Origin of the sequence: Pseudomonas mucidolens, assembly GCF_900106045.1 — a bacterium.
In the GTDB taxonomy this organism is placed as follows: domain Bacteria; phylum Pseudomonadota; class Gammaproteobacteria; order Pseudomonadales; family Pseudomonadaceae; genus Aquipseudomonas; species Aquipseudomonas mucidolens.
The window spans coordinates 3720348-3946910 of the sequence record NZ_LT629802.1 but is presented as its reverse complement, the minus strand read 5'-3'; the positions used below and the strand labels follow the sequence as shown (position 1 = coordinate 3946910).

Here is a 226563-nt window from a genome sequence, read left to right as displayed (position 1 = left end):
AACAAGCCCCAGTTGTGGCCCTTGTCGTCGCGAGTGCGGGCGATGATTTCGAGAGGCGAACACACAGGGCGTGCCTCACCATCATCGCCGGAATAAAACACCCCTTCGGCGGTCAGGCGAAACCCGCCCGGCAACAGATCATTTTTCGATTTCGCGGGGCGTTTGGCGGGCGCCTTGGCCTTCGGTTGTTGAGGTTCGGTTGGCTCAGCGGCACCGCCGAAAAACTCACCGCTGCGCACCATCTCGGCTACGTGACCAGCGGTCCAGCCTTTGGTTAATGCGTCTGCTGCATCGTCTCCGTCAGCCCATTTTCCACCTTTGACGAGTGTTGGCTTGCCCCCTTTGCTGCTGGGCTTGAGATTGAACACGTCGAGCGCAACTCGTTGCACTGAAGCGGCGCCCAACTCAATCAGCTTGATCTCGATGGCGTCCATGCAGGTTTTGCCGCTGGCGTCGTTATCCGGCCACAGTACTACGGTGCGCCCTTTGAGTGGCGTCAGATCGGCTTTGTGCCAAGAGTTGGAGCCGTTCGGCCAGCACGTGGCAACGTAGTCCGGCATCAGCTCGGCAGCGGCATCAGCTGCTTTCTCACCCTCACACAACACCACAGGCGCGTCTGCGAGCTTTGTCAGCTCATTCAGGCGTAGCAATGGCCGTGGTTCCGGCAAGCCTTGCCAGCGCCATTGTGTAGTTTGTCCATCGGAGCGCTTGCACCAAGTCAGCGGTGCAAAGACCTTCCTCGGTTTGCCGTCTTCATCTGGGGCCAGGTCGAAGCGATACAGCGCCATGACCGGCCGGCCCTGTGCATCGCGGTAGATCCACACCTTGGACGGAACACCATGTTGCCGGTGCTTGGCAGGACACTTATTCATGGCCTCGACCGGGATCGGCTGAATCGCGATCCACTCCGGCGTTGCGCTCTTGGCCGGTGCGCTTTTGATAGTCGCAGAACCTGCGGAAACGCTGAGCAGATCCGCCAGCTTTTTGCAGGCCTCAACGTCGGTGCCGCCGTCGATGTAGCGCACCAGGTCGATCAGGTCGCCGCCCTTATCGCCGGTGGCAAAATCCGCCCAGGTGCCTTTGCTCAAATTGACCTTGAGTGAGCCTGCACGCTTGTCCTTGCGTGTGGGATTCGGTGCGGTGTACTCCTTTCCGCCGTCGACACGTTTGCCGTTTGGCAGCCAGTGAGCAAGCACACGGTCGATGTTCTTTAGGGCAGCGCTTTTTACATCAGCGAAGCTCGGGCGTTTTGAGGTGTTGCCGGTGCGCTGAGTCATGGCGTTGTCCTCGTTGCATACAGCGCATCGTTCACGTCATCAATCAGCGCTTTTGCCATCTCGCCCAGGTAGAGCGCCGGCCAACTGAACCGCTCACCTTCGTTACTCATGGCGGCGTCGAGGGTCAGTTGATTGGCGTAGTACTGAAACAGCGATATCGCTTCAAGCGCGTCCTCGATCGGCACGCCTGCATTGACCCGGAACAGCTTCTGATTGCTGCTGTTAACGCAGGAAAATTCGGTACGCCCGAGAGTGTTGGCAGTGTTCACAGGGCACCGCCTTTCTGGCCCATTGGCACAGAGGAGGCATCACCGTACATGGTGAGCGTTTTGATTAGGCCCAAGGTGCCGCGCACGTCCCAAATAACGGACGACAGCACGCGGTTTGAAAGCAGGGGTTTATCGCCGTCTAAGTGATCTTCCAAAAGCATGAGAACTGAATCGGCACGGTCGAGCGCGCAGGTGATGGCGTCGATAGGTAGGCCGGCTTCAGCGTCTTGGCTGACGCAGAGCAGATCCTCGGGCAGCGCAAAGCCTGGGAGCATGCTCATTGGGCACCCCCTGCGGCTTCCAGGGCGCGAGCCTTCGACATATGGGCGTTGTAACGGGAGAGGCGTGTAGCGAGGCTGGAATTGGCGTGTAAAGCGGCGAGAGCCATTGCTCGATGAGCTGCGGCGCGAATTTTGGACGGATTGAGGGCGTGTTTCATTTGTGAAAGCTCCTTTTGCTGAGGAGCTGCCACCGCTTGCGGCCAAGCAAGTAGGGGTGACAGCTGTACGCGGGTTGGCCGACCGGGGCAAAAGGGACCCGGCACACCCGAAGGTGTCCCACGCACAGCCGCCATAACACGATACGACGGGCACAAAAAAAGCGCCTGCTATCGGATGGAGGGCGCTTGTGCGCCTTTTGCAATTCGGACGGCCAAGTCCGGTCACTGATTTTGCAGCGACATTCAGAGAGTAACGTCCGTTTTTTGAAAGCGCAACTGTGCGGATCACTTGCAGATTTTTTCGATGCGGCATAAATTGATCAGACATGAAGATTTACCTCAACGCCTCCGGTTGCCGCCGGGGGCGTTTTCGTTTCAGGCATGGATATCCCAGCGCAGGGAGACAAAGGGCAAGAAGTCGCCTTCGAGGCAGGCGCGCGCGTCCTCGTAGGCGTCGATTTGTTGGCCTTCGTCGACGATGATTGCTTGCGGGGCTTGGCAGGGAACTGATAATGCGCACCAGATGCCATCTCTCCATCGCATCACCATCACGTCCCGGTTCAGGCGTTTTTGCTCTGTGCGGTAACGTTCAAAACGCTGCATACCGCGTGATGAGAATCCGACTGTTCTGAGTACAGAAAAGGGCTGCAAAATGGCCTTGTTGGCGACACGATTTTTCATGCTGCCACCTGATCACGGGCAGCGATGCGTGCGCGTGTCCATGCCTGAACTTCCCCCAATACCCACGCAACCGGAGCGCTTCGAGCATTGCTGTTACTCAGCTTTACCGGCAACGGGAATCCGCTTTCAGGTTGACGCATCAGCTTGTAGATAGTCGGGCGTGCGAGCCCTACGATTGAAATGACCTCTGGCATGCGGATGAGGGTCATTGAGGGATCATGCGAGGGAATTGCTTTTAATACGATAGTCATAGCGAGCTAACCCTTTGTTAATTGAGACAACGGGTCATACGCTACGCAGGGGGTCGGGAGTGGACTGTGTCCGCTCCCTTTTTTATTTCAGAGGTCGAAGCTTCAAAGCTTCCAAATGGCGTCGGATGGTCTTTTCCGTACCGTGAACCTTTTGGTTGAAAAGAATATTGGTGAGTTCAGAGTCGGACAGACTTCGCATTTCAATTTTTCGGCCGTTAATGATTTGCTCGGCAGCAACCTTGATTTTTGCTCGTCTATTCATTGTGTCGGTCTGTATTTTTGAGCTGGGATCTCGGTTCCCCTTGCCGGCTTCCTGACCCCTTCTCGTCGCCTTTGTAGACAAGGCGTCGTCGAGAATTCGATGCATCAAGCTTGATGTGTTGAAGCCTTTTTTAAACACATCCATTTGCTCCACCTGGCGATAAAGACTCGCCATCAGCAGCGCCTGATTCGCCTCGCCTAGCAACGTCGCGAATTCTTCTCGTGCCCTGATCTCGTTTCCACTGCTGCGGTCCCGCTCTTTTTCGATCAGGGCAAGGTACTGGCGGGGAGAGTCGTGTTTCAGCTGCTCTATCAGGTCTGCATCAATGTCGTAAGTGGTGAGCTCAAGGTCGAACAGCCAATTTGCAAGCGTCTCCACAGCCTGCGTTCCCATGACCAGGGCAAAGGTAGCCGTAAGCTGTGAATCTGCTGCGGAATGACTCACCCCAAGAAACCGTCGAATGACACTGGGCAATGAGCCTGCCTCTGCATAACTGGCATGCTCGCTAATGGGATCGCGAAGTCGATAAAGGGTTTTTGTTACCGACTCTGCACACGGAGCGTATGAGCCCTCCTCAAGCCAGAACGAGGTGGCCGTGTTGATCAGATCGAAGGCGTCTTTGAAGTGTTCTTTGAACTGCGGAAACAGCACAAGACTGCGAACGGCTGCCTCGACGTCGTCCTGATCCCACACCAGGCACGTTACATCGAAGCCTGCGATTTCGAGTTCAAGCTCTTCTGCATTGATGCCCCGTTCAAAGTCCATTTAGATCTCCCCGCTGCCCCGAAGCCGATAGGCTGTTACAGCGATTTGCAGCTGGAAGCGTCAATGCCAGCAGGGTTGAGGGCGTGACCTTTCTGTAACACGACTGCTCGATGTAACACGTGGTGTTCAGAAGCTTTGCAGCGCGTGTAACGCTCAATATATTAAATAAAAACAATGACTTGAAGATAGGCGTAACACGCGTAACACCCGTAACACCATTTTTTAAAGGGAAGGGGGTTAACGGCTTCACACGGCCTTCCCAAATTGACCTTGCACTACATTTCCGTTCTCTAGGGAATCAAGATGATCGGCGTACCATTGCATCATCTGTGTGCGTTGCTCAAGGTACTGAGCCTTGTTGTAAATCCCTCGAACACCTTGTGCCTTGTGGCTGAGTTGGGCCTCGATATGGTCAGCCGGATATCCGCGCTCGTTGAGGATCGTGCTGGCGATGTGGCGGAAGCCATGGCCGGTCTGGCGCCCTTCGTAACCAAGGCGTCTTAGTGCCATTAGGAATACCGTATCGCTGCGGGGTTTAGTGCGGTCGCTTCTACCGGGAAACAGGAGAGTGTAAGCGCCGGTGAGTTGCCGAAGCTCCAGTAGTGCTTCGATTGCTTGAGCGCATAGTGGCACCAGGTGCTCACGACCTTTCTTACGACCCTTGCGTTCTACTGGAACGGTCCACAACCTCTTGTCGAAATCGAACTCCACCCAATGTGCTTCTCGCAGTTCGCTGGGGCGTACGGCCATCAGGGTCAACAGTCTTAGACCAAGCTGAACATCTTTGGCGTGGGGGTAGGAGCGTATCGCTCGGAGTAACCCTGGAAGCTCATCGGGGGAAACGTGGGCGTAGTTCTCTGCCTTTCCCGAGGACAGAAATTTATGCACACCCTCCAACGGATTGTTGACGGCTCTGCCTGTTACGCGAGCCAGGTCATAGATATCTTTGCAGTAGGCCCTCACACGGCTCATCTGTTCCAGAATCCCCTGACGCTCAAGCCCTCTCAATAGCTCCATCCACTCCATCGACATGATAGAGGTGTAGGAGCGTTTACCGAGCGAGGGGAATACATGGCGTTCGAGTGCGCCAAGTATCCTTTTGGCCGTACCAGCATCCCAGCCGCTCAGGCGAGACGTGTGCCACTCCCTTGCCAATGCTTCAAAGGTGTCGTTGGCTGCATCGATCTCGGCGGCTTGGCGAGCTTTCTTGGAGGTGATCGGGTTCTTACCTTCCGATGCGTCTGCGCGTAGATCAGCCGCTTTCTGCCGAGCAAAAGCGCCGCCCACTTCCGGGTAGCCGCCAAGACCAAGCCACGACCATTTGCCGTCTGGCTTCTTGTAGCGTAATTCCCAGGACTTTTGGCCGTTCGGCTTGACCCTGAAATACAGCCCTGGGCTGTCTAGTTCGCGGTATGCCCCGGCCTCAGGCTCCAGGCTGGAAAGTGTAGTGTCAGCGAGAGGGCGCCGCTTGATATCGGTGCGTTTCATCCTTGTATGCCTTCAGTTCAATTATTTATGAAGCATACACGTGGGCATACACGGTGGGGAAGGATAGGGGTAGATAGAGGTGGACAGCCAGAAACAAGAAAGCCCGCACTAGGCGGGCTTCTTGAGGTGATTCATAGACTGCTGTAGACATCTATGGATCGGTACTTGGTGGCTACACAGGGACTTGAACCCCGGACCCCAGCATTATGAATGCTATGCTCTAACCAACTGAGCTATGTAGCCAAGTGGCGCGCATTATTCGCGCAGAACGAAGATGCGTCAAGCCTTTTTGTTGAAATTTTTTCTACGCTTTCAACCGTTTAACGAAAATCACCGTTACGGGCGACGAGTGGCCGGTGAAACGGCTGGTCGTTGATCAGCTCGTTAGCCCCCTAAGGGGATAGCCATCGCGCAGCGAAAAGTGGCACATTGTCGCTCCTGCACCTGTGCATCCATCTGCTGTATGGAAACGCTCTTCATGGCTCTCACCCATCCCCAGCCTTCAGTGGCTACGGCGTCAACCACCGGGCAATCCAGCCCGTTGGTCATGCGTGTCATCGGCGCGGTGGCGCTGGCGCATTTGATCAATGACTTGATCCAGGCGGTGTTACCGTCGATCTACCCAATGCTCAAGGCCAGTTATGGCTTGACGTTTACTCAGGTCGGCCTGATTACCCTGACATTCCAGCTTACCGCTTCCTTGCTTCAACCTTGGGTGGGGTATTACACCGATCGTCATCCCAAGCCGTTTCTGTTGCCGTGCGGGATGATTTGCACGCTGATCGGGATATTGATGATGTCTCAGGTCGGCAGTTTCCCGATGATCCTGCTGGCGGCGGGGTTGATTGGTGTCGGCTCGTCGACCTTTCACCCGGAAGCGTCGCGGGTTGCGCGCCTGGCATCCGGCGGGCGTTATGGCTTGGCGCAGTCGACCTTCCAGGTCGGGGGCAATGCCGGCTCGGCCTTCGGGCCATTGCTGGCCGCGGCGATCATTATTCCTTTTGGCCAGGGCAATGTGGCCTGGTTTGGCCTGTTCGCGGTATTTGCCCTGGGTGTGCTGTACGCCATCAGCCGCTGGTACCGCAATCATCTGAATCTGTTCAAGCTCAAGCAAGGCCAGGCGGCGACTCACGGCCTGTCCAAGGGGCGGGTGCTGAGCGCTCTGATTGTGTTGGGGCTGCTGGTATTTTCCAAGTATTTCTACATGGCGAGCTTCACCAGTTACTTCACCTTTTACCTGATCGAGAAGTTCGACCTGTCAGTGGCCAGTTCCCAGTTGCACTTGTTCCTGTTCCTCGGGGCGGTGGCGGCAGGGACATTCTTCGGTGGGCCGATTGGCGACAAGATCGGACGCAAGGCGGTGATCTGGTTTTCGATTCTGGGCGTGGCGCCGTTCACGCTGTTGCTGCCCCATGTCGACCTGTTCTGGACCAGCGTGCTCAGTGTGGTCATCGGTTTCATCCTGGCCTCGGCATTCTCGGCGATCGTGGTGTACGCGCAGGAGCTGGTGCCGGGTAACGTCGGGATGATCGCTGGGGTGTTCTTCGGTTTGATGTTCGGCTTTGGCGGGATTGGCGCGGCGTTGCTCGGGCACTTGGCGGACATTCATGGCATCGAGTACGTCTACAGGTTGTGCTCGTACCTTCCCTTGCTTGGCGTCCTTGCCATCTTGTTGCCCCGTTCGAAAAAAGCCTGATGCTGTGTGGGGCGAAACTGCAAGCGCTGGGCGATCAGTGTACTGGAAGCGTCAGGCCGTAAAGGTTGACGCTTCGTTGCTGCTCACCGAAGCATGCGACACCGGGTAAATATCCCCAGCGTTCCAGGCCCATTGCCTTGGCGATTCGCAGACTGCTGTCATTGCCTTCCAGTACCCAGACCACGATGGATCCGAAGCCGTAGCGGCTGGCAAGAGTGAGGGCGGCCCTGGCCAGGACAACGCCGGCCCCGCGACCTTGATGGTCCTTGCGTATGTACAACACCGTTTCACCGGTACGCCTGCAGGCATCCCCGCCCCAGCAAAAGCTGTGCACCCAGACGAATCCGATCACCTCGCCTCGACGCTTGAGGACATAAATCGGAAAGCCCTGACGCTGATAACCATTCACCACATAGGCGAACTGCTCTGCGGAAATTCTTTGCGTCAACGTGGAGTTGATCCCGGTCTCGATGGTTTCATTCAAGATGCCGCGCATGGCTTCCAGATCCTCGGGTGCGAAGGCCTGCAGCCCCTTGGGCAGTGGTGTGCGGTCGCTGATCGGGTTCATCGACTCAGCCCGCCATACGTGGCTCGCTTGAGCTGTTCACGGGCCCTGGATAGTCTTGAACGGACCGTTCCGATCGGGATATCCAGCACATTGGCGGTGTCCTGGTAGCTGCCGTCGGTTTCCAGGGAGGTGTAGAGCGTCACGCGCATTTCCGTGGGCAGGCGATTGATCGCCTGAAGCGCGCGTTCAAGTCGACGGTTAATCTCGAACTCCCACCCCAGGTCGCGCGCTTCGTCCTGGCCATGCCAGAGCGCCTCATCGAATTCGCAATGCACGGGCTTGGCGTACAAGCGGCGAAAATGGTTGCGGATAAGGTTCTGAGCAATCCCGCACATCCAGGTGCTCAAGGTGGCCTGGCCGCTGAAATTCGCTCTGCTGCGCCAGGCTTCCAGATAGGTTAATTGCAGAATGTCATCCGCATCTTCGGGATTGAGGATGCGTTTGTGAATGAAGTTACGCAGCTTTTTCCGATGGTCATCGGAAAGATCGAGCATAGATTGTGGAAAGCCAGAGCGGGTGGGTTCTACTGCATCGAAAGGGTTTTCCATTTTTTTGTTCCTCAGGTAATCGCCATCGAATGGGTTTCGATGGAGACCTCCTAAGCAGTGCTTATGCCAACCTCGATGTCATCGTAGGTTGTTGATATATCTATATATTTTTAATTGCTTGAGTGTATTGCATGCAATATCTGGCACTGAGGCTTATAAAACCGTGCCAGTTATTACGCGGGCAATAAATTGTTTCAGCAGTGGGAACTGTTTGAGTGGAGGTGGCCACACAGAGGCATGAAAGATCACTCCCGGCCCCCTCTATGAAAGTTGAAGCACGCCATAGCGAAGTTGAAAAAATCAATCAACTGAACCGTGCTTCGGTCGTGGCTCAGTCACCTTTGCCGACGCCTCGTGCCGCGCAGCACAACGCGGCAGAGGAAGTTGGCCTGCTCTTCAGTCAGCAGATGGAGCGCCGTAGTAAAAGCCTGGATCAGCGTCAGTTGGTGGTTGCGGGACCTGGGCAACGGGTGCAAAAAGTCGAGCACTTGGCCCAGTTATACGAACAGTTGGGGCATCCCGGACAAGAGAGCCTGGCTCACCTGGCGCGGCAGGTCCGGGTGTTGCTGTTACAGAAAACCAGTGTCGAAGGGTTGCTGGCGTTGACGGGGGGCGACCCGGCCAGGACGTATGTGGTGTTGGAACACATCAGTGCTCAAGCCGAGGCCGAGGCGCGCCAGGTGGAAGCGGCGCGGGCCTGCGATTTCCTGACAACGCTGACCGAGCGCTACAAGGCACAGATTCAAGCCGCGCTGAATATCGCGCTGTCGTTGCAAAAAGGCACCGATGATCAGGCATTACGCCAAGCCGTCCGCCAGTTGTATTACTCCAGTGTGGTGGTGCGCCAATCCCTGGCGACGATGATGCAAGCGTTGCTTGAACTGTTCGGCGGGGAGCAGTTCAATCGCGGCCTGCAAGTCATGCGCCGGGCGCTGGCGGATGATGTCGGTGCCCAGGTTTCCTCCGTGCCCACGGCCAAGTTACGTACGTTATTGCTGGGACTGCAGGCCTGCGGACAACTCAACACGGTCCTGCGTGAGTGTGCTGGGCTGGCCTTGCGCCTGACCCCGCAAGCCGCGGACAGCAACCAGCAGGCGGTTGTGCTGTTGCAACGTTTGCTGGGGTACGCGAGCACCGGTATTGCGCCCGGGGAGGTAGAGCGTCTTGGCTGTGAGTTCGGCGGGGAGGCGCTGTCGAGCCAACTGGTCTCACTGAATGCGCTCTACCCGCTGATGCAGCGCCTGCCAATGGCGTTGTGGCGTGATAGCCGAAGCCGTCAGGAAAGCTTGAGCAATTTCCTGTTGTGCATGGGGCAAAGCACAGCGGTGGAAGGGCGCACGACCAGCAGCTTGGCGCAGGTGTCCGCGTGACTTCGCTTCAATGGCTCAACGCGGTGCTGTTGAGTGTTGCGCGCCGCGCCGAAGTCATGGGCGCGGTGATTGTGCTGTCCATCGTGTTTATTTTTATCGTGCCGTTGCCCACCTGGCTGGTGGACATTCTGATCGCGCTCAATATCTGCATCTCCTGCCTGTTGATCGTATTGGCGCTGTATTTGCCCGGGCCTCTGGCCTTCTCGTCGTTTCCGTCGATCTTGTTGTTGACCACGATGTTCCGGTTGGCGCTGTCGATTGCCACGACTCGACTGATTCTGCTGGAGCAGGATGCAGGCGACATTGTCGAGGCGTTCGGCAACTTTGTGGTGGGCGGCAACCTGGCGGTGGGCCTGGTGATTTTCATGATTTTGACCATCGTCAACTTCCTGGTGATTACCAAAGGTTCGGAACGTGTCGCCGAAGTGGCGGCCCGCTTCAGCCTCGATGCGATGCCCGGTAAGCAGATGTCCATCGACAGCGACTTGCGCGCCGGTCTGATCGACGGCAACCAGGCCCGCAACAAGCGCGAGCAGTTGTCCCGTGAAAGCCAATTGTTCGGCGCGATGGACGGCGCCATGAAGTTCGTCAAGGGGGATGCGATCGCGGGGCTGGTGATCGTGGTGATCAACCTGTTGGGCGGGTTTTCCACCGGCATGTTTCAGCATGGCATGAGTGCCTCCGATTCCATTGCGTTGTACTCGGTGCTGACCATTGGCGATGGACTGATTGCGCAGATTCCGGCGCTGCTGATTTCGTTGACTGCCGGCATGATCATTACGCGGGTCGCACCGGACGGGCTCAACCAGGGCGCCAGTCACGTGGGCGCGGAAATTGCCCGGCAGATGACCAGCGAACCCAAGAGCTGGATGATCGCCTCGGTCGGCATGCTGGCGTTCGCCGCGCTGCCCGGCATGCCGACCGGCGTGTTCATTGTCATTTCGTTAATGACGGGGGCATTGGGTTATCACCTCTCACGCCAACGTGGGAAAGACCAAGCGCCTGAGGGAAAAGGCGCGCCGCCGGTCGCGCCGCAAGACAATGGTTATGAAGACTTGCGAGGCTTTGATCCGTCTCGGCCCTACTTGCTGCAATTTGCCGCCGCATGCGCGGGCGACGCCCGTGTCGCTGGGTTGATCCAGGCGATTCGCCAAACACGTAACGCGATTGTCACCAGCGTCGGATTGACTCTGCCACCGTTTGAAATCGAATACAGCCCGGCGCTCGCGGCGGACGAATTCCGCTTTTGCGTGCATGAAGTGCCGATGTTCAAGGCGTCACTGAGCGAGCGCTTGGCGGTGGCGCGGACCGACTGCCCCCACGAACCGCCGCAGGGAATCCAGGGCCTGGCAGCTCGGGATGAACAGGATTGGTGGTGGCTGCCTGCGGATGACCCGTTGCTGGCCGACGAGCAGTTGGAACGGCTTAGCGCTCAAGAGCTGATCGTCGATCGTATGAAGCGCGCCATGATGCTCAGTGGACCTCAGTTTCTAGGCATTCAAGAAAGCAAATCAATCCTCAGTTGGCTCGAGTTCAACCAGCCGGAACTGGTCCAGGAGCTGCAACGAATCATGCCGTTGTCGCGCTTTTCCAGCGTGCTGCAACGCTTGGCCAGCGAAGGCATATCCCTGCGAGCAGTGCGACTGATTGTCGAGGCGCTGATCGAACACGGCCAGCATGAACGTGAGCCCGAAGCGTTGGCGGACTACGCTCGAATCGCCCTCAAATCCCAGATCTATCACCAGTACAGCGAGGCCGACGGCTTGCATGCCTGGCTGTTATCGCCCCACACCGAAAACATCTTGCGCGAGGCGCTGCGGCAGACCCAGACCGGTGTGTTCTTTGCCCTGGACACTGAACACAGTGCCTGGCTGGTCAGTCTGCTGAACGAAGGTTTCCCGCCGCGGGCCAAGATCAAAAGCGTACTGCTGGTGGCCCAGGATCTGCGCAGTCCGTTGCGTACGTTATTGCTGGAGGAGTTCAACCATGTGCCGGTGGTGTCCTTTGCCGAGTTGACGAGTGCGGCGAAGGTCAAGGTCCTTGGCCGGATTGATCTGAACCAGGACGGTTTGCAGCATGAGGATGTGGCGTGAACACGCCCACGTCTGTGATTGTGGGCCTGCGCTTGCGCGTTGCGCGGAGGCCTGGTTTTGTTTGAGTTGCGGGTACTCACGGGGCTGCATCAAGGGGCCGCATTGCCGCTGTTCGGTGAGCAATGGAGCATCGGCGCCAGTCAGGACGCCGATCTTGCGCTGTACGATCCAGGCATTTCAGAGCGCCACGTACAGCTGCGTTGCGCAGCCGGCCGATGGTCGGTGCAAGCGGAGCAAGGCCTTTTGCAGGATGACACGGGCCAGCCTCAGGCACAGATTCCCGACCTCGGGACGAATACGCTCTTTTCCATCGCGCAGGTTCGACTGTATGTCGCCGATGCCGACCAGCCCTGGCCCCAGCTTCCGACGCCTGCTTCCACCCCAGCGATCGACGTCGAGGATTACCCGCAATCGCCGCCGTCCTCTGCGCCGACGTTGCGGCACAAGCGCTTCATGGGGATTGCGGCGCTTGTGGCGCTGGTCATCGTCGCGCTGGGCCTGACCCCCACCGAGGAGAGTCAGTCCCAGGCGTCGCTGAGGCCGGCGCTGGAGCAAAAAAACCTGCTGTCCAGTGCTTATGAAGTGCGCCAGCAACTGTTGAAGATGCTGGAGGAACGTGAGTTGGCCCATCGCTTTGCGCTGGAAGTCATCAATGGCCAGATATCCATCGACGGCACGGGTTCCAGGGATGAACTCGCGTTGATTTCACGGATGCTCGACCGTTTCCAGGAGCAATTCGACACGCCTGTGCCCGTGATCAGCCGGGTACGTGAACGCAATACCCGGTTGCCCTTCAAGATCGTCCAGATCGTGGGCGGTAAAAATGGCCACGTCGTTCTGGAGGATGGACATCGATTGTTTCTCGGCGATGAAGTGGAAGGGTTGCGCCTGACCGTCATCGACAACGACAAGGTGGTGTTCGACGGTCAGCAGCGCTATGAGGTGGATTGGTGAGTAATCCGTTCACAGAGCGGCTCGAGCGTTGGCAGCAGCGCCAGTCGGAAACGCTGGCCGGTTATTCGCCGGTGGCGATGCGCGGCCGTATTCAGCGAGTCAATGGCATGTTGCTGCAATGCCGTTTGCCGCAGTCACGTATCGGCGATTTGTGCCTGGTGGAAAAACTGGGTGACGACAGCATGCTGGCGGAGATTATTGGTTTTGATCAGCAGGACGCTGTGCTCAGTGCCTTGGGCAACCTGGAAGGCGTGCAGGTGGGGGCCAGCGTGCAACGCCTGGGCGTACCGCATCGGGTGCGGGTGGGCGACGATTTGCTGGGGCAGGTACTCGATGGCTTCGGTCGCTCGATGGACGGCACCGGCCCCAGTGCATTCGCTGGCGCCGATACGGAAGGGGCGACTACGGTGCTGTGCGACGCACCGCTGGCCACCGAACGCCCGCGCATCCATCGGGCGTTGCCCACCGGTGTGCGTTCGATCGATGGCTTGCTGACCCTGGGCGAGGGGCAGCGTGTGGGGCTCTTCGCGGGCGCCGGTTGCGGCAAGACCACATTGCTGGCGGAGATTGCCCGCAATGTCGATTGCGATGTGATTGTATTTGGTCTGATTGGTGAGCGCGGTCGTGAACTGCGCGAGTTTCTCGACCATGAACTCGATGAGACGCTGCGGGCCAAGGCGGTGCTGGTCTGCGCCACCTCCGACCGCTCCAGCATGGAACGCGCCCGCGCAGCGTTCACTGCGACGGCCCTGGCGGAGGGCTACCGGAGTAAGGGGCAACGGGTGTTGTTGTTGATTGACTCCCTGACCCGTTTCGCCAGGGCCCAGCGCGAGATTGGACTGGCGGCCGGCGAACCGTTGGGGCGCGGAGGCCTGCCACCGTCGGTTTACAGCTTGCTGCCGCGCCTGGTGGAGCGCGCGGGCTTGACGCGCCAGGGCGTCATCACCGCCCTCTACACCGTGCTGATCGAGCAGGATTCGATGAGCGATCCGGTGGCGGATGAAGTGCGCTCGCTACTCGACGGTCACATCGTGCTTTCACGCAAACTAGCCGAGCGCGGCCACTACCCGGCGGTCGACGTGCTGGCCAGCCTCTCGCGGATTCTCAGCAACGTGGCCCGGCAGGAGCACATCCAGGCGAGCACCGCATTGCGGCGGCTGTTGTCGGCCTATCAGCAGATTGAATTGATGCTCAAGTTGGGCGAATACCAGGCCGGCGCCGATGCGCTGACGGACCTCGCCGTGCAAAGCCGGCAAGCGGTGGATGCGTTCCTGCGCCAGGACCTGAGAGAGCCTTCGCCGATGGCCCTGACCCTGGATCAACTCAGTGAGCTGACAGCCTATGTTCCTTTCTGAAATAGAGACTTTGCGCCGTCTGCGCCGACACCGGGCCGAGCGTGCCGAGCGCACCTTGCGTGATGCCAAAAGACTCCAGGGCACCCTGCAGGACCAGGTCCACCAGGCACATGCGGCCCTGGACCAGGCCCGCCAGCAGGCCGCGCAGAAAACCGCCGAGCTGGTGAGCAGGCACCAGGGGCAAGTGGTGTCGCTACAGGACTTGAAGACCTGGGGCAATCAGGAGCGCAGATTGCTGGCCGGCACTGCGCGTGAAGAGGGTGAGCTACGTGAGCTGTACCAGCGGCAGCAGCGGCAAGTGACGCACGTCGAGACGGCGCAGCGGCAGGTCACCGAATGCCTGCGCGAAGTTGAAAAACTTCAGGAGTTGGCGCACTTGCTGGCGCAGGAGGCGCTATGAAGCCGTTGTCGATGGAAAAATCCGAGCGCCGGCATGCACGTGAATCGGATGCCGAGACAGGCTTGGGCCACACCGTGTCTTTGGAACAGAGTCGATTATTTGCCTGGTACTTCAGTGACGACAGCGGGAGTGAGGGTTTTTCCAGCAGTCCGCCGGGGCAAGTGGCACAGGCCAGTGAGCAGGCGATCGAGGCGCTGGCCGAACAGTTGGAGATGCGCCTGAGCGGCGTTTCCCAGTGGCCCTTGAACATGACGCTGTACTTGCCGCGATGGGGACGGATCAACGTCTGTGCCGGGCATGAGAACCAGTCCTGGGACATCACCCTGGAGGCTGAAGAGGCGCGAACCTCGATCTGGCTTGCCGGTGTTCGTCAGGGTTGCCAGGAAAGACTCTGCCGGGGACTCGGGCAGCCCGTCAGTCTGCGTCTGCGGAAAGTCGACCAAGCATGATGTTGCCTGCATTGAAGTTGCCGGTGGTCGATGGCACCAAGGTGCTCGCGCGGCGTCGCTTGGGGCGTGGACTGCGCTTGCCGTTCGAGGTCGCCGGCCAGTCGGGCGAATTGCTCCTGGAGCCGGGAATCGCCCCCGCGGGCAAGAGGCTGATGTCATTTGAGACGGCCCGCGGGGTGTTGACGTTCAGTGAACCTGGCGCCGTCTTGAGTCTGTTTGGCGAATGTCCGGTCGGGCTGGCCGAGGCCGGCAATGATCCGGCTTCCTGGGTCTGGGCCGTGTTCCAGCAAAGCTTGAGTCCGCAGTTGAACGACCTTTTTGGATATCTGCAGCCCTTGGGGCAACTGCATCGCCAGACGTTCGGCTGTCGCTTCACGGTAGCACTGGGAGCCTCCAGGGTCGTGGCGCGCCTGATGCTGGCGCCTGCCAGTCTGCTGGCATTGTGTGATGCCGCCCCGTGGCGACCGATGGCGAAGGCCTTGCCCGGTTCACTTGCGCTCTCGCTACCGGTGACGCTGGCGCGCTTGCAACTGACCGCCTCGCTGTTGCAGGCGCTGCGCCCTGGCGATGTGCTGGTGCTCGAGAGTCCGCTGTTCAACACCCAGGGTGATGGGTGTGTACGCCTGGGCAAGCACCTGTTGCAAGGCTGTCTCGATGATCAAACCGGTGCTTTGCAACTGACACTTTTTTCGATGAGGGAAACTGCGGTGGATGAGAATTTTGCTGAACAATCCCATGAACAAGGATGGGACGGACAGGCTGAGTACGAGAGTGGCGAACCGCTGGAGGATGTTTTTGGTCATGAACCGTTCGATGAGTTATCCATGGCCCTCACGGTACGCTGCGGCACACTGCAATTGACCCTCGGCGAGCTACGTCAACTGGCCCCGGGAGCGGTATTGGGGATTTGCGGGTACGGACCCGGGTTGGCCGGACTTTATTACGGCGAGCGGCCTATCGGCCAAGGGCAGTTGGTCGAGGTGGATGGCCGGCTGGGCTTGCAGTTGTCACGTGTGATCTTTTCCCGATGACGGTTCAGGGGGTTGACCCGCTACTGTTCGCACTGCTGCTCGGCTCGTTGGCGCTGATGCCCATGTTGTTGATCATCTGCACGGCCTTTTTGAAGATAGTCATTGTGCTGATGATCACCCGCAATGCCATCGGCGTGCAGCAGGTACCGCCGAGCATGGCCTTGAACGGCATCGCGCTGGCGGCCACGCTGTTTATCATGGCGCCCGTGGGTTACGAGATCAGCCAGGTGATCGAGGCGTCGCCGCTGGATACCTCCAGCGTGCAGGCATTCCAGGACACCGGCCTGGTTGCGATAAAACCGCTGCGGGCGTTCATGCAACGCAACACCGATCCGGACCTGTTGATTCATCTGCATGAAAACACCACCCGCATGTGGCCACCGGAGATGAGCCAAGGCACCCAACGTGATGACTTGATTTTGCTGATCCCCGCGTTTGTCCTTTCACAACTGCAAGCCGGCTTTGAAGTGGGCTTTCTGATCTACATCCCGTTCATCGTCATCGACTTGATTGTCTCCAACTTGTTGCTGGCGTTGGGCATGCAGATGGTGTCGCCGATGACCATCTCGCTGCCTCTCAAGTTGCTGTTGTTCGTCCTCGTGTCCGGGTGGTCGCGGTTGCTCGACAGCCTGTTTCTTTCCTTCTTGTGAGTGACACATGGACCCTATTCAGCTGTTCAAGCAGGGCATGTTGCTGGTGGTGGTGTTATCGGCTCCCCCGTTGATTGTCGCGGTGATCGTCGGGGTGCTGACTTCACTGGTGCAGGCATTGATGCAGGTACAGGATCAGACATTGCCCTTTGGTATCAAGCTGGTGGCGGTGGGCGTTACGTTGGCATTGACTGGGCGCTGGATAGGCATCGAGTTGATCAAGTTGATCAACCTCACCTTCGACATGGTCGCGCGCTCAGCGCTTTGAGGAGTGTGCGCGTTGGTCATTCCTTACCTTGAGTATTTGCCCAGTCTGGTGATTTCCATGGCACGTATATACCCCTGTGCCTTCCTGGTGCCCGCCTTCTGTTTCCAGCATGTGCGCGGGATGCCGCGCCATGTGATCGTGATGGTGCTGGCGCTGTTGCCCGTTCCCGGTGTGCATGCCGCGTTGCTGGGGCAGGAGTTGACTCACCTGTTGATCGTCGGGTTGGTGCTCAAGGAGATGGTTCTGGGCTTTTTGCTCGGAACGCTGCTGTCGATGCCTTTCTGGCTGTTCGAGGGCGTGGGGGCGTTGCTCGACAACCAGCGTGGCGCCTTGATCGGCGGCCAACTCAACCCGTCTTTGGGGCCGGATGCGACGCCTATCGGGCACATGCTTAAACAACTGAGCATCTTTCTGCTGATCGTTTCGCTGGGCCTGGGCGTGGTGACTCAGGTGATCTGGGACAGCTACCTGATCTGGCCTGCGACCGTCTGGCTGCCAACGCCGGCGGTCAACGGGTTCAGTGTTTTTTTGGGCTTGCTCGGCGATACGTTTACGCACATGACCCTCTACGCCGCGCCATTTATCGCGTTATTGCTGCTGATTGAGTTCGCCATCGCCTTGCTCAGCCTTTACAGCCCGCAGTTGCAGGTGATGGTGTTGTCGATGCCGGCCAAGAGCCTGGGTGGTCTGGCGTTTCTGCTGCTGTATCTGCCGGTGCTGCAAGACCTGATCGTCGGGCGCATGAGTCTGCTGTCCGAGTACAAGCATGCGCTGGGTCTGTTGTTCAAGGTGGGTGCATGAGCGATTCGGGCGAGAAAAAACACCCGGCGACCGACAAAAAAATTGCGCGACCAGCGGAAAAAAGGCCAGGTCGCGCAAAGTCAGGACATCGGTAAATTGCTGGCGTTGACGGTCTTGAGCGAGATTGCCTTGTTCTCGGCAGAAAGCAGCATGCAACGCCTCCAGCAGCTATTGATGCTACCGGTGTCGCGTATCGGGCAACCGTTCATGCGAACCTTGGAGGAGGTCGTGGTGGATAGCGCGGCCGTGTTCTTCAGCTTCGCGCTGTTGATGGCCGCCGTGGCGATTGTGACAAAGCTGATCAGCAGCTGGGGGCAGTTCGGCTTTCTGTTCGCGCCTGAAACCTTGAAGCCGGACTTCAACCGACTCAACCCGTTGAATCAGGTCAAACAGATGTTTTCGGGGCAGTCGCTGATGAATCTGTGCATGGGGGTGGTCAAGGCGCTGCTGATCACGTTGATCCTGTATGCGGTGATCGGTCCGGCGTTGGGTGCGCTGATTGGTTTGACCAGCGGTGACTTGCCTGGCTACATCTCGGCCTTGATCGTGCTGTTCCGGCATCTGCTGCATACCTGCCTGGGACTCTTGCTGGTCATGGCACTGATCGACTTGGCCTTGCAAAAGCACTTCTTCGCCAAACGCATGCGCATGACCCAGGTTGAGCTGATCAAGGAATACAAGGACATGGAGGGCGATCCCCATGTCAAGAACCAGCGTCGGGCCCTGGCCCAGCAACTGGCTCAGGAGGAGCCGAAGGTCAAGCTGCCCAGGCTTGAAGAGTCCGACATGCTGGTGGTCAACCCCACGCATTTTGCAGTGGCGCTGTATTATCGGCCGGGAAAAACCCCGTTGCCGATGCTGGTGGAAAAAGGCACGGATAGCGAGGCGCTGAAGCTGATCGACAGGGCCAAGGCGGCGGATATACCGGTCATTCAGTGTGTGTGGCTGGCCCGTACGTTGTACCGGGAGGAACTCGGCAGCCACATCACCCGGGAGACCTTGCAGGCGGTCGCGCTTATCTATCGCACCCTGCGTGAGCTGGATGAGGAGGCCAAGCGCGAGACGCTCCAGTTACCTGAACTGGATGTGCGGTGACTGGGCTTGGCGTGTTCAGTAGCGGCTGCGGTCTTCGTCCAGTCGTTCGAGGTTCGCCAGTGACAGCGCAGCGCTGATGTGTTTATCGAGCACGCGCGCATCGTGCGGTGCGTGCAGGCGCTGCCAGATCACCAGCGCCTGGTCGATGTCCAGGTAGATGAACAATCCCATGAAGGCTTGCGCGTGTTCGAAGCGTCGCTCCAGTACCTGCCGCACCTGCCCGTGCCTCAGGGCATGCGGTTTGATCTGTAACGCCAGCCCGGGCTTTTCGCTGATTGGCGCGTGAGCGAATGTGACGCCATCGCACAGTGACCAGTGAGCGGCATTGCCGCTCATCAGTTCGTCGAGGAACGCCTGCCGGTGCGGGGCATCGGCAGTCAATCCTGAAGGCTTCATCGCTCGAGGGAGACGCTCTGGTAATCCGCGCGCTGGTTGGACGGGCCGGACTCCGCGCGCATGTGTTCAGGCCACCAGATCACCATTTCAGCAGCGCTTGATTGCGGACGTGAGCACGAGTCACCCTGGCAGGTCGGGGTGCAGCCGGCCGCCAAAAGAACGCTGCCCAGCAGGCCAAGGGTCGGGAGGGCATTTCTCATTGTGCGGTTTTCCTGTTCGTCGTCAGCAGGGAGGGGCGCGACACCCCGATGTGTGCGTCTTTCACTACGGGGCGCATGGCGATAAACACTTCTGCTTCTTCCCCGGGCTTGAGCCAGGCCCGCGGCCAGACGGTGACCGCCAGGGCGTGCGAGGTGCTGCATTCCTTTTCATCGATACGCACGTTGCGGTTGAACTGATTGCGCACTACCACCACGGCCACATTGTACCGCGGGCCGGCATACCATTGGCTGCGTTGCGGATTGAGTGCCAGGAGGTCGCGCGTTCGGCACAGGGTGTCGAGTTCCAGTGGCATCGGCTTGGCTTTGAAACCCTTGGGCACCTGTCCGGTGACCAGATGTGCCAGGGTCGATGAAACCTCGCTGCGCGTGATCACGGGTTGATGGGCGGCGTAGCGCCGGGCCAGCGGCTTGAGCGCTGCCTGCAACTCGACCTGATCGGCTTGCGGCAAATAACGCGAAGGATCGGACTGATCGCCGATGACTCTGGGCGTCAGGATAAACAGGCGTTCGCGTCTGTTGTTTTTGCGCTCAGTGGATGAAAACAGTGCCTTGCCCAGCAGTGGGATATCGCCCAAGAACGGGATCTTGTTGAGCTTGTCGGTATTTTCGGTGACATGAAAACCACCCACTACCAACGAGCGTCTTTGCGCCATGACTGCCTGGGTGCTGACTTTGCCTTTGCGTACATCGGGCCCGCTGCGTTGCGGGTTTGACTCATCGAAATTACCGTCTTCGATATCGACCGACAGATGGATCTGGTGCTTGCCTCGGCTGGTGATCACCCTGGGAACCACCTGGAAGCTGGTGCCCACCGTGATCGGCAGAATGGTGGCGTTCTCGTTGCCGGCGGTGAGGTATTGGGTGCGATTGAAATCGATCACCGCGGGTTGGTTTTCCAGGGTCAGGATTGACGGATTGGACACGATACTCGCCAGGCCTCGGGCTTCCAGGGCCCGCAGATCAGCGGCAAAGCGATCCATGTTGCTGATCGACAACTGAGAAGAGGTTCCGGGCGCCACGTTGTTCACGCCAGCCTGAAACCGACTGTTCTGAAAGCCCCAGTTGACGCCCAGCTCGCGTAGTTGAGTGCGCTCGATATCGAGGATGATGGCGTCGATTTCCACGAGTTTGCGCGCCACATCGAGCTTGGCGATGAGCTCGCGATACATCGCCTGGCGCACTGGCAGGTCGTAGATCAATACTGCGTTGTTTCGCGTGTCGGCCTCGACCCGGATTTTGCCGCTGGCGACGGGTGCCCGTGGCGTGATGGCATCGTTTGCGGCGGTTTGCCCCAGTGCGGCGGGCGGGCTGAGCATCTGTCCCAGCAGCGGATTGCTCAACCGTGGGAAGCCCTGGAGCACGGGCGTTGCGACAAGGGGCGAGGGCGCTGAGGTGCGGCTCATGCTGGAGAGCGCGGAGGTTGAGCGGGGCTCCAGCAAGCCACGCAGCATGTTGGCAACGCCGGGGATGGTGAGTTTTTCACCGCGATAGTCAATTTGCCGATCTGCCGCATTGGCGAACTGCAGCGTGAAGGTCATTACACTCTGCTTGGCATCTGGGCTTTCGCGTTGGCTGCTGAATTGCCTGATCTGTTCGATGTAGCGTTTCGGACCTGAGACCAGGACCACGCTGTCATCCGGCAGCTCACCCCACCCGAAACGGCTATCGAGCAGGCCAATGTCGGTCAGTGCTTTTTTCAAGTCGGCGATGCTTTCCGAGGAGACTTCCAGGCGTGCAGACTCCTGCTGGTCCAGGGTGCTGATGTACAGCGTGTTGTTGTACATGAACCACTGGAAGCGATGTTCGACGGCCAGCCTGTCGAGTAACGACTGTGGCGTGTTGCCGCGTATCTTGCCGTTCACGCTGCCTTCAAGGAGTCCGTCGATCTGCAATTGGGTGCCGAATGTCTGGCTGAAATCCTCCAGTACCTCGTGCAGGCTGGTGCTGTCGGCCTCATAGGCGTAGGCGGTGGTCTTCCATTCGGCAGGTATGGCGGCATTGGCCACAGGGGACAACATCCAACCAATCGCGGCGATTGCGCCCCAACATAGGCGTGCGGGCATGCGCTGCGCAGTGGCGTTTTTTTTCTGCGAGCAGGTGCGCTCGACGAGTGCTTCGGGCATGAAAGGGCCTCGGTCTGTTACGACAATGAATGGATCGGCAAATGGGGGCGACGGTCAGCGGGTTGAACGACGCGCTGGGCCAGGGCACGCCAGGTGTCGCGCTGATTCAGAAGATCTGTCAGGCCTGTGCGTAGCGTGCGCAGGTCGGCGCTTTTCTCGAGTGCCAGCAAGATCCACAAACCGCCGTCATCGGGGGCTTGGGCGAGCGCTCCCTGGAAGTACGCCAGGCTGGAACGGCCGAGCATCAAGTACTTCTCCAACTGTAGCGTGTCCGCCTTGCCCGCGCAGAGTTGAGCGCTCAGCAACACGCCTTCAAGGGTACGGCCAAGGGTGACGGCATCAGTGTTTTCGCACAGTTGCAGCCACGCGTGCCCCGAGTTCAACCAGCGTTCGAGCGTGGCGTCCAACTCATTGGATGGCATCGATAATGGTTTTTGAGAGGCTGGACTTCAGGCGTGTCTGCTCTTTCAACGCCGCAGAGGCGAACTGCAAACCTTTCATGGCGTCATGAAAGCGCTGTACGTCCTCAAGGCTGCCCGTGTTGTTCATTGCGATGTCATCGACGGCTTTTTGGGCCTGCAAAAAACGGCTGTCGATTCCCCGTTGGACAGATTCATAAGTTGCCATGTTTTTACTCCACTGGATCGTCCCGAGTGTGTGGCTAATGATGTGGAGTTGGTTCCAATGGTCCGTGTTCATTGAGCAGTAACCGGCTGACGGCGGTTTCCCAGTCGATGCGCAGGTCTCCTTCTTCGGTTTCAAGCACCAGGGCCAGGGCGCCCAGGCTTGCATCCGGCTGCAGATGCCAGGCGGTTGCACCATCGCGCGCCAGCCAGCCCTGAATCTGTGCATAGGTTTGTGGGTTACAGCGCAGTGTGACTTTCATTTGAGTACTTTTTGCCTGGATCAACTGTCTTAGCAGCGCGTTCAGGCGTTGCGGCGCCACCACCTCTCCCAGCAATTGTTGCAGCGCCGTGTTGACGAGGTGGGTGGCGTGATTTTCCAGCGCACTGTTCATCGCTTGGCGTTCAGCTTCCCAGCGTTGGAGCTGAGTGTTTGCCTGCCTCCAGAAGTCCGCTCGTGCTTGTGCGAGCAAGCGTTCGCGGTCCTGTTCAGCGTGCTGCAGCATCGCTTGCGCTTTCATCTGTGTGCTTTTGAGCAGTGCCTCGGCGCGGCCGCAATCGACTAAGGTTTCCCGTGAAATCACAGGCTGTGATAAGCCCGCGGCTTCTGGGTGAAGCTTGATTTTGCGTAGCGATAGCATGATTGCGTACCTTATGGCGCCTGACTGCGATGGCTCAAATCCGCGAGGAAAGGGTCCGCCAGATGACGGCCTGCCAAAGGGCATCCAACTTGGCTGGGGACAGAAGGAGAGGGCGGGCTTGTTCAAGTTCGAGGATACGCTCTCGGGCAAAACTGACCCGTAATCGCTGCCAGCATTGTGCCGGGACCCAAGCTCGCAGCAGTTGCAGGGGATCATCGGTTGGGGCCAGCCAGGACTCGGTGTTCATGGCTTTGGCGATGCGGCAACACCATAGGCCTTCGTCCTCACTCAGTTGCAGTTGAACCTGCGGGCGGCACGCTGCTTCTACCCGTTGCAGGATCACTTGTCTCTCATAGGGATCGGCCAGTACGAAGCGCAAGTGAGCAGGGTGGGGCTTGAGCGGTTGGCAGGGCTCTATCGCAAACGCGTGCGCCAAGTTCATGTGCCGGGCTTGAGCGAGGTTCAGCAGCGACTCGGGTTTCACCGCGGCTAAACCTTGAGGCAACCAATCGGTATGCGCTTCTTTCCAGGCGTGCGCCCACCACCGTACCCAACTGAGTTCATCGTTCATGGCAGCGGGTTTTCGGGCCGCTCATAAGCAGGAACAGATTGTCGCGGTGATTCCGCAGGATGGCGCGGGACCTCGGCCGAACGCCGTTTGAACCACAGCACCACGCCAAAACCTGCGAGAAACGGCAACACAATCAGCATGAACAAGATGCTTCGCCAAAAGCTGGCGTCTTCACTGGCGATCAGGAACGGGCCTACATAGCTCAATGCTCGTTCTTCCTGATAGGCAGCGGCCGGGACGAATACGACGGTCAGCTTCTGTGGGTTATCCACAGCGGTCGCCATGCCAGGGATGCCGCTGGCCACCATGCGCCGCACGCGGGGGCGTATGCTGTCGGGCTCCAACTGGGGATCGTGTTTGATGAATATGGAGGCAGACGCCGGCTGGACCGGTTCCCCTGGCGCAATACGTTCTGGCAACACCACATGCACGCGGGCGACGATGACGCCGTCGATGTTGGTCAGCGTGGACTCAAGCTCCTGGGACAGTGCATAGATGTAACGTGCCCGCTCCTCAAGGGGCGTGGAAATGACGCCTTCCTTGCGGAAAATGTCACCGAGGGTCGACCTGGCATGGTGCGGCAGTCCAACCGCTTCCAGCGTACGCACCGCCCGGCCGATGTCCTTGGCCTCCACCCGGACCACCACTCCGTCTTTGGCTGAGGCTTTTTGAGCCTTGATCTGTTTGCTTTCCAGCTCGGCAATCACTTCGTTGGCTTCTTGTTCGGAGAGCTGGCGATGCAGCTCAACGCTTTCACCGCATCCACCGAGCAGCAATATGAGTAAAAACACACAGTATTTATACTGAAAGCCTTGCATACAGTTACCTATGACAGGTTGGTGAGCTTTTCTACGGCCTGTACGCTTTTGTTGACAATCTTGGCTGCCAAGGTCACTTCAGTGCTGAGCGCTGACAGCGATCGTGTCGTTGCGACAATATCCATGGGATCGGAGCTTTTACTGAGCCGCTTCAAATCATTCCCCGCTTTGCTGGACAACGAATTCAAAAGATTCGAGGACTGGGCGAGCGAGGAAAGCGTGGGCTTTGTTTCATGGGATGGTGGCGACTCAATAGTCGCACTGAACCAATTGATATCGGAGGTCGCCGGGGCGTTGGCAGGCGTTTCGTATGGGCGGACGCGAGCGTAAGGTCTATCGGTGTCTATTTGCATCTTCATGTTCCGTTGGTCGCTGGGCGGCACCTGTGGATTAGAGAACACACAGGTGTTGAGACATGCAGTTGCCAGGCGCGAAGTAGCTCTTCCCTTGTGCCTTGCAAAAGGGAAGAGCCTTTCGATTAATAGCGAACGCCGCCCGCAGTCGCCAGAAGGCCGCTGATCAATTGGTTGGTCTCCTCACGCTGGCTTTTGGCGATCCCGTTTTGCACGTCTGCCAGCTTTCTGCGTGCATCTTCGGCCGCTGCCATACCCGCGGCCGCATCACCTGCCGCCATACTGCCTGCCTGTCCAAGCATCGCTAATGGACCCATTTGAAACTCCTTGCTTATTACTGGTTATAGGAAAGGAAAAGTCTGTCACGTGAACGCAGAGTTTTTGTTTAGAACGCACCTCGCTTTATCGGTCTGGGTTAAGGAGTCTGCTTTCATTTAGTTTTGATCAGCCAATCGGTGGGAAAGGCGGTCGAGATGTCGTCGCAAGTGTCCAAGGGGCTGGGCTTTGCAGCGACGTTGTTGTAGGCGCGCTGACGGTGTTTCCCCTGACCTCGGGAGAGTAACCAGGCAAGCCCGGCTGAGTGAGGGCGAAAGGTTTTATTGATTCTGAAATCGACGCGATAGAGTGCTTGATCGCTCTGTTGGTCTCTTCAAGCGATTGCTTCATCTCCCTGACAAGTTCTGCGTTTTCCTGAGTGTTTTTGTTAACCTGGGTCATATCAGGTTTTTTGAATAAGTTGATGATAGGCTCGATAACGAACGCCATATATCGCTCTCCAATAAAACAGTGGATATCTGTCAGAATCATTTTTCAGTTGATTCATGCTTGTGTGAGTGGGGAGAGGCCGATCAAGGGTTCCGCATGTATTACGCCAGCGCTATTTCTAATTGTTTCATCCGGTGATAGAGCGTTCGGCGTGGGACGCAAAGCTCAAGGGCTGCTGCTTCCACGCTCATCGAGTGACGGCGTAACGAGTCCAGGATCAGGGTTTTTTCTATATGACCCAAACGCTCTTTTAACGTCATTTTTATTTTTTTGGACTTTTCGCAACTTGATGAAATGGCGGGCAGCCCGAGTATGAAACGTTTGGCTGCCGAACGCAGTTCCCGAACATTGCCTGGCCAGGAGTAACAAAGTACTTCTTGAAGCAAAGAGTGACCAGGCACGGGCGCCGTACACTTGAATTGTTTTGCTTCGTGGTTGATCAGCTTTAAAAATAACGGGATTATTTGCTCGCGTCGCTCCCGTAAAGGCGGAAGATTGATGCTGACGACATTCAGTCGAAAGTACAGGTCTTGCCTGAATCGCCCTCGCTCGACCATTTCCTGGAGCGAGTTTTGGGCCGAGGCGATGACGCGCATGTCTACGGCAATGAACTTGGTTGACCCCAGGCGTTCTACACCGCGTGACTCCAGTGCGCGCAACAATTTGGCTTGCAGGGGCAACGGCATACTATCTATTTCATCCAGATACAAGGTGCCCAGATGGGCCGCCTCAATAAAGCCAGCCCGCGATTGAACCGCGCCGGTGAATGCACCATTGGTGACCCCAAATAGTTGGCTCTCGGCAAGACTCTCTGGAATGGCGGCACAGTTTATTGCGACAAAACTGCCTCGGCGGCCAGATAAACGGTGAATCCGCTCTGCCAAGGTGTCCTTGCCGGTCCCGGTTTCTCCCAATAACAAAACATCAATATTGCGTGCTGCCATGGTCTGGATGGTTGTTTCCAGGTCTGCGTGTTCGCTTGTATGCGCTGGGCTTTCATCGTTGGCCAGGGATACCGGCATTGTCCTTGCTCCAACAGGAGATGCCTGTGATTTCTTGGTTTTTGATGGGCGGAGAAAAGCGGCAGTTGAAAAAAAACGCTGCTGACCTGCAAGATCCTGAGGGCTCTCAAGCAAAGCCTGTTTAGTTACAGTTAATGTTATGGGTTTTACCTTTGAGGGATGTAGGCGCAGGTTCAATGCCGCTCATTAAGTTCAGGGTAAAAACTATTCCGGGGTTTAGATGTCAGTTGTCGACATCCTGGATGTGGGATTTGTCTTAAGATTATTTATGTGTTTTATGCAGTGTTTTATCGTTGTTTATTGCTGTTTAAGTCTTTCAGCGCGCATAAAAAAACCGATGCCAGGCATCGGTTTTTTCCGGGATAAGTCTCTTCAGCAAGACTACACGTTAAAGCGGAAGTGCATCACATCGCCATCTTTAATGATGTACTCCTTGCCTTCCAGGCGCCATTTGCCGGCTTCCTTGGCTCCCGCTTCACCCTTGTACTGAATGAAGTCGTTGTAGGCGATGACTTCGGCACGGATAAAACCTTTCTCGAAGTCGGTGTGGATCACGCCGGCGCCCTGGGGGGCGGTAGCGCCCACGCGGACAGTCCATGCGCGAACTTCTTCGACACCTGCGGTGAAGTAGGTCTGCAGGTTGAGCATTTCATAGCCGGCGCGGATCACACGGTTCAGGCCAGGCTCTTCGAGGCCGAGGGCCTCAAGGAACATGTCTTTTTCTTCGCCGTCATCCAGCTCGGCGATTTCCGCTTCGATCTTGTTGCAGACAGGCACGACCATGGCGCCTTCTTCTTCGGCAATGGCCTTCACCACATCCAGCAGCGGGTTGTTCTCAAAGCCGTCTTCGGCGACGTTGGCGATGTACATCACCGGCTTGGTGGTCAGCAGGTGGAAGCCACGAATCACCGCTTTTTCATCGGTATTCATGGTCTTCATCAAACTGCGTGCCGGCTTGCCTTCGGTGAAGTAGGCGATCAATTGCTCCAGCAGGCCTTTCTGGACCACCGCATCCTTGTCGCCGCCCTTGGCGTTGCGCGCGACTTTCTGCAGCTGCTTTTCGCAACTGTCGAGGTCGGCGAAGATCAGTTCCAGGTCGATAATCTCGATGTCGCGTTTCGGGTCAACGCTGTTGGAAACGTGAATCACGTTCTCGTCTTCGAAGCAGCGGACCACGTGGGCGATGGCATCGGTTTCGCGAATGTTGGCCAGGAACTTGTTGCCCAGGCCTTCACCTTTCGAAGCGCCGGCCACCAGGCCTGCAATGTCGACGAATTCCATGGTGGTCGGCAGGACGCGCTTGGGATTGACGATGGCCGCCAGTGCGTCCAGGCGCGGATCGGGCATGGGCACGATGCCGCTGTTGGGTTCGATGGTGCAGAAGGGGAAGTTCTCCGCCGCAATACCGGATTTGGTCAGGGCGTTGAACAGGGTGGACTTGCCGACGTTGGGCAGGCCGACGATGCCGCAATTGAATCCCATGGTGTTTCCCCTCGGATAAAAGTCAGGCCTTCTGGCTGTGCAGGTTTTTCATCGCGCGGTTCCATTCACCGGCGAAGATATCCGGCAGCACGCCGAGGGCAAAATCGATGCTGGCATCGAGTTTTTCCTGTTCGGCGCGTGGCGCACGACCCAGGACGAAATTTGAAACCATACTGGCAACGCCTGGGTGGCCAATGCCGAGCCGCAGACGGTAAAAGGTATTCTGATTGCCCAACTGCGCGATGATGTCACGCAGACCATTATGACCGCCATGGCCGCCGCCTTGTTTGAGCTTGGCAACGCCGGGTGGCAGGTCCAGTTCGTCATGGGCCACCAGGATTTCTTCGGGTTTGATCCGGAAGAAACCCGCAAGTGCCGCGACAGCCTGGCCGCTGCGGTTCATGTAGGTGGTGGGAATCAGCAGACGAACATCCTGACCCTGATGCGAGAAGCGTCCGGTCAGGCCAAAATATTTGCGCTCGGCCACAAGACTGACGCCTTGCGCGTGGGCGATACGCTCAACAAAAAGGGCCCCCGCGTTGTGCCGGGTCTGTTCGTATTCAGCGCCTGGATTTCCCAGGCCAACGATCAGTTTAATGGCAGTCACGACAGGGGCCCTTCCTTTGGAGTTGTGGATAACATCGCCGCAACCGTTGTGCGGCGAAAGGGGACGAAAGGAGCTAACTTATCCAGAGATAAACTTCGCGTTATCGCCCGCTTTCTCGCTACGTTCCGGTCCGCGATGTTCCTCAAGCTCCGACGTTACAGAGAGAAATTACTCTGCAGCGGTTTCGCCAGCTTCTTCATCTGCAGCGACTACACGTGGAGCGTGGACGTTGGCAACAGCCTTGTCGTCATCGTGAGCCAGAGCAACGAACTCAACGCCTTTAGGGGCCTTGAGGTCGGACAAGTGAATGATGGTGCCGATTTCAGCGGCCGACAGGTCGACTTCGATGAACTCAGGCAGATCTTTCGGCAGGCAGCTCACTTCCAGTTCAGTGGCAGTGTGGGAAATGATGCCACCTTTCTTGATCGGTGCTTCTTCACCGACGAAGTGTACAGGCACGATAGCGGTCAGTTTCTGACCGGCGACTACGCGAACGAAGTCAGCGTGCAGCACGTGGCCTTTGGACGGGTGACGTTGCAGGGCCTTGATGATGACGTTCTGCTTCTTGCCGCCAACGTTCAGCTCGATGATGTGGCTGTAAGCCGCATCGTTTTCGAGCAGTTTGGCAATTTCTTTAGCCAGCATGCTGATGGACTCAGGGGCTTTGTCACCACCGTAGACTACAGCTGGAACTTGGCTTGCGAGACGACGCAGGCGGCGGCTCGCACCTTTCCCCAGGTCGGAACGCTGTTCGGCATTCAGGGTAAAATCGTTCATGTTGTATCTCCAAAATAACCACATTCGCCCCAGCGTTTGCGACCAGCGCTAAAGGCGATATGGGCAAAAAAGCCCCGCCCCAACAGAATGCTGGGGCGGGGCGCTTTTCGTCAGGTTGATGTCGCTAAGGTTTGACCCTTAACGGAACATCGCGCTGATCGATTCTTCATTGCTGATGCGGCGAACCGCCTCGGCAACTACCGGTGCGATATCCAGTTGACGGATACGCGCACAGGCTTGAGCAGCAGCAGACAACGGGATGGTGTTGGTCACCACCAGTTCGTCCAGCACAGAATTTTCGATGTTCTCGATCGCTCGGCCCGACAGCACAGGGTGTGTGCAGTAGGCGAAGACTTTAGCCGCACCGTGCTCTTTCAAGGCTTTGGCCGCGTGGCACAGGGTGCCGGCGGTGTCGACCATGTCATCAACCAGAATACAGGTACGCCCTTCGACATCACCGATGATATGCATCACTTCAGAGTGATTGGCTTTCTCGCGGCGTTTGTCGATGATCCCGAGATCAACGCCCAGGGATTTGGCCACGGCCCGTGCACGCACGACGCCACCAATGTCCGGGGACACGATCATCAGGTTTTCAAAGCGCTGATCTTCGATGTCATCCACCAGAACGGGGGAGCCGTAGATGTTATCTACCGGAATATCGAAGAATCCCTGGATTTGGTCAGCGTGCAGGTCAACCGTGAGAACACGGTCGATGCCTACCACGGTGAGCATGTCAGCCACGACTTTCGCGCTGATAGCCACACGTGCGGAACGCGGACGGCGATCCTGACGGGCATAACCAAAGTAGGGGATTACGGCTGTGATTCGAGTCGCTGAGGAGCGGCGGAAGGCATCAGCCATCACGACGAGTTCCATCAGGTTATCGTTGGTCGGAGCGCAGGTCGGCTGAATAATGAAGACGTCTTTACCGCGGACATTCTCATTGATCTCGGCTGTAATTTCGCCGTCGGAAAATTTGCCGACAGAGATGTCACCGAGAGGGATATGCAGCTGACGTACGACACGTCGAGCCAGATCGGGGTTGGCGTTCCCCGTAAAGACCATCATCTTGGACACGCGCAGTACCTAGAGGCTGAGGGTAACCTGGATGAGTATAGGAAAATGGCAGGGGCGGCTGGATTCGAACCAACGCATGGCAGGATCAAAACCTGCTGCCTTACCGCTTGGCGACGCCCCTGTATCTGTTGCAACGAGTACCCAGTACCCGGTTCCTTTTTAGAGCAGACTTTGCAGCTTGCGATGCAACATCGAAACGTTGCTTCCCTTTGCTACAAACCCTGTAAGGGTCTCTGTAAGAAGGGCCGAGACTTTATCAGCTTCAGCTTTGCTTGGGAAGCCCCCAAACACACAACTTCCAGTACCAGTTAATTTTGCTTCGGTAAATTTACCTAACAAATTCAAAGCGTTACGTACCTCTGGATAACGCCTTGCTACAACCGGTAAGCAGTCATTTCGACTGTTTCCCTTGGGAACGGGGCGCACTTTAATGGGAGAAGAGTTACGTGTCAACAACCGATCTGAAAAAATTTCTGCTGTACTTACAGATACTTGCGGCACAAGCACGACATACCACGGCTCTTCGGGTTCTACGGGGGTGAGTTTTTCCCCGACGCCTTCGGCAAAAGCGGCGTGTCCGCGCACGAAAACCGGGACGTCGGCACCCAGTGTCAGGCCCAGCGCGGCGAGACGATCTTCGTCCCAGCCCAATTGCCACAAGTGGTTCAGGCCGAGCAAGGTGGTCGCGGCGTTGGAGCTGCCACCGCCGATGCCGCCGCCCATGGGCAGGATCTTGTCGATCCAGATATCGATGCCAAGCGAGCAGTCGGATTGTTCCTGAAGTTTTTTTGCCGCCTTCACGATGAGGTTGCTGTCGTGAGGCACGCCTTCAAATTCCGTGTGCAGTTGAATCACGCCGTCGTCGCGCACGGCAAAGGTCAATTCGTCGCCGTAGTCGAGAAATTGAAAGAGTGTCTGCAGTTCGTGATAACCGTCTTCACGGCGACCAAGAATATGCAGCATCAAATTGAGTTTGGCCGGCGAGGGCAGGGTCAGGCGTTCACTCATGTCATTGCCCCAGCTTGCGCGGTTGCCAGTCCTTGACCACCAGCGTGACGTCGAGATCGGTGCCGTGCAGCTTGATGCGTTCGGGCAGCCAGTAACCGTTCTGTTCGGCATAGCTCAGGTATTCGACCTGCCAGCCATCCTGCTCCAGGGTGGCCAGGCGGCTGTCGCCGTTAAGGCTCAGGCGGCTTTTGCTGTCAGGCGCGGGCAAGCCACGCACCCACCAGACCAGATGCGAGACCGGTAATTTCCAGCCCATCTGTTCTTCCAGCAAGGCTTCCGGGGTCGGTGCTTCATAACGGCCTTGATTGGCCACTTCAAGGCTGACTTGCCCCGGACGGCCGGTCAGGCGCGCGGCACCACGACCCAGCGGCCCGGATAGGCGAATGTCGTAGTAATCCTGGCGTTGCAGCCAGAACAGGGTGCCGCTACCCGAATCCTTCGGGGCGCGAATGCCGACCTTGCCATTGATCTGCCAGCCGTCGAGGCTGCTCAGTTGCGCCTTGTGCTGGCGCCATTGCGCCGGGTTGCCCTGGCCTTCAACGGACTCGCGAGCCCCGAAGCCCGCGCAACCGGCGAGCAGGGCGATAAAACTGAAAACGATGGCGTGGCGCAAAAACATAGAATTAAAGGGTCTCGGATCCGGTCAGGCGCTTGATGGTGCTGCGCAGGATAGGGCTTTCGGGTTGTTCCTTGAGGAACTTGCCCCAGATTTGTCTGGCTTCGCGTTGCTTGCCCTGAGCCCAGAGTACTTCGCCCAGGTGAGCGGCGATCTCCTGATCGGGGAAGCGCTCCAGCGCCTGGCGCAGCAGGCGTTCGGCTTCAACCAGGTTGCCCAGGCGGTAATTCACCCAGCCCAGGCTGTCGAGCACCGCCGGATCTTCCGGGTTTATGCGGTGTGCCTGCTCGATCAGGACCTTGGCTTCGGCATAACGCGTTGTACGGTCAGACAGGGTGTAGCCCAGGGCGTTCAGTGCCATGGCGTTGTCCGGATCGCGCTTGATGATCAGGCGCAGGTCTTTCTCCATCTGTGCCAGGTCATTGCGTTTCTCGGCCAGCATGGCGCGGGTGTACAACAAATTCAGGTCGTCGGGGTATTGCAGCAGAGCCTGCGCGAGGATTTTCCAGGCGCGGTCTCCCCGGTTGTTGGCCGACAAGGTCTCGGCCTGGATCAGGTAAAGCTGGATGGCGTAGTCGGGCTGGTCCTCGCGCGCCGCTGCCAGACGTTTTTCCGCTTCGTCGGTGCGACCGTTGCTCATCAGGATGTCGGCTTGGCGCAACTGGGCCGGCAGATAATCGTTGCCGGGACCGACCTTGGCATACTCGATCAGCGCCCCTTGCGGGTCATCCAGCTCCTCGGCGATACGCCCCAGATTCAGATGCGCCGAATCGACATGGCTTTCCCGCGCGATCAGCTCTTCCAGGTAGTTCTTGGCCTCTTGCCAGGCCTTGGCTTCGAGGCAGACCAGCGCCAGGGAATAGCGCAATTCGTCGTCGTCCGGGTATTGCTGGACCAGACTGGCGAACTCCACTTTGGCGTCCTCCATGCGGTCTTGCTCTACCAGCATGCGCGCGTAGGTCAGGCGCAGACGCTTGTCGTCCGGGTATTGCTTGATGCTTTTTTGCAGCAATGGCAAAGCTTCCTTGCCGCGATTGAGGCTTTGCAGCAGGCGCGCCCGCAGCAGCAGGGGAGCCACCTCACCGGCTTCCGGCGGATGTTGCTCCAGCAGCTTCAGCGCCGCCTCGGCTTCGTCATCCTGTTGCAGCAACAGCGCCTTGCCAAACACCAACTGGCTATTGCTCGGGTGCTTTTGCAGCAGGCGGTCAAAACTTTTCATCAGGCCATCGCGTGTGTCCTGGTCGGTATCGGCGGCCGACAGCGCGAGGAAATCGAAATGCGTGTCACCTTTGCCCTGCAGCACTTTCTCCATATAAAACATGGAGTCATCGTAGCGTCCGGTACGCGCCAGCTGGATCGCCGCGGCGCGCTGCGCTTCGAGGTCATCCGGGGCATTTTTCGCCCAGATCATCGACGTATCCAGTGCGGCCTGATCGGCTCCCAGGTACTCGGCGATACGGAACGCCCGCTCGGAGATGCCTGGATCCTGGGTATTGATGGCCTGGGTGACATAGTTGTCCAGGGCAATGTCAAAACGGTTGCGCTGACCAGCCAGCTCCGCGCTCAGCAGGCTGAACACCGTTTCTTCACTGAACGAGGAGTAAACCTTGGGCTTTTCAGGGACGGGAATGCTGTCTTCCGCCGGCGGGGAACTCTCCGGCGACACCGGGGCCATGGTCTGGCAGCCGCTGAGGAAGACAAAAGCGAGGAGCAACGCGGAAGATCTATTCATATAGGAAGAGGACGACTAACCTGCGGTCGGATCATCATGACACAAGCCTCCGGCCAAACATAACCGGGGCACTCGGAATACGACTATTGCGGCCTTTTGCCTTTGTAGGAGCGAGCTCGCTCGCGAAAAACCTGAGAACGGCGCTGGGCGCCAGGCTTCCCGCGTTATCGTTGACGATTTTCGCGAGCGAGCTCGCTCCTACAAGATGCATTTATAGGCACAAGGTATTGGGACAATAGACAACGGTGGTTGTTCTGGCCCTTTCGAAGTAGGACAATTGTCGGCTTCCCGACATCATCAGCGATATTGAATGGCCTTCCTTGCTCTAGGTATCAACCACAAGACTGCTTCTGTAGACGTCCGCGAGCGCGTGGCGTTTACTCCGGAGCAATTGGTTGAGGCTTTGCAGCAGCTCTGTCGGCTTACCGACAGCCGCGAAGCTGCGATCCTTTCCACCTGCAATCGCAGCGAGCTCTATATAGAGCAGGAGCATCTTTCGTCGGATGTCGTGCTGCGCTGGCTGGCCGATTACCACCATTTGAGCCTCGATGACCTGCGCGCCAGCGCCTATGTGCATGAAGACGATGCGGCCGTTCGTCACATGATGCGCGTGGCCGCCGGGCTCGACTCGCTGGTATTGGGCGAACCGCAGATCCTCGGCCAGATGAAGTCCGCCTACGCCGTGGCCCGTGAAGCCGGGACCGTCGGGCCGCTGTTGGGGCGCTTGTTCCAGGCAACATTCAATTCGGCCAAGCAGGTCCGGACCGACACCGCTATCGGTGAAAACCCGGTGTCGGTGGCGTTTGCCGCGGTGAGCCTGGCCAAGCAGATCTTCAGCGACCTGCAACGCAGCCAGGCGCTGCTGATCGGCGCGGGCGAGACCATCACGCTGGTCGCCCGGCACCTGCATGACCTCGGGGTCAAGCGTATCGTGGTGGCCAACCGTACCCTGGAGCGCGCCAGCATCCTCGCCGAAGAGTTTGGCGCCCATGCGGTGCTGCTCGCGGACATCCCGGCCGAACTGGTGCGCAGCGATATCGTCATCAGTTCCACTGCCAGCCAACTGCCGATCCTGGGCAAAGGCGCGGTGGAAAGTGCCTTGAAGCTGCGCAAGCACAAGCCGATTTTCATGGTGGATATCGCCGTTCCCCGGGATATCGAGCCGGAAGTCGGCGAGTTGGACGATGTTTACCTCTATAGCGTCGACGACTTGCACGAAGTGGTCGCTGAAAACCTCAAGAGTCGCCAGGGCGCCGCCCAGGCGGCCGAGGAAATGGTTGCTGTAGGCGCCGATGACTTCATGGTGCGCTTGCGTGAGCTGGCCGCCGTGGATGTGCTCAAGGCCTACCGCCAGCAAGGCGAGCGCCTGCGGGACGAGGAATTGAGCAAGGCCCAGCGTATGCTCGCCAATGGCAGCAGCGCGGAAGAGGTCCTGATGCAATTGGCCCGTGGCCTCACCAACAAGTTACTGCATGCACCCAGCGTACAGCTTAAAAAACTGACTGCCGAAGGCCGCCTCGATGCGCTGGCCATGGCCCAGGAACTCTTTGCCCTCGGTGAGGGCGCGACGGATAGCTCTTCGGATAAAAAACCGCAATGAAAGCGTCACTGCTCAATAAACTGGACGTTCTCCAGGATCGCTTCGAAGAATTGACCGCCTTGCTCGGCGATGGCGAAGTCATTTCCGATCAAAACAAGTTCCGCACTTATTCGAAGGAGTACGCGGAAGTTGAACCCATTGTGGTCACTTATAAACAGTTGCTGAAGGTTCAGGCCGACCTCGAGGGCGCTCAGGCGCTACTCAAGGACAGCGACCCGGACATGCGCGAAATGGCCGTCGAAGAAGTCCGCGAAGCCAAGGACAAGCTTGTTGAACTGGAAGGCGACCTGCAACGCATGCTGTTGCCCAAAGACCCTAACGATGGGCGCAACGTGTTCCTGGAGATTCGTGCGGGTACCGGCGGTGACGAGGCAGCGATTTTTTCCGGCGACCTGTTTCGCATGTATTCGCGCTATGCCGAGCGACGCGGCTGGCGCGTGGAAATTCTCTCCGAAAACGAAGGCGAACATGGCGGTTATAAAGAAGTCATCGCCCGAGTGGAGGGGGAGAACGTCTATGGCAAGCTGAAATTCGAGTCCGGCGTTCACCGCGTACAGCGTGTCCCGGCGACCGAATCCCAGGGCCGAATCCACACCTCGGCCTGCACCGTGGCCGTGTTGCCCGAGCCGGACGAACAGGAAGCCATCGAGATCAATCCGGCGGACTTGCGCGTCGACACTTACCGTTCATCGGGGGCTGGTGGGCAGCACGTCAACAAGACCGACTCGGCGATCCGTATCACGCACTTGCCATCCGGGATTGTGGTGGAATGCCAGGAAGAGCGCTCCCAGCACAAGAACCGTGCGCGGGCCATGTCCTGGCTGTCGGCCAAGCTCAATGACCAGCAGACCAGCGCCGCCGCCAACGCGATTGCCAGCGAGCGCAAATTGCTGGTGGGATCGGGTGACCGCTCCGAACGCATTCGTACCTACAACTTTGCTCAAGGTCGGGTCACCGACCACCGGGTCAACTTGACCCTGTATTCCCTGGACGAAATCCTCGCCGGCGGCGTGGACGCGGTGATCGAGCCGTTGCTGGCCGAGTACCAGGCCGATCAACTGGCCGCGATAGGTGAATAAATGACCATTATTGCCAGCCTGTTACGCGCCGCCGAGCTGCCAGACTCGCCCACCGCGCGTCTGGATGCGGAGCTGTTGCTGGCCGCGGCCCTGGGCAAGACCCGCAGCTATCTGCACACCTGGCCGGAAAAGATCGTCAGCAGCGAAGACGCGCTGCTCTTTGCCGATTACCTGCAGCGTCGCCGCACCGGTGAGCCGGTGGCCTATATCCTCGGCCAGCAAGGTTTCTGGAAGCTCGACCTGGAAGTCGCGCCCCACACGCTGATTCCCCGCCCGGAAACCGAGATGTTGGTGGAAGCCGCACTGCAATTGCTGCCCGCCACGTCCGCCAAGGTCCTCGACCTGGGCACCGGCAGCGGCGCGATTGCCCTGGCCCTGGCCAGCGAGCGTCCGGCCTGGAAGGTGACCGCGGTGGATCGTGTGCTGGAAGCCGTGGCCCTGGCCGAGCGCAATCGCCAGCGCCTGCGTCTGAACAACGCAACGGTGCTGAGCAGCCATTGGTTCAGCGCCTTGAAGGATCACACTTACCACCTGATCATCAGCAACCCGCCCTATATCGCCGCCACCGACCCGCATCTGGTGGCCGGCGATGTGCGCTTCGAGCCGGCCAGCGCCTTGGTCGCGGGCCACGACGGTCTCGACGATCTGCGTTTGATCATCGCCCAGGCGCCTGCGCATCTGGAGAGTGGCGGCTGGCTGTTGCTGGAACACGGTTATGACCAGGCCGCGGCTGTTCGCGAACTGCTGCTGGCGCAAGGTTTCGAGGCGATTCACAGCCGTGTCGACCTCGGTGGGCATGAGCGTATCAGCCTGGGGCATCGGCCGTGCTGACCGATCAGGAATTGCTGCGCTATAGCCGACAAATTCTGTTGCAGCATGTCGACATTGAAGGTCAGTTGCGCCTGAAAAACAGTCGCGCGCTGATCGTCGGCCTGGGAGGACTGGGCGCGCCGGTCGCTTTGTACCTCGCTGCGGCCGGTGTCGGCGAACTGCATCTGGCGGATTTCGACACGGTCGACCTGACCAACTTGCAGCGCCAGATCATCCACGATACCGACAGCGTCGGCCTGAGCAAGGTCGACTCGGCGATCCGTCGCCTGAACGCGATCAACCCCGAGGTCCTCTTGGTTGCCCATCGTGCGGCACTGAACGCGGATTCGCTGTCGGCCGCGGTTGCCGGCGTGGATGTGGTGCTCGATTGCTCGGACAACTTCTCCACGCGCGAAGCGGTGAACGCGGCGTGCGTGGCTGCTGGCAAGCCCTTGGTCAGCGGCGCGGCGATTCGCCTGGATGGACAGCTCTCGGTGTTTGATCCGCGTCGCCCAGAAAGCCCGTGCTACCACTGTTTATACGGGCACGGCAGTGAAACTGAACTGACCTGTAGCGAAGCCGGTGTCGTCGGCCCGCTGGTGGGACTGGTCGGCAGTCTGCAAGCCTTGGAAGCCTTGAAGCTACTGGCCGGTTTTGGTGAGCCGCTGGTAGGCCGCCTGTTATTGATCGATGCCTTGAGCACGCGTTTCCGTGAGCTGCGGGTCAAGCGCGATCCGGGTTGCAGCGTGTGCGGCAGTCATCATGGTTAAGGATGCACCGATTGGTGTGTTCGACTCCGGTGTCGGCGGTCTCTCGGTACTGGACGAAATCCAGCGTCTGTTGCCCCACGAGTCGCTGTTGTACGTGGCGGATTGCGGGCACATCCCTTACGGTGAGAAAACTCCTGAATTCATTCGTGAGCGGTCGCACCTGATCGCCGGATTTTTCCGTGAGCAGGGCGCCAAGGCCTTTGTGATCGCCTGCAACACCGCGACGGTTGCCGCAGTGGCTGAGCTGCGCCGGGATTTTCCCGATTGGCCGTTGGTGGGAATGGAACCGGCGGTCAAGCCTGCTGCGGCAGCGACTCGCAGCGGCGTGGTTGGCGTGCTGGCCACCACCGGCACCTTGCAAAGTGCCAAATTCGCCGCGTTGCTGGACCGCTTTGCCAGCGATGTGCGGGTGGTTACCCAGCCGTGCCCGGGACTGGTGGAGCTGATCGAGACTGGTGATCTCGACAGCCCGGCGCTGCGTCAGTTGCTACAGGTGTATGTCGAGCCGCTGCTCGAAGCCGGGTGCGACACGATTATCCTGGGATGCACCCATTATCCCTTTCTCAAACCGCTGCTGGCGCAGATGCTGCCCCCCTCGATCATCCTGATCGACACCGGCGCCGCGGTGGCCCGTCAGTTACAACGCCTGTTGGCTGAAGGCGACCTGCTGGCTGAAGGCAATCCCCAAGCGACACAATTCTGGACCAGCGGCGATCTGCAGCATCTCCGAAATATCCTACCCAAACTGTGGAAAAATGCCGGCATTGTGCAAAAATTTGCTCTGTGAAAAGTTCGTGAAATAATGGTTTATTAGACTGAACTTCTGCGTAAATGTCGGCTTCTATAGCTTTTGAGCGGCAACCCCCTATAACTTCGTGGGAAGGATGTTTCATATGAAGCGCTTGTTCTGTTTGGCTGCGATTGCAGCCGTAGTGGTGGGGCACTCGGTTTCAGCCCAGGCCGCAGGCCTGGAATTCGGTGTAGGGCATACCAGCCATTCGACCATGACCTATCGCCTGGGCGTGCAGTCGGACTGGGATAAAAGCTGGTGGCAGAGCGACGTGGGGCGCCTGACCGGTTACTGGAGCGGCGCTTATACTTTCTGGGACGGTGACGAGCGCGCGAGCGTGAGCAGCCTGTCGTTTTCGCCGGTGTTTGTGTATGAGTTTGCCGGGGCGTCGGTAAAACCTTACATCGAAGCCGGGATTGGGGTGGCCTTGTTCTCCCGCACCCAGATCGAAGACAACAACATCGGCCAGGCTTTCCAGTTCGAGGATCGTCTGGGTTTCGGTCTGCGGTTTGCTGGCGGGCATGAAGTGGGCATTCGCGCCACGCACTACTCCAATGCTGGAATCAGCAGCCATAACGACGGTGTCGAAAGCTATTCGCTGCACTACACCATGGCGCTGTAAATCCTGACGACGCTCCGTAGCAGTTGCCTTTTCAAAGCGTGGCAGCTGCTACGGGATAAAAAGGTAGGTATTGCTTCAGCGATACATCGTCGCAAGCCCTTGGCGTTCCTCAATGCACTCCGGCGCGCCCATTTCGAACTCCCGGCAAATCAACGGTCGTTTCTCATAGATCGTGCACATCATTGTGTCGCGGTCCAGCGCGGCGCACCAGCCGTCGTCCAGGCGCAGCATGACCTCACCACCCCAATCGTCAGTGTCGATAAAACGATCAGGCACGCCCGTGTCGGTGATCAGCATGACTTCCAGCTGGCAGCAGCACGCCGCGCAGGTGGCGCAGGTGACAGTAGGATCGGCAATTTGAGTATGTGGGATTCGGGTCATAGGCGCGCAGTGTAAGGCAAGCCGGTGCTGAGTGTATGAAAGTCCTGACGGGCGTTAGTGCAAGACTTTGAGCGCTGCCTGGCCGAGCAATGTCATTGCCCGAAATGGCGACTTTTTCACAGGTCGTCCTTGTGTGGCGGCGGGCTGCGCAACATGCGCTTGCCGATGATCAGTTGGGCCCGGCTCGGCGGTTTCGACAGCGGCCAGAGCGTGGCGATGGACAGCGCCGGGAAGGTGATTTCCAGTGGGCGGCTGTCCAGCTCGGCGAAAATATGCCGGGCAGCCTTGTCTGCCGGCCAGCTCAACGGCATCGGAAAATCGTTGCGCGCGGTCAGCGCGGTGTCGACAAAACCCGGGCTGACGACGGTGACGTCGATGCCTTCGGGTGACAGATCACTACGCAGGGATTCAAATAAGTAACGCAGGCCGGCGCGGGATGTGCCCGACGCTTCGATGCGGGGCATCGGCAGGTAGGTCACGGCGCTGGCAATCCCCACAAGATGAGGCGTCTGCCCGGTGTGTAAAAGTGGCCGCGCGGTGTCGATGCAATAGCTGCTGGCCAACAGATTGGTGCGTACCACATGCTCGATGATGGTGGTATCCAGCTGCTTGGCATCGACGTATTCGCAAGTGCCCGCATTGAGAATCAACGAATCCAGGCTGCCCCAGGTTTGCGCAATCCGCTCGCCGATTTCGCGTACAGCCTGACTATTGGTCAGGTCCCCGGCGACCACCAGCACTTGCCCAGGATAGTGCCGGGCAAGTTGTTCCAGGGGCTTGCTGGAGCGAGCGCTGAGCGCCACATGCGCGCCACTGCCGAGCAGTACCTCGGCCAGGGCCAGGCCGATACCACTGCTGGCGCCGGTTAACCAGTAACGACGAGGCACGGTCGGGCTCATACGGTTTTCCTTTTCAGGCAGCGGACGAGCCGGTGCGGGAAATCACTCATCCGCACCTCCCGCAGCCTGGCGCGACGGCAGGCTGCGGAACGCGGCCAGGGCGCGCTCGCGGGACTTTTTCAGATCGACAATGGGCCGTGGGTAATCGGCCACGCCAAACAGACCGCCGAGGGCATCGGGATTATGAACTTGTTTTTTGTTCAGGGCCTCGAGCTGCGGCAACCACTGCTTAATGAAACGCCCTTCGCCGTCGAATTTTTCCGACTGGCTCAGCGGGCTGAAAATCCGGAAGTAAGGCGCTGAATCGGTGCCGGTGGATGCACTCCACTGCCAGCCACCGTTGTTGGCCGCCAGGTCACCGTCGATCAAGTGGCGCATGAAAAAGCGCTCACCTTCGCGCCAGTCGATCAGCAGGTTCTTGGTGAGGAACATTGCCACCACCATACGCAGGCGATTGTGCATCCAGCCGGTTTGCAGCAGTTGGCGCATGGCGGCGTCGATGATCGGCAAGCCGGTGCGTGCCTGCTGCCAGGCGGCCAGGTCCTCGGACGCATCGCGCCAGGCCAAGGCTTCGGTTTCCGGGCGGAAGGCGCGGTGCCGCGACACCCTCGGGTAGCCCACCAGAATATGCTTGTAGAACTCGCGCCACAGCAGCTCATTGATCCAGGTGACCGCACCGACATCACCGCTTTCGAACTCGCCCTGATTGCTTTGCAGGGCCGCATGCAGACACTGGCGCGGTGAGACCACACCCGCGGCCAGGTAGGCGGAAAGCTGGCTGGTGCCGGGTTTGGCCGCGAAGTCGCGCGCGTCCGGGTAGTAGCTGATCTGGCCGTCGCAAAACTGTTCGAGGCGCCGCTGTGCTTCTTCTTCGCCGGCAGGCCACAGGGCCCGCAAGCTTTCGCCGGGAGCGGCAAACCCGCTCACCTGTTGCGGGATCGGATCGCTGTCGATCGACAGCGGCGCCTGGGCCTTGGGTGTCGCCACCAGACGGGGCAGGGCCGTGTGCAGGCGCTCGTAGCAGACTTTGCGGAACTGGCTGTAGACCTGGAAGTAGGTACCGGTTTTGGTCAATACGCTGCCGGGTTGGAACAGCAACTGATCCAGGTAACGCTGGAAAGTCACCCCGTCAGCGTCCAGGGCCCGGGCAACCTGCGTGTCACGCCGGGCTTCATGGATTCCATACTCATCGTTGACGTGGACCGCCTTTATGCACATTTCTCGGCACAGATCACGCAGCACCTCGGGCGCCAGGTCCCACGTCGCGGCATGACGGATCAGCAGGGGAATATTCAATTTGTCCAATGCCTGGCTCAGGCACTGCAGATTTCGCAGCCAGAAGTCCACCTTGCACGGCGCATCGTCATGGGCCAGCCATTGATCCGCGCTGATCAGGTATACGGCCACCGTCGGGCCGCGCTCGCAGGCGGCGGCGAGGGCGGTGTTGTCATGCAGGCGCAGATCGCTACGCAGCCAGATCAAGTGCATTTAGAGAAGTCCACGCAGGATCAATATCTGATGGGCCGATAACGGGTCTTCGGCCAGAAACAATTCGGGAATGTCACGGGTCAATCCCGACAGTTCGACATGGTGGATGCGCACCGTTGGCCCGGCAATCCCGATGGGGCAGTCAATGCCGCTCAACAGCTTCGGCAGTGCCCCCCAATTGATCGACGTGCTGGAATGCAGCAGCACTGCGCGCGGCTGCAGGTGTCCGACCGCCAGCGCCAATTCGCCCGCCGGCAGCGGCCAGTCAAAGACTTCCACGGGGCAATTGGCGCTGCTCGCCAGCCAGGCGCTCAACCATAGATGGGGCTCAAGCGGCAGGTCGGAGTGATTGATCAGCAGCAGCGGCGCGCCATTGAGCTGGCGATTGTTGTGATATATCCGCGCGCCAAACTTGCTGCGCAGCCAGGAATAGAAAAACACCCGCTCCATCTGCGCGCCGAATTGCCCTTGCCAGCGCTGCTCCAGGTCCTTGAGCAACGGCAGTAGCAGGTGTTCACACAGTGTGCGTGGCGGGTACAGCGCCATGGCTTGATTGAAGGTGTCGTCGAGCCGACGCTCGGCCAGCTGCGTGATGGCCTGTAATAAAGTGTGTCGCAAGCTGTGCCATTCGTTTTCGATGCTGGCGTCGGCGGTGTGTGCGTTGTCGATCAACTGTTTGACCTGGCTGACGGGCACTCCGCGGTTGAGCCACGTGAGGATGGCGAGGATGCGCTGCACATGCTCGGCACCAAACAGCCGATGGCCTTTGGGCGTGCGCTGCGGCACGATCAGTCCGTAGCGCCGCTCCCAGGCGCGCAGGGTCACGGCGTTGACGCCGGTCTGGCGCGCCACTTCGCGAATTGGCAGCCAACCCTGTTGCAGTGCCTCGGCCATGTCTTGCGATGATTCGACGGGATCTTGCACGGAAACCTTCATGGGCTAAATCGCATTACGCAGGCTGAGGTTTTCCGGGTGCGGTTGCAGGTAGGCCTGCTGCGCGATGTAGCGGTCCGGATGCTGGCGAAAGTGATGCTTGAGCAAGGTCAGCGGCACCACCAACGGCACGATGCCATGGCGGTATTGACCGATGAGGGTTTGCATTTCCTGCTTGTCTTCGGCGCTGATGACGTGTTTGAGATAGCCGCTGATGTGTTGCAACACATTGGAGTGGGTGCCACGGGTGGCGCACTTTTTCAGCCCTGCCATCAACTCGCTGAAATAGCGTGCCGCGAGGTTATCCAGATCCTCAGCCTGGCGCATGTTGCCGAGCATGTTGCCGAGGCTTTTGTAGTGGGCCGGGCTGTGGGCCATCAGTTGGTATTTGTAGCGCGCGTGGAAGCAGAGCACGCCATGCCGGGTCAGGCCTTCGACCCGTAACTGTTGCCAGTCGGCGTAGACGAAGACCCGGGTCAGAAAGTTTTCCCGCAGCACCGGGTCGTGCAGGCGACCGTCTTCTTCCACGGGCAAGTCGGGGTGGCGGGCACAGAACGCCTGGGCGTAGATACCGCGCCCGCCGCTTTCGGCCGGCGTGCCGTTATCGCGGTAGACCTTGACCCGCTCCAATCCGCAGGACGGCGATTTTTGCATGAAGATATAACCACAGAGATCAGTGTGTTCGGCGGCCATTTGCCGAGCGTAATTATGCAGCGGCTGCGTCACGTTCAATTCGCGGTGCACGCTTCCAACGGCTTGCGGTTGTTGCGGATCGCCGACGAGGCGGATGGCTTCGCGGGGTATGCCCAGGCCGATGGCGACTTCCGGGCACAGCGGCACAAAATCGAAGTATTCGCTGAGGGTCTGGCTGCACAGAGGGGATTGCTTGTGTCCACCGTTGAAGCGCACGTTCTCGCCCAACAGGCAGGCGCTGATGGCGATCTTGGGTTTGCCGGTGGTGGACGCTGTGTCGTGCATGACCAAACCTCTGGGAGATTCCTATACAGAGTGCGTTATCTGTACAACTAAGGAGCATCATAGGTTTGATATTGTACAAGTACAAATATTTTGTACAGTTTTGGGCGGCAAGGTTATTTCCAGCCCATTGTCCAGGCGTCGGCGTTCTGCAAGGTTTGCCAGGGCAGGTGTTCTTCACGCCGGGTCAGCACGACTTGCAGTTCGATCTCCACTACCGTGCCTTGCTCATCACGAAACAATTCGGTCACCAGAACGTGCTTTTCCTTGTGCCGAGGCTGGGCTGCAGTCCATTTTGACAGCAGCCATTTGGCCGGACTGAAGCGGTTCATTGCAGGTGTTCTATCAATCGCCGAGCCGCCTCTTGGCCACTCAGCCAGGCGCCTTCAACCCGTCCTGAGAGGCACCAGTCGCCACACACGTAGACACCTAGATCGGCATCCGCCAGCACCCCCCATTCATGGCTACCAGCCGGCCGGGCATAGAGCCAGCGATGGGCGAGGCTGAAGGACGGTGCGGGCATTGGGCAATGCAGCAACTCGGCGAAGGCGCCGTGCAACAGTTCAATAACCGCTTCCTTGGGCAGGTCCAGATGCTCCTTGCTCCAGGCGCTGGTGGCGTGCAGCACCCAGGTATCGAGGGTGGTGTCGCGTCCCGGTTTGCTGCGGTTGCGAGCCAGCCAGTCGAGTGGGCTGTCTTGCACGAAGCAGCCTTCCATGGGGGTGTTCAGAGGCGTGTCGAAGGCCAGGGCAATGGCCCAGGTTGGCTCCATTTTCACCCCAGCGGCGACGCTTGCCAGTTTGGGCGCGGCCGCCAGCAGCGTGGTGGCTTGATGCGCCGGTGTGGCGATGATCACGTGGCTGAAGGGGCCGTGGTTGCCGCCGTCGGCGTCCAGCAGGTTCCAGTGCTGCTTGCCCTGGAATACCTCGGTGATGCGGCAACTGAACTCCACGGGGAAATCATCCAGCAGGGCGCGGGTGATGGCGCTCATGTGTGGTGTGCCGACCCAGCGGGTCTGCTCATCGGGAGACGGGCTCAGCTGCCCGGACTGGAAATTGTACAACTGCGGTTTCCACTGTTCAGCCCAGCCATTGAGCTGCCAGCGCTGCACTTCTTCGACGAAGCGCCGGTCGCGAGCGGTGAAGTACTGGGCGCCGAGGTCCAGCGCGCCGGCAGCGCTGCGCTTGCTGGACATGCGTCCGCCGCTGCCGCGGCTTTTATCGAAGAGTTGGATAACGTGCCCGGCGTCTTTGAGCGCTCGGGCGGCCGAGAGTCCGGCAATGCCGGTACCGATGATCGCGATGGGAACAGTCATGGGAGGCCTCGTTTTACCTTTGGGTACAGACTACGCCGACACCAATAGCTGTACAATATTGTTTTTTGGTATAAGTTTTGGTGTGCCTGAACGTTTGGCATGTCCTATGGTTAAACCTGAGGGTTAAACCAACGTTGCGCCAGATTGAAAAAGAACCCTGTTAATAAAATAGACCAGTGATGGCCGGCGAACGTTACACGAGGATGAACTCATGCATATTTTGCTGACCGGCGGTACAGGGTTGATCGGACGCCAGTTGTGCCAGTACTGGCTCACTCAGGGTCATCGGCTGACCGTCTGGAGCCGCCGCCCCGAACAGGTGGCCAAGCTCTGCGGTGCCCAGGTGCAGGGCGTTGCTCGGTTGGAGGAGGTGCCGGCCCCGGTGGATGTGGTGGTCAACCTCGCGGGCGCGCCGATTGCCGACCGTCCCTGGACGCATAAACGCAAGGCATTGCTGTGGAGCAGTCGGATCAGTCTCACCGAAACCTTGCTGGCCTGGCTTGAAAGCCTGGAGCAGAAACCGGCGCTGTTGATTTCCGGTTCCGCAGTGGGCTGGTATGGCGATGGCGGTGAACGTGAACTGACCGAAGACAGCGGCCCGGTGCTGGACGATTTTCCCAGCCAGTTATGCATTGCCTGGGAAGAAACGGCGCAACGCGCCGAAGCGCTGGGCATACGTGTGGTGCTGCTACGCACCGGCCTGGTGCTGGCGGCCGAGGGCGGCTTTTTGTCGCGCCTGTTGCTGCCGTTCAAACTGGCGCTGGGTGGGCCTATCGGCAACGGTCGGCAGTGGATGCCGTGGGTGCATATCAAGGATCAAATCGCCCTGATTGATTTTCTTCTGCACCAGTCTGACGCCAGCGGTCCTTATAATGCCTGCGCGCCTCATCCGGTACGTAATCGCGAATTTGCCAAGACCCTGGGCCAGGTGCTGCACCGCCCGGCGTTCATGCCGATGCCGGCTTTTGCCTTGCGCCTGGGACTGGGCGAATTGTCTGGCTTGTTGCTGGGCGGTCAGAAGGCCGTCCCCGAGCGGTTGCTGGCCGCCGGTTTCACTTTTCAGTTCACTGAGTTGCACGCGGCTCTGGACGACTTGTCCAGCCGCCTCTAGAGATAGGATGTTGCATGACGGATCACGCGTTATTACTGGTCAACCTGGGGTCACCGGCGTCCACCTCGGTGGCCGATGTGCGCAGCTACCTCAATCAGTTTTTGATGGACCCTTACGTGATCGACCTGCCGTGGCCGGTGCGGCGATTGCTGGTGTCGCTGATTCTGATCAAGCGCCCCGAGCAGTCGGCCCATGCCTACGCCTCGATCTGGTGGGATGAAGGCTCGCCGCTGGTGGTGCTCAGTCGCCGCCTGCAACAGCAGATGACGGCCCAGTGGACCCACGGTCCGGTCGAACTGGCCATGCGTTACGGCGAGCCGTCGCTTGAAAGTGCGCTGAGCCGCCTGGCAGCCCAGGGTATTCAGAAAGTCACCCTGGCGCCGCTGTATCCGCAGTTTGCCGACAGCACCGTCACTACCGTCATCGAAGAAGCCAAGCGTGTGGTGCGGGACAAAAAGCTCAACCTGCAGTTCTCGATCCTGCAGCCGTTTTACGATGAGCCGGAATACCTGGACGCCTTGGTGGCGAGCGCCAAGCCTTATGTGGCGCAGGATTTTGATCACTTGTTGCTGAGTTTCCACGGCCTGCCTGAGCGTCATCTGAAAAAGCTCGATCCGACTGGCGAGCACTGTTTCAAGGATGCCGATTGCTGCAAGAACGCCTCTGCCGAGGTGCTCGCCACCTGCTATCGCGCGCAGTGCTTCAGCGTTGCGCGTAATTTCGCCGAGCGCATGGGCCTGCCGGATGGCAAATGGTCGGTGGCGTTCCAATCGCGTCTGGGACGGGCGAAGTGGATCGAACCTTACACCGAGGCCCGCCTCGAAGCGTTGGCCGAGCAAGGTGTGAAGAAGTTGCTGGTGATGTGCTCGGCGTTTGTCGCCGATTGCATCGAGACGCTGGAGGAGATCGGTGATCGCGGGCTGGAGCAGTTCCGCGAAGCCGGGGGGGAGGAGTTGGTGTTGGTGCCGTGCCTGAACGACGATCCGCAGTGGGCGGCAGCGCTTAACACCCTCTGCGAAAGAGCGCCGGTGGCGTTGTAAGCGCGTGCCTTTATCATTGTAGGAGCGAGCTCGCTCGCGAAGAGCTCATAGGCGCCGCGTTTATTCAGGAAACACGCGTTATCGTTGACGTTTTTCGCGAGCAAGCTCGCTCCTACAGTGGTCGAGGGCTCGCCCCTCCCCACAAATTACAGGTCAAGGGTCAGGCTGACGGTGAAGTTACGTGGTTCGCCGGGGTTGACCCAGTAGTTACTGTAGGAGCGCTCGTAGTACTTTTCATCGAACAGGTTGTTGAGGTTCAACCCCACAGTGACGTTCTCGCTGGCCTTGTAATGGGCCAGCAGGTCGACGGTGTGATACGCCGGCAATTCAAAACTTTTACCGGCCTCGCCGGAGCGATCACCGACATAGGTAAACGCCGCGCCCAGGTCCGAGCCGCGCAGCATACCGTTCTGAAACTCATACACGCCCAACAGGCTGCCGCTGTGTTTGGCCACACCTAGAATGCGGCTGCCGGCGGGAATGTCCTTGTCGCCCTTGGTCACTTCGGCGTCGATGTAGGCATAGGCGCCGATTACCCGCACGGCGTCAGTCAACTGTCCGCTCAGTTGCAGGTCGAAACCCTGGCTGCGCGCCTTGCCGATGGCGCGCTGGGTGTCGGTGCTCGGGTCGGTGGCAAGCACATTTTCCTTTTCGATATGGAAGGCGGCGAGGGTGGCGCTCAGGCGGTCGTCGAAAAGTTCGCTCTTGATCCCCACTTCATAACCGACACCTTCCTCGGGCTTGAACGATTTGCCGCCCGCGTCGAGGCCATTGTTGGGCTTGAACGAGGTGGAGGCGTTGGCGAACACGCCGACTTGCGGGGTCAACTGATACAAAAGGCCAGCGCGCTGGGTCAGGGCATCATGGGTCTGGCGGCTCTTGGCGTGGTTGCGCGTGAAATCGTCGGTGCTTTGCTCGAAGTGTTCGAACCGCGCGCCGATCATGCCCCGCAGACGGTCAGTGAAAACAATCTGGTCCTGCAGGTTCAGCGCCTGGCTTTTCACCTGTTCGAAGAAGTCGGTGCCGGAGCGCTCGCCATTGGGCTTGGGCTGGCCGTAGATCGGCTTATAGATATCGATGGGGTAGCTGCCGGCAATCGCGGTGACCCGCTCCTTCTTGCGATAGTCCTCGTACTCGGTGCCGATCAGCAGTTCATGCTGCCAACTGCCGATATCGAACAGCCCGCGCAATTCCAATTGAGTGATGCTGTCGTGCCAGCCCATGGAACGTTCGCGATAGCGGCGCTCGATGCTGCGCTCGCCGGGGATCAGCGCGCGGTTTTCCGAGGCATCACCCCACAGGCTGCCTTGCTTGTAATGGCTGGCGAGACGCAGATTCCAGGCATCGTTCAGGTGATGCTCAAGGGTCGCTTGCACGCGGTTGTTGTGGTTGCGGATGTCGCCGTCGTTGGGTTCACCGAGGAACGTCGAGCGCGACATGCCGCCCCAACCATTGCCGGGGGCCACCAGGCCGCGGTCGAAGGTCGAGCTGTGGCGCACGAATTCGCTTTCCACCAACAGGCTGGTATCCGGGTCCAACTGCCAACTGATGGACGGGGCGACGAATACCCGTTTGCTCTGCACGTGGTCGCGGAAGCTGTGATTGTCTTCCATCGCCAGGTTGACCCGCGTCAGCACCCGGCCTTCGCTGTCCAGCGGAGTGTTGACGTCAAGCGCGGTGCGGTAGCGATCCCAACTGCCGGCGCTGGTCTGCAGCCTGGTGAAGGCTTCGGGTTGTGGTTTCTTGGTGACGATATTGACGGTGCCGCCGGGATCGCCACGCCCATACAGGCTGGCGGCCGGGCCCTTGAGCACTTCGATGCGTTCGAGATTGGCTGCGTCCGGGGTGCTGGGGTAACCACGGTTGGCGCTGAAACCGTCCTGGTAGAACTCCGAGGTAGTGAAGCCGCGCACGCTGTATTCATACAACGTCAGGCCGCCGAAATTGTTCTGCTTGGACACGCCGCCGGCGAACTCGAGGGCGCGCTCGACATTGGTACTGCCCAGATCCTTGAGTACCGTGGCGGGAATCACACTGATCGATTGTGGGATATCCCGCAGGGCGGTGTCGGTCTTGGTCGCGCTGGCCGAGCGGGTCGCGCGGTAACCGGTGACCGGTCCGGTGGCGGACTCATAAGCATCGGCGGTGACGCTGATGGCATCCAGTTCAAGGGCGCCGGTATCCTCGGCGAGTACCGGATCTACCAACAATCCGAGGGCGATACCGGCCAGGGGAGCAAACTTTCGAGACGTCATGGTCTAGCGTTCCAATGTCATTATTGAAACAATATAACATGACCAATGAGAATTTATCTCTTTAGGACGCTGGGTTTATTCCTCGTCCTTCACCGGTGCCGTGACAGGTGGTGGGCGCAGGCCGACTTCAGCCAACAGTTTGATTTCCTTGCCATTGCGCATCACCTGGATGGCCACCTTGTCGGTCGGTTTGATCCGCGCCACCTGATTCATCGAGCGACGACCATCACCCGCGGGCTCCCCGTCGATGCTGAGGATCACATCGCCAATCTGCATGCCGGCCTTTTCTGCCGGGCCGTCGCGCAGGATGCCGGCGATGACGATCCCCGGACGCCCAGTCAGTCCAAAGGATTCGGACAGTTCCTTGCTCAGCGGTTGAACTTCGATGCCCAGCCAGCCACGTATCACCTGGCCGTGTTCGATGATCGACTTCATCACGTCCATCGCCAGTTTCACCGGGATCGCGAAACCGATGCCCTGGGAACCGCCGGATCTCGAGAAGATTGCGGTGTTGATTCCGGTCAGGTTGCCATTCGCGTCCACCAGCGCCCCGCCCGAGTTGCCGGGGTTGATCGCGGCATCGGTCTGGATAAAGTCTTCGTAGCTGTTGAGGCCCAATTGATTGCGCCCGGTGGCGCTGATGATGCCCATGGTCACGGTCTGGCCGACCCCGAACGGGTTGCCGATGGCCAGCGCGACGTCACCGACGCGCAGGCTCTCGGAGCGACCGATGGTGATCGCCGGCAGATTTTTCAGATCGATTTTCAGCACCGCGAGGTCGGTTTCCGGATCGCTGCCTACCACGCGTGCCAGGGTTTCCCGGCCATCACGCAGGGCCACGACAATCTGGTCGGCCCCGGTGCTCACGTGGTTATTGGTCAGGATGTAGCCTTCCGGGCTCATGATCACGCCTGAACCCAGGCTTGACTCCATCCGCCGCTGCTTGGGCGAGTTGTCGCCGAAAAAGCGTCGGAACTGGGGGTCTTCGAACAACGGATGCGCCGACTTGTTGACGACCTTGGTGGTGTACAGGTTGACCACGGCCGGCGCCGCGACGATCACGGCATTGGCATAGGTGACCGGGCCTTGTTGCACCGCAGTGGTTCGCGGTGCCTGTTGCAGATTGACGTCCAGGCTCGGCAGACCGACCCATTCGGGGTAACGCTGAATAATCAGCATGGCGATCAGTACGCCGGCCAGCAATGGCCATCCAAAAAAACGCAGCGCCTTGAGCATCAAGTAATCCTGACAGGTTGCAGGGGGCGGGAGAGCGCCCATAATGTCGCGCATTATACGAGGCCGCGAGCGCCTCTGAACGGGATATTTAGGAGTCTTTTATGGCCGTTGCCCTCAACACCCTCGTCGAAGAGGCTGACCGTTACCTCGCCAGCGCGAAAATCGCCGATTACTGCCCCAATGGACTGCAGGTCGAAGGCCGGCCGCAGGTGTTGCGTATCGTCAGTGGCGTGACCGCCAGCCAGGCCTTGCTGGACGCTGCGGTGGAGGCCCAGGCCGATCTGGTGTTGGTGCATCACGGGTATTTCTGGAAAGGCGAAAACCCGTGCATCACCGGCATGAAGCAGCGCCGCCTGAAGACGCTGCTCAAACACGATATCAGTCTGCTGGCTTATCACTTGCCGCTGGACCTGCACCCGGAAGTGGGGAATAACGTGCAGCTTGCGCGGCAGCTGGAGATCACCGTCGAAGGCCCGCTGGACCCGCAGAACCTCAAGGTCGTCGGTCTGGTGGGTTCTCTGGCCGAGCCGGTGTCGGCCCGAGATTTTGCCCGCCGCGTCCAGGAATCCATGGGCCGTGAGCCCTTGTTGATCGAAGGCAGCGGGATGATCCGCCGTGTGGGTTGGTGCACGGGCGGTGGCCAAGGGTATATCGATCAGGCCGTGGCGGCCGGCGTCGACTTGTACCTCAGCGGTGAGGCTTCGGAGCAGACTTTCCATAGCGCCCGGGAAAACGACGTCAGTTTTATCGCTGCCGGTCATCACGCCACCGAACGCTATGGCGTACAGGCGCTGGGGGATTACCTGGCGCGACGTTTCGCCCTCGAACACCTATTTATCGATTGCCCGAACCCGATCTAAGCCTCACCCCATTTGATCGGGATGACCGGTCCGCGCAGCCAAACCTCGGAGCATATTCATATATCGTTTCGATCTAGTTGGGCCCCTGATTAGAAGCAGTTGCTGTGCTAGCATGCCTCGCTCGAACACGGCCCGCTGGCCGTCCATAAGATCGTTTTTCCGTGAGTAGCCATGGTCGACAAACTGACGCATCTCAAACAGCTGGAGGCGGAAAGCATCCACATCATCCGCGAGGTCGCCGCCGAGTTCGACAACCCGGTGATGCTCTACTCGATCGGTAAAGACTCCGCCGTGATGCTGCACTTGGCGCGCAAGGCATTTTTCCCGGGAAAACTGCCATTCCCGGTGATGCACGTCGACACCCAGTGGAAATTCCAGGAAATGTACAAGTTCCGCGACCGCATGGTTGAAGAACTGGGTCTGGACCTGATCACTCACATCAACCCGGACGGCGTGGCGCAAGGCATCAACCCGTTTACCCACGGCAGCGCCAAGCACACCGATATCATGAAGACCGAAGGCCTCAAGCAGGCCTTGGACAAACATGGTTTCGATGCCGCTTTCGGCGGCGCCCGTCGCGATGAAGAGAAATCCCGCGCCAAGGAGCGCGTGTACTCGTTCCGCGACGGCAAGCACCGCTGGGACCCGAAGAACCAGCGTCCGGAACTGTGGAACGTCTACAACGGCAACGTCAACAAGGGCGAGTCGATCCGCGTGTTCCCGCTGTCCAACTGGACCGAGCTGGACATCTGGCAGTACATCTATCTGGAAGGCATCCCGATTGTCCCGCTGTACTTCGCCGCCGAGCGCGACGTGATCGAGAAGAACGGCACGTTGATCATGATCGACGACGAGCGGATCCTTGAGCACCTGTCCGACGAAGACAAAGCCCGAATCGTCAAAAAGAAAGTACGTTTCCGTACCCTTGGCTGCTACCCGTTGACGGGCGCGGTGGAGTCCGAGGCCGAAAGCCTGACGGACATCATTCAGGAAATGCTCCTGACGCGAACTTCCGAGCGCCAGGGCCGGGTCATCGATCACGATGGCGCAGGCTCGATGGAAGATAAAAAACGTCAAGGCTATTTCTAAGGGGCTGTCATGTCGCATCAATCTGATTTGATCAGCGAGGACATCCTCGCCTACCTGGGCCAGCACGAACGCAAGGAAATGCTGCGCTTTCTGACCTGTGGCAACGTCGACGACGGCAAGAGCACGTTGATCGGGCGTCTGTTGCATGACTCCAAGATGATCTACGAAGACCATTTGGAAGCTATCACCCGCGACTCGAAGAAAGTCGGCACCACGGGCGACGACATCGACCTGGCGTTGCTGGTTGACGGCCTGCAGGCCGAGCGTGAGCAAGGCATCACTATTGATGTGGCCTACCGCTATTTTTCCACCGCCAAACGCAAATTCATCATTGCCGACACCCCCGGCCATGAGCAGTACACCCGCAACATGGCCACCGGTGCGTCTACCTGTGACCTGGCGATCATTCTGGTGGACGCCCGCTACGGCGTGCAGACCCAGACCCGTCGCCACAGCTTTATCGCTTCGCTGCTGGGCATCAAGCACATCGTCATCGCGATCAACAAGATGGACCTCAATGGCTTCGACGAAAGCGTGTTCGAGTCGATCAAGGCCGATTACCTGAAGTTTGCCGAGGGCATTGCCTTCAAGCCGAGCACCATGGCTTTTGTGCCGATGTCGGCGCTCAAGGGCGACAACGTGGTGAACAAGAGCGAGCGTTCGCCCTGGTACACCGGCCAGTCGCTGATGGAGATTCTTGAAACCGTCGAGATCGCCAACGACCGCAACTACACCGACCTGCGTTTCCCGGTGCAGTACGTCAACCGTCCGAACCTGAACTTCCGTGGTTTCGCGGGCACGCTGGCCAGTGGCGTCGTGCACAAAGGTGATGAAGTGGTGGTATTGCCGTCGGGCAAGAGCAGCCGCGTCAAATCCATCGTCACCTTTGAAGGTGAGCTGGAGCACGCCGGTCCCGGCCAGGCCGTGACCCTGACCATGGAAGACGAGATTGATATCTCCCGTGGTGACTTGCTGGTACACGCCGACAACGTGCCGCAAGTGAGCGACGCCTTCGACGCCATGCTGGTGTGGATGGCTGAAGAACCGATGCTGCCGGGCAAGAAATACGACATCAAGCGCGCCACCAGCTACGTGCCGGGTTCCATCACCAGCATCGTCCATCGCGTGGACGTCAATACCCTGGAAGAAGGTCCGGCGAGCGCCTTGCAACTGAACGAGATTGGCCGGATCAAGGTCAGCCTCGACGCGGCTATCGCGCTGGACGGCTATGCCAGCAACCGCACCACCGGCGCGTTCATCGTGATTGACCGCTTGACCAACGGCACCGTGGCGGCGGGCATGATCATCGCTGCGCCGGTCAACCATGGCAGCGCGGCGCAGCACGGCAAACTGGCCCACGTCGCCACCGAAGAACGCGCCCAGCGCTTCGGCCAGCAGCCGGCCACCGTGCTGTTCAGCGGCCTGTCGGGCGCCGGCAAAAGCACGTTGGCCTATGCCGTCGAGCGCAAGCTGTTCGATATGGGCCGTGCGGTGTTTGTGCTGGATGGCCAGAACCTGCGTCACGACTTGAATAAGGGGTTGCCACAGGATCGTGCCGGACGGACCGAGAACTGGCGTCGTGCGGCGCACGTTGCACGTCAGTTCAACGAGGCCGGCCTGCTGACCCTGGCGGCGTTCGTGGCACCGGATGCCGAAGGCCGTGAACAGGCCAAGGCGCTGATCGGCAGCGAGCGTCTGCTCACGGTCTACGTGCAGGCTTCGCCGCTGGTATGTGCCGAGCGCGATCCGCAAGGGCTGTATGCGGCGGGAGGGGATAACATCCCTGGCGAATCCTTCCCGTATGACGTGCCGTTGGATGCCGACCTGGTGATCGACACCCAGGCCCTGTCGCTGGACGACAGCGTCAAGCAAGTGCTGGAACTGTTGCGTCAGCGCGGCGCGATATAAGCGGCAAACTGCAATCTGTAGGAGCGAGCTTGCTCGCGAAAATCGTCAACGATTTCGCGGGCATTCTGAATGGGCGCGGTGCCCTCGGATTTTTCGCGAGCAAGCTCGCTCCTACAGGGTCAGGCAGGAAAATCGCGATGCAGTTGCTCCAGAAGGGCGTCCTTTTCTGTCCACAGGCCATTGATCCAGCCCTGAAATGCCACCCGGTACTCACCCTCCTGCTCGTAATTCTTGCCAATGAACTCGGCCGGAATCTGCACCTCTTCAAAGTGCACCACCACCTCCTTCACATTCCCGCACAGCAAATCCCAATACCCAGGGCGCCCGGCAGGGTAGTGAATGGTCACGTTGACCAGTGATTTCAACTGCTCGCCCATGGCGTCCAGCACGAAGGCAATCCCACCCGCCTTGGGTTTGAGCAGGTAGCGAAACGGTGAATGCTGCTGGGCATGTTTGCCTGGCGTAAAGCGCGTGCCCTCGGCAAAGTTGAAAATACCCACCGGATTGGCGCGAAATTTCGCGCAGGTCTTGCGGGTGGTCTCCAGGTCCTTGCCTTTCTTTTCCGGATGCTTTTCCAGATAGGCCTTGCTGTAGCGCTTCATGAATGGAAAGCCCAGGGCCCACCACGCCAGGCCAATCACCGGGACCCAGATCAGTTCCTGCTTGAGGAAGAACTTCAACGGGCGGATACGGCGGTTTAGCACGTACTGCAACACCATGATGTCGACCCAGCTCTGGTGGTTGCTGGTCACCAGATACGAGTGTTGGTAGTCCAGGCCTTCCAGGCCGCTCAAGTGCCAGCGAGTGCGCTGTACCAGGTTCATCCAGGCCTTGTTGTTACTGATCCAGGCCTCATGGGTGTGGTTCATCAGTCCTTCGCTCAAGCGCTTGGCAAACGGCAGCGCCTTGAACAGCGCGACGATAAACAAGAACGAACACAGCAGGATCGTGTTCAACGCCAACAGCAGCGAGGCGATTACCCCGCGCAGGGCGGCAGGCAGAAAATCCAGCATTTAGGCGTCCACAGGTCGGTTGGCGGCTTGAATGGCGGTCAGGGCGATGGTGTAGACAATGTCGTCCACCTGCGCCCCTCGCGGCAGATCGTTAACGGGTTTGCGCAGGCCCTGGAGCATCGGGCCCAGGCTGACGCAATCGGCACTGCGTTGCACCGCTTTATGGGTGGTGTTGCCAGTATTGAGGTCGGGGAATACGAACACGGTGGCCTTGCCCGCCACCAAGCTGTTGGGCGCCAGTTGCCGGGCGACACTTTCATTGGCGGCGGCGTCGTACTGCAGCGGGCCATCGATCAACAGCGAATGCTGTTGTTCGTGGGCAAGCAGCGTGGCCTCGCGGACTTTTTCCACTTCTTCGCCGCTGGCCGAGTCTCCGCTGGAGTAGCTGATCATCGCCACTCGCGGCGTGATGCCGAACGCGGCGGCCGAGTCGGCGCTTTGCAAGGCGATTTCCGCCAGTTCGCTGGCGCTCGGGTGCGGGTTCATCACGCAGTCGCCGTACACCAGCACCTGTTCGGGGAACAGCATGAAAAACACCGACGAGACCAAGGTGCAGCCCGGCGCGGTTTTAATCAGTTGCAGGGCCGGGCGGATGGTATTGGCGGTGGAGTGGATAACCCCGGACACCAGGCCGTCGACCTCATCCAGGGCGAGCATCATGGTGGCGATCACCACGGTGTCTTCCAGTTGTTGCTCGGCCATCGGCGCATTCAGGCTTTTGCTCTTGCGCAGCGCCACCATCGGCTCGACATAGCGCTCGCGAATCAGGTCTGGATCGAGAATCTCCAGGCCTTCGGGCAGTTCGATACCATGGGCGCGGGCCACGGCCTCGACATCGGCAGGCTTGGCCAGCAGCACGCAGCGAGCGATACCGCGCGCCTGGCAGATGGCGGCGGCTTGCACGGTCAACGGCTCGCTGCCTTCGGGCAGGACGATACGCTTGTTGGCGGCTTGGGCGCGCTGGATCAACTGATAACGGAACACCGCCGGCGACAGGCGCATTTCCCGTGGTGTGCCGCAACGCTGGTGCAGCCAGCGCGCATCCAGGTGGCTGGCGACGAAATCAGTGATGATTTCCGCGCGTTCGCGGTCATCGATCGGAATTTCCTTGTTCAGGCTGTTGAGCTGGTTGGCGGTGTCGTAGGAACCGGTGCTCACCGACAGCACCGGCAACCCGGCCTGGAAGGCGCCACGGCACAGCTCCATGATCCTTGGATCGGGCAGGGTGTCGCTGGTCAGCAGCAAGCCGGCCAGGGGCACGCCATTGATGGCGGCGAGGCTGACGGCGAGGATGATGTCGTCGCGATCACCGGGCGTCACCACCAGGACACCCGGCTTGAGCAACTCCACGGTGTTGCGCATGGTCCGCGCGCAAATAATGATTTTGCTCATGCGCCGGGTTTCATAGTCGCCGGCGTTGAGAATCTGTGCACCCATCAGGTCGGCCACGTCGCGGGTGCGTGGGGCGTTGAGTTCGGGCTGGAACGGAATGCACCCCAATAGCCGGAAATCACCGCTGCGCAACAGCGGAGAATGCTCCTTGAGGCGTGCAGCGAAGGCTTCCATGCTTTCGTCGGTCTGTACCTTGTTGAGAATCACCCCGAGCACTTTCGGGTCTTTCGGACCGCCGAACAATTGCGCCTGCAATTCGACCCGGCCCGACAGTTCGGTCAATACTTCGTTTTCCGGCGCCGAGACCAGGATTACTTCGGCATCCAGGCTTTTTGCCAAGTGCAGATTGACCCGCGCCGCATAGCTGGCGCTGCGCGTCGGGACCATGCCTTCGACGATCAGCACGTCCTTGCCCACGGCGGCCTGCTGGTAAAGGGTGATGATTTCTTCGAGCAGTTCATCCAGTTGGCCATCGCCGAGCATGCGCTCGACATGGGCCAGGCCCAAGGGCCGGGGAGGCTTCAGGCCGTGGGTGCGCGCCACCAGTTCGGTGGAGCGCTCCGGCCCGGTATCGCCGGGATGCGGCTGGGCAATCGGTTTGAAGAAGCCGACTTTCAGTCCGGCCTGTTCCAGGGTGCGCACCAGCCCGAGGCTGATGGAGGTCAGACCCACACCAAAGTCGGTGGGTGCGATAAAAAAAGTCTGCATGCGAATTCTCTGGAGTTGCATGGCTTCGGTGGCGTTCCATAAATCAGCGCCTACCGGGAATCAGGTGCCAAGGTTATCGTTATCCGGGCTCTGCGCACACCAGCCACAGGCAAAGGGCTGACCTATTTTTTCAAGGCGTTGCGCAGGGTCGATGACCCACGCCCGGGATTGCCATGGCGGCTGGTGGCGCAGGTGTTGCGTATGCCCGCACGAAAGCTCGACGACCCAATGTTGCTCTTCGTCCTGATGAAAACCGACGACCGTCGAGTCACTGGATAGACTCCGTCTGTCCGGGTTGTGTTCGCTTTCGGGCAAATCCTTGTTTAGACTTGTCCGTTCTTCATTCTTCTGCAAAAGGTCTCGCCCCATGACGATCGCCGCTAACAAGGCTGTCTCCATCGACTATACCCTGACCAACGACGCTGGTGAGGTCATCGACAGCTCAGCCGGCGGCGCGCCGCTGGTCTACCTGCAAGGCGCAGGTAACATTATCCCGGGCCTGGAAAAGGCGCTGGAAGGCAAAAACGTTGGTGATGAGCTGACCGTTGCCGTAGAACCTGAAGATGCCTACGGCGAATACTCCGCCGAACTGGTCAGCACCCTGAGCCGCAGCATGTTTGAAGGCGTTGATGAACTGGAAGTGGGCATGCAGTTCCACGCTTCCGCTCCGGACGGCCAGATGCAGATCGTGACCATCCGTGATCTGGACGGCGATGACGTCACCGTTGACGGCAACCATCCGCTGGCTGGCCAGCGCCTGAACTTCCAGGTCAAGATCGTCGCTGTCCGCGACGCTTCCGAGGAAGAAATGGCGCACGGCCACGTGCATGGCGAAGGCGGTCACCAGCATTAATTGATGAGTCAGGCTCGTCAGTTGCAAATAAAGGCGCCTTCGGGCGCCTTTATTGATTGGTGGCTATTCTTGCCGACTTGGCGGTTGTAATCTCGCACGACCGTTACGAAGAACATGGGAAATCTGGAGTTCGTCATGAGTGCTTTCCACGACCTTAAACTCAAAGCTCTGGATGGTCAGGAGCTGCCTTTGGCGCCCTTCAAGGGGCAAGTCGTGCTGGTGGTCAATGTCGCCTCCAAATGTGGCTTGACACCGCAGTACGCGGCGCTGGAAAACCTCTATCAGCAATACAAGAACCAGGGTTTCACCGTGCTCGGGCTGCCATGCAACCAGTTCGCCGGGCAAGAGCCAGGCACCGAGCAGGAAATCCAGGCGTTTTGCAGCCTCAATTACGGCGTGACCTTTCCCTTGGGCAGCAAGCTCGAGGTGAATGGCCCCGAGCACCATCAGTTGTATCGTTTGCTGGCGGGTGAGGGCGCAGAGTTTCCTGGCGACATCACCTGGAATTTCGAGAAGTTTCTGCTGGGCAAGGACGGTCGGGTACTGGCGCGATTCTCTCCGCGTACGCCACCTGAAGATCCTTCTATCGCTCAGGCGATCGAGAAAGCCCTGGCCTGATTTCGGACATCGGTGGAACTGCTGAGGCGCTCTTCGCACTTTTATCCCTTAATCACGCTGATCAATAGTGCTATCGCGTGCGTGCGGGGCCCCATATTATCCGCGTCATAAAATCTTTATGCGCGGAGTGCTCCCATGTCTGTCCAAGCGTTGTTCAAACCTTTCCAGCTCGGCGCACTGCAGTTGCCGACCCGTGTCGTCATGGCACCGATGACCCGCTCGTTTTCCCCGGGGGGCGTGCCCAACTCCAAGGTGATCGAGTACTACCGTCGCCGCGCCGCTGCCGGTGTGGGCCTGATCATCACCGAAGGCACGGTGGTCGATCATCAGGCTTCCAATGGCTATCCGAACGTCCCGCACTTCTACGGTGAGGCCGCGCTGGCTGGCTGGAAGAAAGTCGTTGAGGCGGTGCATGCCGAAGGCGGCAAGATCGTCCCGCAGTTGTGGCACGTCGGCAGTGTGCGGCGTATCGGCACCGAGCCGCACGTCAGTGTGCCGGGCTACGGCCCGATGGAAAAACTCAAGGACGGCAACGTCGTGGTCCATGGCATGACTGCCCAGGACATCAAGGACGTGATCGGTGCCTTTGCCCAGGCAGCCAGGGATGCCCAGAGCATTGGCATGGACGGCGTGGAAATCCACGGCGCTCACGGTTATCTGGTGGACCAGTTCTTCTGGGAAGGCACTAACCAGCGCACGGATGAATATGGCGGCAGCCTGGCCAATCGTTCGCGGTTCGCCATCGAGCTGATTCAAGCCGTGCGTGCGGCGGTCGGTCCCGAGTTTCCGATCATCTTGCGCTTCTCTCAATGGAAGCAGCAGGATTACACCGCGCGGCTGGTGCAAACCCCCGAGGCGTTGGCAGAGTTCCTCACACCACTGGCTGATGCGGGTGTGGATATTTTCCATTGCTCTACCCGCAGGTTCTGGGAACCGGAGTTCGATGGTTCCGAGCTGAACCTGGCGGGTTGGACCCGCAAGCTCAGCGCAAAACCGACCATCACCGTGGGCAGTGTCGGTCTGGACGGCGAGTTCCTGCAGTTCATGGTCAACACTGACAAAGTGGCGCAGCCGGCGAGTCTGGAAAAACTCCTGGAGCGCCTGAACAATGATGAGTTCGACCTGGTGGCCGTGGGCCGTGCGCTGTTGGTCGATCCGGACTGGGCGGTGAAGGTCCGTGAAGGGCGCGAAGGCGACATCTTGCCGTTCAGTCGCGAGGCGTTGACCACGCTGAGTTAAATCCGCCGACAGGCATCGCGGGCTCGCCCCGCGATGCTCAGATCAGTCTTGAACCGTCCGTCACCACCAATGTCTCACCGCACGCGCCGCGCAATTGGTGTTCAAACTGCTCGATAATCGCGGGCCAGCCTTGACGGCTGGCATGCTGCCGGGCATTGAGCCGTACCCGCCGCAGACTCTCGCGCCCCTCCAGCAACCAATTGGCGGCATCGCAAAATGCCTCCTCGTCCCCCGGCATCGCCAATACGCCGTTGTAGCCATGACGGATATGCTGGGTTGCGGCCGCCTGGTCGTACGCCACCACACCGAGACCCGAAGCCATGGCTTCAAGGACCACGTTGCCAAAGGTTTCGGTAAGACTGGGGAACAGAAACAGATCACCGGACGCGTAGTGCCGGGCCAATTCTTCGCCACGCTGAGGGCCGCAAAAAATCGCCTCGGGCAGTTCTCTCTCCAGCATCGCCTGTTGCGGGCCGTTGCCGACGATGATCAGCTTCAAATGCCGCTGTGGATAAGTGGCCTGCAGTGAGTCGAAGCAGCGTTTGAGCAGGCCGAGGTTCTTCTCCGGGGCCAGGCGTCCGACATGCAGCACTGCAACGTCGTCAACGCCCAGGCCCCAGCTTTCGCGCAAGGCATTGTCGTGCTTGGCCGGGTGAAACAGCAGGCTGTCGACACCGCGCGCCAACATGCCCAGACGCTCGAAGTTGCGCCGCTCAAGCTCCACGCGCTGGCTGACGCTGGGCACCAGGGTCAAGGTCGAACGGTTATGAAACCAGCGCAAGTAATGAGTCAGTACCCGACTCAACATACCCAGGCCGTACTGGCTGGAATATTGCTGAAAGTTGGTATGAAAACCGCTGACCACGCTGATCCCCAGACGTCGTGCCGCCCGCAGTGCCGACAGACCCAGTGGGCCTTCGGTGGCGATGTACAGCACATCCGGCCGCTGGCGCTTCCAGCGTCGTAGCAATTTGTGCATCGACGACTGGCCCCATTGCAGGCCCGGATAACCTGGCAGCGGCCAGCCCCGGCAAAGCATCAGGCCATCGTCATTGGGCCGGCGTTGATCGCTGCCCTGGCGAGGACGGATCAGTTCCACCTGGTGGCCACGGGCGCGCAGTCCGTCACACAAGCGGCCGAGGGTATTGGCCACCCCGTTGATTTCTGGCGGGAAGGTTTCGGTAATCAGCGTGATATGCAGCAAGGCGTTCTTCATGGCCCTAGTGTCGACGTGGGCCATGTCGCCATTGTGTCATCGGGATGATGGATTTGTGACCGCTCAGGCCTTCTTTACGCGCATCGTCTCGGCGCCTTGCTCGCGTACCCAAAACAGCGTGGCCCCGGCCACCGCAGCCGGCATCATCAGCAAATTGAGCACCGGCACCAGCAACACCAGATAGACGCTGCCACCGAAGCTCATGCTCTGCCAGCGCTTCTGGCGCAGCCAGGCCAGCATCTCGTTCCAACCCAGTTTATGATTGTCAGCGGGGTAATCGATGTATTGGATCGCCATCATCCACACGCCGAACAGCAACCACAGCGGCGCCGCCACCAGGTTGACCACCGGGATGAACGACAGGATAAACAAGCCTATCGCCCGCGGCAGGAAATAACCCAGCTTGCGCATTTCTCGGGCCAGGGTGCGGGGGACCATGGCGAACAGTTCGCCCCAACTGAATGCAGGAAAATCATCGGTGCCGCGCACCACCACTTCGACTTTCTCCGCGAGAAAGCCATTGAACGGTGCGGCAATGATGTTGGCGAGCATGGTAAAGGTGAAGAACACCATCAGCACCACCAGCACCACGAACAGTGGCCAGAGGATGTAGTTGAGGAAACTCAGCCAGTTGGGAAGCGTCGGCATCAGGGTGTCGACCCATAGGCTGAACTGGTGGCCGGCGAAATAGATCAGACCGACGAACAGGATCAGGTTGATTGCCAACGGCAGCAGGACAAACAGGCGCAGACCAGGACTGAGTACCAGTTTGAGGCCTTCGCGCAGGTATTGTGGGCCTGAGAGGACAGGGGCGGGCATTGATAACTCCGGACAAAAGAGACGAACGTGCCGACGTTACCGGCTTTGCCTGAAGGGCGAAAGCGCGGTCAGCATGTCGACATTAACTGTAACAAAGGTGTCGATTAATAGCGGTTACAGGATAGAGACCGCCTATGAGCTGGATTGTTATTCCGTATTTCCTTAATCTTGCCCACCTCGTTACGCTGCACCCATTATTTTCAGGACCTTGCGAGTTAAAGCCTTCTCCAAGTGCTTCGTGGTCCTTTTTTATTCCAGCCGCTGTGTAGTCCGAGCGGTCGATAGGAGTGAGTCATGTCTGATACCCGTCATTCGCGAGTGATTATTCTTGGTTCCGGCCCTGCCGGTTATAGCGCTGCGGTCTACGCGGCGCGGGCCAACCTCAAGCCGCTGCTGATTACTGGCATGCAGGCGGGCGGTCAGTTGACCACCACCACTGAAGTCGACAACTGGCCGGGCGATGTTCACGGCCTGACCGGGCCAGTGCTGATGGAACGCATGAAAGAACACGCCGAGCGTTTCGAAACCGAAATCGTGTTTGATCACATCAACGCGGTCGACTTTTCGAAAAAGCCTTACAGCCTGACCGGTGACAGCGGCGTCTACACCTGTGACGCGCTGATCATCGCCACCGGCGCCAGCGCTCGTTACCTGGGTCTGCCGTCGGAAGAAGCATTCATGGGCAAAGGTGTTTCGGCCTGTGCGACCTGCGACGGTTTTTTCTACCGCAACAAGCCGGTGGCCGTGGTCGGTGGTGGCAACACCGCAGTCGAAGAAGCGCTGTACCTGGCCAATATCGCCAGCACCGTGACCCTGGTTCACCGCCGTGAAACCTTCCGCGCCGAGAAGATCCTGATCGACAAGCTGCACGCGCGGGTTGCCGAAGGCAAAATCATCCTCAAGCTCAACGCGACCCTGGATGAAGTCTTGGGTGACACCATGGGCGTGACCGGTGCCCGCCTGAAAAACAACGACGGCAGCTTCGATGAGCTGAAAGTCGACGGCGTATTCATCGCCATCGGCCACACGCCGAATACCTCGCTGTTCGAGGGCGTGCTGGAAGCCAAAGACGGTTACCTGGTGGTGCAGGGCGGTCGTGAAGGTAATGCCACGGCCACCAACCTTGAAGGTGTCTTTGCCGCTGGTGACGTGGCCGACCACGTGTATCGCCAGGCTATCACTTCGGCGGGCGCTGGTTGCATGGCGGCGCTGGATGCTGAGCGTTACCTCGACGGGCTGCAGAACGCTTCGTTCTAAACCTGTTGCACAAAAAAGGCTTGTAGGAGCGAGCTTGCTCGCGAAAAACGTCAACGATAACGCGTTCATTCTGGATAAACGCGGTGCCTTTGAGTTCTTCGCGAGCAAGCTCGCTCCTACAGGGCTTAACCGATCGGCATCAGGCTGCGAGGCCGGTTTTTTATACGTGGCTCAGGATTTTCGCGTCAGCGGCTGTGCGGCAAACTTGACCCCCGACAGCCCGTGCTCGATCAGCGCACGAATATTCCCATGATCACAGCCCTCAGGCGTGGCCAGCACCGAACGATAATGTTCGCCAAACGCCAACAGCGCTTCCTGATCGCTCAAACCTTCCAGCAGCGCCAGGCCCAGCGTCTTGCACGAGCCTTCGTTCTGCCCGGCGGCGTTTTCCACGGCGCCATTGTTGAACGCTTGCGGCTGGTAGTCGTAACCGGCGGCGATAAACGCCAGGGTCTCGGCAAAAACGTGTTCGCCGCTGTTGAGGCTGGCGCGCAGGGTATTCAGATCACTCATGGGATTTTCCTTTGGCAAACGCCGCGTGTTGTTCGGCGCTGGCTTCTTTCTGGTATTGGGCTTTCCACTCGGCGTACGGCATGCCGTACACCACCTCGCGCGCGTCATCGAGGCTGACCTCGATCTGGCGCTCATCGGCTTCGGCCTTGTACCACTTGGACAGGCAGTTGCGACAGAAACCGGCAAGGTTCATCAGGTCGATGTTTTGCACATCCTTGCGGCTGTCCAGGTGTGCAACCAACCGGCGAAAGGCGGCGGCTTCAAGTTCAAGGCGTTGTTGATCGTTCATGGGGGGGCTCTTCGAGACAGCTTTAAGGGGGTAAGCAGCTGCAAGTGGAATGGGGGCGGCCGTAAGCTTGCGGCTTACAGCTTGCCGCTTGTAGCTGAGCGACTTGCAGCGAGTGTTATCGACACCGACTCGGCAAATCGCAACGCATGGGGCTTGTCGACTTCGACTTCGGCGTAGAGCACCGATTCATTGCTCATCACCAGGTCCAGCAGTTCCTGGGTCAAACGCTCCAGCAGGGCAAAACGGTTGCCTTCCACATGGGCGATGATCGCCTTGGTGATGGTGCGGTAGTTCAACGCGTGGTCGATGTCATTGTCGCGCACCGCATCTTGTGCGGCGTACAAGATGCTCACATTGATCAACACATCCTGTTTGTTGAGGATTTCATCCTCGTTGATCCCGATAAAGGTACGCAGACGCAGGTCCTTGACCCGGATGCGTGCCATGCCTGGTTGAAGTTGTGGCATTGCTACTTGCTCCGTCCGATCAGTTGCAGGAACTCCATACGGGTGGTGTTCGACTCGCGGAACGCGCCGAGCATCACCGAGGTGTTCATGGTTGAGTTCTGTTTTGCTACGCCGCGCATCATCATGCACATGTGCTGGGCTTCGATGACCACCGCTACGCCGGCCGCCTGGGTCACGCTCTGGATGGCCTCGGCGATTTGCTGCGTGAGGTTTTCCTGGATCTGCAGGCGTCGCGCGAACATGTCGACCAGGCGCGCAATCTTCGACAGGCCCAGGACCTTGCCCGTTGGAATATAGGCGACATGGGCCTTGCCAATAAAGGGCAGCAGGTGATGTTCGCACATCGAATACAGTTCGATGTTGGCGACGATCACCATTTCGTCGCTGTCCGAGGTGAACAGCGCACCATTGACGATGTCCTCGACGCTCTGGCTGTAGCCGTGACACACGTACTGCATGGCTTTGGCCGCGCGTTTTGGCGTGTCGAGCAAACCTTCGCGATCCGGGTCTTCACCCAGGTCCTTGAGAATCTCACGGTAATGGTGGGGCAGGGATAAAGTCATGCAGCATCCTCGCAAACGGCTTACTTGATATGCCGCCCGCCGTTGACGGTCAGCGTGGTACCGGTGACATAAGGGTTATCCAACAGGTAGCGCAGGCTCTGGTAAATCACTTCTGCGCCGGGTTCGATGCCGAGTGCCGACTTGGCCAGGACCTTGGCGCGATAGGCCGCATTGTCGTCTTGATTGAACATCACCATCGCTGGTGCGATGCCGTTGACCTTGATCTGGGGGGCGTACTTGGCGGCAAAAGACAGGGTCAGGTTATCGAGCCCGGCCTTGGTGGCACAGTAGGCAATGTGCTGGCGGCTGCCCTTGCGGGTGACGTCATCGCTGATATGCACAATGTCGGCGGGCGTGGACTGCTGGAGCAAGCTCGCACAATGCAGGTTGATCAGGTACGGCGCAAGCATGTGTACGCTGAACATGTCGATAAAGGCGCGGCTTTCGCCCCCCGGCGTTTCCGCCGTCCAGGCCGAAGCATTGTGAATGATCGCCCGCAGGCGCTCGGTATGCGTCTTCAGTTCGGCAATAAAGGCCAGGATACCGGCCTCGGAGGAAAAATCGGCAAACACCGCGATTGCACCCCGGTCGCGCAAGCGCTGTACATCGGGACGTTCAGTGCGATAGCTGAAAATCACCGGCTGCTGCGCGTCCAACAGACGCAACGCGCAGTGCAGGCCGACGCGTTGGCCGGCACCGGTGATCAGGATCGGGGCGAGGGTAGTGGTCATGGCAGGCTCAGGTCGCAGACAGGCTAAAACTATACCAGCGACCGGCCGTTGAATGGACTCAAACGGTCGCTTCGCAGGGTTTTGCCGGTGCTGGTGCGGGATTCAACCAGCCTGCCAGCAGATACGTCGACAGGGGAATGAACAGATAGACCATCAACGGGGTGAGGACCAGGGTGCTGATCAGCACACGACTGAACATTCCAAGCTCGACGAGCAGGGGTTCAAGCCCGAAATTGAACAGCAGCGACACCGGGAAAAACGCCAGCCAGATGGCGACCGCCTGTTTCCAGCGCAGTGGGCGCTGGCCCACGCCACCAAACCAGCCGTCCATGCCCCTGACCCGGTGTTCCGAAGGGTTGGCGAACAACTCGCTGCCGCGATCGAGCCAGGCGCTGCGAGAGGCCGAGAACTCCCAGGCATGTAGCGTCTGTTCGTCGGCGAAACGGAAGATAATCTGGAATTCGTCGTCATCGGCAGGGGGCGCGAGCACACCGGAGCCCAGATAGCCGGGAAAGTCGGTGGCCAGTTGCTCGCCTTCACGCAACCAGCTCATCAAGTCCTGATAACGCCCTTTAGCCACACGACGTGCAACCATCAAGGTGACGGGTAAGGTAGACATTGTGTATCTCCAGGTAGGTGGCAGCGCCGCACCGGGTAGGGAGCGCGCCTGACGCCGCCACCGGGTTGGGTGGCTGCGCAAAAACAGGCAAGGATTATTCCTGAATCGACGAAATATGCCGGCGACACTGGTCGGTTGGTCCGGCGCTTGAAAAAGACAGCTGTAAGTGCGTTAAATAGGATTCAAGCTCACGCGTTTATAGGGATGTATCGCCACCTGATGCCCGTTATTACTGATCCGCTTGTTGGTTCCATGCTCAGCGGCGTACCCGGCTCGGAGGAACTGTTTCCGATCCGCGAAGTGTCAAAATTGACAGGTATCAATCCGGTCACTTTGCGAGCATGGGAGCGACGCTATGGTTTGATTCAACCCGTGCGCACCGAAAGCGGGCATCGACTGTACTCGCGGGAAGATATCGACACCGTGCACCGTATTCTCGATTGGATCGAACGGGGCGTCGCGGTCAGCAAAGTCGGCAAGATGCTCGCGCGTGACGACGCCCAGGCGGCGTTACTGCGCAACGTGAGTGAAGGTAATGCACAGCACGAAAGCACTGACTGGCAGCGGCAACTGCAACAGGCGATAGGCGCGTTCGATGATCGGCAGTTGGATCGCCTATATGGCCAGATCTTCGCCACCTACCCTGCATCGGTGGCCTTGCAAGACATCCTGATGCCTCTCTGGCTTCAGTTGCTGCGCCATCAAGGGCATTTCGGGCAAGCCAGTGAGTGGTTATTTTTCGACAGCTTTTTGCGCAATCGGATCTCGCAGCGCCTGCAACTGGCCCAGGTTTCCCACAAACCACGGATTTTGTTGTCGGCCATCGCCGGAGAGTGCCGTGAACTGGAGCTGTTGGTGGCCGCAGTATTGATGAGCGGTGACGAGTTGGCGGTTCGCGTCCTGAGCATGGGGCAACCCTTCAATGAGTTAACGCTGATCTGCGAAAAGAGCCGGCCTCAGGCGTTGGTGGTGTTTTCCAATCATTCGCCGACTGCCGAATTGCCACGCCGGTTGACGCGACTTGCGTTGACCCTGGATTGTCCAATACTGCTGGCGGGTGATGTCTCGGACATGGTCGGCTCGCAACTGGCGGGCACGTCCATTGGCTGCCTGGGTAACGAAGGGCATTTGATGCAGCGACGTTTGCAACAGTTTATCCAGGGAACCCTCGATACCTGATATCAGGCATGCACTTCGGGGTGGGCGAGGCGATGTTGCTGCAGGATGAACTGGCGCAGGCGTTCGGTTTCGTCCACGTCCCCTTGGCTCAAATGGTAGGCAAACATACCTCGGGTCGTTTCGCGTTCGAGGGTGCCACGTACTGCAATTCGCTCATAACCCGAAGGACTGAACCACAGGCAAAAGGTCTTGGGTGGATTGCTTCGACCGCGAACTTCCACCAGTGCGCCCTTGAACGAAATCTCATGGACAAATAGTGAGCCGGGTTGGCCCTTGATGTTTTCCAGGGCGACCGGTTCTTCAAGCACCAGGCGCCAAGGGCGGATCATTGGCCCGTCTTCGAAAATGCTCGGCACGCCCAGGCGCAGGTGTAGGGCATGGAATTCGTCTTCCACCAATTGCAATGGAAAGGTCATTTGCTGATTGTCGAATTGTGCCTGGATGGTCACGTGCTCATGCGCCGCCAAGCGGGTGAGCAGATCACGGATCTGCGCACCGCCGTTGACCGTCAGGCTCGACGAAACGTCGCGCGCATTCAGTTGCGGGTTATGGTGCATGGTCTGGATGAAGTCCAGTTCGTCCTGCGTCAAAAGCGCGTCGCGTTGCATTGATGTGGCTCAGGGAAAGGCGGGCAGAAGGCAATTATTACTATACAGACCCGGTATTCTAAAGTTTGTTAGAACCGCTCGTCGCCTGCAGTGTATTCAGTTCGGCCTGGAGCTGAGCCACTTGGGCTTCCAACTGGGTGATGCGCTGCTGGGCCTTGACCTGCGCCGTGACATCTTTTTGCACCCCGACAAAATATGTCTGTTTATCGGCCGGGTTATAAACCGTCGATAATGACAACTCATTCCAGAAGTGCGTGCCATCCTTGCGGTAGTTGCGCAGGATCTCCCGGCAACTGCCAGCATTGTCCAACGCTTGGCGAATGGCGTTCAGCGCCGGCTGGTCACGGTCGCCCGACTGCAGGAAGCGGCAGTCCTGGTAAAGAATATCGTCCAGGTGGTAGCCGGTCAGGCGCTCAAAGGCCGGATTCACATAAATCAGCGGCTTGTCCTTGCCTTCCCGCTCGGCGACTACAATCCCTTCGTTGGTGGCGTTGATCACCATTTGCATCAGCTTGGCGTTGATCATCGAGCAGTCCATGGCGTGTTTCTGGATCTGGCAGTGTAAGACAAGTCGGTGATCTGTCCACAGACCAACAGGGGATGTTGCGACCGGATCCCTGAAAGCGATGGCGGCAGCTGTTAATATCCCGGGCTTTCACTCAACTACAGGATGAGATTGATGAAAGTCGCCATTCTTTCCGGCTCGGTGTACGGCACGGCTGAAGAAGTCGCCCGGCATGCCGCTGCTATCCTCAACGACGCCGGTCTTGATGCATGGCACAACCCTCGGGCAACCCTGGCCGAAATTCAGGCCTTTGCCCCCGAAGCTTTCCTGGCCGTGACGTCGACCACCGGCATGGGTGAGTTGCCGGACAGCCTAATGCCGCTGTATTCGACGATTCGCGATCAACTGCCCGCAGCCTGGCGCGGTTTGCCGGGGGCGGTTATCGGCCTGGGCGATGCCAGCTACGGTGATACTTTTTGCGCGGGCGGCGAGCAAATGCGTGAGTTGTTTGGCGAGTTGGGTGTGCGCGAAGTGCTGCCGATGCTACGCCTGGATGCCAGCGAAAGCGTGACCCCGGAAAGCGACGCAGAACCTTGGCTGGCCGAGTTGGTTACCGCGCTGCGTGCCTGATCGCAGTGTGGCGAGGTGGCGCCTTGATTGGCGCCATTTCGCTGAGGGCGCTTAGACTAATCCGAACTATGCTGAAGGTTGACCCGCTCGGTCATAAAGCTGGCTGCCAACGCAACTCCTGCGTCCTCAAGGTCTGACTAGACTGACTCTTTAGCCGAGAAAATAATAACAACACCACGCCATCGAGGTCATTGCCGTGAGCCCAGCCCCCGTTCAATCGCCACCGAGTGTAAAAGATCAAGTCAGCGCTGCCGAATGGCAAACCCGTATCGACCTGGCGGCCTGTTATCGCCTGGTGGCCATGCATGGCTGGGATGACCTGATTTTCACCCATATTTCGGCCAAGGTGCCGGGCACCGAAGATTTCCTGATCAATCCGTACGGGCTGATGTTTCACGAAATCACCGCCTCCAGCCTGGTCAAGGTCGATCAGGCCGGCAACAAACTGATGGACAGCCCCTACGAGATCAATCCGGCGGGCTACACCATCCACAGTGCAGTGCATGAGGTGCGACACGACGTGGTGTGCGTGTTGCACACGCATACTGCCGCCGGCGTGGCCGTTTCCGCGCAGAAACAAGGTGTGTTGCCGATCAGTCAGCAATCGCTGTTTGTGCTGTCCAGCCTGGCTTATCACGCCTACGAAGGTGTGGCGCTGAGCCACGACGAAAAAGCCCGCTTGCAAGCTGACCTGGGTGAAAAGAACTTTTTGATGCTACACAACCACGGTCCTTTGACCTGTGGCGGGACTATCGCTGATACGTTCCTGATGATGTTCACCTTCCAGCGCGCCTGTGACATCCAGGTACTGGCACACAATGGCGGGACCGAGTTGATCGCCATCGAGCCACAGGTTCTCGCGGGAGCCAAGGCGATGCTTGCAGGCGTCACCAAGAGCGCACAGGGTATGGGAGGTGCACTGGCCTGGCCGGCGTTGTTGCGCAAGCTCGACCAACAAAACCCGGGATACCAACTTTGATGCCATTGGCCGAGATTCCCCTGAGTGCCTGGCGCACGCGTGGGCAGAGTTTTGTTTTTCGCGGGCAGGCTATTCGTTATTGGGTCGCCGGACAGGGCGAGCCATTGTTGTTGATTCACGGTTTTCCCAGCGCCAGTTGGGACTGGCATTACCTTTGGCAACCGCTGGCCCAGCGCAACCGGGTGATCGCCTGCGACATGTTGGGTTTTGGTGATTCGGCCAAGCCCCTGGATCACACTTACTGCCTGCTGGAGCAGGCGGATTTACACCAGGCGTTGCTGGAACACCTGCGAGTGCATGGGAAGGTGCATGTCCTGGCTCACGACTATGGCGACAGCGTCGCTCAGGAACTGCTTGCGCGACACTATGAAGGCCGGTTCAAGATGGCCAGTTGTGTATTTCTCAACGGTGGTCTGTTTCCCGAGACCCACCGTGTGGCGCTGGCGCAGAAACTGTTGCTCAGCCCTGTGGGCTGGATGGTCGGGCGGGCCTTTGGGCGCAATACCCTGGCCGACACGTTCAGGCAGATTTTCGGCCCCGACACTCGCCCCAGCGAAAGTGCCCTGGATGATTTCTGGAGCCTGATCGCAAATAACGACGGCCAGCGTATTCTGCACAAGCTGATTGCCTACATTCCCCAACGCCGTCAGCAGCGAGAACGCTGGGTCACCGCCATGCGACGTGGCGAGTTGCCGTTGCGGGTGATCGATGGCGAAGTGGACCCGATTTCGGGTGCCCACATGGTCGAGCGCTACCGCGAGCTGGTGCCGGACGCCGACACCGTACTGCTGAGCAATATTGGCCATTACCCGCAGATCGAGGCGCCGGTACAGGTGCTCAAGCATTACCTGGCGTTTCGCGAACGCATTACGCAGGCATCGACACAACTCACCTGTACCTGACAATCATCCCCCTGCCTTATCGCGCACCATTCAGCCTCGCCCGTATTTATTGTGACCAGAAGCCCGGTGCCTGACACTCGACTCATCGTCCACTGTTGTCGCTGGAGTTCCGTATGAGTGAGTCTGTACAGTTCCAAGATAAGGTCGTGATCGTTACCGGTGCGGGTGGTGGATTGGGGCGTGCACATGCGCTGCTGTTCGCCCGGCACGGGGCCAAGGTCCTGGTCAACGATCTGGGTGGTTCAACCCAGGGCGAGGGCGCGAACGCCTCGGCGGCAGACCGCGTGGTCGCCGAGATTCGTGAGGCCGGTGGGATTGCCGAGGCCAACCACGACTCAGTCACCGAGGGCGAAAAGATCGTGCAGCATGCCCTCGACGCTTTTGGGCGCATCGACGTGGTGGTCAACAATGCCGGGATCCTGCGGGACAAGACGTTCCACAAAATGGACGATGGTGACTGGGATCTGGTTTACCGGGTACATGTCGAGGGCGCTTATAAAGTCACCCGTGCCGCCTGGCCCCATCTGCGCGAGCAAGGCTATGGCCGCGTGATTTTCACCGCGTCCACCTCAGGCATTTACGGCAATTTCGGCCAGTCCAACTACGGCATGGCCAAGCTGGGTTTGTATGGCCTGACCCGGACGCTGGCGTTAGAAGGCCGCAAGAACAACATCCTGGTCAACGCCATCGCACCGACGGGCGGCACGCGGATGACCGAAGGCCTGATCCCGCCGCAAGTTTTCGAGCGGCTCAAGCCGGAGTTGGTCAGTCCGCTGGTGGTGTACCTGGGCAGTGAAGCGTGTCAGGAAACCAGCGGTTTGTTCGAAGTGGGTGGCGGTTGGATCGGCAAAACCCGCTGGGAACGCAGTTTGGGGGTGGGGTTCAACCCTGAACCCGGGTTTTCGCCGGAGGATGTGGCGGCCCACTGGGAACAGATCTGTGACTTTGAAGGGGCGGCCCATCCCAAAGACAACATCGAAGCGCTGAAGGAAATGATGGACAACCTGCAGAAATACAGCCTTTGATCGTTGCATAAATATACTTTAATCACGCCGGAGCGCCACGGCTGATACCGCCTTTTGTGTAGGAGCGAGCTTGCTCGCGAAAAACGGCAACGATAACGCGTGTATTCAGGATAAACGCGGCGCCTTAGAGTGCTTCGCGAGCAAGAGCTAGGCGCCCCCTCGCTCCAACAAAGCTCAGCATCAGGCGCTACGGCGCCGCGTTTTGTTTCAGGCATAAAAAAGGCCGCTGCATAAGCAGCGGCCGAAGCAAGACGTTGGATCAAGGAGCTACAAATCAACGTCAGTGAACACCGGTACTGGACTGACAAGTACGGATCAATCCATTCAAAACTGGCTTTCCTTCCCGAGTGGAAGCGGACGGTTTGTCCTGAAAGTCCGGTAAGAATAGTCCTCGCTACCCAAATGAAAAATACTCTTTCCTGACATTGACTGTTACTGAATCTGCAACAGTCATTGGGCTGACACTGTTGTTTCATCCATCCTCCTGATGACCCTTTATCCATCCGGTCGATGCCGTCGGTAGAACCCCGACCAGAGCGTCCTGTAATCCTTTCGAGCGACAAAGCGAATACCTCCTTGGTGCGCTTATCGCTCCTGATCCCGGGCAGTAGGGTGGGGCCTTCTGTCACATCACCGGGGAAGACGCATGACAAAAACAACAATGCGCGCCATCTTCAGGCCACAGGCGCTGGCTGCTGCGGTTGCGTTGGGATGCTGCGCACAGGCGCAGGCTGTTTCGTTCAATATCGGCGAGATCGAAGGGCAATTCGATTCGTCACTGTCGGTAGGTGCCAGCTGGGGCATGCGTGATGCCGGCAGCAAGTTGGTGGGCACCGTCAATGGTGGCAGCGGCCAGGCTTCTACCGGAGATGATGGACGTCAGAACTTCAAGAAAGGCGAGACCTTTTCGAAGATCTTCAAGGGGCTGCATGACCTTGAACTCAAGTACGGCGACACCGGTGTCTTCGTCCGTGGCAAGTACTGGTACGACTTCGAGCTCAAGGATGAAAACCGCGAGTTCAAGCAGATCAGCGATCACAACCGCAAAGAGGGCTTCAAGTCCAGCGGTGCGCAGATCCTCGATGCCTTCGTCTATCACAACTACTCCCTGGGCGGCCTGCCGGGCACCGTGCGCGGCGGTAAGCAGGTGGTCAGTTGGGGCGAAAGTACCTTCATCGGCAACTCCATCAACAGCATCAACCCCGTCGATGTTTCGGCCTTTCGCCGTCCGGGCGCCGAGATCAAGGAGGGGCTGATCCCGGTCAATATGCTCTTTGCTTCACAGGGGTTGACCAACCAACTGACGGTGGAAGGGTTCTACCAGTTGGAGTGGGACCAGACTGTGCTGGATAACTGCGGCACCTTCTTTGGGGGTGACGTGGCCGCGGATGGCTGCACCGACAACTACACCGTCGGCAGCCCGGCGATCAGTCCTTTGCAACCGGTGGCCGCCGCGTTTGGCCAGGGTTTTGGCGTGACCGATGAAGGCGTGATCGTGCGCCGCGCCGGCGACCGCGATGCGCGGGATTCCGGGCAGTTTGGCATGGCGTTGCGCTGGTTGGGTGACGATACCGAATACGGCCTGTACTTCATGAACTACCACAGCCGTACACCGACCGTGGGCACCATTACCGCCAACACCAACCTGGCGACGATTGGCGGCATCATCAACGCGGCCAATGGGATTGCGCCGGGCTCCGGCGCCGGGCTGGCCCAGAGCGTCATGCTTGGGCGGGGTCAGTACTACCTTGAATATCCGGAAGACATTCGCCTGTACGGCGCCAGCTTTGCCACGACCTTGCCCACTGGCACTGCCTGGACCGGGGAAATCAGCTATCGCCCCAACGCACCTGTGCAACTCAACACCACGGACCTGACGCTGGCGCTGCTCAACCCGATTGCCGGCAACGCCGCTTCGCCGATCAGCAGCTCATTCGGCGCCGACAACACTGGCTACCGTCGTAAGGAAATCACGCAGTTCCAAACCACCATGACCCAGTTCTTCGATCAGGTCCTGGGCGCCGAACGCCTGACCCTGGTGGGTGAGGCAGCCATCGTGCGGGTCGGCGGGCTGGAGGCGAAGACCAAACTGCGCTACGGCCGCGATTCGGTCTACGGCCAATACGGTTTTGGTGGAGACACCGACGGCTTCGTGACTGCCACTTCCTGGGGGTATCGCGCCAGGGCCATCCTCGATTACAGCAACGTGATAGCCGGGATCAACCTCAAGCCCAACCTGTCCTGGTCCCATGACGTCAAGGGTTATGGCCCCAACGGTCTGTTCAACGAAGGCGCCAAGGCCCTCAGCGTCGGTGTCGATGCGGACTACCGCAACACCTACACCGCGAGCCTGAGCTACACCGACTTTTTCGGGGGGGACTACAACACCCTGACCGACCGTGACTTTCTCGCCCTCAGCTTCGGCGTGAACTTCTGATTTGGCTTAAAGAAGGACAAGAAATTATGCGTAAGATGATTTTGCAGTGCGGCGTGCTGGCCTTCAGCCTGTTGGCTGCCAACGTGATGGCCGCGGTGTCACCGGAAGAAGCCGCCAAGCTGGGTACCAGCCTGACGCCGGTGGGCGCCGAGATGGCCGGTAACGCGGATGGCTCGATTCCGGCCTGGACCGGAGGCATCCCGAAAAACGCCGGCGCGGTAGACAGCAAGGGCTTTCTGGCCGATCCGTTCGCCACTGAAAAACCGCTGTTCGTGATCACCGCCGCCACCGTCGATCAGTACAAGGACAAGCTGTCCGACGGTCAGGTCGCGATGTTCAAGCGTTATCCCGAAACCTACAAGATTCCGGTGTATCCGACCCATCGCACGGTCAATCTGCCGGAGGACATCTATGAATCGATCAAGCGCAGCGCGCTGAACGTCAAGTCGATCAACGATGGCAACGGCCTGGAGAACTTCACCGGCAACCGTTACTACGCTTTTCCGATTCCGAAAAACGGTGTCGAAGTGTTGTGGAACCACATCACCCGTTACCACGGCGGCAACCTGCGACGCATCATTACCCAGGCTACCCCGCAGACCAACGGCAGCTACACGCCGATCCGGTTTGAAGAGGAAGTGGCGGTGCCGCAACTGATCCCGGACATGGACCCGGCCAAGGGTGCCAACGTGCTGACCTTCTTCAAGCAATCGGTAACGGCGCCGGCGCGCCTGGCGGGCAACGTGCTGCTGGTGCATGAAACCCTCGATCAGGTGAAAGAGCCACGTCTGGCCTGGATCTACAACGCCGGCCAGCGTCGGGTACGCCGTGCGCCGCAAGTTGCCTACGACGGGCCGGGTACCGCTTCGGACGGTCTGCGCACCTCGGACAACTTCGATATGTTCTCCGGTGCGCCAGATCGTTACGATTGGAAACTGGTGGGCAAGAAGGAAATGTACATCCCCTACAACAGCTACAAGCTCGATTCGCCGTCCCTCAAATACGACGACATCATCAAGGCCGGGCACATCAATCAGGACCTGACCCGCTACGAGCTGCACCGGGTCTGGGAAGTCGTCGGCACGGTCAAGCCCAGCGAGCGGCATATCTACGCCAAGCGCCATATGTACATCGACGAAGACAGCTGGCAGGTCGCGCTGGTGGACCACTATGACGGCCGCGGTCAACTGTGGCGCGTCGCCGAGGGGCATGCGCAGTTCTACTACAACCACCAGACACCGGCCTACACCGTCGAAACGCTGTACGACATCATCGCCGGCCGCTACCTCGCCCTCGGCATGAAAAACGAGGAGAAAAGCAGCTTTGTGTTCGGCTTTGATGCTAGGGCAGCGGACTACACACCTGCCGCGTTGCGCACCTCGGGCGTGCGCTGAGACTGGAGGTCGGACATTTGCGGTTCAGTTAAGCAAGTGAAGCGCCTGATTCCGCTTTTGTGGCGAGGGGGCTTGTCCCCCGTTGGGCTGCGCAGCAGCCCCGATAATGACAAGTGCGGTGCTTCAGGTACTCCTCGGCGCCTGGATTTGGGGCTGCTGCGCAGCCCAACGGGGGACAAGCCCCCTCGCCACAAGCGCTTTTTCAGGCCTTTCAGATCTCCCGCCGGGCGCCTTTTGGCGCCCGGCTTTTTTATGTCGATCAATCAGCCCGCTGAATACTTCTTCAACAACCGGCCACCACAGGACTACGGTAGGCCGCAGGCCGGATAAAAATAATAAAGGGACGCTGTAATGACCGCCATGACCCGTTGTCTGGATCGTCCTGGATTCATGCCACGTTTGTCTTCCCATCATCTGTCGCGCCCGCGCCTGAGCGAGCCACTGCTGACGGCCGAGGCGCGGGTGAAATTACTCTGCGCGCCGGCCGGCAGCGGCAAGAGCGCGTTGCTGGCCGAATGTGCATTGCAGGCGCCGGCCAGTGTCCAGGTCTATTGGTTGCCCCTGAATGGGATCGCCCTCGACCCCATCGAATTTTGTCAGCGCCTGGCCCAAAGCCTGGGCCTGGTGTTTGTCGATGAGAGCACGTTGGCAGTGGACCTGAGCCGCTGGCAGTCTGCGGCCTGGCTGTTTCTCGATGATTATTGCCGGGTTCCTGCGCCCGCACTGGATGCTTTGCTGGATCGCCTACTGGTGGCCAGCAGCCCTGCGCTGACCTGGTGGCTGGGCGCGCGGCGCCGGCCGGCCTGCAACTGGCCGCGGTTGCTGCTCGATGATGAGTTGTGGGAATGCACTGGCGCGGAACTGGCCTTTGACCGAGATGAAGTCCAGTTGCTCATCAGCCACCACGCGAATGCCGGGCAAACCGCTGACAAGGTGCTGCAGTTCAGCGCGGGCTGGTGCGCCGGCGTGCGTGTAGCCCTGCTGGAGGGTGATCATCCACCGGATAGCTGCGCCTGGCATGGACGATCCCAGACGCTGCTCGATTATCTGCAACACGAATTGTTCAGCACTTTGCCTGAAGAGCTGGAGGAGGCCTGGCGCGTGCTGGCGCACTTGCCACGGTTCAATCCGGCATTGTGTGAGCACCTGTTCGGATGTGGCGACGGCGTCAATCACCTGCGCAATTTGCAGGCGTTGGGTGCGTTTATCGAGCCGTGGGAAGACTCGCCGGACTGGTTGCAGGTGTTCGCGCCCTTGGCCCAACTGCTGCGGGACGAACCCTGGCCGGCCAAGCGCTCCTGGCATCGGCGCGCCTGCCAATGGTTCACCGCCGCAGAGGACTGGCAGGCCGCTTTTGAACAGGCGTTGCTGGCGCAGGAATACGAAATGGCGGTCAGCTTGTTGCAACACTTCAGTTTTGAGGATCTGTTCCGCCAGCAAAATGCGGTGCTGTTGTTGCGCTTGCATGAACAGCATGGTGATGAACTGATGCTCGGGTCGGCGCAACTGGTGGGTCTGGTCACGGCCGCCTTGTTGTTCGCCGGGCGCTTCGATCGGGCGGCGCAATGTATCAACCAGTTGGCGCGTTTCACCCCACAACCCTCGGCGTCCTTGCAACGTCATTTGCTGGCGCGTTGGCAGGCGCAATGGGGTTGGTTGTTGCATCTGGATGGTGAAGCGACACGCGCCCGCGAGCACTTTCTCGAAGCCCTGGAGGATTTGCCGGACAGCGCCTGGACATCGCGCCTGATGTGCTTGTCCGGGTTGACCCAGCAAGCGCTGTTACGCGGCGAACTGGATGTCGCCCAAGCGCTGAATCGCCAGGCGCTGTGCCTGGCACGCGCGCATGGCTCACTGCTGCTCGAAGCCGTGCTTGAACTGGATCACGCGCAATTGCTGGAACAGCGTGGCGCACCGCATCGGGCCCAGAGTCTGTTGGAAAATGTTCAGGCAATGCTGGGGCAGCAACACCTCAAGGTGGGTCCATTGATAGGCCGGATCACCCTGCGGCGTGGGCATCTGGCCTTGCGTCAAGGGCAGGATGAACGGGCCGCTCAATGCCTCGCATCAGGTTTGCAGATCTGTCAGCAGAGCCAGGACAAACGTGCGCTTTATGGCTTCCTCGGGCTCGCGATGCTGGCGGCCAACCAGGGTGATTACGCCCAGGCGTTTATCCAGTTGCGTGATGCCGAACGTCTGATGCAGCAGCGACAAGTACCCGACACCGTGTACCGGGCGGTATTGCTGTTGCTCAGTGGGCATTTCTGGCTGCAGCAAGGGCGCGCCGAACTGACCCTGGAGGCGGTCAGTCGGGTGCTGCGCCACTTTCAAGGACCGAACGCCAAGCAGGCGCCGCCCGCTACCTTGGAGCTGATCCCCAGGCTGGAATACCTGTTGGTGCTGGCCCAGGTAAAACTGCGCTGCGCCGATCAACCCATCGCCCGGCTCGCGACCCTGCTGGAGGCCGCCCGCCTGCGCGGTATGCAATGCCTGGAAGTGGAGTTGCATCTGGTCTTGGGGGAGGTGGCCTGGCAACAGGGCGATCGAGCCCTGGCGGTGCGCTCATTGCAAGCCGGCCTGGAACTGGCGGGGCGGTGTCAGGTGCAGCAGGCGATTCGCGAACTGCGCTTGCGCCAGCCGGGTTTGTTGAGCGAATTGGGGTTGGAGCCCCAGGAGCAGGTGGCGGTGATGGGAGATAATCCCCTCAGCCAACGCGAGCTGGAGGTGCTGCAACTGATTGCGTTGGGTAACTCCAACCTGGAAATCGCCGACCAGTTGTTCATCTCTCTGCACACGGTGAAAACCCATGCGCGCAGGATTCACAGCAAGTTGGGGGTGGAGCGGCGGACCCAGGCCGTGGCCAAGGCCAAGACGCTGGGTTTGATGGGCTAAGGTTGGTAGCCCATGCGCCAACTCACCGCTTGGCTTGCGGCCAACAGCTGCCTGGCCGCCGGCCCGTCTTCATCGGCGTGGAATAACGAGGTTGGCCCAACCACCGTCAGCACCGCCGCCACATGCCCCATGGCGTTGAACACCGGGGCCGACAATGCATCGACCCCAGGCATCAGCAAACCATGCACAAAGTGCAGGCCGCGCTGGCGAATCTGTTCGCAGGTTTGCGCGTAAGCCTGATCGTCCGCCAGCGTATGCGCGCTGCCGGCCTGGATCTCCTGGTCGCGCAACGCCACGGTTTCCCGAGGCGCCAGGAACGCGCTGAATACCAGCCCAGTGGAAGAGCTGAGCAGTGGCAGCACCGAGCCCAATTGTGTGACCACGGTGACTGCGCGCACGGCCGGTTCGATATGCACTACGGTCGGGCCCTGGTTGCCCCATACCGCCAGAAAGCAGGTTTCATTCAACTCGTCGCGCAACTCCGCCAGCGGCAGGGCGGCGACTTTCAGCACGTCCATGCTGCCCAGCGCGGCGAGCCCCACGCGCAAGGCTTCGCGACCCAGGCCGTAATGGTTGGTGGCGGCGTTCTGTTCGGCAAAGCCCGAGGCAATCAACGCCTGCAAATAGCGATGGACCTTACTGGCGGGCATCTGCACATGTTCGGCAAGGCGCGACAGGGATGTGGCGGGCGACAGTTCGGCCAAGGCCTTGAGGATGTCGGTGCCGACCTCGGCCGAGCGGACTTTCTGTTTACCGGTGTCGCGGGTAGCGAGCGGCTTTTCCATGGAGGGCATGTATCTCAGGGACGAATGGCGGTCTTTATAGCTTGACGCTCGATACCAATCAAATTACGTTATGCGTAATTGGATTACGATAAAAATAACGACAGCCTGCGCAGGCATCTTCAAGAGGGCGGCGCGGTGCTGTTCACTCCACTTGAGGAGGCGTCATGTCCCTTGATTCCTTGGCCTACCAATCGGGCTTTGGTAATGAGTTCGCCAGCGAGGCCTTGCCCGGCGCCTTGCCTGTCGGCCAGAACTCGCCGCAAAAAAACCCTTACGGGCTGTACACCGAATTGTTCTCCGGCACCGCCTTCACCATGCTCCGCAGCGAGGCGCGACGCACCTGGTTGTACCGCATTCAGCCGTCGGCCAATCATCCGCCATTCGTCAAACTTGAGCGGCAACTGGCCGGCGGCCCATTGGGGGCCGTGACGCCCAATCGCCTGCGCTGGAACCCGCTGCAGATTCCCGCGGAAGCGACCGACTTTATCGACGGCCTGGTCGGCATGGTCGCCAACACCGGCTCGGAAACCCCCACCGGCATCAGCATCTATCATTACCGCGCCAACCGTTCCATGGAGCGGGTGTTCTTTAATGCCGACGGCGAGTTGTTGATCGTTCCCGAACAAGGCCGTTTGCGCATCGTCACTGAGCTGGGTGTGCTTGACGTCGAACCGCTGGAAATCGTGGTCGTGCCACGGGGCATGAAATTTCGCGTCGAGTTGCTGGACGGCGAGGCGCGCGGCTATGTCGCCGAAAACCATGGCGCATCGCTGCGCCTGCCGGACCTGGGACCGATCGGCAGCAATGGCCTGGCCAACCCGCGGGACTTCCTCACGCCCGTGGCGCACTACGAAGACCTGTCGCAGCCGACGCCGTTGGTGCAGAAATTTCTCGGTGAACTCTGGGGTTGCACGCTGGACCATTCGCCGCTGAACGTCGTGGCCTGGCACGGCAACAATGTGCCTTACAAGTACGATTTGCGTCGTTTCAACACCATTGGCACGGTGAGTTTCGACCACCCGGACCCTTCGATCTTCACCGTGTTGACCTCGCCCACCAGCGTCCACGGTTTGGCCAACCTCGACTTTGTGATCTTCCCGCCGCGCTGGATGGTCGCCGAGAACACCTTCCGGCCACCGTGGTTCCATCGCAACCTGATGAACGAATACATGGGCCTGATCCAGGGTGCCTACGACGCCAAGGCTGAAGGCTTCCTGCCGGGCGGCGCGTCACTGCACAGTTGCATGAGCGCCCACGGCCCGGATGGCGAGACCTGTACCAAGGCGATCGCTGTCGACCTCGCGCCCCACAAAATCGAGAACACCATGGCTTTCATGTTCGAGACCAGCCAAGTGCTGCGTCCGACCCAATACGCCCTGGAGTGCTCGCAGTTGCAAAGCAATTACGACGCTTGCTGGTCCTCGTTGCCGGCAACCTTCAATCCGAATCGGAGATAACCATGACTCAGTCCACCATCACCCGCAGTTGGGTGGCCTCCGCCAATGGTCACGCGGATTTCCCTCTGCAAAACCTGCCGCTCGGCGTGTTCAGCCTCGACGGTTCGGCGCCACGCTGTGGCGTGGCCATCGGTGAGCATATCCTTGACCTGCAGGCCGCCCGGGACTTCTTTGACGGCGAAGCGCGCCGCGCCGTCGACGCGACGGCCAGCGGCCAGTTGAATGAGTTTTTCGAGCTGGGGCGCGGCCCTCGAGTGGCCTTGCGCGAACGCCTGCTTGAATTGCTGGGCGAAGGCAGCAACCTGCAGGACCCACTGCAAGCACTGGGCGCCAAGGTGCTACCGCTGGCTGCTGACTGCCAGATGCACATGCCGGCGAAAATCAACGATTACACTGACTTTTACGTCGGCATCGAGCATGCGCAAAACGTCGGCAAACTGTTCCGCCCAGACAACCCATTGCTGCCTAACTACAAGTACGTGCCGATCGGCTATCACGGCCGTGCATCGACAATCCGCCTGTCTGGCACCGAGGTGCGTCGGCCCAAGGGCCAAACCCTGCCCGCTGGACAGACCGAGCCCACGTTCGGCCCGTGTGCGCGACTCGATTACGAGCTGGAGCTGGGCATCTGGATCGGCCAGGGCAATGCCATGGGCGATTCGATTGCCATTGGCGATGCTGCCGATCACATTGCCGGTTTCTGCCTGCTCAACGATTGGTCGGCGCGCGATATCCAGGCGTGGGAATACCAGCCGCTGGGGCCGTTCCTGTCGAAAAGCTTCATCACCAGCATTTCGCCGTGGGTGGTGACGGCCGAAGCCCTGGAACCCTTTCGCAAGGCACAACCGGCGCGTCCTGAAGGCGATCCACAACCGCTGTCTTACTTGCTGGACACACGCGATCAAGCGGGCGGAGCGTTTGACATTGAACTGGAGGTATTGCTGAGCACCGCCTCGATGCGTGAGCAGAACCTGCCGGCCCATCGCCTGACCTTGAGCAACACTCGGCATATGTACTGGACCGTCGCGCAAATGGTTGCGCACCACAGCGTCAACGGCTGCCAGTTGCAGGCCGGTGATCTGTTCGGTTCGGGCACCTTGTCAGGGCCGCAGGCCGGGCAGTTCGGCAGCCTGCTGGAAATCACCGAAGGCGGTAAAAAGCCGATTGAACTGGCCTCAGGCGAGGTACGCAAGTTCCTCGAAGACGGCGACGAAATCATCCTGCGCGCCCGTTGCAGCCGCGACGGTTTTGCTTCCATCGGTTTCGGCGAATGCCGCGGCGCCGTGGTCGCGGCACGCTAACCAGGGGCAAGGGCATGCAACTCTATACTTACTACCGCTCCACTGCGTCCTATCGGGTCCGGATCGCCCTGGCGCTCAAGGGCCTGGACTTCACCGCTGTGCCGATCAACCTGTTGGTGCCGGCCGGCGGTGCCAATCGCCAGCCGGAATATCTGGCGATCAACCCGCAAGGCCGTGTTCCAGCGTTGCGCACGAATGACGGCGAGCTATTGATTCAGTCGCCGGCGATCATCGAATACCTGGACGAACGTTATCCACAGCCACCGCTGCTCTCCAAAGACTTCGTGGCCCGTGCACATGAACGGGCTGTGGCGTCGATCATCGGTTGTGACGTTCATCCGTTGCACAATTCGAGTACGCAGAACCTGTTGCGCCAGTGGGGGCATGACGAAACGCAACTGCTGGAATGGATCGGGCACTGGATCAGTCAGGGGTTGGGCGCGGTGGAGCAGTTGATCGGCGATCAAGGGTTTTGCTTTGGCGAGCTCCCGGGGCTGGCCGATGCGTTTCTGATTCCGCAGGTGTATGCGGCCGAGCGCTTCAAGGTGTCGTTGGATGCCTACCCACGGATTCAGCGAGTGGCCGCTTTGGCGGCACAGCACCCAGCGTTTGTCCAGGCTCATCCGGCGAATCAGCCAGATACTCCCTGACATGTTGTACGCAACCGTCTTTCATAGAGGCGGGAACACCATAAAAACAAAACAGGTTCCTTGCGATGCACAATCAGATTGCGAGCTTTCGCGCGGCACTCGATACCCGTCCGGTGTCGCGCTATCAGTGGTTGATTCTTTTGTTGTTGGCATTGTTGTTGGTGACGGACGGCTATGACGCCCAAGTCCTAGGCTATGTAGTGCCAGCATTGGCAGCGGATTGGGGCCTGGAAAAAGCCGCATTCGGGCCCGTGTTCAGCGCCAACCTGTTGGGGCTGACTTTGGGTTCGCTGGCTGTGACGCCATTGGCTGATCGCTTTGGTGTACGGCGCATCCTTCTGGCCTGTGTACTGATCTATGCCAGCCTTACAGTCCTGATGGTGTTCGCCAATTCCCTGGAGACGCTGATGGCGGCGCGTTTTATTTGCGGCATCGGCATGGGAGGCGCGATGCCCAGTGCCATGGCTCTGATGTCGGAGTATTCACCACCGCGCCTGCGCACCTTGATGGTGACGCTGGCCGCGTGCGGTTTTTCCTTCGGAGGGGCCGCGGGTGGGTTTGTCGCCGCCGGATTTATCGACAGTTTTGGCTGGCAGGCGGTATTTCTCGCAGGCGGCGTGACGCCGTTGCTGCTGTTTCCATTTCTGGTGTGGTGGCTGCCGGAGTCGTTGCCGCGTTTGCTGCGGGATGCTCCGCCGTATACGCGCCTGCAAAAAGTCACCGCGCGGATGCTGCCGGACTGGCAAGCCCCTTTGGCGAGTGAGGAGCAGAATCGTCAAGAGCAGGGCAGCAAACTGCCGGTAGTGGAATTGTTCCGTCACGGTTACGCACGTCCAACCTTGCTGATTTGGTCGACGTTTTTTGTCAGTTTGATCTTGCTGTATTTCATGATCAGTTGGCTCCCCTCGCTGCTGCTGGAAAGTGGCCTGGGCTTGAACGAAGCCAATCTGCTGACTTCAATGTTCCTATTCGCTGGCACCTTGGGCGCCATCGGTATGGCATGGTTTGCCGATCGCCTGAAAAGCAAGGTTCGACTGCTCTCCGGGATACTTGCAGCGGCGGCGCTGTGCACGATTCTGTTGGGCCTTAATCACGATAACCCGCGCTACCTGGTGGCTTTTGTGTTTGCTGCCGGCTTCTGCATCATTGGTGGGCAATTGACCCTCAACGCGTTCGCCAGCAATTTTTACCCGGCCCATGTGCGCGCTACGGGGACAGGCTGGGCGCTTGGCGTCGGGCGTTTTGGCTCGATCCTGGGGCCGCTGTTCGGCAGCATGTTGCTGGCGATGCATGTGCCGGTGCAGCAGATCTTCTTTTTCTGCGCGATTCCTGCGGTGGTGGCAGCGTTGTTGATCATTCAGGTCCGTGCGCCCGAGGATGCACTAACAACGCCCAGCCGTGATCAAGCGCAGTCCCCAGTCGGTGGCTAAGGTGCCGTCGTTTTGCCGAAGGACGGCGACTCCCGCCAGGTTGGCAAAAGCTGCCCTGGTGGTGCCTGGCAGGCGCTGATGGAGATCTTCGAGATAACGTTCGGCGAGCGCAGGGGCATGACAATCTCGTCCATGGAGGCGCTCCAGCTTACGCCAAGGGGCTCAGTGCACCACTGAATTGGGCGGCAGATGGCCTAGCCGCTCAGTCAGGCGCAAGCGTTGGACCGGGTCTTCGCTGAGCATCAGCGCATGTTCAAGATCGAAGCGCTCGGCATTCGGGCAGTCCAGGTGCTTATACAGGCTGGCCCGCGCCAGGTAGTCGGCGGCGCTGGCATTTCCCAGTTCCAGCACCCGCTCGGCGTCCACCAGGGCAGCGAGGTGGTTGTCGTTGGATAAGTGCAGCTGACGCAGGTTACGTGACAGTCGTTGCAGGATAAGCCTGGGCTCGGCGGTGTGCAGGTGATCGGCTTGCAGCTTGAGGTTGGGGCCGTATTGGCGTTGTAGCAGCTCACGGCAGTCATTGGGGTACAGGCGCCGACCGCCGCACGGGTCAAGCAGATGATCGGCGCCGCTCACCCGCAGCAGGAAGTGCCCCGGAAAGTTGACGCCGACCATCGGAATGTTCAGGCGTTGCGCCAGCTCCAGTGCAATCAGCGCCAAGGCCAACGGCTGTCCGCGCCGGCGTTGCAAAACCTTGTCCAGTAGGGCGGCGGCGGGGCGCAACGGGGTGAAGTCATCCTGAGCGAAACCCAGGTCGTTCATCCGTCGCAGCAGCGGTTGTCCCAGTTCATCGGGGGCAAGCAAGGGCATGTCCAGGCTGATTTGTTGTCGCAGCACGTTGATGTCGGCCAGCAGCTTATGCGGCTCGACGGCCGGATCATGCTCGGCAGCTATCCACAGCGCGGCTTCGAACAGTGCGGGCGGGGAGCAATCCAGACAGGCGAAAAAGGCTTGGCGGGGATTCATTGGGTTCTCCGGCAGATGCCTCGTTTTAGCCTTACTGCGAGTATTCGTCCAGTGCCTGGGGTCGCGACCTCTTTGTTTATGTCGCAAACCCTGCAAAACCGGCTGGCTTATTCCTGCGTGTTTCGGCAGGTTTCCAACGTCAGTTCTATACTTGGCGCCTACAATAAGTGATTCGGGAGCTTGACGATGTTTGCTCTCATGCACAGCAACCGCCTTGAATCGCTGCACCTGAGCATCGACCCGGTGACCGGGTTGAGGGCGATCATTGCTATCCACAGCAGTCGCCGGGGTCCCGCCCTGGGCGGTTGCCGCTACCTGGCTTACCCCGACGACGAAAGTGCCGTGGCGGATGCTGCGCGCCTGGCCCAGGGCATGAGCTACAAGGCCGCCTTGGCTGGTTTGCCGGTGGGCGGCGGCAATGCGGTGATCATTCGCCCCGCGCATGTGGAAAGTCGGGCAGCCCTGTTCGAAGCGTTTGGTCGTTGTATCGAGCAGTTGGACGGTCGCTACGTCACCGCCATTGATAGCGGTACCTCAGTGGCCGACATGGATTGTATTGCCCAGCAAACCCGTTTCGTCACCAGCACTTCTGCGGCGGGTGACCCCTCGCCTCACGCGGCCATGGGCGTATTTGCCGGCATCCGCACCACCGCCATGGCTCGCCTCGGCAGCGATAACCTGGAAGGTTTGCGCGTGGCGATCCAAGGCCTGGGGAATGTCGGTTTTGCCCTGGCTGAACAACTGCACGCCGCAGGCGCCGAATTGCTGGTGAGTGACATCGACCACGGTAAAGTGCAGTTGGCCATGGAACAGTTGGGCGCCCATCCGATTGCCAACGATGCCTTGCTCAGCACTCCCTGCGACATTCTCGCGCCTTGCGGCCTGGGCGCGGTGCTCAATCGCCAAAGTGTCGGCCAGTTACGTTGCGCAGCGGTAGCCGGTTCCGCCAGCGCGCAACTGACTCATCTGCAAGTGGCCGATCAGTTGGAAGGGCGGGGCATTCTCTACGCGCCGGACTACGTCATCAATTCCGGCGGCCTGATCTACGTCGCCCTCAAGCACGGCGGCGCGGAACTCGCCACCATCACCGCTCATCTGTCGAATATCGGCGCGCGTCTGACTGAGATTTTTGCCCACGCCCAGGCTGAAAAACGCTCACCCGCCAGGGTTGCCGATGAATTGGCGGAACGCTTGTTGTATCCGCCGTCGGACAGCGTGTAAATCGCGTGGTTTGGGGGCGCGGAACAACGCTAAAGACACTCGGACGAGTGAATGATGGCGTCATTGATGTATTCAAATAAATACTTTTGCCGTGGGTTGGTTTTGGATGTTAAGCGCGTGGGGCGGGGGTTGGCCGCTCACTTTGCCGGTATCCCCGACAGGCGCAGATGCAGATTCATAAGGCCACTATCCCGGCTGTTTTTTCCGTTTGCTATTACGTTCATTGTCCACCATACCCAAGGTGTGCTGATGAAAAGTGAGCGTGCTCGTCCTGCAGCGATGATGCACAGGAGAGGACAATATGAAAGGCAAGGCCAAGCCAATTACCCAGCCCGAGTGGTGCCCTGCCAGGGAGCAAAGTAACGAATTATTCAGAGAAGCTGACCGTCTTGATGACAAGGCCTATCAGCTTCTGAGCATCACACCCATTTCCGCGGAAACCGCCCAGAAGTTTCATGAGGCCAAAAACGCGGCGCGAGCCAAGTATCTTGAGGCCAGAAAAGCCTGGAACGATGCCAAGACAGAGCCTTGATAAGCCTGGTATCGCCTGCACTCCGGCAGGTTGGAAAACTTCAGAGTTCAAGAGGCCATGATGAACAGTAGTTTCGGTGGACGATTAAAAGAAATACGTCGCACTTTTCGGCTTTCTCAGCATGAATTTGGTGCACTCGGTGGCGTCGCAACGAATGCGCAAGGGAAGTATGAGAACGATAGCAGGCAGCCAAGGTCTGGTTACCTTGTGGCCATTTGGCGTCGAGGCGTCGATGTGCTTTATGTGCTTACCGGAGAGCGAACGGCTTCGAGCGCATACCCGCTGGTCGAAAGCGAAATTGCGCTGGTCGAAAACTACCGCAGATTGAACCCAACCGATCAGCGTACCGTCTCCATGATCCTCTCAACACTTCTGATCGACTCACAGTAACCTTTAATTTCCGCCCCTCTAAAGGCATAGCCGGCAACCTATCGGTTAAAGCCATTCTTGCAACATTCAAATGTTCACCTCCAGCATGCATCTGTTTGCTTGCGGGCTTACGCCATTAAGGATTAATAGCCGTGCGTCTTTCCAGTTTCTTGATCAGTCATATCGAGCCGATCCTTCAAGAGTGGGAGAACTTCGCGCGAACAATCCGTACGGATTGCTCACCGTTGGACTCCGTTGGATTGCGCGATCATGCCGAACTCATGTTGCGGGCGATTGCCGAGGATCTTCAATGCTATCAGTCGGTGCGCCAGCAGATCGAAAAGTCCAAGGGACTGGTTGCCACGTAAGACGAATCGGCAGCACACCTGCATGCGATTACGCGACTGATGGCGGGTTTACGGTAGAACAATTGGCCTCCGAATTCCGTGCGTTGCGTGCCAGCGTGATCAACCACTGGATGAAGTAAGTCAAGGCGGGCGAGGAATTTGAAGTGGATGACATGATCCGTTTCAACGAAGCGATTGATCAGGTGCTTGCGGAGTCGATAAGCAGCTACGCAGCCGCTGTGCAGGCTTCCCGGGATGTGTTCCTGGTCGTGCTGGGTCACGATTTGCGCACGCCGTTGAACGCGATCCCGATGGGGGCGGATGTTCTTCTACGCATTGTGGGAGATCTGTTGGATTTCACTCGATCACACTTGGGGCGCGGGATTCCCGTCAACCGTGTATCAATCGACATCGCACCGGTCTTCGAACGGATCGTCGATGAGTCACGCGCTGTCTATCCAGATGCCAACATTGTGGTGATGAAGACTGAATATGCCGAAGGTGAGTTCGACAGTGCGCGCTTGGAGCAGGTTTTCTCAAACGGAAAATGGACCTTACGCCAGTCTGGGCCTGGGCTTGTTTATCGTTGATCAAATAGCGAGCGCTCACGAAGGCAGCATCGAGGTCGCATCCGACCCTGAGCGGGGAACGACATTCAGGGTCGAAATTGCACTGAAAGTCTCTTCGACAATGTGACACCGGGAGGTCTCGGCCGAGTTTGACAGGAGGCTCGCAAGCCACAGTGTTCCTGAAGGATCACTGTGGCTGAATCCGAGCGTGATTATCGGGCGACCACGGGCACACTGCTGCGGCGCAGGACCAGGACACCGCTAATCGCGGCGAGGATCGAACCGATCAACACCCCGACTTTGACTTCATCAATCAAATGAGCGGAACCGGCGAAGGCCAGGTTGCCAATGAACAAGCTCATGGTGAAGCCAATCCCGCACAGCAGGGCGACGCCGTAAAGCTGTAGCCAGCTGCTGCCTTCCGGCAACTTGGCCATGCCGAGGCGAATGGCCAAGGCCGCCAATAGAAAAATACCGATCTGTTTGCCGAGCAACAGGCCCAGCGCTACGCCCAGCGGAACCGGATCGACCAGGTTCGCCAAGGAGATACCGGACAGTGAGACACCGGCGTTGGCGAAGCCAAAAATCGGTACCACCGCGAACGCTACCCAAAAATGCAGTTTCTCTTCGAGGAAGAGCAAGGGCGAACGCGCCTCTTCCTCAGGCCTGCCCATCGGCACGCATAAGGCTACGGCGACTCCCGCCAGCGTGGCGTGCACACCCGATTGCAGCACGAAAAACCACAATACGCCCCCGACCAGGAGATAGGGAAAGAGACGTCTTACACCCAGTCGATTCATTGCAATCAGAACCAGCAGTGTCGCAAGCGAGGCCAGCAACATCGGCATGGAGAGTCCCGATGTGTAGAAAAAGGCGATGATCACCACTGCGCCAAGGTCGTCAATGATTGCCAGGGCCGCGAGGAATACCTTCAGCGAAGTCGGGACCCGTTTGCCCAGCAATGACAGCACGCCCAGCGCGAACGCGATGTCGGTAGCGGCTGGAATCGCCCATCCACCCAATGTCTCGGGATTACCCCAGTTGATGGCGACGTAGATCAACGCCGGGACCACCATGCCGCCCAAGGCACCGAACCCCGGCAAGGCACGTTGGCCCCAGGTGGAAAGTCCGCCTGCAAGCACTTCTCTCTTGATTTCGAGGCCGACCATCAGAAAGAAGATCGCCATCAGGCCATCATTCACCCAATGTTCGACAGACATGCCCAGCCAGACAACACGCAAGGCATCGAAGTACGTCTGGGAGAGCGGCGAGTTAGCCACAATCAAGGCCGCCAGCGCTGCGCCCATCAGTACCAGTCCTCCCGCGGATTCCGACGACAGGAAGCGGGCCAGAATGGCGGCAGCTCTAGGGGTTTCGACTTTAGCTTGATGCTTGCTCATCAGCGTCCTTAAGGGAGTCCCAAAGGTCAGATATTAACATCTGACCGCCTGATTGAACGGCTTGAAACAATTGGTATTCAAGCCGCCAGCCACTCAATTACCGGCGGGACTGATGGTTCTGGAACGGGCTCTAGACCTTCTTCATGTCGCGTATCGGCTATTTTTCCCAGATTTTTATCGAATATCCCGGCCAGACTGCTCACTGCTTGGTACCATCCAGCACACTTGTATGAAGATTTAATGTCAGAAAGGGATTTTTCGTGAGCGTTATCCATCACTGGTTACGACAACCTTATGCGCGCCTCATCGCGCTGATCGGGCTGGTTCTGGTCGTGCCTGTTGGCCTGCGGGCAGCTTTGGGTTGGTCGAATCCTCTCGGGTTCCTTTCAGATGTGGGCATGGCGAGCCTGCTCATCGTATTGCTGCATCGTCGTCCGTGGTGGTTAGCGCTTCCCGTGTTAGTGGCCTGGAGCCTTATGACGCTGGCGACTGCCGAGTTGGTCAGTGCGGTCGGCAGGCTGCCTACCCCTTCGGACTTGCATTACCTGATCGATCCCCAGTTTATAGAAAACTCCACCGGTGCTGGTTTCGCCCATCCGTGGCTGGCCGTCAGCCTTTGCCTTGGACTGGTGGTTTGGCTGATGACGCTGTGGCTGGGGCGTTCCACCTCGCCGCCAAGCTTGCCTGGACGTGCGCTGGCGTTGCCGCTCGTGCTGTTGATCGCCCATTGGGGGGCTCAGCACCTGTCGCCCTCCGATGAAAATGAATGGCGTTTGTTCAATCTCCCGCATCAACTGCTGTCCGCCAGCGTCGGCAGCGTGCAACTGCGCGCGCAAGAGTGGTTGGAGGACGACGTTGTCGATGTTCCTCCACGCATGGCGGGGCTTACTCGACTCGACCTGAACGGCGAGAAATTGCTCCCGGCACCGGGAACGGCGCGCAATGTGTTGATCATCGCGTTGGAAGGCATCCCTGGCGCCTACGTGGGGGTTAACCGGCAGGCCCTGAACAAGCGCTATCAGGAAAACCTCATGCCCAATCTCAGTCGCTGGGCCGAACGCGGAATGAATACCCCGGACTATGTGCTGCACAGCCATCAGACCATTCGTGGTTTGTACGCAATGCTGTGCGGCGATTACGACAAGTTGGACAACGGTACGCCCAAGGGGGTCGAAATGCTGACCCAGAACGAGCGCAACCAGGCATGCCTGCCGGCCCAGTTGCGCAAAAACGGGTTCGCCACTCACTACCTTCAAGGTGCGGGCCTGCGCTTCATGGCCAAAGACAAAATCATGCCGCACATCGGTTTCGACGCCACCCATGGCCTGGAATGGTTCACCAACAGTAACTATCTGGAATTTCCCTGGGGCAAAGACGACAAGGCGTTCTTCGAAGGGGCGCTGGATTACGTCGGCCAGCTGAAAAAACAGAAAAAACCCTGGATGCTGACGCTGCTGACCGTGGGTACCCACCAGCCCTATTCGGCTCCTGACGATTACTTGCAGCGCTACGACAACCCCAAGCAGGCGGCGGTCGCTTATCTGGATGACGCTCTTGGGCAATTCCTCGACGGACTGGAGCGCAAGGGGGTTTTGAAAGATACCCTCGTGGTGATCACCTCGGACGAATCCCACGGCATAGAAGGTGTACGCCTGGCGTCCTCCTGGGGTTTCAACCTGATGCTGGCGCCCGAGCAGCGTCAGTTGCCCAGGCTCAAGTCCGGGGTCTACGGTCATGTTGATCTGAGTGCTTCGATACTCGACTACTTTGCCTTGCCAGTTCCTTCAGCCTTGAGTGGTCGCTCGTTGTTCCGTGACTATGAAAAGGGACGCGAGATCATGTCGTTCACCAACGGCAAGCTTCGTTATCACGATGGCAAGGGCACGTTCACCGAATGCGACTTTCAACAGCGCTGTCGGTATTACGCCAGCGAAGGTTTCATCGCCGAGCGCGCGACATGGCTTGGCCAGTACGGTGGTAAACGCGCCCGGGAAATCACCGCCAGGGCGACGGCGCTGGATCATTCGTTGCTCCGGTCGCCGTTGAATCAGCACTTTCAGTTCGGCAGCCCGGCGATTATTCCGCTGCAGGCGCAGATCAAGGATGACTGGGCCGATAATCTTATCGGTGCCCAGTACCTGGAAATGCCCAAGGGCTCGCACACTCGCGTACGCCTGACGGTGCGTTCGGTAGATCCACTGCGCGACGCGCATGTGCAGCTCAAGGCCAAGGAGATGGAGCAGGAGGTCCAGTTGGGCCTGCCCGATGAAATGATCGTTACCGCCGATCGACCGCTGGAAATGGAATTCAGCTTTGCCAATCCGCAATCGCGCAAGGCGTTCTCGTTCCATCTGCTGGGCTACGGCTCGGGCGCCGTGGAAGTGAGCGATTTCAGTGTGATAACCGAGTTGTCGGAAGCGCCCGAGGAGCACGAGGAAACCCTGGTCGACATCAGTGCCCATTCCGGCTAGACGTAAGGTACGGGTTTCACCCGGCCATACCCCAGGCGAAGAGTGCTCGACGAGCATCTTTATGTACCAAGGCTCGAACTTAGGGGCGCACCCGAGCAGTGTTCAAAAGCACATGAGTCCCCTTGGACTATGTGCGCCCTCCAATGGAGAAAATCATCTGCAGGCTATTCGGCGCTCGACTCGGTGAGTTCCGCCAAGGCACCGACGTTATTCTTGAACGCTGCGGCGAATACCGCGCGGTTTTTTGCCATATAGATACTGGCATCTTCAGCCTGCTTTTCTGTCAGGCCTGCAACGTTTTTCAGCAAGACGTCGGTCAATGATTCTGCCAATTCGAGCATCTGGTCATGCGCATCCGCTAGCTTACGATCCACGAATGTAGTCTCCAGGTCGCGGGTACTGCGATACAGGGTTTCAACAGCCATTTTTGGCCTCGTCATCAGGTGCAGTATTAAGGGGCGTCATCCCCGTTTTTGCGTGTGAAAACACATCATCGATTTTTCGATTACTGTATTTATATACAGCTAAAAGCATAAGCCAATCCACGGGCTTTGGGTAGCAGCTTTTTAATGTAGCCGGAAAATGGGGTTTGTCGCCTGTCCGGTTGCCGCAGCCATGAAGCCCCCCGAGGCAGAAAAGTGTCTCATATCACCCAGCCATCATCTTAGTCTGCAATCCCTGGCCTTTTTTCTGCATGCACAGATAGCGTCACGCCGCACGGGCACTATCCGCTCGGGGCGTAGGCACGATTAGAAGTTGGTTGATATTTATACAATGGTGGTGAGTGATGACAGAAATGAGATGGGCTGAAAAGCTGCGCAGGAGTTTGCACGCGAACGCGGATTCGCTGGGTAACCTGGCGGTGGAGGCGTTTCACTACTTGGCGCTTTTTGGCATTGGAGCGATCACTGCTTATGCGGCGGTCCTGACTTTTATTGAAATGCTCCAGAAAGGCGGGATCAGCGTTGACGATATCCTGCTGTTGTTTATCTACCTGGAATTGGGGGCAATGGTCGGTATCTATTTCAAGACCAACCACATGCCTATCCGCTTCCTGCTTTACGTCGCCATCACCGCATTGACCCGTTTGCTGATCGGTGACGTGTCCCACCACAATGCCCCGGACCTGGGGATCATTTACCTGTGTGGCGGGATCCTGTTGCTGGCGTTCGCGATCCTGGTGGTGCGATTCGCCTCTTCACGTTATCCGTCGGTCAAGGAAAAGTCGGAATAGTGAGTCAGGCTCCGGCGCTCGTCTGTGGCGGGCTGCCGGGAGAGCGCTGCAAAAGCTTGTGGTTGTCGCCATCGGTCATCATCGCCAGGATCTCCATGGCGCTGTGCCCTTGTTCAATCGCGATGCCGAATTGCACGCTTTGCACCAGGCGCTTGAGGCGTTGCGGATCGTTGCGTTGTTCGGCGCTGATCATGCGCTTGGCGACGACGCCGCTGTCGTCGGAGAGGGTCAACATGATGCTGCCGTCCAGACGCTGAATGCTCAGGTTGACCCGATATTTGGGCGTGAACGTGTCAGTGATGGTCTGAAAAGGATTGTCCATGGTGCGTTACCGCCTGATATGAGCATGCAGTCATTGACGACCCGTATCGGAATTAGTTCGTGTTGCCCGATCACCGGCCATCCCCCGCTGAGGTTTTCACAACGTCCGTTTTCCTCCTCAGCGGTAGAGCAAGGGGCGTGCCGTATAGCGCGTGGCCCTGTGGTTGCGGGGCAAAAAAAGGCGGACGCTGAGGTCCGCCTTTTTCCGGATGATCCGTTTCAGGGCGCAAGCGAGAAAATGCTCGCACACAGCGCAGCCCGTCCAGTCAGCACTCCACCCAGCTGACCGCCAGGCCGCCCCGTGAAGTTTCTTTGTATTTGTCATGCATGTCGGCACCGGTATCGCGCATGGTGCGGATCACCCGGTCGAGGGAAATGAAGTGTTTGCCGTCTCCGCGCAGGGCCATTTGCGTGGCGTTGATGGCTTTGACGGCGGCGATCGCATTGCGCTCGATGCACGGCACCTGAACCAGGCCGCCCACCGGGTCACAGGTCAGGCCGAGGTTGTGCTCCAGGCCGATTTCGGCGGCGTTTTCCAGTTGCTCCGGGGTGGCCCCGAGGATGTCGGCCAGGCCGGCAGCGGCCATCGCGCAGGCGGAGCCGACTTCACCCTGGCAACCGACTTCGGCACCGGAAATCGAAGCGTTTTTCTTGCATAAAATACCGACGGCCGCCGCAGCGAGGAAGAAATTGACCACGTCGTCGTCAGACGCGTCGGTGTTGAATTTCATATAGTAATGCAGCACCGCCGGAATGATGCCCGCTGCGCCATTGGTTGGAGCGGTGACCATCCGCCCGCCAGCGGCGTTTTCTTCGTTGACGGCGAGGGCGAACAGGTTGACCCATTCCATGGCGGAAAGGGTCGAGGTGATGACATTCGGCTTGCCGATTTCCAGCAGGCTTCGGTGCAACTTTGCCGCACGGCGCGGCACCTCCAGGCCACCTGGCAAGATGCCTTCGTCTCGCAGGCCTTGCTCAACGCATTCGCGCATCACCGACCAGATATGCAGCAGGCCGCTGCGAATCTCTTCGTCACTGCGCCAGGCCCGCTCGTTGGCCATCATTAACTCTGAAACTCGCAGGCCGTGCTTGTTGCACAAGGCCAGCAGTTCGGCGGCGCTGGAAAAGTCATAAGGCAATTCGACATCGCTTGCCGTGGCGCTACCCGCGGCGGCTTCGGCCGCATCGATGATGAAACCACCGCCCACCGAATAGTAAGTTTGCTCGCTCAGCAGGCCGTTTTCGCCGTAGGCGTGCAAGGACATGGCGTTGGGGTGGTAAGGCAGGCTCTCGTCCAGCAGCAGGAGGTCTTGTTGCCAGTTGAAGGCAATTTCTACTTTGCCCGCGAGCAGTAACAGGCCGGACTCGCGCACTCGCTGGATGCGCGGACCCATTGAGGACGGGTCCAGCCGATCTGGCCATTCGCCCATCAAGCCCATCACGCACGCACGGTCGGTCGCGTGACCCACCCCGGTGGCGGAAAGCGAGCCGTACAAGCGGATTTCCACTCGTCGGATGTGTTCCAGCAGTTGCTGGGCGGCCAGGGCCTCGGCGAAGATTGCCGCAGCCCGCATGGGACCCACGGTATGGGAGCTGGATGGGCCGATGCCCACCTTGAATAGATCAAAAACACTGATAGCCATGCTAAAGCCTTGCAAGCAATGGAGTAGGAATCGCTGCCATTTTTTGTAGGATCAGCGCAATTGGCGCGATACTGACCCTCTCGTTCGGCGCTGACCAACGAATTATCCTAAGACACCCTTTAGCAGGACTAAACGCTATGGCTCGCCCGCTTCACGCCCAGACCTACGTCTGGCTGCACGTATTTGCCTGCGCCGCCCGGCATTTATCCTTCACCCGTTGCGCGGAGGAGTTGCATATCACTCCGGGAGCGGTCAGCCAGCAGATCCGCCAATTGGAGGAGCGCCTGGGCTTTCGCCTGTTTCATCGGCGTGCGCGTGGGGTCGAGCTGAGTGCCGAGGGACAGCGGTTGGCAACCACCGTGAGTGAGGCCTACGGCAGCATTGATGCCGAGCTGCGGCGGCTGGATGCCGGGATGATCAGCGGCACCTTGCGTCTGCGTTCCATTCCTTCATTTCTGGGTAAATGGCTGACGCCGCGCCTGCCGCGCTTGCAGCAACGTTTCCCGGATATCCAACTGCGGCTGGTGGCTGAAGACAGCAGTATTGCCCTGCACGAGGGCGACTTCGATCTGGCGATTGATCTTAACGATGGCAGCTATCCCGGACTGTTATCCACGGCATTGTTGGATGAGCAGATTTTTCCGGTTTGCGCGCCGAGCCTGTTGCGCGGTCGTCCGCCGCTCCACGGTCCGGCGGACCTGGTGCATTTCCCACTGCTGCACGACATTACCGCCTGGCGCGGGAGTTATGAATACGCAGAGTGGGAGTTTTACCTGAATGCCATTGGCTACGATGGCGCGGATGTCCGGCGCGGGCACACCTTCAATCGCAATCACCTCACTATCGAGGCGGCCATTGCTGGCATGGGCGTGGCGATTGCCAGGCGCACCTTGCTCAATGACGAACTGGAACGCGGGACCTTGATCGTGCCGTTCGGCCTGGCAGTCCCCAATCACAAGCGCTACGTGCTGCTGTATGCGCCGGGCGGGCTGAGTCATCCTGGCGTGCGGGCGGTGCACGACTGGCTGGTGGAGGAGGCAGGGATTTTTCGCGGATTGCACCCGTTGGGAGAGGGGCAATTGTAAGAAGTCTTGTCTGTGAGAGCCTGTACGTAACTCCCGACGATAACAGCGCTTTTGACCATTGTCAGGCTTAATTTGCGATGTGCAGTTTATCTTTGCAGGGGGCTTGAATTGTTTAGCTGTCTGCCCAATTGTGTAATCAAGAGGTCATGGTTTCACCGTACCGGTGATGCAGTTGTGACTTCTCGCGAGCTAGCTGAAATAAGGGAAGAACTATGCAAATCCAAGTCAATAGCGATAACCATATTGAAAGCAGCATCCGACTGGAGGAGTGGGTACGTACTACTATTGAGAGCACGCTTGAACATTATGAGGAAGACCTGACCCGCGTTGAGGTCTACCTGCGGGATGAGAACGGCGACAAGCCTGGTCCCCACGATTTAAGTTGCCGACTGGAAGCACGGCCAAAGGGCCATCAACCGATTTCGGTCATTCATAAAGCCGACACCCTGGAACAGGCGATTGACGGGGCGGCCACCAAGCTGGATAACGCGCTGGATCATCTGTTTGGCAAACTGCAAGGCAAGCCTCGCGCTGCCAAAAGCGCGCCAAGCAATAAAGTCGATGATGCCGGCCTTGAAGAGGAATTTCTGGAAAACGAGCAGGCTGCGCTTAACAGCTGACAGCTGATCCTTTTTTCAACCCCCAAGAAACGGGCCTGCTGATGCAGGCCCGTTTTGCTTTACAGGTGCGGGCAAGTCTCGGGCGTTAGAATTCCACCGACGTCTGCACATACACCGTACGCGGTTCGCCCACGTATTTACCCTTGTTGTTGTCGTCAAACGAGCGGGTGTAGTACTGGGTGTTGAAGATGTTTTTGATGCCTACTGCGACATTCAAGTCCGACAACTGCGGTCCGAAATCATAGGCCACGCGAGTGCTGAACAGGCTGTAGCCGGGAATGCGCCCGGTACTGCCGTCAGCGCTTTCGGCCCGGGTGTTGGCGTTGTCGGCGAACTGGCTGCTCTGGTAAGTGCTGTCCAGATTCAACTTCCATGCGCCTTCGGTGTAGCCGATGCCCAGCGTGCCTTTGTGTTTGGAGGAAAAGGGCGCACGGTTGCCTTTGTTCGGTCCATCCTCGCGGATCGTGGCGTCAACGTAAGCGTAGCTGGCGTGCACATCAACACCGGCGAGGGCCGGGCTTAAGCCATCGAGGGCGTAGTTGAGGCTGGTCTCGATGCCTTGGTGGCGGGTTTCGCCCCGCGCTATCACCGAGTCGTTGGTCTGGTTACTTTCGTACTGGTTGTCGAAGTTGATCAGGAATGCGCCGATCTCTGCACGCAAGGTGCCATTGTCATAGCGCGTGCCCAGCTCCCAGGTGCGGGCCTTCTCCGGTTTGACTTCGCCGCTGCTCACGCGATTGGGCATCTGGCTGTACTGCACGCTGCCGAAGGATCCTTCAGTGTTGGCATACAGATTCCAATCGTCGGTCAGGTGATAGAGCACGTTCAATGCTGGCAAGGCGGTGTTGTAATCGCCCTTGTATTTGACGTTGCTCAGTTTGTTGGCCTGCTGGGATTTGATCATTTCGTAGCGGATTCCCGGTGTCAGGGTCCACTTGCCGATATCAATCCGGTCGTCGATGAAGAACGCGTTGGCCCCGGTGCCGCCACGGGTGTCGCGGTCATTGCGGCTGTCGGTAGTGGGAATTTGCTGGTTGGCGGTTATCGGCGTGCGGTAGCGCAATTCATGGCCGGCTTCGTTGATGTAACGGTAGCCGACACCCACCTCGTGGCTGGTCGGGCCAAGGTCAAAACCCTGGGCGAAACGGGTTTCGAGGCCGCGCACCCAATACTCGCGTGGCGACAGCGAAAGGAACGAACCCTGGTTCAGATAGCCGCTGCGCAAGGTCTTGGTGAAGAAGCTGTTGACGGTGAATTCCCGGCGGTCGTGATGGTAGCGATAGCCCAGGTTGAACATCGTGCGGCGGCCCCAGAATTTGTCGTAGGGGCGAGTGGACTGATACGGATCGGCCTTGTAGTCCGCCGCACTCAAGCCGCCGGGCATATCGGCCTGTCCTTCGTAGTACTGAGCCATGGCGTTGAAGCTGTTGGCGTCGTCCAGTTGGTAATGACCCTTGAGAATCAGGTCGTCGATCTGCGTGTCGCTGTGTTCGCGCCAATCGCCGCCACGGGTGCCGGAATACAGCAGCGCGCCGCCCAGTCCGTTGTCCGCAGTGCCGCCCGCCAGCAGGTTGCCGGTCGTCTTGAAACCATCGTGGCTGGAGGACGGGCTGGTCTCGGTCTGCACGCCGCCCTTGACCGTGGGTTCATCGGGAATCGCCCGGGTGACGAAATTGACGATGCCGCCGACGTTCTGCGGGCCATAACGTACGGCGCCGCCGCCGCGCACCACATCCACCGCATCCATGTTGCCCATGCTGATCGGCGCGAACGACAGTTGTGGTTGGCCGTACGGCGCGAAGGGCACCGGGATCCCGTCCATCAATACCGTCGAACGCGAGGCCAGGCGTGGGTTGAGCCCGCGAATGCCAAAGTTCAGCGCCATGTCGTGGCTGCCGGTACCGTTATTTTCCGGCGCATTGACACCCGGAATGCGATTGAGCACATCGCGGGCCTGAGTGGCGCCTTGGCGTTCGAACGCCTCGCGACGGATCACATCACGTCCGCCGGGGTGTTCGAAGACGTTGGTTTGTGCAGCATCGCCCAGCCAGTCACCGACCACGGTGGACGTCCCCAGCCCCAGCGTGGCGGGGGCATTCAGCGGTTGCAGGCTGTAGGCGTTGTCACCCTCGGGGCGGGCTTGCAAGCCGCTGCCTTTGAGCAGCGCGTTCAATCCCTCTTCAGTGCTGTAGTGACCTGTCAAGCCTGGGCTTTGCGCGCCAGCGGTCACTTCGGAGCCAAAGGAAATCAGCACACCGGCTTCGCGGCCAAATTGATTCAATGCGGCTTCCAGCGAAGACGGTGCGATCTGATAGGCCTTGGTCTCGGCTGCCGAGGCATGGGGCAGGGCGCTGAAGCTGAGACTGGCGCCCAGCAGCAGGTGGCGCAGCGTGCGGGCAAGTGGCGTCAGACGGGTCGGTTGCTGGGGCATGAAGAACGTTCCTGGGAAGGTAAAGGCATGGTGGCTTTCCTTCTCTGTCACGCCAGGTGTGGAAAACAGCTCACGGTGGTGAAAAAGTAAATCAGACCCGCGCTTCGACGCTGACCCAGTAGCGGGTAAAACGCCGCACTTTTACCGGCAGGCTGATTTCCAGCAGGTCGAGAATGCGTTCGCTGTCGTCCAGTGGATAGCTGCCGGAGATCAGCAGGTCGGCCACCTGCGAAGCGCAATGCAGTTGGCCCCGGCGATAGCGACTCAATTCGTCGAGGAAGTCCGCCAGGCGCATATGCGATGCCACCAGCATGCCGTCAACCCAGGCGCCGGTGCCGACGTCGGTGGCGCGCGGTGTGTCCCAGCCCTTGCGAGTGAAGTTCACTTGTCGGGACTTTTCCAGGGGCAGCGCCAAGCCGCTATAGACGTTGGGGGTTATCTCGACCTGCCCCTCCAATACGGCCACTTGGGTGTGATCGCTGAACTGGCGCACATTCACCTGCGCGCCCCGCGTGTTAAGCAGTCCCTGGTCGGTGATGATCTGCAGCGGTTTGTGTGCCCTGAGCAATATCTCGCCGTCGAGCAGGTGAATCAGGCGCTGCGAACCCTCGAACTGCACCTCCACTGCGCTGGCGGTATTGAGTTGCAGTTGACTGCCATCTGCCAACTGCACCTTGCGTCGCTGGCCGACGGGGCTGCGATAGTCGGCGCTCAGCGGTGGGATCAGATGGTGTTGACGCAAGCCCCAGGTTGCCGCGCCACCGGCGCCTAGGATAAGCAGCAGCTTGAGCGCGTGGCGTCGACTGTTGGATGTCGGTGCATTCAATGCCGCGTGGGCCAGCGGCGAAGGTAGTGCGCGCAAGCGCTGGTTGACCCGTTGCATATGTTCCCAGGCTCGCTGATGTTCGCTGTGGGCGTCCAGCCATTGTTGCCAGTTGGCCTGTTGACGCGGGTCGAGCGGGCCTTGCTGCATTTCCATCAGCCAATGCACGGCTTGCTCGGCGACGCGGGTCGAGAAATTCGCGGCAGGATTCATAGGGCGAAATAGCAGCGCATGGCCGCTTTGTTCAGATGACGCTTGACGGTGGCGATGGAGATGCCCAGTTCGGCACCGATTTGTGCGTAGGTCAGGCCGTCGAGTTGCGATAGCAGGAAGGCGCGCTTGACCTGTAGCGGCAAGCCGTCGAGCAGTTGATCCAGCTCCGTCAGGGTTTGCAGGATGATCGCCCGCTCTTCTTCCGACGGCGCGAACCGTTCGGGCATTTGCGCCAGAACATCGAGGTAGGCGCGCTCCAGATCCTGGCGGCGGTAATGGTTGAACAACACGCGCTTGGCGATGGTGGTCAGGAAGGCGCGGGGTTCGATCAGCGTTGGCGTTTCACGTGCGCTCAGGACCCGGATGAACGTGTCCTGGGCTAGGTCGGCGGCACTTTGCGGGCAGCCGAGCTTGCCTCGCAACCAGCCGGTGAGCCAGTGGTGATGGTCGTGATAAAGCACTTCGACGGTAGTGGACGGCCGCATCTGTACGCTTCAGATAACGAGAATTGTTCGCATTGTAGAGGGCGCGGGCAGTATTCGGCAATCCGCACGGCAACCATGGGTCCTGCTCATTCGTTCTCTTTTGCTTATGAGAATATTTATCATTAGACTCGCGTTCCTGATGAACCTGGCGCCGCGGGCATGAAAAACAAACCATCACTTCCACTTTCCTATCGCCTCGCCGTGGCTTCGCGGGTCCTGGCGGCTGTTGTCGGTGGTTATCTGCTGGCGTCTCTGGCCAGTGTCTGTATGAGCTTATGGTTGCCGTTGTCCCGCGCCGATGCGGTGATCAGCGGCATGTTGAGTTCGTTCGTGTTCTATCTGCTGGCTGTGATCTGGTGCTTTGCCTGCCGCACAGCCACGCGCGCTTGGTTCGGGGTGCTGGTGCCGAGTGCCGTATTGGCAACCCTGGCAGGCTTGGCCTATTGGATGACTCGACCATGAAAGCAGGTTTCCGCCAGGCGATGGCCTGGTTACACACGTGGGCCGGGTTGATTTTCGGCTGGCTGTTGTTCGCGATTTTCCTGACCGGCACCCTGGCCTATTTCAACGACGAAATTACCCACTGGATGCAGCCGGAAGTGCCGGTCCGTACGGTCGACGATGCCCGCAGCCTGGCGATGGCCCAGGCTTATTTGCAGCAACATGCACCCACCGCCGCCCGCTGGTTCATTAATTTGCCCACGCGTCGCGATCCCGGCTTGTCGGTGATGTGGCAAGACAAAATCGATCCGGGCAAGCGCGGCAATTTCAGCGAAAAACTCATCGACCCGCTTACCGGCGAGCAAGTCCAGGCCCGGGAAAGCCGTGGCGGCGATTTCTTCTACCGCTTTCACTTCCAGTTGCAGATGCCGCATCCCTGGGGCCGCTGGCTGTCGACGATTGCTGCGATGGTGATGTTTGTCGCGTTGATCAGCGGGATCATTACCCACAAGAAAATTTTCAAGGACTTCTTCACCTTCCGCCCGCGCAAGGGCCAGCGTTCCTGGCTCGACGGGCATAACGCGGTGGGTGTGCTGGTGTTGCCGTTTCACCTGATGATCACCTACAGCAGTCTGGTGATCTTCATGATGCTGGTCATGCCCGCCAGCATTCTCGCGTCCTACGACGGCGATACCCGGGCCTTTTTCAATGATGTGGTGCCGTCCAGCAACAAGATGCCGGCGCTTGGCCAACCGGGGACGTTGTTGCCCCTGGGGCCGCTGGTTGAACAGGCGAAAGCACAGTGGGACGGAGGGCAGATCGGACGGCTGGCGGTGAATAATCCCAGCGACGTGAATGCTTCGGTCAATGTGTTCCGCGCCGGCTCCGATCGGGTGGTGCATGACTTTGGCAGCACCGTGTCCTTCAACGGCACCACCGGGGAAATGCTCAGTGTCAGCGCCGGGCAGTCCATGCCGATGGCCATCAGCGGCAGTTTTTACGGTTTGCACATGGGCCATTTCGCTGGCCCGGTGTTGCGCTGGTTGTACTTTATCTGTGGCCTGGCGAGCACGGCGTTGATCGGCACCGGGCTGGTGATCTGGCTGGGTAAGCGCCAGCTCGAACATGCGAAAAACGGCGTGATGCCGTTTGAGTTGCGACTGGTGGAAGTGTTGAACATAGCCAGCATGTCCGGGCTGGTGATCGCAGTCGCGGGGTTTTTCTGGGCCAATCGCCTATTGCCCGCAAGTTTCGCCGAGCGTTCGGGCTGGGAAGTACAGAGCTTCTTTATCGCTTGGGGACTGACGTTGTTACACGCCATGCTGCGGCGCGGTCGTCGGGCCTGGATCGAACAACTGAGTCTTGGCGCCTTGCTGTTTGCGGGGGTGCCGTTGCTCAACGCACTGACCACCTCGGAGCACCTGGGCGTGACCCTGGCCAAAGGTGATTGGAGCATGGCCGGCTTTGACCTGACCTGCCTTGGCAGCGGGGCATTCCTCGCCTGGGCTGCCTGGAAAATGCGCCAGCGCCGCGTCGCCCAATCCAAGACCGAGCGCCCCCAGGCGTTGGCCCTCAAAGGCGAGGTGAACTGATGCTGTTGGCCCTGTTGCTGTGTTACGCCGGTTTTACCGCCTTGTGTTTGTCCATGGACCGTCACCACGGCGCGTTGCTGCACAGTAAGCCTTCACCCCGTCGGCGCCTGGGTTTGCGCGTGGGGGGTTGGGTGCTGCTGCTGGTGTCGATCTGGCCGGCGGTGCACATGGCCGGTTGGAGCCGGGGGCTGGTGGATTGGTGTGCGGTGCTGATGCTCAGCGCGTTATTGCTGGTGTGGCTGTTGCCATATCGGCCGAGGCTGGCCTTGATCCTGGCCAGTGTCGGCCTGCTGGTCAGCCCGGTTGCGGCCTTCGCGGTTATCTGAGCGGACCTTGATGATCAACACGCCTCCCGACTCCCCGGATCCACGTCACGCCGAAGCGTCGGGCGGACGTGCGCATTTCCTGCAAGTGTTCTTGTCCCAGCGTTCGCAGATGGAGGCGTTGGTCAGTCGGCGTGTGGGATGCCGGGCGACGGCAGCGGATCTGGTGCAAGATCTGTTTTTACGTTTTTGGCGCCGGCCACTGGTACACGTCGAAGAGCTCAGCACCTACCTGTTGCGCTGCGCCGGGAATATCGCCATCGATCACTTGCGCAGTGAAGGCGCGCGGGTGCGAGGCACTGAAAGCTGGTTGCCCGAGCAGCAGCATCATTACGGTTCAGAACCCCAGGCGGCGCTGGAGGCCGGTAACGATTTGCGGCACGTCGAAGCCGCCTTGCGCAGTTTGCCCGAGCGCACACGGCAGATTTTTTTGCTCAACCGCATTCACGGTCGTAAATACGCAGAGATCGCCAAGGCCATGGGGCTGTCCCAAAGCGCCGTGGAAAAACATATGATGCGCGCCCTTGAAGCCTGCAAAGCCAGCCTTCGTGAACCCTGCGTGCCACGCTCGCCAGGGAAAGCACCGTGATCAACACTGACCCCGTCACCCCGACGCCCGCTCAGGAACAGACCGCCTTGGGCTGGCTCAGCCTGCTCCACGATCAGCCCAGCAGTGGCGACCAGGCCGCCTTCAGTCGCTGGCTGCGCGCCGACCCCGCGCATGTCGAGGCGTACGCCCAGGCCCAAGTGCTATGGGAATTGAGCGAAGTGCCAGCGAGCAAACTGGCGGATGAAGATGCCTTGGCCCTGGAGGGTTACTTGAACGCCATGCACGCGGAGAAACGTACCCGTGCGCGCCGCTGGCCTGCCGCCATGGCCATGGCCGCGTGTCTGTTGCTGATGGTTTCGGTGGGGGCGGGCTGGCAACCGCAACGCTGGCTCGATGACCTGGGCGCTGATTACGTCACTGCGCCGGGGGAAATCAGAACCGTGACCCTGGCGGATCAAAGTCAAGTCACCCTGGATGCCGACAGCGCCATTGCGGTGGATTTCCGTCACGGTGAGCGCCATATCCAACTGCGCCGTGGCGCGGGCTTTTTCAACGTGACGCCTACCGGCGAATCCTTTGTGGTACACGCCGGCAGTGGCGAGGCGCGGGTGCTGGGTACGCAATTTGAAGTGCGTCTGCAGCCGGCTGGCGCGGAGGTGACGGTGTTGTCCGGGCGGGTCGGCGTCACGCCATCCCGGCACGGTGCTCGACAAATCCTCGGCGCCGGCCAGCAGGTGGCCTACGCCGACGGTCGCGCCGAGACCCTGCAGGCTGTGGACAGCGAGTCGCGGCTGGCCTGGCGCGACGGCTGGCTCAACTATTACAAAACGCCGTTGGTCGACGTGATCAATGACCTTGGACGCTATTACCCCGGTCGCATCCTGCTGCTCAATGATGAGCTCGGCGCCCGTCGGGTCAGCGGCAGCTTCCCGAGCAAAGACCCGCAGGCGGTACTCAACGCACTGCAAGCGGTGCTCGGCTTTGACCAGCACAGTGTGCTGGGCCGGGTGATCGTGGTGCGCTAAAGCGTAGGTTGAACGGCACTCTTCAAAATAATTTCAAGATTGTGCTGAGGTAAACCCAAGGTTCAACCGTGTAGTGCTTGAAACTGCGATCAATTCGCATTAACAGCGTTCTCCACACGGGTTCTCAAGCATGAAGTCCAGGGCAAAGTCAGCGGCAGGCGGTTCGGTTAAACAGTGGCTCGGTGCTTCGTTCCTGACCATGTGCGCGCCCGTGTTGTTGCCCCTCAGCGTGGCGCAGGCGGCAGAGACGCAACAGCAAAGCGCGTTATTCAGTTTCGCACTCCAGGCCAAACCGTTGCCGCAAGCATTGAGTGATTTCAGCCGCGTGACCGGTATCAGCGTGGTCTACACCGACGAAACGCCCTACGACCTCAAGGCCCCGGCGGTCAGCGGGCGAATGAGCGCGACCCAGGCCATGCAGCGGTTACTGGGCAACTCCGGCTTTACCTTCCGCCAGATCGACGCCCGCACCCTGGCCCTCGAACCGCTACCCAGCGCTGGCGCGCTGAACCTTGGTGCCACCACCATCAGCGCGGTCAACCCACAGCAGGACAGCACCAGCTATCAGCCGCCGCCGACCAGTTCGGTGATGCGCTCCCAGGGCCTGCTGCTGGAAACGCCGCAGACCGTCAATGTGGTGCCGGCCCAAGTGATGCGTGACCAACTGCCGCGTAACCTGGATGACGCCTTGAACAACATCAGCGGCATTACCCAGTCCAACACCCTGGGCAGCACCCAGGACGCGGTAATGTTGCGCGGATTTGGTGGCAACCGTAACGGCTCGGTCATGCGTGACGGCATGCCGGTGGTGCAGGGCCGGGCGCTGAACGAAAGCGCCGAACGGGTCGAAGTGCTCAAGGGCCCGGCGTCGCTGCTGTACGGCATCCAGGACCCAGGCGGGGTGATCAACATTGTCAGCAAGAAGCCCGAGCTGACCCCATCCACCGCGCTCACCGTGCGCGGTTCAACCTTTGGCGACGGCAAGCACGGCAGTGGCGGTAACCTCGACACCACCGGTCCGATGGGTGACAGCGGCCTGGCCTATCGTCTGATCCTCGACCACACCGATGAAGATTACTGGCGCAACTTCGGCACTTACCGTGAAAGCCTGATCGCACCGTCCATTGCCTGGTACGGCGACAACACGCAGTTGCTCCTTGCCTACGAGCATCGTGAATTTCTCTCGCCGTTCGACCGTGGCACGGCCATCGATCCGAAGACCAATCATCCGCTCGACATCCCGGCCACACGCCGTCTGGACGAGCCTTTCAATAACATGGAAGGGCGTTCCGACCTGTATCGCGTGGAAGTCGATCATGAATTGAATGACGACTGGAAAGCCCACTTCGGCTACAGCTGGAACCGCGAAACCTACGATGCCAGCCAGGTGCGCGTGAGCAAGGTCAACAAAGACGGCACCTTGACGCGCAGCATGGATGGCACCCAGGGCGCCCTGACCACCGACCGCTTCACCACGGTCAGTCTTGAGGGCAAGGTGGACGTGGCTGGCATGCGCCATGACCTGGTGTTCGGCGTGGATGACGAGTACCGCAAAATCCACCGCGCCGACCTGATCCGCCAGGCCAGCCGCAGTACTTTCAGCTACACCGATCCGGTCTATGGCCGCGAAGTGGCGGGTAGCACCGTCAGCGCGCCGGACAGCAACCAGACTGATCTGTTGCGCAGTGATTCGGTGTTCTTCCAGGACGCTATTCATCTCACCGAGCAGTGGATTCTGGTGGGCGGCGCGCGTTTCCAGATGTACGACCAATACGCCGGCAAGGGCCGCCCGTTCACCGCCAACACCGACAGCAATGGCCAGAAATGGGTGCCCCGCGCCGGCCTGGTGTATCGCTATACCGACGCGTTGTCGTTCTATGGCAGCTACACCGAGTCCTTCAAACCCAACTCCACCATCGCCCCACTGGACAACAAAACGGTGATCGACGGCAGCATCGACCCGGAACAGTCCAAGTCCTGGGAGCTGGGAGCCAAGCTCGATATGCCGGGTCGCATCACCGCCAGCGCGGCGTTATTTGATATCCACAAGCGCAATGTGCTGGTGTCTATCGGCGAAGGCGCGACATCGGTCTACAGCGTGGCCGGCAAGGTGCGCTCGCGTGGACTGGAGATGGACCTGACCGGGCAACTGAGCGACCAGTGGAGCCTGATCGGCAGCTACGCCTACACCGATGCCGAAGTGACCGAGGACCCGGCGTATAAGGGCAAGCGTCTGCAGAACGTGGCGAAAAATTCCGGCTCAGTGTCGGCGGTATATGACTTCGGCACGCTAGTCGGCGGCGACCAACTGCGGATCGGCGCCGGTGCCCGGTATGTCGGCGAACGTGCCGGCGATGCCCTCAATAGCTTCGACTTGCCGGGCTACACCGTGGCGGATGCCTTCGCCACCTATGACACGCGGATCGAAGGACAGAAGGTCAAGTTTCAGTTCAACGTGAAAAATCTCTTCGATCGCACCTACTACACCTCGGCCGCCAGCCGCCTGTTTGTGTCCATGGGGGATGCGCGACAGGTCTCGGTCTCGAGCACTCTGGAGTTCTGACGAGGCTTGAATGGCGAAACCCGGCAATGACGTTGGCGGCCTGAGCTGCTAGCGTTGCGGTTTTGATGATTGCCAAGGAACACTGATGCGGTTGGGACAATGGATACACACCGGCGCACTGCTGGTGGGCTTGGGGCTGTTGTTGGGTGGTTGCGCCACGACGTCGAACACCACCGGACAGGCGTTGGACCAATTGCTGGCAGACCCGGCCCTGGCTGGCGCCAGTGTCTCGTTGATGGTGCGCGATGCCCGCACTGGCAGCACCTTGTACCAGCACAATCCACGCACGCGGCTGATTCCGGCCTCTAGCCTGAAACTGCTGACTACCGCTGCGGCGATGGATGTGTTGGGGCCGCAGTATCGGTTCTCCACGCAACTGTTGAGTGACGGCAGCCGCCAGGGTGAGCGTTTGCTGGGCAACCTGTACCTGCGCGGCCTGGGCGATCCGACCATTCAGTGGGCGGATTACCAGGCGCTGGCGGCGAACCTGGCGGGGCAGGGCATCCGGCACGTCCAGGGCGACCTGGTGTTCGATGACACATTTTTCGATGCCGAGCGTCTGGGCCTCGACTGGGCCCATGACGACGAGGACAAGTACTACGGCGCGCAGATTTCGGCGCTGACCGTGTCACCCAATGCGGATTTTGATGCGGGCACCCTGACCGTTACGGCCAGGGCGCCGCTGGCGGTCGGTCAACCCGTGAGTGTCACCATCAGCCCCGCTACCGATTACGTGCAGGTCAACAACCGGGCGGTCAGCGGTGCGGGCAACAGCTTCGGACTCAATCGCCAGCACGGCACTAACCTGTTGCGCCTCAGCGGCGCGCTGAAGCCGGGCACGCAAAGTCGCCAATGGGTCAGCGTATGGGAGCCGACGCAACTGGTGGCCAATCTGTTTGAACAGGCATTGGCCGAGCAGGGCATCACCGTTCAGGGCAAGCGTGTGATTGGCGGTGTCAGTCCGGCGACGGCGAGCGTGTTGGCGGAACACCAATCGGCACCCTTGCAGGAACTGATCAGGCCATTGCTCAAATTGTCCAACAACAGTATGGCCGAAGCGCTGCTCAAGGCCATGGGTCGCAAGCAGGCGAATGTCGGCACAGCCACTGCAGGTGTCGCGGCAGTTGCGGACTTCATGAAACGCCAGGGTCTGGACCCCGCGACGTTGAGCCAGGTAGATGGTTCCGGGCTGTCCCGGCGCAACCTGTTGTCGGCACAGAGTTTCACCGATCTGTTGCTGATGGTGAGCAAGCAGCCCTGGTTCAGCACCTGGCATGACGCGCTTCCCGTTGCCGGCAACCCGAAGCGCTTGATCGGCGGCAGCCTGCGTTATCGATTGCGGGAAACACCGGCGCAAAACAACCTGCATGCCAAGACGGGATCGATGGGCGGGGTCTCTTCATTGACCGGCTACATCACTGATGCCGGAGGGCGGCGGTTAGTGTTCTCGATGCTGACCAATAACTACGTGGTCGCAGGCGCGCGGATCAAAGCCCTGGAAGACCGATTGGTGATCGTCTTGTGTAGGAGCGAGGGGGGCGCCTAGACCTGGCTCGCCCTCGCTCCTACAGCATAGGTCTCTACACAACTTTCAGAAACTGACGAATTTCCCTGTGGCGAGCGGGCTTGTCCCGCGTTGGGCTGAAGCAGCCCTAAAACCAGCCGCTACGGAGTATCTGATACACCGCATTCGGCTTACTGGGACTGCTTCGCAGCCCAACGCGGGACAAGCCCGCTCGCCACAACAGCCCTATCTGTTTGGATTTAAGCGTTGAGACAAAGTTGTGTAGATATCTATGCTCCTACCGTGAGGTGTTCAGGGTTAAGTTGAGGTTCAGAGGAACGCCTGCCGGTATTGCCCCGGCGTCGCGCCCAGCGCCTGGCGAAACCGGTTGGTAAAGTGGCTGGCGCTGGAGAACCCGCACGCCAAGGCAATTTCCCCTAGCGGCAATGAACCTTCGCGCAGCATCGCCTGGGCGCGGGTCAGGCGCCGGGCCAGTAGATATTGATGGGGCGGCAAGCCAAAGCTGGTGCGAAACATCCGTGCGAAGTGGTATTCGGACAAGGCACACAGCCCCGCCAGTTGCCCCAGGCCGATGGGCTCGGCCAGTTGCAAGTCGATGAACTCCATCAACTGCCGGCGCTGGTGCGTGGCCAAGCCACCTTTCAAACGCAGCCCTTCGCGCAGGCCGACCTGGCTGAGCAAGGTGTGGTTGAGCATCTCAAAGGCCAGGCTGCTGGTCAGCAGGCGTTCGGCGGGTTCCTGCCAGTTCAGGCTGATCAGTTGATGAAAGCGCCGGGCCTGCCGGGCATCTTCGAGAAAGGTGCTTTCGCGCAGTTGCAGCGCCCGTGGTTCGCGATCGAGCAGGGTGACGCACCCCAAGTCAAACTGTTGCGGGCTGATATACACGTGAGCCAGGCGAATCTCGCCGTTGATCACCCACGCCGACTGGTGTCCGGCAGGCAGGATGCACAGCTTGTCGGGGCCGCCCTTGGTGCCTGGCTGGTCACGCCTAAACGTGCCGGTGCCGCCGCTGATGTAGCAGGACAGCGTGTGATGGTCGGGGGCTTCATACGCCTGTGCGTCGTGGTGGTTGCTCCATAACGCCGCGGACAGGCCGTCACCGAGTTCGGCGCTTAGCTCCAGGCGAGCGTTCGGCGAGCGGTTCAGGGCTTGAAAGACTTGCAGGTTGTCCAGTGCTGGCATGTGAGTTCTCTCCGACGCCTTGCATCCTACTCCCGGCAACCGACGCTGTGAGCCCGCGCGACGATAAAAGCGCAAGAATCTGCAAGCGCGCGGGGCCATGGCGGGGCGAGACTGTGCTTCAACCACCGGAGTGCGCCATGAACCTTTCGCTGTATTTACTCACCGTGCTGATCTGGGGCACCACCTGGATTGCCCTCAAGTGGCAATTGGGCGTGGTGGCGATTGAAGCGTCAATTGTCTATCGCTTTGCCTTGGCGGCGCTGGTGCTGTTTGTGCTGCTGGTGCTCAGCCGCAAGTTGCAGGTGATGAACCGTCGTGGCCATCTGATCTGCCTGGCCCAGGGCTTATGCCTGTTTTGCGTGAACTTCATGTGTTTTCTCACGGCCAGCCAGTGGATTCCCAGCGGTCTGGTGGCCGTGGTGTTCTCCACCGCGACGCTGTGGAATGCGTTGAATGCCCGATTGTTCCTGGGCCAGAAAGTCGCACGTAATGTGTTGATGGGCGGTGGTCTGGGATTGTCTGGTCTCGGTTTGTTGTTCTGGCCGGAACTGGCAGGGCATACCACCAGTCCGCACACCTGGCTCGGCCTGGGGTTGGCGCTAGTGGGCACGATGTGTTTTTCGGCGGGCAACCTGCTGTCGAGCCTGCAACAGAAAGCCGGTCTCAAGCCATTGACCACCAACGCCTGGGGCATGGCGTATGGTGCGTCGATGCTGGCACTGTATTGCGTTGTGCAAGGCATTCCCTTCGACATGGAGTGGAACAGTCGCTACATCGGTTCGCTGCTGTACCTGGTGATTCCGGGCTCGGTGATTGGCTTTACCGCCTACCTGACGCTGGTCGGCCGCATGGGGCCGGAGCGTGCGGCGTATTGCACGGTGTTGTTCCCGGTGGTGGCGCTGAACGTGTCGGCACTGGTCGAAGGCTATCAATGGACCGCCCCGGCGTTGGCCGGGTTGGTGCTGGTGATGCTGGGCAATGTGCTGGTGTTTCGCAAACCCCGTGTCGTCGTGCCAGTGAATACATTTTGTAAGCCGAAGCAGATTTAATGTGGGAGCGGGCCCGTATCCCACATGTTGTTCGGTGTTACTTCAGGCCCAGGCGCTTGGCCATCCGCCCCAGGTTGGCGCGGTCCAGGCCCAGCTCGCGGGCGGTGCTGGCCCAGTTGTGCTGGTGACGTTCCAGGCACGCTTGTATGACTTGCCGTTGATAGTTTTCAGTGGCGAGGCGCAAGTCGCCGGTAACCGCAGGTGTTTCGGCTGGCTCCTCGATCTGCGGTGCGGCGGCACTGGGTAAGTCCAGGTCCGCAGCGCTCAGGCTGAGGATCTTCGGCCGGTCCCGGCAGTTGCCCAACGCCTTCAAGGCGCTGCGGCCGATCAGGTGCTCCAGCTCCCGCACATTGCCTGGCCAGGCATACCCCAACAATGCTGCCTGGGCGTCGCTGGTCAGGCGCAGGCTGCCCAGGCCCATGCGGGAGCGGTTCTGCTCAAGGAAAAAACCGGCCAGCAGCAACACGTCGCGACCGCGCTCGCGCAGGGCCGGGACCTGCAGCGGGTACACGCTCAAGCGGTGATAAAAATCCGCGCGATAACGCCCTGTGCGCACTTCCGCGGCCAGATCACGGTTGGTGGCCGCGATCAGACGCACGTCGACTTGATGCTCGGTGTCCGAGCCCAAGCGTTGCAATTGTCCACTTTGCAGCACCCGCAACAGCTTGGCCTGGACCGACAGCGACAGTTCCCCGACCTCATCGAGAAACAATGTACCGCCGTTCGCCAGTTCAAATTTGCCGCGCCGCTCGTTCAGCGCGCCGGTAAAGGCGCCCCGCACGTGGCCGAATAGTTCGCTTTCCACCAGGGTTTCCGGCAGCGCCGCGCAGTTGAGGCTGATCATCGGTTTTTCCGCGCGCGGCGAGGCGGCATGGATGGCCTGGGCCACCAGCTCCTTGCCGACCCCGGTTTCACCGGTGATCAACACTGTCAGGTCGCTACCGCCCACCAGTTTGATTTCTTCCACCAGGCGCTTGTGGGTTTTGCTCTGGCCGATCATCTCCTTGTGCTGTTGGCCGCTGGCCTGGCGATAAATCTCGGCGCGCTGGTGCTCGTCTTCGGCCCGCAAGGCCAGGCGTTCGATGCGCTCGGCGACATTGACGGTGGCCGCGGCGAGGCTGGCAAAAGCTTGCAGGGCGTCCAGTTCGACCTGCTCGAAGCGTTCGGTGTCCAGCGCATCCAGGGTCAGCAGGCCCCAGGGCCGGTCGTCGATAAACAGCGGGCAGCCCATGCAGTCGTGGATTTCAAGGTGGCCGTGAAGACCCGCGACCAAGCCGTCGTAGGGATCGGGCAGGCTGCTGTCAGTGTCGAATCGCGTGGGGCCGGCGCTGCTCAGCAATGCCTCGAAGCGCGGGTGTTCGCTGATTTTGAAGCGCCGCCCGAGGGTGTCCGGGCTCAAGCCGTCCACCGCCAGCGGCACCAGCCATTCACCGTTCAGACGCAGCAGCGCGGCGGCATCGCAGGGTAACAGGGCGCGCATGGCTTGCAGAAGGCGCCGGTAGCGTTCGCCTTCAGGCAATTCGCGGGACAGGTCGGCGACCAGCGGCAGCAAGGTGGTGAGCAGAGAGTGTGCAGTCATAATAACTCCTTGTAGTCTTTAAGACTATAATATGTAGGGGGTTATATTGACTATCTGTAATTTAAGCTGCTGATAAATAAGAAGTTATTAGTTGGCACGAAAACTGAGTGGTACAGAGTAATTATTCAGAAGCCCAAAAAGCTCAGGAGTCTCCCTATGCTTAGCGTTCAAGACCGTACCATCATCAAGTCCACCGTGCCGCTGCTGGAAAGCGGTGGGGAAGCGCTGATCACTCACTTCTACCGGATGATGCTGTCCGAATACCCCGAAGTGCGACCGCTGTTCAATCAGGCGCATCAGGTCAGCGGCGACCAACCCCGTGCGTTGGCCAACGGCGTGCTGATGTATGCGCGGCACATCGACCAGTTGGATCAACTGGGTGATCTGGTAGCCAAAATCATCAACAAACACGTGGCCTTGCAAATCCTCCCGGAGCATTACCCGATCGTCGGCAGTTGCCTGCTGCGGGCGATTTCCGAAGTGCTCGGCAGTGAAATCGCCACGCCGCAAGTGATGAGCGCCTGGGGCGCCGCGTATGGCCAGTTGGCAGACATCCTGATCGGCGCTGAAGCGGCGATCTATGAAGAAAAGGCGCAAGCCGTTGGCGGCTGGCGCGGGGCGCGGGCGTTCACTTTGGTCAAGCGCGTCGAGGAGAGCAGTGAAATCACCTCCTTCTATTTCGCGCCTGTGGATAACGGGCCGATCCTGACGGCGGAGCCTGGCCAGTACATCGGCATGAAACTGCTGCTGGAGGACGAAGAAGTACGCCGCAACTATTCATTGTCGGCACGCACCGATTCGGGCCAGTACCGTATCAGCGTCAAGCGCGAAGCGGGTGGACGGGTGTCCAACTACCTACATGATCAGTTGCAGGTCGGTGCGAGTATCGACCTGTTTCCGCCTGCGGGCGAGTTCACCCTGGCGGCCAGCGACAAACCGCTGGTGTTGATCAGTGGCGGCGTGGGTATCACACCGACCTTGCCGATGCTGGAAGCGGCCCTGGCCACCGAGCGTCCGGTGCACTTTATTCATTGCGCGCGCAACGGCGCGGTGCATGCGTTCCGGGACTGGGTCGATGCGTTGGCCGAGCGTCATCCGCAACTGACGCGATTCTATTGCTACGACGAGGACGACGGGGTCAGCCCGGCAGCGGACAAAATCGGTTTGCTCAGTCAGGAACAACTGGCGGCATGGTTGCCCGAACAACGTGACGTGGATGCTTACTTCCTGGGGCCAAAAGGTTTCATGAGCGCCATCAAGCGTCACCTCAAAGCCCTCGGCGTGCCTGAAACGCAAAGCCGCTACGAGTTCTTCGGCCCCGCCGCTGCCCTGGAATAAACCCACCGCTGTGTAGGCGCGAGCTTGCTCGCGAAGAACCTGAGGGCGCCGAGTTTATCCAGGTTCAACGCGTCATCGTTAACGCTCTTCGCGAGCAAGCTTGCTCCTACGGGGCATATGCCTGCGCATTAATCCTCTGTTAACGCCTCTCTGTTTTAACCTTGCTACGCCAACTGCTCACGTTTCTCGTGCTGCGTGTAAACTTGCGGCCATTGGCATAACGATTATCAGGCAAGGAAATGGGCATGAGTGACGAAATGCGGTTGGGACGCGAGCGGCGTTTCCTGGTGTTGCTGGGTATTATCTGTCTGGCCCTGATCGGCGGGGCGCTTTACATGCAGGTGGTGTTGGGTGAAGCGCCGTGTCCGCTGTGCATCCTGCAACGCTACGCTTTGCTGTTGATTGCCCTGTTTGCCTTTATTGGCGCCGCAATGCGTACCCAGCGCAGCGTCAGCGTATTTGAAGGGCTGGTGGTGCTCAGCGCGTTGGGTGGTGTGGCCGCCGCCGGGCATCATGTCTATACCCAGTTCTATCCCGCCATCAGCTGTGGTGTCGATGTACTGCAACCGATTGTCGATGACCTGCCCCTGGCGAAGATTTTCCCCCTGGGCTTTCAGGTCGACGGCTTCTGCAGCACGCCGTACCCGCCGGTGCTCGGCCTGTCCCTGGCTCAATGGGCGCTGGTAGCGTTTATCTTGACGGTGATCCTGGTTCCCCTGGGCATTTACCGTAACCGTAAAAACCACGCCTGAACCGATAACCCAGCGCCCCGATCTTGCATGAGCAAGGTCGGGGCGTTTTTGTTTGCGGCGGTTTTGTCAAAGGACCATGACGCCAGACAAGTTTGGTGCGCCACAACGTGCGACACGTTGTCACACTGAGGTTGCCGCAGGACGTTTCCCATCACGTGGTTTGCAGATTAATCGTGTCTCGGCCCGGCGGTTCAGCCTGTCAGTTGAGCGTCTGGCCCGCGCCGCGCGCGGCGTGATGTTCACATCTGGGAATGATGTCTGAATGCCTTGCGTTCAGGGGGCTTGAATGGGTTTCAGGAAGGGCGAAAGGGGCTCCTGGATGCGACAGAATGGCTAATGGCACGGCGTTTTTTGGGGTTTTTGTTGAGAATCAAACGCGATAAGATCCGGCGCTTTCGCGGGAATGGTGCAGGATTATTGCTGGAAACGATAAAAATTATTTCGTTATAAGTCATGGTTTATACATCGCTAGCTAACTACAATCGCCCGCACTGAGTGTCCGGTGCTGCTCAAGCCTGAGCAAAATAGGGCGGTCGAGAGGCGAGAATCTTGCTTCATGCGACCCCGGTGCCGGCAGCCTTTCAACTATCCGCACCAAATGGAATTGGTCTGTAACAAGGCCTTTGACCCACGAATTCGAATAAGAACTCACTGCTAAACCTGGACGTGTCGTTCCGCGCATGACGCGCCAGGCAGGCCCTTATTCAATCGAAAAGAAATGCCAACCCTTGGCAGGGTGAAGTGTTGGCGATCAAAACCCAACTGCATTGCGCAAGCTGCTTTAGAGGTCGTGAGATGAGTAAAAACAGGTACACCCGATTACTAGGCATATTGCCGCTTTTCGGCATGCTTTTGCTGGGAGGCTGCAACTGGACGTTGCTCGACCCTGTGGGGCAGGTCGGGGTGGAGCAACGTAACCTGATCATCACTGCCACTCTGCTGATGCTGTTGGTCGTAGTGCCGGTGATCGTGATGACCTTCGCGTTCGCCTGGAAATACCGCGCCTCCAACACCAAGGCTACCTACGCGCCGAAGTGGTCGCACTCCACCAAGATTGAAATCGCGGTGTGGCTGGTACCTGTACTCATCATCATCGCCCTGGGTTACATCACCTATAAGTCGACCCACGAGCTGGACCCTTACCGTCCGCTGGAATCCGACGTGCCGCCGCTCACCATCGAAGTGGTCGCGCTGGACTGGAAGTGGCTGTTTATCTATCCCGAGCAGGGGATCGCCACCGTGAACAAGATCGTGTTCCCGGCCAACACCCCGATTAACTTCAAAGTGACCTCTGACGCGGTGATGAACTCATTCTTCATCCCGGGCCTGGGTGGCCAGATCTACGCAATGGCCGGCATGCAGACCAAGCTACACCTGATTGCCAACCAGAACGCCGAGCTCGACGGTATCTCCGCCAACTACAGTGGCGCGGGCTTTACCGGCATGAAATTCAAAGCAATCGCCACCACCCAGGAAGATTTCAATGCCTGGGTACAAGAAGCCAAGAGCTCACCAAAACAGCTTGAACAAGCTGAATACGAAGCCCTTGCCAAGCCAAGCCAGAACAACCCTGTAGAGCTGTACTCCTCGTACACGCCGGACCTGTTTCAGAAAATCATCGATAAGTATGAAGGGATGAAACCAGGCAAGCCGGTCAAGCACGAGAAGAAAGAAGTGGCTGCTGTGGAAGGGACGGACGCAAATTCGCATTCAGCTGCCGGGGCAGAGGAGTAAACGATGTTTGGTAAATTAAGTTGGGAAGCGGTCCCGTTCCACGAGCCGATCGTGATGGTGACCATCGCCATGATCGCGCTGGGTGGTCTGGCACTGTTTGCGGCACTCACCTACTTCAAGAAGTGGACCTATCTGTGGACCGAGTGGCTGACGTCGGTCGACCACAAGAAAATCGGCGTGATGTACATCATCGTCGCCATGGTCATGCTGCTGCGCGGTTTTGCCGACGCGATCATGATGCGTACCCAGTTGGCCATGGCCACCGAGGGTTCGCCTGGCTACCTGCCGCCTGAACACTATGACCAGATCTTCACCGCCCACGGTGTGATCATGATCATCTTCATGGCGATGCCTTTCTTCACCGGCCTGATGAACCTGGCAGTGCCGCTGCAGATCGGTGCGCGTGACGTGGCGTTCCCGTTCCTCAACTCCCTGAGCTTCTGGCTGTTGGTTTCCGGCGTCGTGCTGATCAACCTGTCCCTGGGCGTCGGCGAATTCGCCAAGACCGGTTGGGTGGCCTATCCGCCGTTGTCGGGGCTGCAATACAGTCCGGGCGTGGGGATGGATTACTACATCTGGGCGCTACAGCTATCAGGACTGGGGACGACGCTGACGGGGGTCAACTTCCTGGCCACCGTGCTGAAAATGCGTACCCCTGGCATGAAGCTGATGGACATGCCGATCTTCACCTGGACCTGCACCTGGGCCAACGTGCTGATCGTGGCTTCGTTCCCGATCCTGACCGCTACGCTGGCACTGCTGACGCTTGACCGTTACATGGATTTCCACATTTTCACCAATGAACTTGGTGGCAATCCAATGATGTACGTGAACCTGTTCTGGGCATGGGGTCACCCTGAGGTGTACATCCTGATCCTGCCAGCGTTCGGTATCTTCTCCGAAGTGATCTCGACCTTTACCGGCAAACGCCTGTTTGGTCACCACTCGATGGTCTACGCATCGGGTGCGATCTCCGTACTGGGCTTCATGGTCTGGCTGCACCACTTCTTCACCATGGGTTCGGGGGCCAGCGTCAACGCCTTCTTCGGCCTGGCGACGATGCTGATTTCGATCCCGACGGGGGTGAAGCTATTCAACTGGCTGTTCACCATTTACCACGGCCGTCTGCGCTTCACCAGCCAGGTTCTGTGGACCCTGGGCTTCATGGTGACCTTCGCTATCGGCGGCATGACCGGCGTACTGCTGGCCATCCCGGGTGCTGACTTCGTGCTGCACAACAGCCTGTTCGTGATCGCGCACTTCCACAACGTGATCATCGGTGGTGCGGTATTCGGTTACATCGCTGGTTTCAGCTTCTACTTCCCGAAAGCGTTCGGCTTCAAGCTGCACGAAGGCTGGGGCAAGGCTGCATTCTGGTTCTGGATCACCGGCTTCTTCGTCGCGTTCATGCCGCTCTATGCACTGGGCTTCATGGGCATGACCCGTCGTCTGAACGCCAGCACCAACCCTGAGTGGGTACCGTACCTGTACATTGCCATGTTCGGTGCGGTGATGATCGCCGTGGGTATTGCCTGCCAGTTGATCCAGCTGTACGTCAGTATCCGTGACCGCAAGCAGAACGAATGTGTGTCGGGCGATCCATGGAATGCTCACACCCTGGAATGGTCGACCTCGTCGCCACCACCGTTCTACAACTTCGCCGTGCTGCCAAAAGCCGAGACGATCGATCCGTTCACCGAAGCCAAGGAAAACGGTACTGCGTACCAGCAACCGACTCGCTACTCGCCGATCCACATGCCGAACAACACCGCCACTGGCGTGGTGATGGGCGCGCTGTTGACGGTATTCGGTTTTGCGATGATCTGGCACATCTGGTGGCTGGCGATCGCAAGCCTGGCGGGCACCGTGATCTATTTCGTGATCCACGCGGCTCGTGATGATCAAGGCTACATGGTGCCGGTCGACGTGATCGAACGCATCGAAGCCGAGCAGCACGCTCGCCTGGTAGCCGAGAAGAAGATTCCGGCCAACCGTGTTGAAACCTCGTTGGAACAGGCTTAAACCATGTCGAACTTAGTGACCAATGCTGGACACGCCCATGTCGATGACCATGGGCACGATGACCACCACGACGCGGGCGAGATGACCGTATACGGTTTCTGGCTCTACCTGATGACCGACTGCATCCTGTTTGCATCGATCTTCGCGGTATACGCGGTACTGGTAAACAACGTAGCAGGTGGCCCGTCGGGCCACGACATCTTCGAACTGAATTACGTACTGGGCGAAACCGCCTTGCTGCTGTTCAGTTCGATCACCTACGGCTTCGCCATGCTGGCGTTCTTCCGTGGCAACAAGGCGGGCGTGCTGAAGTGGCTGGGCATGACCTTCCTGCTCGGCCTTGGCTTTATCGCCATGGAGATCAACGAGTTCCACCTGCTGATCTCCGAAGGCTACGGTCCTAGCCGCAGCGGCTTCCTGTCGGCGTTCTTCACCCTGGTCGGTACCCACGGTCTGCACGTAACCGCCGGTCTGATCTGGATGGCGATCATGATGTACCAGGTCAACAAACATGGCCTGACGTCGACCAACAAGACCCGCCTGAGCTGCCTGAGCCTGTTCTGGCACTTCCTGGACGTGGTCTGGATCTGCGTCTTCACCGTTGTCTACTTGATGGGGACTCTGTAATGGCTAATGCACACTCCCATGACAGCCATGATGTAAGCCACGGTAGCGTAAAGTCTTACGCCATCGGCTTCATCCTGTCGGTGATCCTGACAGTTATTCCGTTCGGCCTGGTGATGTACCCAACCCTGCCGAAGGCCATGACCCTGGCCATCGTGATGTTGTTTGCAGTGATCCAGGTGATCGTTCGCCTGTATTACTTCCTGCATCTGGATCGCTCCCAGGCCCAGCGTAACAACGTGATCGCTTTTGTGTTCACGGCGATTGTGATCCTGCTGCTGGTTGGCCTGTCGTTGTGGATCATGTTCAGCATCCACACCTACATGATGGCGAAGTGAGGTAAGACCCGATGTCGCTTAAGCACTTTATCCAAATCACCAAACCGGGGATCATTTTCGGTAACGTGCTTTCTGTGGCAGGCGGCTTCTTCCTGGCCTCCAAGGGGCATGTCGATCTGGCCATCTTCCTGGCGGCAATGATCGGCACTTCCCTTGTGGTGGCTTCCGGTTGCGTGTTCAACAACTGCATCGATCGCGATATCGACATCAAGATGGAACGCACGAAAAACCGTGCGCTGGTTCAGGGGCTTGTTTCCCTGAAACTGGCGCTGGTTTTCGCGACCCTCCTGGGTGTTGCCGGCGTCGTGTTGTTGTACAAGGTGGCCAACCCACTGGCGGCGCTGTTTGCGGTCATCGGGTTTGTCATCTACGTCGGCCTGTACAGTCTCTACCTCAAGCGCAAGTCGGTTCACGGCACGCTGGTGGGCAGTCTGTCGGGCGCGATGCCACCGGTGATTGGTTATGTGGCTGTGACCAATAGCTTCGACATGGCTGCGCTGGTGCTGCTGGTGATGTTCAGCCTGTGGCAGATGCCGCACTCTTACGCCATCGCGATCTTTCGCTTCAATGACTACCTGGCTGCGTCGATTCCGGTATTGCCGGTCAAGCGTGGCATCCAGGTGGCCAAGAAACATATCCTGCTCTACATCCTGGCCTTCCTCGTGGCGACCTTGATGTTGACCTTCAGTGGTTACGCCGGCATGAGCTACCTCGCCGTCGCCGCCGCCATGGGCATGTACTGGCTGTACATGGCCTGGACCGGCTACAAGGCGGTGGATGACACCGTCTGGGCGCGCAAGCTGTTTGTCTTCTCGATCTTCACCATCACCGCGTTGAGCGTGATGATGTCCCTGGATTTCCAGGTGCCGAAAGAGTTGCTGCTGACCTACGCCAACTGAGTGCAGGTGTATTGAAAAGCCCCGCCCTTCGAGAGAAGCGCGGGGCTTTTTCATGGCTGCTGCGACCCTGCCGCCTGCGCTTGCAGCACACCCTGTAGGAGCGAGCTGCTCGCGAAAAACCAGAGACCGTTGCGAGGTATCAGGTTTCCCGCGTTATCGTTGACGATCTTCGCGAGCAAGCTCGCTCCTACGAGGGGTGGGGTTGGGTTATTGCGCGGCGATGCTGTAGCCATCAAACGCGGTCTGCTGTTGCAGCGCGGTCACGATGTTCTTGCGGGTCAGTGGTTGTTCGGCACCGGCGTTATCCACAAAGATCTCGCTTTCAAGCTCAGCTTCATCGCCTTCACCGACAAAGGTAAAACCGAGGAACTCAAACGCCTCACGGTCGACATTCGGTTTGGCGCGTGGCGAGCGCAGCGGCAGAGTGACGCTGATGCCGTCCTTGCTGATGGCAAACACTTCCATTTCCTTCTTCGCCCGCGCGGTTTTGCTTTTACCGCTGCTCGGGTTGCTGATGGCCTGGTGAGTCTGGTTCAGGACCTTGAGGGCCAGGCCGTAGACCAGTTCCTGAAACTGGGGATCGTCCTTGAAGCAGGAGAGAATACGGCTGATCGAGAATTTGCTGCTCAGGTCTTCCAGCGCGGCGGTGTCGGCGGCCTCGGCGTCCTTGAGTTGCTTGAGCTGGCCCATTAGATCGTAGGCCTTGTCATCGTCGAAGGCGTCGTGAGCCTGGCGGATAGCGACGCGCAATTCGCGGATCTGGTCGCTTTCCCTGGAGGTGTGGAACGCGTCCAGCACCATTTCACTGATGCTCTTGGCCGCGGGCACATGCTGTGAAAGATTGATGGCGTTTTCGTATTCAGCTTTGGACTGCAAGGTGACTACGGATTCTTCGGTGCGGGAATCGGACATTGAAATTTCACTACTTCAGTAAACGGGGAGACGGGAAAAGCGTCGGGCATTTTCAGGGGCGAGGCTGACCAGGTCAAGGCGGCACTCTGCCCACGGCGTCAGGTCCCGCTGATTCAATCCAGCGTGCGCAGGCATGCCTCGAGGATATCCAGGCCTTCCTCCAGTACTTCAGGCTCAATGGTCAGGGGCGCCAACAAGCGGACAATATGTCGGCTTTTGCCGCTGGGCATCAGCAGCAGACCGGCATCCCGGGCCAGGCTCAGCAGTTGGCTCAATTGGGCGGATCCCGGGGTGCCGTCGGCAAGCAGCAACTCGATGCCGCGCATGGCGCCGACGCCGGTCAGGCGGCCCAGATAGGCGGAGATTTTTTTGCTTTTCCATACGGCGTGGCGCCGCACGATAGCGGCTTCCTGCTGTTCGCCCCAGGCCTGCAAGTGTGCATCGGTCATCACATCAAGGGTGGCCAATGCGGCCGCGCAAGCAATCGGATTGCCGGAATAGGTGCCGCCCAATCCGCCTTTGGGCAAGGTGTCCATCAGCGCTCTGCGCCCGACCACGGCACCCAGCGGTACGCCGCCGGCGATGCTTTTTCCGAGCAGGATCAGGTCCGGTTCGATGCCCAGGCGCGAAAAGGCAAAACGCTGACCGGTGCGGCCAAAGCCGGACTGGATCTCATCGGCGATCAACAGGATGCCGTGCTCATCGCACAGGCGCCGCAGGGCCTTGGCAAACTGGCTGTCGAGGGCCAGGAAACCCGCTTCACCCTGGACCGGCTCAACGATGAAACACGCGACGTCATTAACGTCGATTTCGACGCTGAACAATCGCTCCATGGCGTTGATCGCATCGTCGCAGGTCACGCCGTTGTCCGCACTGGGGTAGGGCAAGTGGTACACGGTGCCGGGCAGGACGCCGACTTTTTGTTTGTAGGGCGCGACCTTGCCGTTGAGATTGAGAGTGGCCAGGGTACGGCCATGAAACCCGCCATCAAAGGCGATGACCGCTGTGCGCCCGGTTGCGCCACGCGCGATTTTCAGGGCGTTCTCGGCCGCTTCGGCACCGCTGTTGGTGAGCATGCCACTGACTGGATAACTCACCGGAATGAAGGCCGTGAGGCGCTTCATCAGTTCGATATAGGGCGCATGGGGCGCGGCGTTGAAGGCGTAGTGCGTGAGCCGGGTGGCTTGTTCGCGAATGGCCTCCACCACGCTCGGGTGGCAATGGCCCAGGTTGAGTACGCCGATACCGCCGACAAAGTCGATATAGCGTTTGCCGCTGGTGTCCCAGACTTCGGCATTTTTACCGTGGCTGAGGCTGATGGGGTGGACGATGGAAATCGACTGGCTGATGGATTCGCGACTCATGGGATCCGGGACTCGAAAAGGGCAAACGTGTCCCTATCTAAGCCGTGAGCCGCACGTGCCCGCAAACGAAATAAAGTCGCCGGGTCATTATTAAAAGTCGGGATGTGCTGCGACGTATTCCACCATCCAGCTCAAAAACGCCTTGACCTTGGGAATCTCGCCGGCGTGTTCGGCATGCGCGATAAAGTGTGCGCCGGCGCTGGGCATGGCGTAATCCCAAGGAATCATCAGGCTGCCCTGGGCCAACTCCTCGGCGACCAGATACTGCGGCACCAATGCCACGCCATAGCCCGATTGCGCTGCGCGAATGCACATGTAGAACGTATCGAAACGCGGACCGTGGTAGCTGTTTTGCGAATGCAGGCCCTGTTCCAGAAACCACTCATGCCAGGCTTCGGGTCGCGAGGTGCATTGCAGCAGGGTATGGCGCGAAGATGCGTCGCTGCCCGGTGCAACGAAACCTGGCGCGCAGACCGGCACCACGACTTCGCGAAACAGCTCGATGCAGGTCGCTCCCGGCCACGAGCCCTGGCCGAAGAAAAATGCGATATCGGCCTTGGCCTGCAACACGTCGAACGGCTCCAGTTCGTTGCGGATATCCAGATGAATGTTCGGCTGCCTGGCCGCGAAATCCTTGAGCTTGGGGACCAGCCAGCGGTCGCCGAAAGTCGGTTGGGTGGCGATGCGCAGTACTTCGGTTTCGCCGCCGTAGGTGAGGATGTAGCGGCTGGAGATGTCGACCTGAGTCAGGATCTTGTGCACCTCGGCCAGGTACAAGGCACCCGCTGGCGACAGGTATAAACGCTGGCGCACCCGTTCGAACAGGTTGTGGCATAGCATCTCCTCGAGCTGGGCCACTTGTTTGCTGACGGCACTTTGGGTCAGGTGCAGTTCTTCGGCGGCCCGTGTGAAGCTCAGGTGGCGGGCGGCGGCTTCGAAGCATTGCAGGGCTGTCATCGAAGGGGTCAAGCGTTTTGAAATCATGGGAGTTCATTCCAAATCGGAAGGAGCCTTTGCCTAAACGTCGTTTGTGAGCCAGGCCTAAAGCCGTTGATACTGAGCGGCAATACTATAAACCGGCCCGGCTTTTCGGCGCCGAACAATAAAAATCGACAGGGAGCGCCTTGCATGAAAAACCTGAAAAATACCTTGGCCGCACTCGCCGCCGCCACTGCATTGGGGCTGGCCGGTAGCGCTCAGGCTGGGGCGACGCTGGACGCGATTCAGAAGAAGGGCTTTATCCAGTGCGGCGTCAGCGACGGTCTGCCCGGCTTCGGTGTGCCGGACGCCCAGGGCAAGATGACCGGCATTGATGTGGATGTGTGCCACGCGGTGGCCGCCGCGCTGTTCGGCGACGCCTCGAAAGTGAAATTCAGCCAACTGACTGCCAAGGAGCGCTTTACCGCGTTGCAGTCTGGGGAAATCGACCTGATCTCGCGCAACACCACCTGGACCAGCTCCCGTGATACCGGCATGGGCCTGGTTTTCACCGGGGTGACCTATTACGACGGTATCGGCTTTCTGGTGAACACTAAACTGGGGGTGAAACATGCCAAGGAGCTGGACGGCGCGACCCTGTGTATCCAGGCCGGCACTACCACTGAGCTGAACGTCTCGGATTACTTTCGCGCCAACGGCATGCAGTACACCCCCATCACCTTCGACACTGCCGATGAAAGTGCCAAGGGCCTGGAAGCCGGTCGTTGCGATGTGTTGACCACCGACCAGTCGGGCCTGTATGCCCAGCGGATCAAGATGGCGCACCCGGACGAGTTCATCGTGCTGCCCGAGGTGATTTCCAAGGAGCCTCTGGGTCCATTGGTGCGCAAGGGCGACGATGATTGGTTCAGCATCGTCAAGTGGACGCTGTTCGCCATGCTCAATGCCGAGGAAATGGGTATCACCTCGCAGAATGTCGAAGAGCAAGCCAAGACCACTAAGAACCCGGATATAGCACGGTTGCTGGGCGCCGACGGCGAGTATGGCAAGGACCTCAAGTTGCGCAAGGATTGGGTGGTGCAGATCGTCAAGCAAGTGGGCAACTACGGCGAAGTGTTCGAGCGCAATATCGGCCAGGACAGCGTGTTGAAGATCCCGCGCGGGCTGAATGCCTTGTGGAACAACGGCGGCATTCAGTACGCGCCGCCGGTTCGCTAGACGTTCATGACGACACCGTGTTCTTGCCCGCCGCCTTGGACTGATACAGCGCCTGGTCCGCCCTGGCCATCAGGGTGGCGGGCGCCTCGTTATCATGGCGCTGCACCACCCCAAGGCTCAAGGTCACCTTGAACTCGCCGATGCTCGGTAAATCGAGGATTTCCTGGCGGACTCGTTCGGCCAGCAATCTGGCGGTTTCAACGGTGCTTTTGGGCAGGATCAGCATGAATTCATCGCCCCCCCAACGCGCCAGCAGATCGTCCTGGCCTACGCAGCGTTCCAGGTGTTCCACCACCTGCAACAGCGTGGCGTCACCCACGGCGTGACCGTGTCGGTCGTTGATCGGCTTGAAGTCGTCGATGTCCATGGCAATCAGTGACAAGGGCAAGCGAAACCGTTGGGCGCGGTCACATTCTTCCAGCAGGACTTTTTCCAGGCGATAGCGATTGGCGATGCGTGTCAGGGTATCGCGTTCAGCCAGGGAGCGATTTTCGTCCAGTTGCAGCTGCAGTTGCTGATTGACCCGGGACAATTCACGGGTGCGCTCGGCTACCAGCGCCTCCAGGGATTGGTTGCGTCGCTCGAGCTGTTCCAGCGAGCGTTTACGCGCCTGGATACTGCGTTGCGCGCCGACCATCCGTGACATTGAACCGTCGGCGTTGCGCGCGATCACGTAGCCGCGATCTTCGATCCACAGCCAGGTACCATCCTTCTTGCGGCAACGATACTCGGCTTGATAGTGCGGGGTGTGGCGGTTGATGTAGTCGTCAAAGGCTTTCATCACGCGGGGATAATCGTCGGGATGAATCACGTTTTCCCAGGTGAAGACGTTATTTTCCAGGGAGTGGTGGGCATAACCCAGCATTTCGTACCAGCCGGGATTGCGATAGACGAATCCGGTATTGGCGTTCCAGTCCCAGATACCGTCACTGACCAGTTCCATGATGGCATGGAGCATGTCTGTATGGAGGTCGGAGCATTCGTTCTTCAACGGGCTCATACCGGATGTATCGTCCATCTGCGCGCTTCCTGCGAAGGTATTGGCCGGAAATAGCCAGTCAGGTGTAAACGCCGATACTCCGTGGCTGCGGTACTTTACAACGAGGTTTGGTAACAGAGAAAGAGCCTGTCGGAGCGAGGCAAAGTGCCACTATTTGCGAGCGAGGCGCTAACCGCGCCTACTGTGGCTCTACCATGCGGGTGCTGGGCGAACCGTCGGCATTGTGTTGATAAATCGCTTCGGGTTGACCCTGTTCGTTGAAGAACACCTGTCCGACGCCCGCACTGTTCCATAACCGCTCGCCGGCCTCGGCATGTTCTGGGGTATGTGGCATCACTTGCATGCGTCGCCGGCGTGTCAGCCAGTTCAGCGGTGAGCGAGGTGAATAGAGCCAGCGATTAAGCCGGTCGAACCATTCCAGCAAGCTGCGGGGGAACTCGTTCTTGATACCGCTGCTGGTGATCTGCCAGATTTTCGGCCCGGCGTCGCGATGGCGGATCAGCACTTCGTAGACAAATGAATAATGCACATCACCCGACAGGATCACGTAGTTGCCCGGTGTGCGTGAGTGACGAAATATATTCAGGATCACTTGCGCCGCCCCACGATGGGCCATCCAGTTTTCGGCATCGACCAATAACGGATAACCGCACCAGCTGAAGACTTTCTGTATGGCTTCGATCAGCTTGACGCCGAAGATCGGCGTCGGCGAAACGATGATGGCCGACGGATGATCCAGCAGTTCGTGCTGCAACTCGCTCAAGGCTTCCCAGTCCAGCAGGCCGGACGGTTGCTTGAGCGTGAACTCGCTGCGCCAGCGCCGGGTACGGGTGTCGAGTACCACCAGGGCCGGCGAGGTTGGCAGCACGTAATGCCATTGCTGGAATTTCAACAACTCACTCAGCAGTTCGTCCTGGGCGGATGCGTCCAGGTGGTTGTCCCGCGTCTGGGCCGCGGTGGTCAGGGCCAGGGTTTTATTCAGCAGCGCTGCGAAGGCATCCGGGTTGTTACCCCAGCCCTGGCAAAGCATGTAGGCCAGCAAGGCATTGCCGATGATGCGCTTGGAGAACGGGTTGCCGTAGGCGGTCGCTTCCCATTGGGCGCTGAGATTCCAGTCATCGGTGACGTCGTGGTCATCGAAAATCATCAGGCATGACACGTGGGCGAACACCCGGGCCACTCCATTCAGGCCGTCGCGGAACCTGTCCACTTGCAGCTGTTCTCGGGCATAGCGCGCCCGTTCTTCATCGTCAAGGCGTGGCGGTGTCGGGCAGATCAGTGTCCAGGGGGTTGGCGACCAGACCAGCAAGTACATCGCCATGACTTCGGCAAAGGTCACCAGATGATTGTCAGCCGTGCTACTGGTGAAAATCGGCTTCTTTACCCCACCAAAAAAACGCTCGCGCAAGGTCTCGTTGCTTTCCAGGGCCGGCAGCAGGTCGGCGCGATGGTAGTAGCTGGCCGGGTGATCGTAGAGCCGGGTGCTGTCATCCACCACGGCGCCGTCCAGGTACTCATCGAACAGACCCAGGCGGGCGATCAACCCATGAATTGCCCGCAGCATCGGACCCGCCACGTCGTCGGCATAGACCTGGTCGCCGCTCATCATCAGCAGCGCCGGGCTGTGTTCGGGCGTGCGCGCCTCGGCCAGCACGCGGTCGACACACAGCAGGCCTTCGTCGGCGTAATGGTGGGGTTTGCGGCAAGAACCGTGCATCAACTGACGGATACGACTGTGCAGGACAAAATCCGCGGTTTGGGCATTGCCGTACAGCAGATGGGGCGCCCATTCGGCGATGCCCGACGGTTTGCCGTTGGCTTGCGCGATCAGCAGGTCATAGCTGATCGACACATCGTGGGGCAGAGGACTTTGCAGTGGCACGTCGATCAGGTGGATAAACGCCGCACGCCCGACGGGAACGACTTGGCAGCGTGTGGCGTCCAGAACGACTTCAAGCGTCTGGGGATTCTGGTCCTGGATCCAGCTCAGTTTCAGAGTCAATGCCAGGGGGCGACTGCCCACCAGCCATAACACCAGGCGTCCCGGTTCGAGACGGCGCAGCAAAGGGCCGGCAAGTACGGCGGGCAACAGGTCGGGGTGAGGCATGGAGAATACGGCTCTGGGCAATAGCGGACTGGATAGCGTAGCGCAATGGATGTCAGCGTTTTGTTAAGGCCTGTGTGCAGGCAGACAGGGGAATACCGCTGTCTGCTTGTTTAGAGAAGAGTGCCGCGCCCCGGGCTATCCTGTGCGATAAACGTCTTGCGCCAAAATTATGCCTTCGTGTCGAGGCGGGTGGTCGAAGGTTCCCCCTGGGCTATCAGCCAGCGCAGCAGGTCGCTCACCGCCACGCGGTGCTGGCGTTCGGTCCAGCGTACGCCTTGCGGGCTGTAGTGTTCCACATAGCGGCTGAGTACCAGTTGACGGTGGTCCGGCGACAACTGCAAGCGCGTTTCATGACACAACAGAGCGCGGTTGCCACGCTTGCGTACCTGATGGTGCAACAGCATCGAGTCGGCTTCAGAAATCATCGCCCTGGCCCTCTGCGCAGCGGTTTGTGGGGGGTGTGGTGGCGCCTTCCTGGCCTTCCCGCACATAGGCGGCACGGTGCTCGGCGACCACATTACGCAAGGCGCTGTAATAGTCGGGCAACTGCTGAAGGCTGTCGGTCAATGGCAGCAATGACGCGCGGGTGTCCACGGTGCCTCCCACCCGATTGACGGTGCCCAGGGTTTGTACGGTGTCGCTGTCGCCCAATGGCGCCACCAGGAAGCCCAAGACCTTGCCGGCGGCATCCCGGCTGTTACTGGTACCCAGTAACGGCAGCTCGAGGATAGGCCCGTTGCCAATGCCCCACACACCGAAGGTCTGGCCGAAGTCGGCGGTGTGACGCGGGATACCGATGGCCCCCGAGACATCCAGCACGCCCACCAGGCCCACGGTGGTGTTTAGCGCAAAACGTCCCAGCGTGTTGATGGAACGCAGCGGATTACCCTGCAACAGGTCATTGATAAAAACCTCGGGTTCGCTGAAGTTGCTGGAAAAGTTATGCACACCCTGCTGGAAGAACTCCGGCAAGTGTTGGTAGCCACGGGCCACAGGCGCCAAGGCATAGTCGTCGACGGCCCGGTTAAACGCGAACACCCCACGGTTGAGCGATTCGGCGGGATCGTAGACGGGGTAATCGACCTGTGCGCAACCTGTGGTGCTCGTCGCAGGCGCTGGGCTGGCGCAGCCTGTCAGGTAGGACACGGTCAACAGCAGCACGGCCTGGCGAGCCAGGTGTCGGGGATACGTTTGCGCACGCATAAGCACACTCTCCGAAAAAGGGAGGTTGATGCTGGCATTCGTGGTTTGCCCGAAGATGTCTGCTTTATTGCGCCTTTGACGCTTTATTGCACGATTGAAATATATGACGGGGCGTGCCGAATGGTTTTGAATGGTGCTTCGACCAACCCGAGTGATGCCCGCCGGTGAGCAACCTTTTGATTGTGGACGATGACCTCGAAGTCCTTGAACTGCTGAAGAAATTTTTCCTGCAACATGGCTACGCGGTGCAGACCGCTGCCAATGGCGAGCAGCTGTGGGCGGCCTTGGAACAACACCCCGTCGACCTGATCATCCTTGACCTGATGCTGCCGGGGGAAAACGGCCTGCTGCTGTGCCAGCGCCTGCGCCAACGCTACGCGACACCGGTGATCATGCTGACGGCCATGGGCGAACTCAGCGATCGGGTGGTGGGCCTGGAGATGGGCGCCGATGATTACCTGAGCAAGCCCTTCGACGCCCGCGAGTTGCTGGCTCGGGTGCGCGCGGTGTTACGACGTGCCGGTGAGGGCGCGACGGCGCTCGGTGATCATTCACGGCCGCTGATCCGCTTCGCCGGCTGGCAGCTGGACTTGACCCGCCGCGAACTGCGCTCGCCGGATCAGGTGATGATTCCCTTGTCCACCGGCGAGTTCGATCTGTTGCTGGTGTTCGTCGAGCACCCGCAGCACGTACTGACCCGCGAGCAGTTGCTGAACCTGGCACGGGGCCACAGCCATGACGCGTTCGACCGCAGTATCGACGTGCAGGTCAGTCGCTTGCGACGCAAGCTGGAGTTCGACACCAAGCGCCCGGCGATGATTCGCACCGTGCGCAATGGTGGCTATCAGTTCACCGCCAGCGTGACCCGCTCATGACGCGTCCCCATGACACTGTGGCCCGCTGGATCGCCCTGACCATCGTGATCGCGATGCTCACCGCCCTGGCATTCAACGCCCTGTTTGGCCAGCTCGCGGGCGTTTGGGCGCGGCCGCCCTTGAGCGAGATTGGTCTTCTGGACAGGGTGGCGGTGGTGGTGCGGATGATTGAAGCGGCGGAGCCGGCCCAGCGCCCGAGCCTGGCCCAGACCGCTGGCGATAGCGGCTTCAGCGTGGAGTGGTCGGTCAATCCCGACCGCTTCGGCTTGCCGGTGGTCGAGGACGACGATTTCTACTCGGGACAGGAAGTCTTCGTGGATCTACTGAAATGGCCGCAGCGCCGGGTCGAGGGCTTTGAACCCACAGACTGGTCCGGTCCCGGCGGGCATTACGCGTTGCTGGTGGAACTGACCGACCATTCGTGGCTGGTGTTCAGCACCACCTCGCGCAGTTGGGGCCTGGCCGAGGGGCCGCGCAGTGCTATCGTGCTGGTGATGGTGCTGATTTCCACGGCGCTGGTCACACTGGTTGCGACGCGCCGCCTGGCCCGGCCGCTGCAACATTTCGCCCAAGGCGTCCGGCGTTTCGGTGCCGACTTTCGGGCGCCGCCCATCGAGCCGGTCGGTCCGCACGAAATCCGCCAGGCGATCCTCGCATTCAATGGCATGCAGGCTCAGTTGCAGCACTTCATTCAGGACCGGACCCAGATGCTTGCGGCCATTTCCCATGATTTGCGTGCGCCCTTGACGCGCCTGCGGCTGCGCGGCGAATTCATTGAAGACAGTGATCAGCAGCAGAAACTGTTCCGTGACGTCGACGAGATGCAGGGCATGATCAACAGCGCCCTGGCGTTCTTTCGCGACGATGCACGTCTGGAGCAGGCTACCCAACTGGACCTGGCCGAACTCCTGCAAACCCTGGTGGACGACTACCGCGACCAGTCCGTCGACATCACGTTCAGCGGCCCGCCGCGGCTGGTGTATTTCGGCCGGCCCCTGGGGCTCAAGCGCGTCATGACCAACCTGATGGAAAACGCGGTGCATTATGCCCAGGCTCCCGAGATTGAACTGCAGCAGCGCGCCGGGCAGGTGGTGATTCGTGTGTTGGACCGTGGGCCGGGCATTCCTGCGCGGCTCCACGAACAGGTATTCCTGCCATTTTTCCGCCTGGAAGGTTCACGCAACAAAAGTACCGGCGGCGTCGGCTTGGGGCTTTCCAGCGCGCGGGCGATTGTCCTCGAGCATGGCGGCACCCTGACGTTGCTGGAGCGCCCCGGCGGCGGGCTGGAGGCGCTGGTGATATTGCCGGTGTAAGCGTTGCCTCAGGTGCCTGGGGCCAGCGTCACCCTGGGCACGGTAAAGCGGAATTCACTGCCGCGGCCCAGCTCACTCTCGGCCTCAATTCGCCCACCGTGGGCCTTGACGATGCCCTGGGTGATGTACAGGCCGAGACCGGTGCCGGAGGGATTGTTTTCGGTCTGGGTCCAGTAGCGATCAAACACATGGGGCAACTGATCAGGGGCGATACCTTCCCCGGAGTCACGCACCGAAAAGACAATCTCCTGATCATTGCCCATGGCCGAGACTCCCACATTTCCTTGGCGCGGGGTGAACTTGATGGCGTTGCCGATCAGGTTCGACAGCACCTGAAACAAACGCTCCGGATCGGCGTTGATCTGCAGGCCAGGCTCGGCGTGGAACGACAGGTCGATACTCTTTTCGAGTGCCAGCGGCGCCAGCAAGGAACAGGCTTCTTCGAAGATCTGGCTGACGTCCAGCGGCACCGGTTTGACGGTGTAGCGACCGGCTTCAATCTTCGAGGTGTCGAGCAAGTCTTCCAGTAGCACGTTCATGCGCGCAGCGGCTTGCTGCATGGTGTCGATGGCCGATGAAATGCGTCGTGAAGAGTGGGACCCATCGGAGCTGAAGGCTTTTTGCATCATGCCGCAGAGCATGGAAATCACGGTCATCGGGTTACGCAGGTCGTGGGATACCACCGCCACCAACTCGTCGCGGGCACGCACCGCTTGCTGTTCGCGCTGGACCTGACGCGCCAAGTCATTCTCCAAGGCCGAACGCCGCAGATCATGGGCGGCAAAGCGCTCGCCGTGGCTCCACCGGCTGGAGATACCGGCCATTTTCACTTTCCAGATTTCAAACGATGTGCGTGGGCGAAGGCGCATGCCCGCGTCCAGGTTTTCCAGGTCCAGAGATTTCCGGGGATCGCCGCTCCAGTTGATGCTTTCACTCACTTCCGGGCGAAACCACAGCACGCCATTGTCCACCGGCTTGGGCAGGCTCATGGCCAATACGCCGCTGGCCACGTGTTGATAGTGCGCCGCGGGCGGGTAGACCGATGACAGGTTATGGCTGGCGAATACCGACTGCCCGGTTTCCTGCAACCATTTGTGCAGCGCGCGGATCTGCACAGGTTCCGGGCAGTTGCCGTAGCAGTGCAATTGCTTGTCGTCGATGATCGCCACGCCGCTGGCCTGCACCAGGTCCATCAGCACCTGCGGGCACTCGGTCAGGCCCTCGAACACGTTTTGCGCCGAGGCGATCATTGCCTGGTTGAGCAGGGTCAGCGCCTCGACTTTTTCCTCGCGCTGACGGCTGATGTCCAAGGCCTCCATAGCGCTGATCTGCAAGGACAACACCTGGCCGATGCTCTGGCAGACAGTACGCAGCTGGTGGGGGATGTACAGCGGCTGACGATTGCCGCAACTGATCAGCCCCCACAGTTTGTCACCCTTCATCAGCGAGATGCTCATGGACGACAACACGCCCATGTTCTTCATGTATTGGCAGTGGATCGGCGACACACTGCGCAACGTGGCGAAAGTCAGGTCCAGCGGCTGGCCGGTATCCGGGCGCAGCTTGGGCACCAGCGGTACGGGCTCGTAGTCTGCGTTGGGGATGATTCGCAGCCAGTTGCTGCGGTACAGCTCGCGGGCTTGTTCTGGAATGTCGGACGCTGGGAAGAACAGGCCATTGAACAGTTCCATGGCGGGGGCGGACGCTTCGGCGATGACCTGGCCGTGGCCTTCTTCCTCGAAGCGATAAATCAGCACCCGGTCGTAACCGGTCATGGCTTGAATTTCAGTGACGCTGATTTCGTATAAGGCCTGCAGGGTTTTCGCTGACTGCAAGCGTTGCAGCATCTTGCTCAGGTTGCTGGTTCGGCCGTTGAGGGCAGTGGGTTGAAAATGCTTGATGAGTGGCTCGAACTCCAGCACCAGCACACCTTGGTGGCGGTGCAGCAAGCCTTCGAACTCGCTGCCGTGCAGGGTGATATGCAGGGCTGGCGCGTCGATGAAAGTGTTGTGCAGGAGCATCTGGAGAACGGCTTCGGCGGGTTCGGTGCCGATCAGCGCGTGCAATGGCTGGCCCAGCAGCGCTTCGGGCTGCTGATTGAACAGGTCAGCCACGTTGGCGCTGACTTGTACGATCTGCAGGCCGGGCTCCGACAGCGTCAGCAATACCCCATGGGGCTGGATCGCACCGGGAAAGCGAATGGGCTCGTCGGCACAGTTGGCTAGCAGCTCTTCAAAATCTTCAGGTTTCATAGCAATACCTCCTGGCTGTCGAGCCATTGCTCAAAACAGCTGAATGTCCAGCGCGCCGCATCCACGGCCTGCTGGCGGCCTTGGGGGGGCCAGCGGGACATCAGCCAGATAGTCGAGAAAGCGCTTCCAGCGCCGGCCCGTTTCGGTGCCATAGACATTCAGGAAGGCGCCGCCATTGTCGGCATTCAGTGCCAATCGTTGGGCCATTTCCCGCCGCAGTATTTGGCCGCCAAGGGTGGCGCCTTCCAGCACGTACAGCGCGCCCAGGCAGGCGGCCGGCGTGTCGAGGTGCGGCAAGGACGGGCATTGGGACAGGGCGGATATCGCTTCATCGCTCAAGCCTAGAGCATTGAGATCGTTGCGCAAAGTCGGTGTTTTCGCCCGTAAGGCCTGGTCAAATCCGATCGGAATCAAGCCGCCGTCGTGTAGTCTCGCCTCTATTGGACGGTAGAAACCGTAGTAAGCCTGGAGCACGCGTTGATACCAGTCGGCATCCAACCGCGGCGCAAAGAACGGCAGGCGCTTTTCCAGGGCAACGTGTAGCAGGGCGGTGCCTGAGCGCAAGGCATCCAGCAAGGGGGGCACACCAACGTCAGGGGCCTGTGAGTGCATTCGGTAAGCTCGAACTTAAGGCCAGGACGGGTCGTGGCCGACGCGTTAATGGGGTGTGAGCGACGATTCTACACAACCCATTACCCTTGTCTGGGGTAGGTGGTGATAAAACTGACCGTATGATCAAAAAGTTCCTGGACTGTTAAAAACAGACCCCAGCACCTGGTGCGAAGTTCGAGCGCGGTGATGTCGCAACGCCATTAATGCACGGACTGTCCTTCCTCCAATGCCGCTTGCACATAATCAAGCAGGCGTTCAGTGCTCCACGGTTTGGGCAGAAACTTCACATGGCTGCCCAACTGCGCGGCCATCCCTGTATTGCCGGACGTCAGCACCACCGGTAATGCAGGCCAGCGGTGAGCCACTACCCGGCTCAAGTCATAGCCGTTGAGCAGGCCGGGCATCTGGATATCGCTGACAATCAAATCCACCGGATCGCTGGCTCGCTCCAGAAAAATCATCCCTTCATCCGCCGACGGGAAGGAAGTGACCACCGCGCCGAACTCTTCCAGCACTTCGACCATCAGCGCGCGAATGATCGCGTCGTCTTCCAGCACCAATATTGATGGCTGAGCCATGAGTCCTACCCCTCCATCCGGGTTCAATAAGGTGGAGTGGGCGACCGCGAGATAGGTTCGATCGGATATTTCGTATTCGATGGGTGGTCATTCGCCAGGCTATGGGATAGTTACCTCACAGGTACGATACCGACGAATCGCGCTTAGGGTGAGCTGCGATACCCAGCATTTTTCCAGGTCGTCTCATGTCCATTGTTATCCGGCTTGCCGTCCCTCGCGATGCGGCGCTGCTGCCCGCAATAGAACGCTCCGCCGCCCAGGCCTTCCGTCGAATCGAAGGGTTGCATTGGCTCGCCGAAGCAGAGGTCATGGCGGTAGAACAGCATCGGCGACTGATCGCGCTTTCCACCTGCTGGGTCGCGATGGGCGCGAGCAATCAACGGGTGGGTTTTCTCAGCGCGCAACGGTATGGCGATGATCTCCATATCCACGAGCTGTCGGTCAAACAGTCGATGCAAGGGCAGGGCGTGGGGCGGCGGTTGCTCGAAACGGTGATGAACGAAGCGACATCCCAACGGCTGCGGGCGCTGACCTTGACCACCTTTAGTGATGTGCCCTGGAACGCCCCGTTCTACCAGCGCCTGGGGTTTGAGCAGGATGCGCTGGCGAAGTCGGACCCGCGCCTGGCCGCGCTTCTGCGTGATGAATACCTCTATGGTTTTGCGCCGGGGAGCCGCTGTGCCATGGTGTGGCGAGTGCCGGCCTAATCACCGAGCAGTGCTCTTTCCATTCAAGGATTTCTATGTTTAAGCGCAATCCCCTTGTTCCTGAACTCACGGTGACAGCCCTTGGCACCAGCCTGAGTTTCTGGGTTACCCAGTTGGGTTTTGACATTGCCTATCAACGTATCGAAGAGGGATTTGCCTACCTCGACTTGCAAGGCGCGCACATCATGCTGGAGCAATACGATTCTCAGGCTGGCCAATGGCTCACCGGCCCCCTCGAAAAGCCACTGGGGCGAGGCATCAACCTACAAGTCGAGGTGCCTGCCGTAGCGCCGATCCTGCAACGATTGAAAGTGGCCGGTTGGCCGCTGTTTCGCGACGTCGAAGACGTCTGGTATCGAGCAAATGAGGTGGAGGTAGGGCAGCGACAGTTTTTGCTGCAGGACCCGGATGGCTATCTGGTTCGTCTGGTGGAGCGGTTGGGTGAGCGGCCTTGTGAACAGGCATAATTACCGCCTGCCCCCACCATCGTTGCCGAGAGTTATTCCATGAAGCGTGCCGCGTTACTGACCCTTGCCCTGACCCTTGGCGGTCTCCACAGCACTCAGGCAATGGCCGCCGGTGACATTGAAGCCGGCGCAAAACTGTTCAGCAAAACCTGTGGTGGATGCCACAGCGTTGGGCTGAATGCTCGTGGCGGTTTCGGGCCACAGTTGAACGGCATTATCGATCGTCCGGCCGGGAGCACGATGGACTACCAGTACTCCGAGGCGATGAAAAATTCGGGCGTGGTGTGGACGCGGGAAAAACTCGCGGCCTATATCGAGAATCCGAAGAAAGTGGTGAGCGGCACGCGGATGATTTTCTGGGGCATCAGCGATCAGGAAAAGATTGAAAACTTGCTGGCTTATCTTGAGACCTTTCAGCAACAGTAATCGGCTTTGTTCGAGGGGCTGTGTGGGAATGGTCAACAGATCAACAAAGCCTGAGTTCATCGGTGTTTCACGGGCTGATTATTCCGCATCCAGGCTGATGAGTGCTTGCTCCACCAGCGCCCCCGACAAGCCCGTTCGCCACAACAGCCCTATCTGCTGGGATTTAAGCGTTGAGGCAACAGGCATCGGCCAAGGTTTTCTCGGCAAAGCCTGGATTGCTCACAGAGCGGTGATGGCATCCCAGAACGCATCCCAGTCCTGGCCGTATCAGTCGGAAAAACCGAGTACGGCGCTCAGGATGATTTGCCTGGAGGCTTGCGAATTGGCCGATTGACGTGGTTGAGCAGTTTTAGGGGCGGGCGCAAGGGTGATGTGTCTGTGCATTCCTGCAATCAACATCTACACGTCAGTAGGATCCTTCTGATTTTCATCCGCTCGCGAAGGTGATCTCCATCGAATGTAAGCCGTTTGTTACGGTACGCGAGGACAAAAAAACGCTAAGGAAAAGCGCAATGCTCACATTTGATAGGTTATGGAAAAACCATCCGGAAATTTTTGGAGACGCTGCGCCGTGCAGGACCAATGGAGCCAAAAATTTCAGTGATCAATGCGCTATCAACCTAGGGGTCGCCATGCGCAGAGCCGGTGCCGATCTCGGTAGATTAAAAGGTGTGCGTTATTGTTGGCACCATCCAAAAAGTGAAAGCCACATTCTGGCTGCAGAGGAAATGGCTAAAGCCTTAAGTCTGATACGCATCCCCGGTGTGCAGCCGGTGAGGAAAATAAAGCCCGATAACTTCTCAGAAGCCCTGTCAGGACAACAAGGCATCATTTTCTTCAAAGACTTCTGGCGCCGAGGGGATGAAACTTTCGGTAACCGCAGTGGCGACCATATCGATCTGTGGAATGGGCGTAGGTTGACGGACTGGTTGAGCTATCCTCGTATTCAATTGGGCTTCTCGATTGAAGGCACATTCTCTGACTATCACGAGTCGAGGGAAATCTGGTTTTGGAAGGTTTTATGAGCATTGTCAAAGGGATGCTTTTTGTCATTTTTGTGGTTGTTTTAGCGGCGGTCGCATTCAACGGCGTATATGTGGCAATTTCTGTCTATTTTGGACCGTTTTACGAGGGAGATGCGGACCAGAGTCGCAATTTTTCGATTTGGCTGTTGGGGAATGCGGTGGTTATCCTCATTTCGGCCGTGACGGGTGTGGTTTCGTATCGTAGACAGCTGCGCAGAGGGCAGGTGTGAAACCTTTGTTCTGTGGAAATGTTGTTCAATTTTCCACGTTCGGTGGACACGGTTTTGCCGTTTGATGATGTTCAAGCGGCTGCGTGATGAGGACAGTCAGAAGATGATGGAAACGTTGATGCAGCAAGCGCAGGGGATGCTAGTGATCACATATGAACTCGCTTGGGGGCGACGGATTATTCATCCCTCACTCCGGCCTCAACGGCCGCTCCGTAGCCGGTGTGCAAAAGCGCCGTTCTTATTTGGCGCGCAGTAACACTTATCCAGTCAACGACACTCCCAGGGCTCTGGCTGGCATGAAGACCGCCTGCGGCGCGACTCTCATCGCCCAGTGGCTCTCATGATGCGATCCATCGCTGACAAGTTCCGCTGCGACTCCACGACCGCGCCAATCGGCTACCGCCCCGCTCAATACCGCACCGGGCTCGGCATGAACCTGCAATGGCAAGGTGAAGGGGCCGACGCCCAGGCCATACGCGAGTGGGCCGATGACGGCAGCTACGACACCCGCCTGGAGTGGGACGAAAACATCCGCCTGACCTACGTGATCGATGCGTTGGACCAGGAGACTTGGTATTACTACGACATCCTCGGCTACACCTACCGCGTCATCTACCCGGACGGTAATGAAGAATGGCTGTTCCGCGACGACGCCAAGAATGTTGTCCGCCATATCCACACCGACGGCAGCAGCGTCGATCACGCCTATGATGACCAGGATCAGCTCTTCAAAACCCGCGACCCCGAAGGCAACGTCACCAGCTACGAGTACCGCGCTGGGCAACTGGTGCGGCTTATCCACCCGGACAAGACCGAAGAACACTTCGAGCGCGACGCCGAAGGCCGTTTGCTCACTGACTTATCTGTTTTGAGAAAGTGTGCGACCTGGAAGTGTTTGTTGATTGCGGGATCAGGCGAGCAGGTGCTTGGAAATCAGCCGTGAGATTTCGACGATGGAGGTCTTGCCCGTGAATTCGAACTTCACTTTGCCCAGGGATGAAAAGTAGATTTCCAACTCCGAATCCAAATCGAATGTGCCGGATGTTTCCACGGAATACGCCACGATGTTTTTGTACGGCAGTGAGGTGAAGTCTTTCTTGCTGCCGGTGATGCCTTGCACGTTCACGGCGATGATGCGCTTGGTGGTGAAAACCACGCCGTCGCGCATGGTTTTGTAGGCGTCCACAACCTGTTCGTCATCCAGCAACAGGGACGCAACGCGTTCGGCGTATTCGTTGTTTTGTTTGAGCTTGAAGAAACCTTTGTTGTTGAAGTCGATCATCGGGCGGGCCTTGTGGTTTGTCAGGGAGGGCGCGTTATCGTTGACATCCATCGCGAGCAAGCTTGCTCCCACAGAAGCAGGTCGCGTTTATAGGATAGCCTTGAGATAGTCCTTGAGGGTGTCGAGCGGGGCGTTCAGTTCATCTAGCGTTGAAGCCTGGTCGACCTGAGCCGCCAGCTTGCGCAGTTCACGCCCCAGCACCGTGTTGGCGCCTCCCAGAGCCTCCAAGGCCGGTTCCATGCATTCGTTCAGCTTACGCTGGATGGTCGCCAGATCGCCGTTGCGCACCAGCAACCCAAACATTTCCCGCTCATATCCGTCCATCACCGGATCATCCCGCAATATCGGGCTGCCGCCGTCGGCCTCGTGCACCAGTTTAAGTGCGAAGAGCGCAACAGCTTCCAGCGTTAATTCCATGGTCTCGGTTCCTCGGGGTTCTGGGGGGGGAGGGCGATAATCACTGTTCTGCGGCGGAAAAAAAAGACTTTGGGTATTCGTGCGCCCACTCAGAGAGTTACCAGGCGTATGCAGATAGCTGGAGTGTCTATGGCGAGCGGGGTGAGCATCACAAAAAACAACACACTAGCCAACGCTTGTTGTAGGAGCGAGCTTGCTCGCGAAGAATTTATAGGCACCGCGTGTACTCAGGATGCACACGTTTTTTGTCGACGGTTTTTGCGTGGAACAAGGGAGTGATTTATTTCCTTAACAACGTCTGCGGCTGCCTATTCCCGGTCGATTCTCTCCCCTTTAGCTGAAAGCACCTAGCGCTTGACTTAGAGCGCGCTCTAACCACTAGCCTTCTTGTTGCACCGCTAAAACGGCTAGGCCCGTTGCGCGGCTTAAACAAGGAGATAGGTCATGACATTTAAAAAACTTAGCGCTATAACCGGCCTCGTGCTTTCAGCAGTCGCAATTCCGGTGTCGGCAACTGAAGCGGATAATCGACGAGCGAAAGGGATAGAGGCCCTGGAAAGAATCACCGGGGCCGCCGGCAACAACGTAATCAACTCGCTTAGCGACATCTCGCCCGAGCTGGGTGATTGGATAGTCGACTTCGCCTACGGTGATGTGTTTTCCAGGCCAGGTGTCGCGCTGTGCACACGCGAGCTGGCAACCATCTCGGCCCTCACCGCCTTGGGGAACGCGCAACCTCAACTCAAGGTGCATATCGAGGGGGCGTTGAATGTGGGTTGCAAACCTGAGGAAATCGTTGAAATCATCATCCAGATGGCGGTGTATGCGGGTTTTCCAAGCGCGTTAAATGGCATCAGCGTAGCGCGGGAAGTGTTTGCCAAGCGAGGCATCAAAATTGCTGCCGCACCTGCCGAGTGAGCGCGACCAGCGCATTGCCGAACCCCGACGGTTAAGGAGTGTGTTTATGAACGCTTCCCAGACGATTGACCAAGTCGCAAAGCGCACCGGCCTCACGGCCTATACCCTGCGCTACTACGAACGCATCGGGCTGTTGGCACCTGTCGCCCGAGCGGCCGGTGGGCAACGGCTTTATGCGCCGACTGATATAGCGTGGCTGGAGTTTCTGCTGCGTTTACGCACCACTCACATGACCATCGGCAAAATGCAAACATTCGCCAAGCTGCGCAGCGCCGGGGATTCAACGGTAGCCGAACGCCGCCAGATGCTGGAAAGCCATTTACAGGATGTACAGGGCGAAATTGTTGCCATGCAAAAAGCCGTCGCTGCACTGCAAGCCAAGATTGATCACTACCGTGTGCTTGAGGCTAAGGAGGATGTTTAGCGCCTGCTCGTGCACCCTACTTGACCACCCGTTTGCATTGCATATGACCACCCATTTGCATTCGTCCTGACCAGTCATGTGCACTGTATTTGACCAGCAAGATTTGTGGAGACACGACCGGCAGAGAACTGCCAGAACCGGCCATCTGGCGTCTACGAATTCTGGGCCAATTCAGATTTTGTATCGCCGAAAGCGCCTACCGTCACACGGCTCGATCAGCAGTACTGCAAGGTGGAGAAGCATGTGCTGCATACGGTGATGACCTCCGGTCTGTTTGGCCTTCGATGTTTAGGATGTCGTTCAGGCGCAGCAAATGAAAGCTTGCGCTGTTGTTGCCATCAGTCGGAAGCGTCGCTTGTCTGGGCGTCCAAGGCGACTTGCTCGAACTAGGCCAACACGGTCTGCCCATGTCTAACGCCGTATACCTCTGCAAGGCGCTGTGTCTCGTACTCCTTGGTGTGGGTGAGTACCGCAAGTCGCCGCTGGATGAATTCGACGGTCAGGGGTATGCCGCACTCAACGGTGATGCAGTGTCGCCAAGTGGCGTAACTGTCAGGTATCGCAGGGGGCTTCATAGCCGATCCTCGACGATTGCACGGTTTTCCACGTTGGGGGTCGCTTGCTCGAAATAAATGTTATAACGTAGCGTGTAATTGTTCCTACAACCGCCGGGCGCGGTCCTTGTGCCTGCTTACCTGATGCAAACAATAAAATGACTTATTCGAAAGGCTTCAGTCGGCGCTTGACGCTCGTCAGTGCGATCTCACTTTGTACCTTTGGCGCTCATGCTCAAACCGAATCCGAGCCTATCGAATTAGACGCTACTGAAGTGGTTGGCACCCGCGAGCAGGGTTATCGCGCCACGGTGGCACCCACCGCGAACAAGAGCGATACACCGGTCAAGCAAACGCCTTTTTCAATCCAAACCGTGACCCGCGAACTGATTGAGGATCGCGGCGTAACGACGTTTGGTGAGGCCATCCGCACGGTACCCGGCATCACCAATCAGGTCGGGTTTGGCGGGGTAAATGATCGTTTTCGGCTGCGCGGGTTCGGCACCGAAGCCAACCTGAAAAATGGCGTACGGCGCGCCAACTTTGTAGCCATCGATGACCTTGTCAACATCGAGCAGATCGAGGTGCTCAAGGGCCCATCATCGGCGCTCTATGGGCGTTTCGAGCCTGGTGGTGTGGTCAATCTGGTCACCAAGAAGCCATTGGCCGAGCAGCGTACGCAGGTTGACTTCAGCGCAGGGCGTTACGATTTCTACCGATCAACGCTGGATACCTCCGGCCCGCTGGGAGACAACCTGGGCTATCGCTTGACTGCAGCCTGGCAGGACAACGGCAGCTTCCGTGATTTCGTCCATAACGAGAGCCAGTTCATCTCACCGGTACTGACCTGGCAACTGGCGCCTGAGACGGCCCTGACCTTCGAATTCGAATATGCACGCAAGGTCGCGGATATGGACCGCGGTTTCGGCAACAACGAGCTGTATCTGAGTGCGCCCATCGAGCGAAACTTTGCCGAGCCCCACACACGCGCCAGTGCGATCAGCAAGCTGGCTTCGGTGACCTTGGACCATGCGCTTGATGATAACTGGGAGCTGCATACAGCTCTGCAGGTCTCCGATGCGCGGCTCGACGCATACTGGTATTCGTATGGTTTCTTAAACGGCGGCATCGGGGGTACCCCTGAAAATCCGACCGTGTCGCGCCGCCCCCAGCTCAACCGTGATCGACAGATTGATGCCACGGGGCTCGCCGAGGTCAGCCGGCGCTTCAGCACTGGCGCTATCGGCCATCGCATCCTGCTGGGCACCGAATACAGTCGCGATTGGTGGGACTATGACGCCGCCGTAGGCTCGACCAGCGTCATCGACTTCAACAACCCTGTGTATGGCACGTCGCCGTCAGCACTTTCGCCCACCGGTGAGGGGCGCTTTATCAACGATTCGTGGGCGCTCTATGCACAGGACGAACTGACCTTCGGCGCCGAGGAACGTTGGCGTCTGCTGCTCGGTGGCCGTTTCGATCACGTAGAGGCATCGGCAATCGATGATTTCTACGGTCTCGACGAGCCTGCAGAAAAGCGCTTCAGCGCCTTTTCACCACGGGTGGGGCTGACCTGGACGCCGGTTGATCCGCTATCGCTTTACGCCAGCTGGTCGCGCTCGATGCGCACTGAGCTGAACAACGGCATCCTGCAGGGCGGCGCACTGCCGTCACCGGTCAAGGGTGAACAGTATGAAGTCGGCGCTAAGTTCAGCCTGCTAGACGGCCGTTTGACACCGACGCTGGCGTACTTCGACATCCGTCGCAAAGACGGGCTGGTGTCGGACCCCAATGACCCGACGTTCACTTACAGCATTCAGGTGGGTGAGCAACGCAGTAAAGGCTGGGAAATCGATCTTCCATTTATGATCACGCCCAACTGGCGCCTGCTGGCCAGTTACACCCGTCTGAACGCCATTATCAGTGACGATACCGACGCGGGCTTGCAGGGCAATCGGCTGGCCAACGCCCCTCAGACCAACGCCAGCTTATGGACCAGCTACGACCTGGTCGGAATCGCTCCGGGGCTTAGCGTTGGCGTGGGGGCCAACTACGTAGGCGAACGGGAGGCGAATAACAGCAACACCTTTACGCTGCCGTCCTACACACGCTGGGACGCCAACCTGATGTACCGATTCGGACAGGCGCAGCATTATCGTGTGCAGCTCAACGTGCAGAACCTCTTCGACAAGCGTTACTACGATTCGGGCGGCAGTTTCGTGCCGACTTATCCGGGCGCGCCACGTACCGCAGTGCTGACCCTTGGGGCAATGTTCTAGATATGTTACGCAGCGAATCGTTGAGCGTCGGCTACGCAGGGCAGACGCTTATAGGTCCCCTGGATCTGCAGCTTGGCGCGGGGCGTCTGGTGTGTTTGCTGGGTGCCAACGGTGTCGGCAAGTCCACCTTGATCCGCACCCTTACCGGTATGCAGCCAGCCACAGGTGGCCGCGTACTGCTGGATGGTGTTGAACTGCATACGCTTGGCGCAGGCGAAAGGGCCCGGCAACTTGCCGTCGTGCTGACCGACCGGGTCGAAGCGGGGCTTTTGACCGGCTTCGAACTGGCTGCCCTTGGACGTTATCCGCACCTGGGCTGGAGTGGCCGATTGGGGCCGGATGACCGAAGGCAGGTCTGCCAAGCGCTGGAGGCGGTCGATGCCATGGCGCTTGCCGGCAAAGCGGTGGCGGCAATGTCTGATGGCGAGCGGCAGCGAGTCATGCTCGCCAGAGCACTGGCGCAAGAACCCAAGGTGCTGGTGCTGGATGAGATCACCGCATTTCTGGATCTACCCAGGCGCATCGAGGTGCTTCACCTGCTGCAGCGTCTTGCACGTGAGCATCAGCTTGCCGCGCTGCTGTCCTGTCATGACCTGGATCTTGCCCTGCGTTGCGCCGACGTACTCTGGCTGCTGGACCACCGGCGTAACCTGCACGTCGGAGCGCCGGAAGATCTGGTGCTCGACGGAAGCCTGGGGGAGGCCTTCTCCTCGTCCGGCCTACGGTTCGATACCGAGCGTGGCGAATGGGGCGTGTCCCGGGCGACTGGCAAGCCCGTGCGGCTGAGTGGCGAAGGTGCCGCGCGTACTTGGGCCTTGCGTGCGTTGGAGCGGGTCGGCTTCCATGAGGCGGCTGTGGCGGACCTGACGGTGCATGCCGAGCTTGGGAATTACCGCCTGCTGAGTGCGGGCCGTGAGCAGGCCTTCGTTCGACTTGGCGAGCTGGTCGAGGTGTTGCGGTGAGGTGCAGGGTTGTGCTGTTGAGCATGATGCTGCTCAGCGGTTGTGAGCGCATGGACACACCTGTCCTTGAGTATTACCCGTCGCAGGTGGTCGGCGATAAACCCGCGCAAAATCTGGATGCATCCTGTGTATCCGACTTTCACGAAGACGTTGATTACTTCCCCGAGCGCACCCAATTCGACTGGTCCGATCAGCTTTCAGTCGAGTATGCAGGGCATTTCAAACGGGTACGCTTCAGGCCAAGCGTGAATACGGGGGAGACGCTGGACATTCTGCTGGTGCAATGCGGCACGCCAGTGCCCGAGCACGAGGCCGCTACAGTCGTGGTCCATATTCCAATCCGTCGCTTGGCTACGGGCAACTCGGCGATGCTCGGTGCGGCTGACGAGTTGGATATCGTCGATCGGCTGGTAGGCATCGAAAATGCCCGGACCCCAACCGTCGAAAGCGTACGCCGAGGCATCGCAGCAGGCAGCATTCAGGAGTTGTGGGGCTACGCGCACGCCAACATTGAGCCGATCATGGCGGTGCGGCCTGACGTCTATCTGAGCTTCTATTCCGCCTATCCGCAGTTCAACTTGCACCCCCAACTGCAACGAGTCGGCGTCCGCGCGTTGCCTCAGGCCGACCACCTGGAAGGCCACCCCTTGGGGCGCGCTGAGTGGCTCAAGTTCCTCGCGTTGTTGGTCAACCGCGAGGCCAAAGCCAACCGGCAGTTTGCCCAGGTTGAGCAAGAGTATCTGCACTGGCGGAACCTGGCCGCACAGGCGCGGCAGCGACCCGCGATCATGGCTGGCTTTCCGTCCGGCCGGGACAGCTTCGAAGTCTTTGGTGCCTTGAATCAGCGCGCTCAATTACTCACCGATGCGGGCGGGGATTATGTGCTGTCGGGCCTGCGCAAGCACGGCAGCCTGTTACAGGTGGGCTTTGAGGAGGCCTATGTAGCGGGTGCCGAGGCGCCCGTGTGGATTGGCGTGCAGTCGGGCCATGCGTCGCTGGCGCAGATGCTCGAAATAACGCCTCGCGCCGCCTGGTTTGCCGCTGCCAGGGCAGGGCAGGTCTACGTCTTCGACAAAGGCTCCATCGGTGCCTGGGCATCGCCAGCGCATGACAACGGCATGACTCGACCGCACCTGGCACTCGCCGAGCTGGTGCAAGTTCTTCACCCCGAGCTGCTGCAAACCTCCGTACCTTCAACTTTTCTGCGGCGTCTTCCATGACTGACTTCACTGCTGAGTTTCACCACCCGCCAACACGAAAGTCCGCATGTGCGTATGCCGGGCTCGGTATATGTGTCGTCCTGTTATTCGTAGCCGAACTCAGCGTTGGCGCGGTGGCCGTTCCGTTAAAGGCCGTGCTGGGTGCGCTGCTGGGGCAGGATGTCGGCGAAGTCTGGAGCAACATTCTGTTTGATTTCCGCTTGCCTCGAGCGCTCAATGCAATGTGTTCAGGGGCTTCGCTCGGGGCCGCCGGCTTGCTGTTGCAAACCCTGTTTCGCAACCCGCTGGCCGACCCGTTCGTGCTGGGCATCGTGCACAGCGCGCGGTTGGGGGCAGCAGTACTGGTCACCTTCGCAGGCGTCTCTGGCAGCGCACTGCTCGTACGCTTTGGCCTGCTTGGCGATATCGGCCTGGCGCTTGCGTCGGTAGCGGGTTCGACACTGCTGCTCAGCCTATTGGCCGTGCTATCGAGCCGACTCAATGCGATCACGTTGCTGATATGCGGGCTGATGCTGGGTTATCTCGCTGTTGGACTGATCAGCGTATTGATGCACTTCATCGATGAAAATCAGGCTCGTGCGTTCAAGGCCTGGGACGATGCAAGCTTCGCTGGTGCGACGGTGGATCAGCTGCGGCTGTTGATCCCAGGCGTGGCTTTAGGGCTACTGGCGTTGGCGGCATTGATAAAACCGTTGAACGCCCTGCTGCTCGGCGAGCGTTACGCGGCTTCAATGGGTATGCCCGTTCAGCGGGTCCGGCGCTGCGCCCTGTTCGTTGCCGCGTGGCTATGCGGCCTGGTAACTGCGTTCTGTGGGCCGGTTGCCTTCCTTGGGCTCGTCGCCGCGCAGGTGACACGAGGGATTTTTGCTAGCGCCGATCATAGGGTGCTGTTGCCCGGCGTTGTACTGACAGGGGCTGTTCTAGGCTTGGCCGCAGATTTGGTGACTCACCTGCCGTGGAGTCGCCACGTACTGCACTTGAACGCTGTAATTGGGCTCATCGGGGCACCTGTTGCGCTCTATGTATTGCTGCGACGGCAGCGGTCCATGGGGTTATAACGCTGACGTTTCGCAAACTGATCAATACACGACACCTCCAGGCACAGTTAAAACGGCTCAGCAGCCTAATAAAGTCATTTGGACGGGGTAAAAAGACCGGTTTTTACCCCGTTAAGCTTTCGGGTCAGGAAGTGCGTCGCACCCATCCATTGCTTCAGCGTCCCGAAGGGATGCTCAACCGTTCGCTTTCGGATCCGCATCATTTCCAGCGCGTTGCTCAGCCTGTTCTGCATTTCCTCCAGTACGGCTTCATGCTCCCAGCGTCGAACCCGGCGTTCCGTGCTCGGTGTGCACGGCGGTGTCATTGCGCAGCCCCGGCATTTCGAACGCCAGTAACGGTGCAACGTCAGGCCTTTTTCAACGCTGGTATAGCGCCAGATCAGAGCCTCTCCAGCCGGGCAAATATATTCGTTTTTTGCCGCGTTATAGATGAGGGCATCGTTATTGAAACGCCCGTCCGCTTTGGCTCCAGAGGTCAGCCACTTCGGAAGGCGTCGATGGGCGGCCGAGCGGGATACCCCCAAGTAGTCAAGCCGATCAGGGCGGGCTCGGATGATTCAGGCTTAACCCGGACCTGGCTCAGGCAATCAATCCCAGTGTCAGTCCCTTCAAGGTAGCCGCTGCCCGGGTCGAGCATTCCAGTTTGCGAAAGATGCTTTCCATGTGCGTGCGAACCGTGCTCGGACTGATCTCCAGCAGCCGCGCCACCTGCTTGTTGCTGGCACCACGGCTGATCTCCAGCAGGATGCGGCACTCGCGAGTCGTGAGTAACGAAGCCTTCGGTTGACGCACCAGACGCTCGCCACCTGCGGCGGCAATGACGGCTTCGCAAACATCGTTGTCGAACAAGCCACTGCCAGCATCCTGTCTGAGTAGCTTGGCTGCATCCGCTTCGCCGTGGGCCGATCGCCATGGCCTGGCTTCCCTTAGCGCGACCCAGGCGACCGATGTGGCGAACAGGCGATGCTCGGCACGCAGCGCATCACCCGCCACGCCTCGAAAATAGCCACTGCCGTTGAGCCGTTCATAAGCATGGGTTGCAATCTCTGCGGGCACGGCCAGTTCAGTGATAGGCCTAAGCGCCTGTTGCGTCCAGTAAGGGACAAGGCGCACCCGCTCCGCAGCGCCGTATGGCAGCGTCCCTGGGGTATTCCAAAGGTGGTTCGAAACGGCTGCCCGGCCGAGACCGTAGATGAGCGCGGACTTGCCAATGTCTGTCAAAGTCGGTTCACGCAGCCCCCACAGGCGTGCAGCTTCCACGGCGACATGCGCTACCTGCCGCGAATGCCCTGCCAACCACGGGAGCTTCAAGTCGATTATGTCTCCCACCAACGTCAGTGAGACGCAACGCTGCTCATGCGCGTGGTCAACCGTTTTAGAAAGCGTTTCCAGATCCGCCAGCCAGTCCTTTGCGTTCCCCAGCAGCAAGGATACTAGCGACGCTGGATAGCGCCGATCCGACTGTTCTCTGATCCAGCGTAGCGCCGCGTCCAGGCCGTGTGCACGACTGAGAATATCCAGGTCACCTGCCAGTACTACCTGATAGGCGACCTCCGGAATGTGCTCATGGGTCAGACCCAGCGGCCGGCCAGTGCCGTCGTAGGTTTCGAACACGCGACACAAGCCCGCCTCGACGGCGGCACCGAGCTGGAGGGTTTTGGCGATTGCTCCAGACACCTCACAGTGCACGACGGCAAGCGGGGTTGCCTGGTGCACCGCATTCATTTGCTCATTGCCCAGCGTCAAATCGAGCATCGCGCGGCGGCCATCGACGTCGTCGCCAAGCAGATCCGCAAAGCCTTCGGCATTGGCGGTGCAACCGGACCAGCGCAGCAAGGCAACCTGTTCCGCTACCTCCAGGTGCTCACCGTCGCCGTGCCGGGCCTGCGCCAGCATCCGCGCCAGTGCGGCAACGCGCCGCGAATGACCGAGTGGTTGTCCCATGCTGAGGTCGCCGACCTGGGCGATCGTCGCCAGTGCCCCGCCCAGGGAGATGTCCAGTTGCACCACACTATCCATGAAAAATGTCCTGGGGTCGGATAATTGACCGATGCCCAAAACGCAGGCTAGTCAGCAGAATTTGAACTCCCGAACAGAGCTCATCCAATGAAAACATTCAAATCGAAAGTCGCTACCGTCGCCTTTGCCCTAGCCGGTACCTTCATCGCAAGCGCCAGCCACGCGCAGGATACAACACCCTCCGTGGTGATCGTACACGGTGCGTTCGCCGACGGCTCCGACTGGGCCAAAGTGGTGCCACTGCTCCAAGCCCAAGGGGTGCCCGTTACGGTTGTGCAAAACCCGCTCACCTCGCTTGCCGACGATGTTGCCGCTACGCGCCGCGCGTTGAGCAACCAGCAGGGCAAGGTGGTGCTAGTCGGGCACTCTTGGGGCGGCACCGTGATTACCGAGGCCGGTAGCGACCCGAAGGTCAGCGCGCTGGTGTATGTCGCCGCCTTCGCGCCAGAGGCCGGGCAAACCAGCGGCGAACAAGGTAAAGGCGCGCCCACGCCACCTGGCATCAGTCAGATCAAGGCAGACGGCAACGGTTTCCTCTATTTGACGCCGCAAGGCATGGCCGAGGACTTCGCCCAGGACCTCCCGGCAGCGCAGACCGCCGTCATGGCCGCCACGCAAGGTCCGATCAAGGCATCTGCCTTCGAAGATAAAACGACCGTGTCGTCCTGGAAGACCAAACCGTCCTGGTATCTGCTCGCCACAGAAGACCGGATGATCCACCCCGACGTCCAACGCTCTGCCGCCAAGCGTATCGGTGCCACCCTTGCAGAGGTGCACTCCAGCCATATTCCCCAGCAGTCGCAGCCGGCCGAGGTCGCCGCAGTGATTCTTAAGGCCGTGCACAGCGTTGACGAGCAGTGATCGCAGGGAAATGACGCCACTGCTAACCGCTAACTCAATCGCTACATCGATACGGAGTGTCCGCATGAATCATCTGGATGAGCAAGACTATGACTTCATTGTGTGTGGTGCCGGTACGTCGGGCTGCGTGGTCGCTGCCCGTCTTGCCGATCAGAAAAGCGCACGCGTCTTGCTGATTGAAGCGGGCGAGGGGTACTCGGGCCCCGAGGTTACCGAACCGGCGCAATGGCCGATGAACCTCGGTTCAACGCGCGACTGGGCATTCGAGGCGCAACCCAATCCACACCTCAATGGCCGACGGCTATCCCTGAACATGGGTAAGGGACTCGGCGGTGGCTCCAGCATCAATGTGATGGTCTGGTCGCGCGGGCACCGCTCCGATTGGGACCATTTCGCTGCCGAGTCCGGCGACCCGGCCTGGGGCTACGATTCGATACTCAATTACTACCGCAGGATCGAGAACTGGCAAGGCCGCCCTGATGCTACTCGGCGTGGTTCAGGTGGCCCCGTGCATGTCGAACAGCCGGCCACGCCTCAACCCCTCGCGTGGGCAACCCTGGAGGCGGCCAGCCGTCTGGGTATCCCCCGATTCGACAGTCCCAATGGCGAGATGATGGAAGGTCCGGGCGGGGTCGCGATTACCGACCTGCGCATTAACCAGGGCAAGCGCGAATCCGTTTACGACTCCTACATCCGGCCACGCTTGCACTATCCGAACTTGACGGTTCTGACAGGGGCATTGGTGACCCGTGTATTGCTTATCGGCACACGGGCTATCGGTGTCGAAGTGGTGATCGCAGGCGAACGGCAGTGCTTCTATGCCGCAGCCGAGGTCATTTTGTCCATGGGCGCGGTGCAAACACCCAAGGTGCTTATGCAATCGGGAATCGGCCCGGAAGATGAACTGCGAAACCACGGCATCGCACTGACCAATCACCTTCCCGGTGTGGGCCAGAATCTTCAGGACCATCTCGCCTTTGGCTGTACGTGGGAGTACCTGCAACCCCAGGCAGTCGGTAGCGGCGGGTGCGAAACCACGTTGTACTGGAAAAGTGACAGTCGTCTGGATGTCCCGGACCTGTTGCAGTGTCAGCTGGCGTTTGCGGTACCCTCTCCGGCTGAGGTCGCGATTGAGCCGCCACAACATGGCTGGACAATGTTCGCAGGGCTGGCCAGGCCTGCCAGTCGAGGACGTTTGCGCCTGTCGGGTGCCGGGCCACTGGATGCCCCACTCATTGAGCCGAACTCGCTGAGCGCGCCCGAGGATATGACCGCGGCGTATGCGTCGATCGACCTGTGCAGGGCGCTCGGTAACAGCGAAGCCTTCAACGGGCTGGTCAAGCGCGAAGTGGTGCCCGGGCCGAAAGATCATCGCGCTATGGAGCAGTTCATCCGCAGCTCTGCCGTGACTTACTGGCACCAGTCCTGCACCGCGAAAATGGGCCGAGATACGATGTCGGTGGTCGACCATCAACTGCGCGTGTATGGCATCGATAAACTGCGCATCGCTGATGCCTCGATCATGCCGCGAATTACCGTTGGCAACACGATGGCGCCGTGCGTCGTCATCGCCGAACGAGCAGCAGATCTTGTCCTCGCTGCGCATGGGGTCACGGCCACAGCGCTGCACCGGTAATTCATGAGAGTACTGCTACAACCCATGCTCACTGGCAGAAATTGGTCGATTTCTGCCTGTCGCCATCGTCAGCTTTGGGGTGCCGACTCTCTCCTCTGTGGCTACCGGCAGAGAGGAGCCGGGCCCAGACCACAATTTCGTCCCCTGCCGGCTATTGCTTGACCTAGACCTATCGGCCGGAAATTTTTCGCGACAGATATCGACTTTCAGTCCCAGACGCTCCTGCGCTACCTTCTCCATCGTCGCTACCAATCCCAGCGACCGGACTTGAGAATCCGAGAAACAATAGGCGCATAGGCGCCACCATCCATTAGACTGTTGGCGCTTTTTTGTGCTCGCATGTCTGTGTCATGGCGGCTATGCGTGGGAGACCTTCGGGTCTGCCGGGTTCCTATTGTCCCGGTTTCTCAGCCCGCGCATAGCTGCCACCCTTCGCATGAGAAACGAACGTGGCAGCTCACTACATTAGGAGCTTAAGCAATGAACGTTTCTGACAGGTCGTACCCTCGTAATCCCTCAACCCACACCTCCACCCATTCGGGAGGTGTCCAATGATCAATCCACCTCTCAACCAGACCCTCGGCGTCATCACCTTTTCCACTTGCGGCAAACAGCCCAACCACCACCCTCTATTCCGCGTCAATTCCGGCGTCCCCATTCGGGATGCCCTGGAATATGTCTCCGAGCTTCTCCACTGTTCAAAAATGCTCGCGTTGGATGCAGCCATGGAAAAAGGCGCCGATCGCTATGCCTGGGCCGCGCATTACCTGGAGGGGATGGCGAAGGCGGTGGTGGATGATCTGGCGAATGGGATGTTGCTGAATGGGGTCATTGAGGAGGTGGAAGGGGTTGGTGTGTAGGCGGCTGGTTTGAGGGTGTTGGGGCAGGCGTCTTTGCAGGCAAGCCACTCCCACAGTAGATTGTGTTTCAGGTGGATAGTATGCGGTGAACAACAACTCAGCTGACCACCCACTTTTCTACAGACGAAAAAAAGACCTTGAACTTCAAGGTCTTTTTTTAAGATGGTGTCGCGAGGGAGACTCGTGCGTTCTATATAAACCGTGCCTTGTAGCCCCGCGGCGGAATTAAGTTAACGGCTGCAAGGCTTCCATCTGACTGATCCAGGTATCGAATCGAGTGCATTGTGCCCGGATCACGGGCAGGCCGATTTCAATGGCGGCGAGCGAGCCGTGCAGCGGTTTGTCATAGCCCGCGTAAAGTTTTTGGAGTCGTTTGCTCGGCGCTGTCATCGGGCTGTTGTTGATAGTTTCCGGTGTTTCAAACTCATTTCGTATGTGTACAAATCTATCTTCAAGGGCTGGTTGGTTGATCCCAGCGGCAAGCCGCCTTGGACAGCTGAACAGCAAACCTTCGAACTCGTACATCTGCACATAGGGAATGAATCGACGCATGGCTTCATCACCTAATTTATCCACCAACTTTTTCGCCATGGCTTCCAGCAGGCAATCGGCCTTTTCGCCCATGGTGTTTTTATTACCTGCATCAGCCTTGCCGGGAAACTCTTCAGGTAGGCCGTAGAAATCGAAAAAAGTGGTGCAGTAGGCATGGCGATCTCCGAGAAGGCGCTTCTCTACGTCGGTCAGCAGACGCTCGAAGCGGAAGTTTCCGCCTTTGTGACCTGGTTTACCGATCAGTGCGGGCATCAAGTAAATGCCTAGGTGCTGAAAGGCCTGTGCCAGCACCTCGTTGATGAACATTTCTTCTGTTTGGCCCTCGCAAATGACGTGGACTCGAATCATTTGCGCGGCCTCCCGCCAAGGATATTTTTCTCCCATAGCTCGCCTACCGAATAGTCGTCCAGCCATGTTTCGAACGCCTTTTCGTCGAGCCGTTTGAGGATGGTCGCGCCCTTTTCTCTTTCGACAATGATCAAGTCGTCGATAGAGAACTCGTTTACCAGGGGGACAGACTGCGTTGAAACAACCACCTGCATTCGTGTGGAAGCGGACCGTAGCAGTGAGCCCAGCAGAGTGATTGCGTAAGGATGCAGACCTAGTTCCGGCTCATCGATGATGATTGTCGATGGCGGGTCGGGTTGGAGCAGGGCGGTCACCAGGCACATGAAGCGAATTGAACCGTCTGAGAGCTGGCTGGGCCAGAAGGTGTAGTCGCTGTCCTTTTGGCGCCATCGTAGGTTGATCAGTTCTTCTTGAGTGTCCATAAGCACGGGCCGGAGCACAAAATCGTCGAAGAATGGAATTGCCAGCTGGACCGTTTTGCGGATTTGTTCGTAAATCTCTGGCGTTTCGGTGGACAAGCGGTAGAGGTAGGCTGCCAGATTTGAGGCGTCAGGGCGCAGGTAGTCGTCGATATGGGCGGGGCCGAAGCGTTTGACACTGGCGGTTTCGCTGGTGTCATGGAAGTGGAAAACTTTCCAGCTCGAAATTGACTCGTAGCAGTACGCGACCACGTTATTTTTATAGGGGGCTTGGTATTTCTTAGAATCGAATGCCCATTTAAGCTGCGTCTCTTGATGCCCTGAGCCGAGGGTGAGCCATTCTGATCCGTACATGGGACCGTCGAAAAAAAGCCGTTCATTGGAAAAAACAAAGTCTCCGTCAACGGTCGGTTCCAGCTCGAACTCGTACCCGTTGAGACCGAAATGAACGTAGGAGAAAATTTTCTGAGTTTCTTTTATTCCAAAGCTGACGATACGGTCCGCCGAGCCTTGCTGGGTTACCCACTTCTTCAGACGCAAATCCATCATTTCGCTGAGCATGCGAAAGTAAGAAACGAAACTGCTCTTGCCTGCACCATTGGCGCCGAGCAACACGTTCAAGCTACCCAGGTGCAGGTCCTCAAGATTCTTGATGGACTTGAAGCCCTTGATAGTGAGCCGGCTGATGGGGTTCTTTGTGCTCATTGCTGCTTGATTCCTTAAGCGACACTGCTCGTATAGTTCGTGCCGCCCTCATTGAAAGCTGGTTCGGAGTTTGCCATTGATTCGAGAGGCTGACTCGTTACTTGATGGACTCATCCTAGCGTTAATCTTTTCAATCTAATACAGGCGCTTTTTCTGGTGGTGATTGCGGCCATGCCAGTCAGCGCAGGCCAGCGTGCACTTTTCTGCAGGCGAAAAAAAAGACCTTGAATTTCAAGGTCTTTCTTTAAGATGGTGCCCCGAGGGAGACTCGAACTCCCACTCCTTTCGAAAACGGATTTTGAATCCGCCGCGTCTACCAATTCCGCCATCAGGGCTCAATGGCGGCGAAGTATAGAGATGAGATTACCGTTGGTCAATCACGTTTCATGGTCTATTTTCACTATTTCCGCTAGACTTCCCGGCCCTGCTAGACGAACCCCATCATGCGCGTTGCTGACTTTACTTTTGAACTGCCTGATTCGCTGATCGCTCGCCACCCTTTGGCCGAGCGTCGCGCCAGTCGACTGTTGACCCTGGACGGGGTCAGCGGTGCCCTTGCACACCGTCAATTCACTGATTTGCTTGAGCATTTGCGCCCAGGCGATTTGATGGTCTTCAACAATACCCGGGTGATTCCGGCGCGGCTGTTTGGCCAGAAAGCGTCCGGCGGCAAGCTGGAAATTCTGGTCGAGCGGGTGCTCGACAGCCATCGTGTGCTGGCCCATGTGCGCTCCAGCAAATCGCCGAAGCCGGGCTCTTCGATCTTGATCGAGGGCGGTGGCGAGGCGCAGATGGTGGCGCGCCATGATGCGTTGTTCGAACTCAAGTTCGCCGAAGAAGTATTGCCGCTGCTAGAGCGGGTCGGGCATATGCCGCTGCCTCCTTATATAGACCGCCCCGACGAAGACGCGGACCGCGAGCGTTACCAGACGGTGTATTCCGAGCGACTGGGTGCGGTAGCGGCACCGACGGCGGGGCTGCATTTCGATCAGCCATTGCTGGAGTCGATTGCCGCCAAGGGCGTCGAGACGGCTTATGTGACGCTGCACGTGGGGGCCGGGACGTTTCAGCCGGTGCGTGTGGATAACATTGAAGACCACCACATGCACAGCGAATGGCTGGAGGTCAGCCAGCAGGTGGTGGACGCGGTCAATGCGTGCAGGGCGCGCGGCGGGCGAGTGGTGGCGGTCGGCACCACCAGCGTGCGTTCCCTGGAAAGTGCGGCGCGCGACGGTGTGCTCAAGCCGTTCAGTGGCGACACCGATATCTTTATCTACCCGGGCCGGCCGTTTCATGTGGTCGATGCCCTGGTGACCAATTTCCATTTGCCGGAGTCCACGCTGTTGATGCTGGTCTCGGCATTTGCCGGTTACCCGCAAACCATGGCTGCTTACCAGGCCGCCATCGATAACGGATACCGTTTTTTCAGTTACGGGGATGCGATGTTTATCACCCGCAATCCGGCGCCGACTGCCCCTAAAGAACCGGGCCCAGAGGAACAAGTATGAGTCGTATGTCGTTTGAACTGCTGGCCACCGACGGCAAGGCCCGTCGCGGTCGCCTGACCTTCCCGCGTGGCACCGTCGAAACCCCGGCGTTCATGCCGGTCGGCACTTACGGCACGGTCAAAGGCATGCTGCCCCGGGACATCGTCGCCACCGGCGCCGAGATGATCCTGGGCAACACCTTTCACCTGTGGCTGCGCCCGGGTACTGAGGTGATCAAAAAGCACGGCGACCTGCATGACTTCATGAAGTGGCAAGGCCCGATCCTCACCGATTCCGGTGGTTTCCAGGTGTTCAGCCTGGGCGCCATGCGCAAGATCAAAGAGGAGGGCGTGACCTTCGCCTCGCCGGTGGATGGCTCCAAAGTGTTCATGGGGCCGGAAGAGTCGATGCAGGTCCAGCGTGACCTGGGTTCCGACATCGTGATGATCTTTGACGAATGCACGCCGTACCCGGCCGATGAAGAAGTGGCGCGGGTCTCGATGGAATTGTCGCTGCGCTGGGCCCAGCGTTCGAAGAATGCCCATGGTGACAACACCGCGGCGTTGTTCGGCATTGTGCAGGGCGGCATGCATGAAAACTTGCGCAAACGCTCCCTGGAAGGCCTCGACAAGATCGGCTTTGACGGCCTGGCCATCGGCGGCTTGTCGGTGGGCGAACCCAAGCACGAGATGATCAAGGTGCTGGATTACCTGCCGGGCCTGATGCCGGCTGACAAACCTCGTTACCTTATGGGCGTTGGCAAACCGGAAGATCTCGTAGAGGGTGTGCGCCGCGGTGTGGACATGTTCGATTGCGTGATGCCAACCCGTAATGCCCGCAATGGGCATCTGTTCATCGATACAGGCGTGCTGAAGATCCGTAACGCGTTCCATCGCCATGATGATTCGCCGCTGGATCCCACCTGTGATTGCTATACCTGCCAGAACTTCTCCCGTGCTTATCTGCACCATCTGGACAAGTGTGGGGAAATGCTGGGTAGCATGTTGAATACCATCCACAATTTGCGTCACTACCAAGTCCTGATGGCTGGTTTGCGCGAGGCTATTCAACAGGGTACATTGGCCGCCTTCGTCGATGCCTTCTATGCCAAGCGCGGGCTGCCCGTGCCGCCCTTGGACTGAGTTTCCCGACCCTAAGATTCACTATTTGCAACTGGAGTGCTAAATGAGCTTTTTTATCTCTAACGCTATGGCTGACGCCGCTGCACCAGCCGCTGGCCCTATGGGTGGTGGTTTCGAGTGGATTTTCCTGGTCGGCTTCCTGGTCATCTTCTACCTGATGATCTGGCGTCCACAGGCCAAGCGCGCCAAAGAGCAGAAGAACCTGCTGGGCAGCCTGCAAAAAGGCGATGAAGTGGTCACCACCGGCGGTATCGCTGGCAAGATCACCAAGGTTTCCGATGCTTTCGTGGTTCTGGAAGTTTCCGACACCGTTGAAATGAAGTTCCAGAAAGGCGCCATCGCCGCCACGCTGCCAAAAGGCACGCTCAAAGCGATCTAAGTTTCAACCTTTACCAATCGACGGGGCGCGCAAGGCGCCCCGCGTCATAAGCGGGCGGCGTGATGCTGAACAAATACCCTCTGTGGAAATACGTACTGATCCTGGCGGTGCTGGCGATCGGTTTTATTTATTCCGCTCCCAATCTCTATCCTGATGACCCGGCGATCCAGATCACTGGCGCCAGCACTGCGCTGCAGGTCACCCAGGCTGATCTGGACCGCACCAGCAAAGCGCTGGTCGATGCGGGAATCCAGGTCAAGGCGGCAACCTTGGCGGCTGATGCGAAAGGCGGCTTGTTGCGCCTGACCAAGCAAGAAGACCAATTGCCGGCCAAAGATGTCGTGCGCAAGGTGATGGGGGATGACTATGTCGTCGCGCTGAACCTGGCACAGACTACTCCGCAATGGCTGCGCAGCATTGGCGCGCATCCGATGAAGCTGGGCCTGGACTTGTCCGGTGGTGTGCACTTCCTGCTGGAAGTGGACATGGACAAAGCCCTCGACGCACGCCTTAAGGTCTACGAAGGTGACGTGAAGAGCCTGCTGCGTAAAGAGCGCCTGCGTTATCGCAGCCTGCCGCAGCTCAACGGTGCCATCCAGCTGGGCTTTGCCGACGAAGCCGTCCGTGAACAAGCCCGTGCGCTGGTTCGCAAGAACTTCAATGATTTCGACATTGTTCCCGCCGACCTCAATGGTCAGCCGGTGCTGCGTCTGGCGATGACCCCGGCCAAGCTGGCGGAAATCCGTGAGTACTCCATCAAGCAGAACTTGACCACGGTACGTAACCGCGTCAACGAGCTGGGTGTGGCCGAGCCTTTGGTTCAGCGTCAGGGTGCCAATCGCATCGTGGTCGAGTTGCCAGGCGTGCAGGACACCGCGGAAGCCAAGCGGATCCTCGGCAAGACGGCCAACCTTGAGTTCCGTCTCGCGGCTGAGCCGGGTGCTTCCCGGGCGACGTCCGAGACATTCGAGTTCCGCGAAGGCAATCGCCCGCCTGCCCAGATCGAGCGTGGCCTGATCATCACGGGCGATCAGGTGACTGACGCCAAGGCTGGTTTCGGCGAGCAAGGCACGCCGGAAGTGAACATTCGTCTGGATGGCCACGGTGGCGAACTGATGAGCCGCGCGACGCGCAGCAACGTCGGTCGCAGCATGGCGGTGATCTTCATCGAGCAGCGTCCGGTCACCACCTACACCAAGCAAATGGTCGACGGCGTCGAGAAAGACGTGCCGGTACAGACCTTCAAGGAAGAGAAGAAGATCATCAGCCTGGCGACCATTCAGTCGCCGCTGGGGGCTCAGTTCCGGATCACCGGCCTGAATGGCCAGGGTGAATCGTCGGAGCTGGCACTGCTGCTGCGTGCCGGTGGCCTGGCGGCGCCGATGTACTTCGCCGAAGAACGCACGATCGGTCCGAGCCTGGGTGCTGACAACATCACCAAGGGTATCGATGCGTCCCTGTGGGGCATGCTGTTCGTGTCGTTGTTCATCATCGCCATCTACCGCTTCTTTGGCCTGATCGCGACCGTTGCGCTGTCGGTGAACATGGTGCTGTTGTTGGCCCTGATGTCGCTGCTGGGGGCTACACTGACCCTGCCAGGTATCGCCGGTATCGTGCTCACCATGGGTATGGCGGTGGACGCCAACGTGCTGATCTTCTCGCGGATTCGCGAAGAGATTGCAGCGGGCATGAGCGTGCAGCGCGCAATCAACGAAGGCTTTGGCCGGGCATTTACCGCAATTCTCGACTCCAACCTGACCACATTGCTGGTCGGCGGGATTCTCTTTGCCATGGGCACCGGCCCGGTCAAAGGTTTTGCGGTGACCATGTCCCTGGGTATCTTTACCTCGATGTTCACGGCCATCATGGTGACCCGTTCAATGGTCAACCTGATCTTTGGCGGACGTGACTTCAAGAAGTTGTGGATTTAAGGGGCTGCCATGTTACGTACAATCAATTTCATGGGCGTTCGCAACGTTGCGTTCGGCGTCACCGTGCTCCTTACTGTTCTGGCGTTGTTCAGCTGGTTCCATAAGGGCCTGAACTACGGTCTGGACTTCACCGGCGGTACGCTCATCGAGCTGACCTACGAGAAGCCGGCCGACGTTGCCCAGGTGCGCAACGAGCTGGTCAAGGCCGGCTACGACGAAGCCGTGGTACAAAGCTTTGGCGCGACCACCGATCTGCTGGTGCGTATGCCGGGCGACGATCCGCAGTTGGGGCATCAGGTTGCCGAAGCCTTGCAGAAAGTCGACGACGGCAACCGAGCGTCGGTCAAGCGCGTTGAATTCGTAGGCCCGCAAGTGGGTGAAGAGCTGCGAGACCAGGGCGGCCTCGGCATGCTGCTGGCGTTGGGCGGTATCATGCTCTACCTGGCTTTCCGCTTTCAGTGGAAGTTCGGGGTGGGCGCTATCGTCTCGCTGATCCACGACGTGATCGTGACCGTGGGTATCCTGGCGTATTTCCAGATTACCTTCGACCTCACCGTATTGGCGGCGGTACTGGCGATCATTGGTTATTCCCTCAACGACACCATCGTGGTATTCGACCGGGTTCGCGAGAACTTCCGGGTGCTGCGCAAGGCGACGTTGATCGAGAACATCAATATCTCCACGACCCAGACCCTGCTGCGGACCATGGCGACGTCGATCTCGACGCTGTTGGCGATCGGCGCACTGATGATTTTCGGTGGCGACAACCTGTGGGGCTTCTCCCTGGCGCTGTTCATCGGTGTGCTGGCGGGTACTTACTCGTCGATCTACATCGCTAACGTGGTGCTGATCTGGCTGGACCTCAGTAGCGAAGACCTGATTCCTTCGGTCGCGACCGACAAGGAGATTGACGACCGTCCTTGATGGGCGTTTGTTGGTCGGCTGTCGTAAAAGAGGGCGTGAGAATTGAACTCACGCCTTTTTTTTTGCTCCAAGGTTGGGTATAGCGCGGACGTTTCGGTCCGCTTGTGATGGTCAGGAGGTTCACGTGAACAAGTCGTTACTGGTTGGTGCGGTATTGGGTGCTGTCGGTGTGACTGCCGGGGGTGCTGTCGCCACCTACAGCCTGGTAAAAAGCGGCCCTGAGTATGCGCAAGTACTGGCAGTGCAGCCGGTCAAGACCCAGATCAAAACACCGCGTGAGGTCTGCAAGGACGTCACCGTGACCCGGCAGCGTCCGGTGCAGGATCAGCATCAAATCGCCGGCACTGTGGTCGGTGCCCTGGCGGGTGGCTTGCTGGGGAATCAGATCGGTGGTGGTAGCGGCAAGAAGATCGCGACCGTGGCTGGCGCCGTGGGTGGTGGTTATGCCGGTAACAAGGTGCAGGAAGGTATGCAGAACCGTGATACCTACACCACCACGCAGACTCGCTGCAACACCGTGAATGACATCAGCGATAAGGTTGTCGGGTATGACGTGCGTTATAACCTGGATGGCAAGGAAGGCACGGTGCGTATGGAACGTGATCCAGGCGGGCAGATTCCGGTGGATAAGGAAGGGCGTCTGATCCTGGGTCAAAACCAGCAATAATTCCGGGCCTGGCGCAGATTCAAAAAGCTGTGCAATTCAAAATGTGGGAAGGGGTTTGCTCCCGATAGTGGTGGGTCAGTCAGTCGATTAGGCGCTGACCTACTGCAATCGGGAGCAAGCCTCTTCCCACATGTGCTTGGTGGTGTGGCTGGTATTTCAGGCGCAAGCAAATCCAAGGCAAAAAAAAGCACCTCGAAAGGTGCTTTTTTTGTGCTTGCTCGCTTAGCGCTTCAGCGAAGCCGGCAGGTGCGGCTGAATAGCCGTCAGCACCGCCTTGAAGCATTTGGTGTTGCCGGCTACGACGTGACCCTTTTCCAGGAAATCGTGACCGCCAGTGAAGTCGCTCACCAGGCCGCCGGCTTCTTGAATCAGCAGTGCGCCTGCCGCCATGTCCCATTCCGACAGGCCTGACTCCCAGAACGCATCAAAACGACCGGCGGCGACATAGGCCAGGTCGAGGCTGGCGGCGCCAGCGCGACGGATGCCTGCGGTCTGGCCAACCAGGGCGCGGAACATACCCAGGTAGTTTTCCAGGTTGTCCATCTGGTCATCGCGGAACGGGAAGCCGGTGCCCAGCAGGGCGCCGTCCAGGCTGGTGCGGCCGCTGACGCGCAGGCGACGACCGTTCAACTGGGCGCCACGGCCACGGCTGGCGGTGAATTCTTCCTGGCGAACCGGATCCAGTACAACGGCGTGTTCCAGACGGCCGCGGTATTTGCAGGCAATGCTCACGGCAAAATGCGGGATGCCGCGCAGGAAGTTGGTGGTGCCGTCCAGTGGGTCGATGATCCACAGGTAGTCTTCGCCTTCGCCGCTACCTTTGTGCAAGCCGGTTTCTTCACCGAGGATGCCGTGAGTAGGGTAGGCCTTGCGCAGGGCGTCGATGATTTTCTGTTCGGCGGCGCGATCCACCTCGGACACATAATCCTTGGCGTCTTTTTCGTCGACCTTGATGGTATCCAGGCGCTCGATGGAGCGGAAGATCAATTCACTGGCGCTGCGGGCGGCGCGCAGCGCGATATTCAGCATGGGCTGCATGGATGTGTCACCTAAGGTTGTTAAAGAAAGCCGAGCATTCTAGCAGAAACTTTCTTCAGGTGAAGGACGACGTTCGCTTTCATGGCATAACCTTAGGCGGTTCTGTAAGATTTGCTCCCCTTTCCCGTGTCCGAGAGCGCCTCCCTTGCTGCAGAACATTCGTGTTGTCTTGGTCAATACCAGTCACCCCGGCAATATCGGTGGGGTGGCGCGAGCCATGAAAAACATGGGGCTGACGCGCCTGGTGCTGGTTGAACCGCGCCTGTTTCCGCACCATGAGGCTGATGCTCGTGCATCCGGCGCCAATGACATCCTTGAAAAAGCTCAGGTCGTCGCCACTTTGGAAGAGGTCTTGGTCGGCTGTAATCTGGTGCTCGGCACCAGTGCTCGCGACCGTCGAATTCCTTGGCCGCTGCTTGATCCCCGCGAGTGCGGGACCAAAGTGGTCGAGGAGGCGACCGATGGTGCTGAAATCGCGCTGGTGTTCGGTCGTGAAGATTCCGGCTTGACCAATGAGGAGCTGCAGCGATGTCATTATCACGTGCATATTCCATCAGATCCCGAGTTCAGTTCGTTGAATCTTGGGGCTGCGGTGCAGGTGTTGAGTTATGAGGTGCGTATGGCCTGGCTGGCAGCCGCAGGGCAGCCGAGCAAGGTAGAAAAGGAAGAGGTTGCGTCGACCAAAAGTGGCGAATTGGCCACCATGGACGAGCTGGAGCGGTTCTATGAGCACCTGGAGCAGACCCTGGTGTCCATCGAATTCCTCGATCCTGAAAAACCACGGCATTTGATGGCGCGCCTACGTCGACTGTACGGGCGCAGTTCAGTCAGTCGAGCAGAAATGAACATATTGCGTGGCATCCTCACGGAAACCCAGAAAGCGGCCCGTGGCGAGCTTCTTAAGCGGAAGGATTAAAAAATGTTCGAGCGTTTGCGAGAAGATATCCAGAGTGTTTTCCATCGTGACCCGGCGGCGCGCAACGCCTTCGAGGTGCTGACCTGCTACCCGGGCATGCATGCGATCTGGATTCATCGTCTGTCGGGAGCCTTGTGGGGCATGGGCTGGAAATGGCTGGCGCGACTGGTGTCGAACTTCGGTCGCTGGCTGACCGGGATCGAGATTCATCCGGGGGCCAAGGTCGGGCGTCGCTTCTTCATCGACCACGGCATGGGCATTGTGATTGGTGAAACGGCTGAAATCGGCGATGACGTGACTCTCTATCAGGGCGTGACCCTGGGTGGCACCAGTTGGAATAAGGGCAAGCGTCACCCGACCCTGGGGGACGGCGTGGTAGTGGGGGCGGGCGCCAAGGTATTGGGCCCGTTCACTGTCGGGGCGGGCGCCAAGATCGGCTCCAATGCGGTGGTCACCAAGGCTGTTCCGCCGGGTGCGACCGTGGTGGGTATCCCGGGGCGGATCATCGTCAAGCCGGAAGTCGGCGACGAGCAGGAAGCCAAGCGCAAGGCGATGGCCGAGAAGATCGGCTTCGATGCCTATGGTGTCGGTGAAGACATGCCCGACCCGGTGGCGCGCGCCATTGGCCAGTTGCTCGATCACCTGCAGGCGGTGGATGGCAAGCTCGACGGAATGTGCGGGGCGCTGAAAGAGCTGGGCAGCACCTACTGCGCTAAAGACCTTCCAGAGCTGCGCGAAGAAGATTTCGCCGAAATCAAGGACGAGACGACCACCAAGGTCAGTTGAGGCCCAGGGAGCAGCGCAAACCCATGTGGGAGCGGGCTTGCTCGCGAATTCGGAGTGTCAGTCGCCGACTATATCGACTGATTCAGCGCGTTCGCGAGCAAGCCCGTTCCCACATATGCTCTCCGTTAGTCTGCGACTCCCGTTCGTCCTTGTTCCTGCTGTTCGTCCCCGCCCCTTCCTGCTATGATTTGCGCGCCCTTTTTACGGGTATTCCTGACTAAAGTACTAGGTCTTATAGTTGACTTAAATACTCGGGAATAGCATAATTGCTCCCATTCTGAAGCACCTTGGTATTTGTCCATGAGACTGACTACAAAAGGCCGATATGCGGTGACCGCCATGCTGGATCTGGCCTTGCACGCGCAAAATGGCCCGGTGTCCCTGGCCGATATCTCCGAGCGTCAAGGCATTTCCCTGTCTTACCTCGAGCAACTGTTCGCCAAGTTGCGCCGCAGCAATCTGGTTTCCAGTGTTCGCGGTCCTGGTGGCGGTTATCAGTTGTCTCGCGACATGCAGGGTATCCAGGTTGCACAGGTGATCGACGCGGTGAATGAATCCGTCGACGCCACCAAGTGTCAGGGGTTGGGTGATTGCCATGCTGGCGACACCTGCCTGACGCACCACTTGTGGTGTGACCTGAGCCTGCAGATTCATGATTTTTTGAGTGGTATCAGCTTGGCTGATCTTGTAACTCGCCGTGAGGTGCAAGAAGTAGCCCAGCGTCAGGACCAGCGCCGATGCAACACCAGGGCGCCGCTTCTGGACAAGATTGAAGCGTCCGCCGTCGAGTGACAGCCGCAGAGCTAACGGCACGCCAGCCAGCCTGATTTAGGAGAAAGTCCATGAAATTGCCGATTTACCTTGATTACTCAGCGACCACCCCGGTTGATCCGCGTGTTGCGCAAAAGATGAGTGAATGCCTGTTGGTTGACGGAAACTTCGGCAACCCTGCCTCCCGTTCCCACGTATTCGGCTGGAAAGCCGAGGAATCGGTCGAGAACGCTCGTCGTCAGGTCGCCGACCTGGTCAATGCCGACCCACGCGAAATCGTCTGGACTTCCGGTGCCACCGAGTCCGACAACCTGGCAATCAAGGGTGCGGCGCATTTCTACGCCACCAAAGGCAAGCACCTGATCACCACCAAGATTGAGCACAAGGCTGTCCTCGACACCATGCGCCAACTCGAACGTGAAGGGTTTGAGGTCACCTACCTCGAGCCGACCACCGACGGCATCGTGACCCCAGCGATGATTGAAGCGGCGATGCGTGAAGACACCATCCTGGTTTCGGTCATCCACGTGAACAACGAAATCGGCACGATCAACGACATCGCGGCCATCGGCGAGTTGACCCGCTCCAAGGGCGTGCTGCTGCACGTCGACGCGGCGCAGTCTACCGGTAAGGTCGACATCGACCTGTCCCAACTGAAAGTTGATCTGATGTCGTTCTCGGCGCACAAAACCTACGGCCCCAAGGGTATCGGCGCCCTCTACGTGAGCCGCAAGCCACGCGTGCGCATCGAAGCCACCATGCACGGCGGCGGACACGAGCGCGGCATGCGTTCCGGCACCCTGGCGACCCACCAGATCGTTGGCATGGGCGAAGCCTTCCGTGTGGCCAAAGAAGACATGGCTGCCGAAAACGTGCGCATCAAGGCGTTGAACGAGCGTTTCTACAAGCAGGTCGAGAACCTCGAAGAACTCTACGTCAATGGCAGCATGACCGCCCGCGTACCGCACAACTTGAATTTGAGCTTCAACTACGTCGAAGGCGAGTCGCTGATCATGGCGCTCAAGGATCTGGCGGTTTCGTCCGGTTCGGCCTGCACCTCGGCCTCCCTTGAGCCGTCTTACGTCCTGCGCGCCCTGGGCCGCAACGATGAGTTGGCGCATAGCTCGATCCGCTTTACGTTCGGCCGTTTCACCACCGAAGAAGAAGTCGATTACGCCGCGCAGAAAGTCTGCGAGGCTGTCACCAAGCTGCGTACCTTGTCGCCGTTGTGGGACATGTACAAGGACGGTGTCGATATCTCCAAGATCGAGTGGGCGGCACACTAACTATAGAAGCCGCCACCCAAGCTCTGTAGGAACGTGGCGGAAAACGCAGGCGTTTTTACAGGGTTCCAGAGCGGCCCTGATGAGTGAGGATTCAGTACCATGGCTTATAGCGAAAAGGTCATCGACCACTACGAAAACCCGCGTAACGTCGGCAAGATGGACGCGGAAGACCCAGATGTCGGCACCGGCATGGTCGGCGCCCCGGCGTGCGGCGACGTAATGCGCCTGCAGATCAAGGTCAACGACAACGGCGTTATCGAAGATGCCAAGTTCAAGACCTACGGCTGCGGTTCTGCCATCGCCTCCAGCTCCCTGGCGACCGAATGGATGAAAGGCAAGACCCTGGATGAGGCTGTGACTATCAGCAACACCCAACTGGCCGAAGAACTGGCCCTGCCGCCAGTGAAAATCCACTGCTCGGTACTCGCGGAAGACGCCATCAAGGCGGCTGTTCGCGACTACAAGCAGAAGAAAGGCTTGATCTAAGCAATTTGGCGACGAGTAAGGAGTCAACGATGGCTATCAGCATGACAGAAGCGGCTGCGCAGCACATTCGCCGCTCCCTGAATGGGCGCGGTAAAGGTGAGGGAATTCGTCTGGGTGTTCGCACCACGGGCTGTTCCGGCCTTGCCTACGTGCTGGAGTTTGTCGATGAGGTGGTGGCGGAAGATCAGGTGTTCGAAAGTCACGGCGAGAAAGTGATCATCGACCCGAAAAGCCTGACCTACCTGGACGGCACCGAGCTCGATTTTGTCAAGGAAGGGTTGAACGAAGGCTTCAAGTTCAACAACCCCAACGTGCGCGGTGAATGTGGCTGCGGCGAAAGCTTCAACATCTGAGGCTATTTGTGGGTACTCCTTGTCATTTCGCTTTATTTGACCTGCAGCCGAGTTTTCGGCTGGATCTCGATCAGCTTGCCACGCGCTATCGTGAACTGGCGCGTGGGGTGCATCCTGACCGCTTCGCTGACGCTTCCGAGCGTGAGCAGCGGTTGGCGCTGGAGCAGTCGGCCAGCCTCAATGAAGCCTATCAGACGCTGAAAAACCCACCTAAGCGTGCGCGTTACCTGCTTGCGTTGAACGGTGGCGAGTTGCCGCTTGAAGTCACGGTGCATGATCCGGACTTCCTGCTGCAACAGATGCAGTGGCGCGAAGAACTCGAAGAGCTGCAGGACGAAGCCGATCTGGCGGGCGTCGCGGTCTTCAAGCGTCGCCTGAAAGTGGCCCAGGACCAACTCAACGAAAGCTTCGCAGCCTGTTGGGATGATGCAGCGCAGCGCGAACAGGCCGAACGCCTGATGCGGCGCATGCAGTTCCTCGACAAGCTCACCTACGAAGTGCGCCAGTTAGAAGAGCGCCTCGACGATTAACCCAGTGCTGCCCCGATTGCACGCCTGATAGACAGATAAGACCTGATTACCATGGCTCTACTGCAGATCGCCGAACCCGGCCAAAGTCCACAACCGCACCAGCGTCGCCTGGCGGTGGGTATCGACTTGGGTACCACCAATTCACTGGTTGCTGCATTGCGCAGCGGCCTTTCCGAGCCGCTGCCCGATGCCGATGGCCAGGTTATCCTGCCGTCTGCTGTGCGATATCACGCCGATTGCGTCGAGGTCGGCGAATCGGCCAGGCTGGCGGCGTCTGCGGACCCGCTGAACACCGTGCTGTCGGTCAAGCGCCTGATGGGTCGTGGTTTGTCCGACGTCAAGCAATTGGGCGATCAACTGCCGTACCACTTTGTCGGTGGTGAGTCCCACATGCCGTTCATCGACACCGTCCAGGGGCCGAAAAGCCCGGTGGAAGTGTCGGCGGAAATTCTCAAGGTGCTGCGCCAGCGTGCCGAAACCACCTTGGGTGGGGAATTGGTCGGGGCGGTGATCACCGTTCCGGCGTATTTCGATGACGCTCAGCGGCAAGCCACCAAGGATGCGGCGAAACTCGCCGGCCTCAACGTATTGCGCCTGCTCAATGAGCCGACGGCGGCCGCCGTGGCCTACGGGCTTGACCAGCACGCCGAAGGCCTGGTCGCGATTTACGACCTGGGCGGCGGTACCTTTGATATTTCGATCCTGCGCCTGACCGGCGGCGTGTTCGAGGTGCTGGCTACCGGTGGTGACAGCGCGCTGGGTGGCGATGACTTCGATCACGCCATTGCTGGCTGGATTATCAGCAGCGCCGGCTTGTCCGCCGATCTGGATCCGGGCGCGCAACGTAATTTGCTGCAGACCGCCTGTGCCGCCAAAGAAGCCTTGACTGGCGCGGCTTGCGTTGAAGTCTCCTACGGTTCCTGGTCGGCTCGGTTGAGCCGCGAAACCTTCGATGCGCTGATCGAGCCGATGGTTGCTCGCAGCCTCAAGGCCTGTCGCCGTGCCGTGCGTGATTCCGGTGTCGAGCTGGAAGACGTTGCTGCGGTGGTCATGGTGGGTGGCTCGACCCGTGTGCCGCGTGTTCGCGAAGCTGTCGCCGAAGCCTTTGGGCGTCAGCCGCTGACGGAAATCGACCCGGATCAAGTGGTCGCCATTGGTGCGGCGATCCAGGCCGATACCCTCGCCGGCAACAAGCGCGAGGGCGGCGAGTTGCTGCTGCTCGATGTGATTCCTTTGTCCCTGGGGCTGGAAACCATGGGCGGCTTGATGGAAAAGGTGATTCCGCGTAACACCACCATCCCCGTCGCCCGCGCCCAGGACTTCACGACCTACAAAGATGGCCAGACAGCCATGATGATTCATGTGCTGCAAGGTGAGCGCGAGCTGATCAGCGATTGCCGTTCCCTGGCACGCTTTGAATTGCGCGGTATCCCGGCGATGGTGGCGGGTGCGGCGAAGATCCGCGTGACCTTCCAGGTTGACGCCGACGGCTTGCTCAGCGTGGCTGCACGGGAATTGGGCTCGGGCGTCGAGGCCAGCATCCAGGTCAAGCCGTCCTACGGCCTGACCGATGGCGAAATCGCCAGGATGCTCAAGGATTCCTTCCAATATGCCGGTGACGACAAGGTCGCCCGTGTGTTGCGTGAGCAGCAAGTCGACGCCCAGCGCCTGCTCGAAGCCGTGCAGGGTGCCCTTGAGGTCGACGGCGAGCGCTTGCTGGACGCCGAAGAGCGCATGGTCATCGACCTGCAGATGCAGGAGTTGGCCGAATTGATGAAAGGCACCGATGGTTACGCCATCGAACAACAGACCAAGCGCCTTTCGCAAGTAACCGATGCCTTTGCTGCCCGTCGTATGGACCAGACGGTAAAAGCCGCCCTGGCGGGTCGCAATCTGAATGAAATTGAGGAATAACTGATGCCGCAGGTCATTTTTCTGCCACACGCCGAGCATTGCCCGGACGGTATGGTTGTGGAGGCTGAGACCGGCAAGTCCCTTCTCGACGTCGCGCATGACAACCACATCGAGATCGAGAGTGCCTGTGGCGGCGTTAACGCCTGTACCACGTGTCACTGCATCATCCGCGAAGGTTTCGATAGCCTCGAAGAGGCTGACGAGCTGGAAGAGGACTATCTTGATAGAGCGTGGGGCCTGGAGCCAACATCGCGCCTGAGCTGTCAGGCAATCGTTGGGACCGAAGACCTCACCGTTGAAATTCCGAAATATTCGCTCAACCATGCGGCCGAAGCGCCGCATTGATTCAAGGAAATGTCATGAGCCTGAAATGGGTTGATGTACAAGAAATCGCTATACAGCTTGCTGAAGCCCATCCGGATGTCGATCCTCTGTCGGTGAACTTCGTCACGCTGCGCAATCTGGTGATGGCGCTACCCGAATTTGACGACATCCCCGACCGGGGTGGAGAAAAGGTTCTGGAGGCGATTCAAGGCCTGTGGATCGAAGAAGCAGACTGAGTCCCCTTTACGCAGTTAGGCAATACCCAAGAACCCGCGTATAATTCGCGGGTTTAATTTTTCGTAAATTACCGCTTCTGGAGTTACACCATGGCTGTTCAACGTACTTTCTCCATCATCAAGCCTGACGCTGTTGCAAAAAACGTCATCGGCGAGATCACCACTCGTTTCGAAAAAGCCGGCCTGAAGGTTGTAGCTTCGAAACTCAAGCAACTGTCCAAAGCCGAAGCTGAAGGCTTCTACGCTGAGCACAGCGCTCGTGGTTTCTTCGGCGACCTGGTTGCCTTCATGATCTCCGGTCCTGTTGTTGTTCAGGTTCTGGAAGGCGAAAACGCTATCGCTCTGAACCGTGAGCTGATGGGCGCTACCAACCCTAAAGAAGCTGCTGCCGGCACCATCCGTGCTGACTTCGCTGAATCCATCGACGCCAACGCTGTTCACGGTTCGGATTCCGAAGCCGCTGCTGCTCGCGAAATCGCTTACTTTTTCGCTGCTACTGAAGTAACCGCTCGCTAAGCATTGGCTTAAAGAGTGAAGGTGAATCCATGACTACATCGACTGTAAAAACCAACCTGCTGGGTCTGACTCAACAGGAAATGGAAAAATTCTTCGACTCGATCGGGGAGAAGCGTTTCCGTGCCGGTCAGGTAATGAAGTGGATTCACCACTTTGGCGTCGATGATTTCGACGCCATGACGAACGTCAGCAAGGTCCTGCGCGACAAGCTCAAGGCCATTGCCGAGGTTCGCGGCCCCGAAGTCGTCAGCGAGGACATCTCCAGCGACGGCACCCGCAAGTGGGTGGTACGCGTGGCGTCCGGCAGTTGCGTCGAGACGGTCTACATTCCCCAGGGCAAACGTGGCACCTTGTGCGTTTCGTCCCAGGCAGGCTGTGCCCTGGACTGCAGTTTCTGTTCCACCGGCAAGCAAGGCTTCAATAGCAACCTCACCGCCGCCGAAGTTATCGGTCAGGTGTGGATTGCCAACAAATCCTTTGGCAGCGTCCCGGCAACCGTCGACCGTGCCATCACCAACGTGGTGATGATGGGCATGGGTGAGCCGCTGTTGAACTTCGATAACGTCGTTGCAGCCATGCATCTGATGATGGACGACCTGGGCTACGGCATTTCCAAGCGCCGCGTGACCCTGTCGACCTCCGGCGTGGTGCCGATGATCGATGAGCTGTCCAAGCACATCGACGTCTCCCTGGCGTTGTCCCTGCACGCACCGAATGACGCATTGCGTAATCAATTGGTGCCGATCAACAAGAAGTATCCGCTTAAGATGCTGCTCGAGTCGTGCCAGCGCTATATGTCGTCCCTGGGCGAAAAGCGCGTGCTGACCATCGAGTACACCTTGCTCAAGGACATCAATGACAAGGTTGAGCACGCGGTCGAGATGATCGAGTTGCTCAAGAACATCCCGTGCAAGGTCAACCTGATTCCGTTTAACCCGTTTCCCCATTCTGGCTACGAGCGGCCGAGCAACAACGCTATCCGCCGTTTCCAGGATCAACTGCACCAGGCCGGCTTCAATGTCACCGTCCGCACCACCCGTGGTGAAGACATTGATGCCGCCTGTGGCCAATTGGTAGGACAGGTGCTGGACCGCACCCGTCGCAGCGAGCGTTATATCGCCGTGCGCGAATTGAGCGCTGACAGTGATATGGCGCAGAACGCCGCGACCCGAACCTGAGAGAGGATCTCTATGCCCTTGCGCCTTGCGCTGCTTTTGCTTTTTGCCGGTCTGATGGCCGGTTGCGTTTCATCGGGCGCTGACAGTCCGTTGCAAACCGGCAAGGGACGTGATGAGGCGCGTGCTGCCTATGTGCAGTTGGGCTTGGGGTATCTGCGCCAGGGTTTGAGCGAGCAGGCCAAGGGGCCGTTGCAGAGGGCGCTGGCCCTCGACGGTCAGGACGCTGATGCCAATGCGGCGTTGGCCCTGGTGTTCCAGGCCCAGGCCGAGCCCGAGCTGGCGGAACAGTACTTGCGCAAGGCGCTGGCCGTGCGCCCCGGTGATCCGCGGCTGCTCAATAACTATGGCAGCTTCCTGTTCCAGCAGGCACGTTTTGCCGAAGCATCCGGTTATTTTCAGCAAGCGGCAGCCGATACCCTCTATCCTGAGCGTTCCCGGGTTTTCGAGAACCTCGGTGTGACCTCGATGCGCCTCGGGCAGCGTGACAGCGCTCGCCGGCAACTGGAAAAAGCCCTGCACTTGAACCAGCGCCAGCCTCGGGCCTTGCTCGAAATGGCTGAGTTGTCTTATGAAGACAGGCATTATGTGCCAGCACGTGACTATTACGAGCGTTTTAGCCTGCTCAGCGGGCAAAATGCACGTAGTCTATTGCTCGGCGTGCGCTTGGCTGCGGTTCATGAGGAACGCGACAAGGCCGCACGTTTTGGCCAGCAATTAGAACGACTCTATCCCGGTACGCCGGAATATCAGCAATACCTGTCGGAGCAATGATGAAAGCCGCGCACCCGGAAGTTGTAGCCGCTAATCGTGTAAACCCAGGCGAGACCTTGCGTCAGGCCCGCGAAAGCAATGGTTGGTCGTTGGCCGAAGTGGCCCTCAAGCTCAATTTGACCACCACTTCCCTGGGCAACCTGGAAAACGGTGCGTTCGACAAGCTGCCGGGGCACACCTTTTCCCGCGGCTACATCCGTGCCTACGCCAAGTTGCTGGGTATCGACCAGGCGGCTCTGGTCCAGGAGTTCGACCAGTTCACCGGCACTGATTCCCAAGGCAGCAGCGTTCACGGCCTGGGTCGTATCGAAGAACCAGTGCGGGTCTCCCACACTATCCTGCGCATCGTCAGCCTGTTGTTGCTGATCGCTGTGATCGGTGGCGGTTTTCTCTGGTGGCAGGACCAGGCCTCCCTGCGCAGCAAGGACCTGACCAGTAACGCCCTTGAGCATGTCGAAGTCGAAAGCGCCGACGGCACCACCCAGATTCATCCTCTGGACGAGCCGGAAGATCAGGCGGTGGTTCAGGGGCAGACTGCGCCGCAAGGTCAGAGCCTGGATTTGCAAACGGGTCAACCGGCTGCCGAGACGGGCGCCGATCCGGCCGCGACCGCTGTGCAACCGGCTCCTGGCGCCACTGCTCCCGTTACCCCGGCTGCCCCGGCTCCCGCGCCAGTCGATCCGGCCCAGACGCCGGTTGCACCCGTTGCTCCGGTTGCGCCGACTACGCCAACTGCAGCAGCCCCCGAAACCCAAGCGCCAGTCACGGTGATGGGTGATGGTCGTATCCAGATTACCTACGTCGCTGACTGCTGGACGCAAGTCAGCGATGGCACTGGCAAGGTGCTGTTCAGCGGGCTGAAGCGTAAGGGCGATACGCTGGATCAGGTCGGCAAACCTCCTCTGGCGCTGCGTCTGGGCTTTGCCCGTGGCGCGCAAGTGGTCTACAACGGCCAGCCCGTGGACGTGGCGCCGTTCACCAGTGGCGAGACCGCTCGCCTGAAGTTGGGACAATAGTCATGCACGGCGAATCTCCAATCAAACGTCGCGTATCGCGCAAGATCTGGGTCGGCTCGGTGCCGGTGGGGGGCGATGCCCCTATCGCGGTGCAGAGCATGACCAACAGCGACACCAATGATGTGGCCGCCACCGTTGCCCAGATCAACCGTCTGGAAGCGGCCGGCGTCGATATCGTGCGGGTTTCGGTTCCGGACATGGACGCCGCCGAAGCGTTCGGTCGTATCAAGCAACTGGTCAAGGTGCCGCTGGTCGCGGACATCCATTTCGATTACCGGATTGCCTTGCGTGTGGCTGAGTTGGGCGTCGATTGCCTGCGGATCAACCCAGGCAACATCGGTCGTGAAGACCGGGTGCGCGCTGTGGTGGATGCCGCCCGTGATCGCGGGATCCCGATTCGCATCGGCGTGAACGCCGGTTCCCTGGAAAAAGACCTGCAAAAGAAATATGGCGAACCGACACCTGCGGCGTTGGTCGAGTCTGCACTGCGTCACGTCGAGCACCTGGAGCGCCTGAATTTCCAGGACTTCAAGGTCAGCGTAAAGGCTTCCGATGTGTTCATGGCGGTAGAAGCCTACCGCCTGCTGGCCAAGGAAATCGTCCAGCCGCTGCACCTGGGCATCACCGAAGCCGGTGGTTTACGTTCAGGCACAGTGAAATCTGCGGTGGGTCTCGGTATGCTGCTGGCCGACGGAATTGGCGATACTATTCGCATCTCCCTGGCGGCGGACCCGGTAGAGGAAGTGAAAGTCGGCTACGACATTCTCAAATCCCTGCATTTACGTTCCCGTGGCATCAATTTTATTGCCTGCCCGAGCTGCTCGCGGCAGAACTTCGACGTGGTGAAAACCATGAACGAACTGGAAGTGCGCCTGGAAGACCTGCTGGTGCCGCTGGATGTGGCGGTGATCGGATGTGTGGTCAACGGCCCGGGTGAAGCCAAAGAGGCGCATATCGGCCTGACCGGTGGCACGCCCAACCTGATTTACATCGACGGCAAACCATCGCAGAAATTGACGAATGACAATCTGGTGGATCAGTTGGAAAGGTTGATCCGCGAGAAAGCGGCCGAAAAGGTCGAAGCTGACGCAGCGCTGATCGCGCGCGGCTGATTGAACGAATTTAAGGACTAGATGTGAGCAAGTCTCTGCAAGCCATTCGTGGCATGAACGACATCCTGCCCGAGCAGACGCCGCTGTGGCGCTACTTCGAGAGCACGGTCGCGCGTCTGCTGGATAACTACGGTTACAAGCAGATCCGCATGCCGATCGTCGAATTCACCGAGCTGTTCAAGCGCTCTATCGGTGAAGTGACCGACATCGTCGAAAAAGAGATGTACACCTTTGAAGACCGCAACGGCGACTCCCTGACCCTGCGTCCGGAAGGGACCGCCGCGTGCGTGCGCGCCGTTTTGGAGCATGGCCTCACCGGTGGTGGCCAGCCGCAGAAGCTGTGGTACATCGGTCCGATGTTCCGCCACGAGCGTCCGCAGAAAGGCCGTTATCGCCAGTTTCACCAGATTGGCCTGGAAGTCTTCAACCTCGACGGTCCGGACATCGACGCCGAGCTGATCGTGCTGACCTGGCGCCTATGGGGCCTGTTGGGTATCCGTGACGCGGTCAAGCTCGAGCTCAACAGCCTGGGCACCAGTGAGTCCCGTGGCCGCTACCGTGAAGCCCTGGTTGAGTTCCTGTCCGCACGCCTGGACCAGTTGGATGAAGACAGTCAGCGACGCCTGAAAACCAACCCGTTGCGCGTACTTGATACCAAGAATGCCGACACCCAGGCGGTACTGGTCGACGCGCCGAAAATGGCCGACTACCTGGATGACGAATCCCGCACGCACTTCGAGGGTCTCAAGGCCCGCCTGGATGCGGCCGGTATTCCTTTTGTCATCAACCCCAAGCTGGTACGCGGCCTCGATTACTACAGCAAGACCGTTTTCGAGTGGGTCACCGACAAGCTGGGCGCCCAGGGTACGGTGTGTGCCGGTGGCCGTTACGACGGCCTGGTGGAACAAATGGGCGGTAAGCCGACCACGGGTGTGGGATTCGCCATGGGGATCGAGCGCCTGATCCTGCTGCTGGAAACCCTGGAGCAGGTCCCCGAAGAAATTTCCCGTCAGGTGGATGTGTACTTGTGCGCCTTTGGCGAGGCGGCCGAACTGGCTGGCCTGGCCTTGAGCGAACAACTGCGCGACCAACTGCCGAACCTGCGCTTGCAGGTGAATGCCGGTGCCGGCAGCTTTAAAAGCCAATTCAAGAAAGCCGACAAGAGCGGTGCATTGTATGCGCTGATCCTGGGCGATGATGAGCTGGCCCAGCAAGTGGTAAGTTTCAAACCCCTGCGTGGCCAGGGCGAACAACAAAGCATTGCCTTTGATGCGCTCGCTGCGCATTTGGCCACCTGCATCGTGCAGGGTTGAAGCTGTCAAACAGCCGAATTTAGCGATTAAGGAGTATTGGGGTGTCGAGTACTGATGATGAGCAACTGGCCGATTTCAAAGACTGGTGGCAGCGCAACGGCAAACCCCTGGTCACTGGCGGCTTGCTGGCGCTAGTGGTGGTGTTCGGTTGGCAGGCTTTCCAGAAGTATCAGAGTAATCAGTCGCACGGCGCCTCGATGCTCTATCAGCAACTGCTGGAAACCACGCTGACGCCGAATGGCAAGCCTGACCCTGCCCAGGTGGCGGATCTGGCCGGCAAGCTGAAAAGCGAATTTGGCGGTAGCACCTACGCCCAGTACGGTAGCCTGTTCGTCGCGAAAGTCGCGGTCGACACCGACAAGCTGGACGATGCCGTGGCCGAATTGAAAGCCGTCGCCGACAAGCCGGCCAACCCGACCCTGGGTGAAATTGCACGTCAGCGCCTGGCTCAGGTTCTGGCAGCCCAAAACAAGGCCGACGAAGCGCTGAAACTGCTCGACGGCGATGCTGACAAGGCATTCCTGGCTACTCGTGAAGAGCTCAAGGGCGACCTGCTGGTCCAATTGGGTCGTACCGACGAAGCCAATGCTGCGTACCAAAAAGCCAAGGCCGCGCTGTCTGATGAAGCAGCGGTCGGTGGCTTACAAACCAAGCTGGACGACCTGGCCAAAGGGGATGCGTGACGTGATCCGTTGGAAACATGCAGCATTGCTGGCTCTGGCCGTTTTGGCCGCGGGTTGCAGCAGCAACAGCAAAAAAGAACTGCCGCCTGCCGAGCTGACCAGCTTCAAGGAAGAAGTGGTCCTGCAAAAGCAGTGGAGCCGTTCCATCGGTGACGGTCAGGGTGACACCTACAACATGCTGGTACCGGCAATCGACGGTGACAACATCGTGGCGGCTGACGTGACCGGCGTAGTGGTTTCCATGGATCGCATGAACGGCGACGTCAAGTGGAAGACAGACCTCGAACTGCCAGTATCCGGCGCCGTCGGCGTGGGTTATGGCCTGGTGATGATCGGCACGCTCAAGGGCGAAGTCGTGGCGCTGGATTCGAGCACCGGTGAAGAGAAATGGCGCGCTCGCGTGACCAGTGAAGTCCTCGCACCGCCTGCCACCAACGGTAATGTCGTGGTCGTGCAGACCCAGGATGACAGCCTGATTGGCCTTGACGCCAATACGGGCGAGCAGCTTTGGTTGTATGACAGTACCCCTGCGGTCCTGACGTTGCGCGGTACCAGCGGTCCGGTTGTGACCAATAACCTGGCACTGGCTGGCCTGTCGACCGGTAAAGTGGTCGCCCTGAACATCCAGAACGGCGTGCCGGCCTGGGAATCGCGGGTCGCGATTCCACAAGGTCGTTCCGAGCTGGACCGTGTAGTGGATATCGACGGTGGCTTGCTGCTGTCGGGTGAAACCCTGTATGTCGCGACTTACCAGGGGCGTGTAGCGGCGCTGGACCTGCAAAGCGGTCGCGTGCTCTGGCAGCGTGATGCTTCCAGCTATGCGGGTGTCACCCAAGGGTTTGGCAGCGTCTACGTCAGTCTGGCGTCCGGCACTGTTGAAAGCGTCGACGAGCGTTCCACCACTGCTTTGTGGAGCAATGACTCGCTGGCCCGTCGTCAACTGTCGGCGCCGGAAGTGTTCTCCAGCTACGTGGCGGTAGGTGACCTGGAAGGTTATCTGCACCTGCTGAGCCAGGTAGATGGTCGTTTTGTCGGCCGCGAACGTATCGACAGCGACGGCCTGCGTGCCCGTCCGTTGGTTGTTGGCAACATGCTTTATGTGTTTGGTAACAGCGGCAAGCTGGAAGCCCTGACCATCAAGTAACGAACTATGCTTGGGGTAACTCCCAGGCGGCCCTGCTACAACGCTTTTTGTTTCTTGTAGGAGCGAGCTCGCTCGCGAAGAACCTGAGGAACACACGTTTAATCAGGTTAGGCGCGTTATCGTTGACGTTCTTCGCGAGCAAGCTCGCTCCTACAGTGATCAGTGTTGGGTGGGGTATGTGGCAGATCAAATGCCGCCCCGAGCACCAGCCGCTGCCTTGCAGCGGCTTTTGTATTTTCTGAAATAACGAAGTGGAGAGCCGCATGGTTCCCGTAATCGCCCTGGTGGGTCGACCTAACGTCGGCAAGTCCACCTTGTTCAACCGCCTGACCAGGACTCGCGACGCCATCGTCGGCGACTTGTCCGGTCTGACCCGTGATCGCCAATACGGTGAGGCAAAGTGGCAAGGGCGCTCCTACATTCTTGTCGACACCGGCGGTATTTCCGGTGACGAGCATGGCATGGACGAAAAGATGGCCGAGCAGTCGCTGCTGGCTATCGAAGAAGCCGATGTCGTGTTGTTCCTGGTGGATGCCCGTGCGGGCTACACCGCTGCTGACCAGATGATTGGCGAGCACCTGCGCAAACGCAACAAACGCTCCTACGTGGTGGCCAACAAGATCGACAATATCGATCCTGAACTGGCCCGCGCCGAATTCAGCCCGATGGGCCTGGGCGACGCGATCCCGATCGCCGGTGCCCACGGTCGTGGCATCACCCAGATGCTGGAAATCTGCCTGCGTGACTTCCCTCGGGATGACGTCGAGGAAGAAGAGGGCGAAGACGAGATCGTTGCCGAAGGTGAGGAAGCCAAGCGCATTCCTGGGCCGAGCGAAAAAGACGGGATCAAGATCGCCATTATTGGCCGTCCGAACGTCGGCAAGTCGACCTTGGTCAACCGGATGCTCGGTGAAGACCGGGTGATCGTGTATGACCAGCCCGGCACCACTCGCGACAGTATCTACATCCCGTTTGAGCGTAACGACGAGAAGTACACGCTGATCGATACCGCCGGTGTGCGCAAGCGCGGCAAGATCCACGAGGAAGTTGAAAAATTCTCGGTGGTCAAGACCCTGCAGGCGATCAAGGACGCCAACGTGGTGATCTTCGTCATGGACGCCCGCGAAGGCGTGGTCGACCATGACCTCAACCTGCTGGGCTTCGCCCTGGAAGCGGGTCGGGCACTGGTGATCGCGATCAACAAGTGGGACGGCATGACGCCAAGCGAGCGCGACTACGTCAAGGTCGAGCTGCAGCGTCGATTGTTCTTTGTCGACTTCGCCGATATTCACTTTATCTCGGCGCTGCACGGCACCGGCGTGGGCAACCTCTACGCCTCTGTGCAGAATTCGTTCAAGTCGGCGGTCACCCGTTGGCCGACCAACCGCCTGACCCAGATCCTCGAAGACGCCGTGGGCGAGCACGCGCCACCGATGGTCAACAACCGTCGGATCAAGCTGCGTTACGCCCACTTGGGCGGTGCCAACCCGCCGATTATCGTGATTCACGGTAATCAGATCGAGAAGGTGCCGAAGTCCTACGTTCGTTATCTGGAAAACACCTACCGCCGTGTCTTGAAACTGGTTGGTACGCCGATCCGTATCGAGTTCAAGGGTGGCGAGAACCCGTACGAAGGCAACAAGAACAGCCTGACCGACCGTCAAGTGAACAAGAAACGTCGCTTGATGAGTCACAACAAGAAGGCAGATAAGAAGCGTAAAGATCGGCGCTAAACTCGCAACCCCATTGCCGCACAAAAAGGCTTTTGTAGGAGCTAGCTTGCTCGCGAGAACACATAGGCGCCGCGTTTATCCAGGATACACGCGTTATCGTTGACGTTTTTCGCGAGCAAGCTCGCTCCTACACAAAAAGCCCTGACTGATTGGCATTTCTCCTCCGGAGCCGTTTTTTGTGCCGGGCGATTGACCCCTTGCAGCTTGCAGCTTAAAACTGGCAGCTCACCCGGAGGGGCCTCCATGATCACCAGCAAGCTGCCGAATGTCGGCACCACGATTTTTACCCGCATGTCGCAACTCGCCACCGATACCGGTGCACTGAATCTGTCCCAGGGTTTCCCCGACTTCAATGGCCCACAGGCGCTGCTCGATGCGGTGGGTAAACACATCGCCAGCGGCCACAACCAATACGCGCCGATGGCCGGCCTGCCGGCGTTGCGTCAACAGGTGGCGGCCAAACTTGCTCGCAGCTACGGCGTCACGGTCAATCCCGACAGTGAAGTGACCATCACTCCCGGCGCCACCCAGGCGATTTTCTGTGCAATCCAGGCGGTGATCCGTAGCGGTGATGAAGTCATCGTGTTTGATCCGTGCTATGACAGCTACGCACCTTCCGTAGCACTTGCCGGCGGTCGCTGTGTGCACGTGCAACTGGGCTTGCAGGATTTCAGTCTGGACTTCGAGCAGATCCAGGCCGCGCTGTCACCGCGTACGCGCATGATCATTCTCAACACCCCACATAATCCCAGCGGCGCGCTGATCAGCCGGGCCGAACTGGACCAACTGGCCGAACTGATCCGTCATCGCGATATTTATCTGATCAGCGATGAGGTCTACGAGCACTTGGTCTTCGACGGCGTGCCCCATGTCAGCGTATTGGCCCATGAAGAGTTGTATCAACGGGCTTTCGTGGTCAGTTCTTTTGGCAAGACTTATCACGTCACCGGCTGGAAAACCGGCTATGTGATCGCGCCACCGGCCCTCAGCGCCGAGCTGCGCAAGGTGCATCAATACGTCAGCTTCTGTGGCGTTACGCCGCTGCAGTACGCGCTGGCGGACTACATGGCCGAGCGCCCGGCACATGTTGAAGAACTGCCGGCGTTTTACCAGGCCAAGCGTGACCTGTTCTGCGACTTGCTGGCCTCATCACGCTTCAGCTTTACTCGGGTGGCCGGTACCTACTTCCAACTGGTGGATTACTCACGGATCCGTCCGGACCTGAATGACGTTGACATGTCGCTGTGGATGACCCGCGAACACGGCGTGGCCAGCATTCCGGTCTCGGTGTTCTACCAGAACCCACCGCAAGGCCAGCGCCTGGTGCGCCTGTGCTTTGCCAAGCGCGAGGAGACGCTGCGCCAAGCAGCCGAGAAGCTATGCGTGATTTGAGTGAATTAGCCGATCTGAATATTGCCCTGGTACAGACCACCCTGGCGTGGCATGACCGCCAGGCGAATCTGGAGCATTTCGAGTCGCTGCTGGAGCAGGCCAGGGGCGCGGATTTGATTGTGCTGCCGGAGATGTTCACCACCGGCTTCTCCATGGAATCCGAAACCCTCGCGGAAGCAGAGCACGGGCCGACCCACGAATGGCTCAAGGTCCAGGCGCGCAAATACGCTGCGGTGATTACCGGCAGCGTGATTATCCAGGCGGCAGACGGCAGCCATCGCAACCGCCTGTTGTGGGCGCGTCCGGATGGCGAGGTGTTGCACTACGATAAACGCCACTTGTTTCGCATGGCCGGCGAGCACAATCACTACACCCCCGGTGAACGCCAGGTGCAGTTCGAGCTCAAGGGGTGGCGCATTCGCCCATTGATTTGTTACGACCTGCGCTTTCCGGTGTGGAGCCGTGGCGCCCAGGACACCGACCTGCTGCTGTACACCGCCAACTGGCCCGGGGCGCGACGCCAGCACTGGAATCGATTGTTGCCGGCGCGGGCGATCGAAAACCTCTGTTATGTGGCTGCGGTGAATCGCGTGGGAACAGACGGCAAGGGCTTTGCCTATACGGGTGACAGCCAGGTGCTGGACTTCCAGGGCGAAAGCCTGCTCAGCGCGGGGGAGGCGGACGGGGTGTTCCAGGTGTGTCTGGATGCCGCGGAACTGGCGGACTATCGCAGCCGTTTCCCGGCCAACCTGGATGCCGATAGCTTTCAATTCCTGTAGACGCGAGCTTGCTCGCGAGGAACTCATAGGCGCCGCGTTTATCCAGGAAGCACGCGTTATCGTTGACGTCTTTCGCGAGCAAGAGCTAGGCGCCCCTCGCTCCTACAAGGTGCGCAAACAAAAGGCCCCTGAATTCTCATCCAGGGGCCTTTTGTGTTTCAGCGCAGGTTTACGCCGCTTTCGCTTCCAACTGGCTCAGCGAGCGGTTCAGCGCACTGAACAACGCCTTGAAGCTGGCCGTGGTGATGTTTTCATCGATGCCCACACCGTGTACCGGACGCTCGCCGTTGACCCGCAGCTCAATGTAAGCCGCTGCCTTGGCATTGGTGCCAGCACCAATGGCGTGTTCGTTGTAGTCCATGATCTCGACACCAATCGGCAGGCCGGCCACCAGCGCCTCCAGTGCGCCGTTACCTTTGCCGTGCCAGCGCAGGTTGGTTTCGCCCTGGCCTTTGCCGGACACTTCCACTTCCACCGTGCTGTTGCCGTTTTCTTCCTGCAGGCGATGGCTGACCAACGCGTACGGGGTGTTGGCTTGCAGGTACTCACGCTGCAACAACGCGTAGATCTGTGGCGCAGTCATCTCCAGGCCAACGCGATCGGTTTCCGCCTGTACCACTTGGCTGAATTCGATCTGCATGCGACGCGGCAAGCTGATGTCGTATTCCTGTTCCAGCAGGTAAGCGATCCCACCTTTGCCCGATTGGCTGTTGACGCGAATCACCGCCTCGTAGCTGCGGCCAATGTCGGCCGGGTCGATTGGCAGATACGGTACTTCCCACAGGGCGTCCGGCTTCTGCTGGGTAAAACCCTTGCGGATCGCGTCCTGGTGGGAGCCCGAGAACGCTGTGTGAACCAGGTCGCCCACATACGGATGACGCGGGTGTACCGGGATCTGGTTGCACTCTTCGACGACTTTGCGCACGCCGTCGATGTCGGAGAAATCCAGCTCGGGATCCACGCCTTGGGTGTAGAGGTTCAAGGCCACTGTCACCAGGTCGACGTTACCGGTGCGCTCGCCGTTGCCGAACAGGCAGCCTTCGACACGGTCGGCGCCGGCCATCAGGCCCAGCTCGGTTGCCGCGACCCCGGTACCACGGTCGTTGTGGGTGTGCAGGCTGATGATGACGCTGTCACGACGGTTGATATGGCGACCGAACCACTCGATCTGGTCGGCATAGATGTTCGGCGTGGCGCATTCGACGGTTGCCGGCAGGTTGAGGATCACCTTGTGTTCTGGCGTCGGATTCCAGACCTCGATCACCGCGTCACAGACTTCCTTGGCGAATTCCAGCTCGGTCGCACTGAAGGTTTCCGGCGAGTACTCGAACGTCCACTGGGTTTCCGGCTGCTGGGCGGCGTATTTGACGAACAGCTTGGCCGCGTTGACCGCGATCGCCTTGATCCCGTCCTTGTCCTGATTGAAGACAATGCGACGGAAGGATGGTGAGGTCGCGTTATACAAGTGCACGATGGCTTTCTTCGCCCCGCGCAGGGATTCAAAGGTGCGGGCGATCAAATCTTCACGGCCCTGGGTCAGCACCTGGATGGTGGTGTCCTCGGGGATGTGATTGTCTTCGATCAGCGTGCGCACGAAGTCGAAGTCGGTTTGCGAAGCGGCCGGGAACGAGGCTTCGATTTCCTTGACGCCGACAGCGACCAATGTCTTCCAGAAGCGCAGTTTCTTGACCGCATCCATCGGTTCGATCAGCGATTGGTTGCCGTCGCGCAAATCGGAGCTGCACCAGATCGGCGCGGCAGTGATGGTCTTCGACGGCCAGGTGCGGTCCGGGATATCAATGGTCGGGAACGCGCGGTATTTCGAAGACGGGTCTTTGAGCATGCTCATCAGAAGAATCCTTGTTGTAGGGCCGAAAAGAGGCGGCCTGCCGGAAAGCGTTTATTAGGGATGCTGTTATTGAGGTGAAGCAAAGGGCGAGGCAGTTCGATTCAGCCTGGCAGTCGTGCGCTGACAAGGCACAGGCTGCGGTGCTGACGAAGCTGAATGAGGGTGTGAGAGGTTTTCATAAGCTCAACCCTAACCGTCGGGATTCAAGATGGCAAGCTGTCGAAAAAAATTGAGAGAATTTCTGATTTTTGCAGGGTAAACGAGATTTTATGCTTGAGAATTCCAAGAAGGCTTGTTTTGGTTGCGCACCCTGTCAAAGGTGCGCAATCTGGCTCAAGGGGTGAAAGCGCCAATGAAGATCGCCGGATCCACCCGTGCGTCGTTCAGGCTGACATTCCAGTGCATATGCGGTCCGGTTGCGCGGCCAGTGGCGCCCACTTTGCCGACCACCGCCCCGCGTGCCAGCTGTTGGCCCATGCTCACATCAATCTTCGACAGATGACAAAACATGCTGATAAAGCCTTGGCCATGGTCGACGAATACGGTTTTACCGTTAAAGAAGTAGTCACCGATCAGGATCACCTTGCCGCGCGCCGGGGTCTTGACCGGCGTGCCCGCCGGCACCGCAAAGTCCAGGCCGGAGTGTGGATTGCGTTCCTCGCCATTGAAGAATCGGCGAACACCGAACTTGCTCGACAGCGGGCCGTTCACCGGCTTGTCCAATATCAGATTGCTCGGGATGTTTGGGCTGAATGTGCGGTAGGCCTTGATCTGGGTCGCCAATTCCTTCTCGATGCGTTTGAGCTGTGCCGGCGCCGGGTTGACCTGGCTTTTATTCTTCAGGGTGATGCGTTGTTCCGGGTACTTCTTGAAGCCCACGATGAAAGGCAGGTTGCGGCCGCCGCTGCTGATCCGGTGATTGCCAGGTTGTGTGCCCAGTGGAATGCCGACGATGGCGAGCCAGTTGTCCTGCTCCTTGACCACCAATACCGGTTTGCCCTGAAAGGTGGCCTTGGGTGCCGAGGCCGAGGCGCCCAGGTCCACCACGGCCACGCCGCCGGGGACTGGCTTGTTCAAGGTTCGGGTAATGTAACTGTCGGCATGGGCGTTAAAGGTCAGGCATAACAGCATCAGCAAACTAAAAAAACGCGGCATGAATCAATCCAGTAATGAAAGGGTGACGGGTGTCAGGTGGTTATCCTCCACCCGGACCTGCAATTGGCCTTCGCCCAGACGTGCGGTAAGGCGCTGACCGGTACGGGTTTGGGCGGCGTCGCGGATAGCCTGGCCGCGCTCATCCAGAAGAATGCTGTAACCGCGTCCGAGCGTTGCCAGCGGACTGACCACCTGCAGCGTCTGTACTTGGCTTTGCAACTGCAGGCGACGGGCCTTGAGGCCTTCGCGCATGGCGCGCGGCAGGCGTTCGGCGAGGCTGTCCAGGCGTTGGCGCAGCATCGCCAGTTGTCGGCCCGGGTGCTGGCCGGCCAGGCGTGTTTCCAGGCGGATCAGCCGTTCGCGACGGGTATTGAGGCTGCGCTCGAAGGCGCGACGCAGGCGCATGTCCAGGTCGTCCAGGCGTTGGGCTTGCTGGCGCAGGCGTTCGCCGGGGTGGCGCAGGCGGCGGGCCATGCCTTCCAGGCGCAGGCGGTCATGCATCAGACGGTTGCGCATGCGCATGACCAGGCGCCGGTGCAAGCTTTCGACTTGGCGCACCAGATCGCTGGCGTCCGGTGCGAGCAGCTCGGCAGCCGCGGAAGGCGTGGGCGCGCGTACATCGGCCACAAAGTCGCTGATGGACACGTCGGTTTCATGGCCCACGGCGCTGACGATTGGCGTCACGCAGGCATCCACGGCACGCGCTACCGCCTCTTCGTTGAAGCACCAGAGGTCCTCCAGCGAGCCGCCGCCACGGGCCAGAATCAATGCGTCGAAGCCCCGTGCATCGGCCAGTTTGAGCGCTCGAACGATCTGCGAGACCGCTTCGCGGCCCTGGACCGCGGTGGGGATCAATGTCAGTTGCACCTGTGGGGCACGGCGACGGAACACGCTGATGATGTCGCGAATCACCGCGCCAGTCGGCGAACTGATAATGCCGATCCGCCGTGGATGGGCCGGCAGCGGCACTTTTCGTTCAGCACTGAACAAGCCTTCGGCGCTGAGTTTCTCTTTCAGCGCATCGAACGCCAGGCGCAACGCGCCATCGCCGGCCGGTTCCACGGTGTCGAGAATCAACTGGTAGTCGCCACGGCCCTCAAACAGCGAGACCTTGCCCCGTACCTTGACCGCCAGACCATCTTTCAAGGCCTGGCGCACCCGGGCGGCATTCTGCCGAAACAACGCGCAACGCACCTGCGCGCCGCTGTCCTTGAGGGTGAAGTACACGTGGCCGGAGGCCGGGCGGGCGAGGTTGGAAATCTCGCCTTCGACCCAGATATTGGTGAACACGTCCTCCAGCAACACCCGCGCGCGGCCGTTGAGCTGGCTGACAGTCAGGACTTCGCGGTCCAGGCCCAGACGGGCAAAGGGATCTTTAATCATGGACGGCAGTTTATAGGCATTCGCCCAGTGTTTGACAGAACTGCTCCATCGGCGCCGAGACTGAACGCGAAGATATTGGTTGCAACCCGGCGCGTTGGTTAAAGTGACCGACCTCTCTAACAAGGAATGTCCGATGAGCCCGGTCGAACTCATGAGTCAGTGGTCTTTCAGCAGCGTTGACTGGCTGGTGATCGGTCTGGGGGTTGCCCTTGCCTACATCGTGTTTGGCATTGCCGGTTTCGGTACGGCGCTGGTGGCGGGGCCCATTCTGATTTTGTTTATGCCGTTGTCGAAGATCATCCCGTTGCTGGTGTTGCTGGATTTTGTCGCCGCCTTTGGCAGCTTACTGCAGTCGCGGCGAGACGTGGCGAAGCCAGAACTGCTGAGATTGCTGCCGTGCATGGCAATCGGTTGCACCCTCGGGGTGATCTTTTTGCTCAATCTGCACTCGCAGTTGTTACTGCTGCTGATGGGGCTGTTTATCTGCGCCTATGCGATCTATAGCCTGAGCGTGAAGATCAAACCCACGCAGCTCGCCGCCGGCTGGGCGGTTCCGATGGGCGCTGTCGGCGGCTTGTTTGGCGCGTTGTTTGGCAGTGGCGGCTTTTTATATGCGATCTACTTGAACAGTCGTCTGCCCAAAGACGCGGCGCGCGCGACCCAGAGTGCCTTGATCAGTTGCAGCGCCGTGGTGCGCCTGAGCCTGTTTTTGCTCGCTGGGGTGTATGCCGAGCTACCCTTGCTGATGTTGGCGGCGTGCCTGCTGCCCGCAATGGCCGTGGGACTTTGGATCAGTCGGCGACTGACCTTGCGCATGTCCCGCGAAGCCTTTGTGCGGCTGGTGACTTGGCTGGTGCTGGCCAGCGGCATCGCCCTGGTTGCCCGCTATTTGAGTACTTGACCTGTGGGTGTCAGGGATTAAGCTGCCAGCCTTCAAAGCCTATTCGCGAGCCAGTCCGCTTGTGTCTTGATCTAGGAATAAACTCTGGGGTGAGAGGGGTGGATGGCAAGCTGCAAGTCCGCGGTGCTCAAAGCACGTGTGGGAGCCGAGCTGCCATCCACCTTTCCACTCTGGCCTACAAGCCCGAACAGTTGGACGAGCAGCCACTCGAAATCACAAGCGTGGGCAAAGCCAGAGCACTCTCACATCTGAGTGTAAGAGGGTTTTGCCATGATTTCCTGGGTCGGTATCGACATCTCAAAATCAAACCTTGTCGTCTGGGTTAAACCACAGAGCGAAGGTTTCGATGTTTCAAACACTTCAGAAGGATTTCTTGAGCTGATTCGACGATTGAGTCAGTTTGAAGTCAGTCTGATTTTGCTGGAGGCCACCGGGGGCTATGAGCGTAATGCCATGGCGGCTCTGCAAGGCGCAAACTTCAAGGTGCTCAGGGTCAATCCTCGCCGAGCCAGATCCTTTGCCGTGGCGATGGGCAAGAATGCGAAGACTGACGCTATTGATGCGGCCGTTCTAGCAGACTTTGCTGAAGTGCTGAATGCCTCAAGCAGCAAGGTTATTTCGCCTGAGCGTGAAGCGCTCCGCGAGCTGGTTCAGCAGCGCGAGCATTTCGTTCAGCAACGAGACGACAATAAGCGCCGTCTTCAGCAAGCCCAGCTACCAGCCGTTATTGCGCTGATCAAAGGCCATATTCACTTCCTGCAAACGCAAATCAGGCAACTTGATAAGGCCATCAATCAGAGCATGCACGAACTGGACGCAGAAAAAGCCCAGCGGCTCATCTCTGTTAAAGGTATCGGTACGGTTGCCACCGCGAGTTTGCTGGTTTATCTGCCCGAACTAGGTGAGCTTGATCGCCGTGAGGTTGCGGCCTTGGCAGGTATCGCGCCCTTGAACGACGACAGCGGTAATCACAGCGGGAAGCGACATATCTATGGAGGCAGAGCCCGTGTCAGACGGGCTCTGTACATGTCCTGCTGGGTTGTAATCCGCCATCAGCCCGACTTCAAGGCACGCTACGAAGGCCTTCGAGAGCGAGGTAAGAGCGCGAAGGTCGCGCTCATCGCCTGCATGCGTGTACTGCTGATTAGGCTCAATGCCATGTTGCGAGATGGCACTGAGTGGCGGTGACGAATGGCATGGTGAAGACAGTTGCTCCCACATTCACCTGCGTTTTTTCTGTAGGAACGCAGTCGAATGTGTGCGGGTTTGTTCGCGAAGGCGTCAGATGCCACACCGCAGGACTCCCATGAATTCCCAAAGCATCCTTGTCCCGAAAATTTCCACCTTGCCCGTCCACGAGCCCCGGGCCCGGGCGATTGTGCGTTGGCTGGTGCGCAAGAACATCATCAAGGAAGAACTCACTACCTGTGGGCGCACCGGCAACCGCATGGGCTACGCCCTCGCCGACGGAGCCCGCGCCGTGGTGCTGTACCCCGAAGCGTTGCCGTTCAACGAAGCGGTCAACGGTCTGGAAATTATCTACACGCGCTGCATCTACACACCCGCCAAGGGGTTTCTGGAAGAAGCGGGCTGTCCGGAATGCCGCAAGGAGGTCGGCGAGGCGCTGTTCGAAAGCCTGGAAGACTGGATGCCCGGCCACACCGATAACTTCACCTGCCCGTTGTGCGGGCATGAAGACGACATCAATGGTTTCCTGTTCCTGCAGGAGTGCGGCTTTTCCAACTTGGGGTTCATCTTCAACAACTGGGCGGAGTCGGGGTTCAAGCAGAGCTTTATCGACGAATTTGCCGACTGGCTGGACCAGAAGATCAGCTGGGTCAAAGTCGAGCTGTAGGCTACAGCCCGTCTCACTGTAGGAGCGAGCTGGCTCGCGAAAAAACCACAAGCACCACGTTTAACCAGGCTGCCCGCGTTATCGTTGATGATTTTCGCGAGCAAGCTCGCTCCTACAGAAGAGCTGTTGGTTTTACCCTTCTATCAGTATTACTAATATTGTCAGAGTTTTACGTTGAGCCCCGACAGGTGTCTGAGTATAATGGCGCGCTTCCATTTTCCCGCTCGGGAGCCCCCGCGATGCTGCGTATCAGCCAAGAAGCTCTGACATTCGACGACATTCTCCTAGTGCCCGGTTATTCCGAGGTGCTTCCTAACGAAGTCAGTCTCAAGACCCGCCTAACCCGTGGCATCGAGCTGAATATTCCCCTGGTTTCTGCCGCCATGGACACCGTCACTGAAGCCCGTCTGGCAATCGCCATGGCTCAGGAAGGTGGCATCGGCATTATCCACAAGAACATGACCATCGAGCAGCAAGCTGCCGAAGTGCGCAAGGTCAAGCGTTACGAAGCTGGCGTGGTCAAGGACCCGATCACCATCGAAGCTGAAGCGACCGTGCGTGATTTGTTCGAACTCACTCGCATGCACAATATTTCCGGCGTTCCGGTGCTGCATGATGGCGACCTGGTCGGCATCGTCACCTCCCGTGACGTGCGTTTCGAGAACCGCCTTGAAGTTACCGTCCGTGAAGTGATGACGCCTAAAGAGCGTCTGGTCACCGTCAAGGAAGGTGCCGACAAGAACGACGTTCGCGAACTGCTGCACAAACACCGTATCGAACGCGTGCTGATCGTCGACGAGAAATTTGCCCTCAAAGGCATGATGACCGTCAATGACATCGAAAAAGCCAAGGCCTACCCGCTGGCGAGCAAGGACGACCAAGGTCGCCTGCGTGTCGGCGCTGCCGTCGGTACCGGTAAAGACACCGGTGACCGCGTCACGGCGCTGGTGGCTGCCGGTGTCGACGTAGTCGTGGTCGACACTGCCCACGGTCACTCCAAAGGCGTAATCGACCGCGTTCGTTGGGTCAAAGAGAAATTCCCTGAAGTACAAGTGATCGGTGGCAACATTGCTACCGGCGCTGCTGCCAAGGCTTTGGCCGAGGCGGGCGCGGACGCGGTCAAGGTCGGTATCGGCCCGGGCTCGATCTGCACCACCCGTATCGTTGCCGGTGTCGGCGTGCCGCAAATCAGCGCCATCGCCAATGTCGCCGCGGCCCTTGAAGGCACCGGCGTACCGTTGATCGCCGACGGTGGTATCCGTTTCTCCGGTGACCTGTCCAAGGCCATCGTTGCCGGTGCATCCTGCGTGATGATGGGTTCGATGTTCGCCGGTACCGAAGAAGCTCCGGGCGAGATCGAGCTGTTCCAGGGCCGGTCCTACAAGGCTTACCGTGGCATGGGCTCGCTGGGCGCCATGTCCCAGGCTCAAGGTTCTTCCGATCGTTACTTCCAGGACTCCTCGGCAGGCGCCGAGAAACTCGTTCCGGAAGGTATCGAGGGTCGTGTCCCTTACAAGGGCACCCTGAGCGCCATCATCCATCAGCTGATGGGCGGCCTGCGTTCCTCGATGGGCTACACCGGCAGCGCCAACATCGAAGAAATGCGCACCAAGCCTGAGTTCGTGCGGATCACCGGTGCCGGCATGGCCGAATCCCACGTGCATGACGTGCAGATCACCAAGGAAGCGCCAAACTACCGCGTAGGTTGAGCCTTCCAGCAAAATGTTAAGTAACCGGGGCTGTCTTATTCAGCCCCGAGTTGTTTCTGATTCATTAGACGAGACTGATCTCATGGCCCTCGACATTCACGCCCACCGCATCCTGATCCTCGATTTCGGTTCCCAGTACACTCAGCTGATCGCCCGCCGCGTGCGTGAAATCGGCGTGTACTGCGAACTGCATCCGTTCGACATGGACGACGAAGCGATTCGCGAATTCGCTCCAAAAGGCGTCATCCTTGCCGGCGGCCCCGAATCCGTACACGAAGCCAACAGCCCGCGTTGCCCACAGGCGGTGTTTGACCTCGGCGTACCGGTCTTCGGTATCTGCTACGGCATGCAGACCATGGCCGAGCAACTGGGCGGCAAGGTCGAAGGTTCCGAGCTGCGTGAATTCGGTTATGCCCGTGTCGATGTGGTCGGCAAGAGCCGCCTGCTGGACGGTATTGAAGACCACGTCGACGCCGACGGCCTGTTCGGTCTCGACGTGTGGATGAGCCACGGTGACAAGGTCACCAAAATGCCGTCGGACTTCCACATCCTGGCCAGCACCCCGAGTTGCCCGATTGCCGGCATGTTCAGCGACGAGCGTCGTTACTACGGCGTGCAGTTCCACCCGGAAGTGACCCACACCAAGCAAGGTGGTCGCATCCTGTCGCGCTTCGTCCTCGATATCTGCGAGTGTGAAGCCCTGTGGACCCCGTCGAAAATCGCTGAAGACGCCATCGCCAATGTGCGTGCCCAGGTCGGTACCGACAACGTCCTGCTCGGTCTGTCCGGCGGCGTTGACTCTTCGGTGGTCGCGGCGCTGCTGCACAAGGCCATTGGTGATCAACTGACCTGCGTGTTCGTCGACAACGGCCTGCTGCGCCTGCACGAAGGTGAGCAAGTGATGGCCATGTTCGCCGAGAACATGGGCGTCAAGGTGATCCGTGCCAACGCCGAGGAGCAGTTCCTCAACAACCTGGCCGGCGAGTCTGACCCGGAGAAGAAGCGCAAGATCATCGGTCGTACCTTCATCGACGTCTTCGATGCCCAGTCCAACAAACTGGACAACATCAAGTACCTCGCCCAAGGCACTATCTACCCTGACGTGATCGAGTCGGCCGGCGCCAAGAGCGGCAAGGCCCACGTGATCAAGTCCCACCACAACGTGGGTGGCCTGCCTGAGGAAATGAACCTCAAGCTGGTAGAACCGTTGCGTGAACTGTTCAAGGACGAAGTCCGCCGTCTGGGTCTGGAACTCGGCCTGCCGTACGACATGGTCTACCGCCACCCATTCCCGGGCCCGGGCCTGGGCGTGCGGATCCTCGGTGAAGTGAAGAAGGAATACGCCGACCTGCTGCGTCGCGCCGACCACATCTTCATCGAAGAACTGCGCAAGGCTGACTGGTACCACAAGGTGAGTCAGGCCTTCGTGGTGTTCCAACCGGTCAAATCGGTCGGTGTCGTGGGTGATGGCCGTCGCTACGCCTGGGTCGTGGCCCTGCGCGCCGTGGAAACCATCGACTTCATGACCGCCCGCTGGGCACACCTGCCGTACGAACTGCTGGAAACCGTCAGCGGCCGTATCATCAATGAAATCGAAGGCATCTCGCGCGTCACCTATGACGTGTCGAGCAAGCCGCCGGCGACGATTGAGTGGGAATGATGGGACGTCCGGCATTGCCGGGCACCCACTAGCAAGAAATGCCCTGGAGCCCGCGTAAATGCGGGTTTTTGGCTTTTTTGGTCTGGCAAATTCAGGCAGCTTTGTGCATCGCCAAGCAGCGTGTTTATGTGGCATGGTAAGGGGCATTGACCGATACCAAGCTGCGTAACCTCAAACCGAAAGAAAAACTCTACAAGGTGAACGACCGCGACGGGCTGTACGTGGCCGTCACCGCTGCCGGTTCCATCTCATTTCGCTACAACTACTCCATCAACGGTCGTCAGGAGACCATTACGTTCGGTCGTTATGGCGTGGGCGGCATCACGCTTGCGGAAGCCAGAGAGCGCTTGGGCGAGGCTAAAAAGATGGTTTCGGCGGGTAAGTCACTGACTGTCCGCTTCTGGCCCAGAGTGTGTAAAAACGCTTCGCCAAAATTGAAGTGGGCGTATCTACGTTAAATCTGAAATCTATCGACAGGTGAGCAGACACAGATTTTGCGTAGACGCGCGAACTTTAGTCTGGTTTCGGCTGCGTGCTGCGCTGAAAACCGTTTTTACACACTCTGGTCCGGAAGCGGACCGTAGTCAGGGGGCGCTGCAGTTTTCTGATTTGTAGCGAGCCAGGTAGTCACACAATGCAACCGGCTGATCTTTCGTAAAGAACCCTGCCAGATAACCATCCGGCCTGACCAACACGGCAGAACCTTCACCGAGGCCGTAGAACTGGGCGAACTGACCCAGGTGATCTTCGATCTCCGAGCCGGGCCCGATGCCGTGGATATGCAAGCCCGCGCTTGGCGCGAAGTTCGAGGGACCATTGGCTAGCAAGGTCCAATGGGTGCCCTTGAACAGGTTGAACAAACGTGTTGGGCTGCCGCCTGCGCCTCGCACGATGGCATCAGGTGCACGATCGCCTGGCGCGAGCCTGCTGTCAGCGGCTTGCGACGAGAGCGATAACGGCGAGTGGGGATAGCCAATATCCAACTGCTGGACTTCACGGGTCCGCCTGTTGTCCCCGGCCTTGAAGCCTGCAAGCAGGCGCGTGGACAGGCCGAGTACGTCTGCGGCCACCGGGCGGCGCTCAGCTTCGTAGGTTTCCAGTAGAGCCTCTGGTGCGCCGGCCAATACGGCCGCCAGCTTCCAACCCAGGTTGTAAGCATCCTGGACGCTGGTGTTGAGGCCTTGTCCACCGGTAGGCGGATGGACATGCGCCGCATCGCCGACCAGGAACACCGGGCCATCCCGGTAACGATCGGCGAGCCTGGCATTCATGTTGTAGATGGATGACCAGGCGACCGAATGGACCGTGATGTCCGTGCGCCCTGTGTGCAGGGCAACGCGCTCGGTCAGCGCAGCCGCGCAGAGATCGATATCGCCCTCCAAGGGAACGGGTGCCTGGATCTGGAACAGGTCGGTACCTGCCAACGGGCAGATAGCCAATGGGCCTGAGTCCCCACCATCAAACTGGTGCCACACGTCGCGCGGCAGTCCATCCAATACGACATCGGCCACGATCGCCCGCACGCCCAGGGTCTTGCCCGGAAAGCCAATCCCCAAGGTGCTGCGCACGAAGCTGCGCCCGCCATCGGCGCCCACCAGGTAGCGGGTATGGAGGGTCTGTTCGCCATCTGGGGTTGCGAGTACGGCTTTGACCCCGTCGGCGCTGACCACCTTCCCGGTCAGTTCGACACCAAACTCTGGCGCATGCCCCAGTTCTATCAAGCGCTCGCGCAAGATCGCTTCGGTCTTGAACTGGGGAATCATCAACGGAAGGCAATAGGGCTCTGCAGGTGTGGGTTCGGCAACGCTCGTCACCTCCTGGTCCACGTGGCTGCCATCGGGCGCGTATTTGCGAATAGTCGGGTAGATACCACCTGCGGCCATGGCCCGGTCCAGGATTCCGAGATCTTCGAAGACCTCCTGGGTGCGCGGCTGAATGCCTTTGCCGCGCGAGCCCAAAAAGGGAGAAGGGAGCTTTTCGATGAGGGCAAAGCGCACCCCGCGCCGCGCCAAGTCAATCGCTAAGGTCAGGCCAGCGGCACCGGCACCACAAATCAGGACGTCAACAGGCTCACGCATATCACTTCTCCTAAGAATGTGTAAGATGCACATATTAGGAGGGCAGTTTATGACTACCAAAAAGAAAGTGCAAGATACACATATATCCGCGCAGATGAAGGATCTCCATCGGTCCCTGATCTCGATCGTGAGCGTGATGAACCGGCCTCGGAACGACGAGCGACTCATCGCGGAAGCAGGTGTACACCTGGACCAGGCGCTCTTTCGCCTCCTGGTGGTAATCGAGCGGGTGGGACCGATTGGCGTCGTGGATCTGGCAGGTCGCCTGGGCAGGGACTACACGACCATCAGCCGCCAGGTCTCCAAGCTTGAACGCATGGAGTTGGTGATCCGGCATGAGAACTCGGAAGATCGTCGGATGCGCGAGGCGGTGGTGTCTGCGAAAGGCAAGGCAATCACCGACCAGATCGACCAAGCGCGCGAGCGCCTGGCACGAGGAATCTTTCAGGACTGGGCTGCCGAAGACATCACAGACCTGGTGCGGCTGATGCGCCAATTCGCAAAGGCCCTGGAGCAGGGCACAGAGGCTGGTTAGCTTCGGCAATTTACGACGATGCATCGCCTCATGCGCTACTGATCCCGCGCCAGAGGGCATTAGATGAAGTCGGTTGTGTATCTCGCTTTTCTCCCAGCTGTTTCGCTTTGTCCGCATCACGCGCGTATGAACGGACGCCATCCGCAAAGGGATTGGGCGAATCATTCACTGAGGCGGCAGCACAACCTTCAAGATACCGCCCGCCGATTTCCCCTGCATCAGCAACGACGGCTGCTCAGACCGATGTCGCCGCTGCTTACGCAATGCTCTTCAGCTCTGCGGGCGGCAGACCGGCTTTAGGGCAGGAACTGGGTTGCATGCGATGGGCAAGCATGTGTCGCCGTTAACACATTTCAAGCACCCGAGGGGCAATGCGCAAGATACAACTGCTGCTAAACCGGTAGGGGTCCTCGTTCGAGGTAGGTGCCCAAGGCGATAAATGTTTTGACGCCTTTGAAACCCTCCAGACGGTGCAGTTTACCCAGCATGTTTTCCAGTGCTGCGGAGTTCTCGGTTCGTACTTTCAGAATCATTGCAGTGTCACCTGCCACGGTATGGATCTCCTCAATTTCCGGGAAAGCGGACATCTCGAGTACGCGTCGAGTGGTTTCCCAGTTGCTGGTCTCAAGGTGTACAAAAGCAAGGAGGGCTCTGCCGACTTTCAGGCCGTCCAGCAGGGCAACTGTCGCCCGAATCGCCCCTCTACTCTTCAACCGCTTCACTCGTTCATGCACCGCCGGAGCTGAGAGATGGACTTGCTGGCTCAGCTCGTTGTAACTCAGCTCCGCATTTCGAGCCAGAAGACTTAATAGTTTTCTGTCGATAGCGTCCAACTGCGTCTGATCGCCACGCGTTTTCCGAACGGGATACGGATCTTCCTGCACGGTATTTTCTCCGCCTTTAGCTGAATAATATTATGTAGATGCAAGATTTTGCAGAACAGCATTCGGGATGTTACGGATTTCGATATTAAGTCAGTTTCTGAAGGCGCGGGGAGGTTGAGGTGAGCATCAGCGTAATCGCCGCATTTTGGGCCGTATCTTTGTTATTGGTTTTAACGCCTGGCGCGGATTGGGCTTATGCAATCTCTGCAGGCGTGCACGGGCGTCGTGTCGTTGTTCCGGCTGTGGCCGGCATGATGTCAGCGCATCTCTGCGCCACATTAATAGTCGCAGCTGGAGTCGGCGGCGTGGTTGCAAGCTCACCAGGCGCGCTATCACTGCTCACCCTTGCGGGCGCAGGCTACCTCGCATGGATGGGCATCAATATGGTCATGAAACCCTCCACACCTGCTCAAGGTGAATCCAAGGGCTCGCCCAGCAAGTCTCGGTGGGCGCTGAAAGGTGCCTGCATGGCCGGCTTGAACCCTAAGCTGTTTTTGTTCTTTCTGGCTCTGCTTCCCCAATTCACCAGCCTTAGCGCAGCGTGGCCGGTTTCCGTGCAGATTATTTGTCTGGGATTACTGCATATTATCGGCTGTAGTGCCGTGTACTTGGCTGTTGGGTTCGGCGCCCAGGTTGTACTCGGAGGCAGACCTGACACCGCGAAGCGTGTCAGCCAGCTATCTGGTGTCGTGATGATCTTGTTAGCCATGGCGCTGACCATAGAGCGCTTGTCCTCTTGACACGACTTTGGCTGAGTCTCGTATTCTGCATGGCCGTGGGTGTGATGGACCGCTGTCGACCCAAAGCAGTCATTCGATCATGCGATTGCTGCGCGGTGTCTTGCCGTTTAATGTACCGCCAAAGCACCACACAGGGCACTAGTGTTCTGTTCTCGAATTACCATTTCTCCGATCTTGGCTACACTTCCAGTGTCATCCAACGTTCGGGGAAGTGCCGATGAACACGCCAAAAATCGTCCTCACTCCACCTCCAGGTTGTCAGGAGAAAACACACATGTCATTGGAGGGCTAGTATCCTGTCTCGCAGACAAGTTGTTTCCTTTTGAGGAGCACTGTCTCAGCCATACTGATTTGCCATTCTTCGCCATAGCCCTGCTATAGCAGCGACAGGCGATGAACGCTTTCCCAATGTGCAGATTGAGCTGGTATCAGGCTCCTCTGATTCACTCATCGCTCGGGTGCACCGGGGCGACATCGAAGCTGCATCCGTCTCGGAACCTTTCCATGCTGAGGGCTTAGATAGCCATAAGCCTTCGTGAAAGAGCTAGTTCCAGTTGTCGCGAAGAACAGCCCCGTGACCAATGCACGGGATCTGCATGATTTGACCATAATTGCCTTCGCCAGTGGATGCTCATACGGTTGACGTGGTTCACGTCCTGCTTCTCACTGAACTCAAAAAAGAGCGCGAGCTTAATGGGTAGAGGCTGTTTGCGGCTTATAAATAGGACTATGCGTTTGATTGGAACTTGGATTTACCATAAACCCCGTTATGGGTAACGCGTGGATCAGTCGGTGGAGGCCTCTACCTGACTGGCGAGAAACCCGTCTCGGCGGAACTGGTGGAGTCAGTGCTTTCACGTCAACTGGACGACCTGGAGCCAACCTTAATGCGCCATGGTTACCGCATCAAGGACTTGGTGGAGCAATTTGATGCCGAGCCTACCGAGATCAACGCACTCTTCCACAACATGCTTGATCCGGCCCGGCCCGCCGAGTTGCGCGATAGAATGCTGGCCGCGGGACTGCCGATCTAATCTTATTCAGTCGCAATTAATGCTGGCCGACAGCGATGGAATGCAGGTCGAAACGGATAAATGCAGGTTCATTCGCAATTAACTCGGGGTTATGCCGAGATAATGGAAAATTAGGACATTCACGTCGCAAGTGGTTGTTCTATAAAGGCTACGTGCAACCAACTCATCCGCTGCAATGCTTGGCCACCTCGGCCAATCTGCGGACGCCTATTGCGTTGTCTCCGGAATTTTCCATCCCGAGAAGTAGTTGCATACCAAAATGAGTGAATTTTCCCCTTATCTCGGCATAACCCCAACTACTCGCGCGGTGCGATCGCCCGTCCCGGTGCTGGCGCGGTCGCGTGGCGGCACCCCAGTCGCACGAACCTGCACACCCCCCACTCCAACAGCACTTGGGATCATCCGCAAGAAAGCTTGCTATCCTGCCGCCGGGCCAACTGTCACATGGGGGGGAGCTGTGTTCTCACTGAAGCGCAAGGGCGATTACCGCCTGCAGCTGACTCGCACATTGAAAAAACCGGGCCGGCACCAGGTCGAGCTGTATCTGTTCACCCCTCACGAAAGCAACTTTTCTGCCAGGACCCTGGCCGAGGAACAGTTCTTCTTCAGCGCCCTGACGCACCGCTTCGGCCTGCTGGGCCTGCCGGCCAAGGACCGCGCCAGCAAGGCCGACACCTCGTTCTCGCTGCTCTCGCCCCACTACGAAATCATGTACGGGTCCTGGTTTTTCCAGTACCTGGCCTCGATGGAGCGCTTGCGCCAGCAATTGCAGAGTTCGGGGGCCACGGCGGAACCGATCAGCCGCGCCCTACGACTCAGCCAGAATTTTGCGCAACGCTTGCGCAAGACCGCTCCCCAGCAAAATAACCAGCTGCGCTACTTCCGCCAGATGGACATCTATTTTTCCTGGTATGCCGAGCAGTACCTGCTGGAAAGCATGACCCTGGACGGCTTCGCCGACCTGGACGAGGAACTGAGGCAGTCGATGGCCGACTTCCTGCGCCAGGAGTTCAAGCACCGCAAGGAGCGCAAGTACCTGGGCGACTTCCTCGGCACGCCGACCCGAGTCTGGAACCGCATGAGCCTGTATCACCGGCTGCTGGAATATCCGGTGCTGCTGCGCTCCAGGATCACCGAGCTGGGCCCGGGAACCCATAAGCTGGTCAAGGCTGCGTCCACCACGCTGATCATGTCGCTGTTCACCTACTTCCTGTTCAACGCGCGAGACGCCAGCCAGAAGCTGTCCCTCACCCTGTTGCTGGGCATCGCGCTGATCTACGCCCTCCGCGACCTGCTGCGCGACGACATGATCAGCGCCATTACCCGCTGGTTGCGCAAGGGCAAGCCGCGCTGGAAGATCCGCCTGCTGATGCCCTACACGAAAAAATTACTGGCCCAGCAACTGGTCTGGCTGGACTACCGAAAACTCCCCGAGCTGCCCCGGCAGGTGCTGGAACACTCCGGCAAGTGGGCCAGCAACGAAGAGCGGCAGATCATTTGCTACCGCTCGCGGCTCACTCTCGACAAGGCGGCGCTGGAACAGGACGAGATCCAGGAGCGACTGACCCTGGACTGCGAACGGCTCTGCGAGATGATCCTGGCCAGCAAGCACCAGCTGTTCGTCTGTGCCGACGAGGCCGATCCGTTTGCCTCCATCCAGGCGCATCCCATCGAGAAGCAGCACGATTACAACCTGCTGCTGGTGCATACCGAACCCGGCCAGTCCTATTCCTCCGCGCAGCGCTGGCGTCTACGGCTGGGGGCCAACGGCATCGTGCAATGCGAGATCAAGAAGACGCACTGGCCCGAGCCACCGGAACGGCAGATGACGAGCTGGCGCCAGCGCCTGACCGGCCTGTGGCGGCGTGACTGAGCCTCGCCGCTGGCACCGCTTCGCGAAAATGGCACAACCCCAACTCCGGTCCGCGGCGCCGGCTGGACGCAATTAATGCTGGTCGAAAACCGCGTTGATTGCAGGTCAGCATGTTTTCCAATGCAGGTCGTTACAGCTAGTGGCTCAGATTCCCACAGCACCAGCATCACCAGGTACTGCGGGAATGTGAGCCCGAGTTCGGCCAGAAGCAGCCTTTCATGACCGGCTGCTAGCCACCTGTAACCTCGCGCTCATCCGGATCGCGATCCATCGTCAGGCTTTGCGAAATGTCAGGCAGGCCATACCATACTTTCACGTCATCAAAGGCTAATGGAATGGCACTACAACTCAGACAAGCACGTGTTATCGATCTTCCGGCCATCTACAGAGGCGAGGAGAGCTATATCCGCTGTTGGGAGCCCGAGCATGAAGCATCGTGGCGAGCCCAACTGGAACGGCACCTGACGCGTTGGGTAGAGAATTTTGACCGTCTGAACGTCGCGTTCATGGGTAATGCCTTCGCAGGTTACTCACTCTGGATACCTGCGCAGAGTTACGCAGAACTTTGCACTATTCATGTAAGTCCAGAACATCGGCGTAGCGGGGTGGGAATGGCCCTCTTGGAAGCCTATGCATTGGACGCGGCACGGCACGGATTCACGCAGTTGCGGTTGAGTGTGCGACCTGATAACCCCGCGAAGAGGATGTACGAGAAGGCGGGGTTTTTATGCACCGGTATCGGTACCCATGATTACCTGACGTATAAGCGCCATGCGTGAGGGGGGGTCGGTGCGGGTCCGCTTCTGGCCGGGAATGGCCAATGGCAGCCTGCGCCACTTGAGCTGCAGCGGATCTTGCGGGATGACTATTTGCTCAACTGTCTAAGGCGAAGGTGCTGCGTTGACCGTATACCAACCCGACGGTGTCTTTGCACACACTTGCGGTCTTAACGGTGTTTCGACGGTGGTATTGGCCTGAGTGGATAGTTGTCGAACGGCAATCACGCAGCCTGCTTTCCACGTGCTGACTTTCATGATTTGAAGTTCCATTTCATAGTCTTTGCCGGGTTCGGGAATGAGCGTGACGGGCGCGGGAAAGCATGATATCTGCGAGCCCCCCATGGCGAACCCTGCAATAAAGGGTTTCCCGGCCGGGATGACATGCTCGTCAAACACCTTGGGTGACTGATTGATGGCTTTGCTCGCCTTACTGGCAGGCATGCCAACCACGCTGTTTTGGCTGTCTGTCGCCCGAAAAGGGTAGAGTCCGGCCGAGTCGACATGCGCCGTTTGCCATCCTGCTTCTTCAGGTGTTTTGGTGAGCAGGGACTCGTTGTAAAACGCCTCGCAGGTCTGGCCACTGATGAAGCCCGCATTGGTGGTGTCGCCCGTGATCAGGCGAACGCGAGCAGTGTTAGCCGGGTCATATTGGCTGATTTGTGCTTCGTTGCGAACATCGGTTTTAGTAGTGGCGCAGCCGATAAGGGTCAGGCTTACGGCCAGCGGCAAGAGTAAACGCATGTGTAACATCCATATTCTGTGATGGTTGATGGCCGCAGCCATACTATGAGGGGATTGTACTCGCCCACTTGGCATGCGCTTTCAATTTTGACGAAGACGCTATATCGCTTGGCCGATAATGTAGACGTCGGTGTAAGAGCGACCGCTTATGGCCGTTAGCTAACCTTGTACCGCCCGCTCAACAAAGAGGATGGCACCAGATGAAAGGCCGACCACACGACGAAGCAATGGCCGAGCAGTTCCACGCCGACCCGGACTATGCGGCCGAGCTGGCCATCCTATTGCGGCAAATGGCCAAGGCGTTCGGGCAGGGTGAGGGGTGGAGTCTTACCGATGCAGAGCGCAAGCTATCGTCCACATAATAGGATATGGCATATTTCATGGTATTGAGAAAATTTAGCGCCATAAGTAAATGATAATTATGGGTTTTTATCTGTTGTTTACAATCGAGTGGGAGTGATCCTGCGCCATCAGGTGAACGCTGAATAACAGAACCCCGGCCTTCGAGCCGGGGTTTTGTGTTTTGTGAGTCGATGAATCAAACCCCACCGCTCCCACATTTTTGATCTTCGCGTGGCCTTACCGCCGTGCAATATCCGAAAAGTAGAACTTATCCAGCGTATGCCGCGATTCGGTGTACTCGAACTGCCGCCCGTCCTGCAAGAACGTCTGGTTGCTGACCACGATCACATGGCTCTGGCCGTCGAGGTCGAGGTGGGCCTGATCGTCCTTGCCTCGGGGCAAGGCTTCGATGGTGCGTTGGGCGTAGCTGATGTGCAGGTGCAGGGTCTGTTCGATGAATGCGTAGATCGACTGCTCGGCAATCGCCTGGTCCAGCCCCGGGATCAGGTCGGCGACGAAGTGGTTGATGTCGAGGATTACCCGTTTGCCACCGATGCGTCGTACCCGTTTGATCCGGGTGATCAAACTGCCGGGTGCGGCTTCGATATGTTCCAGCAGTGAACCTTCAAGGGGGAACTGGCTGAAATCCACCACTTCGGTGTGCACGTCATCCCCGAGGTCGGCGTGGGTCTCGAGAAAGCTGACGATCCCGCCGAGCTGGAATTCGATGGGGTTGGGTGACAGCACAAAAGTGCCCTTGCCATGGATTTTTTGCGCAAACCCGCGCTCCTGCAACTGCTCGATGGCTCGACGCACGGTGCCACGGCTGGCCTGGTAGGCGTCCATCAGTTCGGTTTCGGAGGGAAGGCGCGTGCCGCGTTGCAGGCGTTCGGTGGTGATGTTGGCAAGCAGATCGGTATAGATCTGGTTGTATTTGCTCATGGGGGAGGGCTCTGTGCAGCGTTTGCATTCAAGGCAGGAACCTTAGTGGCAGAGGTGGGGTTTGTCCATCGGGCCCTTGGATATCACCCATCTCGGCAGGGGCGAGTTTGCGGCGAAAAATCTGACATCCCTCGGCGCTCTCGGTTTTTTCGCGAGCAAGCTCGCTCCTACAGGTGGTGAATAAAATAAACAAATTGTAACTCGTCTAGACGAGCTGTTGATTTAACTCGTACAGACGAGTACTTTGCTCCTCGGCGTGCTGCCAATGACTGCCCTCAATAACAAAAAAACCAAGTGGAATATCAAGCATGAGCCACGACTACCCGAACATTGCCCGCGAGATTCTGCGCAGTCTCGGCGGCAGCGAAAACCTTGAGCAAGCTGCCCACTGCGTGACCCGTCTGCGCCTGGCCCTCAAGGACCCAGGCCTGGTCAGGAATGCCGAGTTGAGTCAGGTTGACCTGGTCAAGGGCTCGTTTTTTACCGGCGGGCTGTTTCAGATCGTGATCGGCCCCGGCGAGGTGGAAAAGGTCTATGCCGCGTTGCGGGCAGAGACGGGCTTGGCCGCATCGACCATTGCCGACGTGAAGCAGAAGGGCGCGGATAAAACCAACCCCATGCAACGGCTGGTGCGGGTGTTTTCCGATGTGTTCATGCCGATCCTGCCGGCGCTGATCATTGCCGGCCTGCTCATGGGGGTGAACAACCTGATGGGCGCCAAAGGCATGTTTATCGAGGGGCAGACGCTGCTGGAAGCCTATCCAAACCTGGATGGCTTGTGGAGCCTGATCAACCTGATGGCCAACACTTCGTTCGTGTTCCTGCCCGCGTTGGTGGGCTGGTCGGCGGCCAAGCGTTTTGGTGGCAGTGAAATCCTCGGCATTGTCCTCGGCCTGATGTTGGTGCATCCGGATCTGCTCAACGCCTGGAACTATGGCAAGGCGGTGGCCGGTCTCGACGGCCAGAGCTTGCCGTACTTCGATATCCTGGGTTGGTTCCAGATTGAAAAGGTCGGCTATCAAGGGCAAATCCTGCCGATCCTGATGGCCGCCTACGTCATGAGCGTCATTGAGAAATGGCTGCGGGCGCGGGTGCCGAATGCGATTCAACTGCTGGTGGTGCCCATCACCACTATCGTCGTCACCGGCGTGCTGGCGCTGGCGATTATCGGCCCGGTGACCCGGCACCTGGGCATTCTGATCACCGAAGGCGTGGTCACGCTGTTCGATCTGGCGCCGATGCTTGGCGGCGCGATTTTCGGTCTGTTGTATGCGCCGTTGGTGATCACCGGCATGCACCACATGTTTCTCGCCGTGGACCTGCAACTGATCTCCACCCAGGGCGGCACCTTTATCTGGCCGATGATCGTGATGTCCAACCTGGCCCAAGGCAGCGCCGCGCTCGGCGTGTTCTACATGAGCCGCAACGCCCGCGACAGGAGCATGGCCTCGACGTCGGCGATTTCCTCTTATTTCGGCATCACTGAACCGGCGATGTTCGGCGTCAATCTGCGCTTCAAGTTTCCGTTCTACGCGGCCCTGCTGGGCTCGGCGCTGGGCAGTATTTTCCTGTCGCTGAACAAGGTCCAGGCCTCGGCGATCGGCGTCGGTGGCTTGCCCGGTTTCATTTCGATCGTGCCCCATGCCATCCCGATGTTTGTGATTGGCATGGTGGTGGCGATGGTCGTGCCGTTTGTTTTGACCTGTGCGTTGAGCATGAAGATCGTTCGGCCGGGGTATCGGGTCGCCTGATCCATTGCTATCGCGGCTAGCTCGCTCCCACAGGTTGGAATGCATTTCAAAATGTGGGCGCGGGCTTGCTCGCGAAGGGGCCCTCAAAGCCAGCACACCACTCATTGAAGGAACCCACCATGCAAGACTGGCAACATTCGGTGATCTACCAGATCTACCCAAAAAGCTTCCACAGCCACGCGGGTAACGCCACCGGTGATCTGCTGGGGATCGTCGACAAACTCGATTACCTGAAGTGGCTGGGCGTCGATTACCTGTGGATTACGCCGTTCCTGCGTTCGCCGCAACGCGACAACGGTTACGACATCAGTGATTACTACGCCATCGATCCCAGCTACGGCACCATGGCCGACTGTGACCTGCTGATTAGCGAAGCCGCCAAGCGCGGGATCAAGCTGATGCTCGACATCGTGGTCAATCACACCTCCATCGAGCACGCGTGGTTCCAGCAGGCGCGCAGTAGCCTCGACAATCCTTATCGCGATTTCTACATCTGGCGCGACCAGCCGAATAACTGGGAATCCAAGTTCGGCGGCTCGGCCTGGGAATACGAAGCGCAAACCGGCCAGTACTTTTTGCACCTGTTCGATCACACCCAGGCCGACCTCAATTGGGACAACCCCAAGGTCCGCGCCGAGGTGTTCAAAATGATGCGCTTCTGGCGTGACAAGGGCGTCGGCGGTTTTCGCCTGGACGTGATCAACCTGATCTCCAAACCCGCGGACTTTCCCGAGGACAACACCGACGGCCGCCGTTTCTATACCGATGGACCGAACGTTCACCAGTACCTGCAGGAAATGCACCGCGAAGTCTTTGCAGGGCATGACCTGATCAACGTGGGCGAGATGTCGTCCACTCGCCTGGAACACTGTGTTCGCTACTCGCGCCCCGAGTCGAAAGAACTGTCGATGACCTTCAACTTTCATCACCTGAAAGTCGATTACCCCAACCTGCAAAAGTGGGTGCGGGCGGACTTCGATTTCCAGCAGCTAAAACGGATCTTTTCCGACTGGCAACTGGGCATGCAAGCGGGCGGCGGTTGGAATGCGTTGTTCTGGTGTAACCATGATCAACCGCGGGTGGTCTCGCGGTTTGGCGATGACGGCGAGTATCGCGTGGCCTCGGCGAAGATGCTGGCTACGGCGCTGCACTTTTTGCAGGGCACGCCTTTTGTCTACCAGGGCGAAGAGTTGGGCATGACCAATCCGGGCTTCGACAGGATTGAGCAGTACCGTGACGTCGAGACCTTGAACATTTACCGCCTCAAGCGCGATGCGGGTGAGTCCGAAGTCGGCAACATGGCCGCGATCATGCAGAAGTCCCGGGACAACGGGCGGACGCCAATGCAATGGAATACCGACGCTAACGCGGGTTTCAGCCGTGGCGAACCGTGGATCGGTATCCCGGTGAATGCGGCGCAGATCAATGTGCAAAGCCAGTTGGATGACCCCGAGTCGGTGCTGCATTACTACCGCGCGCTGATCGCGATGCGCCGCGTCGAGCCTCTGATTCTGGAGGGTGTGTATCGCCCATTACTGGCGGAGCACGCCCAGGTCTGGGCATACCTGCGCGAAGGGCAGGGCGAACGCCTGCTGGTGTTGAACAATTTCTACGGCACGCCGTGTCAGATCGAACTGCCTCGCGAGGTCATCGGCGAGACGACCGAACAACGCCTGCTGATCAGCAACTACCCCGACTGCCCGGCGCGCACGACGCAGGTTTCGCTGCGCCCATACGAATCCTTTGTGCTGCATCTGACCGACTGACATCCCCTTGTAGGAGCGAGCTTGCTCGCGAAAAGCCTGAAAGCGCCGCGTGCATCCAGGATGCCCGCGTCATCGTTGACGATGTTCGCGAGCACGCTCGCTCCTACAACATCGCGTCACAAACAATAAAAAGAAATGGAGCGCTTCATGAAAACAATAATAAAGCTGGGCCTTCTTACTTCTTGCATGACGCTTGCGTTGGCCGCCCAGGCCCTGGAGTTTTCAGGTTATCTGCGCAGTGGCGCGGGAACTTCAACGGGCAGTGGTCCGCAGCAATGTTTCCAGTTGCCGGGCGCACAGACCAAATACCGCCTGGGCAACGAATGCGAACAGTATGGCGAGCTGGAATTGCGCCAGGATCTGTTCACCCTCGACGACGGCTCGGTATTGAGCGTCGATGCCATGGCTTCGCTGTACAACAAGTACGACCGAGAGTTGAAGTTCCAGGGGGAAAACAACGGCTCGGCGCGCATGCCGCAGATGTATGCACAGTGGTCGAACATGCCCAGCCTCAACGGCGGGTCGCTGTGGGCCGGTCGCCGCTACTACAAACGTAACGACATTCATATCTCCGACTTTTACTACTGGAACCAGAGCGCCACGGGCGGTGGTATCGAAGACGTGCTGATTGGCGACCTGAAGTACAGCTACGCGTTGTCACGCAAGGACAACCTGTACCAGAAGGAATACGCCACCCGCCACGACTTCAATGTGGCCGGTTTCAAGACCAATCCCGGTGGCGAGCTGGAACTGGGTTTGAGCTACATCGAGAAAGCCGGTGGTCGCGACGCCAACAGCGGCTGGGCGCTCACCGCCCAGCACGTGCAGACATCGTTCTTCGGCGGCAAGAACAAGTTCGCCTTGCAGTACGGTGAAGGGCCGGGCACGGGCCTGGGTTACACCGGCAATACGGCCCTGGACAAGAGCAGCAAAAGCTACCGCGCGGTGGAGTTTTTCGACTGGCAAGTGACGCCGCGATTGGGTGGTCAGGTCGAGGCGGTTTACCAGAAAGATATCCGCCCCGGTCGCCAGGACCAGACCTGGATTTCCCTGGGGGTGCGCCCGGCCTACGCGCTTACCGAACAGTTCAAACTGGTCGCCGAGCTTGGTCACGATCAGGTCGATGCCCGCGGCGGCACCCGCAAGCTGAGCAAGTTTACCTTCGCCCCGACCTGGTCGCCCAAAGGCCCGGCCTTCTGGGCGCGGCCGGAAGTACGCGTGTATTACACCTACGCGGCCTGGAACGAAGCGGCCAAGCGTGCGGCCAATGAACTGGCGGCGGGCTCGGCATTGTCCGACACCGGTAGTTACGGCTCGGCGCGACATGGCTCGAACTTTGGTGTGCAGGTTGAGTACTGGTGGAAGTAAGCCTTCCTTCGTTCGATGATTTTTACAGAACAAACTAACAGGTGAAGTCATGACCACAACTCAAACCCTGGAACTGCTGGCGCCCCTGGCGGGGGTGTTGCTTCCGCTGGAGCAGGTGCCGGACCCGGTATTTGCCAGTCGCATGATTGGCGATGGTGTGTGCATCGACCCGACCTCGCAAATCCTCTGCGCGCCGTTGGCCGGGGTGATCAGCAACATCCAGGACAGTGGGCATGCGGTGAGTGTCACTGCTGACAACGGTGTCCAGGTGCTGATGCATATCGGTCTGGACACCGTTAACCTGGCGGGCAAGGGTTTTACCCGAAGGGTGAAGGAAGGACAGCGGGTCGAGGCCGGTCAGCCGTTGATCGAGTTTGACGCCGACTTTGTCGCACTCAATGCCCGCAGTTTGCTGACCTTGATGCTAGTGGTGAGCGGCGAGCCTTTCGCCCTGTTGGTCCCGGAGACCGGACTGGTTGCGGTCGGGCAATCGCTGTTGTGTGTGACGGCTGAACCGGGCATGGCCGCGGATGAGCAAGAGCAGGGTGAAGCGCTGTTTTCCAAGCCCGTGACGCTGCCCAACGCCAACGGCTTGCATGCGCGTCCGGCGGCTGTCTTTGCCCAGGCAGCCAAAGGTTTTAATGCAAGTATTTGCCTGCACAAACAGACCCAGAGTGCCAATGCCAAGTCGCTGGTAGCGCTCATGGCACTGCAAACCGCACAGGGCGATATCGTGCAAGTGAGTGCGATTGGCGAGGATGCCGAGGCCGCCATCCAGATGCTGGCACTGCTGCTTGTCGAAGGATGTGGCGAAACGGTAGCGGCTCAGGTTGACAGGCCTGCAGAGGTGACGCCGGTATCCTCTGCGAGCGTGTTGCGCGGTGTTTGTGCGTCACCTGGGTCGGCGTTTGGTCAGGTGGTCCAGGTCGCGGAACCTGAGTTAAGCATCACCGAGGTTGGCAGGGGAGAAGCCACCGAGCGCGCTGCACTGGAGCGCGCCCTGCTACAGGCGACCGAAGCCCTGCAAGCCTTGCAGACCAAGACGGGCGGCGCCCAGGCGGAGATTTTTCGGGCCCACCAGGAACTGCTGGAAGATCCGACGTTGCTGGAGCAGGCACAGGCGGGGTTGGCCCACGGCAAGAGTGCGGCGCTTGCCTGGAAACAGGCCACGGTCGCCACGGCGACGCTGTTTCAGGGACTGGGCAGTGCGCTGCTCGCCGAGCGCGCCGTCGATTTGGCGGATGTTGGCCAACGGGTGCTGAAGCTGATTCTCGGCATCAACGACAGTGTGTGGGACTTGCCGGAGCAGGCCATTCTTATCGCCGAGCAGCTGACCCCCTCGCAAACCGCGAGTCTCGACACCCGCAAGGTGTTGGGGTTCGTCACCGTGGGCGGCGGCGCAACCAGCCATGTCGCGATCCTGGCCCGCGCCCTTGGCTTGCCGGCGATTTGCGGCGTGCCCGCTCAGGTATTGCACCTGGCCAAGGGCAAGCAGGTGCTGCTGGACGCCGACAAGGGAGAACTGCGCCTGGAGCCCGACTTGGCCGAAATCGAGCACTTCGAGGCTTCTCGGCAACAACAGGTTTTACGCCGTCAGCGCGAGGTGGAGCAGGCGCAGCGGGCCGCGATCACCCGCGACGGTCATCACGTCGAGGTGTCGGCCAACGTGGCGTCGTTGCAAGAAGTGGAGCAGGCCCTGTCCTTGGGCGGTGAAGGTGTCGGCTTGCTGCGTTCGGAGTTCCTCTACCTCGATCGCAACCGCGCGCCGAGCCCTGCTGAACAGGCCGCGACCTACTGCGCCATCGCCCGTGCGCTTGGTGGCGAGCGCAATCTGGTGGTGCGGACCCTGGACGTGGGTGGCGACAAGCCGCTGGGCTATGTGCCGATGGAGCGCGAAACCAACCCGTTCCTCGGTCTGCGCGGCATTCGGCTGTGCCTGGAGCGTCCGGAACTGTTGCGTGAACAGTTTCGCGCAATCCTGGGCAGCGCTGGTCTTGCGCGGCTACACATCATGTTGCCAATGGTCAGCCTGCTCTCGGAGTTGCGTCTGGCGCGCAAGATGCTTGAGGAGGAAGCCCAAGCCTTGGGGCTCAAGGAGCTGCCAAAGTTGGGAATCATGATTGAGGTGCCGTCGGCGGCGTTGATGGCCGATGTGTTTGCGCCGCATGTGGACTTCTTCTCCATCGGCACCAACGACCTGACCCAATACACCTTGGCCATGGACCGTGATCATCCGCGCCTGGCCAGTCAGGCCGACAGCTTTCATCCGGCCGTGCTGCGGTTGATTGCCACCACCGTCAAGGCCGCCCACGCTCATGGCAAGTGGGTGGGGGTGTGTGGTGCCTTGGCCTCTGAAGCGTTGGCGATACCGATGTTGGTCGGGCTTGGCGTGGATGAGTTGTCCGTCAGCGTGCCGTTGATCCCGACCATCAAGGCCACGGTGCGCGAGCTGGACCTGGCTGACTGTCAATTGATCGCCCGTCAAGTGTTGGACCTGGAAGATGCCGCGCAGGTACGTGAGGCGTTGCGCCGGTATCCGGCGGTGGCCGTCGAAACCCCTTTGGTTGTGGAGAACTGAGTCATGTTCGAGAAATTGCAGCAGGCGTTCTGGAAAGCCCTGACGCCGGATTTGATTCTTGAAACACCGCCCACCGCCGCCGTGGCTGAAACACTGTTAGCGCCCGCTGTGCTGGAGGCGTTGGGTGGCGCGGACAACCTTGAATCGCAACAGCGCGTGGCGCTGACGCGGGTTCGGGTGCAACTGCAGGATGCGGGGCGTCTGGATGCGGCGGCGTTGAAGGCAGCAGGTGTGCCGGGAGTGATGGTGCTGGACGGTGGTGTTGTACATCTACTCACCGGCCTTTAGCCAAGTGGAGATCAAAATGTGGGAGCAGCGGTGTATTTAGAGCGGCGGGGTGTCTTGCGCCGGCTTGGTCTTGTCCACGCCCGGCACATGCAGGGCGCCTTCAACCGCCTGCTCGCCCTCCAGTTGCGGCTGGGTCACCCAGGTCAGGATGTCGTAGTAGCGGCGGATGTTGGCCACGAAATGCACGGGTTCACCGCCCCGGGCATAGCCGTAGCGGGTCTTGCTGTACCAGCGCTTCTGTGAAAGGCGCGGCAGCATTTTCTTCACGTCGAGCCACTTGTTGGGGTTCAGCCCTTCCTGCTTCGCCAGTTTGCGCGCGTCATCCAGATGACCGCCGCCAACGTTGTAGGCCGCGAGGGCGAACCAGGTGCGGTCGGGCTCCTCAATCTTGTCGTCCAGCTCGTTCTTGATCATGGCGATGTATTTGGCGCCGCCCTTGATGCTCTGCCGGGCGTCGAGGCGATTAGATACGCCCATTGCCCGGGCGGTGTTCTGCGTCAGCATCATTAAGCCACGCACGCCGGTTTTCGAGGTGACTGTCGGTTGCCAGAGGGATTCCTGGTAGCCAATCGCAGCCAACAGTCGCCAGTCGACTTTTTCTTCCTTGGCCGAGGCCTTGAAGAACTTCTCGTACTTGGGCAAACGCTGCTGCAGGTGTTGGGCGAAGGTATAGGCGCCGACATACCCGAGCACATCAACGTGGCCGTAGTAGCGATCTTTCAGGCGTTGCAGGGTGCCGTTCTTTTCTACCTTATCCAGGTAGCTGTTGACTTCGTCGAGCAGGCTGTTGTCCTCGCCCGGCGCCACGGCCCAGCTTTGATCGCTGGCGTCTCCCAGGTCAAAGGCGACGCGGACCTTGGGGAAGTACACCTGATTCATGGCGACTTCGTTGGAGTCCACCAGCGTCAGGTCGATCTGGCCTTCATCGACCATGCGCAGCAAGTCGACCACTTCAACAGCGTCGGACTCTTCGTATTCAATTGCGGGATTTTTCTGTTTCAGCGCGGCCAATTGTTCGGCATGGGTGCTGCCCTTGAGCACCATGATCTTTTTACCCACCAAGTCTGCGGCGCTGGTGGGGCGGGATTGGCCGTTGCGGTAGATGATCTGCGGGGTGACTTCCAGGTACGGATGCGAGAAACGCACTTGTTGCCGCCGCTGCTCGCTGCTGACCAGGCCCGCGGCGGCCAGTACCGGCCCGTTGGGTTTGCCTAAGCGGCTGAACAAGTCGTCGAGGTTATCGGCGGTCTGGATCTCGAGTGTTACGCCCAGGTCGTCGGCGAAGCGCTTGACCAGTTCGTATTCAAAACCGGTTTCGCCGCTACGGTCCTGGAAGTAGGTGGCCGGACTGTTTCGTGTGACCACCCGCAATACGCCGTCCTCCTTGATTCGCTCTAGCGTGCTGGGTTTATCAACACAGGCGCTGAGCATCAGGAAGAGTCCGGTAGCGATGAGCCATTTGGCGCATCGCGGGCGCAAAGCAGTTGGGAAGAACATCTGCGCAGTATACGCAAAGGACCCTCGGCGCCATATCTCGACAGCGCGGGTCTTGTCTGGTAGCACCCTTGAAACCGCGCTGGAGGCCTTGAAAACGGGGGTTGGGTGAAAAATATGACGATTAAAATAACTGCCCGGCATGGACCGGATGCGGCCTCGATGGCGAGCTGATTCGGCCAACTGACGTTCGGCAGCGGCCAGCAGTGCCGTTTCGGGTGCCGTTGGCGACGGTTTACGCTAGAATGCACGGCCTCAAAGCACACCCCTTCCCGAGGCTGTCCCGAAGATGTTGATCCTGCGCGGCGCTCCTGCCCTTTCTGCCTTTCGCCACAGCAAACTCCTTGAGCAACTGAGCCAGAAGGTTCCAGCTGTTACTGGCCTGTATGCTGAATTTGCTCACTTCGCCGACGTCAACGGTGTCTTGACCGCCGACGAACAGCAAGTGCTGGCGCGCCTTCTGAAGTACGGTCCCAGCGTTCCAGTACAGGAGCCCAACGGCCGCTTGTTCCTGGTCCTGCCACGGTTCGGCACCATCTCGCCCTGGTCGAGCAAGGCCAGCGACATCGCTCGCAACTGCGGCCTGGAAAAAATCCAGCGTCTGGAACGCGGGATCGCCTTCTATGTCGCGGGCCAGTTCAGCGAGGCCGAGGCCGAGCTGATTGCCAGCAGCCTGCACGACCGCATGACCCAGATCATCGTGAGCCAGCTGGAACAGGCCGCTGGCTTGTTCAGCCACGCCGAGCCCAAGCCACTGACCGTGATTGACGTGCTCGGTGGTGGACGCGCCGCCCTCGAAAAGGCCAACACCGAGTTGGGCCTGGCCCTGGCGGAAGACGAGATCGACTATCTGGTCAACGCCTTCACCGGCCTGGCGCGCAATCCGCATGACATCGAGCTGATGATGTTCGCCCAGGCGAACTCTGAGCATTGCCGCCACAAGATCTTCAACGCCAGTTGGGACATCGACGGCGAAAACCAGGAAAAAAGCCTGTTCGGCATGATCAAGAACACCTACGTGATGCACAGCGAAGGCGTTCTTTCTGCTTATAAGGACAATGCCTCGGTCATCGTCGGCTCTGTCGCCGGCCGTTTCTTCCCGGACCCTGAAACCCGCCAGTACGGCGCGGTGCAGGAGCCGGTGCACATCCTGATGAAGGTTGAGACCCACAACCACCCGACCGCGATTGCCCCGTTCCCAGGCGCAGCCACAGGTTCCGGCGGTGAAATCCGTGACGAAGGTGCAACCGGCCGTGGCGCCAAGCCAAAGGCGGGCCTCACCGGCTTCACCGTGTCCAACCTGCAAATCCCTGGCTTTGAACAGCCGTGGGAAGTGCCGTACGGCAAGCCTGAGCGCATCGTCAACGCGCTGGACATCATGATCGAAGGCCCGCTGGGCGGCGCCGCGTTCAACAACGAGTTCGGGCGTCCGGCGCTGACCGGCTACTTCCGTACCTTCGAGCAATCCATCACCACCCCGCGTGGCGATGAAGTGCGTGGCTACCACAAGCCGATCATGTTGGCCGGTGGCATGGGTAACATCCGTGAAAATCACGTGCAGAAAGGCGAGATTCTGGTTGGCTCCAAGCTGATCGTCCTCGGCGGCCCGGCGATGTTGATCGGCCTCGGCGGCGGCGCGGCTTCCTCCATGGCCACCGGCACCAGCTCGGCAGACCTGGATTTTGCTTCCGTGCAGCGCGAAAACCCCGAGATGGAACGCCGTTGCCAGGAAGTCATCGACCGTTGCTGGCAGTTGGGTGAGAAGAACCCGATCAGCTTCATCCACGACGTCGGCGCCGGCGGCTTGTCCAACGCCTTCCCGGAACTGGTCAACGATGGCGAACGTGGTGGCCGTTTCGAACTGCGCAACATTCCAAACGACGAGCCGGGCATGGCCCCGCACGAAATCTGGAGCAACGAATCCCAGGAACGCTACGTTCTGGCGGTCGGTCCTGAAGACTTCGCACGCTTCCAGGCCATCTGCGAACGCGAGCGTTGCCCGTTTGCCGTGGTCGGCGAAGCCACTGCCGAGCCGCAACTGACGGTCACCGACAGCCACTTCGGCAACAGCCCGGTGGACATGCCCCTCGAAGTGTTGCTGGGCAAGGCCCCGCGCATGCATCGCTCGGCGGTTCGCGAAGCCGAGTTGGGTGACGATTTCGACCCAGCGGCCCTCGAACTGGCCGACAGCATCGAGCGCGTGCTGCACCACCCGGCGGTTGCCAGCAAAAGCTTCCTGATCACCATTGGCGACCGCACCATCACCGGCCTCGTGGCCCGTGACCAGATGGTCGGCCCGTGGCAGGTTCCAGTGGCTGACGTTGCCGTCACCGCCACCAGTTTCGACGTCAATACTGGCGAAGCCATGGCCATGGGCGAGCGTACACCGCTGGCCCTGCTGGATGCACCGGCATCGGGCCGCATGGCCATTGGTGAAGTGCTGACCAACATCGCGGCGTCGCGTATCGGCAAGTTGTCCGACATCAAGCTGTCGGCCAACTGGATGTCCGCCGCCGGCCATCCTGGCGAAGACGCGCGTCTGTACGACACCGTGAAAGCCGTTGGCATGGAACTGTGCCCCGAGTTGGGGATCACCATCCCGGTGGGCAAGGACTCGATGTCCATGGCGACCCGCTGGAACGATGCCGGCCAGGACAAGAGCGTCACCTCACCGCTGTCGCTGATCGTTACCGGCTTTGCGCCGGTTACCGATATCCGCCAGACCCTGACCCCGCAACTGCGCATGGACAAGGGCACCACCGACCTGATCCTGATCGACCTGGGGCGTGGCCAGAACCGGATGGGCGCCTCGATTCTCGCTCAGGTGCACGGCAAGCTCGGCAAGCACGCACCGGACGTCGATGACGCCGAAGACCTGAAAGCGTTCTTCGCCGTCATCCAGGGCCTCAACGCCGACGGCCACCTGTTGGCTTACCACGACCGTTCCGACGGCGGCTTGCTGACCAGTGTCGTAGAGATGGCGTTTGCCGGTCACTGCGGCCTGAACATCGTGCTCGACAGCGTTGCCGAAGATGCCGCCGAGATCAACGGCATCCTGTTCAACGAAGAATTGGGTGCGGTGATCCAGGTGCGTCAGGACGCTACGCCGGACGTACTTGCACAATTCAGCGCTGCCGGCCTGGACGACTGCGTGGCGGTGATCGGCCAGCCGATCAATAACGGTGAAGTCAACATCTCCTTCAACGGCGACACTGTATTTGCAGGCCAGCGCCGTCTGCTGCAACGTCAGTGGGCCGAGACCAGCTACCAGATCCAACGCTTGCGTGACAACGTCGACTGCGCCGAGCAGGAGTTCGACGCGATCCTGGAAGAACACAACCCGGGCCTGAGCACCATGCTCAGCTTCGACGTCAACCAGGACATCGCCGCGCCTTACATCAAAAAAGGCATTCGCCCACAAGTTGCGGTACTGCGCGAGCAGGGCGTCAACGGCCAGGTGGAGATGGCGGCCGCGTTCGACCGTGCCGGCTTCAACGCGATCGACGTGCACATGAGCGATATTCTCGCCGGTCGCGTTGACCTCGACGAATTCAAGGGCCTCGTAGCCTGCGGTGGCTTCTCCTACGGTGACGTACTGGGTGCCGGTGAAGGCTGGGCCAAGTCGGCGCTGTTCAACAGCCGCGCGCGTGACGCGTTCCAGGGGTTCTTCGAACGCAACGACAGTTTCACCCTGGGCGTGTGCAACGGTTGCCAGATGATGTCCAACCTCAGCGAACTGATCCCGGGGAGCGAGTTCTGGCCGCACTTTGTGCGTAACCGTTCCGAGCAGTTCGAAGCCCGTGTCGCCATGGTGCAGGTGCAGGAATCGAATTCGATCTTCCTGCAAGGCATGGCCGGTTCGCGAATGCCCATCGCCATCGCCCACGGTGAAGGGCATGCCGAGTTCGAGAACGAAGAAGCGCTGCTGGAAGCCGATCTGTCCGGCACCGTGGCCCTGCGTTTCGTCGACAATCACGGCAAGGTCACCGAGTCCTATCCGGCCAACCCCAACGGCTCGCCACGCGGAATCACCGGTCTTACCAGCCGCGACGGCCGCGTGACCATCATGATGCCGCACCCGGAGCGGGTCTTCCGCGCCGTGCAGAACTCGTGGCGGCCGGAAGAGTGGAACGAGGACGGTGCGTGGATGCGCATGTTCCGCAACGCTCGCGTGTGGGTGAACTAAGGCGATGTACAAGCTTGCCTTCTTTGTGCCCGACGGCCACCTCGAAACGGTGAAAACTGCCGTCTTTGAAGCAGGCGGCGGGCGTATCGGCGACTACGACTGTTGTGCCTGGCAAGTGCTGGGCCAGGGCCAGTTCCGTGCCCTGGACGGCAGCCAGCCGTTTATCGGGCAGGTGGGCCGGGTCGAAGTGGTTGAAGAATGGAAGGTTGAGCTGGTGGTGGCGGATGAGTTGATTGTGGCTGTTGTGGCTGCGCTCAAACTCAGCCATCCGTATGAGACGCCAGCGTATGAAGTGTGGCAGTTGGCGAATTTCTGATTCGTCGGCGGTAAAAACAGGAAACCCGCTGGCCAGTTTGGTCAGCGGGTTTTTTGTTGGCTTTGGGGCCCCATCGCGAGCAAGCCCGCTCCCACATTTTGAACTGTGAATACCCTCAAATGTGGGAGCAACTGTCTTCACCATGCCATTCGTCACCGCCACTCAGTGCCATCTCGCAACATGGCATTGAGCCTAATCAGCAGTACACGCATGCAGGCGATGAGCGCGACCTTCGCGCTCTTACCTCGCTCTCGAAGGCCTTCGTAGCGTGCCTTGAAGTCGGGCTGATGGCGGATTACAACCCAGCAGGACATGTACAGAGCCCGTCTGACACGGGCTCTGCCTCCATAGATATGTCGCTTCCCGCTGTGATTACCGCTGTCGTCGTTCAAGGGCGCGATACCTGCCAAGGCCGCAACCTCACGGCGATCAAGCTCACCTAGTTCGGGCAGATAAACCAGCAAACTCGCGGTGGCAACCGTACCGATACCTTTAACAGAGATGAGCCGCTGGGCTTTTTCTGCGTCCAGTTCGTGCATGCTCTGATTGATGGCCTTATCAAGTTGCCTGATTTGCGTTTGCAGGAAGTGAATATGGCCTTTGATCAGCGCAATAACGGCTGGTAGCTGGGCTTGCTGAAGACGGCGCTTATTGTCGTCTCGTTGCTGAACGAAATGCTCGCGCTGCTGAACCAGCTCGCGGAGCGCTTCACGCTCAGGCGAAATAACCTTGCTGCTTGAGGCATTCAGCACTTCAGCAAAGTCTGCTAGAACGGCCGCATCAATAGCGTCAGTCTTCGCATTCTTGCCCATCGCCACGGCAAAGGATCTGGCTCGGCGAGGATTGACCCTGAGCACCTTGAAGTTTGCGCCTTGCAGAGCCGCCATGGCATTACGCTCATAGCCCCCGGTGGCCTCCAGCAAAATCAGACTGACTTCAAACTGACTCAATCGTCGAATCAGCTCAAGAAATCCTTCTGAAGTGTTTGAAACATCGAAACCTTCGCTCTGTGGTTTAACCCAGACGACAAGGTTTGATTTTGAGATGTCGATACCGACCCAGGAAATCATGGCAAAACCCTCTTACACTCAGATGTGAGAGTGCTCTGGCTTTGCCCACGCTTGTGATTTCGAGTGGCTGCTCGTCCAACTGTTCGGGCTTGTAGGCCAGAGTGGAAAGGTGGATGGCAGCTCGGCTCCCACACGTGCTTTGAGCACCGCGGACTTGCAGCTTGCCATCCACCCCTCTCACCCCAGAGTTTATTCCTAGATCAAGACACAAGCGGGCTTGCTCGCGAATGGTCATAAAAACCAGCACACCTTTAAACCCTGGCGCTGACCTCGCGGCCATTGACCAACCGCTCCATCGCCTCACCCAATCCCGTAGCCTTGTCGCCAATCAACAGATGCCAGACGCCGCTTTCCAGCGAACTCACCCCCTGGCATCCGAGCGCTGTCAGTTGAGGTTCAGACACCACCGACCCATCCCCCAATTCCACCCGCAACCGCGTCATCGCCACCGCTTCCAACTGGCGTACATTCGCCCGGCCGCCCAAGGCGTTCAGCCATTTTTCCGCTTCCTGCAGATTGACCGCCGTCGGCTTATCCACAGGCGCGACCGGCCCAGGTGTTGCCTCGACAAAGGATGGCATCGCCAGTCGAATCTCATCGGCAATGCTGTCGGCCATCGGCCCGACCACCACCTGCAGACTGCCGCCATTGCCCGGGCGCACCACCGCCATTGCGCCCAGCGCTTTGAGCTCGGCATCCAGCGCCTTGTTGCGGTCGCGCATGTCCAGGCGCAGGCGCGTGGTGCAGGCGCCGACGCTGAGCAGGTTGTCGGCGCCGCCCAATGCACGGATATATGCAGAGGCGCGCTGGTTGTCGGTCATGACCTCGGCGTGTGCGACCTGGACGTCTTCGCGTCCCGGTGTCTTCAAGTTGAAGCGACGGATGCAGAAGTTGAACACCGTGTAGTAGATCGCCGCATAAGCCAGGCCTACCGGCAGCACCAGCCAGCCATTGGTCGACTTGCCCCAACCGAGCACCATGTCGATAAATCCGCCGGAGAAGGTAAAACCGAGGTGTATGTCCAGCAGATTGGTCACGGCCATCGATAGGCCGGTCAGCAGCGCGTGCAGCAAATACAGGAACGGCGCGAGGAACATGAAGGCAAATTCGATGGGTTCGGTGACCCCGGTGAGGAATGACGTCAGGGCCATCGACAGGAAAATCCCGCCCATGATCTTGCGCCGTTCCGGCAATGCGTTGCGGTACATCGCCAGGCACGCCGCCGGCAGGCCAAACAACATCACCGGGAACATCCCGGTCATGAACTGGCCGCCGTTGGGGTCGCCGGCGAAGTAGCGGGTCAGGTCGCCAGTGACCACCGCGCCGGTCACCGGGTCAGTGAAACTGCCGAACACAAACCACGCCATATTGTTGAGGATGTGGTGCAGGCCGGTGACGATCAGCAGGCGGTTGAACACGCCAAACACGAACGCGCCCAAGCTGCCGCTTTCCATCAGCAAGGCGCCAAAGCTGTTGATACCGTGCTGGACCGGTGGCCAGATCAGGCCAAAGATCACTCCCAGACCGACAGCGGTAAAGCCGGTAACTATCGGCACAAATCGTCGCCCACCAAAGAATGCCAGGTACTCCGGCAGCTTGATGTCCTTGAAGCGGTTGTACAGCGCGCCGGCCATCAGGCCGCTGACGATCCCGGCGAGCATGCCCATGTTGATGGTGCTGTCCATCACCTTGAGGGTCGAAATCATCACCAGGTAACCAATGGCACCAGCGAGGCCGGCGGTGCCGTTGTTGTCGCGGGCGAAACCCACGGCGATACCGATGGCGAAAATCAGTGCCAGGTTGGCGAAGATCGCCTGCCCGGCATCGTGCATCACGGCGATGTTCAGCAGGTCGGAATCGCCCAGGCGCAGCAAGAGGCCGGCGATCGGCAGGATCGCGATCGGCAGCATCAGCGCACGGCCGAGGCGTTGCAGGCCTTCGATAAAGTGTTGGTACATGGCGTGTCTCCTTTTTTCTTGTTGTTGTCAGCTCAGCGGCCAATGGTGGTGACAGGCTTGGCGAACGGCCTGGGCGCTGCTCAGGTTGAGCAGGCCTTGGCTCAGTTGCCGGCATTGCGCGGCATCCAGATGGCGCACGCGGTCTTTGATTTCGGCAATTTGCGGCGGGCTGACGGACAGCTCGTTGACCCCCAGACCGATCAGCACCGGCGTCGCCAGTGGATCGGACGCCAGGGCGCCGCAGACTCCCACCCAACACCCGTGTTTGGCGGCTCCGCTGCAGGTCTGGGCGATCAGCCGCAGCAGTGCCGGGTGCAAGGCATCGACTCGAGCGGCGAGGCCAGCGTGGTCGCGGTCCATCGCCAGGGTGTATTGGGACAGGTCATTGGTGCCGATGGACAGGAAGTCCGCATGCTCGGCCAATTGATCGGCCATCAACGCGGCGGCGGGGACTTCGATCATGACCCCCAGCTCCGGGCGTTGGCTCAATTCTAGCTCGAGGCACAACTGGTCCAGGCGCTGGCGGATGTGCAGTAACTCGTCGACTTCGCTGACCATCGGCAGCAGGATCCGGCAACGTTGCAACGGGCTGACCTGAAGCAGGGCGCGCAGTTGCTGGTCGAGCAGTTCGGGACGCACTTGCGCCATGCGTATGCCGCGCAAGCCCAGCACCGGGTTGGCTTCAACGGGTAATGGCAAGTAGTCCAGTTGCTTGTCACCGCCGACGTCGATGGTGCGGATGATCACCGGCTTGTCGCCCATGGCATCCAGTACCGCCTGGTAAGCCTGGCGTTGCTCCTGTTCATCGGGTGCGGTGCGACGGTCGACAAATAAAAACTCGGTGCGCAACAAGCCGACACCATCCGCGCCGTTGGCAAAGGCGAGCAGCGCCTCGTTGCTCGACGCGACATTCGCCGCCACTTCAATACCCAGCCCGTCGAGGGTGCGCGCGCGCGCCTGGGCCTGCGCTTGCTGCTGCTGGCGCTTGAGTTGCTGCGCCTGGCGAATCTGCTGGACCTCGGCGTGGCGTGCTTCGGTGGGTGTCAGTTCCAGGCGGCCGTTGCTGGCGTCCAGTACCACGCGCTGGCCTTGCGGCACTTCCAGCACTGCGCCGCCCAGTGCAACCACACAGGGTAGACCTTTGCCCCGGGCAAGAATCGCCACATGGGACGTCGCGCCGCCTTCGGCCATGCAGATACCAACGGCCTGCTGCTCGCTCAGTTGCAGTAGATCGGATGGGGTCAATTCATGCGCGACGACGATGGCGCCCGCGGGCAACTCGAAGTGCCAGGCCTTGCCCAACAGTGCACGCAGCACTCGCTGCTGCAGGTCCCGCAGGTCGTTGGTACGTTCGGCAAACAAAGGTTTACCCAAGGCCAGCAACACCGTGCATTGAGCCTGGATTGCATCGCGCCAGGCATGGGTGGCGGCGCTGCCTTGTTCGATGGCGCGGGTGGCGGTTTCCAGCAGTGTGGGGTCTTCCAGCAGCGCCAGGTGCGCGGTGAAAATCTGTTCTTCTTCCTCGTCCTTGCGTCGACGTGCCTGGTTCAAGGTGTCGCGGATTTCGCCACGGACCTGCTCCAGGGCAACGTCCAGATGCTGCAACTGTTCGTCGACCGCGTGATTGCGCGGGTCGGCTGGCAATTCAATCCCGTTCAGCCGGAACAAGGGCCCGCAGACCAGTCCTGGCGCGGCGCAGACACCTTGCAACACACCCGCTTCGGCGGGGGCGCGGCGTGGGGCAGCGGCCACTGGCGCGGGGGCTGCGTCGTGGACCGGTACGGACAGCGCCGCGAGCAGGGCTTGCAAGGCCGCTTCGCAATCCATGCCACGGCAACTGACCTGTACCTCGTCCTGCTCGCCGATGCCCAGTCCCATCAGCGCGGTCAGGCTGTCACAGGAGGCCGACTTGCCGGCGAAATGCAGGTACGACTGGCTGCTGAAGTCTTGCGCCGTCTTGCGGATCAGCGCAGCGGGACGCGCATGCAGACCGCCACGGTGAGTGATGCGAATGCTGGCGCTGGCTTCACTGCTGGCGTGGTCGACGGGCAGCGCCGGTGTGGTCGAGGCGCTGCGTGGCGAGATGTGCAACAGCGGCTCACCGACCTTTACCGTCTGCAGGTTGATCGGCCGCTGTTCGAAGTGCTCGCCGTTGGTCAGGATGATCAGGCTGATCAGGCTTTTGCACTGACGGGCGATGCGGTCCAGGTCAAAGCGGACCAAGGCCTGGCCGTTTTCGACCCGCGCGCCTTTTTCGACCAGCAAGGCAAAGCCTTCGCCATTCAGTTCGACCGTATCGATGCCCACATGCAAGAGGATTTCGGCACCGTTGTCGGCGCGAATGGTCAGCGCATGCCCGGTGCGGGCGACATGTATCACCACGCCCGCACACGGGGCGTACAGGCAATCGTTAAGCGGGTCGATGGCAATGCCATCGCCCATGGCGCCGCTGGCGAAGACGTCATCCGGGACGTTGCCCAGCTTCAGCACCGGTCCACTCAAGGGCGCACTGAGGGTGAGATGGTTTTTATTGTTAGGCATGGGCACGGTTCTCATCAGGAAATCGCTGCAGTCCACTCAGTGGGTGCGGGTCACTTTGCTCAGGTGACGGGGCTGGTCCGGATCCATGCCCCTGGCGTGCGCCAGACCGGCGGCCATCACGTAGAAACTCTGGATCGCGAGTATCGGGTCGAGAGCCGGGTGCTCGGCGCGACTCAAGGTCAGGTCACGTTCGGCAACATCATCGGGCGCGGCCAGCAGCACGCGGGCGCCCCGTTGGCGCATCTCCTCGGCCAATGTGAGCAGGCCCGCCTGTTCGGCGCCGCGCGGGGCGAAGACCAGCAGCGGGTAGTTATCGTCGATCAAGGCCATCGGCCCGTGGCGCACTTCGGCGCTGCTGAAGGCTTCGGCCTGGATCGCCGAGGTTTCCTTGAGCTTGAGCGCGGCTTCCTGGGCAATGGCAAAACCGGCGCCACGCCCGATCACCATCAGGCGCTGGCAGTCGCGCAGCGCTTCGATGGCCAGGCTCCAATCCTGGGTCGCCGCTTCACGCAAGCCGGCGGGCAAGGCTTGGCACGCTTCGAGCAGCGCGTCCTCCTGATTCCAGTGAGCGATCAATTGCGCACTGGCGCTCAACGTGGCGATAAAGCTCTTGGTGGCGGCGACGCTGCGTTCCGGTCCGGCGCACAGCGGCACGTGGAATTCGCACGCGGCCTCCAGTGGCGAGTCCTCGGCATTGACCAGGGAAACGCTCAACGCCCCGCGCTTGCGCAATACACGCAGGCTGTTGACCAGGTCGGGGCTCTGTCCCGACTGCGAGAAACCAAAGGCCACTTGGCCGCTGACTTTCAGCGGCGATTGCGAGAGGGTCACCACTGACATCGGCAACGACGCCACGGGGATTCCCAGGTGCTGCATGGTCAGATAGGCAAAGTAGCTGGCGGCATGATCCGAGCTGCCGCGGGCTACGGTCATCGCCACTTGCGGCGGTTGGCGGCGCAGACGGCCGGCGACGTCCGCCAGCATCGGTTCCAGGCGTTGCAGTTGAGCCTCGACGGCCTCACAGGAGGACAGCGCCTCTTCAAACATTTTTGAAGTCAATGGTTTCTCCTTCGACCATTACGTCGGTGAGGTTCAGGGAGCGATCCAGGCGCACGCAGTCGGCAAAGCTGCCGGGTTGCAGGCGACCGCGTTCTTCCAGGCCCAGATAGTCCGCAGGAAATTGCGACAAACGTTGTGAGGCTTCGCTGATAGGCAGACCGATTTTCACCAGATTGCGCAGGGCCTGGTCCATGGTCAGGGTGCTGCCGGCCAGGGTGCCGTCGGCCAGTCGCACACCGCCCAGGCATTTGGTCACGGTGTGGCTGCCCAGCTTGTATTCGCCGTCGGGCATGCCGGCGGCGGCCGTGGAATCGGTGACGCAGTACAGGCAGGGAATCGCGCGCAGGGCTACACGCATGGCGCCGGGGTGCACGTGCAGCAAGTCCGGAATCAACTCGGCATACCGGGCATGGGCCAAGGCCGCCCCGACGATGCCCGGCTCGCGGTGATGTAGCGGGCTCATGGCGTTATACAGATGGGTGAAACTGGTGGCGCCGGCGGCGAGGGCAGCCACGCCTTCCTCATAGCTGCCCAAAGTGTGGCCGATCTGCATGCGCACGCCGCGCGCACTAAGACTGCGAATCAGCGCGTCATGGCCGGCGATTTCCGGGGCGATGGTGATCACCCGGATCGGGGCCAGGCGCAGGTATTCCTCGACTTCTGCCATCAGCGCGGTGTGGGCGAAGTTAGGTTGAGCGCCGAGTTTTCCCGGATTGATGTAGGGACCTTCCAGGTGTACCCCGAGAACTCGCGCGCTGCCCGCAGGACGCTGTTCGCAGAACGTGCCGAGTTGACCGAGCACGCTGGAGATTTCCTCCACCGGCGCTGTCATGGTGGTGGCCAGCAGCGAGGTGGTACCAAAACGCACGTGGGTGCGGGTGATGGTCTCGAAGGCGTCGGCGCCTTCCATGATGTCTTTGCCGCCACCGCCATGTACGTGCAGGTCGATAAAACCGGGCAGCAGGTAGGGCAGGTCGTTGTCGGCCGGGTCGCAAGGGGTGCCTTCAATGGCGCTGACCTTGCCGTGCCGGTGTACCAGTCGGCCGCGAAACCAGCCTTGGGGCGTGAGGATATTGTCTTCGGACATGGGCAGTTCTCTAGGGCCGCAGTTCGGCGGCAAAGTCGTACCGACGAAGCTCCGCGACGAAGTCGTAGTAGTCGTTGCGGCAGTAGGTGTCGGTGATTTCAATCGGCGTGTTATCGGCGGTGTAACCGACGCGGGTCATCAGCAGCATGGCGGTGCCGGGCGCGATACCCACCAGGCCTGCGAACTCGTCCGAGGCATTGATTGCCTGTACATGCTGCAAGGCGCGGACGATGGGCTTGCCGATGCTTTCGAAGTATTCATACAGCGAACTGCCCAACGCCTGCGGCTGCGGCAGCACCGAGGCCGGGACGGCAGTCATTTCAATGGCCATCACCGTGTCATCGGCTTTGCGCAAACGCTTGAGTCGCGCCACCTTGTCGTTGGTCGACAGACACAGGCGGATCAATTCTTCGTGGGTTGGCGGGGTGATCTCGCGCTCCAGCCATTGGGAGCCGGGCACAAAGCCCTTGAGGCGCAACATCTCGCTGAAACCCGACAGGCGTGACAGCGGTTGTTCCAGGCGCGGCGTGATAAAGGTGCCTGAACCTTGGCTGCGACGGATCAGGCCCTGGGTAAACAACACTTCCAAGGCTTTGCGGGCGGTGACCCGCGAGATGCTCAACTGCTCACTGAGCACGCGTTCCGACGGCAGAGCCTGTTCGGAGGTCCACTGGCCGGCATGGATCGCCGCTTCCAGCTTGCGCGCCAATTGCAGGTACAGCGGCATGGATTGTTTATCGTCGGGGCGCAAGGCCAGGATGGGATTCATCTGTCAGGTTTCCGATGCGGTTATTGGAGTGTTGTCGCCCGGTATTGAGCGAAAAATTAATACCACTTAAATACCATGTCAATGCGACCAGAGCGGTGTGCCTGATGGTTTATGGGGGCTTTCAGGGTGTCTGGTATTCAGTGGTATTAGAGAGGTCTTTATTGCGCGCAGGGCTGTACAGTCCGCGCGGTGAACTGGTATTCACCGGCGGGTGGTGTCGGGGGCGGGAAATATTTTTGAATTGATTTACCAACGGTCGAGGATTACGGCCGAATCTCGATCATCGTGCCGTCTTTCACCAAGCGCCAGACTTCACGCATGTCGACGTTGCGCATGCCGATGCAGCCATCGGTCCAGTCCAGCGTGTGAAACCACTGTTCCGGGTAGTCTTCGCTGTCTGGCGTGCCGTGGATCATGATCATGCTGCCGGGCTTGACCCCTTCGCGGCGGGCGCGGGCGGCGTCACTGATGTTCGGGTAGGAGATGTGCATGGAGAGATTGAAGCGGTCGCTGGTCTTGCGCCAGTCGATCCAGTAGAAACCTTCCGGCGTGCGGCGGTCGCCTTCGATAAATTTGTGACCCTTGGGGTTTTTACCCAGGGAAATGCGGTAGGTCTTGAAAGGCTTGCCATCGTTGATCAGTTGCAACTGATGGGCGGATTTGAGCACCAGAACCTTCTCGACCGGCTTGCCGCCCAAGGTGGTCAGAGTGGACGCCGACGACAGGCTGACAAACGAAAGGCAGAACAGAGCGAGCAACCAACGCATTGAAACAATATCCCTTTGAAGTCGGCCCGGGAGGGTTATTTTGCCGGTTGAGTCAGCGGCGGCACTGATTCGCTGCGCACTGGAAACACCTGTTGCCGACGGTCGGCGAAAAAGCATTCTAAAGTACGTCCGACGGTGCGGAAAGCCAGCTCGGACCAAGGGATATCGGCCTCATCGAACAGCTGCACTTCGAGGCTCTCGATGCCTGGCTGGAAATCCAGGTCGATCAGCTCGGCACGGTAGAAAATATGCACCTGGCTGATGTGCGGTACGTCGATCAAGGTGTAGATATTCAGGTCGCGGACTCTGGCGCAGGCTTCCTCCAGGGTTTCGCGTACCGCCGCCTGTTCAACGGTCTCGCCGTTCTCCATAAACCCGGCGGGCAGGGTCCAGTAGCCCAGGCGCGGCTCGATGGCGCGACGGCATAACAGCACTTGCTTGCCCCAGACTGGCACGGTGCCAGCGACGATGTTGGGATTCTGATAGTGAATGGTTTGACAGTGGTCGCAGACATGCCGCAAGCGTGCGTCGCCTTCGGGAATGCGTTGGGTGACCGGTTTGCCGCACTGGCTGCAGAAATTCATGCTTGGGTTCCTGGGGACTGTGCCTATCTTGGCGTGCAGGGCTTTGCCCTGCAAGTTGTCGTTTCGCGACACGACCCGGGTTTTGGGCTTGGGGGGCCGCACGCTTTGGTGCATCATGCAAGGTAGCCAACAGATCGAGATGACTCATGCTGGACGAGCTACTTCGCCGTGTAAGCAATCACACACCACGCACTCTGGAAACTGACAGTCGTTTCCCCGAGGCTGCCGTGCTGGTGCCGATTACCCGCAGTGACGAACCCGAGCTGATCCTGACCCTGCGCGCCAGCGGACTGTCGACCCACGGCGGTGAAGTGGCGTTTCCCGGCGGGCGTCGCGACCCCGAGGACCCGGACCTGGTCTTCACCGCGCTACGCGAGGCCGAAGAGGAAATCGGCCTGCCACCGGGCCTGGTGGAAGTGATCGGCCCGTTGAGCCCGTTGATCTCCCTGCACGGCATTCGTGTCACACCTTACGTGGGGGTCGTCCCCGATTACGTCGAATACCTGGCCAACGATGCTGAAATTGCGGC

General features: G+C 59.2%; 216 protein-coding genes, 3 tRNA genes and 6 pseudogenes (2 of these 225 running past the window's edge). 127 read left to right on the top strand and 98 right to left on the bottom strand.

Going from position 1 to position 226563, the window contains the following annotated elements; genetic code table 11:
• The 8 genes from BLU75_RS18330 to BLU75_RS18295 form a co-directional block, all read right to left on the bottom strand.
• Positions 1–1277: the start of a DUF927 domain-containing protein gene (locus tag BLU75_RS18330; RefSeq protein ID WP_090221521.1), read on the bottom strand. 1612 nt of this gene lie to the left of the window's left edge; 1277 of the gene's 2889 nt are visible here — the first part of the coding sequence; it begins with the start codon at positions 1275–1277; the stop codon falls past the left edge of the window.
• Entirely contained in the window at positions 1274–1546 is a 273-nt protein-coding gene (locus BLU75_RS18325) for a DUF3077 domain-containing protein (protein ID WP_084379293.1), read from the bottom strand. The genes BLU75_RS18330 and BLU75_RS18325 overlap by 4 nt, the downstream gene beginning before the upstream one ends.
• Positions 1543–1827, bottom strand: a complete 285-nt coding sequence (locus BLU75_RS18320) for a hypothetical protein (protein WP_017846196.1) — start codon at positions 1825–1827, stop codon at positions 1543–1545. The genes BLU75_RS18325 and BLU75_RS18320 overlap by 4 nt, the downstream gene beginning before the upstream one ends.
• Before the next feature lie 533 nt (positions 1828–2360).
• Complete coding sequence (locus tag BLU75_RS18315; protein WP_065947931.1) at positions 2361–2666, bottom strand: hypothetical protein; 306 nt, start codon at positions 2664–2666, stop codon at positions 2361–2363.
• Complete coding sequence (locus BLU75_RS18310; RefSeq protein ID WP_084379295.1) at positions 2663–2917, bottom strand: helix-turn-helix transcriptional regulator; 255 nt, start codon at positions 2915–2917, stop codon at positions 2663–2665. Before BLU75_RS18310 ends, BLU75_RS18315 begins: the two co-directional genes overlap by 4 nt.
• Positions 2918–2999: 82 nt before the next feature.
• Positions 3000–3944 carry a hypothetical protein gene (locus BLU75_RS18305; protein WP_084379296.1) on the bottom strand — a complete coding sequence of 315 codons (945 nt, stop codon included), beginning with the start codon at positions 3942–3944 and terminating at the stop codon, positions 3000–3002.
• A 246-nt stretch (positions 3945–4190) separates the two neighbouring features.
• Positions 4191–5432 carry a tyrosine-type recombinase/integrase gene (locus tag BLU75_RS18300; protein WP_084379297.1) on the bottom strand — a complete coding sequence of 414 codons (1242 nt, stop codon included), beginning with the start codon at positions 5430–5432 and terminating at the stop codon, positions 4191–4193.
• Positions 5433–5598: 166 nt separating this feature from the next.
• Positions 5599–5675, bottom strand: a tRNA-Met gene (locus BLU75_RS18295).
• A gap of 235 nt (positions 5676–5910) precedes the next feature.
• Here BLU75_RS18295 and BLU75_RS18290 point away from each other — a divergent pair.
• Positions 5911–7128 (top strand): MFS transporter, encoded by a 1218-nt coding sequence (locus BLU75_RS18290; protein ID WP_084379298.1) that lies wholly within the window; start codon positions 5911–5913, stop codon positions 7126–7128.
• A gap of 34 nt (positions 7129–7162) precedes the next feature.
• On the opposite strand, the gene BLU75_RS18285 is transcribed toward BLU75_RS18290, so the two are convergent.
• Together BLU75_RS18285 and BLU75_RS18280 are read right to left on the bottom strand one after the other, a co-directional pair.
• Positions 7163–7696: a GNAT family N-acetyltransferase gene (locus tag BLU75_RS18285; protein WP_084379299.1), complete on the bottom strand. Its 534-nt coding sequence runs from the start codon at positions 7694–7696 to the stop codon at positions 7163–7165.
• Positions 7693–8244: an RNA polymerase sigma factor gene (locus BLU75_RS18280; protein ID WP_084379300.1), complete on the bottom strand. Its 552-nt coding sequence runs from the start codon at positions 8242–8244 to the stop codon at positions 7693–7695. The genes BLU75_RS18285 and BLU75_RS18280 overlap by 4 nt, the downstream gene beginning before the upstream one ends.
• 263 nt (positions 8245–8507) lie before the next feature.
• On the opposite strand from BLU75_RS18280, the gene sctW reads away from it, so the two are divergent.
• From sctW to sctU, 11 genes and pseudogenes are all read left to right on the top strand, one after another.
• Entirely contained in the window at positions 8508–9614 is a 1107-nt protein-coding gene (sctW, locus tag BLU75_RS18275) for a type III secretion system gatekeeper subunit SctW (protein ID WP_084379301.1), read from the top strand.
• 56 nt (positions 9615–9670) lie between these two features.
• On the top strand, positions 9671–11707 hold the full coding sequence (sctV, locus tag BLU75_RS18270) for a type III secretion system export apparatus subunit SctV (RefSeq protein WP_373863649.1): 2037 nt from the start codon (positions 9671–9673) through the stop codon (positions 11705–11707).
• A gap of 57 nt (positions 11708–11764) precedes the next feature.
• Positions 11765–12661 carry an FHA domain-containing protein gene (locus BLU75_RS18265; RefSeq protein ID WP_084379372.1) on the top strand — a complete coding sequence of 299 codons (897 nt, stop codon included), beginning with the start codon at positions 11765–11767 and terminating at the stop codon, positions 12659–12661.
• The gene (locus BLU75_RS18260; RefSeq protein ID WP_084379303.1) at positions 12658–14016 is read left to right on the top strand and encodes a FliI/YscN family ATPase; all 1359 of its coding nucleotides are present in this window, start codon (positions 12658–12660) and stop codon (positions 14014–14016) included. Before BLU75_RS18265 ends, BLU75_RS18260 begins: the two co-directional genes overlap by 4 nt.
• Complete coding sequence (gene sctO / locus BLU75_RS18255; protein WP_084379304.1) at positions 14003–14416, top strand: type III secretion system stalk subunit SctO; 414 nt, start codon at positions 14003–14005, stop codon at positions 14414–14416. The genes BLU75_RS18260 and sctO overlap by 14 nt, the downstream gene beginning before the upstream one ends.
• Entirely contained in the window at positions 14413–14865 is a 453-nt protein-coding gene (locus BLU75_RS18250) for a type III secretion system HrpP C-terminal domain-containing protein (RefSeq protein WP_084379305.1), read from the top strand. Before sctO ends, BLU75_RS18250 begins: the two co-directional genes overlap by 4 nt.
• Positions 14862–15896 (top strand): FliM/FliN family flagellar motor switch protein, encoded by a 1035-nt coding sequence (locus BLU75_RS18245; protein WP_084379306.1) that lies wholly within the window; start codon positions 14862–14864, stop codon positions 15894–15896. The genes BLU75_RS18250 and BLU75_RS18245 overlap by 4 nt, the downstream gene beginning before the upstream one ends.
• A complete protein-coding gene (sctR, locus tag BLU75_RS18240; RefSeq protein ID WP_084379307.1) occupies positions 15893–16546 on the top strand; it encodes a type III secretion system export apparatus subunit SctR in 654 nt (217 codons plus the stop codon). The genes BLU75_RS18245 and sctR overlap by 4 nt, the downstream gene beginning before the upstream one ends.
• Positions 16547–16553: 7 nt before the next feature.
• Complete coding sequence (sctS, locus tag BLU75_RS18235; RefSeq protein WP_084379308.1) at positions 16554–16814, top strand: type III secretion system export apparatus subunit SctS; 261 nt, start codon at positions 16554–16556, stop codon at positions 16812–16814.
• 57 nt (positions 16815–16871) lie between these two features.
• A complete protein-coding gene (gene sctT / locus BLU75_RS18230; RefSeq protein ID WP_084379373.1) occupies positions 16872–17615 on the top strand; it encodes a type III secretion system export apparatus subunit SctT in 744 nt (247 codons plus the stop codon).
• Positions 17612–18710: pseudogene (gene sctU, locus BLU75_RS18225) on the top strand (type III secretion system export apparatus subunit SctU). Before sctT ends, sctU begins: the two are co-directional and overlap by 4 nt.
• A gap of 15 nt (positions 18711–18725) precedes the next feature.
• Here the strand turns inward: sctU and BLU75_RS18220 are convergent.
• The 20 genes from BLU75_RS18220 to BLU75_RS18130 form a co-directional block, all read right to left on the bottom strand.
• Positions 18726–19106, bottom strand: a complete 381-nt coding sequence (locus BLU75_RS18220; RefSeq protein ID WP_084379309.1) for a hypothetical protein — start codon at positions 19104–19106, stop codon at positions 18726–18728.
• A complete protein-coding gene (gene hrpT, locus BLU75_RS18215; RefSeq protein WP_084379310.1) occupies positions 19103–19306 on the bottom strand; it encodes an HrpT family type III secretion system protein in 204 nt (67 codons plus the stop codon). The genes BLU75_RS18220 and hrpT overlap by 4 nt, the downstream gene beginning before the upstream one ends.
• On the bottom strand, positions 19303–21390 hold the full coding sequence (sctC, locus tag BLU75_RS18210; RefSeq protein ID WP_090221637.1) for a type III secretion system outer membrane ring subunit SctC: 2088 nt from the start codon (positions 21388–21390) through the stop codon (positions 19303–19305). Before sctC ends, hrpT begins: the two co-directional genes overlap by 4 nt.
• Positions 21391–21467: 77 nt before the next feature.
• Positions 21468–21872, bottom strand: a complete 405-nt coding sequence (locus BLU75_RS18205; protein ID WP_130909317.1) for a type III secretion protein — start codon at positions 21870–21872, stop codon at positions 21468–21470.
• On the bottom strand, positions 21859–22077 hold the full coding sequence (locus BLU75_RS18200) for a type III secretion protein HrpF (RefSeq protein ID WP_084379313.1): 219 nt from the start codon (positions 22075–22077) through the stop codon (positions 21859–21861). Before BLU75_RS18200 ends, BLU75_RS18205 begins: the two co-directional genes overlap by 14 nt.
• A gap of 34 nt (positions 22078–22111) precedes the next feature.
• A complete protein-coding gene (gene sctL, locus BLU75_RS18195; RefSeq protein WP_157720789.1) occupies positions 22112–22714 on the bottom strand; it encodes a type III secretion system stator protein SctL in 603 nt (200 codons plus the stop codon).
• Between the two features lie 34 nt (positions 22715–22748).
• The gene (locus tag BLU75_RS27330) at positions 22749–23285 is read right to left on the bottom strand and encodes a type III secretion protein (protein ID WP_157720787.1); all 537 of its coding nucleotides are present in this window, start codon (positions 23283–23285) and stop codon (positions 22749–22751) included.
• Positions 23282–24103, bottom strand: coding sequence for a type III secretion system inner membrane ring lipoprotein SctJ (gene sctJ, locus BLU75_RS18190; protein ID WP_084379315.1), 822 nt, complete (start codon positions 24101–24103; stop codon positions 23282–23284). Before sctJ ends, BLU75_RS27330 begins: the two co-directional genes overlap by 4 nt.
• 8 nt (positions 24104–24111) lie before the next feature.
• Positions 24112–24462, bottom strand: coding sequence for a type III secretion system inner rod subunit SctI (gene sctI / locus BLU75_RS18185; protein ID WP_084379316.1), 351 nt, complete (start codon positions 24460–24462; stop codon positions 24112–24114).
• A 119-nt stretch (positions 24463–24581) separates the two neighbouring features.
• Positions 24582–24773: a hypothetical protein gene (locus BLU75_RS18180; protein WP_084379317.1), complete on the bottom strand. Its 192-nt coding sequence runs from the start codon at positions 24771–24773 to the stop codon at positions 24582–24584.
• 127 nt (positions 24774–24900) lie between these two features.
• Positions 24901–25221 (bottom strand): hypothetical protein, encoded by a 321-nt coding sequence (locus BLU75_RS18175; protein WP_130909316.1) that lies wholly within the window; start codon positions 25219–25221, stop codon positions 24901–24903.
• 101 nt (positions 25222–25322) lie between these two features.
• Positions 25323–26243: a sigma 54-interacting transcriptional regulator gene (locus tag BLU75_RS18170; RefSeq protein ID WP_084379319.1), complete on the bottom strand. Its 921-nt coding sequence runs from the start codon at positions 26241–26243 to the stop codon at positions 25323–25325.
• A 381-nt stretch (positions 26244–26624) separates the two neighbouring features.
• Entirely contained in the window at positions 26625–27725 is a 1101-nt protein-coding gene (gene ychF / locus BLU75_RS18165) for a redox-regulated ATPase YchF (protein WP_084379320.1), read from the bottom strand.
• A gap of 22 nt (positions 27726–27747) precedes the next feature.
• Positions 27748–28332: an aminoacyl-tRNA hydrolase gene (gene pth / locus BLU75_RS18160; RefSeq protein ID WP_084379321.1), complete on the bottom strand. Its 585-nt coding sequence runs from the start codon at positions 28330–28332 to the stop codon at positions 27748–27750.
• Between the two features lie 168 nt (positions 28333–28500).
• Entirely contained in the window at positions 28501–29109 is a 609-nt protein-coding gene (locus BLU75_RS18155; protein ID WP_084379322.1) for a 50S ribosomal protein L25/general stress protein Ctc, read from the bottom strand.
• A 138-nt stretch (positions 29110–29247) separates the two neighbouring features.
• On the bottom strand, positions 29248–30189 hold the full coding sequence (locus tag BLU75_RS18150) for a ribose-phosphate pyrophosphokinase (RefSeq protein WP_003171603.1): 942 nt from the start codon (positions 30187–30189) through the stop codon (positions 29248–29250).
• Positions 30190–30235: 46 nt separating this feature from the next.
• Positions 30236–30310: transfer RNA gene (locus BLU75_RS18145), tRNA-Gln, on the bottom strand.
• 38 nt (positions 30311–30348) lie between these two features.
• Positions 30349–31197 carry a 4-(cytidine 5'-diphospho)-2-C-methyl-D-erythritol kinase gene (gene ispE, locus BLU75_RS18140; protein ID WP_084379323.1) on the bottom strand — a complete coding sequence of 283 codons (849 nt, stop codon included), beginning with the start codon at positions 31195–31197 and terminating at the stop codon, positions 30349–30351.
• Between the two features lies 1 nt (position 31198).
• Positions 31199–31816, bottom strand: coding sequence for a lipoprotein insertase outer membrane protein LolB (gene lolB, locus BLU75_RS18135; protein ID WP_084379324.1), 618 nt, complete (start codon positions 31814–31816; stop codon positions 31199–31201).
• A 4-nt stretch (positions 31817–31820) separates the two neighbouring features.
• Positions 31821–33545, bottom strand: a complete 1725-nt coding sequence (locus BLU75_RS18130) for a tetratricopeptide repeat protein (protein ID WP_084379325.1) — start codon at positions 33543–33545, stop codon at positions 31821–31823.
• A gap of 310 nt (positions 33546–33855) precedes the next feature.
• Here BLU75_RS18130 and hemA point away from each other — a divergent pair, with 310 nt between their 5' ends.
• From hemA to BLU75_RS18100, 6 genes are all read left to right on the top strand, one after another.
• Positions 33856–35145 carry a glutamyl-tRNA reductase gene (hemA, locus tag BLU75_RS18125; RefSeq protein WP_084379326.1) on the top strand — a complete coding sequence of 430 codons (1290 nt, stop codon included), beginning with the start codon at positions 33856–33858 and terminating at the stop codon, positions 35143–35145.
• Complete coding sequence (gene prfA, locus BLU75_RS18120) at positions 35142–36224, top strand: peptide chain release factor 1 (protein WP_084379327.1); 1083 nt, start codon at positions 35142–35144, stop codon at positions 36222–36224. Before hemA ends, prfA begins: the two co-directional genes overlap by 4 nt.
• Positions 36225–37055, top strand: a complete 831-nt coding sequence (gene prmC, locus BLU75_RS18115) for a peptide chain release factor N(5)-glutamine methyltransferase (protein WP_084379328.1) — start codon at positions 36225–36227, stop codon at positions 37053–37055.
• A complete protein-coding gene (locus BLU75_RS18110; RefSeq protein ID WP_084379329.1) occupies positions 37049–37804 on the top strand; it encodes a molybdopterin-synthase adenylyltransferase MoeB in 756 nt (251 codons plus the stop codon). The genes prmC and BLU75_RS18110 overlap by 7 nt, the downstream gene beginning before the upstream one ends.
• Entirely contained in the window at positions 37797–38591 is a 795-nt protein-coding gene (gene murI, locus BLU75_RS18105; RefSeq protein ID WP_084379330.1) for a glutamate racemase, read from the top strand. The genes BLU75_RS18110 and murI overlap by 8 nt, the downstream gene beginning before the upstream one ends.
• Positions 38592–38697: 106 nt before the next feature.
• A complete protein-coding gene (locus BLU75_RS18100; RefSeq protein ID WP_084379331.1) occupies positions 38698–39216 on the top strand; it encodes an acyloxyacyl hydrolase in 519 nt (172 codons plus the stop codon).
• Positions 39217–39291: 75 nt separating this feature from the next.
• Here BLU75_RS18100 and BLU75_RS18095 read toward each other — a convergent pair whose 3' ends face one another.
• From BLU75_RS18095 to BLU75_RS18065, 7 genes are all read right to left on the bottom strand, one after another.
• Positions 39292–39597 (bottom strand): YkgJ family cysteine cluster protein, encoded by a 306-nt coding sequence (locus BLU75_RS18095; RefSeq protein ID WP_084379332.1) that lies wholly within the window; start codon positions 39595–39597, stop codon positions 39292–39294.
• Between the two features lie 116 nt (positions 39598–39713).
• Positions 39714–40496 (bottom strand): SDR family NAD(P)-dependent oxidoreductase, encoded by a 783-nt coding sequence (locus BLU75_RS18090; protein ID WP_084379333.1) that lies wholly within the window; start codon positions 40494–40496, stop codon positions 39714–39716.
• A 42-nt stretch (positions 40497–40538) separates the two neighbouring features.
• On the bottom strand, positions 40539–41984 hold the full coding sequence (phrB, locus tag BLU75_RS18085; protein WP_084379334.1) for a deoxyribodipyrimidine photo-lyase: 1446 nt from the start codon (positions 41982–41984) through the stop codon (positions 40539–40541).
• Complete coding sequence (locus BLU75_RS18080; protein ID WP_084379335.1) at positions 41985–42920, bottom strand: MerR family transcriptional regulator; 936 nt, start codon at positions 42918–42920, stop codon at positions 41985–41987.
• Positions 42921–42923: 3 nt separating this feature from the next.
• Positions 42924–43895, bottom strand: a complete 972-nt coding sequence (locus BLU75_RS18075) for a YbgA family protein (RefSeq protein WP_084379336.1) — start codon at positions 43893–43895, stop codon at positions 42924–42926.
• 113 nt (positions 43896–44008) lie between these two features.
• Complete coding sequence (locus BLU75_RS18070) at positions 44009–44224, bottom strand: TIGR02450 family Trp-rich protein (RefSeq protein WP_084379337.1); 216 nt, start codon at positions 44222–44224, stop codon at positions 44009–44011.
• Positions 44221–45207 carry an NAD(P)/FAD-dependent oxidoreductase gene (locus BLU75_RS18065; protein WP_084379338.1) on the bottom strand — a complete coding sequence of 329 codons (987 nt, stop codon included), beginning with the start codon at positions 45205–45207 and terminating at the stop codon, positions 44221–44223. Before BLU75_RS18065 ends, BLU75_RS18070 begins: the two co-directional genes overlap by 4 nt.
• A gap of 211 nt (positions 45208–45418) precedes the next feature.
• On the opposite strand from BLU75_RS18065, the gene BLU75_RS18060 reads away from it, so the two are divergent.
• Together BLU75_RS18060 and hemH are read left to right on the top strand one after the other, a co-directional pair.
• Positions 45419–46318 carry a TIGR01777 family oxidoreductase gene (locus BLU75_RS18060; RefSeq protein WP_084379339.1) on the top strand — a complete coding sequence of 300 codons (900 nt, stop codon included), beginning with the start codon at positions 45419–45421 and terminating at the stop codon, positions 46316–46318.
• A 14-nt stretch (positions 46319–46332) separates the two neighbouring features.
• Positions 46333–47358: a ferrochelatase gene (gene hemH / locus BLU75_RS18055; protein ID WP_084379340.1), complete on the top strand. Its 1026-nt coding sequence runs from the start codon at positions 46333–46335 to the stop codon at positions 47356–47358.
• Between the two features lie 146 nt (positions 47359–47504).
• Here the strand turns inward: hemH and BLU75_RS18050 are convergent, their stop codons facing one another.
• Together BLU75_RS18050 and algW are read right to left on the bottom strand one after the other, a co-directional pair.
• Entirely contained in the window at positions 47505–49613 is a 2109-nt protein-coding gene (locus BLU75_RS18050) for a TonB-dependent siderophore receptor (RefSeq protein ID WP_084379341.1), read from the bottom strand.
• Between the two features lie 75 nt (positions 49614–49688).
• Positions 49689–50849, bottom strand: a complete 1161-nt coding sequence (gene algW, locus BLU75_RS18045; RefSeq protein WP_084379342.1) for a Do family serine endopeptidase AlgW — start codon at positions 50847–50849, stop codon at positions 49689–49691.
• A gap of 101 nt (positions 50850–50950) precedes the next feature.
• On the opposite strand from algW, the gene BLU75_RS18040 reads away from it, so the two are divergent.
• The 3 genes from BLU75_RS18040 (at position 50951) to cysN (ending at position 54706) form a co-directional block, all read left to right on the top strand.
• Entirely contained in the window at positions 50951–51709 is a 759-nt protein-coding gene (locus BLU75_RS18040) for a Nif3-like dinuclear metal center hexameric protein (protein WP_084379343.1), read from the top strand.
• Between the two features lie 171 nt (positions 51710–51880).
• On the top strand, positions 51881–52798 hold the full coding sequence (gene cysD, locus BLU75_RS18035; RefSeq protein ID WP_084379344.1) for a sulfate adenylyltransferase subunit CysD: 918 nt from the start codon (positions 51881–51883) through the stop codon (positions 52796–52798).
• 9 nt (positions 52799–52807) lie between these two features.
• Positions 52808–54706, top strand: coding sequence for a sulfate adenylyltransferase subunit CysN (gene cysN / locus BLU75_RS18030; RefSeq protein ID WP_084379345.1), 1899 nt, complete (start codon positions 52808–52810; stop codon positions 54704–54706).
• 119 nt (positions 54707–54825) lie between these two features.
• Here the strand turns inward: cysN and BLU75_RS18025 are convergent, their stop codons facing one another.
• From BLU75_RS18025 to BLU75_RS18015, 3 genes are read right to left on the bottom strand one after another with little or no spacing between them, the layout of a single operon-like run.
• Positions 54826–55719 (bottom strand): acyltransferase, encoded by an 894-nt coding sequence (locus BLU75_RS18025; protein ID WP_084379347.1) that lies wholly within the window; start codon positions 55717–55719, stop codon positions 54826–54828.
• On the bottom strand, positions 55720–57819 hold the full coding sequence (pta, locus tag BLU75_RS18020) for a phosphate acetyltransferase (RefSeq protein ID WP_084379348.1): 2100 nt from the start codon (positions 57817–57819) through the stop codon (positions 55720–55722).
• Positions 57820–57879: 60 nt separating this feature from the next.
• Positions 57880–58218 carry a DUF3565 domain-containing protein gene (locus BLU75_RS18015; protein WP_084379349.1) on the bottom strand — a complete coding sequence of 113 codons (339 nt, stop codon included), beginning with the start codon at positions 58216–58218 and terminating at the stop codon, positions 57880–57882.
• Between BLU75_RS18015 and BLU75_RS18010 the strand changes: the two genes are divergently transcribed.
• From BLU75_RS18010 to BLU75_RS18000, 3 genes are all read left to right on the top strand, one after another.
• Positions 58187–58672, top strand: coding sequence for an FKBP-type peptidyl-prolyl cis-trans isomerase (locus BLU75_RS18010; RefSeq protein ID WP_084379350.1), 486 nt, complete (start codon positions 58187–58189; stop codon positions 58670–58672). The two genes, BLU75_RS18015 and BLU75_RS18010, sit on opposite strands and share 32 nt — an antisense overlap.
• 135 nt (positions 58673–58807) lie before the next feature.
• A complete protein-coding gene (locus tag BLU75_RS18005; protein WP_084379351.1) occupies positions 58808–59290 on the top strand; it encodes a glutathione peroxidase in 483 nt (160 codons plus the stop codon).
• A 135-nt stretch (positions 59291–59425) separates the two neighbouring features.
• The gene (locus BLU75_RS18000; protein WP_084379352.1) at positions 59426–60529 is read left to right on the top strand and encodes an NADH:flavin oxidoreductase; all 1104 of its coding nucleotides are present in this window, start codon (positions 59426–59428) and stop codon (positions 60527–60529) included.
• Between the two features lie 37 nt (positions 60530–60566).
• Here the strand turns inward: BLU75_RS18000 and BLU75_RS17995 are convergent, their stop codons facing one another.
• Entirely contained in the window at positions 60567–61745 is a 1179-nt protein-coding gene (locus tag BLU75_RS17995) for a glycosyltransferase family 4 protein (RefSeq protein ID WP_084379353.1), read from the bottom strand.
• Positions 61746–61808: 63 nt separating this feature from the next.
• Positions 61809–62564 (bottom strand): sulfate transporter CysZ, encoded by a 756-nt coding sequence (gene cysZ, locus BLU75_RS17990; protein ID WP_084379354.1) that lies wholly within the window; start codon positions 62562–62564, stop codon positions 61809–61811.
• Between the two features lie 294 nt (positions 62565–62858).
• Between cysZ and trxB the strand changes: the two genes are divergently transcribed.
• A complete protein-coding gene (gene trxB, locus BLU75_RS17985; protein ID WP_084379355.1) occupies positions 62859–63821 on the top strand; it encodes a thioredoxin-disulfide reductase in 963 nt (320 codons plus the stop codon).
• A gap of 171 nt (positions 63822–63992) precedes the next feature.
• On the opposite strand, the gene BLU75_RS17980 is transcribed toward trxB, so the two are convergent.
• The 6 genes from BLU75_RS17980 to BLU75_RS17955 all read right to left on the bottom strand — a co-directional run bounded on the left by BLU75_RS17980 (position 63993) and on the right by BLU75_RS17955 (position 67003).
• A complete protein-coding gene (locus BLU75_RS17980; RefSeq protein ID WP_084379356.1) occupies positions 63993–64334 on the bottom strand; it encodes a HopJ type III effector protein in 342 nt (113 codons plus the stop codon).
• Positions 64327–64623 (bottom strand): DUF1244 domain-containing protein, encoded by a 297-nt coding sequence (locus BLU75_RS17975; RefSeq protein WP_084379357.1) that lies wholly within the window; start codon positions 64621–64623, stop codon positions 64327–64329. The genes BLU75_RS17980 and BLU75_RS17975 overlap by 8 nt, the downstream gene beginning before the upstream one ends.
• A 74-nt stretch (positions 64624–64697) precedes the next feature.
• Positions 64698–65090, bottom strand: a complete 393-nt coding sequence (gene folX, locus BLU75_RS17970) for a dihydroneopterin triphosphate 2'-epimerase (protein WP_084379358.1) — start codon at positions 65088–65090, stop codon at positions 64698–64700.
• A 2-nt stretch (positions 65091–65092) separates the two neighbouring features.
• Positions 65093–65653 (bottom strand): GTP cyclohydrolase I FolE, encoded by a 561-nt coding sequence (gene folE, locus BLU75_RS17965; protein ID WP_084379359.1) that lies wholly within the window; start codon positions 65651–65653, stop codon positions 65093–65095.
• A gap of 20 nt (positions 65654–65673) precedes the next feature.
• Positions 65674–66384, bottom strand: coding sequence for a dihydromonapterin reductase (folM, locus tag BLU75_RS17960; RefSeq protein ID WP_084379360.1), 711 nt, complete (start codon positions 66382–66384; stop codon positions 65674–65676).
• A 58-nt stretch (positions 66385–66442) separates the two neighbouring features.
• The gene (locus BLU75_RS17955) at positions 66443–67003 is read right to left on the bottom strand and encodes an antibiotic biosynthesis monooxygenase (protein ID WP_084379361.1); all 561 of its coding nucleotides are present in this window, start codon (positions 67001–67003) and stop codon (positions 66443–66445) included.
• A gap of 219 nt (positions 67004–67222) precedes the next feature.
• Here BLU75_RS17955 and BLU75_RS17950 point away from each other — a divergent pair, with 219 nt between their 5' ends.
• Positions 67223–68182 carry a MerR family transcriptional regulator gene (locus tag BLU75_RS17950; RefSeq protein ID WP_090221636.1) on the top strand — a complete coding sequence of 320 codons (960 nt, stop codon included), beginning with the start codon at positions 67223–67225 and terminating at the stop codon, positions 68180–68182.
• Between the two features lie 2 nt (positions 68183–68184).
• Here the strand turns inward: BLU75_RS17950 and BLU75_RS17945 are convergent, their stop codons facing one another.
• Positions 68185–68790: a hypothetical protein gene (locus tag BLU75_RS17945; RefSeq protein ID WP_084379362.1), complete on the bottom strand. Its 606-nt coding sequence runs from the start codon at positions 68788–68790 to the stop codon at positions 68185–68187.
• A 58-nt stretch (positions 68791–68848) separates the two neighbouring features.
• On the bottom strand, positions 68849–69316 hold the full coding sequence (locus tag BLU75_RS17940; protein ID WP_084379363.1) for a PAS domain S-box protein: 468 nt from the start codon (positions 69314–69316) through the stop codon (positions 68849–68851).
• 153 nt (positions 69317–69469) lie between these two features.
• Here BLU75_RS17940 and BLU75_RS17935 point away from each other — a divergent pair, with 153 nt between their 5' ends.
• The 7 genes from BLU75_RS17935 to BLU75_RS17905 all read left to right on the top strand — a co-directional run bounded on the left by BLU75_RS17935 (position 69470) and on the right by BLU75_RS17905 (position 79554).
• On the top strand, positions 69470–69925 hold the full coding sequence (locus tag BLU75_RS17935; protein WP_084379364.1) for a flavodoxin: 456 nt from the start codon (positions 69470–69472) through the stop codon (positions 69923–69925).
• A gap of 196 nt (positions 69926–70121) precedes the next feature.
• Complete coding sequence (locus tag BLU75_RS17930) at positions 70122–70904, top strand: class II aldolase/adducin family protein (protein ID WP_084379365.1); 783 nt, start codon at positions 70122–70124, stop codon at positions 70902–70904.
• Positions 70904–71806, top strand: coding sequence for an alpha/beta fold hydrolase (locus tag BLU75_RS17925; protein ID WP_084379366.1), 903 nt, complete (start codon positions 70904–70906; stop codon positions 71804–71806). The genes BLU75_RS17930 and BLU75_RS17925 overlap by 1 nt, the downstream gene beginning before the upstream one ends.
• Before the next feature lie 113 nt (positions 71807–71919).
• Positions 71920–72831 (top strand): SDR family oxidoreductase, encoded by a 912-nt coding sequence (locus BLU75_RS17920; protein ID WP_084379367.1) that lies wholly within the window; start codon positions 71920–71922, stop codon positions 72829–72831.
• Positions 72832–73477: 646 nt separating this feature from the next.
• Positions 73478–75268, top strand: coding sequence for a DUF1302 domain-containing protein (locus BLU75_RS17915; RefSeq protein WP_090221520.1), 1791 nt, complete (start codon positions 73478–73480; stop codon positions 75266–75268).
• Positions 75269–75294: 26 nt separating this feature from the next.
• The gene (locus BLU75_RS17910) at positions 75295–76662 is read left to right on the top strand and encodes a DUF1329 domain-containing protein (protein ID WP_090221519.1); all 1368 of its coding nucleotides are present in this window, start codon (positions 75295–75297) and stop codon (positions 76660–76662) included.
• A 351-nt stretch (positions 76663–77013) separates the two neighbouring features.
• Positions 77014–79554: a LuxR C-terminal-related transcriptional regulator gene (locus BLU75_RS17905; RefSeq protein ID WP_084379903.1), complete on the top strand. Its 2541-nt coding sequence runs from the start codon at positions 77014–77016 to the stop codon at positions 79552–79554.
• Here the strand turns inward: BLU75_RS17905 and BLU75_RS17900 are convergent.
• On the bottom strand, positions 79551–80339 hold the full coding sequence (locus tag BLU75_RS17900; RefSeq protein ID WP_084379904.1) for an IclR family transcriptional regulator: 789 nt from the start codon (positions 80337–80339) through the stop codon (positions 79551–79553). The genes BLU75_RS17905 and BLU75_RS17900 overlap by 4 nt on opposite strands.
• A gap of 164 nt (positions 80340–80503) precedes the next feature.
• Between BLU75_RS17900 and hmgA the strand changes: the two genes are divergently transcribed.
• The 4 genes from hmgA (at position 80504) to BLU75_RS17880 (ending at position 85177) form a co-directional block, all read left to right on the top strand.
• The gene (gene hmgA, locus BLU75_RS17895; protein ID WP_084379905.1) at positions 80504–81796 is read left to right on the top strand and encodes a homogentisate 1,2-dioxygenase; all 1293 of its coding nucleotides are present in this window, start codon (positions 80504–80506) and stop codon (positions 81794–81796) included.
• Positions 81797–81798: 2 nt separating this feature from the next.
• The gene (fahA, locus tag BLU75_RS17890; protein ID WP_084379907.1) at positions 81799–83097 is read left to right on the top strand and encodes a fumarylacetoacetase; all 1299 of its coding nucleotides are present in this window, start codon (positions 81799–81801) and stop codon (positions 83095–83097) included.
• Positions 83098–83111: 14 nt separating this feature from the next.
• On the top strand, positions 83112–83747 hold the full coding sequence (gene maiA / locus BLU75_RS17885) for a maleylacetoacetate isomerase (protein ID WP_084379908.1): 636 nt from the start codon (positions 83112–83114) through the stop codon (positions 83745–83747).
• Between the two features lie 65 nt (positions 83748–83812).
• The gene (locus BLU75_RS17880) at positions 83813–85177 is read left to right on the top strand and encodes an MFS transporter (RefSeq protein ID WP_084379910.1); all 1365 of its coding nucleotides are present in this window, start codon (positions 83813–83815) and stop codon (positions 85175–85177) included.
• On the opposite strand, the gene BLU75_RS27325 is transcribed toward BLU75_RS17880, so the two are convergent.
• Together BLU75_RS27325 and BLU75_RS17875 are read right to left on the bottom strand one after the other, a co-directional pair.
• Positions 85174–85311 carry a hypothetical protein gene (locus tag BLU75_RS27325; RefSeq protein WP_157720783.1) on the bottom strand — a complete coding sequence of 46 codons (138 nt, stop codon included), beginning with the start codon at positions 85309–85311 and terminating at the stop codon, positions 85174–85176. The genes BLU75_RS17880 and BLU75_RS27325 overlap by 4 nt on opposite strands.
• 28 nt (positions 85312–85339) lie before the next feature.
• Positions 85340–86143 (bottom strand): SirB1 family protein, encoded by an 804-nt coding sequence (locus BLU75_RS17875; RefSeq protein WP_084379912.1) that lies wholly within the window; start codon positions 86141–86143, stop codon positions 85340–85342.
• Between the two features lie 186 nt (positions 86144–86329).
• Here BLU75_RS17875 and BLU75_RS17870 point away from each other — a divergent pair, with 186 nt between their 5' ends.
• From BLU75_RS17870 to BLU75_RS17855, 4 genes and pseudogenes are all read left to right on the top strand, one after another.
• Complete coding sequence (locus BLU75_RS17870) at positions 86330–87364, top strand: Leu/Phe/Val dehydrogenase (RefSeq protein WP_084379914.1); 1035 nt, start codon at positions 86330–86332, stop codon at positions 87362–87364.
• A 301-nt stretch (positions 87365–87665) separates the two neighbouring features.
• Positions 87666–87896 (top strand): hypothetical protein, encoded by a 231-nt coding sequence (locus tag BLU75_RS17865; protein WP_084379916.1) that lies wholly within the window; start codon positions 87666–87668, stop codon positions 87894–87896.
• Positions 87897–87953: 57 nt separating this feature from the next.
• Positions 87954–88286, top strand: coding sequence for a helix-turn-helix domain-containing protein (locus BLU75_RS17860; RefSeq protein ID WP_231982575.1), 333 nt, complete (start codon positions 87954–87956; stop codon positions 88284–88286).
• 131 nt (positions 88287–88417) lie between these two features.
• Positions 88418–89308, top strand: a pseudogene (locus BLU75_RS17855) (ATP-binding protein).
• 85 nt (positions 89309–89393) lie between these two features.
• On the opposite strand, the gene nhaA reads toward BLU75_RS17855, so the two are convergent.
• On the bottom strand, positions 89394–90581 hold the full coding sequence (nhaA, locus tag BLU75_RS17850; RefSeq protein WP_084379918.1) for a Na+/H+ antiporter NhaA: 1188 nt from the start codon (positions 90579–90581) through the stop codon (positions 89394–89396).
• 260 nt (positions 90582–90841) lie between these two features.
• On the opposite strand from nhaA, the gene BLU75_RS17845 reads away from it, so the two are divergent.
• Positions 90842–93052: an LTA synthase family protein gene (locus tag BLU75_RS17845; RefSeq protein WP_084379919.1), complete on the top strand. Its 2211-nt coding sequence runs from the start codon at positions 90842–90844 to the stop codon at positions 93050–93052.
• A 164-nt stretch (positions 93053–93216) separates the two neighbouring features.
• Here BLU75_RS17845 and BLU75_RS17840 read toward each other — a convergent pair whose 3' ends face one another.
• Complete coding sequence (locus BLU75_RS17840; protein WP_090221518.1) at positions 93217–93477, bottom strand: YebG family protein; 261 nt, start codon at positions 93475–93477, stop codon at positions 93217–93219.
• Between the two features lie 362 nt (positions 93478–93839).
• Between BLU75_RS17840 and BLU75_RS17835 the strand changes: the two genes are divergently transcribed.
• Positions 93840–94286 carry a phosphate-starvation-inducible protein PsiE gene (locus BLU75_RS17835; protein WP_084379922.1) on the top strand — a complete coding sequence of 149 codons (447 nt, stop codon included), beginning with the start codon at positions 93840–93842 and terminating at the stop codon, positions 94284–94286.
• 4 nt (positions 94287–94290) lie between these two features.
• Here BLU75_RS17835 and BLU75_RS17830 read toward each other — a convergent pair whose 3' ends face one another.
• Positions 94291–94608: a DUF3509 domain-containing protein gene (locus BLU75_RS17830; RefSeq protein ID WP_084379924.1), complete on the bottom strand. Its 318-nt coding sequence runs from the start codon at positions 94606–94608 to the stop codon at positions 94291–94293.
• 265 nt (positions 94609–94873) lie between these two features.
• Entirely contained in the window at positions 94874–96250 is a 1377-nt protein-coding gene (locus BLU75_RS17825; protein WP_084379925.1) for an L-serine ammonia-lyase, read from the bottom strand.
• Between the two features lie 137 nt (positions 96251–96387).
• Between BLU75_RS17825 and BLU75_RS17820 the strand changes: the two genes are divergently transcribed.
• Complete coding sequence (locus BLU75_RS17820) at positions 96388–97335, top strand: LysR substrate-binding domain-containing protein (RefSeq protein ID WP_084379926.1); 948 nt, start codon at positions 96388–96390, stop codon at positions 97333–97335.
• 212 nt (positions 97336–97547) lie between these two features.
• Complete coding sequence (locus tag BLU75_RS17815) at positions 97548–97955, top strand: HPF/RaiA family ribosome-associated protein (protein WP_084379927.1); 408 nt, start codon at positions 97548–97550, stop codon at positions 97953–97955.
• Positions 97956–98040: 85 nt separating this feature from the next.
• Here the strand turns inward: BLU75_RS17815 and fecA are convergent, their stop codons facing one another.
• The 3 genes from fecA to BLU75_RS17800 form a co-directional block, all read right to left on the bottom strand.
• Entirely contained in the window at positions 98041–100386 is a 2346-nt protein-coding gene (gene fecA / locus BLU75_RS17810; protein WP_084379928.1) for a TonB-dependent Fe(3+) dicitrate receptor FecA, read from the bottom strand.
• 91 nt (positions 100387–100477) lie between these two features.
• Positions 100478–101422 (bottom strand): FecR domain-containing protein, encoded by a 945-nt coding sequence (locus BLU75_RS17805; protein WP_084379930.1) that lies wholly within the window; start codon positions 101420–101422, stop codon positions 100478–100480.
• On the bottom strand, positions 101419–101907 hold the full coding sequence (locus tag BLU75_RS17800) for a sigma-70 family RNA polymerase sigma factor (protein WP_084379931.1): 489 nt from the start codon (positions 101905–101907) through the stop codon (positions 101419–101421). The genes BLU75_RS17805 and BLU75_RS17800 overlap by 4 nt, the downstream gene beginning before the upstream one ends.
• A gap of 159 nt (positions 101908–102066) precedes the next feature.
• Here BLU75_RS17800 and BLU75_RS17795 point away from each other — a divergent pair, with 159 nt between their 5' ends.
• The 7 genes from BLU75_RS17795 (at position 102067) to dacB (ending at position 109947) form a co-directional block, all read left to right on the top strand.
• Positions 102067–102369, top strand: coding sequence for a DUF3649 domain-containing protein (locus tag BLU75_RS17795; protein WP_084379933.1), 303 nt, complete (start codon positions 102067–102069; stop codon positions 102367–102369).
• Positions 102366–103940, top strand: coding sequence for a PepSY-associated TM helix domain-containing protein (locus BLU75_RS17790; RefSeq protein ID WP_084379934.1), 1575 nt, complete (start codon positions 102366–102368; stop codon positions 103938–103940). Before BLU75_RS17795 ends, BLU75_RS17790 begins: the two co-directional genes overlap by 4 nt.
• Positions 103940–104266, top strand: coding sequence for a DUF3325 domain-containing protein (locus BLU75_RS17785; protein WP_084379936.1), 327 nt, complete (start codon positions 103940–103942; stop codon positions 104264–104266). The genes BLU75_RS17790 and BLU75_RS17785 overlap by 1 nt, the downstream gene beginning before the upstream one ends.
• Before the next feature lie 10 nt (positions 104267–104276).
• A complete protein-coding gene (locus BLU75_RS17780; protein ID WP_090221517.1) occupies positions 104277–104852 on the top strand; it encodes an RNA polymerase sigma factor in 576 nt (191 codons plus the stop codon).
• Positions 104849–105838, top strand: coding sequence for a FecR family protein (locus BLU75_RS17775; protein ID WP_084379939.1), 990 nt, complete (start codon positions 104849–104851; stop codon positions 105836–105838). Before BLU75_RS17780 ends, BLU75_RS17775 begins: the two co-directional genes overlap by 4 nt.
• Positions 105839–105968: 130 nt before the next feature.
• A complete protein-coding gene (locus BLU75_RS17770) occupies positions 105969–108401 on the top strand; it encodes a TonB-dependent siderophore receptor (protein ID WP_084379941.1) in 2433 nt (810 codons plus the stop codon).
• 85 nt (positions 108402–108486) lie between these two features.
• Positions 108487–109947, top strand: a complete 1461-nt coding sequence (dacB, locus tag BLU75_RS17765) for a D-alanyl-D-alanine carboxypeptidase/D-alanyl-D-alanine endopeptidase (protein ID WP_084379943.1) — start codon at positions 108487–108489, stop codon at positions 109945–109947.
• Positions 109948–110235: 288 nt separating this feature from the next.
• Here dacB and BLU75_RS17760 read toward each other — a convergent pair whose 3' ends face one another.
• Entirely contained in the window at positions 110236–111108 is an 873-nt protein-coding gene (locus BLU75_RS17760; protein WP_084379945.1) for a helix-turn-helix domain-containing protein, read from the bottom strand.
• A 137-nt stretch (positions 111109–111245) separates the two neighbouring features.
• Here BLU75_RS17760 and BLU75_RS17755 point away from each other — a divergent pair, with 137 nt between their 5' ends.
• Positions 111246–112157, top strand: a complete 912-nt coding sequence (locus BLU75_RS17755; protein ID WP_084379946.1) for a DMT family transporter — start codon at positions 111246–111248, stop codon at positions 112155–112157.
• Between the two features lie 37 nt (positions 112158–112194).
• Here the strand turns inward: BLU75_RS17755 and norR are convergent, their stop codons facing one another.
• Positions 112195–113736: a nitric oxide reductase transcriptional regulator NorR gene (norR, locus tag BLU75_RS17750; protein WP_084379948.1), complete on the bottom strand. Its 1542-nt coding sequence runs from the start codon at positions 113734–113736 to the stop codon at positions 112195–112197.
• Positions 113737–113892: 156 nt separating this feature from the next.
• Here norR and hmpA point away from each other — a divergent pair, with 156 nt between their 5' ends.
• The 7 genes from hmpA (at position 113893) to cyoE (ending at position 121443) form a co-directional block, all read left to right on the top strand.
• Positions 113893–115074, top strand: a complete 1182-nt coding sequence (gene hmpA / locus BLU75_RS17745; RefSeq protein WP_084379949.1) for an NO-inducible flavohemoprotein — start codon at positions 113893–113895, stop codon at positions 115072–115074.
• Positions 115075–115319: 245 nt separating this feature from the next.
• Positions 115320–115826: a disulfide bond formation protein B gene (locus BLU75_RS17740; protein ID WP_084379951.1), complete on the top strand. Its 507-nt coding sequence runs from the start codon at positions 115320–115322 to the stop codon at positions 115824–115826.
• Between the two features lie 795 nt (positions 115827–116621).
• Positions 116622–117560, top strand: coding sequence for a ubiquinol oxidase subunit II (gene cyoA / locus BLU75_RS17730; protein WP_084379953.1), 939 nt, complete (start codon positions 116622–116624; stop codon positions 117558–117560).
• Between the two features lie 3 nt (positions 117561–117563).
• The gene (cyoB, locus tag BLU75_RS17725) at positions 117564–119582 is read left to right on the top strand and encodes a cytochrome o ubiquinol oxidase subunit I (protein WP_084379955.1); all 2019 of its coding nucleotides are present in this window, start codon (positions 117564–117566) and stop codon (positions 119580–119582) included.
• A 3-nt stretch (positions 119583–119585) separates the two neighbouring features.
• Positions 119586–120209 (top strand): cytochrome o ubiquinol oxidase subunit III, encoded by a 624-nt coding sequence (gene cyoC, locus BLU75_RS17720; RefSeq protein ID WP_084379957.1) that lies wholly within the window; start codon positions 119586–119588, stop codon positions 120207–120209.
• Positions 120209–120544 carry a cytochrome o ubiquinol oxidase subunit IV gene (gene cyoD / locus BLU75_RS17715; protein ID WP_090221516.1) on the top strand — a complete coding sequence of 112 codons (336 nt, stop codon included), beginning with the start codon at positions 120209–120211 and terminating at the stop codon, positions 120542–120544. Before cyoC ends, cyoD begins: the two co-directional genes overlap by 1 nt.
• 11 nt (positions 120545–120555) lie before the next feature.
• Complete coding sequence (gene cyoE / locus BLU75_RS17710) at positions 120556–121443, top strand: heme o synthase (protein ID WP_084379960.1); 888 nt, start codon at positions 120556–120558, stop codon at positions 121441–121443.
• Between the two features lie 207 nt (positions 121444–121650).
• On the opposite strand, the gene BLU75_RS17705 is transcribed toward cyoE, so the two are convergent.
• The 3 genes from BLU75_RS17705 to BLU75_RS17695 all read right to left on the bottom strand — a co-directional run bounded on the left by BLU75_RS17705 (position 121651) and on the right by BLU75_RS17695 (position 124703).
• Positions 121651–122355, bottom strand: coding sequence for a hypothetical protein (locus tag BLU75_RS17705; RefSeq protein ID WP_084379962.1), 705 nt, complete (start codon positions 122353–122355; stop codon positions 121651–121653).
• A gap of 113 nt (positions 122356–122468) precedes the next feature.
• The gene (locus BLU75_RS17700) at positions 122469–123719 is read right to left on the bottom strand and encodes a 2-aminoadipate transaminase (protein WP_084379963.1); all 1251 of its coding nucleotides are present in this window, start codon (positions 123717–123719) and stop codon (positions 122469–122471) included.
• 90 nt (positions 123720–123809) lie between these two features.
• Positions 123810–124703 carry a LysR substrate-binding domain-containing protein gene (locus tag BLU75_RS17695; protein ID WP_084379965.1) on the bottom strand — a complete coding sequence of 298 codons (894 nt, stop codon included), beginning with the start codon at positions 124701–124703 and terminating at the stop codon, positions 123810–123812.
• Positions 124704–124847: 144 nt separating this feature from the next.
• On the opposite strand from BLU75_RS17695, the gene BLU75_RS17690 reads away from it, so the two are divergent.
• Positions 124848–125876 (top strand): amino acid ABC transporter substrate-binding protein, encoded by a 1029-nt coding sequence (locus BLU75_RS17690; protein WP_084379967.1) that lies wholly within the window; start codon positions 124848–124850, stop codon positions 125874–125876.
• Positions 125877–125880: 4 nt separating this feature from the next.
• On the opposite strand, the gene BLU75_RS17685 is transcribed toward BLU75_RS17690, so the two are convergent.
• From BLU75_RS17685 to BLU75_RS17670, 4 genes are all read right to left on the bottom strand, one after another.
• Positions 125881–126894, bottom strand: a complete 1014-nt coding sequence (locus BLU75_RS17685) for a diguanylate cyclase domain-containing protein (protein WP_084379968.1) — start codon at positions 126892–126894, stop codon at positions 125881–125883.
• Positions 126895–127054: 160 nt separating this feature from the next.
• Positions 127055–128983 (bottom strand): alkaline phosphatase D family protein, encoded by a 1929-nt coding sequence (locus tag BLU75_RS17680; protein ID WP_084379970.1) that lies wholly within the window; start codon positions 128981–128983, stop codon positions 127055–127057.
• Positions 128984–129150: 167 nt separating this feature from the next.
• Entirely contained in the window at positions 129151–129408 is a 258-nt protein-coding gene (locus tag BLU75_RS17675; RefSeq protein WP_084379972.1) for a hypothetical protein, read from the bottom strand.
• Entirely contained in the window at positions 129398–130186 is a 789-nt protein-coding gene (locus BLU75_RS17670) for an MlaA family lipoprotein (RefSeq protein ID WP_084379974.1), read from the bottom strand. Before BLU75_RS17670 ends, BLU75_RS17675 begins: the two co-directional genes overlap by 11 nt.
• Positions 130187–130350: 164 nt before the next feature.
• On the opposite strand from BLU75_RS17670, the gene BLU75_RS17665 reads away from it, so the two are divergent.
• Both BLU75_RS17665 and BLU75_RS17660 read left to right on the top strand, forming a co-directional pair.
• Complete coding sequence (locus tag BLU75_RS17665; RefSeq protein ID WP_084379976.1) at positions 130351–131061, top strand: response regulator; 711 nt, start codon at positions 130351–130353, stop codon at positions 131059–131061.
• Positions 131058–132374: a sensor histidine kinase gene (locus tag BLU75_RS17660; protein ID WP_084379978.1), complete on the top strand. Its 1317-nt coding sequence runs from the start codon at positions 131058–131060 to the stop codon at positions 132372–132374. The genes BLU75_RS17665 and BLU75_RS17660 overlap by 4 nt, the downstream gene beginning before the upstream one ends.
• A gap of 8 nt (positions 132375–132382) precedes the next feature.
• On the opposite strand, the gene BLU75_RS17655 is transcribed toward BLU75_RS17660, so the two are convergent.
• The 3 genes and pseudogenes from BLU75_RS17655 to BLU75_RS17645 all read right to left on the bottom strand — a co-directional run bounded on the left by BLU75_RS17655 (position 132383) and on the right by BLU75_RS17645 (position 135816).
• The gene (locus BLU75_RS17655; RefSeq protein ID WP_084379980.1) at positions 132383–134626 is read right to left on the bottom strand and encodes an ATP-binding protein; all 2244 of its coding nucleotides are present in this window, start codon (positions 134624–134626) and stop codon (positions 132383–132385) included.
• A pseudogene (locus BLU75_RS17650) lies at positions 134623–135238 on the bottom strand (biliverdin-producing heme oxygenase). The gene BLU75_RS17655 and the pseudogene BLU75_RS17650 overlap by 4 nt, the downstream one beginning before the upstream one ends.
• A 200-nt stretch (positions 135239–135438) precedes the next feature.
• Positions 135439–135816 carry a response regulator gene (locus tag BLU75_RS17645; protein WP_084379982.1) on the bottom strand — a complete coding sequence of 126 codons (378 nt, stop codon included), beginning with the start codon at positions 135814–135816 and terminating at the stop codon, positions 135439–135441.
• 185 nt (positions 135817–136001) lie between these two features.
• On the opposite strand from BLU75_RS17645, the gene BLU75_RS17640 reads away from it, so the two are divergent.
• The 6 genes and pseudogenes from BLU75_RS17640 to BLU75_RS17610 form a co-directional block, all read left to right on the top strand.
• The gene (locus BLU75_RS17640; RefSeq protein ID WP_084379984.1) at positions 136002–136523 is read left to right on the top strand and encodes a GNAT family N-acetyltransferase; all 522 of its coding nucleotides are present in this window, start codon (positions 136002–136004) and stop codon (positions 136521–136523) included.
• A gap of 35 nt (positions 136524–136558) precedes the next feature.
• Positions 136559–136990 carry a bleomycin resistance protein gene (locus BLU75_RS17635; RefSeq protein WP_084379986.1) on the top strand — a complete coding sequence of 144 codons (432 nt, stop codon included), beginning with the start codon at positions 136559–136561 and terminating at the stop codon, positions 136988–136990.
• A 39-nt stretch (positions 136991–137029) separates the two neighbouring features.
• Positions 137030–137416, top strand: a complete 387-nt coding sequence (locus BLU75_RS17630) for a c-type cytochrome (protein ID WP_084379987.1) — start codon at positions 137030–137032, stop codon at positions 137414–137416.
• Positions 137417–137928: 512 nt separating this feature from the next.
• On the top strand, positions 137929–138441 hold the full coding sequence (locus tag BLU75_RS17625; protein ID WP_084379989.1) for a T6SS effector amidase Tae4 family protein: 513 nt from the start codon (positions 137929–137931) through the stop codon (positions 138439–138441).
• A complete protein-coding gene (locus BLU75_RS17620) occupies positions 138438–138671 on the top strand; it encodes a hypothetical protein (RefSeq protein ID WP_084379990.1) in 234 nt (77 codons plus the stop codon). The genes BLU75_RS17625 and BLU75_RS17620 overlap by 4 nt, the downstream gene beginning before the upstream one ends.
• Before the next feature lie 415 nt (positions 138672–139086).
• Positions 139087–139560: pseudogene (locus BLU75_RS17610) on the top strand (hypothetical protein); the annotation flags it as partial.
• A gap of 21 nt (positions 139561–139581) precedes the next feature.
• Here BLU75_RS17610 and BLU75_RS17605 read toward each other — a convergent pair.
• Positions 139582–139953, bottom strand: coding sequence for a PH domain-containing protein (locus BLU75_RS17605; protein WP_084380044.1), 372 nt, complete (start codon positions 139951–139953; stop codon positions 139582–139584).
• An 87-nt stretch (positions 139954–140040) separates the two neighbouring features.
• Positions 140041–140370, bottom strand: a complete 330-nt coding sequence (locus BLU75_RS17600; protein WP_084379996.1) for a hypothetical protein — start codon at positions 140368–140370, stop codon at positions 140041–140043.
• A gap of 444 nt (positions 140371–140814) precedes the next feature.
• Here BLU75_RS17600 and BLU75_RS17595 point away from each other — a divergent pair, with 444 nt between their 5' ends.
• From BLU75_RS17595 to BLU75_RS17565, 6 genes are all read left to right on the top strand, one after another.
• Positions 140815–141288: a carboxymuconolactone decarboxylase family protein gene (locus tag BLU75_RS17595; RefSeq protein WP_084379997.1), complete on the top strand. Its 474-nt coding sequence runs from the start codon at positions 140815–140817 to the stop codon at positions 141286–141288.
• A gap of 46 nt (positions 141289–141334) precedes the next feature.
• Positions 141335–141712 carry a MerR family transcriptional regulator gene (locus BLU75_RS17590; protein WP_084379999.1) on the top strand — a complete coding sequence of 126 codons (378 nt, stop codon included), beginning with the start codon at positions 141335–141337 and terminating at the stop codon, positions 141710–141712.
• 712 nt (positions 141713–142424) lie between these two features.
• Positions 142425–144545, top strand: a complete 2121-nt coding sequence (locus tag BLU75_RS17580) for a TonB-dependent siderophore receptor (protein WP_084380003.1) — start codon at positions 142425–142427, stop codon at positions 144543–144545.
• A gap of 2 nt (positions 144546–144547) precedes the next feature.
• On the top strand, positions 144548–145507 hold the full coding sequence (locus BLU75_RS17575; protein WP_084380004.1) for an ABC transporter ATP-binding protein: 960 nt from the start codon (positions 144548–144550) through the stop codon (positions 145505–145507).
• Positions 145508–145518: 11 nt separating this feature from the next.
• A complete protein-coding gene (locus tag BLU75_RS17570) occupies positions 145519–146727 on the top strand; it encodes an ABC transporter substrate-binding protein (protein ID WP_084380005.1) in 1209 nt (402 codons plus the stop codon).
• Positions 146724–147785, top strand: a complete 1062-nt coding sequence (locus BLU75_RS17565) for a FecCD family ABC transporter permease (RefSeq protein WP_084380007.1) — start codon at positions 146724–146726, stop codon at positions 147783–147785. Before BLU75_RS17570 ends, BLU75_RS17565 begins: the two co-directional genes overlap by 4 nt.
• A gap of 98 nt (positions 147786–147883) precedes the next feature.
• Here the strand turns inward: BLU75_RS17565 and BLU75_RS17560 are convergent.
• Both BLU75_RS17560 and BLU75_RS17555 read right to left on the bottom strand, forming a co-directional pair.
• Positions 147884–148276, bottom strand: a pseudogene (locus BLU75_RS17560) (transposase); the annotation flags it as partial.
• 88 nt (positions 148277–148364) lie between these two features.
• Positions 148365–149804: an HD domain-containing phosphohydrolase gene (locus BLU75_RS17555; protein WP_090221515.1), complete on the bottom strand. Its 1440-nt coding sequence runs from the start codon at positions 149802–149804 to the stop codon at positions 148365–148367.
• 87 nt (positions 149805–149891) lie between these two features.
• Between BLU75_RS17555 and BLU75_RS17550 the strand changes: the two genes are divergently transcribed.
• From BLU75_RS17550 to BLU75_RS17540, 3 genes are all read left to right on the top strand, one after another.
• On the top strand, positions 149892–150665 hold the full coding sequence (locus BLU75_RS17550) for an alpha/beta fold hydrolase (protein WP_084380009.1): 774 nt from the start codon (positions 149892–149894) through the stop codon (positions 150663–150665).
• 64 nt (positions 150666–150729) lie between these two features.
• Positions 150730–152301 carry a GMC family oxidoreductase gene (locus BLU75_RS17545; RefSeq protein ID WP_084380011.1) on the top strand — a complete coding sequence of 524 codons (1572 nt, stop codon included), beginning with the start codon at positions 150730–150732 and terminating at the stop codon, positions 152299–152301.
• Between the two features lie 551 nt (positions 152302–152852).
• Positions 152853–153161 carry a DUF3077 domain-containing protein gene (locus tag BLU75_RS17540; RefSeq protein ID WP_084380013.1) on the top strand — a complete coding sequence of 103 codons (309 nt, stop codon included), beginning with the start codon at positions 152853–152855 and terminating at the stop codon, positions 153159–153161.
• Positions 153162–153386: 225 nt separating this feature from the next.
• Here the strand turns inward: BLU75_RS17540 and BLU75_RS17535 are convergent, their stop codons facing one another.
• The 3 genes from BLU75_RS17535 to BLU75_RS17525 all read right to left on the bottom strand — a co-directional run bounded on the left by BLU75_RS17535 (position 153387) and on the right by BLU75_RS17525 (position 155520).
• On the bottom strand, positions 153387–154061 hold the full coding sequence (locus tag BLU75_RS17535) for a DUF4276 family protein (RefSeq protein ID WP_084380014.1): 675 nt from the start codon (positions 154059–154061) through the stop codon (positions 153387–153389).
• Positions 154058–155185, bottom strand: coding sequence for an AAA family ATPase (locus BLU75_RS17530; RefSeq protein WP_084380015.1), 1128 nt, complete (start codon positions 155183–155185; stop codon positions 154058–154060). Before BLU75_RS17530 ends, BLU75_RS17535 begins: the two co-directional genes overlap by 4 nt.
• Before the next feature lie 250 nt (positions 155186–155435).
• Positions 155436–155520, bottom strand: a tRNA-Leu gene (locus BLU75_RS17525).
• 108 nt (positions 155521–155628) lie between these two features.
• Between BLU75_RS17525 and queA the strand changes: the two genes are divergently transcribed.
• The 6 genes from queA to BLU75_RS17495 all read left to right on the top strand — a co-directional run bounded on the left by queA (position 155629) and on the right by BLU75_RS17495 (position 161715).
• Positions 155629–156693 carry a tRNA preQ1(34) S-adenosylmethionine ribosyltransferase-isomerase QueA gene (gene queA, locus BLU75_RS17520; protein ID WP_084380017.1) on the top strand — a complete coding sequence of 355 codons (1065 nt, stop codon included), beginning with the start codon at positions 155629–155631 and terminating at the stop codon, positions 156691–156693.
• A 5-nt stretch (positions 156694–156698) separates the two neighbouring features.
• Complete coding sequence (tgt, locus tag BLU75_RS17515; RefSeq protein ID WP_167413914.1) at positions 156699–157814, top strand: tRNA guanosine(34) transglycosylase Tgt; 1116 nt, start codon at positions 156699–156701, stop codon at positions 157812–157814.
• A 43-nt stretch (positions 157815–157857) separates the two neighbouring features.
• Entirely contained in the window at positions 157858–158193 is a 336-nt protein-coding gene (gene yajC / locus BLU75_RS17510; RefSeq protein ID WP_084380019.1) for a preprotein translocase subunit YajC, read from the top strand.
• A gap of 62 nt (positions 158194–158255) precedes the next feature.
• Entirely contained in the window at positions 158256–160124 is a 1869-nt protein-coding gene (gene secD, locus BLU75_RS17505; protein WP_084380020.1) for a protein translocase subunit SecD, read from the top strand.
• A gap of 9 nt (positions 160125–160133) precedes the next feature.
• Positions 160134–161048 (top strand): protein translocase subunit SecF, encoded by a 915-nt coding sequence (secF, locus tag BLU75_RS17500; RefSeq protein WP_084380021.1) that lies wholly within the window; start codon positions 160134–160136, stop codon positions 161046–161048.
• A 124-nt stretch (positions 161049–161172) separates the two neighbouring features.
• Entirely contained in the window at positions 161173–161715 is a 543-nt protein-coding gene (locus tag BLU75_RS17495; protein ID WP_084380022.1) for a glycine zipper 2TM domain-containing protein, read from the top strand.
• A 222-nt stretch (positions 161716–161937) separates the two neighbouring features.
• On the opposite strand, the gene suhB is transcribed toward BLU75_RS17495, so the two are convergent.
• Entirely contained in the window at positions 161938–162753 is an 816-nt protein-coding gene (suhB, locus tag BLU75_RS17490; RefSeq protein WP_003175971.1) for a type III secretion system regulator SuhB, read from the bottom strand.
• A gap of 145 nt (positions 162754–162898) precedes the next feature.
• Between suhB and trmJ the strand changes: the two genes are divergently transcribed.
• The 21 genes from trmJ to BLU75_RS17385 all read left to right on the top strand — a co-directional run bounded on the left by trmJ (position 162899) and on the right by BLU75_RS17385 (position 181992).
• Positions 162899–163669: a tRNA (cytosine(32)/uridine(32)-2'-O)-methyltransferase TrmJ gene (trmJ, locus tag BLU75_RS17485; protein WP_084380023.1), complete on the top strand. Its 771-nt coding sequence runs from the start codon at positions 162899–162901 to the stop codon at positions 163667–163669.
• Positions 163670–163672: 3 nt separating this feature from the next.
• Positions 163673–164455, top strand: coding sequence for a serine O-acetyltransferase (cysE, locus tag BLU75_RS17480; protein ID WP_084380024.1), 783 nt, complete (start codon positions 163673–163675; stop codon positions 164453–164455).
• Positions 164456–164755: 300 nt separating this feature from the next.
• Positions 164756–165247 carry a Fe-S cluster assembly transcriptional regulator IscR gene (gene iscR / locus BLU75_RS17475; protein ID WP_084380025.1) on the top strand — a complete coding sequence of 164 codons (492 nt, stop codon included), beginning with the start codon at positions 164756–164758 and terminating at the stop codon, positions 165245–165247.
• Between the two features lie 50 nt (positions 165248–165297).
• Positions 165298–166512, top strand: a complete 1215-nt coding sequence (locus BLU75_RS17470) for an IscS subfamily cysteine desulfurase (protein WP_084380026.1) — start codon at positions 165298–165300, stop codon at positions 166510–166512.
• 99 nt (positions 166513–166611) lie between these two features.
• Complete coding sequence (gene iscU / locus BLU75_RS17465; protein WP_010207899.1) at positions 166612–166998, top strand: Fe-S cluster assembly scaffold IscU; 387 nt, start codon at positions 166612–166614, stop codon at positions 166996–166998.
• Between the two features lie 29 nt (positions 166999–167027).
• Entirely contained in the window at positions 167028–167351 is a 324-nt protein-coding gene (gene iscA, locus BLU75_RS17460; RefSeq protein WP_003175963.1) for an iron-sulfur cluster assembly protein IscA, read from the top strand.
• Positions 167352–167359: 8 nt separating this feature from the next.
• A complete protein-coding gene (hscB, locus tag BLU75_RS17455; protein WP_084380027.1) occupies positions 167360–167881 on the top strand; it encodes a co-chaperone HscB in 522 nt (173 codons plus the stop codon).
• Positions 167882–167932: 51 nt separating this feature from the next.
• Complete coding sequence (hscA, locus tag BLU75_RS17450; protein WP_084380028.1) at positions 167933–169795, top strand: Fe-S protein assembly chaperone HscA; 1863 nt, start codon at positions 167933–167935, stop codon at positions 169793–169795.
• Between the two features lie 3 nt (positions 169796–169798).
• A complete protein-coding gene (gene fdx / locus BLU75_RS17445; RefSeq protein WP_084380029.1) occupies positions 169799–170140 on the top strand; it encodes an ISC system 2Fe-2S type ferredoxin in 342 nt (113 codons plus the stop codon).
• Positions 170141–170154: 14 nt separating this feature from the next.
• Positions 170155–170355 carry a Fe-S cluster assembly protein IscX gene (iscX, locus tag BLU75_RS17440; protein WP_016779607.1) on the top strand — a complete coding sequence of 67 codons (201 nt, stop codon included), beginning with the start codon at positions 170155–170157 and terminating at the stop codon, positions 170353–170355.
• Between the two features lie 90 nt (positions 170356–170445).
• Positions 170446–170871 (top strand): nucleoside-diphosphate kinase, encoded by a 426-nt coding sequence (gene ndk, locus BLU75_RS17435; protein ID WP_060754319.1) that lies wholly within the window; start codon positions 170446–170448, stop codon positions 170869–170871.
• A 29-nt stretch (positions 170872–170900) separates the two neighbouring features.
• Complete coding sequence (gene rlmN / locus BLU75_RS17430; protein ID WP_084380030.1) at positions 170901–172049, top strand: dual-specificity RNA methyltransferase RlmN; 1149 nt, start codon at positions 170901–170903, stop codon at positions 172047–172049.
• A gap of 12 nt (positions 172050–172061) precedes the next feature.
• Positions 172062–172820 carry a type IV pilus biogenesis/stability protein PilW gene (gene pilW, locus BLU75_RS17425; RefSeq protein ID WP_084380031.1) on the top strand — a complete coding sequence of 253 codons (759 nt, stop codon included), beginning with the start codon at positions 172062–172064 and terminating at the stop codon, positions 172818–172820.
• Positions 172820–173836: a RodZ domain-containing protein gene (locus BLU75_RS17420; protein ID WP_084380032.1), complete on the top strand. Its 1017-nt coding sequence runs from the start codon at positions 172820–172822 to the stop codon at positions 173834–173836. The genes pilW and BLU75_RS17420 overlap by 1 nt, the downstream gene beginning before the upstream one ends.
• A gap of 2 nt (positions 173837–173838) precedes the next feature.
• Entirely contained in the window at positions 173839–174948 is a 1110-nt protein-coding gene (gene ispG / locus BLU75_RS17415) for a flavodoxin-dependent (E)-4-hydroxy-3-methylbut-2-enyl-diphosphate synthase (RefSeq protein WP_084380033.1), read from the top strand.
• A 23-nt stretch (positions 174949–174971) separates the two neighbouring features.
• Positions 174972–176261: a histidine--tRNA ligase gene (gene hisS, locus BLU75_RS17410; RefSeq protein ID WP_084380034.1), complete on the top strand. Its 1290-nt coding sequence runs from the start codon at positions 174972–174974 to the stop codon at positions 176259–176261.
• A 41-nt stretch (positions 176262–176302) separates the two neighbouring features.
• Positions 176303–176944, top strand: coding sequence for a YfgM family protein (locus BLU75_RS17405; RefSeq protein ID WP_084380035.1), 642 nt, complete (start codon positions 176303–176305; stop codon positions 176942–176944).
• A complete protein-coding gene (bamB, locus tag BLU75_RS17400) occupies positions 176937–178088 on the top strand; it encodes an outer membrane protein assembly factor BamB (RefSeq protein WP_084380036.1) in 1152 nt (383 codons plus the stop codon). The genes BLU75_RS17405 and bamB overlap by 8 nt, the downstream gene beginning before the upstream one ends.
• A 263-nt stretch (positions 178089–178351) precedes the next feature.
• Positions 178352–179821 (top strand): ribosome biogenesis GTPase Der, encoded by a 1470-nt coding sequence (gene der, locus BLU75_RS17395; protein ID WP_084380037.1) that lies wholly within the window; start codon positions 178352–178354, stop codon positions 179819–179821.
• Positions 179822–180064: 243 nt separating this feature from the next.
• Positions 180065–181213 (top strand): pyridoxal phosphate-dependent aminotransferase, encoded by a 1149-nt coding sequence (locus BLU75_RS17390; RefSeq protein WP_084380038.1) that lies wholly within the window; start codon positions 180065–180067, stop codon positions 181211–181213.
• A complete protein-coding gene (locus tag BLU75_RS17385; protein WP_084380039.1) occupies positions 181201–181992 on the top strand; it encodes an amidohydrolase in 792 nt (263 codons plus the stop codon). The genes BLU75_RS17390 and BLU75_RS17385 overlap by 13 nt, the downstream gene beginning before the upstream one ends.
• A gap of 169 nt (positions 181993–182161) precedes the next feature.
• On the opposite strand, the gene leuA is transcribed toward BLU75_RS17385, so the two are convergent.
• The 3 genes from leuA to xseA all read right to left on the bottom strand — a co-directional run bounded on the left by leuA (position 182162) and on the right by xseA (position 186379).
• Positions 182162–183841: a 2-isopropylmalate synthase gene (gene leuA, locus BLU75_RS17380; RefSeq protein WP_084380040.1), complete on the bottom strand. Its 1680-nt coding sequence runs from the start codon at positions 183839–183841 to the stop codon at positions 182162–182164.
• A gap of 333 nt (positions 183842–184174) precedes the next feature.
• Positions 184175–184996, bottom strand: a complete 822-nt coding sequence (locus tag BLU75_RS17370) for a M23 family metallopeptidase (RefSeq protein WP_084380041.1) — start codon at positions 184994–184996, stop codon at positions 184175–184177.
• A gap of 3 nt (positions 184997–184999) precedes the next feature.
• Complete coding sequence (gene xseA, locus BLU75_RS17365; protein WP_084380042.1) at positions 185000–186379, bottom strand: exodeoxyribonuclease VII large subunit; 1380 nt, start codon at positions 186377–186379, stop codon at positions 185000–185002.
• Between the two features lie 133 nt (positions 186380–186512).
• Here xseA and BLU75_RS17360 point away from each other — a divergent pair, with 133 nt between their 5' ends.
• From BLU75_RS17360 to BLU75_RS17335, 6 genes and pseudogenes are all read left to right on the top strand, one after another.
• The gene (locus BLU75_RS17360; RefSeq protein ID WP_084380043.1) at positions 186513–187280 is read left to right on the top strand and encodes a sulfite exporter TauE/SafE family protein; all 768 of its coding nucleotides are present in this window, start codon (positions 186513–186515) and stop codon (positions 187278–187280) included.
• A gap of 270 nt (positions 187281–187550) precedes the next feature.
• Entirely contained in the window at positions 187551–188468 is a 918-nt protein-coding gene (locus BLU75_RS17355; protein ID WP_084381955.1) for an IS110 family transposase, read from the top strand.
• Between the two features lie 118 nt (positions 188469–188586).
• Positions 188587–189135, top strand: a complete 549-nt coding sequence (locus BLU75_RS17350; protein ID WP_084381940.1) for a sugar ABC transporter ATPase — start codon at positions 188587–188589, stop codon at positions 189133–189135.
• Positions 189136–189374: 239 nt separating this feature from the next.
• Positions 189375–190844: an IMP dehydrogenase gene (gene guaB, locus BLU75_RS17345; protein ID WP_084381939.1), complete on the top strand. Its 1470-nt coding sequence runs from the start codon at positions 189375–189377 to the stop codon at positions 190842–190844.
• Positions 190845–190926: 82 nt separating this feature from the next.
• Positions 190927–192504, top strand: coding sequence for a glutamine-hydrolyzing GMP synthase (gene guaA, locus BLU75_RS17340; RefSeq protein WP_084381938.1), 1578 nt, complete (start codon positions 190927–190929; stop codon positions 192502–192504).
• Between the two features lie 146 nt (positions 192505–192650).
• Positions 192651–192890 (top strand): annotated as a pseudogene (locus tag BLU75_RS17335) (Arm DNA-binding domain-containing protein); the annotation flags it as partial.
• Positions 192891–193088: 198 nt separating this feature from the next.
• Here BLU75_RS17335 and BLU75_RS17330 read toward each other — a convergent pair.
• On the bottom strand, positions 193089–194582 hold the full coding sequence (locus tag BLU75_RS17330; RefSeq protein WP_084381937.1) for an FAD-dependent oxidoreductase: 1494 nt from the start codon (positions 194580–194582) through the stop codon (positions 193089–193091).
• Between the two features lie 49 nt (positions 194583–194631).
• On the opposite strand from BLU75_RS17330, the gene BLU75_RS17325 reads away from it, so the two are divergent.
• The gene (locus BLU75_RS17325; RefSeq protein WP_084381936.1) at positions 194632–195117 is read left to right on the top strand and encodes a MarR family winged helix-turn-helix transcriptional regulator; all 486 of its coding nucleotides are present in this window, start codon (positions 194632–194634) and stop codon (positions 195115–195117) included.
• 392 nt (positions 195118–195509) lie between these two features.
• On the opposite strand, the gene BLU75_RS17315 is transcribed toward BLU75_RS17325, so the two are convergent.
• Entirely contained in the window at positions 195510–196001 is a 492-nt protein-coding gene (locus tag BLU75_RS17315) for an Lrp/AsnC family transcriptional regulator (protein WP_084381935.1), read from the bottom strand.
• A gap of 119 nt (positions 196002–196120) precedes the next feature.
• Between BLU75_RS17315 and BLU75_RS17310 the strand changes: the two genes are divergently transcribed.
• The 4 genes from BLU75_RS17310 to BLU75_RS17295 all read left to right on the top strand — a co-directional run bounded on the left by BLU75_RS17310 (position 196121) and on the right by BLU75_RS17295 (position 200427).
• Entirely contained in the window at positions 196121–196741 is a 621-nt protein-coding gene (locus BLU75_RS17310) for a LysE family translocator (protein WP_084381934.1), read from the top strand.
• A gap of 848 nt (positions 196742–197589) precedes the next feature.
• On the top strand, positions 197590–197775 hold the full coding sequence (locus tag BLU75_RS17305) for a phosphoribulokinase (protein ID WP_231982574.1): 186 nt from the start codon (positions 197590–197592) through the stop codon (positions 197773–197775).
• Positions 197776–198232: 457 nt separating this feature from the next.
• Entirely contained in the window at positions 198233–199648 is a 1416-nt protein-coding gene (locus BLU75_RS17300) for a hypothetical protein (protein ID WP_084381932.1), read from the top strand.
• A gap of 335 nt (positions 199649–199983) precedes the next feature.
• The gene (locus BLU75_RS17295; RefSeq protein WP_084381931.1) at positions 199984–200427 is read left to right on the top strand and encodes a GNAT family N-acetyltransferase; all 444 of its coding nucleotides are present in this window, start codon (positions 199984–199986) and stop codon (positions 200425–200427) included.
• A 102-nt stretch (positions 200428–200529) separates the two neighbouring features.
• On the opposite strand, the gene BLU75_RS17290 is transcribed toward BLU75_RS17295, so the two are convergent.
• Positions 200530–201168 (bottom strand): hypothetical protein, encoded by a 639-nt coding sequence (locus BLU75_RS17290; protein WP_084381930.1) that lies wholly within the window; start codon positions 201166–201168, stop codon positions 200530–200532.
• Between the two features lie 200 nt (positions 201169–201368).
• On the opposite strand from BLU75_RS17290, the gene BLU75_RS17285 reads away from it, so the two are divergent.
• Complete coding sequence (locus BLU75_RS17285) at positions 201369–201530, top strand: transcriptional regulator (protein WP_084381929.1); 162 nt, start codon at positions 201369–201371, stop codon at positions 201528–201530.
• A 217-nt stretch (positions 201531–201747) separates the two neighbouring features.
• Here BLU75_RS17285 and treR read toward each other — a convergent pair whose 3' ends face one another.
• Positions 201748–202452, bottom strand: coding sequence for a trehalose operon repressor (gene treR, locus BLU75_RS17280; RefSeq protein WP_084381928.1), 705 nt, complete (start codon positions 202450–202452; stop codon positions 201748–201750).
• Positions 202453–202760: 308 nt separating this feature from the next.
• Between treR and treP the strand changes: the two genes are divergently transcribed.
• The 5 genes from treP (at position 202761) to BLU75_RS17255 (ending at position 210203) form a co-directional block, all read left to right on the top strand.
• The gene (treP, locus tag BLU75_RS17275; protein WP_090221514.1) at positions 202761–204203 is read left to right on the top strand and encodes a PTS system trehalose-specific EIIBC component; all 1443 of its coding nucleotides are present in this window, start codon (positions 202761–202763) and stop codon (positions 204201–204203) included.
• A 119-nt stretch (positions 204204–204322) separates the two neighbouring features.
• Positions 204323–205969 (top strand): alpha,alpha-phosphotrehalase, encoded by a 1647-nt coding sequence (gene treC / locus BLU75_RS17270; protein ID WP_084381947.1) that lies wholly within the window; start codon positions 204323–204325, stop codon positions 205967–205969.
• A gap of 147 nt (positions 205970–206116) precedes the next feature.
• Positions 206117–207337, top strand: a complete 1221-nt coding sequence (locus tag BLU75_RS17265; RefSeq protein ID WP_090221513.1) for a maltoporin — start codon at positions 206117–206119, stop codon at positions 207335–207337.
• Positions 207338–207386: 49 nt separating this feature from the next.
• Positions 207387–209915, top strand: a complete 2529-nt coding sequence (gene ptsP / locus BLU75_RS17260) for a phosphoenolpyruvate--protein phosphotransferase (RefSeq protein WP_084381945.1) — start codon at positions 207387–207389, stop codon at positions 209913–209915.
• A gap of 3 nt (positions 209916–209918) precedes the next feature.
• Positions 209919–210203 carry a PTS transporter subunit EIIB gene (locus tag BLU75_RS17255; protein ID WP_084381944.1) on the top strand — a complete coding sequence of 95 codons (285 nt, stop codon included), beginning with the start codon at positions 209919–209921 and terminating at the stop codon, positions 210201–210203.
• A 36-nt stretch (positions 210204–210239) separates the two neighbouring features.
• Here BLU75_RS17255 and mltF read toward each other — a convergent pair whose 3' ends face one another.
• Entirely contained in the window at positions 210240–211700 is a 1461-nt protein-coding gene (mltF, locus tag BLU75_RS17250; protein ID WP_084381943.1) for a membrane-bound lytic murein transglycosylase MltF, read from the bottom strand.
• Between the two features lie 286 nt (positions 211701–211986).
• Between mltF and purL the strand changes: the two genes are divergently transcribed.
• Together purL and BLU75_RS17240 are read left to right on the top strand one after the other, a co-directional pair.
• Positions 211987–215883, top strand: a complete 3897-nt coding sequence (purL, locus tag BLU75_RS17245; protein ID WP_084381942.1) for a phosphoribosylformylglycinamidine synthase — start codon at positions 211987–211989, stop codon at positions 215881–215883.
• A gap of 4 nt (positions 215884–215887) precedes the next feature.
• Positions 215888–216199, top strand: a complete 312-nt coding sequence (locus BLU75_RS17240) for a YqfO family protein (protein WP_084381941.1) — start codon at positions 215888–215890, stop codon at positions 216197–216199.
• A 152-nt stretch (positions 216200–216351) separates the two neighbouring features.
• Here the strand turns inward: BLU75_RS17240 and BLU75_RS17235 are convergent, their stop codons facing one another.
• The 8 genes from BLU75_RS17235 to BLU75_RS17200 all read right to left on the bottom strand — a co-directional run bounded on the left by BLU75_RS17235 (position 216352) and on the right by BLU75_RS17200 (position 226034).
• Entirely contained in the window at positions 216352–217269 is a 918-nt protein-coding gene (locus BLU75_RS17235) for an IS110 family transposase (protein WP_084381955.1), read from the bottom strand.
• A gap of 251 nt (positions 217270–217520) precedes the next feature.
• A complete protein-coding gene (nagE, locus tag BLU75_RS17230; protein WP_084377331.1) occupies positions 217521–219227 on the bottom strand; it encodes an N-acetylglucosamine-specific PTS transporter subunit IIBC in 1707 nt (568 codons plus the stop codon).
• Positions 219228–219254: 27 nt separating this feature from the next.
• The gene (gene ptsP / locus BLU75_RS17225; RefSeq protein WP_084377329.1) at positions 219255–221768 is read right to left on the bottom strand and encodes a phosphoenolpyruvate--protein phosphotransferase; all 2514 of its coding nucleotides are present in this window, start codon (positions 221766–221768) and stop codon (positions 219255–219257) included.
• A 36-nt stretch (positions 221769–221804) separates the two neighbouring features.
• Complete coding sequence (locus BLU75_RS17220) at positions 221805–222815, bottom strand: SIS domain-containing protein (RefSeq protein ID WP_084377327.1); 1011 nt, start codon at positions 222813–222815, stop codon at positions 221805–221807.
• The gene (gene nagA, locus BLU75_RS17215; RefSeq protein WP_084377325.1) at positions 222808–223914 is read right to left on the bottom strand and encodes an N-acetylglucosamine-6-phosphate deacetylase; all 1107 of its coding nucleotides are present in this window, start codon (positions 223912–223914) and stop codon (positions 222808–222810) included. The genes BLU75_RS17220 and nagA overlap by 8 nt, the downstream gene beginning before the upstream one ends.
• 10 nt (positions 223915–223924) lie before the next feature.
• Positions 223925–224683 carry a GntR family transcriptional regulator gene (locus BLU75_RS17210; protein ID WP_084377324.1) on the bottom strand — a complete coding sequence of 253 codons (759 nt, stop codon included), beginning with the start codon at positions 224681–224683 and terminating at the stop codon, positions 223925–223927.
• A gap of 263 nt (positions 224684–224946) precedes the next feature.
• Complete coding sequence (locus BLU75_RS17205; RefSeq protein WP_084377323.1) at positions 224947–225450, bottom strand: L,D-transpeptidase family protein; 504 nt, start codon at positions 225448–225450, stop codon at positions 224947–224949.
• 35 nt (positions 225451–225485) lie between these two features.
• Positions 225486–226034, bottom strand: a complete 549-nt coding sequence (locus BLU75_RS17200; protein WP_084377321.1) for an NUDIX hydrolase — start codon at positions 226032–226034, stop codon at positions 225486–225488.
• A 146-nt stretch (positions 226035–226180) separates the two neighbouring features.
• Between BLU75_RS17200 and BLU75_RS17195 the strand changes: the two genes are divergently transcribed.
• Positions 226181–226563 carry the 5' portion of a CoA pyrophosphatase gene (locus tag BLU75_RS17195; protein WP_084377319.1) on the top strand. Its footprint extends 220 nt past the window's final position, so only the first 383 of its 603 coding nucleotides appear in the window; its start codon is at positions 226181–226183; its stop codon lies beyond the right edge, outside the window.

What these genes read in the sequence shown, in the direction of transcription:
- BLU75_RS18280 (WP_084379300.1), bottom strand. Translation starts at nt 8,244, where the DNA reads ATGGAAAACCCTTTCGATGCAGTAGAACCCACCCGCTCTGGCTTTCCA.
- BLU75_RS17800 (WP_084379931.1), bottom strand. Translation starts at nt 101,907, where the DNA reads ATGCGGCCGTCCACTACCGTCGAAGTGCTTTATCACGACCATCACCAC.
- cysD (WP_084379344.1), top strand. Translation starts at nt 51,881, where the DNA reads ATGGTCGACAAACTGACGCATCTCAAACAGCTGGAGGCGGAAAGCATC.
- BLU75_RS17935 (WP_084379364.1), top strand. Translation starts at nt 69,470, where the DNA reads ATGAAAGTCGCCATTCTTTCCGGCTCGGTGTACGGCACGGCTGAAGAA.
- yajC (WP_084380019.1), top strand. Translation starts at nt 157,858, where the DNA reads ATGAGCTTTTTTATCTCTAACGCTATGGCTGACGCCGCTGCACCAGCC.
- BLU75_RS18155 (WP_084379322.1), bottom strand. Translation starts at nt 29,109, where the DNA reads ATGAACGATTTTACCCTGAATGCCGAACAGCGTTCCGACCTGGGGAAA.
- sctW (WP_084379301.1), top strand. Translation starts at nt 8,508, where the DNA reads ATGAAAGTTGAAGCACGCCATAGCGAAGTTGAAAAAATCAATCAACTG.
- BLU75_RS18100 (WP_084379331.1), top strand. Translation starts at nt 38,698, where the DNA reads ATGAAGCGCTTGTTCTGTTTGGCTGCGATTGCAGCCGTAGTGGTGGGG.
- BLU75_RS18075 (WP_084379336.1), bottom strand. Translation starts at nt 43,895, where the DNA reads ATGCACGACACAGCGTCCACCACCGGCAAACCCAAGATCGCCATCAGC.
- BLU75_RS17815 (WP_084379927.1), top strand. Translation starts at nt 97,548, where the DNA reads ATGCAAATCCAAGTCAATAGCGATAACCATATTGAAAGCAGCATCCGA.
- ispG (WP_084380033.1), top strand. Translation starts at nt 173,839, where the DNA reads ATGCACGGCGAATCTCCAATCAAACGTCGCGTATCGCGCAAGATCTGG.
- BLU75_RS17685 (WP_084379968.1), bottom strand. Translation starts at nt 126,894, where the DNA reads ATGGACGATACATCCGGTATGAGCCCGTTGAAGAACGAATGCTCCGAC.
- BLU75_RS18290 (WP_084379298.1), top strand. Translation starts at nt 5,911, where the DNA reads ATGGCTCTCACCCATCCCCAGCCTTCAGTGGCTACGGCGTCAACCACC.
- BLU75_RS17920 (WP_084379367.1), top strand. Translation starts at nt 71,920, where the DNA reads ATGAGTGAGTCTGTACAGTTCCAAGATAAGGTCGTGATCGTTACCGGT.
- cyoA (WP_084379953.1), top strand. Translation starts at nt 116,622, where the DNA reads ATGAGTAAAAACAGGTACACCCGATTACTAGGCATATTGCCGCTTTTC.
- cysE (WP_084380024.1), top strand. Translation starts at nt 163,673, where the DNA reads ATGTTCGAGCGTTTGCGAGAAGATATCCAGAGTGTTTTCCATCGTGAC.
- sctC (WP_090221637.1), bottom strand. Translation starts at nt 21,390, where the DNA reads ATGCCCGCACGCCTATGTTGGGGCGCAATCGCCGCGATTGGTTGGATG.
- BLU75_RS17285 (WP_084381929.1), top strand. Translation starts at nt 201,369, where the DNA reads ATGAAAGGCCGACCACACGACGAAGCAATGGCCGAGCAGTTCCACGCC.
- BLU75_RS18250 (WP_084379305.1), top strand. Translation starts at nt 14,413, where the DNA reads ATGAAGCCGTTGTCGATGGAAAAATCCGAGCGCCGGCATGCACGTGAA.
- ndk (WP_060754319.1), top strand. Translation starts at nt 170,446, where the DNA reads ATGGCTGTTCAACGTACTTTCTCCATCATCAAGCCTGACGCTGTTGCA.
- BLU75_RS17825 (WP_084379925.1), bottom strand. Translation starts at nt 96,250, where the DNA reads ATGGCTATCAGTGTTTTTGATCTATTCAAGGTGGGCATCGGCCCATCC.
- BLU75_RS17695 (WP_084379965.1), bottom strand. Translation starts at nt 124,703, where the DNA reads ATGATTTCAAAACGCTTGACCCCTTCGATGACAGCCCTGCAATGCTTC.
- BLU75_RS17770 (WP_084379941.1), top strand. Translation starts at nt 105,969, where the DNA reads ATGAAGTCCAGGGCAAAGTCAGCGGCAGGCGGTTCGGTTAAACAGTGG.
- BLU75_RS18015 (WP_084379349.1), bottom strand. Translation starts at nt 58,218, where the DNA reads ATGGAGACAGCCTTGTTAGCGGCGATCGTCATGGGGCGAGACCTTTTG.
- treC (WP_084381947.1), top strand. Translation starts at nt 204,323, where the DNA reads ATGCAAGACTGGCAACATTCGGTGATCTACCAGATCTACCCAAAAAGC.
- BLU75_RS17655 (WP_084379980.1), bottom strand. Translation starts at nt 134,626, where the DNA reads ATGAAACCTGAAGATTTTGAAGAGCTGCTAGCCAACTGTGCCGACGAG.
- BLU75_RS17290 (WP_084381930.1), bottom strand. Translation starts at nt 201,168, where the DNA reads ATGCGTTTACTCTTGCCGCTGGCCGTAAGCCTGACCCTTATCGGCTGC.
- xseA (WP_084380042.1), bottom strand. Translation starts at nt 186,379, where the DNA reads ATGATTAAAGATCCCTTTGCCCGTCTGGGCCTGGACCGCGAAGTCCTG.
- sctV (WP_373863649.1), top strand. Translation starts at nt 9,671, where the DNA reads ATGGGCGCGGTGATTGTGCTGTCCATCGTGTTTATTTTTATCGTGCCG.
- BLU75_RS17945 (WP_084379362.1), bottom strand. Translation starts at nt 68,790, where the DNA reads ATGCAACGCGACGCGCTTTTGACGCAGGACGAACTGGACTTCATCCAG.
- BLU75_RS17210 (WP_084377324.1), bottom strand. Translation starts at nt 224,683, where the DNA reads ATGAATCCCATCCTGGCCTTGCGCCCCGACGATAAACAATCCATGCCG.
- BLU75_RS17255 (WP_084381944.1), top strand. Translation starts at nt 209,919, where the DNA reads ATGTTCGAGAAATTGCAGCAGGCGTTCTGGAAAGCCCTGACGCCGGAT.
- treP (WP_090221514.1), top strand. Translation starts at nt 202,761, where the DNA reads ATGAGCCACGACTACCCGAACATTGCCCGCGAGATTCTGCGCAGTCTC.
- hemH (WP_084379340.1), top strand. Translation starts at nt 46,333, where the DNA reads ATGACGGATCACGCGTTATTACTGGTCAACCTGGGGTCACCGGCGTCC.
- BLU75_RS17840 (WP_090221518.1), bottom strand. Translation starts at nt 93,477, where the DNA reads ATGGCTGTTGAAACCCTGTATCGCAGTACCCGCGACCTGGAGACTACA.
- guaB (WP_084381939.1), top strand. Translation starts at nt 189,375, where the DNA reads ATGCTGCGTATCAGCCAAGAAGCTCTGACATTCGACGACATTCTCCTA.
- sctJ (WP_084379315.1), bottom strand. Translation starts at nt 24,103, where the DNA reads ATGCAAGGCTTTCAGTATAAATACTGTGTGTTTTTACTCATATTGCTG.
- BLU75_RS17580 (WP_084380003.1), top strand. Translation starts at nt 142,425, where the DNA reads ATGACTTATTCGAAAGGCTTCAGTCGGCGCTTGACGCTCGTCAGTGCG.
- BLU75_RS18070 (WP_084379337.1), bottom strand. Translation starts at nt 44,224, where the DNA reads ATGAACCGCTTCAGTCCGGCCAAATGGCTGCTGTCAAAATGGACTGCA.
- BLU75_RS17370 (WP_084380041.1), bottom strand. Translation starts at nt 184,996, where the DNA reads ATGCCGCGTTTTTTTAGTTTGCTGATGCTGTTATGCCTGACCTTTAAC.
- BLU75_RS17980 (WP_084379356.1), bottom strand. Translation starts at nt 64,334, where the DNA reads ATGAGTGATCTGAATACCCTGCGCGCCAGCCTCAACAGCGGCGAACAC.
- dacB (WP_084379943.1), top strand. Translation starts at nt 108,487, where the DNA reads ATGCGGTTGGGACAATGGATACACACCGGCGCACTGCTGGTGGGCTTG.
- BLU75_RS17995 (WP_084379353.1), bottom strand. Translation starts at nt 61,745, where the DNA reads ATGAAGAACGCCTTGCTGCATATCACGCTGATTACCGAAACCTTCCCG.
- BLU75_RS17630 (WP_084379987.1), top strand. Translation starts at nt 137,030, where the DNA reads ATGAAGCGTGCCGCGTTACTGACCCTTGCCCTGACCCTTGGCGGTCTC.
- bamB (WP_084380036.1), top strand. Translation starts at nt 176,937, where the DNA reads ATGCGTGACGTGATCCGTTGGAAACATGCAGCATTGCTGGCTCTGGCC.
- der (WP_084380037.1), top strand. Translation starts at nt 178,352, where the DNA reads ATGGTTCCCGTAATCGCCCTGGTGGGTCGACCTAACGTCGGCAAGTCC.
- BLU75_RS18040 (WP_084379343.1), top strand. Translation starts at nt 50,951, where the DNA reads ATGGCCGTTGCCCTCAACACCCTCGTCGAAGAGGCTGACCGTTACCTC.
- nagE (WP_084377331.1), bottom strand. Translation starts at nt 219,227, where the DNA reads ATGTACCAACACTTTATCGAAGGCCTGCAACGCCTCGGCCGTGCGCTG.
- BLU75_RS18000 (WP_084379352.1), top strand. Translation starts at nt 59,426, where the DNA reads ATGTCTGTCCAAGCGTTGTTCAAACCTTTCCAGCTCGGCGCACTGCAG.
- BLU75_RS18305 (WP_084379296.1), bottom strand. Translation starts at nt 3,944, where the DNA reads ATGGACTTTGAACGGGGCATCAATGCAGAAGAGCTTGAACTCGAAATC.
- BLU75_RS18050 (WP_084379341.1), bottom strand. Translation starts at nt 49,613, where the DNA reads ATGACGTCTCGAAAGTTTGCTCCCCTGGCCGGTATCGCCCTCGGATTG.
- BLU75_RS17330 (WP_084381937.1), bottom strand. Translation starts at nt 194,582, where the DNA reads ATGCGTGAGCCTGTTGACGTCCTGATTTGTGGTGCCGGTGCCGCTGGC.
- BLU75_RS17795 (WP_084379933.1), top strand. Translation starts at nt 102,067, where the DNA reads ATGAAAAACAAACCATCACTTCCACTTTCCTATCGCCTCGCCGTGGCT.
- BLU75_RS18315 (WP_065947931.1), bottom strand. Translation starts at nt 2,666, where the DNA reads ATGAAAAATCGTGTCGCCAACAAGGCCATTTTGCAGCCCTTTTCTGTA.
- BLU75_RS17975 (WP_084379357.1), bottom strand. Translation starts at nt 64,623, where the DNA reads ATGAACGATCAACAACGCCTTGAACTTGAAGCCGCCGCCTTTCGCCGG.
- iscR (WP_084380025.1), top strand. Translation starts at nt 164,756, where the DNA reads ATGAGACTGACTACAAAAGGCCGATATGCGGTGACCGCCATGCTGGAT.
- phrB (WP_084379334.1), bottom strand. Translation starts at nt 41,984, where the DNA reads ATGCACTTGATCTGGCTGCGTAGCGATCTGCGCCTGCATGACAACACC.
- secD (WP_084380020.1), top strand. Translation starts at nt 158,256, where the DNA reads ATGCTGAACAAATACCCTCTGTGGAAATACGTACTGATCCTGGCGGTG.
- tgt (WP_167413914.1), top strand. Translation starts at nt 156,699, where the DNA reads ATGTCGTTTGAACTGCTGGCCACCGACGGCAAGGCCCGTCGCGGTCGC.
- murI (WP_084379330.1), top strand. Translation starts at nt 37,797, where the DNA reads ATGGTTAAGGATGCACCGATTGGTGTGTTCGACTCCGGTGTCGGCGGT.
- cyoC (WP_084379957.1), top strand. Translation starts at nt 119,586, where the DNA reads ATGTCGAACTTAGTGACCAATGCTGGACACGCCCATGTCGATGACCAT.
- iscX (WP_016779607.1), top strand. Translation starts at nt 170,155, where the DNA reads ATGAGCCTGAAATGGGTTGATGTACAAGAAATCGCTATACAGCTTGCT.
- iscU (WP_010207899.1), top strand. Translation starts at nt 166,612, where the DNA reads ATGGCTTATAGCGAAAAGGTCATCGACCACTACGAAAACCCGCGTAAC.
- BLU75_RS18205 (WP_130909317.1), bottom strand. Translation starts at nt 21,872, where the DNA reads ATGCCATCCAATGAGTTGGACGCCACGCTCGAACGCTGGTTGAACTCG.
- BLU75_RS17620 (WP_084379990.1), top strand. Translation starts at nt 138,438, where the DNA reads ATGAGCATTGTCAAAGGGATGCTTTTTGTCATTTTTGTGGTTGTTTTA.
- BLU75_RS18005 (WP_084379351.1), top strand. Translation starts at nt 58,808, where the DNA reads ATGAGTGCTTTCCACGACCTTAAACTCAAAGCTCTGGATGGTCAGGAG.
- BLU75_RS17595 (WP_084379997.1), top strand. Translation starts at nt 140,815, where the DNA reads ATGACATTTAAAAAACTTAGCGCTATAACCGGCCTCGTGCTTTCAGCA.
- BLU75_RS17385 (WP_084380039.1), top strand. Translation starts at nt 181,201, where the DNA reads ATGCGTGATTTGAGTGAATTAGCCGATCTGAATATTGCCCTGGTACAG.
- BLU75_RS17820 (WP_084379926.1), top strand. Translation starts at nt 96,388, where the DNA reads ATGGCTCGCCCGCTTCACGCCCAGACCTACGTCTGGCTGCACGTATTT.
- fahA (WP_084379907.1), top strand. Translation starts at nt 81,799, where the DNA reads ATGACTCAGTCCACCATCACCCGCAGTTGGGTGGCCTCCGCCAATGGT.
- hmgA (WP_084379905.1), top strand. Translation starts at nt 80,504, where the DNA reads ATGTCCCTTGATTCCTTGGCCTACCAATCGGGCTTTGGTAATGAGTTC.
- sctR (WP_084379307.1), top strand. Translation starts at nt 15,893, where the DNA reads ATGACGGTTCAGGGGGTTGACCCGCTACTGTTCGCACTGCTGCTCGGC.
- algW (WP_084379342.1), bottom strand. Translation starts at nt 50,849, where the DNA reads ATGCTCAAGGCGCTGCGTTTTTTTGGATGGCCATTGCTGGCCGGCGTA.
- BLU75_RS17925 (WP_084379366.1), top strand. Translation starts at nt 70,904, where the DNA reads ATGCCATTGGCCGAGATTCCCCTGAGTGCCTGGCGCACGCGTGGGCAG.
- BLU75_RS17355 (WP_084381955.1), top strand. Translation starts at nt 187,551, where the DNA reads ATGATTTCCTGGGTCGGTATCGACATCTCAAAATCAAACCTTGTCGTC.
- trxB (WP_084379355.1), top strand. Translation starts at nt 62,859, where the DNA reads ATGTCTGATACCCGTCATTCGCGAGTGATTATTCTTGGTTCCGGCCCT.
- BLU75_RS18060 (WP_084379339.1), top strand. Translation starts at nt 45,419, where the DNA reads ATGCATATTTTGCTGACCGGCGGTACAGGGTTGATCGGACGCCAGTTG.
- BLU75_RS17360 (WP_084380043.1), top strand. Translation starts at nt 186,513, where the DNA reads ATGAGCCCGGTCGAACTCATGAGTCAGTGGTCTTTCAGCAGCGTTGAC.
- BLU75_RS17780 (WP_090221517.1), top strand. Translation starts at nt 104,277, where the DNA reads ATGATCAACACGCCTCCCGACTCCCCGGATCCACGTCACGCCGAAGCG.
- BLU75_RS17575 (WP_084380004.1), top strand. Translation starts at nt 144,548, where the DNA reads ATGTTACGCAGCGAATCGTTGAGCGTCGGCTACGCAGGGCAGACGCTT.
- BLU75_RS17680 (WP_084379970.1), bottom strand. Translation starts at nt 128,983, where the DNA reads ATGCCTCACCCCGACCTGTTGCCCGCCGTACTTGCCGGCCCTTTGCTG.
- BLU75_RS17540 (WP_084380013.1), top strand. Translation starts at nt 152,853, where the DNA reads ATGATCAATCCACCTCTCAACCAGACCCTCGGCGTCATCACCTTTTCC.
- hrpT (WP_084379310.1), bottom strand. Translation starts at nt 19,306, where the DNA reads ATGAGAAATGCCCTCCCGACCCTTGGCCTGCTGGGCAGCGTTCTTTTG.
- BLU75_RS17835 (WP_084379922.1), top strand. Translation starts at nt 93,840, where the DNA reads ATGACAGAAATGAGATGGGCTGAAAAGCTGCGCAGGAGTTTGCACGCG.
- BLU75_RS17755 (WP_084379946.1), top strand. Translation starts at nt 111,246, where the DNA reads ATGAACCTTTCGCTGTATTTACTCACCGTGCTGATCTGGGGCACCACC.
- BLU75_RS17545 (WP_084380011.1), top strand. Translation starts at nt 150,730, where the DNA reads ATGAATCATCTGGATGAGCAAGACTATGACTTCATTGTGTGTGGTGCC.
- BLU75_RS17590 (WP_084379999.1), top strand. Translation starts at nt 141,335, where the DNA reads ATGAACGCTTCCCAGACGATTGACCAAGTCGCAAAGCGCACCGGCCTC.
- queA (WP_084380017.1), top strand. Translation starts at nt 155,629, where the DNA reads ATGCGCGTTGCTGACTTTACTTTTGAACTGCCTGATTCGCTGATCGCT.
- sctI (WP_084379316.1), bottom strand. Translation starts at nt 24,462, where the DNA reads ATGAAGATGCAAATAGACACCGATAGACCTTACGCTCGCGTCCGCCCA.
- BLU75_RS17690 (WP_084379967.1), top strand. Translation starts at nt 124,848, where the DNA reads ATGAAAAACCTGAAAAATACCTTGGCCGCACTCGCCGCCGCCACTGCA.
- BLU75_RS17295 (WP_084381931.1), top strand. Translation starts at nt 199,984, where the DNA reads ATGGCACTACAACTCAGACAAGCACGTGTTATCGATCTTCCGGCCATC.
- BLU75_RS17470 (WP_084380026.1), top strand. Translation starts at nt 165,298, where the DNA reads ATGAAATTGCCGATTTACCTTGATTACTCAGCGACCACCCCGGTTGAT.
- BLU75_RS17805 (WP_084379930.1), bottom strand. Translation starts at nt 101,422, where the DNA reads ATGAATCCTGCCGCGAATTTCTCGACCCGCGTCGCCGAGCAAGCCGTG.
- fecA (WP_084379928.1), bottom strand. Translation starts at nt 100,386, where the DNA reads ATGCCCCAGCAACCGACCCGTCTGACGCCACTTGCCCGCACGCTGCGC.
- cysN (WP_084379345.1), top strand. Translation starts at nt 52,808, where the DNA reads ATGTCGCATCAATCTGATTTGATCAGCGAGGACATCCTCGCCTACCTG.
- BLU75_RS17550 (WP_084380009.1), top strand. Translation starts at nt 149,892, where the DNA reads ATGAAAACATTCAAATCGAAAGTCGCTACCGTCGCCTTTGCCCTAGCC.
- BLU75_RS17265 (WP_090221513.1), top strand. Translation starts at nt 206,117, where the DNA reads ATGAAAACAATAATAAAGCTGGGCCTTCTTACTTCTTGCATGACGCTT.
- BLU75_RS17535 (WP_084380014.1), bottom strand. Translation starts at nt 154,061, where the DNA reads ATGATTCGAGTCCACGTCATTTGCGAGGGCCAAACAGAAGAAATGTTC.
- BLU75_RS17910 (WP_090221519.1), top strand. Translation starts at nt 75,295, where the DNA reads ATGCGTAAGATGATTTTGCAGTGCGGCGTGCTGGCCTTCAGCCTGTTG.
- BLU75_RS17640 (WP_084379984.1), top strand. Translation starts at nt 136,002, where the DNA reads ATGTCCATTGTTATCCGGCTTGCCGTCCCTCGCGATGCGGCGCTGCTG.
- BLU75_RS17740 (WP_084379951.1), top strand. Translation starts at nt 115,320, where the DNA reads ATGAGTGACGAAATGCGGTTGGGACGCGAGCGGCGTTTCCTGGTGTTG.
- ptsP (WP_084381945.1), top strand. Translation starts at nt 207,387, where the DNA reads ATGACCACAACTCAAACCCTGGAACTGCTGGCGCCCCTGGCGGGGGTG.
- BLU75_RS17675 (WP_084379972.1), bottom strand. Translation starts at nt 129,408, where the DNA reads ATGATTTCTGAAGCCGACTCGATGCTGTTGCACCATCAGGTACGCAAG.
- sctT (WP_084379373.1), top strand. Translation starts at nt 16,872, where the DNA reads ATGGCACGTATATACCCCTGTGCCTTCCTGGTGCCCGCCTTCTGTTTC.
- secF (WP_084380021.1), top strand. Translation starts at nt 160,134, where the DNA reads ATGTTACGTACAATCAATTTCATGGGCGTTCGCAACGTTGCGTTCGGC.
- norR (WP_084379948.1), bottom strand. Translation starts at nt 113,736, where the DNA reads ATGACTGCACACTCTCTGCTCACCACCTTGCTGCCGCTGGTCGCCGAC.
- BLU75_RS17915 (WP_090221520.1), top strand. Translation starts at nt 73,478, where the DNA reads ATGACAAAAACAACAATGCGCGCCATCTTCAGGCCACAGGCGCTGGCT.
- prfA (WP_084379327.1), top strand. Translation starts at nt 35,142, where the DNA reads ATGAAAGCGTCACTGCTCAATAAACTGGACGTTCTCCAGGATCGCTTC.
- BLU75_RS17880 (WP_084379910.1), top strand. Translation starts at nt 83,813, where the DNA reads ATGCACAATCAGATTGCGAGCTTTCGCGCGGCACTCGATACCCGTCCG.
- BLU75_RS18300 (WP_084379297.1), bottom strand. Translation starts at nt 5,432, where the DNA reads ATGAAACGCACCGATATCAAGCGGCGCCCTCTCGCTGACACTACACTT.
- suhB (WP_003175971.1), bottom strand. Translation starts at nt 162,753, where the DNA reads ATGCAGCCCATGCTGAATATCGCGCTGCGCGCCGCCCGCAGCGCCAGT.
- BLU75_RS17790 (WP_084379934.1), top strand. Translation starts at nt 102,366, where the DNA reads ATGAAAGCAGGTTTCCGCCAGGCGATGGCCTGGTTACACACGTGGGCC.
- mltF (WP_084381943.1), bottom strand. Translation starts at nt 211,700, where the DNA reads ATGTTCTTCCCAACTGCTTTGCGCCCGCGATGCGCCAAATGGCTCATC.
- BLU75_RS18220 (WP_084379309.1), bottom strand. Translation starts at nt 19,106, where the DNA reads ATGAAGCCTTCAGGATTGACTGCCGATGCCCCGCACCGGCAGGCGTTC.
- BLU75_RS18200 (WP_084379313.1), bottom strand. Translation starts at nt 22,077, where the DNA reads ATGGCAACTTATGAATCTGTCCAACGGGGAATCGACAGCCGTTTTTTG.
- BLU75_RS17565 (WP_084380007.1), top strand. Translation starts at nt 146,724, where the DNA reads ATGACTGACTTCACTGCTGAGTTTCACCACCCGCCAACACGAAAGTCC.
- hscA (WP_084380028.1), top strand. Translation starts at nt 167,933, where the DNA reads ATGGCTCTACTGCAGATCGCCGAACCCGGCCAAAGTCCACAACCGCAC.
- BLU75_RS17530 (WP_084380015.1), bottom strand. Translation starts at nt 155,185, where the DNA reads ATGAGCACAAAGAACCCCATCAGCCGGCTCACTATCAAGGGCTTCAAG.
- BLU75_RS17670 (WP_084379974.1), bottom strand. Translation starts at nt 130,186, where the DNA reads ATGCGTGCGCAAACGTATCCCCGACACCTGGCTCGCCAGGCCGTGCTG.
- BLU75_RS17555 (WP_090221515.1), bottom strand. Translation starts at nt 149,804, where the DNA reads ATGGATAGTGTGGTGCAACTGGACATCTCCCTGGGCGGGGCACTGGCG.
- ychF (WP_084379320.1), bottom strand. Translation starts at nt 27,725, where the DNA reads ATGGGATTCAATTGCGGCATCGTCGGCCTGCCCAACGTCGGCAAGTCC.
- folE (WP_084379359.1), bottom strand. Translation starts at nt 65,653, where the DNA reads ATGACTTTATCCCTGCCCCACCATTACCGTGAGATTCTCAAGGACCTG.
- BLU75_RS17200 (WP_084377321.1), bottom strand. Translation starts at nt 226,034, where the DNA reads ATGAATTTCTGCAGCCAGTGCGGCAAACCGGTCACCCAACGCATTCCC.
- sctL (WP_157720789.1), bottom strand. Translation starts at nt 22,714, where the DNA reads ATGCTATCGCTACGCAAAATCAAGCTTCACCCAGAAGCCGCGGGCTTA.
- hmpA (WP_084379949.1), top strand. Translation starts at nt 113,893, where the DNA reads ATGCTTAGCGTTCAAGACCGTACCATCATCAAGTCCACCGTGCCGCTG.
- BLU75_RS17600 (WP_084379996.1), bottom strand. Translation starts at nt 140,370, where the DNA reads ATGGAATTAACGCTGGAAGCTGTTGCGCTCTTCGCACTTAAACTGGTG.
- pilW (WP_084380031.1), top strand. Translation starts at nt 172,062, where the DNA reads ATGCCCTTGCGCCTTGCGCTGCTTTTGCTTTTTGCCGGTCTGATGGCC.
- BLU75_RS17645 (WP_084379982.1), bottom strand. Translation starts at nt 135,816, where the DNA reads ATGGCTCAGCCATCAATATTGGTGCTGGAAGACGACGCGATCATTCGC.
- BLU75_RS17240 (WP_084381941.1), top strand. Translation starts at nt 215,888, where the DNA reads ATGTACAAGCTTGCCTTCTTTGTGCCCGACGGCCACCTCGAAACGGTG.
- BLU75_RS17205 (WP_084377323.1), bottom strand. Translation starts at nt 225,450, where the DNA reads ATGCGTTGGTTGCTCGCTCTGTTCTGCCTTTCGTTTGTCAGCCTGTCG.
- treR (WP_084381928.1), bottom strand. Translation starts at nt 202,452, where the DNA reads ATGAGCAAATACAACCAGATCTATACCGATCTGCTTGCCAACATCACC.
- BLU75_RS17760 (WP_084379945.1), bottom strand. Translation starts at nt 111,108, where the DNA reads ATGCCAGCACTGGACAACCTGCAAGTCTTTCAAGCCCTGAACCGCTCG.
- cyoE (WP_084379960.1), top strand. Translation starts at nt 120,556, where the DNA reads ATGTCGCTTAAGCACTTTATCCAAATCACCAAACCGGGGATCATTTTC.
- folM (WP_084379360.1), bottom strand. Translation starts at nt 66,384, where the DNA reads ATGACCACTACCCTCGCCCCGATCCTGATCACCGGTGCCGGCCAACGC.
- sctS (WP_084379308.1), top strand. Translation starts at nt 16,554, where the DNA reads ATGGACCCTATTCAGCTGTTCAAGCAGGGCATGTTGCTGGTGGTGGTG.
- lolB (WP_084379324.1), bottom strand. Translation starts at nt 31,816, where the DNA reads ATGTTTTTGCGCCACGCCATCGTTTTCAGTTTTATCGCCCTGCTCGCC.
- BLU75_RS17420 (WP_084380032.1), top strand. Translation starts at nt 172,820, where the DNA reads ATGAAAGCCGCGCACCCGGAAGTTGTAGCCGCTAATCGTGTAAACCCA.
- nagA (WP_084377325.1), bottom strand. Translation starts at nt 223,914, where the DNA reads ATGTCCGAAGACAATATCCTCACGCCCCAAGGCTGGTTTCGCGGCCGA.
- BLU75_RS17870 (WP_084379914.1), top strand. Translation starts at nt 86,330, where the DNA reads ATGTTTGCTCTCATGCACAGCAACCGCCTTGAATCGCTGCACCTGAGC.
- BLU75_RS17325 (WP_084381936.1), top strand. Translation starts at nt 194,632, where the DNA reads ATGACTACCAAAAAGAAAGTGCAAGATACACATATATCCGCGCAGATG.
- BLU75_RS27325 (WP_157720783.1), bottom strand. Translation starts at nt 85,311, where the DNA reads ATGGACGAGATTGTCATGCCCCTGCGCTCGCCGAACGTTATCTCGAAG.
- BLU75_RS18245 (WP_084379306.1), top strand. Translation starts at nt 14,862, where the DNA reads ATGATGTTGCCTGCATTGAAGTTGCCGGTGGTCGATGGCACCAAGGTG.
- BLU75_RS17705 (WP_084379962.1), bottom strand. Translation starts at nt 122,355, where the DNA reads ATGTCCGATTCCCGCACCGAAGAATCCGTAGTCACCTTGCAGTCCAAA.
- maiA (WP_084379908.1), top strand. Translation starts at nt 83,112, where the DNA reads ATGCAACTCTATACTTACTACCGCTCCACTGCGTCCTATCGGGTCCGG.
- hemA (WP_084379326.1), top strand. Translation starts at nt 33,856, where the DNA reads ATGGCCTTCCTTGCTCTAGGTATCAACCACAAGACTGCTTCTGTAGAC.
- BLU75_RS17235 (WP_084381955.1), bottom strand. Translation starts at nt 217,269, where the DNA reads ATGATTTCCTGGGTCGGTATCGACATCTCAAAATCAAACCTTGTCGTC.
- BLU75_RS18170 (WP_084379319.1), bottom strand. Translation starts at nt 26,243, where the DNA reads ATGCCGGTATCCCTGGCCAACGATGAAAGCCCAGCGCATACAAGCGAA.
- BLU75_RS17660 (WP_084379978.1), top strand. Translation starts at nt 131,058, where the DNA reads ATGACGCGTCCCCATGACACTGTGGCCCGCTGGATCGCCCTGACCATC.
- BLU75_RS17865 (WP_084379916.1), top strand. Translation starts at nt 87,666, where the DNA reads ATGAAAGGCAAGGCCAAGCCAATTACCCAGCCCGAGTGGTGCCCTGCC.
- BLU75_RS17390 (WP_084380038.1), top strand. Translation starts at nt 180,065, where the DNA reads ATGATCACCAGCAAGCTGCCGAATGTCGGCACCACGATTTTTACCCGC.
- BLU75_RS18175 (WP_130909316.1), bottom strand. Translation starts at nt 25,221, where the DNA reads ATGGCGTTCGTTATCGAGCCTATCATCAACTTATTCAAAAAACCTGAT.
- BLU75_RS18090 (WP_084379333.1), bottom strand. Translation starts at nt 40,496, where the DNA reads ATGAGCCCGACCGTGCCTCGTCGTTACTGGTTAACCGGCGCCAGCAGT.
- ptsP (WP_084377329.1), bottom strand. Translation starts at nt 221,768, where the DNA reads ATGCCTAACAATAAAAACCATCTCACCCTCAGTGCGCCCTTGAGTGGA.
- BLU75_RS17605 (WP_084380044.1), bottom strand. Translation starts at nt 139,953, where the DNA reads ATGATCGACTTCAACAACAAAGGTTTCTTCAAGCTCAAACAAAACAAC.
- BLU75_RS27330 (WP_157720787.1), bottom strand. Translation starts at nt 23,285, where the DNA reads ATGAACGATGAACTCAGTTGGGTACGGTGGTGGGCGCACGCCTGGAAA.
- pta (WP_084379348.1), bottom strand. Translation starts at nt 57,819, where the DNA reads ATGCAGACTTTTTTTATCGCACCCACCGACTTTGGTGTGGGTCTGACC.
- BLU75_RS17830 (WP_084379924.1), bottom strand. Translation starts at nt 94,608, where the DNA reads ATGGACAATCCTTTTCAGACCATCACTGACACGTTCACGCCCAAATAT.
- BLU75_RS18320 (WP_017846196.1), bottom strand. Translation starts at nt 1,827, where the DNA reads ATGAGCATGCTCCCAGGCTTTGCGCTGCCCGAGGATCTGCTCTGCGTC.
- BLU75_RS18095 (WP_084379332.1), bottom strand. Translation starts at nt 39,597, where the DNA reads ATGACCCGAATCCCACATACTCAAATTGCCGATCCTACTGTCACCTGC.
- rlmN (WP_084380030.1), top strand. Translation starts at nt 170,901, where the DNA reads ATGACTACATCGACTGTAAAAACCAACCTGCTGGGTCTGACTCAACAG.
- BLU75_RS17875 (WP_084379912.1), bottom strand. Translation starts at nt 86,143, where the DNA reads ATGAATCCCCGCCAAGCCTTTTTCGCCTGTCTGGATTGCTCCCCGCCC.
- purL (WP_084381942.1), top strand. Translation starts at nt 211,987, where the DNA reads ATGTTGATCCTGCGCGGCGCTCCTGCCCTTTCTGCCTTTCGCCACAGC.
- BLU75_RS17860 (WP_231982575.1), top strand. Translation starts at nt 87,954, where the DNA reads ATGATGAACAGTAGTTTCGGTGGACGATTAAAAGAAATACGTCGCACT.
- prmC (WP_084379328.1), top strand. Translation starts at nt 36,225, where the DNA reads ATGACCATTATTGCCAGCCTGTTACGCGCCGCCGAGCTGCCAGACTCG.
- BLU75_RS17905 (WP_084379903.1), top strand. Translation starts at nt 77,014, where the DNA reads ATGACCGCCATGACCCGTTGTCTGGATCGTCCTGGATTCATGCCACGT.
- ispE (WP_084379323.1), bottom strand. Translation starts at nt 31,197, where the DNA reads ATGAGTGAACGCCTGACCCTGCCCTCGCCGGCCAAACTCAATTTGATG.
- BLU75_RS17940 (WP_084379363.1), bottom strand. Translation starts at nt 69,316, where the DNA reads ATGATCAACGCCAAGCTGATGCAAATGGTGATCAACGCCACCAACGAA.
- guaA (WP_084381938.1), top strand. Translation starts at nt 190,927, where the DNA reads ATGGCCCTCGACATTCACGCCCACCGCATCCTGATCCTCGATTTCGGT.
- cysZ (WP_084379354.1), bottom strand. Translation starts at nt 62,564, where the DNA reads ATGCCCGCCCCTGTCCTCTCAGGCCCACAATACCTGCGCGAAGGCCTC.
- BLU75_RS17635 (WP_084379986.1), top strand. Translation starts at nt 136,559, where the DNA reads ATGTTTAAGCGCAATCCCCTTGTTCCTGAACTCACGGTGACAGCCCTT.
- BLU75_RS18025 (WP_084379347.1), bottom strand. Translation starts at nt 55,719, where the DNA reads ATGCTGGATTTTCTGCCTGCCGCCCTGCGCGGGGTAATCGCCTCGCTG.
- cyoB (WP_084379955.1), top strand. Translation starts at nt 117,564, where the DNA reads ATGTTTGGTAAATTAAGTTGGGAAGCGGTCCCGTTCCACGAGCCGATC.
- folX (WP_084379358.1), bottom strand. Translation starts at nt 65,090, where the DNA reads ATGCCACAACTTCAACCAGGCATGGCACGCATCCGGGTCAAGGACCTG.
- BLU75_RS18180 (WP_084379317.1), bottom strand. Translation starts at nt 24,773, where the DNA reads ATGGGTCCATTAGCGATGCTTGGACAGGCAGGCAGTATGGCGGCAGGT.
- leuA (WP_084380040.1), bottom strand. Translation starts at nt 183,841, where the DNA reads ATGAGCATGCTCAAAGACCCGTCTTCGAAATACCGCGCGTTCCCGACC.
- BLU75_RS17900 (WP_084379904.1), bottom strand. Translation starts at nt 80,339, where the DNA reads ATGGAAAAGCCGCTCGCTACCCGCGACACCGGTAAACAGAAAGTCCGC.
- BLU75_RS17955 (WP_084379361.1), bottom strand. Translation starts at nt 67,003, where the DNA reads ATGTCTACCTTACCCGTCACCTTGATGGTTGCACGTCGTGTGGCTAAA.
- BLU75_RS18080 (WP_084379335.1), bottom strand. Translation starts at nt 42,920, where the DNA reads ATGAAGGTTTCCGTGCAAGATCCCGTCGAATCATCGCAAGACATGGCC.
- BLU75_RS17350 (WP_084381940.1), top strand. Translation starts at nt 188,587, where the DNA reads ATGAATTCCCAAAGCATCCTTGTCCCGAAAATTTCCACCTTGCCCGTC.
- BLU75_RS18010 (WP_084379350.1), top strand. Translation starts at nt 58,187, where the DNA reads ATGACGATCGCCGCTAACAAGGCTGTCTCCATCGACTATACCCTGACC.
- BLU75_RS17785 (WP_084379936.1), top strand. Translation starts at nt 103,940, where the DNA reads ATGCTGTTGGCCCTGTTGCTGTGTTACGCCGGTTTTACCGCCTTGTGT.
- BLU75_RS18065 (WP_084379338.1), bottom strand. Translation starts at nt 45,207, where the DNA reads ATGACTGTTCCCATCGCGATCATCGGTACCGGCATTGCCGGACTCTCG.
- cyoD (WP_090221516.1), top strand. Translation starts at nt 120,209, where the DNA reads ATGGCTAATGCACACTCCCATGACAGCCATGATGTAAGCCACGGTAGC.
- iscA (WP_003175963.1), top strand. Translation starts at nt 167,028, where the DNA reads ATGGCTATCAGCATGACAGAAGCGGCTGCGCAGCACATTCGCCGCTCC.
- BLU75_RS18310 (WP_084379295.1), bottom strand. Translation starts at nt 2,917, where the DNA reads ATGACTATCGTATTAAAAGCAATTCCCTCGCATGATCCCTCAATGACC.
- sctO (WP_084379304.1), top strand. Translation starts at nt 14,003, where the DNA reads ATGTTCCTTTCTGAAATAGAGACTTTGCGCCGTCTGCGCCGACACCGG.
- BLU75_RS17220 (WP_084377327.1), bottom strand. Translation starts at nt 222,815, where the DNA reads ATGTTTGAAGAGGCGCTGTCCTCCTGTGAGGCCGTCGAGGCTCAACTG.
- BLU75_RS17950 (WP_090221636.1), top strand. Translation starts at nt 67,223, where the DNA reads ATGCCCGTTATTACTGATCCGCTTGTTGGTTCCATGCTCAGCGGCGTA.
- BLU75_RS18285 (WP_084379299.1), bottom strand. Translation starts at nt 7,696, where the DNA reads ATGAACCCGATCAGCGACCGCACACCACTGCCCAAGGGGCTGCAGGCC.
- BLU75_RS17700 (WP_084379963.1), bottom strand. Translation starts at nt 123,719, where the DNA reads ATGAGTCGCGAATCCATCAGCCAGTCGATTTCCATCGTCCACCCCATC.
- BLU75_RS17625 (WP_084379989.1), top strand. Translation starts at nt 137,929, where the DNA reads ATGCTCACATTTGATAGGTTATGGAAAAACCATCCGGAAATTTTTGGA.
- BLU75_RS18130 (WP_084379325.1), bottom strand. Translation starts at nt 33,545, where the DNA reads ATGAATAGATCTTCCGCGTTGCTCCTCGCTTTTGTCTTCCTCAGCGGC.
- nhaA (WP_084379918.1), bottom strand. Translation starts at nt 90,581, where the DNA reads ATGAGCAAGCATCAAGCTAAAGTCGAAACCCCTAGAGCTGCCGCCATT.
- fdx (WP_084380029.1), top strand. Translation starts at nt 169,799, where the DNA reads ATGCCGCAGGTCATTTTTCTGCCACACGCCGAGCATTGCCCGGACGGT.